The 210378-nt window shown below is 62.3% G+C and carries 202 protein-coding genes and 9 pseudogenes; 118 read left to right on the top strand and 93 right to left on the bottom strand.

Annotated elements, in window-relative coordinates; translation table 11 throughout:
• Positions 1 to 234 precede the first annotated feature (234 nt).
• The gene (rnt, locus tag PSOLE_RS01990; RefSeq protein ID WP_004423716.1) at positions 235 to 909 is read right to left on the bottom strand and encodes a ribonuclease T; all 675 of its coding nucleotides are present in this window, start codon (positions 907 to 909) and stop codon (positions 235 to 237) included.
• Entirely contained in the window at positions 906 to 1952 is a 1047-nt protein-coding gene (gene pyrC, locus PSOLE_RS01985; protein ID WP_074859718.1) for a dihydroorotase, read from the bottom strand. The genes rnt and pyrC overlap by 4 nt, the downstream gene beginning before the upstream one ends.
• A 153-nt stretch (positions 1953 to 2105) precedes the next feature.
• Between pyrC and PSOLE_RS01980 the strand changes: the two genes are divergently transcribed.
• Together PSOLE_RS01980 and PSOLE_RS01975 are read left to right on the top strand one after the other, a co-directional pair.
• Positions 2106 to 3047, top strand: coding sequence for a flagellar protein MotY (locus PSOLE_RS01980; RefSeq protein WP_074859799.1), 942 nt, complete (start codon positions 2106 to 2108; stop codon positions 3045 to 3047).
• A 106-nt stretch (positions 3048 to 3153) separates the two neighbouring features.
• Positions 3154 to 4371, top strand: a complete 1218-nt coding sequence (locus tag PSOLE_RS01975; RefSeq protein ID WP_041977727.1) for an argininosuccinate synthase — start codon at positions 3154 to 3156, stop codon at positions 4369 to 4371.
• A 123-nt stretch (positions 4372 to 4494) separates the two neighbouring features.
• Here PSOLE_RS01975 and PSOLE_RS01970 read toward each other — a convergent pair whose 3' ends face one another.
• The 9 genes from PSOLE_RS01970 to metG form a co-directional block, all read right to left on the bottom strand.
• On the bottom strand, positions 4495 to 4674 hold the full coding sequence (locus PSOLE_RS01970; protein ID WP_004423730.1) for a PA3496 family putative envelope integrity protein: 180 nt from the start codon (positions 4672 to 4674) through the stop codon (positions 4495 to 4497).
• A 111-nt stretch (positions 4675 to 4785) separates the two neighbouring features.
• The gene (nth, locus tag PSOLE_RS01965) at positions 4786 to 5424 is read right to left on the bottom strand and encodes an endonuclease III (RefSeq protein ID WP_004423733.1); all 639 of its coding nucleotides are present in this window, start codon (positions 5422 to 5424) and stop codon (positions 4786 to 4788) included.
• Entirely contained in the window at positions 5421 to 6128 is a 708-nt protein-coding gene (locus tag PSOLE_RS01960) for an electron transport complex subunit E (protein ID WP_074859721.1), read from the bottom strand. Before PSOLE_RS01960 ends, nth begins: the two co-directional genes overlap by 4 nt.
• A complete protein-coding gene (rsxG, locus tag PSOLE_RS01955; RefSeq protein WP_004423739.1) occupies positions 6125 to 6760 on the bottom strand; it encodes an electron transport complex subunit RsxG in 636 nt (211 codons plus the stop codon). The genes PSOLE_RS01960 and rsxG overlap by 4 nt, the downstream gene beginning before the upstream one ends.
• 2 nt (positions 6761 to 6762) lie before the next feature.
• Complete coding sequence (locus PSOLE_RS01950) at positions 6763 to 7794, bottom strand: RnfABCDGE type electron transport complex subunit D (protein WP_074859724.1); 1032 nt, start codon at positions 7792 to 7794, stop codon at positions 6763 to 6765.
• 193 nt (positions 7795 to 7987) lie between these two features.
• Positions 7988 to 10249: an electron transport complex subunit RsxC gene (gene rsxC, locus PSOLE_RS01945; RefSeq protein WP_074859727.1), complete on the bottom strand. Its 2262-nt coding sequence runs from the start codon at positions 10247 to 10249 to the stop codon at positions 7988 to 7990.
• Complete coding sequence (gene rsxB / locus PSOLE_RS01940; protein WP_004423749.1) at positions 10246 to 10821, bottom strand: electron transport complex subunit RsxB; 576 nt, start codon at positions 10819 to 10821, stop codon at positions 10246 to 10248. Before rsxB ends, rsxC begins: the two co-directional genes overlap by 4 nt.
• Positions 10818 to 11402, bottom strand: coding sequence for an electron transport complex subunit RsxA (rsxA, locus tag PSOLE_RS01935; RefSeq protein WP_004423752.1), 585 nt, complete (start codon positions 11400 to 11402; stop codon positions 10818 to 10820). Before rsxA ends, rsxB begins: the two co-directional genes overlap by 4 nt.
• A 275-nt stretch (positions 11403 to 11677) precedes the next feature.
• Positions 11678 to 13714 (bottom strand): methionine--tRNA ligase, encoded by a 2037-nt coding sequence (metG, locus tag PSOLE_RS01930; RefSeq protein WP_074859730.1) that lies wholly within the window; start codon positions 13712 to 13714, stop codon positions 11678 to 11680.
• 162 nt (positions 13715 to 13876) lie between these two features.
• Between metG and apbC the strand changes: the two genes are divergently transcribed.
• Positions 13877 to 14965, top strand: a complete 1089-nt coding sequence (gene apbC / locus PSOLE_RS01925; protein ID WP_074859732.1) for an iron-sulfur cluster carrier protein ApbC — start codon at positions 13877 to 13879, stop codon at positions 14963 to 14965.
• Positions 14966 to 15376: 411 nt separating this feature from the next.
• Here the strand turns inward: apbC and PSOLE_RS01920 are convergent, their stop codons facing one another.
• Positions 15377 to 15586, bottom strand: a complete 210-nt coding sequence (locus PSOLE_RS01920; protein ID WP_004423761.1) for a cold-shock protein — start codon at positions 15584 to 15586, stop codon at positions 15377 to 15379.
• A 300-nt stretch (positions 15587 to 15886) separates the two neighbouring features.
• Between PSOLE_RS01920 and dcd the strand changes: the two genes are divergently transcribed.
• Positions 15887 to 16453 carry a dCTP deaminase gene (gene dcd, locus PSOLE_RS01915; RefSeq protein WP_074859734.1) on the top strand — a complete coding sequence of 189 codons (567 nt, stop codon included), beginning with the start codon at positions 15887 to 15889 and terminating at the stop codon, positions 16451 to 16453.
• A 62-nt stretch (positions 16454 to 16515) separates the two neighbouring features.
• Here dcd and nadE read toward each other — a convergent pair whose 3' ends face one another.
• The 3 genes from nadE to PSOLE_RS01900 are packed head-to-tail and all read right to left on the bottom strand — an operon-like array spanning position 16516 to position 19194.
• Positions 16516 to 17343: an ammonia-dependent NAD(+) synthetase gene (nadE, locus tag PSOLE_RS01910; RefSeq protein ID WP_074859737.1), complete on the bottom strand. Its 828-nt coding sequence runs from the start codon at positions 17341 to 17343 to the stop codon at positions 16516 to 16518.
• Positions 17344 to 17353: 10 nt separating this feature from the next.
• On the bottom strand, positions 17354 to 18553 hold the full coding sequence (gene pncB / locus PSOLE_RS01905) for a nicotinate phosphoribosyltransferase (RefSeq protein ID WP_074859739.1): 1200 nt from the start codon (positions 18551 to 18553) through the stop codon (positions 17354 to 17356).
• Entirely contained in the window at positions 18550 to 19194 is a 645-nt protein-coding gene (locus tag PSOLE_RS01900; RefSeq protein WP_074859741.1) for a nicotinamidase, read from the bottom strand. The genes pncB and PSOLE_RS01900 overlap by 4 nt, the downstream gene beginning before the upstream one ends.
• 141 nt (positions 19195 to 19335) lie before the next feature.
• Between PSOLE_RS01900 and PSOLE_RS01895 the strand changes: the two genes are divergently transcribed.
• The gene (locus PSOLE_RS01895; protein ID WP_074859745.1) at positions 19336 to 20028 is read left to right on the top strand and encodes an NUDIX domain-containing protein; all 693 of its coding nucleotides are present in this window, start codon (positions 19336 to 19338) and stop codon (positions 20026 to 20028) included.
• A 245-nt stretch (positions 20029 to 20273) separates the two neighbouring features.
• Here the strand turns inward: PSOLE_RS01895 and PSOLE_RS01890 are convergent, their stop codons facing one another.
• From PSOLE_RS01890 to PSOLE_RS01875, 4 genes are all read right to left on the bottom strand, one after another.
• A complete protein-coding gene (locus PSOLE_RS01890; protein ID WP_074859748.1) occupies positions 20274 to 22787 on the bottom strand; it encodes a penicillin acylase family protein in 2514 nt (837 codons plus the stop codon).
• Between the two features lie 152 nt (positions 22788 to 22939).
• Positions 22940 to 23404 (bottom strand): DUF2489 domain-containing protein, encoded by a 465-nt coding sequence (locus PSOLE_RS01885; protein ID WP_074859751.1) that lies wholly within the window; start codon positions 23402 to 23404, stop codon positions 22940 to 22942.
• A gap of 7 nt (positions 23405 to 23411) precedes the next feature.
• Positions 23412 to 23606: an SEC-C metal-binding domain-containing protein gene (locus PSOLE_RS01880; protein WP_074859754.1), complete on the bottom strand. Its 195-nt coding sequence runs from the start codon at positions 23604 to 23606 to the stop codon at positions 23412 to 23414.
• A gap of 17 nt (positions 23607 to 23623) precedes the next feature.
• A complete protein-coding gene (locus PSOLE_RS01875; RefSeq protein WP_172480661.1) occupies positions 23624 to 24121 on the bottom strand; it encodes an LEA type 2 family protein in 498 nt (165 codons plus the stop codon).
• A gap of 192 nt (positions 24122 to 24313) precedes the next feature.
• Between PSOLE_RS01875 and PSOLE_RS01870 the strand changes: the two genes are divergently transcribed.
• Positions 24314 to 24868: a hypothetical protein gene (locus PSOLE_RS01870; protein WP_074859760.1), complete on the top strand. Its 555-nt coding sequence runs from the start codon at positions 24314 to 24316 to the stop codon at positions 24866 to 24868.
• A 67-nt stretch (positions 24869 to 24935) separates the two neighbouring features.
• Here the strand turns inward: PSOLE_RS01870 and PSOLE_RS24510 are convergent.
• From PSOLE_RS24510 to PSOLE_RS01855, 3 genes and pseudogenes are all read right to left on the bottom strand, one after another.
• Positions 24936 to 25825 (bottom strand): annotated as a pseudogene (locus PSOLE_RS24510) (hypothetical protein); the annotation flags it as partial.
• A gap of 90 nt (positions 25826 to 25915) precedes the next feature.
• Positions 25916 to 26398, bottom strand: a complete 483-nt coding sequence (locus tag PSOLE_RS01860; RefSeq protein ID WP_004423800.1) for a YchJ family protein — start codon at positions 26396 to 26398, stop codon at positions 25916 to 25918.
• A 4-nt stretch (positions 26399 to 26402) separates the two neighbouring features.
• The gene (locus PSOLE_RS01855; RefSeq protein ID WP_074859763.1) at positions 26403 to 26900 is read right to left on the bottom strand and encodes a DUF6231 family protein; all 498 of its coding nucleotides are present in this window, start codon (positions 26898 to 26900) and stop codon (positions 26403 to 26405) included.
• Positions 26901 to 27060: 160 nt separating this feature from the next.
• Between PSOLE_RS01855 and PSOLE_RS25095 the strand changes: the two genes are divergently transcribed.
• The 3 genes from PSOLE_RS25095 to PSOLE_RS01840 all read left to right on the top strand — a co-directional run bounded on the left by PSOLE_RS25095 (position 27061) and on the right by PSOLE_RS01840 (position 29041).
• A complete protein-coding gene (locus tag PSOLE_RS25095) occupies positions 27061 to 27690 on the top strand; it encodes an OmpA family protein (RefSeq protein ID WP_074859765.1) in 630 nt (209 codons plus the stop codon).
• Positions 27691 to 27981: 291 nt separating this feature from the next.
• A complete protein-coding gene (locus PSOLE_RS01845) occupies positions 27982 to 28287 on the top strand; it encodes a DUF1145 domain-containing protein (RefSeq protein WP_074859768.1) in 306 nt (101 codons plus the stop codon).
• Positions 28280 to 29041, top strand: coding sequence for a hypothetical protein (locus PSOLE_RS01840; RefSeq protein ID WP_074859771.1), 762 nt, complete (start codon positions 28280 to 28282; stop codon positions 29039 to 29041). The genes PSOLE_RS01845 and PSOLE_RS01840 overlap by 8 nt, the downstream gene beginning before the upstream one ends.
• Positions 29042 to 29081: 40 nt before the next feature.
• On the opposite strand, the gene PSOLE_RS01835 is transcribed toward PSOLE_RS01840, so the two are convergent.
• Positions 29082 to 29546 (bottom strand): CopD family protein, encoded by a 465-nt coding sequence (locus PSOLE_RS01835; protein ID WP_059391908.1) that lies wholly within the window; start codon positions 29544 to 29546, stop codon positions 29082 to 29084.
• Positions 29547 to 29685: 139 nt separating this feature from the next.
• On the opposite strand from PSOLE_RS01835, the gene dinG reads away from it, so the two are divergent.
• Positions 29686 to 31830 (top strand): ATP-dependent DNA helicase DinG, encoded by a 2145-nt coding sequence (dinG, locus tag PSOLE_RS01830; protein ID WP_074859774.1) that lies wholly within the window; start codon positions 29686 to 29688, stop codon positions 31828 to 31830.
• Between the two features lie 5 nt (positions 31831 to 31835).
• Here dinG and mnhG read toward each other — a convergent pair whose 3' ends face one another.
• The 6 genes from mnhG to mbhE are packed head-to-tail and all read right to left on the bottom strand — an operon-like array spanning position 31836 to position 37596.
• Positions 31836 to 32177, bottom strand: a complete 342-nt coding sequence (gene mnhG / locus PSOLE_RS01825; RefSeq protein WP_074859778.1) for a monovalent cation/H(+) antiporter subunit G — start codon at positions 32175 to 32177, stop codon at positions 31836 to 31838.
• On the bottom strand, positions 32174 to 32485 hold the full coding sequence (locus PSOLE_RS01820) for a monovalent cation/H+ antiporter complex subunit F (RefSeq protein ID WP_074859783.1): 312 nt from the start codon (positions 32483 to 32485) through the stop codon (positions 32174 to 32176). Before PSOLE_RS01820 ends, mnhG begins: the two co-directional genes overlap by 4 nt.
• Entirely contained in the window at positions 32482 to 32979 is a 498-nt protein-coding gene (locus tag PSOLE_RS01815; protein WP_074859786.1) for a Na+/H+ antiporter subunit E, read from the bottom strand. Before PSOLE_RS01815 ends, PSOLE_RS01820 begins: the two co-directional genes overlap by 4 nt.
• Complete coding sequence (locus PSOLE_RS01810) at positions 32979 to 34475, bottom strand: proton-conducting transporter transmembrane domain-containing protein (protein WP_074859789.1); 1497 nt, start codon at positions 34473 to 34475, stop codon at positions 32979 to 32981. The genes PSOLE_RS01815 and PSOLE_RS01810 overlap by 1 nt, the downstream gene beginning before the upstream one ends.
• A complete protein-coding gene (locus PSOLE_RS01805; protein ID WP_074859793.1) occupies positions 34472 to 34876 on the bottom strand; it encodes a sodium:proton antiporter in 405 nt (134 codons plus the stop codon). The genes PSOLE_RS01810 and PSOLE_RS01805 overlap by 4 nt, the downstream gene beginning before the upstream one ends.
• Positions 34876 to 37596: a hydrogen gas-evolving membrane-bound hydrogenase subunit E gene (mbhE, locus tag PSOLE_RS01800; protein WP_074859796.1), complete on the bottom strand. Its 2721-nt coding sequence runs from the start codon at positions 37594 to 37596 to the stop codon at positions 34876 to 34878. The genes PSOLE_RS01805 and mbhE overlap by 1 nt, the downstream gene beginning before the upstream one ends.
• A gap of 220 nt (positions 37597 to 37816) precedes the next feature.
• Between mbhE and PSOLE_RS01795 the strand changes: the two genes are divergently transcribed.
• The 5 genes from PSOLE_RS01795 (at position 37817) to PSOLE_RS01775 (ending at position 42375) form a co-directional block, all read left to right on the top strand.
• Complete coding sequence (locus PSOLE_RS01795; protein ID WP_074860413.1) at positions 37817 to 38962, top strand: serine hydrolase domain-containing protein; 1146 nt, start codon at positions 37817 to 37819, stop codon at positions 38960 to 38962.
• Positions 38963 to 39040: 78 nt separating this feature from the next.
• Positions 39041 to 39694 (top strand): OmpA family protein, encoded by a 654-nt coding sequence (locus PSOLE_RS01790; RefSeq protein ID WP_004423819.1) that lies wholly within the window; start codon positions 39041 to 39043, stop codon positions 39692 to 39694.
• A gap of 81 nt (positions 39695 to 39775) precedes the next feature.
• Positions 39776 to 40423, top strand: coding sequence for a pyridoxamine 5'-phosphate oxidase (gene pdxH, locus PSOLE_RS01785; protein ID WP_074860415.1), 648 nt, complete (start codon positions 39776 to 39778; stop codon positions 40421 to 40423).
• A 429-nt stretch (positions 40424 to 40852) separates the two neighbouring features.
• Positions 40853 to 41977, top strand: coding sequence for an alkene reductase (locus PSOLE_RS01780; RefSeq protein ID WP_074860417.1), 1125 nt, complete (start codon positions 40853 to 40855; stop codon positions 41975 to 41977).
• A 92-nt stretch (positions 41978 to 42069) separates the two neighbouring features.
• Entirely contained in the window at positions 42070 to 42375 is a 306-nt protein-coding gene (locus PSOLE_RS01775) for an ArsR/SmtB family transcription factor (RefSeq protein WP_004423824.1), read from the top strand.
• Positions 42376 to 42610: 235 nt separating this feature from the next.
• Here the strand turns inward: PSOLE_RS01775 and PSOLE_RS01770 are convergent.
• A pseudogene (locus PSOLE_RS01770) lies at positions 42611 to 43015 on the bottom strand (IS5 family transposase); the annotation flags it as partial.
• A gap of 194 nt (positions 43016 to 43209) precedes the next feature.
• On the opposite strand from PSOLE_RS01770, the gene PSOLE_RS01765 reads away from it, so the two are divergent.
• The 13 genes and pseudogenes from PSOLE_RS01765 to PSOLE_RS01710 form a co-directional block, all read left to right on the top strand.
• Positions 43210 to 43728, top strand: coding sequence for a ProQ/FinO family protein (locus PSOLE_RS01765; RefSeq protein ID WP_074860421.1), 519 nt, complete (start codon positions 43210 to 43212; stop codon positions 43726 to 43728).
• 260 nt (positions 43729 to 43988) lie between these two features.
• Positions 43989 to 45110 carry a sugar diacid recognition domain-containing protein gene (locus tag PSOLE_RS01760; RefSeq protein ID WP_074860422.1) on the top strand — a complete coding sequence of 374 codons (1122 nt, stop codon included), beginning with the start codon at positions 43989 to 43991 and terminating at the stop codon, positions 45108 to 45110.
• 159 nt (positions 45111 to 45269) lie between these two features.
• Positions 45270 to 46637, top strand: a complete 1368-nt coding sequence (locus tag PSOLE_RS01755) for a GntP family permease (RefSeq protein ID WP_074860424.1) — start codon at positions 45270 to 45272, stop codon at positions 46635 to 46637.
• A 54-nt stretch (positions 46638 to 46691) separates the two neighbouring features.
• Complete coding sequence (locus PSOLE_RS01750; RefSeq protein ID WP_074860427.1) at positions 46692 to 47825, top strand: glycerate kinase; 1134 nt, start codon at positions 46692 to 46694, stop codon at positions 47823 to 47825.
• Positions 47826 to 47939: 114 nt separating this feature from the next.
• Entirely contained in the window at positions 47940 to 48401 is a 462-nt protein-coding gene (locus PSOLE_RS01745; protein WP_017677796.1) for an outer membrane lipoprotein, read from the top strand.
• Positions 48402 to 48761: 360 nt separating this feature from the next.
• On the top strand, positions 48762 to 51554 hold the full coding sequence (locus PSOLE_RS01740) for a monovalent cation/H+ antiporter subunit A (RefSeq protein ID WP_074860429.1): 2793 nt from the start codon (positions 48762 to 48764) through the stop codon (positions 51552 to 51554).
• A 1-nt stretch (position 51555) separates the two neighbouring features.
• Complete coding sequence (locus PSOLE_RS01735) at positions 51556 to 51885, top strand: Na+/H+ antiporter subunit C (RefSeq protein WP_074860431.1); 330 nt, start codon at positions 51556 to 51558, stop codon at positions 51883 to 51885.
• Positions 51882 to 53393, top strand: coding sequence for a monovalent cation/H+ antiporter subunit D (locus PSOLE_RS01730; protein WP_074860434.1), 1512 nt, complete (start codon positions 51882 to 51884; stop codon positions 53391 to 53393). Before PSOLE_RS01735 ends, PSOLE_RS01730 begins: the two co-directional genes overlap by 4 nt.
• Positions 53390 to 53887, top strand: coding sequence for a Na+/H+ antiporter subunit E (locus PSOLE_RS01725; protein ID WP_074860436.1), 498 nt, complete (start codon positions 53390 to 53392; stop codon positions 53885 to 53887). Before PSOLE_RS01730 ends, PSOLE_RS01725 begins: the two co-directional genes overlap by 4 nt.
• Entirely contained in the window at positions 53872 to 54141 is a 270-nt protein-coding gene (locus PSOLE_RS01720; RefSeq protein WP_074860438.1) for a K+/H+ antiporter subunit F, read from the top strand. The genes PSOLE_RS01725 and PSOLE_RS01720 overlap by 16 nt, the downstream gene beginning before the upstream one ends.
• Before the next feature lie 12 nt (positions 54142 to 54153).
• Positions 54154 to 54492 (top strand): Na+/H+ antiporter subunit G, encoded by a 339-nt coding sequence (locus PSOLE_RS01715; RefSeq protein ID WP_004423845.1) that lies wholly within the window; start codon positions 54154 to 54156, stop codon positions 54490 to 54492.
• A 108-nt stretch (positions 54493 to 54600) separates the two neighbouring features.
• Positions 54601 to 54765, top strand: a complete 165-nt coding sequence (locus PSOLE_RS23525; RefSeq protein ID WP_373855191.1) for a hypothetical protein — start codon at positions 54601 to 54603, stop codon at positions 54763 to 54765.
• A 276-nt stretch (positions 54766 to 55041) separates the two neighbouring features.
• Positions 55042 to 55383 (top strand): annotated as a pseudogene (locus PSOLE_RS01710) (N-acetyltransferase family protein); the annotation flags it as partial.
• A 217-nt stretch (positions 55384 to 55600) separates the two neighbouring features.
• Here PSOLE_RS01710 and PSOLE_RS01705 read toward each other — a convergent pair.
• Together PSOLE_RS01705 and PSOLE_RS01700 are read right to left on the bottom strand one after the other, a co-directional pair.
• Positions 55601 to 57214: an NAD(P)/FAD-dependent oxidoreductase gene (locus tag PSOLE_RS01705; protein ID WP_074860446.1), complete on the bottom strand. Its 1614-nt coding sequence runs from the start codon at positions 57212 to 57214 to the stop codon at positions 55601 to 55603.
• Positions 57215 to 57316: 102 nt separating this feature from the next.
• Entirely contained in the window at positions 57317 to 57988 is a 672-nt protein-coding gene (locus tag PSOLE_RS01700) for a COG3650 family protein (RefSeq protein ID WP_074860447.1), read from the bottom strand.
• A gap of 255 nt (positions 57989 to 58243) precedes the next feature.
• Between PSOLE_RS01700 and PSOLE_RS01695 the strand changes: the two genes are divergently transcribed.
• The gene (locus tag PSOLE_RS01695; protein ID WP_074860449.1) at positions 58244 to 59125 is read left to right on the top strand and encodes a pseudouridine synthase; all 882 of its coding nucleotides are present in this window, start codon (positions 58244 to 58246) and stop codon (positions 59123 to 59125) included.
• 212 nt (positions 59126 to 59337) lie between these two features.
• On the opposite strand, the gene PSOLE_RS01690 is transcribed toward PSOLE_RS01695, so the two are convergent.
• From PSOLE_RS01690 to PSOLE_RS01670, 5 genes are all read right to left on the bottom strand, one after another.
• The gene (locus PSOLE_RS01690; protein WP_074860451.1) at positions 59338 to 60378 is read right to left on the bottom strand and encodes an AbrB family transcriptional regulator; all 1041 of its coding nucleotides are present in this window, start codon (positions 60376 to 60378) and stop codon (positions 59338 to 59340) included.
• Between the two features lie 9 nt (positions 60379 to 60387).
• The gene (locus PSOLE_RS01685) at positions 60388 to 61905 is read right to left on the bottom strand and encodes a tripartite tricarboxylate transporter permease (protein WP_074860453.1); all 1518 of its coding nucleotides are present in this window, start codon (positions 61903 to 61905) and stop codon (positions 60388 to 60390) included.
• Positions 61906 to 61907: 2 nt separating this feature from the next.
• Positions 61908 to 62363 carry a tripartite tricarboxylate transporter TctB family protein gene (locus PSOLE_RS01680; protein WP_074860456.1) on the bottom strand — a complete coding sequence of 152 codons (456 nt, stop codon included), beginning with the start codon at positions 62361 to 62363 and terminating at the stop codon, positions 61908 to 61910.
• 141 nt (positions 62364 to 62504) lie between these two features.
• The gene (locus PSOLE_RS01675; protein WP_244597288.1) at positions 62505 to 63425 is read right to left on the bottom strand and encodes a tripartite tricarboxylate transporter substrate binding protein; all 921 of its coding nucleotides are present in this window, start codon (positions 63423 to 63425) and stop codon (positions 62505 to 62507) included.
• 93 nt (positions 63426 to 63518) lie between these two features.
• Complete coding sequence (locus PSOLE_RS01670; RefSeq protein ID WP_244597258.1) at positions 63519 to 64781, bottom strand: OprD family porin; 1263 nt, start codon at positions 64779 to 64781, stop codon at positions 63519 to 63521.
• A 458-nt stretch (positions 64782 to 65239) separates the two neighbouring features.
• Here PSOLE_RS01670 and PSOLE_RS01665 point away from each other — a divergent pair, with 458 nt between their 5' ends.
• Both PSOLE_RS01665 and PSOLE_RS01660 read left to right on the top strand, forming a co-directional pair.
• On the top strand, positions 65240 to 65911 hold the full coding sequence (locus tag PSOLE_RS01665; protein WP_074855602.1) for a response regulator: 672 nt from the start codon (positions 65240 to 65242) through the stop codon (positions 65909 to 65911).
• A pseudogene (locus PSOLE_RS01660) lies at positions 65908 to 67304 on the top strand (sensor histidine kinase). The gene PSOLE_RS01665 and the pseudogene PSOLE_RS01660 overlap by 4 nt, the downstream one beginning before the upstream one ends.
• On the opposite strand, the gene PSOLE_RS01655 reads toward PSOLE_RS01660, so the two are convergent.
• The 3 genes from PSOLE_RS01655 to ygfZ all read right to left on the bottom strand — a co-directional run bounded on the left by PSOLE_RS01655 (position 67287) and on the right by ygfZ (position 70006).
• Complete coding sequence (locus tag PSOLE_RS01655; protein WP_074855603.1) at positions 67287 to 68042, bottom strand: substrate-binding periplasmic protein; 756 nt, start codon at positions 68040 to 68042, stop codon at positions 67287 to 67289. The pseudogene PSOLE_RS01660 and the gene PSOLE_RS01655 sit on opposite strands and share 18 nt — an antisense overlap.
• 139 nt (positions 68043 to 68181) lie before the next feature.
• On the bottom strand, positions 68182 to 69018 hold the full coding sequence (locus PSOLE_RS01650) for an HDOD domain-containing protein (protein ID WP_074855605.1): 837 nt from the start codon (positions 69016 to 69018) through the stop codon (positions 68182 to 68184).
• A gap of 46 nt (positions 69019 to 69064) precedes the next feature.
• Positions 69065 to 70006 (bottom strand): CAF17-like 4Fe-4S cluster assembly/insertion protein YgfZ, encoded by a 942-nt coding sequence (gene ygfZ, locus PSOLE_RS01645; RefSeq protein WP_074855607.1) that lies wholly within the window; start codon positions 70004 to 70006, stop codon positions 69065 to 69067.
• 145 nt (positions 70007 to 70151) lie between these two features.
• Between ygfZ and PSOLE_RS01640 the strand changes: the two genes are divergently transcribed.
• Together PSOLE_RS01640 and PSOLE_RS01635 are read left to right on the top strand one after the other, a co-directional pair.
• Complete coding sequence (locus PSOLE_RS01640) at positions 70152 to 70406, top strand: FAD assembly factor SdhE (RefSeq protein ID WP_004423874.1); 255 nt, start codon at positions 70152 to 70154, stop codon at positions 70404 to 70406.
• A complete protein-coding gene (locus tag PSOLE_RS01635; protein ID WP_074855609.1) occupies positions 70390 to 70857 on the top strand; it encodes a protein YgfX in 468 nt (155 codons plus the stop codon). The genes PSOLE_RS01640 and PSOLE_RS01635 overlap by 17 nt, the downstream gene beginning before the upstream one ends.
• Here the strand turns inward: PSOLE_RS01635 and nadB are convergent.
• The gene (gene nadB / locus PSOLE_RS01630; RefSeq protein WP_074855611.1) at positions 70811 to 72442 is read right to left on the bottom strand and encodes an L-aspartate oxidase; all 1632 of its coding nucleotides are present in this window, start codon (positions 72440 to 72442) and stop codon (positions 70811 to 70813) included. The genes PSOLE_RS01635 and nadB overlap by 47 nt on opposite strands.
• 366 nt (positions 72443 to 72808) lie before the next feature.
• On the opposite strand from nadB, the gene rpoE reads away from it, so the two are divergent.
• The 12 genes from rpoE (at position 72809) to pdxJ (ending at position 83190) form a co-directional block, all read left to right on the top strand.
• Positions 72809 to 73390: an RNA polymerase sigma factor RpoE gene (gene rpoE, locus PSOLE_RS01625; protein WP_074855614.1), complete on the top strand. Its 582-nt coding sequence runs from the start codon at positions 72809 to 72811 to the stop codon at positions 73388 to 73390.
• Between the two features lie 30 nt (positions 73391 to 73420).
• Positions 73421 to 73993 carry a sigma-E factor negative regulatory protein gene (locus PSOLE_RS01620; protein WP_074855615.1) on the top strand — a complete coding sequence of 191 codons (573 nt, stop codon included), beginning with the start codon at positions 73421 to 73423 and terminating at the stop codon, positions 73991 to 73993.
• A gap of 15 nt (positions 73994 to 74008) precedes the next feature.
• Positions 74009 to 74956 (top strand): MucB/RseB C-terminal domain-containing protein, encoded by a 948-nt coding sequence (locus PSOLE_RS01615; protein ID WP_004423879.1) that lies wholly within the window; start codon positions 74009 to 74011, stop codon positions 74954 to 74956.
• On the top strand, positions 74953 to 75408 hold the full coding sequence (locus tag PSOLE_RS01610) for a SoxR reducing system RseC family protein (RefSeq protein ID WP_004423880.1): 456 nt from the start codon (positions 74953 to 74955) through the stop codon (positions 75406 to 75408). The genes PSOLE_RS01615 and PSOLE_RS01610 overlap by 4 nt, the downstream gene beginning before the upstream one ends.
• 23 nt (positions 75409 to 75431) lie before the next feature.
• On the top strand, positions 75432 to 76856 hold the full coding sequence (locus PSOLE_RS01605; RefSeq protein ID WP_074855617.1) for a DegQ family serine endoprotease: 1425 nt from the start codon (positions 75432 to 75434) through the stop codon (positions 76854 to 76856).
• Between the two features lie 149 nt (positions 76857 to 77005).
• Positions 77006 to 78805 (top strand): translation elongation factor 4, encoded by a 1800-nt coding sequence (gene lepA, locus PSOLE_RS01600; protein ID WP_004423882.1) that lies wholly within the window; start codon positions 77006 to 77008, stop codon positions 78803 to 78805.
• A 6-nt stretch (positions 78806 to 78811) separates the two neighbouring features.
• Entirely contained in the window at positions 78812 to 79666 is an 855-nt protein-coding gene (gene lepB, locus PSOLE_RS01595) for a signal peptidase I (protein WP_074855619.1), read from the top strand.
• A gap of 88 nt (positions 79667 to 79754) precedes the next feature.
• Positions 79755 to 80132 carry a DUF4845 domain-containing protein gene (locus PSOLE_RS01590; RefSeq protein WP_074855621.1) on the top strand — a complete coding sequence of 126 codons (378 nt, stop codon included), beginning with the start codon at positions 79755 to 79757 and terminating at the stop codon, positions 80130 to 80132.
• Positions 80129 to 80818, top strand: a complete 690-nt coding sequence (rnc, locus tag PSOLE_RS01585; RefSeq protein ID WP_074855623.1) for a ribonuclease III — start codon at positions 80129 to 80131, stop codon at positions 80816 to 80818. The genes PSOLE_RS01590 and rnc overlap by 4 nt, the downstream gene beginning before the upstream one ends.
• On the top strand, positions 80811 to 81710 hold the full coding sequence (era, locus tag PSOLE_RS01580) for a GTPase Era (RefSeq protein ID WP_074855625.1): 900 nt from the start codon (positions 80811 to 80813) through the stop codon (positions 81708 to 81710). Before rnc ends, era begins: the two co-directional genes overlap by 8 nt.
• A gap of 51 nt (positions 81711 to 81761) precedes the next feature.
• Entirely contained in the window at positions 81762 to 82451 is a 690-nt protein-coding gene (gene recO / locus PSOLE_RS01575; RefSeq protein ID WP_074855627.1) for a DNA repair protein RecO, read from the top strand.
• Positions 82444 to 83190 carry a pyridoxine 5'-phosphate synthase gene (pdxJ, locus tag PSOLE_RS01570; protein ID WP_074855629.1) on the top strand — a complete coding sequence of 249 codons (747 nt, stop codon included), beginning with the start codon at positions 82444 to 82446 and terminating at the stop codon, positions 83188 to 83190. The genes recO and pdxJ overlap by 8 nt, the downstream gene beginning before the upstream one ends.
• 75 nt (positions 83191 to 83265) lie before the next feature.
• Here the strand turns inward: pdxJ and PSOLE_RS01565 are convergent, their stop codons facing one another.
• Positions 83266 to 84150: a LysR substrate-binding domain-containing protein gene (locus tag PSOLE_RS01565; RefSeq protein ID WP_074855631.1), complete on the bottom strand. Its 885-nt coding sequence runs from the start codon at positions 84148 to 84150 to the stop codon at positions 83266 to 83268.
• A 116-nt stretch (positions 84151 to 84266) separates the two neighbouring features.
• Between PSOLE_RS01565 and PSOLE_RS01560 the strand changes: the two genes are divergently transcribed.
• Entirely contained in the window at positions 84267 to 84527 is a 261-nt protein-coding gene (locus PSOLE_RS01560) for a hypothetical protein (RefSeq protein WP_074855633.1), read from the top strand.
• 63 nt (positions 84528 to 84590) lie between these two features.
• On the opposite strand, the gene cmoB is transcribed toward PSOLE_RS01560, so the two are convergent.
• The 4 genes from cmoB to rapA all read right to left on the bottom strand — a co-directional run bounded on the left by cmoB (position 84591) and on the right by rapA (position 90020).
• Positions 84591 to 85559, bottom strand: a complete 969-nt coding sequence (cmoB, locus tag PSOLE_RS01555; protein ID WP_074855635.1) for a tRNA 5-methoxyuridine(34)/uridine 5-oxyacetic acid(34) synthase CmoB — start codon at positions 85557 to 85559, stop codon at positions 84591 to 84593.
• Positions 85556 to 86299 carry a carboxy-S-adenosyl-L-methionine synthase CmoA gene (gene cmoA / locus PSOLE_RS01550; protein ID WP_004423898.1) on the bottom strand — a complete coding sequence of 248 codons (744 nt, stop codon included), beginning with the start codon at positions 86297 to 86299 and terminating at the stop codon, positions 85556 to 85558. The genes cmoB and cmoA overlap by 4 nt, the downstream gene beginning before the upstream one ends.
• A gap of 98 nt (positions 86300 to 86397) precedes the next feature.
• Positions 86398 to 87036 (bottom strand): lysoplasmalogenase, encoded by a 639-nt coding sequence (locus PSOLE_RS01545; RefSeq protein ID WP_004423899.1) that lies wholly within the window; start codon positions 87034 to 87036, stop codon positions 86398 to 86400.
• A gap of 140 nt (positions 87037 to 87176) precedes the next feature.
• A complete protein-coding gene (gene rapA, locus PSOLE_RS01540; RefSeq protein ID WP_074855637.1) occupies positions 87177 to 90020 on the bottom strand; it encodes an RNA polymerase-associated protein RapA in 2844 nt (947 codons plus the stop codon).
• Positions 90021 to 90185: 165 nt separating this feature from the next.
• On the opposite strand from rapA, the gene PSOLE_RS01535 reads away from it, so the two are divergent.
• The 7 genes from PSOLE_RS01535 (at position 90186) to PSOLE_RS01510 (ending at position 94973) form a co-directional block, all read left to right on the top strand.
• Positions 90186 to 90479: a hypothetical protein gene (locus PSOLE_RS01535; protein WP_004423901.1), complete on the top strand. Its 294-nt coding sequence runs from the start codon at positions 90186 to 90188 to the stop codon at positions 90477 to 90479.
• 36 nt (positions 90480 to 90515) lie between these two features.
• Positions 90516 to 91115 (top strand): alpha-ketoglutarate-dependent dioxygenase AlkB family protein, encoded by a 600-nt coding sequence (locus PSOLE_RS01530; RefSeq protein WP_004423902.1) that lies wholly within the window; start codon positions 90516 to 90518, stop codon positions 91113 to 91115.
• Positions 91112 to 91273 (top strand): hypothetical protein, encoded by a 162-nt coding sequence (locus tag PSOLE_RS24205; protein WP_004423904.1) that lies wholly within the window; start codon positions 91112 to 91114, stop codon positions 91271 to 91273. The genes PSOLE_RS01530 and PSOLE_RS24205 overlap by 4 nt, the downstream gene beginning before the upstream one ends.
• A 204-nt stretch (positions 91274 to 91477) precedes the next feature.
• Positions 91478 to 91594: a cytochrome c oxidase subunit CcoM gene (gene ccoM / locus PSOLE_RS24890; RefSeq protein WP_017361612.1), complete on the top strand. Its 117-nt coding sequence runs from the start codon at positions 91478 to 91480 to the stop codon at positions 91592 to 91594.
• A gap of 195 nt (positions 91595 to 91789) precedes the next feature.
• A complete protein-coding gene (locus tag PSOLE_RS01520; protein WP_244597259.1) occupies positions 91790 to 93832 on the top strand; it encodes an FUSC family protein in 2043 nt (680 codons plus the stop codon).
• A 75-nt stretch (positions 93833 to 93907) separates the two neighbouring features.
• Complete coding sequence (locus PSOLE_RS01515; protein WP_017361610.1) at positions 93908 to 94111, top strand: DUF1656 domain-containing protein; 204 nt, start codon at positions 93908 to 93910, stop codon at positions 94109 to 94111.
• A gap of 10 nt (positions 94112 to 94121) precedes the next feature.
• Entirely contained in the window at positions 94122 to 94973 is an 852-nt protein-coding gene (locus PSOLE_RS01510; protein WP_074855639.1) for an efflux RND transporter periplasmic adaptor subunit, read from the top strand.
• A gap of 197 nt (positions 94974 to 95170) precedes the next feature.
• Here the strand turns inward: PSOLE_RS01510 and codA are convergent, their stop codons facing one another.
• The 3 genes from codA to PSOLE_RS01495 form a co-directional block, all read right to left on the bottom strand.
• A complete protein-coding gene (gene codA, locus PSOLE_RS01505; RefSeq protein ID WP_074855641.1) occupies positions 95171 to 96406 on the bottom strand; it encodes a cytosine deaminase in 1236 nt (411 codons plus the stop codon).
• A 135-nt stretch (positions 96407 to 96541) separates the two neighbouring features.
• Positions 96542 to 97012, bottom strand: coding sequence for a MaoC family dehydratase (locus PSOLE_RS01500; protein ID WP_074855643.1), 471 nt, complete (start codon positions 97010 to 97012; stop codon positions 96542 to 96544).
• Complete coding sequence (locus PSOLE_RS01495) at positions 97009 to 97959, bottom strand: alpha/beta hydrolase (RefSeq protein WP_074855645.1); 951 nt, start codon at positions 97957 to 97959, stop codon at positions 97009 to 97011. Before PSOLE_RS01495 ends, PSOLE_RS01500 begins: the two co-directional genes overlap by 4 nt.
• Positions 97960 to 98191: 232 nt before the next feature.
• On the opposite strand from PSOLE_RS01495, the gene fadD2 reads away from it, so the two are divergent.
• The 3 genes from fadD2 (at position 98192) to hrpA (ending at position 106503) form a co-directional block, all read left to right on the top strand.
• Positions 98192 to 99880: a long-chain-fatty-acid--CoA ligase FadD2 gene (gene fadD2, locus PSOLE_RS01490; protein ID WP_074855647.1), complete on the top strand. Its 1689-nt coding sequence runs from the start codon at positions 98192 to 98194 to the stop codon at positions 99878 to 99880.
• A 390-nt stretch (positions 99881 to 100270) separates the two neighbouring features.
• The gene (fadD1, locus tag PSOLE_RS01485; RefSeq protein ID WP_074855649.1) at positions 100271 to 101959 is read left to right on the top strand and encodes a long-chain-fatty-acid--CoA ligase FadD1; all 1689 of its coding nucleotides are present in this window, start codon (positions 100271 to 100273) and stop codon (positions 101957 to 101959) included.
• A gap of 503 nt (positions 101960 to 102462) precedes the next feature.
• Positions 102463 to 106503, top strand: coding sequence for an ATP-dependent RNA helicase HrpA (hrpA, locus tag PSOLE_RS01480; protein WP_074855651.1), 4041 nt, complete (start codon positions 102463 to 102465; stop codon positions 106501 to 106503).
• A gap of 169 nt (positions 106504 to 106672) precedes the next feature.
• Here hrpA and PSOLE_RS24075 read toward each other — a convergent pair whose 3' ends face one another.
• Entirely contained in the window at positions 106673 to 106819 is a 147-nt protein-coding gene (locus PSOLE_RS24075) for a hypothetical protein (RefSeq protein ID WP_158212577.1), read from the bottom strand.
• A gap of 5 nt (positions 106820 to 106824) precedes the next feature.
• On the opposite strand from PSOLE_RS24075, the pseudogene PSOLE_RS25090 reads away from it, so the two are divergent.
• Positions 106825 to 107383: pseudogene (locus PSOLE_RS25090) on the top strand (DUF6436 domain-containing protein).
• A gap of 141 nt (positions 107384 to 107524) precedes the next feature.
• Here the strand turns inward: PSOLE_RS25090 and PSOLE_RS01465 are convergent.
• Positions 107525 to 108079: a nucleotidyltransferase family protein gene (locus PSOLE_RS01465; RefSeq protein WP_004423926.1), complete on the bottom strand. Its 555-nt coding sequence runs from the start codon at positions 108077 to 108079 to the stop codon at positions 107525 to 107527.
• A gap of 214 nt (positions 108080 to 108293) precedes the next feature.
• Between PSOLE_RS01465 and PSOLE_RS01460 the strand changes: the two genes are divergently transcribed.
• Positions 108294 to 109733 (top strand): alpha/beta hydrolase, encoded by a 1440-nt coding sequence (locus tag PSOLE_RS01460; RefSeq protein ID WP_074855653.1) that lies wholly within the window; start codon positions 108294 to 108296, stop codon positions 109731 to 109733.
• Positions 109734 to 109796: 63 nt separating this feature from the next.
• On the opposite strand, the gene PSOLE_RS01455 is transcribed toward PSOLE_RS01460, so the two are convergent.
• Positions 109797 to 110060, bottom strand: a complete 264-nt coding sequence (locus PSOLE_RS01455; RefSeq protein WP_039964467.1) for a hypothetical protein — start codon at positions 110058 to 110060, stop codon at positions 109797 to 109799.
• 195 nt (positions 110061 to 110255) lie between these two features.
• Here PSOLE_RS01455 and PSOLE_RS01450 point away from each other — a divergent pair, with 195 nt between their 5' ends.
• A complete protein-coding gene (locus PSOLE_RS01450) occupies positions 110256 to 110786 on the top strand; it encodes a DUF3087 domain-containing protein (protein ID WP_039964468.1) in 531 nt (176 codons plus the stop codon).
• A 576-nt stretch (positions 110787 to 111362) separates the two neighbouring features.
• Here PSOLE_RS01450 and PSOLE_RS01445 read toward each other — a convergent pair.
• The 4 genes and pseudogenes from PSOLE_RS01445 to PSOLE_RS01430 all read right to left on the bottom strand — a co-directional run bounded on the left by PSOLE_RS01445 (position 111363) and on the right by PSOLE_RS01430 (position 114680).
• Positions 111363 to 111920 (bottom strand): COG3904 family protein, encoded by a 558-nt coding sequence (locus PSOLE_RS01445; protein WP_039964469.1) that lies wholly within the window; start codon positions 111918 to 111920, stop codon positions 111363 to 111365.
• 66 nt (positions 111921 to 111986) lie between these two features.
• Complete coding sequence (locus tag PSOLE_RS01440) at positions 111987 to 113186, bottom strand: MFS transporter (RefSeq protein ID WP_004423938.1); 1200 nt, start codon at positions 113184 to 113186, stop codon at positions 111987 to 111989.
• Between the two features lie 75 nt (positions 113187 to 113261).
• A pseudogene (locus tag PSOLE_RS01435) lies at positions 113262 to 113904 on the bottom strand (LysR family transcriptional regulator).
• Between the two features lie 74 nt (positions 113905 to 113978).
• Entirely contained in the window at positions 113979 to 114680 is a 702-nt protein-coding gene (locus PSOLE_RS01430; protein WP_074855655.1) for a glutathione S-transferase N-terminal domain-containing protein, read from the bottom strand.
• Positions 114681 to 115029: 349 nt separating this feature from the next.
• On the opposite strand from PSOLE_RS01430, the gene PSOLE_RS01425 reads away from it, so the two are divergent.
• Complete coding sequence (locus tag PSOLE_RS01425) at positions 115030 to 115467, top strand: HIT family protein (RefSeq protein WP_004423942.1); 438 nt, start codon at positions 115030 to 115032, stop codon at positions 115465 to 115467.
• A 114-nt stretch (positions 115468 to 115581) separates the two neighbouring features.
• Here PSOLE_RS01425 and PSOLE_RS01420 read toward each other — a convergent pair whose 3' ends face one another.
• Entirely contained in the window at positions 115582 to 115848 is a 267-nt protein-coding gene (locus tag PSOLE_RS01420; protein WP_004423944.1) for a DUF2790 domain-containing protein, read from the bottom strand.
• Positions 115849 to 116032: 184 nt separating this feature from the next.
• Here PSOLE_RS01420 and PSOLE_RS01415 point away from each other — a divergent pair, with 184 nt between their 5' ends.
• The gene (locus PSOLE_RS01415) at positions 116033 to 116458 is read left to right on the top strand and encodes a 3-isopropylmalate dehydratase (protein ID WP_074855657.1); all 426 of its coding nucleotides are present in this window, start codon (positions 116033 to 116035) and stop codon (positions 116456 to 116458) included.
• A gap of 408 nt (positions 116459 to 116866) precedes the next feature.
• The gene (locus PSOLE_RS01410; RefSeq protein ID WP_004423947.1) at positions 116867 to 117946 is read left to right on the top strand and encodes an extracellular solute-binding protein; all 1080 of its coding nucleotides are present in this window, start codon (positions 116867 to 116869) and stop codon (positions 117944 to 117946) included.
• Here PSOLE_RS01410 and PSOLE_RS01405 read toward each other — a convergent pair.
• Both PSOLE_RS01405 and PSOLE_RS01400 read right to left on the bottom strand, forming a co-directional pair.
• On the bottom strand, positions 117909 to 118238 hold the full coding sequence (locus PSOLE_RS01405) for a hypothetical protein (RefSeq protein WP_174574982.1): 330 nt from the start codon (positions 118236 to 118238) through the stop codon (positions 117909 to 117911). The two genes, PSOLE_RS01410 and PSOLE_RS01405, sit on opposite strands and share 38 nt — an antisense overlap.
• 70 nt (positions 118239 to 118308) lie before the next feature.
• On the bottom strand, positions 118309 to 119919 hold the full coding sequence (locus PSOLE_RS01400; RefSeq protein ID WP_004423950.1) for an FMN-binding glutamate synthase family protein: 1611 nt from the start codon (positions 119917 to 119919) through the stop codon (positions 118309 to 118311).
• Between the two features lie 237 nt (positions 119920 to 120156).
• On the opposite strand from PSOLE_RS01400, the gene PSOLE_RS01395 reads away from it, so the two are divergent.
• Complete coding sequence (locus PSOLE_RS01395; protein WP_004423952.1) at positions 120157 to 121278, top strand: beta-ketoacyl-ACP synthase III; 1122 nt, start codon at positions 120157 to 120159, stop codon at positions 121276 to 121278.
• A gap of 72 nt (positions 121279 to 121350) precedes the next feature.
• Positions 121351 to 121821, top strand: a pseudogene (locus tag PSOLE_RS01390) (RNA polymerase sigma factor); the annotation flags it as partial.
• A 162-nt stretch (positions 121822 to 121983) separates the two neighbouring features.
• Here the strand turns inward: PSOLE_RS01390 and PSOLE_RS01385 are convergent.
• The 5 genes from PSOLE_RS01385 to PSOLE_RS24490 all read right to left on the bottom strand — a co-directional run bounded on the left by PSOLE_RS01385 (position 121984) and on the right by PSOLE_RS24490 (position 129361).
• Positions 121984 to 124998, bottom strand: a complete 3015-nt coding sequence (locus tag PSOLE_RS01385; RefSeq protein WP_074855662.1) for a type III restriction-modification system endonuclease — start codon at positions 124996 to 124998, stop codon at positions 121984 to 121986.
• A 113-nt stretch (positions 124999 to 125111) separates the two neighbouring features.
• Positions 125112 to 126170 carry a type II toxin-antitoxin system antitoxin DNA ADP-ribosyl glycohydrolase DarG gene (gene darG, locus PSOLE_RS01380; RefSeq protein ID WP_074855665.1) on the bottom strand — a complete coding sequence of 353 codons (1059 nt, stop codon included), beginning with the start codon at positions 126168 to 126170 and terminating at the stop codon, positions 125112 to 125114.
• Positions 126171 to 126184: 14 nt separating this feature from the next.
• The gene (darT, locus tag PSOLE_RS01375) at positions 126185 to 126820 is read right to left on the bottom strand and encodes a type II toxin-antitoxin system toxin DNA ADP-ribosyl transferase DarT (protein WP_074855667.1); all 636 of its coding nucleotides are present in this window, start codon (positions 126818 to 126820) and stop codon (positions 126185 to 126187) included.
• A gap of 1 nt (position 126821) precedes the next feature.
• Positions 126822 to 128744, bottom strand: a complete 1923-nt coding sequence (locus PSOLE_RS01370) for a site-specific DNA-methyltransferase (RefSeq protein WP_244597261.1) — start codon at positions 128742 to 128744, stop codon at positions 126822 to 126824.
• Between the two features lie 359 nt (positions 128745 to 129103).
• The gene (locus PSOLE_RS24490) at positions 129104 to 129361 is read right to left on the bottom strand and encodes a hypothetical protein (protein WP_244597262.1); all 258 of its coding nucleotides are present in this window, start codon (positions 129359 to 129361) and stop codon (positions 129104 to 129106) included.
• Between the two features lie 38 nt (positions 129362 to 129399).
• On the opposite strand from PSOLE_RS24490, the gene PSOLE_RS25085 reads away from it, so the two are divergent.
• The 6 genes from PSOLE_RS25085 to PSOLE_RS01335 all read left to right on the top strand — a co-directional run bounded on the left by PSOLE_RS25085 (position 129400) and on the right by PSOLE_RS01335 (position 134775).
• Positions 129400 to 129528 carry a tyrosine-type recombinase/integrase gene (locus PSOLE_RS25085; protein WP_373855157.1) on the top strand — a complete coding sequence of 43 codons (129 nt, stop codon included), beginning with the start codon at positions 129400 to 129402 and terminating at the stop codon, positions 129526 to 129528.
• 167 nt (positions 129529 to 129695) lie between these two features.
• Positions 129696 to 130619, top strand: a complete 924-nt coding sequence (locus tag PSOLE_RS01355) for an ABC transporter ATP-binding protein (protein WP_074855671.1) — start codon at positions 129696 to 129698, stop codon at positions 130617 to 130619.
• A complete protein-coding gene (locus tag PSOLE_RS01350) occupies positions 130616 to 131347 on the top strand; it encodes an ABC transporter permease subunit (protein WP_003244158.1) in 732 nt (243 codons plus the stop codon). Before PSOLE_RS01355 ends, PSOLE_RS01350 begins: the two co-directional genes overlap by 4 nt.
• Before the next feature lie 12 nt (positions 131348 to 131359).
• The gene (locus PSOLE_RS01345; RefSeq protein ID WP_074855673.1) at positions 131360 to 133186 is read left to right on the top strand and encodes a GldG family protein; all 1827 of its coding nucleotides are present in this window, start codon (positions 131360 to 131362) and stop codon (positions 133184 to 133186) included.
• A 157-nt stretch (positions 133187 to 133343) separates the two neighbouring features.
• The gene (locus PSOLE_RS01340; RefSeq protein WP_004423970.1) at positions 133344 to 134336 is read left to right on the top strand and encodes a DUF4340 domain-containing protein; all 993 of its coding nucleotides are present in this window, start codon (positions 133344 to 133346) and stop codon (positions 134334 to 134336) included.
• Positions 134337 to 134565: 229 nt separating this feature from the next.
• Entirely contained in the window at positions 134566 to 134775 is a 210-nt protein-coding gene (locus tag PSOLE_RS01335; protein ID WP_004423973.1) for a cold-shock protein, read from the top strand.
• Positions 134776 to 135319: 544 nt separating this feature from the next.
• On the opposite strand, the gene PSOLE_RS01330 is transcribed toward PSOLE_RS01335, so the two are convergent.
• The 3 genes from PSOLE_RS01330 to dapE are packed head-to-tail and all read right to left on the bottom strand — an operon-like array spanning position 135320 to position 137648.
• The gene (locus tag PSOLE_RS01330) at positions 135320 to 135691 is read right to left on the bottom strand and encodes a hypothetical protein (protein WP_074855675.1); all 372 of its coding nucleotides are present in this window, start codon (positions 135689 to 135691) and stop codon (positions 135320 to 135322) included.
• 5 nt (positions 135692 to 135696) lie between these two features.
• Positions 135697 to 136509, bottom strand: coding sequence for a putative RNA methyltransferase (locus tag PSOLE_RS01325; protein ID WP_004423978.1), 813 nt, complete (start codon positions 136507 to 136509; stop codon positions 135697 to 135699).
• Positions 136506 to 137648: a succinyl-diaminopimelate desuccinylase gene (gene dapE, locus PSOLE_RS01320; protein ID WP_039964502.1), complete on the bottom strand. Its 1143-nt coding sequence runs from the start codon at positions 137646 to 137648 to the stop codon at positions 136506 to 136508. The genes PSOLE_RS01325 and dapE overlap by 4 nt, the downstream gene beginning before the upstream one ends.
• A gap of 366 nt (positions 137649 to 138014) precedes the next feature.
• Here dapE and tcdA point away from each other — a divergent pair, with 366 nt between their 5' ends.
• From tcdA to PSOLE_RS01305, 3 genes are all read left to right on the top strand, one after another.
• Positions 138015 to 138824, top strand: coding sequence for a tRNA cyclic N6-threonylcarbamoyladenosine(37) synthase TcdA (gene tcdA, locus PSOLE_RS01315; RefSeq protein ID WP_004423981.1), 810 nt, complete (start codon positions 138015 to 138017; stop codon positions 138822 to 138824).
• Between the two features lie 148 nt (positions 138825 to 138972).
• Positions 138973 to 139767 carry a substrate-binding periplasmic protein gene (locus tag PSOLE_RS01310; RefSeq protein WP_074855677.1) on the top strand — a complete coding sequence of 265 codons (795 nt, stop codon included), beginning with the start codon at positions 138973 to 138975 and terminating at the stop codon, positions 139765 to 139767.
• A gap of 39 nt (positions 139768 to 139806) precedes the next feature.
• Positions 139807 to 140277, top strand: coding sequence for a YehS family protein (locus PSOLE_RS01305; RefSeq protein WP_004423985.1), 471 nt, complete (start codon positions 139807 to 139809; stop codon positions 140275 to 140277).
• 67 nt (positions 140278 to 140344) lie between these two features.
• Here the strand turns inward: PSOLE_RS01305 and PSOLE_RS01300 are convergent, their stop codons facing one another.
• The 7 genes from PSOLE_RS01300 to map form a co-directional block, all read right to left on the bottom strand.
• Positions 140345 to 140758, bottom strand: coding sequence for a SufE family protein (locus PSOLE_RS01300; RefSeq protein WP_004423988.1), 414 nt, complete (start codon positions 140756 to 140758; stop codon positions 140345 to 140347).
• A 118-nt stretch (positions 140759 to 140876) separates the two neighbouring features.
• Complete coding sequence (locus tag PSOLE_RS01295) at positions 140877 to 142082, bottom strand: aminotransferase class V-fold PLP-dependent enzyme (RefSeq protein WP_074855679.1); 1206 nt, start codon at positions 142080 to 142082, stop codon at positions 140877 to 140879.
• 72 nt (positions 142083 to 142154) lie between these two features.
• Entirely contained in the window at positions 142155 to 143189 is a 1035-nt protein-coding gene (gene dapD, locus PSOLE_RS01290) for a 2,3,4,5-tetrahydropyridine-2,6-dicarboxylate N-succinyltransferase (protein ID WP_004423993.1), read from the bottom strand.
• A gap of 38 nt (positions 143190 to 143227) precedes the next feature.
• Positions 143228 to 143575 (bottom strand): ArsC family reductase, encoded by a 348-nt coding sequence (locus tag PSOLE_RS01285; protein WP_074855682.1) that lies wholly within the window; start codon positions 143573 to 143575, stop codon positions 143228 to 143230.
• A gap of 155 nt (positions 143576 to 143730) precedes the next feature.
• Positions 143731 to 144927 (bottom strand): succinyldiaminopimelate transaminase, encoded by a 1197-nt coding sequence (gene dapC, locus PSOLE_RS01280; RefSeq protein WP_074855684.1) that lies wholly within the window; start codon positions 144925 to 144927, stop codon positions 143731 to 143733.
• Positions 144928 to 144942: 15 nt separating this feature from the next.
• Positions 144943 to 147636: a [protein-PII] uridylyltransferase gene (locus tag PSOLE_RS01275; RefSeq protein ID WP_004424004.1), complete on the bottom strand. Its 2694-nt coding sequence runs from the start codon at positions 147634 to 147636 to the stop codon at positions 144943 to 144945.
• A gap of 85 nt (positions 147637 to 147721) precedes the next feature.
• Positions 147722 to 148504: a type I methionyl aminopeptidase gene (gene map, locus PSOLE_RS01270; protein ID WP_074855685.1), complete on the bottom strand. Its 783-nt coding sequence runs from the start codon at positions 148502 to 148504 to the stop codon at positions 147722 to 147724.
• 700 nt (positions 148505 to 149204) lie between these two features.
• Here map and rpsB point away from each other — a divergent pair.
• The 23 genes from rpsB to ispD all read left to right on the top strand — a co-directional run bounded on the left by rpsB (position 149205) and on the right by ispD (position 175410).
• Complete coding sequence (gene rpsB, locus PSOLE_RS01265; RefSeq protein ID WP_004424008.1) at positions 149205 to 149945, top strand: 30S ribosomal protein S2; 741 nt, start codon at positions 149205 to 149207, stop codon at positions 149943 to 149945.
• A 279-nt stretch (positions 149946 to 150224) separates the two neighbouring features.
• Positions 150225 to 151088 carry a translation elongation factor Ts gene (gene tsf / locus PSOLE_RS01260; protein ID WP_074855687.1) on the top strand — a complete coding sequence of 288 codons (864 nt, stop codon included), beginning with the start codon at positions 150225 to 150227 and terminating at the stop codon, positions 151086 to 151088.
• A gap of 188 nt (positions 151089 to 151276) precedes the next feature.
• Positions 151277 to 152020 (top strand): UMP kinase, encoded by a 744-nt coding sequence (gene pyrH, locus PSOLE_RS01255; RefSeq protein ID WP_004424012.1) that lies wholly within the window; start codon positions 151277 to 151279, stop codon positions 152018 to 152020.
• The gene (frr, locus tag PSOLE_RS01250; protein ID WP_074855689.1) at positions 152017 to 152574 is read left to right on the top strand and encodes a ribosome recycling factor; all 558 of its coding nucleotides are present in this window, start codon (positions 152017 to 152019) and stop codon (positions 152572 to 152574) included. Before pyrH ends, frr begins: the two co-directional genes overlap by 4 nt.
• 17 nt (positions 152575 to 152591) lie before the next feature.
• Positions 152592 to 153338 carry a polyprenyl diphosphate synthase gene (gene uppS / locus PSOLE_RS01245; protein ID WP_074855691.1) on the top strand — a complete coding sequence of 249 codons (747 nt, stop codon included), beginning with the start codon at positions 152592 to 152594 and terminating at the stop codon, positions 153336 to 153338.
• Entirely contained in the window at positions 153338 to 154153 is an 816-nt protein-coding gene (locus tag PSOLE_RS01240; protein WP_074855692.1) for a phosphatidate cytidylyltransferase, read from the top strand. The genes uppS and PSOLE_RS01240 overlap by 1 nt, the downstream gene beginning before the upstream one ends.
• Entirely contained in the window at positions 154150 to 155334 is a 1185-nt protein-coding gene (gene ispC, locus PSOLE_RS01235; RefSeq protein WP_074855694.1) for a 1-deoxy-D-xylulose-5-phosphate reductoisomerase, read from the top strand. Before PSOLE_RS01240 ends, ispC begins: the two co-directional genes overlap by 4 nt.
• Positions 155335 to 155388: 54 nt before the next feature.
• Complete coding sequence (rseP, locus tag PSOLE_RS01230) at positions 155389 to 156741, top strand: sigma E protease regulator RseP (RefSeq protein ID WP_074855696.1); 1353 nt, start codon at positions 155389 to 155391, stop codon at positions 156739 to 156741.
• An 85-nt stretch (positions 156742 to 156826) separates the two neighbouring features.
• Positions 156827 to 159187: an outer membrane protein assembly factor BamA gene (gene bamA / locus PSOLE_RS01225; protein WP_074855699.1), complete on the top strand. Its 2361-nt coding sequence runs from the start codon at positions 156827 to 156829 to the stop codon at positions 159185 to 159187.
• Positions 159188 to 159231: 44 nt separating this feature from the next.
• On the top strand, positions 159232 to 159735 hold the full coding sequence (locus tag PSOLE_RS01220) for an OmpH family outer membrane protein (RefSeq protein WP_074855701.1): 504 nt from the start codon (positions 159232 to 159234) through the stop codon (positions 159733 to 159735).
• Complete coding sequence (gene lpxD, locus PSOLE_RS01215; RefSeq protein ID WP_088339285.1) at positions 159732 to 160793, top strand: UDP-3-O-(3-hydroxymyristoyl)glucosamine N-acyltransferase; 1062 nt, start codon at positions 159732 to 159734, stop codon at positions 160791 to 160793. The genes PSOLE_RS01220 and lpxD overlap by 4 nt, the downstream gene beginning before the upstream one ends.
• Positions 160794 to 160840: 47 nt before the next feature.
• Entirely contained in the window at positions 160841 to 161281 is a 441-nt protein-coding gene (gene fabZ / locus PSOLE_RS01210; protein ID WP_003244215.1) for a 3-hydroxyacyl-ACP dehydratase FabZ, read from the top strand.
• Positions 161278 to 162054: an acyl-ACP--UDP-N-acetylglucosamine O-acyltransferase gene (gene lpxA / locus PSOLE_RS01205; RefSeq protein WP_074855705.1), complete on the top strand. Its 777-nt coding sequence runs from the start codon at positions 161278 to 161280 to the stop codon at positions 162052 to 162054. The genes fabZ and lpxA overlap by 4 nt, the downstream gene beginning before the upstream one ends.
• Before the next feature lie 5 nt (positions 162055 to 162059).
• Positions 162060 to 163193, top strand: a complete 1134-nt coding sequence (gene lpxB, locus PSOLE_RS01200; protein WP_004424024.1) for a lipid-A-disaccharide synthase — start codon at positions 162060 to 162062, stop codon at positions 163191 to 163193.
• Complete coding sequence (gene rnhB, locus PSOLE_RS01195) at positions 163193 to 163819, top strand: ribonuclease HII (RefSeq protein WP_074855707.1); 627 nt, start codon at positions 163193 to 163195, stop codon at positions 163817 to 163819. The genes lpxB and rnhB overlap by 1 nt, the downstream gene beginning before the upstream one ends.
• A gap of 71 nt (positions 163820 to 163890) precedes the next feature.
• Positions 163891 to 167421, top strand: a complete 3531-nt coding sequence (gene dnaE / locus PSOLE_RS01190) for a DNA polymerase III subunit alpha (RefSeq protein WP_074855709.1) — start codon at positions 163891 to 163893, stop codon at positions 167419 to 167421.
• Positions 167422 to 167558: 137 nt separating this feature from the next.
• Positions 167559 to 168509 (top strand): acetyl-CoA carboxylase carboxyltransferase subunit alpha, encoded by a 951-nt coding sequence (locus PSOLE_RS01185; RefSeq protein WP_039964481.1) that lies wholly within the window; start codon positions 167559 to 167561, stop codon positions 168507 to 168509.
• Positions 168510 to 168567: 58 nt separating this feature from the next.
• Entirely contained in the window at positions 168568 to 169890 is a 1323-nt protein-coding gene (gene tilS, locus PSOLE_RS01180) for a tRNA lysidine(34) synthetase TilS (RefSeq protein ID WP_074855714.1), read from the top strand.
• Between the two features lie 151 nt (positions 169891 to 170041).
• Positions 170042 to 171673 (top strand): CTP synthase, encoded by a 1632-nt coding sequence (locus tag PSOLE_RS01175; RefSeq protein ID WP_004424033.1) that lies wholly within the window; start codon positions 170042 to 170044, stop codon positions 171671 to 171673.
• Between the two features lie 3 nt (positions 171674 to 171676).
• Entirely contained in the window at positions 171677 to 172522 is an 846-nt protein-coding gene (gene kdsA, locus PSOLE_RS01170) for a 3-deoxy-8-phosphooctulonate synthase (protein WP_004424035.1), read from the top strand.
• A gap of 148 nt (positions 172523 to 172670) precedes the next feature.
• Positions 172671 to 173960 (top strand): phosphopyruvate hydratase, encoded by a 1290-nt coding sequence (gene eno / locus PSOLE_RS01165; protein ID WP_004424037.1) that lies wholly within the window; start codon positions 172671 to 172673, stop codon positions 173958 to 173960.
• A 476-nt stretch (positions 173961 to 174436) separates the two neighbouring features.
• Complete coding sequence (locus PSOLE_RS01160) at positions 174437 to 174715, top strand: septum formation initiator family protein (RefSeq protein WP_039964483.1); 279 nt, start codon at positions 174437 to 174439, stop codon at positions 174713 to 174715.
• Entirely contained in the window at positions 174712 to 175410 is a 699-nt protein-coding gene (ispD, locus tag PSOLE_RS01155) for a 2-C-methyl-D-erythritol 4-phosphate cytidylyltransferase (protein WP_004424041.1), read from the top strand. Before PSOLE_RS01160 ends, ispD begins: the two co-directional genes overlap by 4 nt.
• Positions 175411 to 175425: 15 nt before the next feature.
• Here the strand turns inward: ispD and PSOLE_RS01150 are convergent, their stop codons facing one another.
• Positions 175426 to 175749 carry an HPF/RaiA family ribosome-associated protein gene (locus PSOLE_RS01150; protein ID WP_004424043.1) on the bottom strand — a complete coding sequence of 108 codons (324 nt, stop codon included), beginning with the start codon at positions 175747 to 175749 and terminating at the stop codon, positions 175426 to 175428.
• Between the two features lie 142 nt (positions 175750 to 175891).
• Positions 175892 to 176788: a LysR substrate-binding domain-containing protein gene (locus PSOLE_RS01145; protein WP_074855720.1), complete on the bottom strand. Its 897-nt coding sequence runs from the start codon at positions 176786 to 176788 to the stop codon at positions 175892 to 175894.
• A gap of 187 nt (positions 176789 to 176975) precedes the next feature.
• Between PSOLE_RS01145 and PSOLE_RS01140 the strand changes: the two genes are divergently transcribed.
• The 11 genes and pseudogenes from PSOLE_RS01140 to PSOLE_RS01090 all read left to right on the top strand — a co-directional run.
• Positions 176976 to 178088, top strand: coding sequence for an S-(hydroxymethyl)glutathione dehydrogenase/class III alcohol dehydrogenase (locus tag PSOLE_RS01140; protein ID WP_004424046.1), 1113 nt, complete (start codon positions 176976 to 176978; stop codon positions 178086 to 178088).
• Positions 178089 to 178202: 114 nt separating this feature from the next.
• Positions 178203 to 179045: an S-formylglutathione hydrolase gene (gene fghA, locus PSOLE_RS01135; RefSeq protein ID WP_004424047.1), complete on the top strand. Its 843-nt coding sequence runs from the start codon at positions 178203 to 178205 to the stop codon at positions 179043 to 179045.
• Positions 179046 to 179150: 105 nt separating this feature from the next.
• Positions 179151 to 179624 (top strand): 2-C-methyl-D-erythritol 2,4-cyclodiphosphate synthase, encoded by a 474-nt coding sequence (ispF, locus tag PSOLE_RS01130; protein WP_004424049.1) that lies wholly within the window; start codon positions 179151 to 179153, stop codon positions 179622 to 179624.
• Positions 179621 to 180679, top strand: a complete 1059-nt coding sequence (truD, locus tag PSOLE_RS01125; protein WP_074855722.1) for a tRNA pseudouridine(13) synthase TruD — start codon at positions 179621 to 179623, stop codon at positions 180677 to 180679. The genes ispF and truD overlap by 4 nt, the downstream gene beginning before the upstream one ends.
• Positions 180667 to 181416 (top strand): 5'/3'-nucleotidase SurE, encoded by a 750-nt coding sequence (gene surE / locus PSOLE_RS01120; protein ID WP_004424054.1) that lies wholly within the window; start codon positions 180667 to 180669, stop codon positions 181414 to 181416. Before truD ends, surE begins: the two co-directional genes overlap by 13 nt.
• The gene (locus tag PSOLE_RS01115; protein WP_074855724.1) at positions 181416 to 182090 is read left to right on the top strand and encodes a protein-L-isoaspartate(D-aspartate) O-methyltransferase; all 675 of its coding nucleotides are present in this window, start codon (positions 181416 to 181418) and stop codon (positions 182088 to 182090) included. The genes surE and PSOLE_RS01115 overlap by 1 nt, the downstream gene beginning before the upstream one ends.
• A gap of 25 nt (positions 182091 to 182115) precedes the next feature.
• Complete coding sequence (locus PSOLE_RS01110; protein ID WP_017674761.1) at positions 182116 to 183054, top strand: DUF368 domain-containing protein; 939 nt, start codon at positions 182116 to 182118, stop codon at positions 183052 to 183054.
• Between the two features lie 48 nt (positions 183055 to 183102).
• Positions 183103 to 183981 carry a peptidoglycan DD-metalloendopeptidase family protein gene (locus PSOLE_RS01105; RefSeq protein ID WP_004424059.1) on the top strand — a complete coding sequence of 293 codons (879 nt, stop codon included), beginning with the start codon at positions 183103 to 183105 and terminating at the stop codon, positions 183979 to 183981.
• Between the two features lie 101 nt (positions 183982 to 184082).
• The gene (rpoS, locus tag PSOLE_RS01100) at positions 184083 to 185090 is read left to right on the top strand and encodes an RNA polymerase sigma factor RpoS (protein ID WP_004424060.1); all 1008 of its coding nucleotides are present in this window, start codon (positions 184083 to 184085) and stop codon (positions 185088 to 185090) included.
• 375 nt (positions 185091 to 185465) lie between these two features.
• Positions 185466 to 185789 (top strand): IS66 family insertion sequence element accessory protein TnpB, encoded by a 324-nt coding sequence (gene tnpB / locus PSOLE_RS01095; RefSeq protein ID WP_241197918.1) that lies wholly within the window; start codon positions 185466 to 185468, stop codon positions 185787 to 185789.
• Positions 185786 to 186238 (top strand): annotated as a pseudogene (locus tag PSOLE_RS01090) (IS66 family transposase); the annotation flags it as partial. The gene tnpB and the pseudogene PSOLE_RS01090, both read left to right, overlap by 4 nt.
• A gap of 327 nt (positions 186239 to 186565) precedes the next feature.
• On the opposite strand, the pseudogene PSOLE_RS01080 reads toward PSOLE_RS01090, so the two are convergent.
• The 4 genes and pseudogenes from PSOLE_RS01080 to purM form a co-directional block, all read right to left on the bottom strand.
• Positions 186566 to 187161: pseudogene (locus tag PSOLE_RS01080) on the bottom strand (IS5 family transposase); the annotation flags it as partial.
• A 243-nt stretch (positions 187162 to 187404) separates the two neighbouring features.
• The gene (locus PSOLE_RS01075; protein WP_003461549.1) at positions 187405 to 188121 is read right to left on the bottom strand and encodes a DUF3108 domain-containing protein; all 717 of its coding nucleotides are present in this window, start codon (positions 188119 to 188121) and stop codon (positions 187405 to 187407) included.
• An 8-nt stretch (positions 188122 to 188129) separates the two neighbouring features.
• A complete protein-coding gene (purN, locus tag PSOLE_RS01070) occupies positions 188130 to 188774 on the bottom strand; it encodes a phosphoribosylglycinamide formyltransferase (RefSeq protein WP_003461547.1) in 645 nt (214 codons plus the stop codon).
• Positions 188774 to 189832, bottom strand: a complete 1059-nt coding sequence (purM, locus tag PSOLE_RS01065) for a phosphoribosylformylglycinamidine cyclo-ligase (protein ID WP_003461545.1) — start codon at positions 189830 to 189832, stop codon at positions 188774 to 188776. Before purM ends, purN begins: the two co-directional genes overlap by 1 nt.
• A 247-nt stretch (positions 189833 to 190079) precedes the next feature.
• Between purM and PSOLE_RS01060 the strand changes: the two genes are divergently transcribed.
• The 3 genes from PSOLE_RS01060 (at position 190080) to hda (ending at position 192977) form a co-directional block, all read left to right on the top strand.
• Complete coding sequence (locus PSOLE_RS01060; protein WP_074860687.1) at positions 190080 to 191120, top strand: DUF2066 domain-containing protein; 1041 nt, start codon at positions 190080 to 190082, stop codon at positions 191118 to 191120.
• 73 nt (positions 191121 to 191193) lie between these two features.
• Positions 191194 to 192276, top strand: a complete 1083-nt coding sequence (locus PSOLE_RS01055; RefSeq protein WP_074860686.1) for an AI-2E family transporter — start codon at positions 191194 to 191196, stop codon at positions 192274 to 192276.
• Positions 192273 to 192977 carry a DnaA regulatory inactivator Hda gene (gene hda / locus PSOLE_RS01050; RefSeq protein WP_003461540.1) on the top strand — a complete coding sequence of 235 codons (705 nt, stop codon included), beginning with the start codon at positions 192273 to 192275 and terminating at the stop codon, positions 192975 to 192977. The genes PSOLE_RS01055 and hda overlap by 4 nt, the downstream gene beginning before the upstream one ends.
• Before the next feature lie 96 nt (positions 192978 to 193073).
• Here hda and PSOLE_RS01045 read toward each other — a convergent pair whose 3' ends face one another.
• The 3 genes from PSOLE_RS01045 to arsC are packed head-to-tail and all read right to left on the bottom strand — an operon-like array spanning position 193074 to position 194430.
• Positions 193074 to 193481, bottom strand: coding sequence for a DUF2069 domain-containing protein (locus tag PSOLE_RS01045; RefSeq protein WP_003461538.1), 408 nt, complete (start codon positions 193479 to 193481; stop codon positions 193074 to 193076).
• Between the two features lie 2 nt (positions 193482 to 193483).
• A complete protein-coding gene (gene wrbA, locus PSOLE_RS01040) occupies positions 193484 to 194080 on the bottom strand; it encodes an NAD(P)H:quinone oxidoreductase (protein WP_074860683.1) in 597 nt (198 codons plus the stop codon).
• A complete protein-coding gene (gene arsC, locus PSOLE_RS01035; protein WP_074860694.1) occupies positions 194077 to 194430 on the bottom strand; it encodes an arsenate reductase (glutaredoxin) in 354 nt (117 codons plus the stop codon). The genes wrbA and arsC overlap by 4 nt, the downstream gene beginning before the upstream one ends.
• A gap of 142 nt (positions 194431 to 194572) precedes the next feature.
• On the opposite strand from arsC, the gene PSOLE_RS01030 reads away from it, so the two are divergent.
• Together PSOLE_RS01030 and PSOLE_RS24480 are read left to right on the top strand one after the other, a co-directional pair.
• On the top strand, positions 194573 to 195790 hold the full coding sequence (locus tag PSOLE_RS01030; protein ID WP_074860680.1) for a YihY family inner membrane protein: 1218 nt from the start codon (positions 194573 to 194575) through the stop codon (positions 195788 to 195790).
• 225 nt (positions 195791 to 196015) lie between these two features.
• Positions 196016 to 196216 (top strand): hypothetical protein, encoded by a 201-nt coding sequence (locus PSOLE_RS24480; protein WP_074860691.1) that lies wholly within the window; start codon positions 196016 to 196018, stop codon positions 196214 to 196216.
• A 48-nt stretch (positions 196217 to 196264) separates the two neighbouring features.
• On the opposite strand, the gene PSOLE_RS01020 is transcribed toward PSOLE_RS24480, so the two are convergent.
• Together PSOLE_RS01020 and PSOLE_RS01015 are read right to left on the bottom strand one after the other, a co-directional pair.
• Entirely contained in the window at positions 196265 to 196657 is a 393-nt protein-coding gene (locus PSOLE_RS01020) for a hypothetical protein (RefSeq protein ID WP_003461530.1), read from the bottom strand.
• Between the two features lie 114 nt (positions 196658 to 196771).
• Positions 196772 to 198178 (bottom strand): pilus assembly protein PilZ, encoded by a 1407-nt coding sequence (locus PSOLE_RS01015; protein WP_074860678.1) that lies wholly within the window; start codon positions 198176 to 198178, stop codon positions 196772 to 196774.
• A gap of 30 nt (positions 198179 to 198208) precedes the next feature.
• Between PSOLE_RS01015 and PSOLE_RS01010 the strand changes: the two genes are divergently transcribed.
• Entirely contained in the window at positions 198209 to 198685 is a 477-nt protein-coding gene (locus PSOLE_RS01010) for a TlpA disulfide reductase family protein (protein ID WP_074860676.1), read from the top strand.
• A 42-nt stretch (positions 198686 to 198727) separates the two neighbouring features.
• Here PSOLE_RS01010 and PSOLE_RS01005 read toward each other — a convergent pair whose 3' ends face one another.
• Genes PSOLE_RS01005 through napE form a run of 5 tightly spaced genes read right to left on the bottom strand, consistent with a single transcriptional unit; the run spans position 198728 to position 202790 of the window.
• The gene (locus PSOLE_RS01005; RefSeq protein WP_074860673.1) at positions 198728 to 199324 is read right to left on the bottom strand and encodes a cytochrome c3 family protein; all 597 of its coding nucleotides are present in this window, start codon (positions 199322 to 199324) and stop codon (positions 198728 to 198730) included.
• Positions 199325 to 199335: 11 nt separating this feature from the next.
• Entirely contained in the window at positions 199336 to 199821 is a 486-nt protein-coding gene (locus tag PSOLE_RS01000; RefSeq protein ID WP_074860670.1) for a nitrate reductase cytochrome c-type subunit, read from the bottom strand.
• 11 nt (positions 199822 to 199832) lie between these two features.
• Complete coding sequence (gene napA / locus PSOLE_RS00995; RefSeq protein WP_074860667.1) at positions 199833 to 202337, bottom strand: nitrate reductase catalytic subunit NapA; 2505 nt, start codon at positions 202335 to 202337, stop codon at positions 199833 to 199835.
• Positions 202334 to 202594: a chaperone NapD gene (locus PSOLE_RS00990; RefSeq protein WP_003461524.1), complete on the bottom strand. Its 261-nt coding sequence runs from the start codon at positions 202592 to 202594 to the stop codon at positions 202334 to 202336. Before PSOLE_RS00990 ends, napA begins: the two co-directional genes overlap by 4 nt.
• A 28-nt stretch (positions 202595 to 202622) precedes the next feature.
• On the bottom strand, positions 202623 to 202790 hold the full coding sequence (gene napE / locus PSOLE_RS00985; protein ID WP_039964770.1) for a periplasmic nitrate reductase, NapE protein: 168 nt from the start codon (positions 202788 to 202790) through the stop codon (positions 202623 to 202625).
• 235 nt (positions 202791 to 203025) lie between these two features.
• Between napE and PSOLE_RS00980 the strand changes: the two genes are divergently transcribed.
• The 4 genes from PSOLE_RS00980 (at position 203026) to PSOLE_RS00965 (ending at position 207181) form a co-directional block, all read left to right on the top strand.
• Complete coding sequence (locus PSOLE_RS00980; protein ID WP_074860665.1) at positions 203026 to 204198, top strand: MFS transporter; 1173 nt, start codon at positions 203026 to 203028, stop codon at positions 204196 to 204198.
• Between the two features lie 112 nt (positions 204199 to 204310).
• On the top strand, positions 204311 to 204916 hold the full coding sequence (locus tag PSOLE_RS00975) for an outer membrane beta-barrel protein (RefSeq protein ID WP_074860663.1): 606 nt from the start codon (positions 204311 to 204313) through the stop codon (positions 204914 to 204916).
• 208 nt (positions 204917 to 205124) lie between these two features.
• Positions 205125 to 205802, top strand: coding sequence for a response regulator transcription factor (locus tag PSOLE_RS00970; protein ID WP_003461521.1), 678 nt, complete (start codon positions 205125 to 205127; stop codon positions 205800 to 205802).
• A complete protein-coding gene (locus PSOLE_RS00965) occupies positions 205799 to 207181 on the top strand; it encodes an ATP-binding protein (RefSeq protein WP_074860662.1) in 1383 nt (460 codons plus the stop codon). Before PSOLE_RS00970 ends, PSOLE_RS00965 begins: the two co-directional genes overlap by 4 nt.
• Positions 207182 to 207439: 258 nt before the next feature.
• Here the strand turns inward: PSOLE_RS00965 and PSOLE_RS00960 are convergent, their stop codons facing one another.
• From PSOLE_RS00960 to PSOLE_RS00950, 3 genes are all read right to left on the bottom strand, one after another.
• A complete protein-coding gene (locus tag PSOLE_RS00960; protein ID WP_074860660.1) occupies positions 207440 to 207730 on the bottom strand; it encodes a type II toxin-antitoxin system RelE/ParE family toxin in 291 nt (96 codons plus the stop codon).
• Positions 207727 to 207999, bottom strand: a complete 273-nt coding sequence (locus tag PSOLE_RS00955) for a CopG family ribbon-helix-helix protein (RefSeq protein WP_003461517.1) — start codon at positions 207997 to 207999, stop codon at positions 207727 to 207729. Before PSOLE_RS00955 ends, PSOLE_RS00960 begins: the two co-directional genes overlap by 4 nt.
• A gap of 252 nt (positions 208000 to 208251) precedes the next feature.
• On the bottom strand, positions 208252 to 209250 hold the full coding sequence (locus tag PSOLE_RS00950) for an AraC family transcriptional regulator (RefSeq protein WP_039964767.1): 999 nt from the start codon (positions 209248 to 209250) through the stop codon (positions 208252 to 208254).
• 163 nt (positions 209251 to 209413) lie between these two features.
• Between PSOLE_RS00950 and PSOLE_RS00945 the strand changes: the two genes are divergently transcribed.
• A partial coding sequence (locus PSOLE_RS00945) for an acyl-CoA dehydrogenase family protein (RefSeq protein ID WP_249044917.1) occupies positions 209414 to 210378 on the top strand: 965 nt, incomplete at its 3' end.

The raw sequence follows: 210378 nt of genomic DNA, 5'->3' as shown, positions 1-210378 counted from the left end.
CGCTTGGACTGGTGTCAATACTGGATACGATCACTCGGCTTAGCCGTATGGCCTGAACCGCCGTATACGGAACCGTACGTACGGTGGTGTGAGAGGACGGCGGGGGCGACCCCGCCTCCTACTCGATCGGATCGCCGGCAAGCCGGCTCCTACAAAGATCGAGTGCAACGGCTTAACTGACTGGCATTAGGCGGACGCCGGTTTTTTCATGGGGTTCGATCGCCGCGCAGAGGCTCACTGATCGAATTCGTCCCAACCACCCATTTCCTTCCAGCGATTGACGATGCCGCAGAACAGCTCGGCGGTCTTCTCGGTGTCGTAGCGTGCCGAGTGCGCTTCCTTGCCGTCGAACTCGATACCGGCCGTCTGGCAGGCCTTGGCCAGCACGGTCTGGCCATAAGCGAGACCGGCGAGGGTCGCGGTATCGAAGCTGGAGAACGGGTGGAAGGGGTTGCGCTTGATGCCGCAACGGGCCACCGCGGCATTGAGGAAACCGAGGTCGAAGCTGCTGTTATGGCCGACCAGAATCGCGCGCTTGCAGCCAGCTGATTTGATCGACTTGCGCAGGCCCTTGAAAATTTCGCCCAGCGCGTGCTCTTCGCTCACTGCCATGCGCAGCGGGTGGTCGAGCTTGATGCCGGTGAATTCCAGCGCGGCTTGTTCGATGTTCGCGCCTGCAAACGGTTCGATGCGGAAGAAGTGGGTGTGGTCCGGGTAGAGGAAGCCGCTCTCGTCCATGGCGATGGTGGTTGCGGCGATTTCCAGCAGGGCATCGGTGGCGCAGTTGAAACCGCCGGTCTCTACATCCACCACAACCGGCAGATAACCGCGAAAGCGCGCCGCCATGGGCGTGCGCGGACCGGACGGCAGGCTGGGTTCGAGTTCGTCGTCGTAGTTGTCTTCGCTCACGCCTGAGCCTCCAGCAATTTCCAGCGCAGGGTTTCGCCGGCGCGCAGCGGCACCACGCTGTTGTCGCCCAGCGGCAGGGTGGCCGGTACGGTCCATTCCTCGCGCACCAGGGTGATGCTGTCGCTGTTACGTGGCATGCCGTAGAAGTCAGGGCCATGGAAGCTGGCGAAGGCTTCCAGCTTGTCCAGCGCGCCGCGCTGTTCGAAAGCTTCGGCATACAGCTCGATGGCCGCAAAGGCGGTGTAGCAGCCGGCGCAGCCGCAGGCGGCTTCCTTGGCATGCTTGACGTGCGGCGCCGAGTCGGTGCCGAGGAAGAACTTGGCGTTGCCGCTGGTGGCCGCGTCGAGCAGGGCTTCCTGATGCACGTTGCGCTTGAGGATCGGCAGGCAATAGAAGTGCGGGCGAATGCCACCAACCAGCATGTGGTTGCGGTTGTACAGCAGGTGGTGCGCGGTGATGGTGGCGCCGACGTTGGCCGAAGCGGCCTCGACGAACTGCACCGCGTCACGGGTGGTGATGTGCTCGAACACCACCTTGAGCGTCGGGAAGCGTTCGACCACACGGGTCAGGTGCTCGTCGATGAAGGCTTTCTCGCGGTCGAACACGTCGATCTCGGCGCGGGTCACTTCGCCATGCACCAGCAGCAGCATGCCGACTTCGGCCATGACTTCCAGCGCCGGGAAGATCTTGTCGATGCTGGTCACGCCCGAGTCGGAATTGGTGGTGGCGCCGGCCGGATAGAGCTTGGCGGCATGCACGAAACCGCTGGCCTTGGCCGCACGCACGTCCTCGGGGCTGGTGTTGTCGGTGAGGTAGAGCACCATCAGCGGCTCGAAGCGGCTGCCAGCTGGGCGTGCAGCGAGAATACGCTGACGATAGGCATCGGCCTCGGCGGCATTGCGTACCGGCGGTACCAGGTTGGGCATGATGATGGCGCGGCCGAAAGTGCGCGCGGCATCGCCGACAGTGTGTGGCAGCACCGCGCCATCGCGCAGGTGAATGTGCCAGTCATCGGGACGCAGGAGAGTCAGGCGGTCGGACATGGAGGCTTCCAGGCGGGTAAAACGTGGCCGCATGGTAACTGAAAAGCGCCTGTTCGCGCTCGCGCCGACGCGACAATCGCACGCAGGGTGTCAAGTTTCCGCGCGCCTGACCGATACCCCATGAGAATGCCGTGAACCGCCGTGGAGTCGACCGTGCGTGCGCCCAATTTCCTTCTGATCAGCCTGCTGGCTGGCATGCCCTTGTGCATGCCAGCGCATGCCATCAGCTTCCAGACGCGGCTGGAGAAGGTGGAGTGGACGGTCGAGGGCGATCAGTTCGAATGTCGCCTGAGCCAGCCGATCAGCAATTTCGGCAGTGGCGAGTTCGTGCGCCGCGCGGGTGAACAGGTCACCTTCCGTCTCAAGGCGCGTGAGCGCTGGATGGGGGCGGGTTCGGCGACCTTGCTGGCGGCGGCCGCGCCCTGGCAGCCGGGGCGCGGCGATATCAACCTGGGGGTGGTCAGCGTCGGTAATGGTGAGGTGCCGTTCAACAGCTCGCAGGAGCAGGGCTCGCGCCTGCTAACCGGCTTGCTCGAAGGGCGCAGCCCGGTGGTGCGTCATCGCACGCTCAATGGTGGCGATAACCTGGAAGTGCGGCTGCTGCCGGTCAAGTTTCATAAAGCCTATGATGATTACCAGGCCTGTACCGCCAAGCTGCTGCCGGTCAATTTCGATCAGATTCGCCAGGCGCATATCGGTTTTCCCGGTGGCGGCATTGATCTCGATCCGATGGCCAAGGCCAAGCTCGATATCATCCTCGACTTCGTCAAGGCTGACCCAAGCATCAACAGCTTCCAGATCGATGGTCACGCGGACAACAGCGGTAATCGTCTGACCAATCGCGACCTCTCACGCCGTCGTGCGCTGGCCGTGCAGGAGTATCTGGTGGCCGGTGGCGTACCGATCGAGCAGATCGCCATGCGCTTTCATGGCGAGCGTTACCCGCTGGTGCCAAACAATAACGAAGCCAATCGTGCCAAGAACCGTCGCGCGACCCTGCGCCTGGAGCGTGTGCCAGCGGCAGAAGTGCCACAACAGAGTGCGCCTGCCCCGGCCACCACGCCGGTCGACCCACCCGGAAGCAGCCCATCCTGAATCCAGTCGGCGTCGCTTGCGCAACGCTGTGTGTCGCGCCCCTGTAAATTGCGGCGCGAGGCCAGTAGAATCACGGGTTTTACCGTACAACCCGTGGAGTGATGGCATGGCGGACGTCAAAAAGGTAGTTCTGGCCTATTCCGGTGGCCTGGACACCTCGGTGATCCTCAAGTGGCTGCAAGATACCTACAACTGTGAAGTGGTGACCTTCACCGCTGACCTCGGCCAGGGCGAAGAGGTCGAACCGGCCCGTGCCAAGGCCCAGGCCCTGGGCGTCAAGGAAATCTACATCGACGACCTGCGTGAAGAATTCGTCCGCGACTTCGTCTACCCGATGTTCCGTGCCAACACCGTCTACGAAGGCGAGTACCTGCTGGGTACCTCCATCGCCCGTCCGCTGATCGCCAAGCGCCTGATCGAGATCGCCAACGAGACTGGCGCCGACGCCATCTCCCACGGCGCCACCGGCAAGGGCAACGACCAGGTGCGTTTCGAGCTGGGCGCCTATGCGCTCAAACCAGGCGTCAAAGTCATCGCTCCGTGGCGCGAGTGGGATCTGCTGTCGCGCGAGAAGCTGATGGACTACGCCGAGAAGCACGCCATCCCGATCGAGCGCCACGGCAAGAAGAAGTCGCCGTACTCCATGGATGCCAACCTGCTGCACATCTCCTATGAAGGCGGTGTGCTGGAAGACACCTGGACCGAGCACGAAGAAGACATGTGGCGTTGGACCAAGTCGCCGGAAGCGGCGCCGGACACCCCGACCTACATCGAACTGACCTACAAGGCCGGTGACATCGTCGCCATCGACGGCAAGGCCATGACTCCGGCGCAGGTGCTGGCCGAGCTGAACCGCATCGGCGGCGAGAACGGCATCGGCCGTCTGGATATCGTCGAGAACCGCTTCGTCGGCATGAAGTCCCGTGGCTGCTACGAAACCCCCGGCGGAACCATCATGCTCAAGGCCCACCGCGCCATCGAGTCGATTACTCTCGATCGCGAGGTCGCTCACCTGAAAGACGAGCTGATGCCGAAATACGCCAGCCTGATCTACAACGGTTTCTGGTGGAGCCCGGAGCGTCTGATGCTGCAACAGATGATCGACGCCTCTCAAGCCAACGTGAACGGCGTGGTCCGCCTGAAGCTGTACAAGGGCAACGTCATCGTCACCGGCCGCAAGTCCGACGATTCGCTGTTCGATGCCAACATCGCGACCTTCGAGGAAGATGGCGGCGCTTACAACCAGCAGGACGCCGCGGGCTTCATCAAGCTCAACGCCCTGCGCATGCGCATCGCTGCCGGCAAGGGCCGCAAGCTGGTCTGATCGACCGCTTCAGCCTGCCAACGAACCCCGGCCTTGTGCTGGGGTTCGTCGTTTCAGGTCTGCCAATTTCGACGCTCAAACAAAAGCCCCGGCTTGCGGGGCTCTTGTAGAAGGCAGCGGCTCTCAGATATCGAAGTCGTATTCGGCCAGCTGTTTGTGCAGGCGGCGCTCTTCGAGGAAGTTATCGATGATGCGGCGCTTGGTCAGGTTGGTCTTGGCGACTTCCACCGCAGGCTCGGCATCGTCTGCATCGTCCGCGACAAAGTCTTCGTCCAGCTCGAGATCTTCTTTGTCAGTGCTCATCTATTCCACTCCAGGCCAGTTACTGGGGCCGTTTGCGCACCTTATAGCGGCAAAAATAGAGCGGGTAAAAAAGATTTTTTCAATCAGGAGATCGCCAGATTCTATGGTCGATCAATCGTCGGAAGTCTTGGCCTTGTACTCGCACAGATCTTCGATGCGGCAGGCGCCACAACGTGGTTTGCGCGCGGTGCAGACATAGCGCCCGTGCAGGATCAGCCAGTGGTGGGCGTCGAGCAGATAATCCTTGGGCACGAACTTGAGCAGCTTCTTCTCCACCTCGACCACGTTCTTGCCCGGTGCGATGCCGGTGCGGTTGCTGACGCGAAAAATATGCGTGTCCACGGCCATGGCCAGTTGGCGAAACGCGGTATTGAGCACCACGTTGGCGGTCTTGCGGCCGACACCGGGCAGGGCTTCGAGGTCCTCGCGGTTGTCCGGCACCTGACTGCCGTGCTTCTCTATGAGGATGCGGCAGGCCTCGATGACGTTCTTCGCCTTGCTGTTGTACAGGCCGATGGTCTTGATGTATTCGGACAAACCCTCGACGCCGAGGGCGTAGATGGCCTCCGGCGTATTGGCCACCGGGAACAGCTTGGCCGTGGCCTTGTTGACGCTGACGTCGGTGGCCTGGGCCGAGAGCGTCACGGCCACCAGCAGCTCGAAGGGGGTGCTGTAGGCCAGCTCGGTTTTCGGCTCGGGGTTGTCTTCGTGCAGGCGGCGGAAGATTTCCTGGCGCTTGGCAGCATTCATTCGATGACTCCGGTAACGCGAACGCGGCGGCTTTGGGCGGGTAGCTCGGGCGCGGCGGCCTTGGCCCGCTCGGCTGCAATCTGATCGATGCGGTTCTTACCGGCGATCAGCAGGCCCAGCACGATGAAGGCGCCCGGCGGCAGAATGGCCAGCAGAAAGCCCTTGTAATCCTGCACCAGGGTAAGTTTCCACTCGGCGGCAATCGGCCCAAACAACAGGTGCATATTGGCGAACAGAGCGCCGGTGCCGAGCAGCTCGCGAATGGCGCCGATCAACACCAGCACCATGCCGAAGCCTAGGCCCATCATCAGACCGTCATAGGCGGCGCGGGCCGGGTCGTGCTTGGCGGCGAAGCCGTCGGCGCGGCCGAGGATCACGCAGTTGGTGGTGATCAACGGGATGAAGATGCCGAGGATCTGGTACAGCTCGTAGGTATAGGCCTGCATCAGCAGCTCGATGCAGGTGGTCAGCGCGGCGATGATCATGACGAAGGCCGGCAGGCGCACGGCGGTATTGACCACTCCGCGCACCAGCGACACCGCGGTGTTGGAGCACACCAGCACCACTGCGCTGGCCAGGGCCAGGCCGAGGGCATTGACCGTGGAGTTGCTCACCCCCAGCAGCGGGCAAAGGCCGAGCAGCTGCACCAGCGCCGGGTTGTTCTTCCACAGGCCGTTGAAGCTGATTTCGCGGTAACTGGTCATTGCTCGTCCTCCGCCAGGCCCAGCAATTGGGCGCGGTGCTTGTCGAAGTAGCGCAGGGCGCCGTGCACGGCCTTGACCACGGCGCGCGGGGTGATGGTGGCACCGGCGAACTGGTCGAACTCGCCGCGATCCTTCTTCACTGCCCAGCCGTCTTCGCCGGGATCGCTCAGGGATTTACCTTCGAAGCTGCGCACCCAGTCGCTCTTGGCCAGCTCGATCTTGTCGCCCAGGCCCGGTGTTTCCTTATGGCCGAGCACACGTACGCCGGCCAGGCGACCGTCGGCGAAGATGCCCACCAGCAGGTGGATGGCGCCGCTGTAGCCATCCGGTGCGGTGACCGGCAGGATCAGTGCGCTGGGCTGGTCGCCTTTCAAGGCCAGGTAAGCCGATTGCGGGCTGCGGTGACCCAGCTCGGGCGCGTTTAGCTCGAGGCGGTTGTCCAGCAGGTGGTTGTCGTAGCTGCCGGCCGGCAGGATCTCGGCCAGGGCGCGCACTTGTGCTTCGCGCTCGGCGGCGGCGATACGAGTGGCTGTGCCCTGTTGCAGCAGGGCCACGCTGCCAACGGTGCCAATGGCGAACAGGCCCAGCACCAGGGCGTTCTTCAGCATCGAGCGGCTGATTTCCGGCAGCATGCTCATTCTCCCAGCTTGAAGCCGCTGTTGGGCTTGCGATGGCCGTAGCTGCGCGGCCGGGTGTAGTAATCGATGGTCGGCGCCGCCAGGTTCATCAGCAGCACGGCGAAGGCTACCGCGTCCGGGTAGCCGCCCCAGGTACGGATCACGTAGACCAGCACGCCGACGCCGATGCCGAACACCAGACGCCCGCGATTACTGGTAGCGCCGGAAACCGGGTCGGTGACGATGAAGAAGGCGCCGAGCATGGCGGCGCCGGTCAGCAGGTGGAACAGCGGCGAACCGTTGGAATCCGAGCCGCTGCCGTTCCAGAACAGCAGGCTCATGACGAACAGCGCGGCGAGCATACCCAGCGGCGCGTGCCAGGTGATCAGGCGCTTGTGCAGCAGGTACAGGCCGCCAGCGAGGAAGGCCAGGTTGACTGCTTCGCTGCCGGCGCCGCCGAAGTGACCGAAGGCTGCATTGCTGGCGCGCAGCTCGTCGATGGTCAGGCTCTTGTTCACCTTCAGGGCATCCAGCGCGGTGGCCTGGGCCCAGCCATCAGGCAGGCTGGCGATGCCCAGTATGTGCTTGAGACCGTCCAGCGCGGCGACGCCATGCGGGGCCGGCCAACTGGTCATCTCCACCGGGAAGGAGATCAGTACCACCACGTAGCCGACCATGGCCGGATTGAACGGGTTCTGCCCGAGTCCACCATAGAGCTGCTTGCCGAAGCCGATGGCGAAGCCACAGGCGATCAGAGTCAGCCACCAGGGCGAGTAGGGTGGTAGAGCCAGGGCCAGCAGCACGGCGGTGACCAGGGCGCTGTAGTCCTTGAGGAAGAACGCGATCGGACGTTTGCGTGCCGCCAGCAGAGCAGCTTCGAAGCCCAGCGCGCAGAGGCTGGCCCAGAGCAGGTTGAACAGGGTGCCGGCGCCGAACAGCCAGGTCAGTGCGAGGATGCCCGGCACGGTGGCCAGCAGCACCTGCAGCATGACCTGCTGGGTACGGTTGCTGCCCTTGGCGTGGGGCGATGTGATGCGGGGCAGGGCCATCGGCGCTCCGGTGGTTCTGTTACTGCGTTCGTATTGAGCGCAGTGGTGTGTCGATTCCCCCGATGTTATCCAGGCTGCATGCGATGCCAAGGACTGTAGGAGCCGGCTTGCCGGCGATGCTTTTGGCCATGATCGCCAGCAAGCTGGCTCCTACAGAACGGTGCAGCAGCCCGAATGCAATCCGGGCCGGTTGTCAGGGTTGATATTCGTTCAGCTTGCGCTCCGCTTCGGTCAGGCGTGTGCGTGCCTGTTCCAGCGCCTCGCCAGCGGCGCTCTCGTCACGCTCCAGCTTGCGCAGGTCGGCGCGGGCGAAGGCCGCCTCGGTCTTCAGCGCCTTGAATTTTTCGTCCACGCCGGGGCGTTCGGTGCGTACCAGCTCCGGCGCCGGCTTGCCCGAGGCCGCCTCGGCGGCATGCAGGGCTTGCTCGGCGGCGGTCAGGGCATCGCGCAGCGGCTGCAGTGCGGCTTCGTCAGCGCCGGCCTTCTCGGCCTTCTTCAGTTCGGCGCGTTTCATCGCCAGCTCGACCTTGGCCTTTTTCAAGGCGTCGTCACCGGCGGGTTTGGCAGCGGGGGCGGGCGCCTGCTTCTCCAGGTCGGCAAGGGCTTTCTCGGCTGCTTCCAGTTGCTGGCGAACGCGGGTGATTTCGGCCTGCTGCTCGTCGTCCGGGTTCTCGATCTTTTCCAGCTTGCGCAGCTGGGCCTTGAGCATGGCGGCTTCGATCTTGGCTTTCTTCAGCACTTCGTCACCGGTCGGCTTGGGAGCCGGCGCCGGCGTCGGCGCAGGTGCTGCGGTCTGGGCGTCTGCCAGTGCCTGCTGTGCGGCTTTGGCAGCGGCGCGCAGCTCGCTGACCTGCGCCTGCAGTTCGGGCGTATCGTGGGCGGCCAGCTGTTTTTCCGCCTTTTTCAGCGCGACCTGGGCCATGCTGGCTTCGATCTTGAGTTTCTTCAGCGTTTCGTCGGCCGGTGCGGCTGCCGCAGCAGGGGGCGCTTCGGCTTGTGCCGCCTTGGCGCGGGCGGCCTTCTCGGCGCGGGCCTTGCGCTCGGCTTCCTTCTGTTCCTCGGCGCGGCGCAGGCGTTCCTGGCGCTGCTCGAAGCGCTGTTTGGAGTGCTCGGCCTTGAGCTGTTTCTGTTCCAGCTCGCGAATTTCCGCCTTGGCCGCGCGGTAGTACTGCACCAGCGGGATACTGGATGGACAGACGTAGGCGCAGGCGCCGCACTCGATGCAGTCGAACAAGTTGTGCGCCTTGAGCTGCTCGTGCTCCTGGCCCAGGGCGAAGAAGTGCAGTTGTTGCGGCAACAGGCTGGCCGGACAGGCCTCGGCGCATTCGCCGCAGCGGATGCAGGGCATGGCCGGCGGTGGCGGCGGCAGCTCGGCAGCGGTGCTGGCCAGCAGGCAGTTGCTGGTCTTGATCAGCGGTACGTCGAGGCTGAGCAGGGTGAAGCCCATCATCGGCCCGCCCATGATCAGGCGATTGAGTTTGCTGGTGTCCAGCCCGGCGAACTCCAGCAGCTCGCCCACCGGCGTGCCGAGCAGCGCCTCGACGTTACCCGGGCGCGTCAGCGCCTCGCCAGTCAGGGTGGTGATGCGCGAGATCAGCGGCTTGCCGTGTACCACCGCGTCGTGGATGGCCACGCAAGTGCCGACGTTCTGGCAGAGAATGCCGATATCGGCCGGCAGCCCGCCCGAGGGCACCTCGACACCGGTGAGAATCTGGATCAGCTGTTTCTCGCCGCCGGAGGGGTACTTGGTGGGAAACACCCGCACCTGGTAGCTGCGCTCGCTGCAGGCGCCGCGCACCGCGGCGATGGCCTCGGGCTTGTTGTCCTCGATGCCGATCAGCACCTGATCGGGCTGGATTAGCTGCACCAGGATATCGATGCCGGAAACCAGTTCGCCGGCGCGCTCACGCATCAGTAGGTCATCGGCGGTGATATAGGGCTCGCACTCGGTGCCATTGATGATCAGCGTGTGGATCTTTTGCGTCGGCCGCGCAGTGATCTTCAGCACGGTGGGAAAACCGGCGCCGCCCAGGCCGCTGATGCCGGCCTCGCGGATCAGCGTCAGTAGTTCGCCGGGCTCCAGGCTGCGGTAGTCAGGATGTGGCGCCAGTTCGATCCACTCGTCTAGGCCGTCGCTGTCAATGACGATGGCCGGCGCCAGTATGCCGGAGGCGTGTGGGTAGGGCTGTTCACCGATGAAGACGACAGTGCCGGACGTCGGCGCATGCAGCGGTACGCTGACCACGCCGTTGGCTTCGGCAATCTTTTCGCCCTTGCGCACTCGTTGGCCGACGACCACGCAAGGCTCGGCGACCGTACCGATATGCTGGCCTAGCGGCAACACCAGGCGTTTGGGCAACGGAGCCTGCTGGATCGGCGTGCGGTTGGACAGCTCCTTGCGCTCGGCCGGGTGGATGCCGCCGGGGATATCCCAGATCTTTTCCTGCGCGCTCATGCCGCCTGCTCCCGGTCACTGGCGATCAATTGGCCGGGAGCCAGCGGCTTGTCCCATTTCCAGCTCTGTACGGTGCTACCGACTTCTATCATGTCGATGCAGTCCACCGGGCAGGGCTCGACGCACAGGTCGCAGCCGGTGCATTCGCTGGCGATCACCGTGTGCATCTGCCGCGCCGCGCCTACGATGGCATCCACCGGGCAGGCCTGAATGCACTTGGTGCAGCCAATGCATTCGGCTTCACGGATGAAGGCGACCATCTGCGGCTTCTCGCCTTCCACCGCGTCCAGTGGTTCTGCTTCGACGTCGAGCAGATCGGCCAGCGCCTGGATGGTCGCCTCGCCACCAGGCGGGCACTTGTTGATCTTGTCGCCGCCGGCGATGGCCTCGGCGTAGGGCTTGCAGCCGGGGTAGCCGCACTGGCCGCACTGGGTTTGCGGCAGCAGGGCGTTGATCTGTTCGGCAATGGGGTCACCCTCGACCTTGAAGCGCACGGCGGCAAAACCAAGGATGGCACCGGCGATCAGGCACAGAGCAAGCAGGGCGAAGACGGCGACCAGCACCAGGCTCATAGCTTGATCAACCCGGTAAAGCCCATGAACGCCAGCGACATCAGGCCCGCGGTGATCATGCCGATGGCCGCGCCCTGGAAGGATTTCGGTACGTCGGCGATGGCGATGCGTTCACGCATGGCGGCGAACAGCACCAGCACCAGGGAGAAGCCCAGGCCGGCAGCGAAACCATTGGCGGTAGCGGTGATGAAGGTGAACTCGGCCTTGTTGGCATTGAGCAGGGCAACGCCGAGGACGATGCAGTTGGTGGTGATCAGCGGCAGGAAAATGCCCAACACGCGATACAGCAGCGGGCTGGTTTTGTTCACGACCATCTCGGTGAACTGCACCACTACGGCGATCACCAGGATGAAGCTGATGGTGCGCAGAAATTCCAGATCCAGCGGCTTGAGCACGTACTGCTGCACCAGGTAGCTGCACATGGCGGCCAGGGTCAGCACGAAGGTAGTCGCCAGGGACAGGCCGATGGCGGTTTCGATCTTCTTCGACACGCCCATGAACGGGCACAGGCCGAGGAACTGCACCAGCACGAAGTTATTGACCAGGATGGCGCTGACCATGATCAGGACGAGTTCGGTCATCGGGTTGCCGTCGAGTGCGCAAAGGCCATAGGAAAAGGGCGCCTATTATCGGGAAGCGCGTAGATGCAAACAAGCCGGCATTGGCCTAATGCCAGTCAGTTAAGCGTCGCCGCTGCGAATACGTAGGAGCGGCGCCCCGCCGCGAACCAGGGCGATGCGCAATTGAAAAGCTTCGCCCCGAGGCGGGGCTCCTACGAAAGGCCGCTTTGGCAATCTTATCTGACTGGCATTAGGCATTGGCCGGCTTGTTCGACAGCGATAAGCCTAGCGTGTGCTTACTTGACGCGCTGACCCGGTTTGGCGCCGCTGTCCGGGCTGAGCAGGTAGATTTCCTCACCACCAGGGCCGGCCGCCAGGACCATGCCTTCGCTGATGCCGAACTTCATCTTGCGCGGCGCCAGATTGGCGACGTACAGGGTCAGGCGACCTTCCAGCTTGCTCGGGTCCGGGTAGGCGGACTTGATGCCGGAGAACACGTTGCGCTTCTCGTCGCCGATGTCCAGCGACAGGCGCAGCAGCTTGTCGGCGCCTTCGACGAACTCGCACTTCTCGATCAGGGCAATACGCAGGTCGACAGCGGCGAAGGCGTCGAAGTTGATCTCGGCAGCCAGCGGATCCTTGGCAAGTTCACCGTTGCCTTGAGGCTTGGGCGCTTCGGCGGCCAGGTCTTCCTTGGAGGCTTCGATCATGGCTTCGATTTTTGCTGGCTCGATGCGGGTCAACAGCGGGTTGAACGGGTTCAGCTGATGGTTGGCCAGTGGCAGTGCCAGGTCGGCCCAGGTTTGCGGCTGCACGTTGAGGAAGGCTTCGGCCTCGGCGGCCAGCTTCGGCAGCACGGGCTTGAGCATGATCACCAACTGGCGGAACAGGTTGATGCCCAGCGCGCAGATTTCCTGCACTTCGGCCTGCTTGCCTTCGACCTTGTTCAGTGCCCAGGGCGCCTTGTCGGCGATCCAGGCGTTGGCGCGGTCGGCCAGCGCCATGATCTCGCGCATGGCGCGGGAGAAGTCGCGCGCTTCATAGGCCTCGGCAATGCTCGGTGCGGCGGCCTGGAAGGCGTCCCACAGCTCCGGCTCCGGGTTGGCGGCGACCAGCAGGCCATCGTTGCCCTTGTGGATGAAGCCCGCGCAGCGGCTGGCGATATTCACTACTTTGCCGACCAGGTCCGAGTTGACCTTCTGCACGAAGTCTTCGAGGTTCAGATCCAGATCATCCACGCCACGGCCCAGCTTGGAGGCGTAGTAGTAGCGCAGGTATTCCGGGTTCAGGTGGTCCAGATAGGTGCGCGCCTTGATGAAGGTGCCGCGCGACTTGGACATTTTCTGGCCGTTGACCGTCAGGTAGCCGTGCACGTTGACCGCGGTGGGCTTACGGTAGCCGGCGCCTTCGAGCATGGCCGGCCAGAACAGGGCGTGGAAGTTGACGATGTCCTTGCCGATGAAGTGATACAGCTCGGCGGTCGAGTCCTTGCCCCAGAACGCATCGAAGTCCAGCTCCGGGCGTTTGCTGCAGAGGTTCTTGAAGCTGGCCATGTAGCCGATCGGCGCGTCAAGCCAGACGTAGAAGTATTTGCCCGCCTCGCCCGGAATCTCGAAGCCGAAGTACGGCGCATCGCGGCTGATGTCCCACTCCTGCAGGCCGCCGTCGAGCCACTCGGCGATCTTGTTGGCCACTGCGTCCTGTAGTGCACCAGAGCGCGTCCATTGCTTGAGCATGGCCTCGAAGTCCGGCAACTTGAAGAAGAAATGCTGCGACTCCTTGAGTACCGGCACTGCGCCGGAGATGGCCGAGCGCGGGTTCTTCAACTCGGTTGGCGAATAGGTGGCACCGCATTTCTCACAGTTGTCGCCGTACTGGTCCTCGGTGCCGCATTTCGGGCAGGTGCCCTTGATGAAGCGGTCGGCGAGGAACATGCCCTTCTCGGGATCGAAGTACTGGGTCACAGCGCGAGTGGCGATATGGCCCTTGTCGCGCAGCGCCAGGTAAATGGACGCGCACAGCTCGCGGTTTTCCTCGGAGTGAGTCGAGTGGTAGTTGTCGAAGTCCACGCCGAAGTCGGCGAAGTCGGCCATATGCTCGGCACGTACGCCATCGATCAGTTGCTCGGGCGTGATGCCTTCTTTCTCGGCGCGCAACATGATCGCCGAACCGTGGGCGTCGTCGGCGCAGACGTAGATCGCCTGATTGCCGCGCAGCTTCTGGTAGCGCACCCACATGTCGGTCTGCACGTACTCGAGCATATGGCCGAGGTGGATGGAGCCGTTGGCATAGGGGAGGGCGCTGGTAACGAGAATCTTGCGGGCTTCGCTCATGGTGATCGGCTGCACTGGTAAAACAAAGGGAGTCGGCAACTATAAAGCAGTGGACAGTTGCAAGCCACCTGCACCCGGCAAGCGTGGTCGATGTACCGCGCATGGTTCGATGCTGCTGCTATGATGCTGGCCTGTTTTTCCGCTGCCTTCTGGAGTCCATGCATGAGTGCCGTCACCCGCGAAGCGGTCGAAGCTTGTCTGCGTCAGTTCACCGACCCCCATCTCGATCAGGACCCGGTCAGCGCCGGTTGCCTGCGCGAGGTCGACATCCAGGGCGCGCGCGTCACCGTACGTCTGGAACTGGGCTACGCCGCCGGTTTGTTCAAAAACGGTTGGGCGCAGATGCTGCAGATGGCGCTGGAGAACCTCGATGGTGTCGACAGTGCGCAGGTAAAGGTCGATTGCGTGATCGACTCGCACCAGGGCCAGGCTCAGGTACCGGCGTTGGCAGGGGTGAAGAACGTGATCGCCGTGGCCTCGGGCAAGGGCGGAGTGGGCAAATCCACCACCGCAGCCAACCTGGCGCTTGCGCTGGCCCGTGAAGGCGCGCGGGTGGGTATTCTCGATGCCGATATCTACGGCCCCAGCCAGGGCATCATGTTCGGCATCGCCGAAGACACGCGCCCGCAGGTCAAGGATCAGAAATGGTTCGTGCCGCTCGAGGCCCATGGTGTGCAGGTGATGTCCATGGCCTTTCTCACCGACGACAACACGCCGATGGTCTGGCGCGGGCCGATGGTCAGTGGCGCTTTGCTGCAGTTGATCACCCAGACCGCCTGGAACGATCTCGATTATCTGGTGGTGGACATGCCGCCGGGCACCGGCGATATCCAGCTGACCCTGGCGCAGAAGGTGCCGGTGGCTGGCAGCGTGATCGTCACTACGCCGCAGGACCTGGCGCTGCTCGATGCCAAGAAAGGCGTGGAGATGTTCCGCAAGGTGCACATCCCGGTGTTGGGCGTGGTGGAAAACATGGCCGTGCACATCTGCTCCAACTGCGGCCATGCCGAACACCTGTTTGGCGAGGGCGGCGGTGAGAAGCTGGCTGCGCAATATGGCGTCGAGCTGCTGGCCTCGCTGCCGCTGTCGATGGCGATTCGCATGCAGGCCGATGACGGCAAGCCCACCACGGTGGCCGACCCTGAAAGCCAGATCGCCATGATCTACCAGGATCTGGCGCGCAAGGTCGGCGCACGTATCGCTCTGGCTGGCAAACCGGCCATGCCCAGCATCGAGATCAGCGAGGACTAACAGCGGCCGCGCAGCGGCTTTCTGATGACCCTCTCCCATTTATGGGAGAGGGTGCCCGAAGGGCGGGAGAGGGCAATGCAGGCGACTCGGTTCTGGCGTGGCTTTCCAATTGCCCTGCGACGTGGGCATCCTGCGCAGCTCTACCACCCGACTTAGTTCAAGCGTCGGAGTATCGAATTTGTAGGAGCGGCGCCCCGCCGCGAATCAGAGCGGCGCACATTTAAAAACTCGCCCCGGGGCGGGGCTCCTACGAAAAGCTGCTTTGGCAGCCTTTCCTGCTTCTGTAGGAGCGGCTGGGCGGCATTCCGCTTCAGCCGCGAATCGCGGATAAATCCGCTCCTACAGGGCGTGCAAACACCCATAAAAAAGCCCCGCACTAGGCGGGGCTCTTTTCAAGCAGGTCAGCTCAGGTTAGACAACCTGAACTTCCTCAGCCTGCATGCCTTTCTGACCACGGGTGGCCACGAAAGTCACTTGCTGGCCTTCTTTCAGGCTCTTGAAACCATCGCTCTGAATGGCTTTGAAGTGTACGAAGAGGTCGTCACCGGATTGCGGGGTGATGAAGCCGTAGCCTTTCTCATCGTTGAACCACTTAACGGTGCCAGTCTGACGATTGGACATGTGATGTCTCCTAACAAAAGTAATAACAGCCCTGGAAAAGCCCAGGCCGGGACTGAGTGCAACGAGTACTAGGAGTCGGACGATGTTTGGATCGAGATCTAGGCATCAAGTAGCGATTCGCGGTGACACATGCAGCACAGTGGGGACACCATACGTGGTTTTATCGCCAAGTGCGAATAGTCGATGCAGCTTTTTTGCAAATAATGACTGATGGGCGCGCCGGCACTCTTTGAAGCGTGGCGCCTGCATCGGTAAGATGCGCTCACTTTTCTTGCAATAGCCCACTCAGGACACCTCGCCATGAGCATCAAATCGGACAAGTGGATTCGCCGCATGGCCCAGGAACACGGCATGATCGAGCCCTACGTCGAGCGCCAGGTACGCGGTGCCGATGATAGCCGCGTCATCTCTTACGGTGTTTCCAGCTACGGCTACGACGTACGCTGCGCTGATGAATTCAAGGTGTTCACCAACATCCATTCGGCCATCGTCGACCCGAAGAATTTCGATGAGAAGAGCTTCGTCGACATCAAGAGCGATGTTTGCATCATTCCGCCTAACTCCTTTGCCCTGGCCCGTACCGTCGAATACTTCCGTATTCCGCGTGACGTACTGACCATCTGCCTGGGCAAGAGCACTTACGCGCGTTGCGGCATCATCGTCAACGTCACGCCGCTGGAGCCGGAGTGGGAAGGCCATGTGACCCTGGAGTTCTCCAACACCACCAACCTGCCGGCGAAGATCTACGCCCACGAAGGTGTGGCGCAGATGCTGTTCCTGCAGTCCGACGAGGCCTGTGAGGTGTCGTATCGCGATCGCGGTGGCAAGTACCAGGGGCAGACCGGTGTAACCCTGCCCAAGGCCTGATCGAACCTCCTGATACGAAGAAGCCGGGCATTGCCCGGCTTCTTCGTTTCTGCCCTCTGCGATCAAGGCACCAGCGGCAGCTCGCGCTTGTGGCGGGTGGCGTCGTAGGTGCGCACGATGGTGGCGTAGGCCTCGTCGCTGACGGTCTCGCCATGCAGGAAGGCGTCGATCTCGGCATAGGTCACGCCATGGGCTTCCTCGTCCGGTTTGCCCGGGCGCAATTCTTCCAGATCGGCAGTCGGCGTTTTCATCACCAGATGCTGCGGTGCTCCCAGGTGTGCGGCGATGGCGCGTACCTGTTTCTTCACCAGGCCAGACAGCGGGGCCAGGTCGCAGGCGCCATCACCGAATTTGGTGAAGAAGCCCATGACCGCCTCGGCGGCATGATCGGTGCCGATCACCAGGCCGTTGTTGGCGTTGGCGATGGCGAACTGGGCGACCATGCGAATGCGGGCCTTGACGTTGCCCAGTACGAAGTCGCGTCGGACATGGCTTAGTTGCTCCAGGTGGCTGACCTGCTGGGCCAGGCCGTGGACGCTATCAGCAATGTTGACTGTAGTGTTCTCGTCGGCACGGATGAATTGCAGTGAATCCTGTGCGTCATGCTCGTCATGCTGGGTGTTGTGCGGCAGACGCATGGCGATGAAGCGATAGGCGCTATCGCCGCTCTCGGCGCGTAATTCCTCGACCGCGAGCTGAGCCAGACGCCCGGCCGTGGTCGAGTCGACGCCACCGCTGATACCCAGCACAAGCACCTTGAGGCCGGAATTCTTCAGGGTGTTCTTGATAAAGGTCTTGCGCCGTTCGATTTCGGCGCTCAGCGCTGCCTCATCGGCGAACGGCGGCACTACGTCGAGAGCGGCGGCGATTTCGGCTTGGCGGTTGCTCATGTCTGGGTCCTCACTGGGTCACGCGAAAGACGTGTTTCAGGTAACTGACGAAATTCTCGTCGCGGCATTGGGTCTTGCCAGGCGTATCGGAAATCTTCGCCACCGGCTGACCATTGCAGGCGGTCATCTTGATTACGACGTTCATCGGAGTGACGCCAGGGATGTCGCAGGTCAGGTTGGTGCCGATGCCGAAGCTTACGTGGATTCGCCCGGAAAGTGCACGGTAGAGCTGCAGCGACTTGGGCAGGTCGAGCCCGTCGGAGAACACCAGGGTCTTGCTTTTGGGGTCGATGCCGAGTTTCTCGTAGTGGGCGATAGCTTTTTCCGCCCATACCAGTGGGTCGCCGGAGTCATGGCGCAGGCCGTCGAAGAGCTTGGCGAAGTACAGGTCGAAATCGGCCAGGAAGGCATCCATGGTGATGCAGTCGGTCAGGGCGATGCCAAGTAACCCGCGGTATTCGCGCACCCAGCAGTCGAGTGCGGCGATCTGGCTGTCGATCAGGCGCGGGCCGAGTTGCTGGTGCGCCATCAACCATTCGTGGGCCATGGTGCCAATGGGCTTGAGGTCGAATTCGCGGGCCAGGTGCACGTTGCTGGTACCGACGAAACGCCCGGGGAAGTCGCGCTTGAGGATATGCACCGCCTGCTCCTGCACGCGGTAAGAGAAGCGCCGGCGAGTACCGAAATCAGCCAGCTGGAAGCCGGCCAGTTCGCTCGGCGAGGCTTCGGCCTTGAGCCAATCGAGCTTCTCGTACAGGCGCTCGGCGGCCTGTTCGAGCAGCACTTCGCGGTAGCGATAGCGGTTGCGCACTTCGCTGACGATGGCCAGCAGCGGTACTTCGAAGAGGATCACGTGCAGCCAGGGACCGCGCAGGCGGATGTTCAACTGGCCGTCTTCGATGCTGGTGTACACGTAGCGCAGGTTGAAGCGGAACAAACTCAGAAAGCGGATGAAGTCGGGCTTGATGAAGGGAATGCTGTCGAGAAAGGCGAGCTGGTCGACGCTTAGGCTCAGCTCGCTGAGGCGTTCGATCTGGTAGCGGATTTCGGCCAGGTAGGGCGTCAGATCCTCGCTACTGCGGCAGCGGAACTCCCATTCCACTTCGGCGTTGGGGTAGTTGTGCAGCACCGCCTGCATCATGGTCAGCTTGTAGAAGTCGGTGTCCAGCAGATTCTGCACGGTGCGCTCGGCGAAGATGCTCTCGCTCATCGCAGGTTCTCCTTGGCGAGGGTGTCATCCAGCTGTTCCAGGCTGGTGGCAAGTGTGATGCCCTGTTCGCGCATGGCGATGCAGGCGGTTTCGGCCGTTTCGCTGGCAATGGCTCGGCAGGCCGGTAGATGCACGATCACCTCGAAGCCGGCGCGGCGCAGCTGCAGGGCGGTGGTCTTGACGCAGTAGTCCAGGGCCAGGCCGCCCACCAGTACAAGGTCGACGCCATTTTGCCGAAGAAATTCGATCACGCCCGTGCTGCGCTTCTCGGCCAGGTCGTGATAGCAGGCGCCGTAAGGGTGCAGGTCCGGCTCAACGCCTTTCCACACGAAGTAGTGGTAATCCAGCGGCGCGGGCAGGCCATCGAGCAATTCGAAGCCGGGCGTACCGGGCACGCAGTGGCTGACCCAGGTCAGGTCGGCATTGGCCAGCGGCAGGGGGCGCAACATCTCATCGTGTGTGTCGACGACCCAGGCCGCCTGCGGGCTATGGGCATCCTTGCTGCCAATGCGCAGTTCGGCGCGTGCGGCCAGTTGGTTCAGCGCCGGGACGATGGCATCGCCCTCGGGTACGGGGAGCTCGCTGGGGCACAGCGGGGTGAAGCCTTTCTGGGCGTCGACGTCGAAGCTGGCGATCTTCATGGTGCGCCTCCTTCTCGTGGGTGAGTGACTACATATTTCATCTGATGAAATATGTAGTCAAGCGTTTTCACCAAATCCTGCGTGAAAAAATATGAGTTATTGGTCAAGATGAAATAAGTAGATGAAGGAGCAAGGGACGGGATGAGTGCAGTGGAAGTGCTGGCCGGGGTGGATATCGTTGCCCTGCGCCTGAGCGAGGAGGGGGCGTTGCAGGTGCTGCTGCTGCGTCGCCAGCGCGAACCCTACGCCGGGCAATGGGCGCTACCGGGCGTGCTGGTCAACGGTCGTTGCGCCGATGCCAGCCTGGACGCCGCCGCAGCCCGTGCGCTGGCGGACAAGGCACGCCTGCAACCGCAGTATCTGGAGCAGGTGGCGACGGTGGGTAATGGTCTGCGAGATCCACGTGGCTGGTCCCTGAGCACCTGCTATCTGGCGCTGCTGGCACCCGACGCCGAGCCGCAGGATGAAAGTTTGCGCTTCGTCGATCTGTCGCGCGTCACTGCCGGGCAGCAGGCGTTGCCATTCGACCATACGCAACTGGTGCGCCTGGCAGCCGAGCGGCTGCGCGGCAAGTCGGTGTACAGCTCGCTGCCGCTGTACCTGCTGGCGCCGCGATTTACCGTGACCGAAGCGCTGACGGCGTTCCAGGCTTGTCTGGGCGAGCCGGTGCAGCACACCACCTTGCGCGGGAGGCTGGAACGGATGAAGGCGCAAGGCTGGATCAGTGATACCGGCGAGAAGAATTACCCGAAGATGGGGCGGCCGCAGAATCTGCTGGCGCATAGCCCGCACGCGGGTGAGGCGTTTATCTTCGACCGCAGCCTGCTGGCTTAGCAGATGCTCCCGAATTGCAGGCAAAAAATAGGCGCCAGAGGCGCCAGGGGAGCATTTCAATCGATGCATAGTCTCTGAACCTGCTTTGTCCGAGAAGTTCCATTCGGTGATGGAAAAAAGCCATCTTTTTCTTCGGGCAAAAGAAAAGGCGCCAAGGGCGCCTTAAAACGATGATCTATGGAGTAAGTCGAATATTCAGAGTGGGGCGCTGAGGCAAAGGTTCAGCGCCGCCCGACGAACGGTCATTACTTTGCCGGCATCAGCAACAGGCGCTGGTTGCCATAGACCTTGTCCAGATTTTCCGCCTTGAACGGGAAGCTCATGTAGCCGCCCTTGAGCCATGCCTCGATGCCGTCGGCGTAGTGTGGGCTGGCTGGGTTGCCCGACTGCCCTGCGCTGTTGACGCCGACCAACGGCTCGTCGGCGGCAAAATCCACCACGATACGCATGGCCGGGATGAGGAAGGTATTGAAGTCCTGGCCCCAGGCGTAGGCAGAGACGTTCAGCGTGCTGTGGTCGCCCCCGGCCGGATAGGGGCCGCGATCCAGATAACCTTTCAAGGCGTTGATGCTGCTGCGCTGGCTGGCGCTCATGTAAGGCGCCATGCGCGTGGTGTCGGTCACCCACTCATAGGTGTGCAGCTTGCCCCATTGCCAGTTGCGACGCTCGGCGCCCAATCGGCTCTCCAGCAGCTCGATGCTGGCGGCCAGGCTGCGCGCGAGGATAGTCGGTTTGTCTTCCTGCTCTGGCGTGCGGATGTCATTCCAGAAGGGGCTGTCGGCACGGCCGAGCAGGTGGTCGGCCTGCGCCGAGTAGGAGGTGTTGGCGGCTTGCACTAGCGCCTGCCAGGCCGGGCTGTCTTCCGGGCCCAGTTCGTCGAGGAAGATCTGCCGTGCGCTTTCATGCAGGAAGGCGCCGTAGATGGCGGCATCGGCCGAACTGGCGGCAAGCTTGCCGTCGAACGCCAGCAGGCGCTTCAGGGCTTCATCGGCACGTGCGCGCTGGTCAGCCGGCAGGGCCGCGATGGCCTGGCGCAGCGAGTCGTGCATGGCCGGGTCATTGAACATGGCCTGCAGTTTGGCGACAAAGGGTGAGGTCTGGTCGTACTGCATGGCGATCATGCTGCGGCCATCGTGACGGCCATTGCCGGCCAGCTCGGCGATGCGTTCGGCGCGTTCCGGGTAGTACCAGGAGCTGGACAGTTGCATGCCGTAACCGGGCGGCACGCTGCGTTCGTTGGCGGTGCCCAGCCAGCCTTGCGGCGGGTCCTGATCATAAGGGTGCAGCATCGGGTCAGCGAAGCCGTCCCAGGCGTAGCGCTCGTCCCAGCCGGGGGAGGGCAGCAGGCCACGACCTTCGCGGCGATTCGGGTAGCGCCCGGTGACCTGCCAGCCGATATGCTGGGCGTCGGCGAAGACGATGTTCAGCGGCATGGCGCGGATCTCCCGCGTCGCCTCGAAGGCCTGGTCCACCGACTGTGCTCGCGACAGGTCGAAGAAGGCGTCGAGGCTCTGGTCACGCTCGAACTGGGTGGTTTTCAGCGCCAGGCCGTAGCCGCTCTGCAGCGCCAGGGGTTGCAGCATATGCTTGCGTTCGCCCAGTACCGAGTTGAGCAGCGGCCCGTTGCGGGTCTCGTAAAGCGTTTCGCGGATCGGGCGCTGACCTTTGATGAAGAAGGTCTCCTGGCGTTCGCTGACCGGCAGCCACTTGCCGTCGGCCTGGTACATCAGGCGACTGCCTTCGCGCTTGATGCGCTCCAGGTAGATGTCCTGATTGTCGCCCATGACCATGGTCATGCCCCAGGCCAGCTTGCCGTTGTAGCCGGCGACCACGGCCGGCACACCCGCCAGGGACACGCCCGCAGCCTGGTATTTGGGCGAGCGGATCTGCACGAAATTCCACAGCGAGGGCATGCTCAGTGGCAGGTGCGTGTCATTGGCCAGCAGGCTCTTGCCGCCACGGCTACGCTGCGGGGCGATGGCCCAGTTGTTCGAGGCGGCGACGCCGAGCATGTGCTGTTCGGCGATCTGCGCCGCGGTGCGGGAAATCGCCTGCAGGCCCGGTAGCTGGCCCTTGAGGTCGAGACCGGCGAGTTTTTCTGCTTCGGCGAAGGGCAGCGGCTCGTCTGGGTAGATCGGCAGCAGCCAGGGCAGCTTGTCGGTGCCCACGCGCTGGGCCATGGTCAGCGCGGCGATCTCTTCTTGCATGTTCACCGCCAGACCGAAGTTGAGCAGGCAGAACAACAGCACCGAGTCCTCGGGCTTCCAGTACTCGGGACGGTAGCCGGACTCGGCCAGATCCATCGGCATACGATCGCGGTAGCGGAACATATAGGCGTTGACGCCACGCGAATAGACCTCGAAGAAACGCTTCAGGCGTGGCGAGGCGTCGGCGTAGAGAATTTCCGCACTCTTTTTCAGGTTGACCGCGCGCATGAACCGGTCCATTTCCAGCACGCCGGGCCCTGCCATTTCGGCCAGGCGGCCCTGAGCCAGCAGACGCATGCCGACCATCTGGCTGAGACGATCACCCGCATGCACGTAGCCCAGGGTAAACAGGGCGTCGTGGAAATTGCTCGATTCGATCAGTGGCATGCCGAGGGCATTGCGTCGCACCGATGCACTTTCTGCCACGCCCTGAATGCGCTCGACGCCGCGCGTCGGTGGCACGCTGTCGGCATAACGGCTATTGAGCAGGGACTGGCAGCCGGCGAGGCTGGTCAGTGAGGCGGCGAGAGTCAGGCAGGCCAGCGTGCGCATGGCGAATTTCCTTGGTGTGCGGACGGTCGAGGCCGGTCAAGCAGGGACCGGCCACAAAGGCGCCAAGGTAATGAGGCTGGGGGTGCCTGGCAAGAGGCCTGAGAACCGTTGAAAGTCTGCTGTGCGCTGACAATGCTGCGCTGAAAGCGCTCTCAGACGTTCGCCTGAGGCCTCTTCAACCCTTCATCCAGCAACCAGCGTGCAGCGACACGCGCAGCGGCCTTGTGCTGCAGTTCCAGCTCGTTGAAGCGTTTTTCGAAGCGCCGCCGTTCGGCCTTGTCCAGAGCCTTCCAGGCTGCATGGGTAGGCACCTCGGCGGTGGCTTCGAAGAGCAGATGGAACACCTGGCAGTGGCTGTCATTGCTCAGGGCACTGTCATAGTTATCGAGCAGCACCTTGATGCGGATGGCGCCTTCGATCAACGGCAACTGCTCGTCGAGCAGGCTGCTGGCGAGGATGTTCAGATCGCCACCGAGACGCTGCTGGCGCTCCTGTTGCGCTTCGTCACGGGCGCGCTGGTTAGCCCACACGCGGCGCCACAGGTGCCAGGCATAGGCGGCCAGCGCTGCGATCAGCAGCAGGCCGCCAAGCAGCAGGGTCAGGTTCAAGGCGCTCATGCGCGGTTCAGGCGCCGTGGCACTTCTTGTACTTCTTCTCGCTGCCGCATGGGCAAGGATCGTTACGGCCGACATCCTTCAGCGCGTTGCGCACCGGCTCCTGATGGCCATGGTTGCAGTGCGGGCCGTGCACATGGTCGTGATCGTGATGATCGTGGTCATGGTTGCAGTCAGGGCCGTGGACGTGGGGTTGGTTGCTCATGGTGTTACTCGTGCAGGTTATTCGGGGATGAAATCGCCGGGAATTATCTCGCCATTACGCGCCATGTGCACGCTTCGGCCGAATAACATGCCGGTTTTTACCTCACCCTTGAGGCTATAGCGAATCGGCATGTCCGGTTTTTCCAGTGCCTTGACGATCTGCCGCACATGGCGCCAGAGGTTGGTGCGCACCGGTACTTCGAAGGTGTGGTGGCCGTGGGCGGGCACGGTGAACCACTCGTTGGAGTGGCCCTCGGCCAGCTGGATACCATTGAGATGGACGTTGTAGTCCAGCCCGCGCACCGGCAGGCTGACGCCGTTGGGATTGTCGATTCGAAAGCGCAGGCGGAACTCCTGTTCGAGCAGCCTGGCCTTGACCACATCAACTTTGATGAGTTGGACGTCCGGGTCCTTGAAACCACCTGTCATCCAGGTGGAACATCCTGGTAGGCCTGAAAGCAGGCCAAAAAACATCAATAGGCTGATAGTTCTTATCATTTGCGCCTGAGAAAGCATTTCACACCCCCGTTGCGGCTCAGTGTAACAAGCAAGCGCTTGGCTGCAACGGGTAAGCACTCATTATTTTCAATGAGTTAGTGGGGTGGTCTGGTGCTGTCGAGGTTCGGGAGAGCATGAATGAGAAGCCTGCAGTGTCGGGGCAAAGGAACCTGCGCCATACTGAGCGGCGAATAGGACAGGAGTGTGACCATGAGTCGCTACGAGATCGCCTTCTCCGGGCAATTGGTGCCGGGCGCCCAGCCGGAGCTGGTCAAAGCCAATATGGCCAAGCTGTTCCAGGCCGATGCTCAGCGCATCGCTCAGTTGTTCTCCGGGCGCCGCATCGTGATCAAGAACAATCTCGACGCCGCCGGGGCGGAGAAGTACCGCGCGACGCTGGAGCGGGCCGGCGCTCGGGTCGAGGTCGTCGATATGGATGTGGTGATCGAGGAGATCGAGCTGGCTCCGCCACCGCCCGTACAGTCGGAACCTGCGCCGGTAGTCATCCCCGCTGCGACAAGGCCGGGTCGCCTGCAGGTCGCGCCACGAGATGAGTACATGGCCGCGTTCAGTGATGTGGATGCCCCGGATTTCGATATCGCTCCGGTGGGCAGCAATCTGCAAGACGCCAGACCCGACGCTGCAGCACCACAGGTCGATCTTTCGCAGTTCAGTCTGGCCCCCGTCGGTAGCGATATGGGGCAAGCCAAGCCTGCAGCTCCGGCTCCTGCGCCGGATACTTCGCACCTGAAACTGCAGGATTGATTGTCCTGCAGGCAATCAAGCGCCGTGAGCTGCCCAGGCAACCACGGCGTTTTTGCGCTCAGGGCTGCTAGCCCGCCTTGCACTTGGCGGCGGCCTCTTCAGTTTGAGGTTACGCACGCTGGTGAAGAACAGCTCGCAGGTTTGCAGTTTCTCCGTCACCTGCCATTTCTCTGTGCAGGTATTGAGCGTTTGCTGCGGATCAACTGCCGGTTGCCGGCCCATGTTGGCCTGCCAGCAGGCGGCGCTCAGATCCTGCCCCATGACCTTGATCCCTGCTGCGTTGGCGGCAGCCTCGCTGCCCTTGTTGTTGGCCGGATCGGCCGCATACCAGATATAGCTTGGATGATTGGCGCCGAGCACGGGGACCTACTGTCCAGGCCTCGCCTCTATCTGGCCGAGGCCCAGCACCGGCAGATTCACCCCGTATTGCTGCGTGATCCAACTGCGCACCGGCGCACCAAAGGCGACCATCGGCAGGCGGGTATCGCCAGAGCCGCCGCTGAGCTCGCTGACCATGCGCCGCTGATAGCTGGTGAAGTAGCCATAAACGCCTTCCAGGGCACTGCCGGCACTGGCCGGGGCGGCAATGGGTGCGATGTCGATGATGGTCTGGTAAGCGGGGGTGTGTTCCGGCTGTACGCCATTGAAACTGAGCAGCGAGGCTCAGCGATCTGTGGTGCTCGAACGCAGATAATCCTGAGCCTGAGTCAGTGAGTAGTCCGGTGGGAAGTGCAGCAGTTCGACGCTCTTGCGGTTCTCCAGGGCCATGCCCAGGGGCAGGAAGAAGAACCAGTTGTACTGCCATTTACCGTCACTATTGAGCTGGCTGGCTCCCTGGTAGGCCAGATCACCGGCATCGAGCAATTGCAGCAGGGACTTGCCGTAATCCGTTGGCGTGCCGTCGAAATTGGCGTGAATGCGTTCTCCATTGCGTGTCACGCGTACGTTGGCCGCCGAGCGATACCACTTTTCTTGTGCATGGCTTTCTCCTTGTTGAGTGTCCTCGCGGGACGTATCAACTCAAGCAGAAAGCAGGATTAACACTAATCAGGCATTCAGGTAGGGCGCACAGCACTTCTTGAACTTCTGCCCGCCCTGGCAGGGGCAAGGATCATTGCGTCCGGCTTTCAGTGGCACCGTCGGGTCGAGGAAGAACCAGCGTTCGTCCACCTGAACGAAAGCGGAGCATTCGCGGTGACGATGTTCGTCGTTGTCATCGTGCCAGCGGGCGACGAAGCTGACCTGGGTATGTTCTGGCTTGCCGGCGAATACTTCGCTGCCTTCGACTTCCAGGCCGAGCCAGGTGCTTTGGGCGCTCCAGGCAGCCATCGCGTCGCGGTCGAGCGCCGGCTGCTGGACGGGCAGGGTAGTGGCCACCAGATAATCCACCAGGCCCAGTACATAGGCGCTGTAGCGCGAGCGCATCAGCAGTTCCGCGCTGGGCGCGTGGGTACCCGCGTGATAGTGACCACAACACTGGCTCAGCGAATTACCGCTGCCACAAGGGCAATTGGGATCGAGTGGGTTCATCGCTCTACCACCAGTATTTGCCGAAGTTTTGTGGATTAGCCCAGAACTTCGCGTTCAACCAATCGGGAACTTGCTTGTAATCGAGTAGATCATAGGTGAACAGATGCAGGGTCTGTCCCTCGCGCTGGAACTGCTCACTGGCTTGCATGGCCAGGGCGAAAAAGTCGGTTTCCTGCCAATCACCTGCTTTGAGGTCGAGCAACACGGCGACCCGGCTGGCGTTGAGGTTGCGAATGCCACCCAGTAGTTGCAGTCCATCGCGTTTGGGTAAGTGCTCCAGACAGTCGACCAGAATTGCCAGGTCGAAGCGCTGTGCGGCCAGTTCCGGTGCCAGGGGAGCAGCAGGTGCGGTGGTGACCTGACACTGCGGGTGGGCGCTGTGAAAGGCGCTGACTGCGGGCAGTTCGCTTGCGCCGAGTAACAGCAGTTTCTCGCGGGCATAGCGGGCAAGCAGTGCCGCAATGGCTTGTTGTGGAGTACGGGTACTAAGGCTGGCGGTCATCGAACTTCCTCGAAAAGTCTGCAAAGACTAACGTGGTGTCGGTATCAGGCCTAGAGTGAGAGAAAATTATCCGCAGAAGCTATAGCTGGCGGATTGTACAACTCCTGTCTTTACTACTATCGAGTCGGTTATGGGCCGATGAACATTGGAGACCTAAAGTATGAGTATCACAAGGAACGCAGTACCCCTGATTCTGGCTAGTACCTTGCTGACCGGTTGCGCCGGCCTGCAGAAAACCGACTGGCCCACTTGCGCAGCTGTAGGCGGTGTTGGTGGTGCGGCGTTAGGGGCAATCGAAAGCTCTACCTGGGCTGGTGGTGGTGCGCTGGTGGGTGCCGGTATGGCTGCCGCCTACTGCTGGGTACATGGTGCCGAAGCGCAGCAGGTTGTCGTCGTCGAAGAAGTCGTTGTCGAGGAGGTCGCCGTTGCCGAGCCGGCCGAAGCCGTCCGTGTCGAACTGGACGTCAAGTTCGACTTCGACAAGGCCGAGGTCAAGCAGGAAAGCTATGGCGACATCAAAGCCCTGGCCGACTTCATGAAACAGTACCCGCAGACCAGCACCGTGGTTGAAGGTCACACCGACTCCGTGGGCAGCGATGCTTACAACCAGGGCCTGTCCGAGCGCCGTGCCAGTGCCGTGCGTGACGTTCTGGTCAACCAGTACGGTGTCGAGTCCAGCCGTGTGCAGGCAGTGGGTTATGGCGAGAGCCGCCCGGTTGCCGACAACGCCACTGCTGATGGTCGCGCCATCAACCGTCGCGTGGAAGCCGAGGTCGAAGCTCAGCCGTAAGGCGCTTCGCTCAACCGGATAAGGCGTCACCCGAAAAGGCCCGGCCGATTTTCATCGGTCGGGCCTTTTCTTGTGTGGAATCTGCCGCTGACCGCGGCTTGCGCGCAATCTTCCTTGTACCTGCACCTCCTCGCTGATAGTGGGCCGCGCCCATGACGGATGCAGCGGGGCACTCTGGCGTTCGCGGGTGATAAACAAAGTCGTTAAAAAATATTCGTCGCTCTGGTGGTCATTGTTGCGAGGGGGTAACGTGCAGCGCTAATTAGAAAATAGCTGCGCAAGAGGGCGGGGATGAAAACATTGTTGACGATGGGCAAGGTACTGGCCTTGGCCTTCTGGCTGGTATTCGGGGCGGCGCTGGCCAAGCGTTTCGGTACCCCGTTCGAACAACTCGTCTATGTGCTCGCGGCCTTTCTTGCGTTGCTGCATGGCGTGCAACTGTGGCTGTTTTCAGACCTCCTGTCCGGTCGCGCTAGCCCCTGGCTGGATCGTGTACAGGTCCTGCTGTTCGGCATTTTTCACCTCTATCCGCTGAAGGCCGAGCAAGGGCCTGAAAGCGCTGCTGCTACAGTGCTCGAGGAGGCGGCTCATGCGTAGTCTCGCTCTGTTGCTCTGCCTGTTCGCAGGTCCGTCGTTGGCCGCTACGCAGGTCACGGTGGCGTCCAATACGCTGATGCGTTTGCCGGTCGCCAGTAGCAGCCTGCAGCTCGAACGGCTGGAAGTGGCGGATCAGGCGACCCTGATGATCCCGGCAACGGTGACCGAGTTGCATATCGGTGAGTTGCTGATGGGCCGCGACGCGCATATTGGCGTTGCGCCCAGCGATCAGCCACTGCGACTGGTGGTAGAGGACGCCAATGTCGGCCCGGGCGCCTGGATCAGCGCCAAAGGTGCCGCTGGTACTTACACCCGGCCAGCCACGCCTGGGCGGGAGATCAAGCTCAAGCTGCACAAGCTGACATTCGAATCCTTGACTCTCGATGTGCGCGGTGGTCAGGGCAGACCGGGTTATGCCGGGCTCGATGGCGCGCATGGGCAGCCGGGTGGTTGCACCTGGGGTCAGGCCAGTGCTGGCCACGATGGTCAGGACGGCACCGATGGGCATGAAGGTGCTGCAGGCGGTAGCGTGGTGCTGGAGGTGCCGCACCATGTCGAGGTCGAGCGCATGCAGGTATTGCTCGATGGCGGCGCGGGTGGTGCCGCCGGTTCGGCGGGGCGCCCCGGTCGTGGGGGCGCTGCCAAGGGCTGCCTGCTCTACGGCGTAGAGGGTGCGGCCGATGGCAAGCCTGGCCAGCCTGGGCGCGAAGGTGCGGCGGGCCGCAGTGGTGCCGTGCAGGTGTTTCGGTTCTGAATAATTGCTGCTGCCTTGGTTCGCAAGGCAGCAGCGCCAGTCAGAATACCGGGCGCATGGCCGCCAGCGTCATCAGTGCCAGGCCGATCAGCAGGTTGCTGCCGACCACCTTGCGAATCCGCCCCAGTGCCTCGCCGCCTGCAGGCCAGTTCTCGCTCTCCACGGCGCGCCGCAGCTGCGGCAGCTGCAGCGCCTGAATACGCAGGAACAGGGCGAGCATCACCAGATACAGACCCATCATGACGTGCACGTAGCGCGGCGCGGCGTCGAAACCGCTGTAGCTCATGTGCAGCATGCCGACTCCAGTCAGGGGCAGGACTGCTACCGCTATCCAGACCCAGACGAAAAAACGTTTGAACACACTCAGCCATAGGCGCAGGCGTGCTGGCGGCTCCAGTATGTCCACCGCCGCCGGGCGCAGGATCATCCAGGCGAAGAACATCCCGCCAACCCATACGACGGCGGCCAGCAGGTGTAGCGCATAGAGTGGTGCGTAGGGTGTCATGCGGTATCTCCAGGGGGCCGTTTGGCAGGTCGGTTCATTCGATTGGCACGCGACTCAGCGCCAGATCGACAGGCGCGCTATGATAGCGGCCGCTCCGCGAATACTGAAAATTTATCCAGCCTTTTTCGTTTCAGAATCCATGCTCAGTACCGAACTCAAGTCCCAGATCCAGGGCGCCTATTCGCGCTTTCTCGAGGCCAAGTCGCTCAAGCCGCGCTATGGCCAGCGCTTGATGATCGCCGAGATCGCCAAGGTGCTCGGCACCATCAAGACCGATGACGAGGGCAAACGTCTGGGTGATCCGGCCGTGGTCGCGGTCGAGGCGGGCACCGGTACCGGTAAGACGGTGGCTTACAGCCTGGCCACCATTCCCACGGCCAAGGCTGCCGGCAAGCGTCTGGTGATCGCCACCGCGACGGTCGCCCTGCAGGAGCAGATCGTGCACAAGGATCTGCCGGATCTGTTGCGCAACAGCGGCCTGAACTTCAGCTTCGCCCTGGCCAAGGGTCGTGGCCGCTACCTGTGCCTGTCCAAGCTTGACCACCTGCTGCAGGACGGCGCCGCGCAGAGCGCCACCGCGCAGTTGTTCGAGGAAGAAGGTTTTCGCATCGATGTGGATGAACAGGGTCAGAAGCTGTTCACCGCGATGATCGAGAAGCTCGCCGGCAATAAATGGGATGGCGACCGTGACAGCTGGCCGGAGGAACTGGAGGACGTGCGCTGGGCGCAACTGACCACTGACCATAGCCAGTGCACCAACCGCCACTGCCCGAATTTCCAGCAGTGCGCCTTCTACAAGGCGCGCGAGGGCATGGGCAAGGTCGACGTGATCGTCACCAACCACGACATGGTGCTAGCCGACCTCGCGCTCGGCGGCGGCGCAGTACTGCCTGACCCGCGCGAGACCATCTATGTGTTCGACGAGGGCCATCACCTTCCGGACAAGGCCATCGGCCACTTCGCCCATTTCACTCGCCTGCGTTCCACCGCCGACTGGCTGACCCAGATCGACAAGAACCTGACCAAGCTGCTGGCGCAGAACCCGTTGCCGGGCGATCTCGGCCGCCTGATCGAACAGGTGCCGGAGCTGGCCCGCGAGCTCAAGACCCAGCAGCAGTTCATGTTCACCGCCTGCGAAGAAATCGCCGACTTCAAGGCCGGCGAAGACATGGAAGGCCGCGAGCGCCCGCGTCACCGCTTCGTCGGCGGTGTGGTGCCGGAGCACCTGACTGAGTTGGGGCTGGAGCTGAAGAAGGGCTTCTCCAAGCTCAATGACCTGTTCACCGGCGTTACCGAGCTGCTCAAGGAGGCCATGGACGGCGAGGGCGCCGTGGGTATCGCCAGCCACCAGGCCGAGGAGTGGTATCCGCTGTTCGGCAGCCTGATGGCGCGAGCCAAGGGCAACTGGGAGCTGTGGCTGGCTTTCACCGCTGAAGACCCCGAGGAAAGCCCGCCCATGGCGCGCTGGCTGACCCTGGCCGAGAGCGGTGCGCTGTTCGACATCGAGGTCAACGCCAGCCCGATCCTCGCCGCCGAGACCTTGCGCCGCAACCTGTGGAATGTTGCCCATGGCTGCTTGGTGACGTCTGCGACCCTGACCGCGCTGGGCACCTTCGATCGCTATCGCATGCGTGCCGGGTTGCCCAAGGTGGCGGTCGCGGCGATAGTGCCAAGCCCCTTCCATCATGCCGATGCCGGCTTGCTGCGGGTACCGGATCTGAAGGCCGACCCGCGCGAGGCGGCTGCGCACACGGCGGCCATCATCCGCGAGCTGCCGAACCTTGTGGCCGGCAGTCGCGGCACGCTGGTGCTGTTTTCCTCGCGCAAGCAGATGCAGGACGTGTTCGACGGCCTGGATCGCGACTGGCGCAAACGGGTGTTCATCCAGGGCAACCTGTCCAAGCAGGAGACCCTGAACAAGCACAAGGCACGCGTCGATTCAGGTGAGGAAAGCGTGCTGTTCGGCCTGGCCAGTTTCGCCGAAGGTGTCGATCTGCCGGGTGCCTACTGCGAGCACGTGGTGATCGCCAAGATACCCTTTGCCGTGCCGGATGATCCGGTGGAAGCGGCGCTGGCCGAGTGGATCGAGGCGCGTGGCGGCAATCCCTTCATGGAAATCGCCGTGCCGGACGCCTCGCTGCGCCTGGTGCAGGCCTGCGGTCGCCTGCTGCGTACCGAGGCTGATCGCGGCACCATCACTCTGCTGGATCGGCGTGTGGTTACTCAGCGCTACGGCAAGGCCATTCTCAATGCGTTGCCGCCGTTCCGCCGGCAGATCGACTGACTGATCTATTCACCATCCCTGTTGCGCTGCTCCAGCTCATCGCCCAAGCGCCCCAGCGTCGGCCGAATGCCGGCGCGGTGCGCGGCGCGGGCGATGGCGTGCGCCGCCAGCGGGGCGCTGGCCAGCAGAATCAGCAGGCCGATAAAGGCCTCCAGGGCCAGCTCGCCACTGCTGGCCAAGGCCACTGCGCCCAGTAGCAGGACGGCGCCGAGAACCCCGGCCTTGCTCGCCGCATGCATGCGGCTGTAGCTGTCGGGCAGGCGCAGCACGCCAATTGCACCGAGCAGAGAGATCACTGCACCGCTCAGCACCAACAGCGAGGCCAGCCAGGCTTGTACGTCGTTCATGGGCGTTCCTCTCTCTTGTCCGGTATCTGGCTGTGGGCGTCGTCGAACAGGAAGGCGAAGGCTGCCGTTCCAAGAAACGACACCAGTGCCAGCAGCACGGCGACGTCGATGAACAGCGCCTCACCGCGCATCAGGCACAGCAGCGCCATGGCGGCGACCGCCAGCAGGGTCAGGGCATCGATGGCCACCGCGCGATCCGGGCGGCTCGGCCCGCGCAACAGGCGATATAAGATGATCAGTCCGCTCAGCGCGAGCAGGACTGCTGCCAGGGGTAGTACCCAGGCGGCGCCGGCCAGATGCAAGGTCATGGATTCACTCCTTCGGCTTTGCCCGCGTCGAGCCAGGCCAGCAGGCGGCGCTCAAGCTCGGCCAGCGCGTCGGTCACGTCCTCGCGGTGACGGGCATCGAGTGCATGGATATAAAGCAGGCCCTGGTCCTGGTCATACTCCAGGACCAGGGTGCCGGGCGTCAGGGTCAGCAGGGTGCCGAGCAGGGTCACCTTGTCCACTTCGCGGCGGGTCACCGGGTAGGCAAGCACTGCTGGTTCCACATCGACCCGACGCGCCAGCACTAGAGTGGCGACGTGGTAAGTCGCGAGGAACACCTGGGCAATGAACCACAAGCAGAAGCTCACACCATGCTCCAGGCTGCGTGCGTAACGGCGCAGGCGCCCGATTGCCAGGCCCAGCAGGCGAGCGAGCAGGTAGAGCAGGGCGAAGGCCAGCAGACCGCCACCGAGGTGGCCGGCGCCGAGACTCCAGGCCAGACCGACGCTGGCCAGCAAATGGATGATAAACAGCATCAGGTCCCTCCTGCGCCGGTAAAGGGTTGCAGATAGGCCTGCGGGTCGGCGAGCTGCGCGGCGGCCGCTACGGCGTAGTCGATCAGCGGGCCGGCGCCGAGGCCGATCAGCACGGTCAGCAGTGCCAGGGCGCTCATGCCCAGCCACGCCGCGCGTATGCCGGTAACCGTTTGCAGCGCCTCTTCACCGCGTGGATGAGGCTTGAGAAATGCTTCGTTCCAGATCTTGTTCATCGACAGCAGGGTGAACACGCCAGTCAGCAGGGCGATGCCCGCCGCCCACCAGGCAGCGGCATCCAGGCTGGCCTTGACCAGCAGGAACTTGGCCCAGAAACCGGACAGCGGCGGAATACCCGCCAGCGACAGCGCCGGAATGGCGAACAGCAGCGCCAGCCAGGGCATGCGCTTGTACAGCCCGCCCATGTCGGCCAGGCGCTCGGAGCCGCAGATGCGTGCCGCCAGGCCGCCGATGAAGAACAGGTTGGCCTTCACCACGATATGGTGGATCAGGTAGAACACTGCACCGGCCAGCGCCAGCGGGGTGGCCAGGGCGAGGCCGAGGATCATGTAGCCGACCTGACTGACGATGTGGAACGACAGGATCCGGCGCACCTCGGTCTGCGCCGCCGCGCCCAGCACACCCACCAGCATGGTGGCGCAGGCGACCCACAGCAGCAGTTGATGCGGCAGGCCATGCTCCGGCCAGAGCAGGGTCACCAGGCGGATCAGCGCGTAGACGCCGACCTTGGTCAGGAGCCCTGCGAACATCGCCGACACGGCTGTCAGGGCGACGTGATAGGTGGCCGGCAGCCAGCCGAACACCGGGAACAGCGCAGCCTTGATGGCGAACGACAGCAGCATCAGCAGCAGCGCCGGCGTCACGCCCGGTGGCGCCTCACCGCTGCGCATGATCATGGCCAGCTCACCCATGTTCAGCGTGCCGCTGGCGCCGTAGACCAGGCCGGCGGAGAGCAGGAAGATCAGCGTGGCGAACAGGTTCAGTGCTACGTAGGTCATGCTGCCGGCCAGCCGGCGGCTGCCGCCGCCAAGCGCCATCAGGGCGAAGGAGGCGATCAGCAGCACCTCGAACCAGACATAGAGGTTGAAGATGTCGGCGGTGATGAAGGCGCCGCAGATGCCGGTCAGCAGACCCTGAATGAACAGGTGAAAGTCGCGGCCGATGGTGCTGTCGTTGTCCTTGGCCACGCCATAGAGCAGGGTGACCAGCGCGACCAGGGCACTGATGGCGATCATTACCGCCGACAGCCGGTCGATCACCAGGCTGATGCCGAACGGCGCCTGCCAGTTGCCCACCTGACCACTGAGCACCACGCCTTGTGCGGCCTGCCAGACCAGCACCAGGCCTACAGCCAGCAGCAGTGCGGTGCCACTCAGGCTGAGCACGCGCACGGCCTGCAGGTGGCGGCGCAGGATGATCGCCAGCAGCAGGCTGCAAAGGGGAACGAGGACCGGCGCAACGAGTAACGCGTGATTCATCGGCGAGCCTCCGTACCATGGGCGTCCTGTTCGTGCTCGCTGTCGTGCCAGTCCGGTGCCGGTTGCTCGGTGATTGCGCTGACTGAGTCGGTGGTCTTGTCGCCATGCAGTTCGCGGGTGCGCTTGAGCAGCGCCAGGGCGAAGATGAACAGGCTGAAACCGATGACGATGGCGGTCAGTACCAGCGCCTGCGGCAACGGGTTGGCCGTGCTGGCTGCGTTGCCAGCCTCGACGAAGGCCGGGCGTTCGCCGAAGAAGCGTCCGGCGGTGAGAACCCCCAGGTTGATTGCGTTACCCAGGACCACGACGCCCAGCACGACGCGCTTGAGGTTGCGATCCAGAAGCATCCACAGGCCCAGACCCGCCAGGCCACCAGTGGTGATTGCAGCTAGCCATTCCATTACTGGCGAACTCCCGTGAGCTTGTCGATCATGTGCAGGGCGGAGCCGAACACGGTGAGGAATACGCCGACATCGAAGAGCAGGGGCGTACCCAGCGGCAAGCCGCCGGGGAAAGTCCACAGACCGGTGAGAAAGGCGCTGCCGGCGATCAGCCCGAGGATACCGGCGCCCGCCGCGCAGCCCAGGCCAATGCCGATCAACTGCGCGGGGGCCACGGGCAGTACGCGGCGAATCTGTCCGTGACCATAGGTCAGCACCAGCAGAATCAGGCCGCAGGCCGCCACCAGGCCACCGATGAAACCACCGCCCGGCAGGTTGTGGCCGCGCCACAGCAGCAGCAGCGAGCCAGCCAGCATCAGCCAGGCCAGCGGGCGCAGGCCCTGGCGCAGCAGTGGCGAATTGAAGGCGTCTTCGCCGCTGTGTTCATTGCCGACGCGTTGGCCGGTGCCCAGCAGGCTGGCTGCGGCGAGGGCGGAGAGCGCGACCACGAGGATTTCGCCGAGGGTGTCGAAGGCGCGGAAGTCCACCAGAATCACGTTGACCACGTTATGCCCATGACCACCCGGCAGGCTGTTGTCCTGATACCACTGGGCGATGTCGCCCGGTAGCGGCAGGCTCACTGCGAGCAGCAGGGCGCCAGTCACACTGAGGCCGAAGAGAATCGCCACGCCGGCATGCAGGCGGCGCTTCCAGGGGGTGCGGGCGCCGCTGGCTGGCACCGTGGGCATCTTGCGAAACACCAGAGCGAGGAAGATCAGGCTGAGGGTTTCCACCATCAGCTGGGTCATCGCCACATCCGGTGCATTGACCGAGATGAACACCAGCGCCAGACCCAGACCGCAGGCGCCGAGCGCGGCCAGCAAGGTCAGGCGGCCAGGCAGGAACGCCGCTGCCACACCGCCAGCCAGTGCCATCAGACAGCCCGCCAGGCCCAGTGGCGAGATCGGGCTGTAGGTGCCCTGCAGCAGTTGCGGCAGCGCCGGCAGCAGACCGACCGTCAATAGGCCGCCGACTGCCAGAGCCAGCAGCACCAGATGCTGGCGCAGCGAGCCATGCTGGAAGCGCGCGGCGAGCAGCCCGGCGAAATGGAAGACGCGCTTGAGCAGGCGGTCCCAGATCAGATCGCCGCTGACATTCCAGGCCGCGTTGGCACGATCAAGCGCCTGCCGTACGCGGTCGCGCATCACGTAGAACAGCACGCCCAGCGATACGGTCAGCAAGCTGGCCAACAGCGCTGGAGTGATGCCGCCCCACAAATACAGGTGCACATCCACCGGGCCGCGCGCCACGGCTTGCACCGCGTTGTTCACCAGCCAGGTTTCCGGCCAGGCATTCCAGGCGCCGAGGAGGAAACCGCCGATGGCCAGCAGCATCGGCCCCAGCCACATCGGCAGGCCGACTTCGTGCGGCGTGCGCGGATAGTCGCCGCGCTTGCCGAGGAAGGTCTGCAGGAAGACCAGGCCGGCAGCAGCGAACAGTAGGGCGTTGGTAAGGATCATCACCAGCGTCACCGCCCAGCCGATATGACCCATCTCGATCAGGCCGGTGTACTTGAATTCCTTGGCGATGAAGCCGAAGAACGGCGGCAAGCCGGCGTTGGAGAACGCTGCCAGCGCCACGGCTGCGCCGGTCAGTGGCATGAAGCGGATCAGGCCGCCAAGGCGTGCCAACTCGCGGGTGCCGGTGGCGTGATCGATGGCGCCGACCGCCATGAACAGCGCGCCCTTATATAAAGAGTGCGCCACCAGATAGAGCACGAACGCCTGCAGGCCATAGCTGGTGTTGGTGCCGATCAGCATGGTCAGCTGGCCCAGCACGGTGACCGTGGTGTACGCCAACAGGCGTTTGAGGTCGGTCTGGCGGAAGGCGAGGAAGGCGCCGAGCACGGCAGTGGCCGCGCCGAAGGTAATCAGCAGCGTGCCCCAACCGACGGAGCCGCCGAGCACTGGGTTGAGGCGGGCCAGTAGATAGATGCCGGCTTTTACCATGGTTGCCGAGTGCAGGTAGGCCGACACTGGCGTCGGTGCGTTCATCGCGTTGGGCAGCCACAGGTGGAAGGGCACCTGCGCCGACTTGGTGAAGCAGCCCAGCAGCACCAGGGCGATGATCGCCGGCAGCAGCACATGGCCTTCGATCTGCTCGGCGCTGAGGTTGGAGAATTGCCAGTTGCCCGTCGCGCCACCGAGCAGAATCAGCCCCGCCAGCAATGCCAGACCACCGCCACCAGTGATCAGCAGCGCCTGCAGCGCCGCCCGGCGCGAGACGGCTTTGTCGTGTTGAAAGCTGATCAACAGGAAGGAGGCGATACTGGTCAGCTCCCAGAACACGAACATCGCCACCAGGTCGTCGGCCAGCACCAGGCCGAGCATCGCCAGCATGAACACCAGCAAGTAGGCATGAAAGCGACCGAGGTGGGCGTGGCTGGACAGGTAACTGCCGGCGTACAGCACGATCAGGCTGCCGATGCCGCTGATCAAGAGGGCAAAAACCAGCGAGAGGCCGTCCAGGCGCAGGCTCAGGTTGATGCCCAGTGCCGGAATCCAGCTCAGGCTCTGCATCACCGCGCCACCGTCGGCGATCAGCGGAATCTGTTGGACGAACCAGACGAAGGCCGCCAGCGGCGCCAACATCAGCAGCCAACCTGTGCGAGCACCCAACAGGCGCGTCAGGCCGGGTGCCATGATGGCAGCCAGGGCGATCAGGGACAGTAGGTAGAGCACTCGTTTCTCCTGTGCCGAGCGTCGAATCCAAGGCGGCCTGACGAATACGTACGCACCGTAGCTGCGCTATTCAGGGCGTATTGGTCATATCAGGCCGCATTTATTTCATCATAGGAAAAACCAATCGAGCATCGCTATTTTATGAAGTTTCAGAACATTGCATGATAAACGGCTGTCACCATTGACAGCTTAGAGCCAAGCAGCGAAACGGGAGATCAGCGTGCAGATTCAGGGCTATTTCGACTTGCGCTTCGAAGCGGTGAGGGACGCATTCGCCGCTCTGTTCGAGGATGCGCAGGAACGGGGCGCGGCCCTGTGCGTGAAAGTCGGCGGGGAAACCGTGGTCGACCTGTGGGCTGGCGTGATGGACAAGGACGGCCAGCAGGCCTGGCACAGCGACACCATCGCCAACCTGTTTTCCTGCACCAAACCCTTTGCCGCCGTGGCGGCCCTGCAACTGGTCGGCGAGGGCAAGCTCGATCTGGATGCACCGGTGGCGCGCTACTGGCCCGAGTTCGCTGCAGCCGGCAAGGCACGCATCAGCGTGCGTCACCTGCTCTGCCACCAGGCCGGCTTGCCGGCGCTGCGCCAGGCACTGCCCGCCGAAGCGTTGTATGACTGGCAGACCATGACCGCTGCGCTGGCGGCAGAGGAACCCTGGTGGCCGTTGGGGGAGGGCCATGGCTACGCGCCTATTACCTACGGTTGGCTGATTGGCGAGCTGATTCGCCGCATCGAAGGCCGTGGCCCGGGCGAGAGTATCGCTGCACGCATCGCCAAGCCACTGGGGCTGGATTTTCATGTCGGCCTGGCGGACAGCGAGTTCGATCGCGTCGCCCATATCGCTCGCGGCAAGGGCAATCTAGGCGACGCTGCAGCGCAGCGCCTGCTCAAGGTGATGATGAGTGACGCCCAAGCCATGAGCACGCGCTCGTTCACCAACCCGCCGTCGATCATGACCAGTACCAACAAGCCGGAGTGGCGGCGCATGCAGCAGCCGGCCGCCAATGGTCATGGCAACGCGCGCAGCCTGGCGGGTTTCTATGCCGGTCTGCTCGACGGCAGCCTGCTCGATGCTGACCTGCTGGGCGAAATGACCCGCGAGCACAGCGTCGGTGACGACAAAACCTTGCTGACTCGCACCCGCTTCGGCCTGGGCTGCATGCTCGATCAGGCCGACGTAGCCAATGCCACCTATGGCATGGGCGCCAAGGCTTTCGGTCATCCCGGTGCCGGTGGCTCCAGTGGCTTTGCCGATCCGGAACGAGACCTCGCATTCGGCTTCGTCACCAACAATCTAGGACCGTTCGTCTTGATGGACCCCCGCGCGCAGAAACTTGCGCGACAGATTGCGGACTGTATCTGATTGAAACGGCTAAACTTGCGCCAGCCGTTCAGTACCAACCATAACGATCCGACCATTAGTTTTGACCCCGGGGGCTACATGCGTGCCAACAAGATTTTTGCCTTTACCTGCTGCCTGCTGATCGCGGGCTGCGCCGGCTCGGAAAAGAAGGAAGTCGCCAAGCCGGCAGTGATGCCACCGCCTCAAGTTACCCGCGCTTGGCTCGACGAGTACGAGCCGAAACTGCGTGAAGCGGTCAAGGGCAGCCACTTCGAGTTCGAACGCCGCGAAAACCTGCTGGTGGTCACCGCCCCGGTACAGGGCTCGTTCAATCCGGATCGCCCGCACATGCTGCTACCGGTCAGCCTCGGCCCCATCACCCGCGTAGCCAAGTTGCTGGAAAGCGACGAAGACGTTGCTGTGGTCGTGCTCGGCCATGCCGACAGCAGCGGTGACGACGCCCAGAACCGCGACCTGAGCCAGCAGCGTGCGCGGGCCGTGACGTCCATCTTCCGCCTCAGCGGCCTCAAGCAAAACCGCCTGCAGGTCATGGGCCTGGGCTCCGACGCACCCCGTGCGGCCAACGACAGCGCGGCCGGTCGCGCACTCAACCGCCGCGTGGAGATTCTCCTGACTTCGCGTGACACCATGCAGGGTCTGATCGCCAAGTACAGCCAGCCGGCCAAGGCGGAGCTCAAGGATGCACCCAAGGTAGCTGCCGCAGATCAAGGAAAAGTGAGCAAGTCGGAGTAAGCTTGCGGGCATTTCCACCCTGCGCGGGCAGGCACTAGAAACCAGACGGATTGGCTTCTGGCCCTGCCCTGAGGAATTGCCATGACCCAAACCCTGGCCGATATGCGCCGCGACTACACCCGCGACGGCCTGAGCGAAGCCCAGGCCCCGCTGGAACCCTTTGCCCTGTTTCGTCAATGGTTCGATGACGCGGTCAAGACCGAGCAACTGCCGGTCGAACCCAACGCCATGACCCTGGCCACTGTCGACGAAGACGGCCGCCCGCACTGCCGGGTACTGCTGCTCAAGGGCCTCGACGAGCGCGGCTTCACCTTCTTCAGCAACTACGACAGCGCCAAGGGCCGGCAACTGGCAGCACGCCCGTTCGCCGCCATGACCTTCTTCTGGCCCAGCCTGGAACGCCAGGTGCGCATCGAAGGCCGCGTGGAGCGCGTGACCGCTGCCGAATCCGATGGCTATTACCAGGTGCGTCCTTTGGGCAGCCGTATCGGCGCCTGGGCCTCGCCACAGAGCAAGGTGATTCGCGACCGCGCCGAGCTGGAAAGCCTGCTGACGGAAACCGAAAAACGCTTCCAGGGCCAGACTCCCCATTGCCCTCCGCACTGGGGGGGCTACCGCCTACTGCCGGAACGCATCGAATTCTGGCAGGGTCGTCCCAGCCGCCTGCACGACCGCCTCAATTACCGCTTCAAGGGCGAGGCCTGGATTCGCGAACGGCTGGCACCTTGAGGGACTGCCCATCAGGTTTGGCACTGGCGAAACTCTACCGTTAACGAGCAGAGCGGATTGCGTTGAGTCGTGACGCCAAATAGGTGTTCCTTGTCTTGGTTCCCCTGGCTGCATGGCTCCTGCTGTCGGTGTACCTCGGGTATGTGGGGAGGAAGCCTTGGCTGAACATTGTTGAAAGCCAGGAGCGACACGCTGCCCCACTCCCAGCGGCAGGGCATTCTCCGTGTGCAGGGTTGCGAAGCACTCCAGGTTCTCGGGGATGGTCTTTGAATCTATATATTTGCATTTCTAGATATATGGGTTAGAGTTGCTGCCATTCGGCAGTCCCTCAATCAACTCTCCTACTGGAAGCGCGTTGAGCTAAAGCCGTCTCAGAAGCGAGGCGAAGCGTCTCGCTAGATCTGTATTTTTAGATATCTGGATTTAATAATGAGTATCAACAAACTGTTTAGCCCGACAAGGATCGGCCCCTATGACCTCCGTAATCGTATTGTGTTGCCGCCGCTCACTCGCTCGCGTAGCTCGCAGCCGGGGAACATTCCCAACGACTTGATGGCTACCTACTATCGACAACGAGCCAGTGCGGGTTTCATGGTCACAGAAGGAACTCAGATCGAGCCGCGAGGCCAGGGCTATGCTTGGACCCCGGGAATTCACAGTCAAGAACAGATCGAAGGCTGGAAGAAGGTCACCGAAGCGGTACATGCAGAGGACGGCGTAATTTTTGCGCAGCTTTGGCACGTTGGCCGGGTGTCCCACACCTCGCTGCAGCCAAATGGCGATGCTCCTGTAGCGCCATCAGCACTGCCAGCCCGTAGCGTGAAAGTGTTCATCGAAACGGGGCCTGGTACGGGTACCCTGGCGGATCCGTCTGAGCCAAGGGCGCTTTCCACTGCAGAGGTGAAAGAGCTCGTCCAGCTCTACGCCACAGCAGCGCGTAATGCTTTAGAGGCTGGTTTCGATGGGGTAGAACTGCACTGCGCCAATGGTTATCTGGTAAATCAATTCATTTCAGCACACACCAACTGCCGCACGGATGAATATGGTGGAAGCCTGCAGAACCGCCTGCGATTCCTGCGCGAGATAACACACGCTGTCGCTGACGTGGTGGGCGCTGATCGTTTGGGCGTGCGATTTGCTCCACTGTTCGCAAGCACCGATGAGCTTCGGGTCTATCTGGGCCTTTTGGAAGATAATCCACACGAGACGTACATCGAGGCCGTCAAGGTACTCGAGGAAATCGGTGTCGCTTACTTGTCGCTGGCCGAAGCAGACTGGGATGAGGCTCCGGAGTTGCCAGCTACATTCCGCAACGCGGTACGAGAGGTCTTCAGTGGTCGCATTATGTATGCGGGGCGGTACACGGCGGAGCGCGCTGCCGCAGCGATCGAAGCCGGTTGGGCTGACTTAATTGCCTTCGGTCGCCCCTTCATTGCCAATCCAGACCTTCCGCAACGGATCGCCAATGGCTGGCCGCTAAACCCAGTGGATGCCAGCAGCATGTATGGTGGTACCGAGAAAGGTTACATTGATTACCCCTTCTATGAAGGCTGACAGCGCCAGGGCTGCGCGCCTCGTCGGAGTGCGCGCAGCAACTAAAATTGAAATATCGTAAAATAGCGAAAACCAGCCATGTGTCATTGACTATGAACATCGACCTCAGCGAAGCGCTAAAGGCTCTGGATAATCCAACACGCCTCGCCATCCTCACCCTGCTCAAGAATCCAAGGAAGAACTTTCCTGAGCAGGAAGCAGATCCTGATCAGCTTGGTGTGTGCGTGAGCATCATCCAGGAAAGAGTAGGGCTGTCCCAGTCGACCGTATCAAACTACCTCGCAGCCCTTCAGAGAGCTCAGCTGGTTACATCCCAGCGCGTTGGCCCCTGGACTTACTACAAGCGCAATGAGAAGAAGATCGAGCAGTTGCTGAGCGCGCTTGAGAAGACCATTTGATACTCAGCGCCGAATGGCTACAGCCTCGCGGTGTTGTTTTAGCTCCCGGTAGGCGTGAGCGTCGGCTAATAAAGGGCTGCTTCTGGTAGGTTAGGAGCTGCACATGACTCTAATTCGGCGCAGCGCGCCGCCTTGCACGGCAGTCAATGTTGCTGAGCGCACCATGAGGTCAGGCGACCTGGGGCAACGCCCGTTGGTCACGCTGCCAGCGCTTTGGCTAGGGTCTGTTGCCGTTTCACATAGGTAACCAGAGAAAGGCACAGGCCATGGCCACGACGCTTTCGTAATTTCTCTTGAGTTTGTCGAACCGAGATGCCACCGCCCGGTAGTGCTTTAGCCGGGCGAGGGCGTTCTCCATCAAGTGCCGGTTGCGGTAAAGGCCTCTGTCCAGATCCGCGTGGCCTTTCACGGAGTTACGCTTTCTCGGGATCACGGCCTTGGCCCCTTGTTGCTCAACCTGCTCCCGAACTCTCTCGCTGTCATAGCCCTTGTCCGCGACAATGGTTTCTGCCTCCGGGAGCTTGGCAATCAATGCGGGAGCCTGGGTGCAATCATTGATTTGACCCCCCGTAATTTCAAACTCGATGGGCAGTCCATGAGCATCAACTGCCAGGTGAATCTTGCTGGTATTTCGTAAGCGCTTCCAAGCCCTGATCGAGGTCCGCTAAACCTGCGCACCGGCCCACTTTTTTGCCGAAAGCGGCCCTCTACAAGTCCCTCAAACGTCTGTCCATCACCTGCAGCCAAGCACCCCAGCTATCAATAAGGCTGTACGAAACGAGCACATAAGATACCCTTGCGCCACGAACCAACCAGGACGCTGCGAACCGAACGATGGGTTTTGAACAATTAGCCGAGCTACGTGACCGCCTGCGCGCCGAGAAGCAGCAGGTCCAGCAGGTAAAGACCGAGAGCGCGAAGCCGCAAAAGCGCAAGCAACCGCCCAAAGCCAAGCCGCGCGAGCAGGATCCTACCGTCGAGGCGATCTGGCGGTTGCAGAAGCACTTCCCCTTGGCCTTCCCGGTCAATCCGGCGCCCAAGGTGCCGTTGAAAGAGGGCATTCTCAAGGACGCCGAGCAGCATCTGCAGTTGCTCGGCATCACCGCTGAGCAGCTCAAGGCGGGTATTGCCGCCTGGTGCCGTGGCGGTCGCTACTGGGCTGCCATGACGGAAAATGCACCGCGTCTGGATCTGCAAGGCCAGCCCGTTGGCGTGGTGACGGCGTCGCAGGCGCTGCATGCCAAGCAGCAGGCCAGACGGCACCGTGCCGAGGCTCGGCGCAATCAGGCCAAGGCGAAAGCACCAGCAGAGGACAAGCCTGTGGAGAGCGCTGCAGCGCCTGCTGCGGAGTAAATCCTAGGGATGTTCTGAAAAGCCATTTATCGTCACTCCCGCGAAGGCGGGAGCCCAGGTGATTCGCAGGTTCTGGATTATTCCCCTGCGGGCCAGCGCAAGCGCTGTTCAGCGATAGAGCGGCTGTCCCGCCTGCGCGAGAATGACGGTTTTCAGCGCTTCCCTGGCTACCTGAAGGTTTCGCCGGCGCTGCGAGGGATACTTCGTGAGGCGCTGCTGACACGCCTACAATAGCGGCCTCATTCGCGAGGCCGTTTCTCATGCTCGAACTCGACTCCACCCTGGCGCAGCACATAGTCGACCGCGCCATGGCCATCCTGCCGCACAACATCAACGTGATGGATGCCCAGGGCATGATCATCGGCAGCGGCGACCCCAGCCGCCTCCACACCCGTCATGAAGGTGCACAGCTGGTGCTGGCCAACCGACGTGTGGTGGAAATCGATGCGCAGGCGGCGGCCTGCCTGCGTGGCGTCAAACCCGGTGTCAACCTGCCTTTGCTGCATGCCGAACGCCTGATTGGCGTGCTCGGTATCACCGGTGACCCCGAGATCGTGCGGCCCTATGCCGAGCTGGTGCGTATGGCTGCGGAGATGCTGGTCGAGCATCGCGTGTTGCAGGCCGAGCGGCATTGGCAGCGGCATCAGCAGGAGGCCTGGTTGCGACAGCTGCTCGACCCCATGCTGCGCCTGTCCAGTCTCGAGGTCGATGCCGAACGCCTGGGCCTGCAACTGACCTGGCCACGACAGATGTGCCTGCTGCAACTCGATGGAGAGGGCGATCCGCTGCCGCGTCAGGCGCGTCTGCTCGCCGCACTGGGGGGCAAGAGTGAACATCTGGTAGCGCCGCTCGGGCGTCATGAGCTGCTCTGGTGTCGGCCTTACAGCACCACGCGCGATGATCGCGCCTGGCTGCAACAGGCTGACGAACGCGAGTGGGGCGTGAGCTCGCTGGCGCTCAGCGATCCGCTGCATGACCTGACCGAGCTGCGCCAGGCCAGCCTGGTCCTGCGCGATCTTCAGGCCTACGGTCAGGCGCGTTTCCCTGGTCGTCGTCTGCTGCGTCTGGACGAATTGCGTCTGCCGACGCTGCTCTATGCCCAGCGCCACAGTTGGTTGCTGCAGGGCTGGCTGGCGCCGTTGCGGCAGGTGCTGATGCAGGACCCACAAGGCACGCTAAGGGCGACGCTGGAAGCCTGGTGTGCGCATGACGGCCAGGTGCAAACCTGTGCGCAGGAGTTGGGCATTCATCGCAATACGTTGCGTTATAGGTTGGAACGCATCGGCGAGTTGAGCGGGCTCGACCTCAATCGCTTCGATCAGCGTCTGCAGCTGTCGCTGGGGCTTGGTCTGCTGGGGGGGGAAGACAACAAGGCGTCCTGAGCAATGTTGTGCGGCTGAACGAAATTACCACACCAGGCTTCCTATCTTTTGGTGCTGCTGCACAGGGTCTGTTGCTCAGGGCTGAGCCACAATTGCCTGCCTGTCGGCATTCCCAGTCGGACATCGAGTCCGGTCATAACAACAACGAGGAGACTGGTCATGGGCCTGGTCCTGATCCTGGTGGCGCTCATCGCGTTCATCGTACTGTCCACTACACGTTTGAAACTTCATCCTTTTCTCGCCTTGCTAGGCGCCGCGATCATCGCCGGCTTCGCCTATCAACTTCCCGCTCCCGAGATTCTCAAGACCGTCGCTTCTGGCTTCGGTGGCATCCTCGGATACATCGGTATCGTCATCGCGTTGGGCACCATCATCGGTGTGATCCTCGAGCGTAGTGGTGCTGCCATCACCATGGCGGAAACCGTGATTCGCCTACTAGGCCAGCGGTTCCCGACGCTGACCATGTCGATCATCGGCTATCTGGTGTCGATTCCGGTGTTCTGCGATTCCGGCTACGTCATCCTCAACTCGCTGAAAAACGCCCTGGCCGCACGCATGAAGGTATCCGTGGTGGCCATGAGCGTGGCTCTGGCCACTGGTCTCTATGCCACCCACACCTTCGTGCCGCCGACCCCCGGCCCGATTGCCGCCGCCGGTAACCTCGGCCTTGAAAGCTCGCTGGGTCTGGTGATTGTCGTCGGCCTGTTTGTCTCCTTGGTTACTGCGTTGGCCGGTATGCTCTGGGCCAACCGCTTCCTCAAGCAGAACGACAAGGAGCTGTTGGAAGAGGCGCCGAGCGAGCTGCTCGACGATGCGGTCGATTTCGAGGCGCTCAAGGCCCGCTATGGCAAGCTTCCCAACGCTTTCCAGGCCTTCGCGCCGATCTTCGTGCCCATCGTGCTGATCTGCCTAGGCTCGATTGCCGTGTTCCCTAGCAAGCCCTTTGGCGATGGCCTGCTGTTCGGTCTGCTGAATTTCTTCGGCCAGCCCATCGCGGCACTGTTGGTCGGCTTGGCGCTGGCTTGCACGTTGCTTAAGAGCAACGATAAGCGTCAGGAATTCCATGATTACGTCGCCGATGGGCTGGTGTCCGCCGCGCCGATCCTGCTGATCACCGGTGCTGGTGGCGCGTTCGGGGCGATCCTCAAGGTTACGCCGCTGGGTGATTACCTGGGTACGACCCTGTCGGCGCTGGGGATCGGCCTGTTCATGCCGTTCGTGGTGGCCGCTGCGCTGAAGAGTGCTCAGGGCTCTACCACGGTGGCACTGGTCACAACCTCGGCGCTGGTCGCACCGCTGCTCGGTCAGTTGGGGCTCGATAGCGAGATGGGGCGCGTGCTTACCGTAATGGCCATCGGTGCCGGTGCGATGACGGTGTCCCATGCCAACGATAGCTTTTTCTGGGTCGTGACCCAGTTCAGCCGTATGAAGGTCTCCACGGCCTACCGTGCGCAGACGGTCGCAACCCTGATCCAGGGGATCGCCGGCATCATCACCGTCTGGCTGCTCAGCCTGGTTCTGCTGTAATCCGCTTTATCGGCAGGCGGCTATGGTCGCCTGCCTCCTTTCGAGGTACCTATCATGAAAATCGTCATTGCTCCTGATTCCTTCAAGGAGAGCCTCAGCGCACCCGACGTGGCCGCTGCCATCGCCCGCGGTTGGCAGCAGGTGTTTCCCGAGGCCGAGTGTTTGCTGCGGCCCATGGCCGATGGCGGCGAGGGTACGGTCGATGCGTTGCTGGCCGCCGTCGGTGGCGAGCGCCGTGAGCGTGAGGTGCGGGGCCCCATGGGTGAGCCGGTCAAGGCGCATTGGGGTTGGCTGGGGCAGGGCACGGCGGTCATCGAGATGGCAGCGGCCAGTGGTCTGCACTGGGTGCCGCGTGAACAGCGCGATGCCCGTCTGGCCAGCAGCTTCGGCACTGGCGAGCTGATCCGTGAGGCGCTGGACGCCGGTGCTACGCGAATCATCCTGGGGCTGGGCGGCAGTGCCACCAATGACGCCGGTGTTGGCCTGTTACAGGCGCTGGGGATGCATTTTCTCGATGCCCAGGGGCGGGAACTGGCGCCGGGCGGTGCGGCTTTGGCCGGTCTCGACCAGCTTGATCTGAGCGGGCTCGACGCACGTTTGCTCAAGGTGCAGATTGAGGTCGCCGCCGATGTCGACAATCCCTTGTGCGGGCCACGCGGCGCATCTGCGGTGTTCGGTCCGCAGAAGGGGGCGACGCCTGAGCATGTCGCGGAGCTGGATACGGCACTCGGCCGCTTTGCCCGTATCGCAGCGGCGACGCTGGGCGAGGATCATGCCGAGTTTCCCGGTGTGGGCGCTGCGGGTGGTCTCGGTTTCGCTGCTCGTGCCTTCCTCAAGGCCAGTTTCCGCCCCGGTATCGCGCTGGTGGCCGAATTGTCCGGCCTCGCCGCGGCGGTGGAGAACGCGGATCTGGTGATTACCGGGGAAGGGCGCATGGATGCCCAGACCCTGCACGGCAAGACACCGGTCGGCGTAGCGCGCGTGGCGCGTGCGGCCGGGGTGCCGGTCATCGCCTTGTCCGGTAGCCTGGGCGACAACTATCAAGCGCTGTACGAGGCGGGTATCGAAGCTGCATTCAGCCTGGCGCCGGGCCCGTTGTCCCTGGAGCAGGCGATGGCCTGTGCGGCGGCTGAGTTGCAGGCGCGTACCGCGGATATCGCCCGGCTCTGGCGCCTTGCTCGCTCCTGATAGGGCGAACCTGGCTGAACTTGGTCTGTCTGAAATAACTATTGTTCAGGCTCCGCCGTGACAGTTACGCTCGCCCGGCGTCTAATGGATTGAGATACCTCTGGAGGAATTGCTATGCGTAAACCCACTCTGCTCATTACCTCGCTGGCCGCGATGCTGGCCCTCGGGGGCTGTCAGTCCAGCCTGACCGGCGATACCTACAGCCGCGATGAGGCCCGAGCGGTGCAAACAGTACGCATGGGCACCATCGAATCGCTGCGCCCGGTGAAGATCGAAGGGACCAAGACACCGATCGGTGCAGGTGCCGGTGCTGTGGTTGGTGGCATCGGTGGTAGTGGCCTCGGTGGCGGGCGCGGCAGCGCGGTCCTGGCTGTGGTCGGTGCCGTTGCCGGTGGTTTGTTGGGCGCCGCTGCTGAAGAAGGTCTGACCCGGACTCAGGGTGTTGAGATCACCGTGCGTGAGGACGACGGCACCATGCGCGCCTACGTCCAGGAAGTCGAGCCGAACCAGGTGTTCCGCGTCGGCGAGCGCGTGCGCATCATGACGGTCAACGGTACCAGTCGCGTTACCCACTGATCGTTACAAGCCAGCCGGAGCAGCTTTGGTTGCTCCGGCTTTTTTGTTGTCAGTGATCCCGGGCGACAACTTGTCGGGCTTGCGCAAAAGAAGCGTTCCCGGCAATTTTTTGTGGCCTCGCTATAGTGGTGGTCGGCTTTTAGCAGCACTTCCAGTCGCCTGCATGTTACCAAGTGTGTTTAACGATAATTCAATGCATGACGTTGTCTTGATAGTTATGGATAATCGGTCGTTATGCTTATGCCGACAACGACTTAGCTGCTTCGTTGTGGTGCATGGACTGTCACCGTCAGGGAGTTGCGACTCCAATTCTCGTCGTTGGGTCGTTTGACCTGGCGTGCCTGCTAAAGGGGTTTTTCGATGGCGCTTGCGTTGATTGTCGCCTTGCCATTTCTGGGGCTGTTTCTACCCGTGCTGGCTGATCGCCTGGGCCGTTCCGCCTGCGCGGCGGCAGCGGCCATAGCGCCCGTTGCGGCGCTGATCCTGTTGTTCAACCACCAGTCAGCGGTGTTTGCCGGTGAAGTGCTGCGGGTCAAGCTTGAGTGGTTGCCGCATCTTGGCCTGAACCTCAGCCTGCGCCTCGACGGCCTGGGTTTCCTGTTCGCCTTGCTGATTCTCGGCATCGGTCTGCTGGTGATCCTCTACGCCCGTTATTACCTGGCCAAGACCGAGCCAATGGGGCGTTTCTTCGCTTTCCTGCTGTTGTTCATGGGCGCCATGCTCGGTGTGGTGCTCTCGGAAAACCTGCTGTTGATGCTGATGTTCTGGGAGCTGACCAGCCTGTCGTCGTTCCTGTTGATCGGCTTCTGGGGTTCGCGCTCCGAAGCCCGCAAGGGCGCGCGCATGGCGTTGGCGATCACCGGCGGCGGTGGTCTGGCGCTGCTCGCCGGCATCCTGCTGATCGGCCACATCGCCGGCAGCTTCGAGCTGTCGCAGGTGCTGGCCGCCGGCTATGCCATCCGTGCGCACGAGTTGTATCCGCTGGCGCTGGTGCTGGTGCTGCTGGGTGTGTTCACCAAATCGGCGCAATTCCCGTTCCACTTCTGGCTGCCGCATGCGATGGCGGCACCGACACCCGTTTCGGCATATCTGCACTCGGCGACCATGGTCAAAGCCGGGGTATTCCTGCTGGCACGCCTGTACCCGGCGCTGGCTGGCTCCGAGTGGTGGTTCTACATGGTCAGTCTGACCGGTCTGGCCACGTTGCTGGTGGGGGCGTGCATGGCGCTGTTCCAGCATGACCTCAAAGGCCTGCTGGCTTATTCGACCATCAGCCACCTGGGCCTGATCACCCTGCTGTTCGGCCTGGATACCCGCCTGGCTGCGGTAGCGGCGGTGTTCCACATCATCAACCACGCCACCTTCAAGGCCTCGCTGTTCATGGCCGCGGGCATCATCGATCACGAAACCGGCAGCCGCGACATGCGGCGTATAAACGGCTTGTGGAAGTACATGCCACATACGGCCGTGCTGGCGATGGTGGCGGCTGCGGCCATGGCTGGCGTGCCGCTGCTCAACGGTTTTTTGAGCAAGGAGATGTTCTTCACCGAAACCCTGCACCAGCACCTGCTGGGCGGTTTCAACTGGGTGATTCCGGCAGCGGCAACCCTGGCCGGCGTGTTCTCGGTGGCCTACTCGCTGCGCTTCATCCATGACGTATTCTTCAACGGCGAGCCGCTCGACCTGCCCAAGTACCCGCCGCACGAGCCACCGCGCTACATGAAAGTGCCGGTTGAGGTGCTGGTCTTCCTCTGCCTGCTGGTCGGCATCGTGCCAGCCTACACGGTAGCGCCGTTGTTGGCCGCCGCCGCCGCTTCGACCCTGGGTGGCGAGCTGCCTGAGTACAGCCTGGCCATCTGGCACGGCTTCAACCTGCCGCTGCTGATGAGTTTCGTTGCGCTGTTCGGTGGGATCATCGTCTACACCTGCCGCAAACCGCTGTTCCGCTGGTACGAGGGGCTGCCCAACCTGGATGCCAAGGATGCCTTCGATCAGGTGGTGCGTTACATGACGCGCCTGTCCGTGCGCATCACCGTGCTGCTGGAAAGCGGCTCGCAGCAGCGCTATCTGGCCTGGATGCTGGGCAGTGCCCTTACTCTGGTGATCATCGCGCTGTCGCCGCTCGAGCAGTTGGCCGGTAGCGTGCCAATGACACCCATCGATCCGCTGACCGTCACCGGCATGCTGATTCTGATGGTCACCGCCGTACTCACCGTGGTCTTCCATCGTCGTCGCCTGGTGGCGCTGATGATCCTCAGCGCTGCCGGCCTGATGGTGGCATTGGCCTTCGCCCGTTTCTCGGCGCCGGATCTGGCGCTGACCCAGTTGTCGGTAGAGGTGGTGACCATCATCCTGCTGATTCTCACCCTGTACTTCATGACCGACCGTACTCCGGCGGAGTCGAGCAGCCTGCGTGGTCTGCGTGATCTGACCCTGGCGTTGGGCAGCGGCACCATGGTGGCGATGCTGACCTATGCGGTGCTGACCCGTCCCTATCAGAGCATTTCGTCGTTCTTCCTCGAGAACAGCGTCTCCGGCGGTGGTGGCACCAATGTGGTCAATGTGATCCTGGTGGACTTCCGTGGTTTCGATACCCTGGGTGAGATCACCGTTTTGGCGATTGCCGCCATCGGCATCTACGCGCTGCTGCATGGCCTGCACCTGCCGCATCCTGCCCATGACAAGAACGGTCGTCCGTGGTCGACCGATGCCCATCCGATGATCCTCGACAACCTGGCGCGTGCCATGCTGCCGATGGCACTGCTGATTTCGGCGTTCATCTTCCTGCGCGGGCACAACCTGCCGGGCGGCGGCTTCATCGCCGGCCTTATCACTGCGGTGGCGTTGATTCTGCAATACATCTCCCACGGTGTGACCTGGACCCAGGAGCGCCTGAAGTTCAGCTATCACGCCACCGCCGGATGGGGCGTGCTGATCGCCGGGTTGACGGGGCTGGGCAGTTGGCTCTTCGGCTCGCCGTTCCTGACGTCGGCGTTCGGCCATTTCCATATTCCGCTGATTGGCGAAATCGAGCTGGCTACCGCGATCCTCTTCGATCTCGGGGTGTATCTGGCCGTTGTTGGCGCCACCCTGCTGATTCTTTCCAACATCGGCCATGTCAGTCAGGACGAGTCGTGCAAGGAGGTCATCTGATATGGAGGCAGTATTCGCAATCACCCTCGGGGTGCTGACTGCCAGCGGCGTCTACCTGCTGCTGCGTGCGCGCATCTTTCCGGTGGTGATGGGGCTGACCCTGATCTCCTACGCGGTCAATCTGTTCATCTTCGCCATGGGCCGGCTCGGCACGGGTGTGCCGGCGGTGATCGGCAAGAGCGCCGAGTACGGTGACCCGCTGCCACAGGCACTGGTGCTCACCGCCATCGTCATCGGTTTCGCCATGACCGCGTTCGTCGTGGTGCTGGCCCTGCGTGGCATGGGTGAACTGAAAACCGATCACGTCGATGGCGAGGAGCCGCGCGCATGAGTCACGCCATCATCCTTCCCATTCTGTTGCCGTTGTTCATTGGCGCGTTGTTGCTGGTCGGCCACAGTTGGTCGCGTACGCTCAAACGCGGCATTTCCCTGGTGGGCTGCCTGGCCTTGCTGCCGGTGTGTGCCTATCTGGTGGCGCTGGCCGGAACCGGACAGTTGCAGGTCTACGCCCTGGGTAATTGGGCGCCGCCGTTCGGCATCATGCTGCTGCTCGACCGTTTCAACGCTGCGCTGCTGCTGCTGACTTCCGTGCTCGCCTGCTTCGCCCTGATCTACGCTTGTCGTGGCGACGATGAGCGTGGGCCGAACTTCCATGCGCTGTTCCAGTTTCAACTGCTGGGCATCAATGGTGCATTCCTGACCGCCGACCTGTTCAACCTGTTCGTGTTCTTCGAGATCCTGCTGATCTCGTCCTACGCGCTGCTGCTGCATGGCAACCGCGCCAGTCAGGTCAAGGCGGGCGTGCACTATGTGGTGCTCAACCTGCTGGGCTCTTCGTTCTTCCTGATCGGCGTCAGCCTGCTGTACGGCCTGACCGGAACCCTGAACATGCCGGACCTGGCAGCGCGCGTAGCCAGCGCCGATGTCGCCGATGCACCGTTGATCAAGGCCGCGGCCTACCTGTTGCTGATCGTCTTCGGCCTCAAGGCTGCCGTGCTGCCGTTGTGTTTCTGGCTGCCACGCGCCTATGCCGCGGCGCCCGCTTCGGTGGCGGCGTTGTTCGCGATCATGACCAAGGTTGGCTTCTACGCCATCGTCCGCGTGTTCACCCTGGTGTTCGGCGAAGAGGCTGGGCCGCTGACCAACCTAGGCCATGAGCTGCTCTGGTGGCTGGCACTGCCGACCATTGCCTTCGGTGTGATTGGTGCTCTGGGTGCGCGACAGTTGCAGGCGTTGCTGGCGTATCTGGTGGTGGTCTCGGTGGGCACGCTGATGGCTGGCTTCGCCATGGGTAACGTAGCGGCATTGAGTGCTGCGCTTTATTACATGGTGCATAGCACGCTGATCAGTGCGGCGTTGTTCCTGCTGGCCGGCCTGGTGGTCGCCCAGCGTGACAGCGCCGGTGGCGATCTGCAGCAGGAGCGTGTGCTGCGTCAGCCGCTGGTGCTGGGTTGCATGTTCTTTTTCGCTTCGATTTCCGTGGCTGGGTTGCCGCCGTTCTCCGGTTTCCTCGGCAAGATGTTGCTGCTGCGAGCGGCGGAGCCGGGTTGGCAGGCCTGGAGCCTGTGGCCGGTGGTGCTGATCGGCGGTCTGCTGACCCTGGTGGCGTTGAGCCGCGCCGGTACCAGTCTGTTCTGGCTGGGCCATGGCGCCGATGCGGCACCTGCTAAAGCCGAACCGGCTGACCGCGTCAGCCTGCTGGCTGCGCTGGGCTTGCTGCTGGCCAGTCCGCTGTTGATGGTCGCTGCGGCGCCGATCATGACCTACCTGGAGGCTGCTGCTGCGCAATTGCTCGATCTGCAACCCTATCTGTCGATCATTGCCGGAGGTGCGGCATGAGGCGTTTCTTCCCCCATCCGCGGATGATGCTGGTGCTGACGGTGCTTTGGCTGCTGCTGGTCAACACCTTCAACCTGGGGCATGTCCTGCTCGGTCTGTTTCTCGGCTGGGCGATCGTGCACCTGTGCGGCGACTTTCTGCTGAACGTGCCCAGGGTACGCAAGCCGCTGGGGCTGTTGTTGTTCATTGGCAAGGTATTCTTCGACATCGTCGTGGCCAACATGCAGGTAGTCAGGCTGGTGCTGGGGCCGAAATCGCGGCTCAGCCCGGCATTCGTTGAGGTGCCGGTGGAGATCGAGGATGAGTTCGTGCTGTCGACGCTGGCCTGCATCATCTCGCTGACGCCGGGTACGGTGTCGGCGAACATCAGTTCCGACCACAAGACGCTGTTGTTGCACGGGCTCGATGTGCCGGATCGCGACGAGCTGGTTGCGACGGTCAAGAGTCGTTATGAAGCGCCCCTGCTGGAGATATTCGAATGCTCGAGAACGTAGTCTTTCTGTGCATGGGCATCCTCACGCTGGCCATGCTGCTCAATGTCGCGCGTCTGGTCGAAGGGCCAAACGTGGTCGACCGCGTCCTCGCACTGGATACCCTGTATATCAATGCATTGGCGTTGATTGTGCTGTTCGGCATCTGGCTGGCATCGGATCTGTTCTTCGAAGCTGCACTGCTGATCGCGGTGATGGGTTTCGTCAGTACGGTCGCAGTGGGTAAGCACCTGCTGCATGGCGACATCATCGATTAAGGGGGAATGACCATGCCGTTCTGGCTGGAGTTGTTGATTTGTGCCTGCCTGATTCTTGGCAGTCTGTTCGCCCTGGTGGGTGCCATCGGTCTGTATCGGCTGCCGGACTTCTTCACCCGCCTGCACGGGCCGACCAAGGCCACGACGCTGGGCGTCGGCGGTACGCTGATCGCTTCGATGCTGTTCTTTGCGCACCATACCGGCAGCCTCAGCCTGCATGAGTTGCTGATCACACTGTTCCTGTTCATCACCGCGCCGGTCAGTGCGCACATCCTGTCCAAGGCGGCGATGCAGCAGAAAGTCGAGTTGACCGAACGTACCCATGGTCAGCCATGGGACGATGATCACTGATTCGCTGTCAGGCATTTCTCGCGCCTGGCTGTCACTGTCGTCAGGCAATTGCCCACTCTAGACTGCGCTCTTGAATCAAACGAGGTATTGCCTCAGGGGAGTCAGGAGATGAGCGAGCGGGTCATTCGTCAGGCCTGTGTCGAGGATATCGAGGCGCTCTGCGCGCTGATTCTCGAGCATGGGCCCAACCCCTGGAACCATTTCCCCGAAGTCGAGGTTCGCCAGCACCTGCAGGGTATTGCAGCCAGCACGACGCTGGCGGTGTTGGCCTAGGGTCTGTTGCCGTTTCGCGCACGGCCGCGACGGAGCCAGTTTTTGCGTGGGGCTAGGCGCGAGAGGCGAAGTTTGGTCGCCCAAATGAGCCGTCGAGTAACGACGTACCACGCAAAAACTGGCCCGTCCCTTCGGGTTGCGCGGCAAATTGCGCCATGCGTCGTTGCGGGATTTGGCAAGGGAACGACCATTACCTGCATCCCGCGCCTCGCGTGGCGCAATTTGGCGCAGCAACGCGGCTCGCGTCGAAACGGCAACAGACCCTAGGAGCAGGGGCAACTGCTGGGTTTCGTCAGTTATCGCCTGACCCAGGATTTCGCCGCTTATCAACCTGCGGCGCGTACCAGGCAGGTGCATGGCTACATCTGCGAGGCGGTGGTGCATCGCGACTGTGTCGGCCGAGGATTGGGCGCGCGCCTTCTGCGCGAGGCCGTCACCGAGCTGTGGCGGCTGGGCGTCAGCGATATCTATATCGATCGTCACGAAGAGAATGCGGCATCGGCAGGGATGATGCGCAAGGCTGGCTTCAGTGAGCTGCTGACCTATGCCGACCCGGCGCGTCGACCAAATGGTTCGCGGCGTTCGACCCTTTGCTGCCAGCGCCGCGAGGATCTTTGATGCTTCTGCGGCTGGGCGCTATCACGACTGACGGATATCCGTGGGTTAGGCGCCTGTCACCTATCCCGATGAGCCTAAAAAATCGTTGCGCCGTAACCCACCATTGCGCAGAGCAGGACAATCGCCTGGTGGGTTACGCGGCGCACTGCAATGGCGGTGATCGGACATTCGCAGGCTTAGCGCCGCTAACTCACCCTACGGAGGGATACGAAGGGGCTTAGCGATTCAACCCAAGCATGTCTTTGGCCACGGCTTCGGCCACGCGAATGCCGTCGACCCCAGCGGAAAGAATGCCGCCGGCGTAGCCGGCACCTTCACCGGCCGGATACAGCCCCTTGAGATTCAGACTCTGCAGGTCATCGCCACGGGTGATGCGCACCGGCGAGGAGGTGCGTGTCTCGATACCGGTGAGTACCGCATCGGCCAGGTCGAAGCCCTTGATCTGCTTGCCGAAGGCCGGCAATGCTTCGCGGATGGCTTCGATGGCGAAGTCCGGCAGCGAGGGCGCCAGATCGCCCAGTTTCACGCCCGGCTTGTAGGAGGGTTGCACTTCGCCGAGGGCGGTGGACGGCTTGCCTTTTATGAAGTCGCCGACCAGTTGTCCGGGCGCCTCGTAGTTGCGCCCACCGAGCACGTAGGCGTGCGATTCCAGGCGTTCCTGCAGTTCCACACCGGCCAGCGGGCCACCCGGATAGTCCTGCTCGGGAGTGATGCCGACGACGATTCCAGCGTTGGCGTTGCGCTCGTTGCGCGAATACTGGCTCATGCCGTTGGTGACCACGCGCTCAGGCTCGGAGGTGGCGGCGACCACGGTGCCGCCTGGGCACATGCAGAAGCTGTAGACCGAACGGCCGTTGCTGGCGTGGTGCACCAGCTTGTAATCGGCAGCGCCGAGTTTCGGGTGGCCGGCGTACTTGCCCAGGCGCGCGCGGTCGATCAGCGACTGCGGGTGTTCGATACGGAAACCGACCGAGAAGGGCTTGGCCTCCAGGTACACGCCACGGGCATGCAGCATGCGGAAGGTGTCGCGCGAGCTATGACCGAGGGCCAGCACCACATGGCGGCTGAGCAACTGCTCGCCGTTCTCCAGCACCACGCCGGTGAGCTGGCCGTCTTCGATCAGCAGGTCGCTGACGCGCTGCTGAAAGCGCACTTCGCCGCCGAGGGCCTTGATCTCCTCGCGCATGGTGGCGACCACGCCGGTCAGGCGGAAGGTGCCGATATGCGGCTTGCTGACGTAGAGGATCTCGTCCGGTGCGCCGGCCTTGACGAACTCCTGCAGTACCTTGCGCCCGTGGTGGTGAGGGTCCTTGATCTGGCTATACAGCTTGCCGTCGGAGAAGGTACCGGCTCCGCCTTCGCCGAATTGCACGTTGGAGGTCGGGTCGAGCACGTTCTTGCGCCACAGGCCCCAGGTATCCTTGGTGCGTTGGCGTACTTCCTTGCCGCGCTCCAGCACGATAGGGCGCAAGCCGGCCTGGGCCAGGATCAGCGCCGCGAAGATGCCGCAGGGGCCGAAACCGACGACGATGGGGCGTTCGTCCAACGGCGTTTCGGCCTTGCCGACTGGCTTGTAGGTGATGTCCGGTGCCGGGCCTACATGCTTGTCATCGCTCAGGCGAGCGAGCAGGGCGGCTTCGTCTTTCACCTCACAGTCGAGGGTGTAGATGAACGGCATGTCGCCGAACTTCTTGCGCGCATCATAGCTGCGCTTGAACACGCTGAAGGCCAGCAGCTCGCTATCGGCGATGCCCAGGCGCTGGACGATGGCCGGGCGCAGCGCGTCCTCGGGATGGTCGAGGGGCAGTTTCAGTTCGGTCAGGCGAAGCATGGGCAGTGTCCTGGTTGGCCGGTGGTGATCCGGCAAGGTGGAAAAGGGCGGCAATTGTACAGGATCGCTGTCCCAGAGGCCCGTACGCTCGCTCAGGCCTCATCAGTTACGCATGGCGCCGAAATGCGCGCAGCCGCGTAGTACCTGGCCGTCGAGGCGCAGTTCGGCGCTGAGGTGATTGACCGTGCCGCTCATGCTGTCGACGCAGCGCTGCGGCGCCACCCACAGATCCAGATGCTGGCCGTTGGCTTCGCTGCTGAAATTCAGGCGGCCATCCGGCAGCTGCTCTTCCAGGTAGGGCAGGGCCAGCGGCTCCTGCTCGGGACGATTGAGCACCAGGCCCTTGCTGCCGACTTCCAGTTGCCAGAACGGCTCGTTGCCGCTGGCGCGCAGGGCCAGGCGTTTGAAGTTGAGGTCGTCGCAGCCAGGCCCCTCACCTTGCAGGCGATAGATCTGGTTGACCTCGAAACGGCCGTCGTTGCCTTTGCCCTGGCTGCCGCCCAGGCGACCGGTCAGATCGGCGAACAGGCTGGCCTGGCCATCACTGCCGAGCTGCACGACTTCGCGCTCGATGCCTGTGCTGCCGCCATCGATCAGCACGAAGCGGCGCTGTTCCTGGCAGGGGGTGAGGACCAGTTGACCATTTTCAATCTGGACTTGACCCTGCAGGCGGGTGGCCGGAGGTGGGCCTTCCGGCTTGCCGGTGTAGACCTGGCAGGCAGCCAGAAGCGGGAGGAGGGCGACGCTGGTAAGCAGGGAGCGGGTGATGGACATGGGTCTCTCCAGATACGAGCGGCCACCATAGCCACAGCGCGACCTCGGCTCAAGCCGTGAGCATGAAAGTCGCGCAGCGACTTCCCCCCTGCTGTCCTTCTCCCTCTGGGAGAAGGTGGCGCGAAGCGCCGGATAAGGGGGCATACCACGCAGGCTTTCATTGTTCGGCTGCTGTTGCGGCATGCCCCGGCTTTGACTGAGCCGCGCGAGTACGGCCTAATTCGCCCCTTCATAAGCCGTCGAGCAGCTTCTGCAATGCCCAACCCCGCCATGCGTCCCAGCACGCTTCATTTGCCCCAGGGCCGCTGGGCGACGGTGCTCGATTGCCTGTGCGATCACTTTCCCGCCATCGACCGCGCCACCTGGCTGCAACGTATGGCGCGCGGTCGGGTGCTGGATGCGGCGGGCACGCCCATCGACGCCACGCATCCCTATCGGGCTGGTCTCAAGGTGCGCTATTTCCGTGAAGTGCCGAATGAGACGCCAATTCCTTTCGTCGAACAGGTGCTGTGGCAGGACGAGCACCTGCTGGTCGCCGACAAACCGCATTTTCTGCCGGTGATGCCTGCCGGTGAGTACGTCGAGCAGACCCTGCTGGCACGCCTGATCAAGCGCACCGGCAATCCTGACCTGGTGCCGATCCACCGCATCGACCGACTGACGGCTGGCATGGTGTTGTTCTCGGTCAACCCGGCCAGTCGTGGCCAGTATCAGGCGCTGTTTCGCCAGCGCGCGGTGGAGAAACGCTACGAGGCTATCGCTCCGGCATTGGCGCAGTTGCAGTTTCCCTACCTGCATCGTTCGCGCATGGTCGACGGTGAGCCGTTCTTTCGCATGCAGGAAGTCGCAGGCGAGGCCAACAGCGAAACGCGCATCGAGGTGCTTGAGCAGCGTGGTGAGCTTTGGCGCTATGGGCTGTCGCCGGTGACCGGACGCAAGCATCAGCTGCGCGTGCATCTGTCCGGGCTCGGCGCGCCTATCGTCGGCGACGATTTCTATCCGCTGCTGCGGGAGTCGCGCAATCTGCCGGATGACTACAGCAAGCCGCTCAAACTACTGGCGCGAGGCTTGCGCTTCGTCGATCCGCTTAGCGGGCAGATGCGTGAGTTTGATAGCCAGCTGCAGTTGCAGTGGTAGCGTCCGGTCGTGGGAGGGGCTTCAGCCGCGAGCTTTTCGCCGCTACGACTGCATGGATGCTGGAGGTAGAGTTGGATGCCAGAGCCGAAAGCGTCTTCCACAGTCGCGTAGGGCGTACTCGCGCAGCAGTACGCCGCCGGGGTGGCGCAAGCTCGCAGTCCAACCGGCGGACTGTTCGCTGGCGCTACGAGCGGCCGGCGTTCCGGTCCGCCCTACGCGTGGCGCTTGCACCAGAGCTTGAATAAGGGTTCTGCCAGGAACATCACCAGAAACAGCCGTAGCACCTGCAATGCAGTCACCAGCGCTACCGATAGCTGCAAGGCTTCGGCGGTCAGACACAGCTCGGTAATGCCGCCCGGCATCATGCCCAGCATCAGCGATAGGTGGTCTTCGCCGGCCAGCCAGCCCAGCACTTCGCCGAGACCGGCCGCGGCCAGCATCGCCAGCAACGTGAACAGCAGGACGCGGGCGAGGAAGGCTGGCGCGCTGCGGAAGAAGGCGCGGTCGAAGTGGCAGCCCAGGGCACAGCCGATCAGCCACTGGCCGAACTGACCGAGGCCCTGCGGCAGGCCCAGATGCAGGTCGAAGCTGGCACTGGCTATGGCGCAGACGCTCAGCGGGCCGAGCATCCAGGGGTTGGGTTGGTTCAGCCGGCCCCAGAGTATTGCCAGCAGAGCGCCAGCGGCGAGCAGGCCGGTTAGCCACAACCAGTCCACTGGCGCCGGAGGGGGTGCGCTGACATCGGACAGACCCCAGGTGAACAGTGCCGGAATCAACAGCAGCACCAGCAACAGGCGCAGGCTGTGCGCCGCTGCCACTCTTGCGGGCTGGGCATCGTGGCGCAGGGCCAGGTTGACCATTTCGCTGGCACCGCCAGGCATGCTGGCAAAGAAGGCCGTGGCGCGGTCGACGCCGGCACGGCGCAGAATGACGATACCGATCAGGCTCAGCATCAGCGTGCCGATGGCCCCCATGATGATCACCGGCAGATGGCTGAGCACCTGCTGCAGCACCTCACTGGTGAAGTGCAGGCCGATGCCGCTGGCGACCAGCCATTGGCCGGCCTTGCGCCCGCCCGGCAGTTCACTGAAGGCGCGATTGGCCAGGCAGCGCACAACGATTACCGCCAACAACGAACCGACCATCCACGGCAAAGGCCAGTCTGCGAGACTGGCCAGGTAACCACCCACCGCGCCGGCCAGTGGCGTGGGCCACCAGCCGCGGGGGTTAAAGGAGGAAACGCTTAACGACACACATCTTCCTTAGGCGGCGTCAGCCACTTCAGCCTGACGCTGGTTACGCTTGCGCCAGCTACGGTAGAAGGGCAGGGCGATCATGCCGACGATCAGCGTCCACACGCCCCAGGTGATCGGACTGGCGAACAGGATGCCCAGCTCGCCATTGGAGATCGACAGTGCACGACGCAGGTTCTGCTCCATCAGGCCGCCGAGGATGAAGCCCAGCAGAATGGCCGACAGCGGGAAGTCCAGCTTGCGCAGAATGTAGCCCGCGACGCCGATACCGATCATCAGGAACAGGTCGAAGGTGGTGGCATGCACCGCATAGACACCGATCGAGGTGATGATGGCGATGGCCGGTACCAGTGCCCAATACGGCACGGCGAGGATCTTGGTGAAGATCTTGATCATCGGCACGTTCATCACGATCAGCATGATGTTGGCGATGAACAGCGAGGCGATCAGGCCCCAGACAATATCCGGCTGGTCTCGGAACAGCAGCGGGCCAGGGGTGATGTTGTACAGCGTCAGTGCGCCGAGCATGACCGCGGTGGTGCCCGAACCGGGAACGCCGAGGGTCAGCATCGGCACCATGGAGCCGCAAGCCGAGGCGCTGTTGGCGGTTTCCGGGGCAGCCAGGCCGCGCAGGTCGCCGTTGCCGAACTTGTTGTCCTTGTGCGCCAGGCGTTTTTCGCTCATGTACGCCACGGCACTGGCCAGGGTCGCACCGGCACCCGGCAGGATGCCCAGGCCAAAGCCCAGTGCGCCACTGCGCAGGTTGGTAGCCAGAACCGACAGACCTTCCTTGAGGTTGAACAGCATGCGGCCCTTGGCTTGGATGGCTTTCTGGCCATGGTGGGTGCGTTCGAGCAGCACCAGAATCTCGCTGACCGAGAACAGCCCCAGTACCAGCACCACGAACTGGATGCCGTCAGCCAGGCCCAGGCTGCCGAAGGTAAAGCGATACACGCCGCTGTTCGAGTCGATGCCGACGCACGACAGGAACAGGCCGATGCAGCAGGCGATGGCGGTTTTCATCGGCTTGTTGCCGGCCATGCCGGCCAGGCAGACGATGGCGAATACCATCAGCACGAAGTATTCCGCGGGGCCGAAGGCCACGGCCCACTTCGCCAGCAGCGGGGCGAAGATGACCACACCGCAGGTGGCGATCAGGCCGCCGACGAAGGAACTCCAGGCGGAGATGGACAGGGCAACGCCAGCCTTGCCCTGACGCGCTAGCGGGTAGCCGTCGAGGGTGGTCATCACGGCCGAGGCTTCGCCCGGGATGTTCAGCAGAATCGAGGAAATACGGCCGCCGTACTCGCAGCCCAGGTACACGGCAGCGAGCAGGATCAGCGCCGTTTCCGGCGGCAGGCCGAGGGCGAAGGCGATGGGGATCAGCAGCGCCACGCCGTTGATCGGGCCCAGGCCGGGAAGCAGGCCGACGACCGTGCCGATCAGGGTGCCGCACAGGGCGGTGAGCAGGTTGTAGGGGCTCAGGGCGACGCCGAAGCCCTGACCGAGATAGCTGAGGGTATCCATGATTAATTCTCCAGCGCGGCGAGGATGCCGAGCGGCAGGGGTACGTCGAGGGCTTTGTCGAACAGCAGATACAGACCGACGCTGAGTGCCACGCCAGCGATCACGCTGACCTTCCAGGAGCCTTCATACAGGCGGGCCATGGCGATGGCGAAGAGGATGCTTGCCGGAATGAACCCGAGGAGTTCGAACACGGCGGCGTAGACGCTGAGCATCACCACGCAGCCAACGACCTTGCTCAGCACGTGGCGATCCAGTGGTGGCTCGTCATGTTCCGCCGTGGCGCTGGCCGGCCTGGCAATCAGGTAGATGGCACCGAGGCCCATCAGCGTCAGGAGCAGCAGCGGGTAGGCGCGAGGCCCGACAGGTTCGTAGGAGAACGGCGCGTGGTAGCCCCAGGCTGCGGCGGCCAGGCCCAGGCAGCAGAGCAACAGCACGATGCCGAAGATGCGTTGGTACATGAGGAAATCCTCGTGATGTTGTGGTGCCTGCCGGGTTTCCTGGCGTGAACGACGCCAGCCCGTGAGCACGAAGCTCCAGGCGATTGAGGGTGGTGGGAACGGGCCGGACGCCGACACCACAAGGTGTCGGCGTCATGCGGGTTACTGCTGGATCAGGCCGAATTCCTGAGCCAGTTGCTTGTACTGCACGACCTGCTTCTTGACGTAGGCGTCAAGCTCGTCGCCGGTCATGGCGAAGGGGTAGAGTTCGCGTTGCTCACGCAATTGGGCGAAGTCTTCCGAGGCCAGCAGTTGGTCGAAGGCGTTCTTCCACCAGGCGTAGGCTTCGTCGCTGACTTTCGGGCCAACGTAGAAACCGCGGATCACCGGCCAGGTCACGTCGTAGCCTTGTTCCTTGGCGGTCGGGATCTTCGACACTACTTCGCCCGGCAAGCGCTCGTCGGAGAACACCGCGAGGATGCGCATGTCGCCACTTTCGATGTGCGGCACGGAGTCGGAGATATCGGTACTGGCGACCTGGATGTGACCGCCGAGCAGGGCCGTAGCCAGCTCACCGCCACCTTCCATGGCCACGTAGCGCAGTTGGCGCGGGTCGATGCCGGCGGCGCGGGCGATCAGCGCGGTCTGCATCCAGTCCTGGCTGCCGACGGTGCCGCCGGAACCGATCACCACTTTGCCGGGATCGGTCTTGATGGCAGCGACCAGGTCGTCGAGGGTCTTGTACGGCGAGTCGCTACGTACGGCCAGGGCGCCATAGCTGGTGCCGACGCCGGCCAGCCACTTCACGGCATTCTCGTCGAAACGACCGAACTTGCCTTGCGCCAGGTTCAGCAGGGAGCCGCTGGAGAAAGCGGTGATGGTGCCGGCTTCGGACGGGCGCTGAGCGACCACTGCGTTGTAGGCCACGGCGCCAACGCCGCCCGGCATGTAGGTCACACGCATCGGCGAGGACAGCAGCTTGCTGTCTACCAGCGCGCTTTGCGCCAGTTTGCAGGTCAGGTCGAAGCCGCCGCCTGGGGCTGCCGGGGCGATGCATTCTGGGCGTTTCGGTTCGGCGGCCATCAGCTGGCTGGTGAAGGCCAGGCAGGAGGCAGCGATTGCAGCACGGATCAGGGCAGGTTTCATGATGGATCTCCTCGCTAATCTTATTGTGGATTACCAGATGGGCAGGCTGTAGCCGACGATGATGCGGTTCTCATCCGCATCGCGAGCGAAGTCGGAACGGAAGCTGGCGTTACGCGCACGAATGTAGAGATCCTTGAGCGGGCCGCTCTGCACCACGTACTTGAGTTCGATGTCGCGTTCCCATTCGCCACCACGCTGGTTGCTACCGGCGACGCGCGCGTCGTCACTGGTGATGTAGCGGGTCATGAAGCTCAGGCCGGGCAGGCCGAAGCTGGCGAAACTGTAGTCGTAACGGGCCTGCCAGGAGCGCTGGTCGGCGTTGGCGAAGTCGTTGATCTGCACGAAGTTGATCAGGAATGGGTCGCTGCCGTCGATGTAGGCAAAACCGGTGTCACCGCTCATGTCCTGAAAGCCCAGGCCGAATTTGTGGCCGCTGATACCGTAGCTGAGCATGGCGTTGATCGCACGGTTATCCACCTTGCCGGCCTTCGATGCGCCGCTGTCCTTGCTGAGGATCAGGCGTAGATCGCTGCTCAGGGTGCCGGCGCCCAGCTTGTGGCTGCTCAGCAGGCCGAAGAAGTGCTGGCGGTAGAGGTCGTCGAGGTCGGCGAAGTAATAACGACCGGTGAAGCCTGGAGCGAACTTGTAGTCGACACCGGCCAGATCCAGGTGGTCGGCACTGATGCCGGCGGCGAAACGACGGTTCTTGCTGGCGAGTACCAGGTCTTCCTCGTTGGTCGAGGCGCGGTCGATCACCTTGTCCAGGCGACCGCCGGTGAAGGTCAGGCCTTCCAGTTCGGAGGAGGTCAGCAGGCCGCCTTCGAATACCTGCGGCAGCAGGCGGCTGTCACTGGCCTTGACCACGGGCAGCTCGGGAACATGCGAGCCATAACGGAATTCGGTTGCGGAGACCTTGACCTTGGCGGTCATGCCGAGGCGGCTGAACTCGTCAGCTGAACGGCCATCGTCGTGCACCGGCAGCAGGTCGGTACCGGTGCGGCCCTTGCCCGAGTCGAGCTTGATACCCAGCAGGCCCATGGCGTCGAGACCAAAACCTACGGTGCCTTCGGTGAAGCCGGACTGAACATCCAGGCGAAAACCCTGGCCCCATTCTTCACGCTTGTTCTGTCCGTCACCTTCACGGAAGTCGCGATTGAAATAGATGTTGGTGGCGGTGAGGCTAGCCGAGCTGTCTTCGACGAAAGCGGCTTGAGCGAGGGGGGGCGGCGAGGCTGGCGGCGATGGCCAGACTAAGCAGATGTGCAGGCGGGAAAGCCTGACGCGAGGCAGCAAACATGGTGTGGTCTCCGTTCTTGTTCTTGTAACGGCACTGCTCCACTGCAGGCCGTTCAGGCAGGTGGGTCGAGCCACCTGAGGGGCGATCCTAGATGTTCAAGCTTTCAGCAACCTTTCATTGATGAAAAATCGCCGGGAGCGATTTTTGACGTCGGCTCCGCCGACGGCCCGTAGGGTTGCCGCCAGGGATGGCAGGCAGCAAAAAAATGCCGGGCGCGATTTTTGTGGCCTGCGCGGGCCCGTCATTCGGGGGTAGGGTGCGCCGTGCGCACCGACGTGCCAGTGCGAGTGTCAGCGGCGCGCACGGCGCACCCTACCTATTCTTCTCCTGGTGCCTGACGGACTGGCATTCCCCTACGAGGGCTGTTTCGACTCGTTCGGCATTTCGGCAATTCACAGTGGCGATGGCGGCGCTACACTGCGCGCCTCGAACGATCTTGTGGTGGAGGTTTAGGGTGCGAATTCTGCTGGTCGAAGACCATCTGCAGCTGGCGGAAAGCGTGGCCCAGGCCCTCAAGGGCGCGGGCTGGACGGTAGACGTGCTGCACGATGGCATGGCCGCCGACCTGGCGCTTGCCAGCGAGGACTATGCGCTGGCCATCCTCGATATCGGTCTGCCGCGGCTCGATGGTTTCGCCGTGCTGGCACGTTTGCGTGACCGCGGCCAGACCCTGCCGGTGCTGATGTTGACCGCGCGTGGTGAGGTGAAGGATCGGGTGCACGGTCTCAATCTTGGCGCCGATGATTATCTGGCCAAGCCCTTCGAACTCTCCGAGCTGGAGGCGCGGGTCAAAGCGCTGTTGCGTCGCAGCGTGCTGGGTGGTGAGCAACTGCAACGCTGTGGCGAGCTGGTCTACGACCTCGGCGCTCGACGTTTCACCCTGGCCGGTGAGGCGCTGACGCTGACTGCGCGTGAGCAGGCGGTGCTGGAGGCGATGATCGCCCGCCTGGGTCGGGTCATGAGCAAGGAGCAGTTGGCGGCTCAGGTTTTCGGCCTGGACGAGGAGGCCAGTCCCGATGCCATCGAGATCTATATCCATCGACTGCGCAAGAAGCTCGAAGGGCATGCCGTGCGTATCGTCACCTTCCGCGGGCTGGGTTACCTGCTGGAGGCGGTGGAGGCATGACCCGCATCGGCAGCCTGCGCGGTCGCCTGCTGCGCCGATTGGCGCTGCTGTTGTCGGTGATCCTGCTGGTCAGCAGCCTCAGTGCCTACTGGAGCGCGCGTCACGCGGCGGACACGGCCTATGACCGTACGCTGCTGGCGTCGGCCAGGGCCATCGCCGATGGGCTGTACAGCACCGCGGGGGCACTGCGCGCCAACGTGCCCTACATGGCGCTGGATGCCTTCGCCTATGACAGCGCCGGACGTATCTATTACCAGGTGCTGGGGATCGAAGGCGAGCTGATCTCCGGCTACGAAGACCTGCCTTCGGCGCCTGCCGATACACCACGCACTGAGGATTACCCGGCGCTGGCGCGCTTCTATGACGGTATGTACCGCGGCCAGGGCGTGCGTGTGGTGAGCCTGTTGCAGCCGGTCAGCGAGACCACCATCAAAGGCATGGCGGAAATTCGCGTGGCCGAAACTCAGGGGGCCCGCGAACGCATGGCCAGAGAGTTGCTGATCGGCACCTTGTGGCGCATCGGCCTGTTGGTGGCGGTGGCGCTGCTGTTGATCTGGGTCGCAGTCAGCCTGGCACTGCGACCGCTGGAGACCTTGCGCCGCGCCGTGGCCGAGCGCGCCAGCGATGACCTGCGGCCATTGCCAGACGCCGAGTTGCCACGCGAGATCGGCCCGCTGGTCGAGGCGCTGAATCAGTTCAACGAGCGCCTGCAGACGTTGTTCGAGCGGCAGTCGGCCTTTATCGCCGATGCGGCTCATGAACTGCGCACGCCGCTGGCCGCGCTCAAGGCGCGAATCGCCCTGGGGCTGCGTGCCGATAACCCCGATGACTGGCGCCAGACCCTGGAACAGGCCGCCGAGCACAGCGACCGGCTGACCAATCTGGCTAACCAGTTGCTGTCGCTGGCACGCATCGAAAGTGGCGCGCGGGCCATCACCGAAGGCGGCGCGCAACGCATCGATCTCAGCTTGCTGGCCCGGGAACTGGGCCTGGCCATGCGCCGCTGGCTCATGCGCGCGGTGTCGCGCTGGCACTCGAGGCCGAGCAGCCGGTCTGGGTCGACGGTGAACCGACCTTGCTCAATGAACTGCTCAGCAACCTGATCGATAACGCCCTGGCATATACGCCACCTGGCGGTAACCTGGTGCTGCGGGTTTTGGCGCCAGCGGTACTGGAAGTCGAAGACGATGGGCCGGGCATTCCCGAAGAGGAGCGCGACAAGGTGTTCGAACGCTTCTATCGACGCAGCGCACAGGGCAGTGGCGCCGGCTTGGGGTTGGCTATCGTCGGCGAGATCTGCCGAGCGCATCGTGCGCAGATCAGCCTGCATCAGGCGATGCCGCATGGCTTGCGGGTGCGGGGGGTGTTCCCGGTTTCAGTGCCCGAGGCTTAACGGCTGCTGGATTTCCAGCAGGTACTGCGAAATTTTGCCGCTGTCGCGCAGTCGCGCCAGGCCCCGGTTGAAGCGCTGCATTAGTTCGGCATTGCCTGGCACTTCTCGTGACAGCAGCAGGTGCAGGCTGTCGCTACGCAGTGGCACCGGGTGAAAACTCAGCAAACGACGTTCGGCAGCGCTGAATTGCTGATGGAGCAGGTCGAAGCCCACCACCTTGTCCACGGGAAACACATCGATGCGCCCGGCCAGCAACTGGCGCAGGCCCTGCTCATCACCGGTCAGACGTACCACCTCGAGCTCTCCGGCGGCTTCGGCGCGTTGAAAGGCTTCGCCGTAGTCATAGCCACGAGTAGCGGCAATGCGCAGGCCGCGCAGATCTGTGACATCGTTCCAGTCAAACGCGTGGGTCTTGCGGTGAAAGAAGTAGTAGCGGCTTTCGACCACCGGCTCGCTGATATGAAAGTGCCGTTCACGTTCGGGGTTGTGAAACCAGACGGCGCTGCCGTCGCGCACGCCTTGTTTGGCCATTTTCAGCGAGCGCGCCCAGGGGTGAAACTCCCACTGCACTTCGATGCCCTGAAGTGCGAACGCCTCGGCGACGATGCGTGACGCTACACCATGGTAGGGCAGGGTTTCACCGAGATAGGGCGGCCATTCGCCGTTGGTCAGACGTACCTGCTCGGCAGCCTGGGCACTGCCGAGCAACAGGACGAGCAGGAAGAATGCGTAACGCATGGCTCTACTTCCTCAAGCGAATGGCTCGAGTGTAGAGACATTTTGTGATCTGCGTCCCTGTAGATCACCCTTCGGGCCGTCGCGCAGCGACGTCAAAAATTGCTCCCGACAATTTTTTGCCATCCATGGCGAGATGCTTTTATTGCAGCATGCTCATGGCTGCTTCCATGGCAGCGGAGAGGTCTTCGTCGGCCTGCATGTCGACCTGCGGGTCGAGGCCGAGCTTGGCGAAGGCCGGGACCTTGCTCCAGTCCAGCTGGGTGTAGGGGTGCTCGCTGCCCAGGTAGCTTTGCAGCGTGGCGACCTGAACGATATCGACGTAATCGACCTTGGCCGAGTCGCGGGTGAAATCCAGATACTGGCTCGGCACGATGGCGATGGGCTCGGGGAACTCCCAGGTACGCAGGATCTTGTCGCCGATGATCGGGTGAATCTGCTCGATCACGTGATTGAGGCTGATGGAGTCGGCCAGCAGTTCGTTGTGTTCTTCGGCGTAGGTGAGGATCGGCAGCACGCCGATCTGGTGCACCAGGCCGGCGAGCGTAGCCTGATCCGGCATCAGGCGGGTGTAGTGACGGCACAGCACGTGGCAGATACCGGCGATCTCGGTGCTCTTGTTCCACACCTCGCGCATCTTGCGGTCGACCACGTCGCTGGTGGCCTGGAATATCTGCTCCATGGCCAGGCCGGTGGCCAGGTTGCAGGTGTAGTTGATGCCCAGACGGCTGACAGCCATCTGCAGGTCGGTGATCTCCTTGTTGCTGCGCAGCAGCGGGCTGTTGACCACCTTGATGATGCGCGCGGTGAGGGCGGCGTCGTTACCGATTACCTTGCTGATCTGCGGAATACCCACACCCGGGTCTTCGGCTGCTTCACGCACCCGCAATGCCACCTCGGGCAGGGTGGGCAGTACCAGCTCATCGTTTTCGATGGCGTGGATCAGTTCCTGTTGGACTTTTTCGGCAAGTTTGCTCATGAAGTAGCTCTCTTTGGCGATCCGATGCGGCGCCGGGGAAGTTTAGTCAGCGCTGGATTTCCTGGTTAGCATCCAGCTGATAAGGCAGGTCGAGCAGGGTCAGGGGCGGGCCTTCACTGCTGCCGAGATGAATGCGGCCGTCGTTCACGGCGTCTTCCTGCAACACGGCGAGCAGCTCGATGGCGTCGCCGGCCTGGGCCGCCAGCACCACTTCGCCAACGCTGGAGCCATGCACCGGTGAGAACAATTCGACGCCGACGGCCGGTAGCTCTGCAGCGACCAGACGCAGGCGCTGCAGGCGGCGCTTGAGCTTGCCCAGGTACTGCATGCGCGCGACGATTTCCTGGCCGGTGTAGCAGCCTTTCTTGAAACTCACGCCGCCGAGGGCCTGCAGGTTGATCATCTGCGGGATGAACAGCTCACGTGTCGCGCCGAACACCTGGCCCACGCCCGCACGGATCTGAGCCAGCAACCAGTCGTTCAGTGGCGCCTGCGGCAGTTGAGCGGCCAATTGGGCTTGCAGCTTTGGCGCTTCCTCTGCCGGCGCCCAAAGTTCGGCGCGGCCATCGCTCAGGCGTACGGCGAGCAGTTGGCCGGCGCTGGCCAGGGAATCACTGGCGGTGCCCAGCTGCAGATCGAGTTCGCTCAGCACGGCATCGGCGCCCGCCAGGCCAAAACGGACCCAGGCGGCGCTTTCGTCGCTGAGCTTGGATTTGGAGAACACCGCATATTTCTGCAGATCGGCCAGCTGCGGCTCGATCAGTTCGCGTGCCATGGCCAGCAGGTAGCCGTCTTCTACCGGGACGATGCGAAAGCTCGACAGCATGCGGCCCTTGGGCGTGCAGCGGGCGCCAAGACTGGATTGGCTGGCGCTGAGGTAATTGAGGTTGCAGGTCACTTGGCCCTGCAGGAACTTGGCTGCGTCCGCGCCGCGAACGGCGAGCAGGCCTTCGTGATCGAGGAGTGTGAAGTAAGCGCTATCGGCCATGATGCAAATCGAACCGCTGAATAAAGGTCAGGGGTATCATCATAGTGGGCAGGGCGGGGCCTTGTCAGCGCAATTGCGCAGCGTCGCGGTGAACAGCGACGCAATTCGCCGTTATACTGCCGGCCTCGTTCGAGGAGTCCGTTGCATGGTTGAGCAAAGTGAACTGAATCGCCTGTTCTGGCATAGCCGCCGTGGCATGCTGGAGCTGGACGTGCTGCTGGTGCCCTTCGTCAGGGAGGTGTACCCGAGCCTGGATGCCGAGAACCAGGCGCGCTATCGCAAGTTGTTGGAATGCGAGGATCAGGACATGTTCGGCTGGTTCATGCAGCGCGGCGAGCCCGAGGATGCCGACCTGCGCCATATCGTGCGCATGATCCTGGATCGTGTCCAACCCAAGTGATGTCTTCGAGTGCCGTTGGCAGCCATCACGCTGGCTGCTGAGGCTCTACCTGTCGGTCCAGGCACTGGCCTTGCTGGCGCCGTGGCTGGCCGACATTCCCACCTGGTCCAGGCTGCTGTCACTTGTGGCTTGCCTGGCACATGCCGCCTGGGTGCTACCGCGACACGTCTTGCTGACTGCGCCACAGGCCATCACGGGTTTGCGCCGTGATGGATTCGGCTGGCATCTATATAGCGTTGCAGCAGGCTGGCAGGCGGTGCAACTGCGCCCGGATAGTCTGGCGTTGCCGCTGGCGGTGGTGCTGCGCTATCGCCTGCCAGGCCAGCGTTTCAGTCGTGGGCTGTGCATTGCCCGCGATGCGCTGGCGCCCGAGCAGCACCGGCGCCTGCGCTTGCGTCTGAAGTTCAGCCGGCGGCGCTGGGCTGAGCCTGGGACGTCGGCGTCAGAATAGTGTCGCGGGCTTCGGCCAACTGCTCGGGGTAGTCGAGGGTGTAGTGCAGCCCGCGGCTTTCATGACGCTGCATGGCCGAGCGGATCATCAGCTCGGCGACCAGTGCGAGGTTGCGCAGCTCGATCAGATCACGACTGACCTTGTAGTTCGAATAGAACTCGTCGATCTCGTCCAGCAGCAGGCGCACGCGGTGTTGCGCGCGCTGCAGGCGCTTGTTGGTGCGCACGATACCGACGTAATCCCACATGAAACGCCGCAGCTCATCCCAGTTGTGGGCGATGATCACGTCCTCGTCGGAGTCGGTCACCTGGCTGGCATCCCAGCAGGGCAGGTCGATCGGCATGTCCACCGCATCGAGTTGGGCGACGATGTCGGCACAGGCCGAGCGCGCATAGACGAAGCACTCCAGCAGCGAATTGCTGGCCATGCGGTTGGCGCCATGCAGGCCGGTGAAGCTGGTTTCGCCAATGGCGTAGAGGCCGGGCACGTCGGTGCGGCCATGCTGGTCGACCACCACGCCACCGCAGGTGTAATGCGCCGCCGGCACCACCGGGATGGGCTGCTTGGTGATGTCGATGCCAAAGCCCAGGCAGCGTTCGTAGACGGTGGGGAAATGACTCTTGATAAATTCGGCCGGCTTGTGACTGATGTCCAAGTACACGCAGTCGACGCCCAGGCGCTTCATTTCATGGTCGATGGCACGGGCAACGATATCGCGCGGTGCCAGTTCGGCGCGCTCATCGAAACGCTGCATGAAGCGTTCGCCATTGGGCAGCTTGAGCAGGCCGCCTTCGCCACGCACGGCTTCGGTGATCAGGAAGCTCTTGGCCTGCGGGTGATACAGGCAGGTAGGGTGGAACTGGTTGAACTCCAGGTTGCCGACGCGACAGCCGGCACGCCAGGCCATGGCGATGCCGTCGCCACAGGCACCGTCGGGGTTGCTGGTATAGAGGTAGACCTTGGCCGCGCCGCCGGTGGCGAGAATCACGAAGCGCGCGCTGAAGGTGTCGACCTCACCGCGGTCACGATCCAGTACGTAAGCGCCCAGACAGCGCTCGCCATCCAGGCCGAGCTTGCCCTCGGTGATCAGGTCGACGGCGACGCGTTGCTCCAGCAGCTCGATGTTCGGGCGTTGTCGGGCCTGCTCCAGCAGGGTGTTGAAAATTGCCGCACCAGTCGCGTCGGCGGCGTGGATGATGCGCCGATGGCTGTGGCCTCCCTCGCGGGTCAGATGGAACTCGAAGCCGCCGTCCTCGCGCGCGGTTTCATCGTCTCGGGTGAAGGGGACGCCCTGATCGATCAGCCACTGGATGGCCTCGCGGCTGTGTTCTACGGTGAAACGCACGGCGTCTTCGTTGCACAGGCCGGCCCCGGCGTTGAGGGTGTCGGCGACGTGTGATTCGACCGTGTCGGTATCGTCCAGAACGGCTGCCACGCCACCTTGCGCCCAGTAGGTCGAGCCATTGGCCAGCTTGCCTTTGCTCAATACCGCGATGCGCAGATGGGAGGGTAGGGTGAGGGCGAGCGTCAGGCCAGCGGCGCCGCTGCCGATGACCAGAACATCATGCTGGAAGTGTTGGCTCATGTCCGAGTTCCGCGTGAAAGCGAGCCCTAGTATATAGAGAGGGGCAGCGGCACAATAGGTGGCTTATGACCGACCTCGGTGCTCGGGAACTTTCTTAGTCATTAAGGTTCCATTGAGGGTCGCCCATATAAGGGAGATCGCTTGCGCGTGCCTGCATCTGAAGTCAGCGGAGGGTGTGGAAATGAGCGGCGATAAGATTATTTGCGCGGGCGGAAAGGTTCCGCTGGCGCCATTCCAGGCAGAGGGAAGAAAACTCTGCGGGAAGCTTGGTTGGAGGGGAGAACTTTTGCTTAAGACCCGAGTCTATCTTGGCAAGCTGATTCGCTTACGGGTGCAGACCTCCTCCGAGCGTTGTGAGGGGAGTGCATGCTAATCCAGGAAGATGATCAGCAACTGGTCGAGCGAGTGCAGCACGGTGACAAGCGTGCCTTCGATCTGTTGGTGCTGAAGTATCAGCACAAGATCCTTGGTCTGATCGTGCGATTCGTGCACGACACTCACGAGGCTCAGGATGTTGCTCAGGAAACGTTCGTAAAAGCTTACCGAGCGCTTGGAAACTTTCGCGGTGACAGCGCGTTCTATACATGGCTGTATCGCATCGCCATCAACACGGCGAAGAATTATCTGGTATCGCGCGGCCGTCGGCCGCCGGATAGCGATGTCAGTAGCGATGACGCGGAGTTCTATGACGGCGACCACGGCCTCAAGGACATCGAGTCACCGGAGCGGGCATTGCTGCGCGACGAGATCGAAGCCACCGTGCATCGAACCATCGCCCAGTTGCCGGATGATTTGCGCACGGCCCTGACCCTGCGTGAGTTCGAAGGCTTGAGTTACGAGGACATTGCCGGCGTCATGCAGTGTCCTGTAGGTACAGTGCGTTCGCGGATATTCCGCGCACGTGAGGCAATTGATAAGTCCCTGCAACCTCTGTTGCAGGATGCCTAAGGCAGCGGCGGCAGCCAAGAGAGGAGCGCCATGAGTCGTGAAACCCTGCAGGAATCGCTGTCCGCGGTGATGGATAACGAAGCGGACCAACTGGAATTGCGGCGCGTGCTCGCAGCCAGCGAGGATGGCGAGCTGCGTGGCACTTGGTCGCGTTACCAGATCGCCCGTGCAGCCATGCACCGAGAGCTGGTGGTGCCGCAGCTGGACATCGCATCAGCGGTTTCCGCGGCATTGGCCGACGAGGCCATTCCGGCGCGCAAGACGTCGATCTGGCGCAGCGTCGGGCGTGTAGCCGTGGCGGCATCGGTGACCGTTGCTGTGCTGGCGGGTGTGCGTTTCTACAATCAGGATGATCTGAGCGGCGCTCAGTTGGCTCAACAGGATGCTTCTCCGGTACTCTCGGTACCGCAGGTGCAGGGTTCTGCACTGCTGGCCGGTTACAACAGCAGCGAGGAAGTCGGCGAGTCTGCCGAGGCTGGCACTGCCAGCTGGCATGAGCAGCGTCTGCCGAACTATCTGCGCCAGCATGCGCAGGAAGCCGTGATGGGTGCCGGTGAAACCGCTCTGCCTTATGCTCGTGCTGCGAGCCTGGAAAACCGCTAAGCGCTAAGGAGTCACATGCGCGCGATTCCCCTCTGCCTGCTTGGAGGTCTGCTGGCATTGCCGGTTCAGGCCTCCGGGGTGCAAGACTTACTCGGGCGCCTCGCTGCGGCAGAACGCCAGCAAAGCTTCCAGGGCACGTTCATATATGAGCGCAATGGAAGTTTCTCCACTCATGCCGTATGGCACCGAGTGGAAGAGGGGGGGCAGATTCGCGAGCGTCTTCTGCAGCTCGATGGGCCTGCCCAAGAGGTGCTGAAAGTCGATGGCCAGACTCAGTGCGTCACGGGCGCGCTGGCCGACCAGGTCAGTGAAGGGCAGGCCTGGCCTGCCCGTCAGCTGGATGCGGAGCAGTTGAGCAATTGGTACAACATGCGTGTTGCTGGCCAGTCGCGCATTGCCAACCGCGCAGCTGATGTACTGGTGCTTGAACCCAAGGACCAGCATCGCTACGGCTTCGAATTGCACCTGGATCGGGAGACCGGTCTGCCGTTGAAATCCCTCCTATTGAACGAGCGCGGCCAGCTTCTGGAGCGCTTTCAGTTCGCCCAGTTGGACACTTCTACCCCTGTTGAAAACGCCATGCAACCGAGTTCGAGCTGCAGGCCGGTGCGTTTTCGTGCTGCCGACAGCATGGCCGAAGGTACCTGGCGATCCGACTGGTTGCCGCCGGGCTTTACCCTTATTGCGGCGCAGATGCGTCGGGATCCTGCTTCCGATGAAACTGTCGCCTACCTGATGTATGGCGACGGTCTCGCACGTTTCTCCGTTTTCATCGAGCCCCTCAACGGCAGCGTTGTCGACGATGCGCGCAGTCAGCTGGGCCCAACCGTCGCGGTTTCGCGGCGGATGAGTACCGACTCTGGTGACGTGATGGTGACCGTGGTGGGTGAGATTCCTTTGGGGACCGCCGAACGCATCGCACTGTCAATGCGCGCCGGAGTGCCCGAACAGGCTAGCCAATGATCGAGGAGCAGGGGCGTGTAGTGGCGCTCGAGCCCGGCGCTGTCTGGGTCGAGACGCTGCGCAAGAGCACCTGCTCCAGTTGTTCGGCCAATGCCGCCTGTGGTCAGGGCCTGATGGATCGTCTTGGTGTAGGGCGGCAGCGCGGTTATGTGCGCGCGCTCAGTCAAATGCAGCTGGCGGTTGGCGATAGTGTGATCATCGGTGTGCGTGAAGATCTCTTGGTGCGCAGTTCTCTGCTGGTTTATCTGCTTCCGCTTCTGGGTCTGTTTGCCGCTGCGCTGCTGGCGAACGGTCTGGGTCTTTCCGAACCTCTGGTGATCCTGGCAGGCCTGAGTGGCCTGTTCGCCAGTTGGCTGATGGTTCGCTGGCGCGCCGCTCGCGTTGCCGAGAACCCCTTATTGCAGCCCGTTGTCCTACGTACGTTGCTGGCCACTGCGCCAGCGGTCGGTTGATTTACATGGGGAGTGGTAATTCGATGAGAAAACTCAAGTCCATTGCGCCGTTGTTGGCGGTTGCCTTGCTCTGGGGGCAAAGTCTGCTGGCTCAGGCCAGCCTGCCTGATTTCACCGATCTGGTAGAAGAGGCCTCGCCTGCGGTGGTCAATATCAGTACCCGGCAGAAGATGCCCGAGCGCGCCGTTGCCGGCCATCCGGCGCTGCCTGATCTGGAAGGCCTGCCGCCGATGTTCCGCGAGTTCTTCGAGCGCAGCATTCCGCAGATGCCGCATAATCCGGGCGGTCGCCAGCGCGAAGCGCAGTCGCTGGGTTCCGGTTTCATCATCTCGCCGGACGGCTACATCATGACCAACAATCATGTGGTCGCCGATGCCGATGAGATCATCGTGCGCCTGTCCGACCGTAGCGAGCTGGAAGCCAAGCTCATTGGTGCAGACCCGCGCAGTGACGTCGCGCTGCTCAAGGTCGAGGGTAAGAATTTGCCCGTGGTGCGTCTGGGCAAGGCCGACGACCTCAAGGTTGGCGAGTGGGTGCTGGCCATCGGTTCGCCGTTCGGTTTCGACCATTCGGTGACGGCCGGTATCGTCAGTGCCAAGGGGCGTAACCTGCCGAGCGACAGCTACGTGCCGTTCATCCAGACCGATGTGGCGATCAACCCGGGTAATTCCGGCGGCCCGCTGTTCAACCTGCAAGGCGAGGTCGTGGGTATCAACTCGCAGATCTTCACTCGCTCCGGCGGTTTCATGGGGCTCTCCTTCGCTATTCCGATGGAAGTGGCCATGCAGGTCGCTGATCAGCTCAAAGCAGACGGCAAGGTCACGCGCGGCTGGCTCGGTGTGGTGATTCAGGAAGTGAACAAGGATCTGGCCGAGTCCTTCGGTCTCGACAAGCCGGCTGGCGCGCTGGTCGCGCAGGTGCTGGAAGGCGGCCCGGCAGACAAGGGCGGTCTGCAGGTCGGTGATGTGATCCTCAGCCTCAACGGCAAACCGATCATCATGTCGGCTGACCTGCCGCATCTGGTCGGTGGCTTGAAACCCGGTGAGAAGGCCGAGCTGAACGTGGTGCGCGACGGCTCCCGCAGGAAACTCGATGTGACGATCGGCACGCTGCCGGAAGAGGGGCAAGAGCTGGCCGCGTCGGGGCCGGCGCAGGGTGGTGAGCGCAGCAGCAATCGCCTGGGTGTGACAGTGGTCGAACTGACGGCCGAGCAGAAGAAAGGTCTCGACCTCAAGGGCGGTGTTGTGGTCAAGGAAGTGCTCGGTGGTCCTGCGGCTATGATTGGCCTGCGTCCTGGTGACGTGATCACTCATCTGAACAATCAGGCCATCGATTCCACTCGCACCTTCACTCAGGTGGCGCAGGATCTGCCGAAGAACCGTTCGGTATCCATGCGTGTGCTGCGTCAGGGGCGAGCCAGCTTCATCACCTTCAAGCTGGCTGAGTAACCCAGGTACGTTGAAGAGGGCGCTTTCGGGCGCCCTTCTTCGTATCTGCACCAGCGCTGTGCAGACGTGACGCCGTCGCGAGGGATCAGGTACAATCCGCGGCTATTTTCGGCAAGCGTCTTGCCCGTGCCTTCTTTGAGTGTTGATCTGTGAGTGACCTGAGTCATATCCGCAATTTTTCCATCATTGCCCACATTGACCACGGCAAGTCCACCCTGGCTGACCGTTTCATCCAGATGTGCGGCGGGCTCACCGCGCGTGAAATGGAGGCTCAGGTTCTGGACTCCATGGATCTGGAGCGTGAACGCGGCATTACCATCAAGGCTCACAGCGTCACGCTGCATTACAAGGCGCAGGACGGTAAAACCTATCAGCTGAACTTCATCGATACCCCCGGTCACGTCGACTTCACCTACGAAGTCTCGCGTTCGCTGGCGGCGTGCGAAGGTGCGCTGCTGGTAGTCGATGCCGGTCAGGGCGTCGAGGCGCAATCGGTTGCCAACTGCTACACCGCCATCGAACAGGGCCTTGAGGTCATGCCGGTGCTGAACAAGATGGACCTGCCGCAGGCCGACCCGGATCGCGTCAAGGACGAGATCGAGAAGATCATCGGCATCGACGCCACCGACGCGGTGGCCTGCAGTGCCAAGAGTGGCATGGGCGTGGACGAGGTGCTCGAACGCCTGGTGCAGACCATCCCGGCGCCGACCGGCGAGATCGATGCACCGCTGCAGGCGCTGATCATCGACTCCTGGTTCGACAACTACCTGGGCGTGGTCTCGCTGGTGCGTGTGCGCCATGGCCGCGTGAAGAAGGGCGACAAGATTCTGGTCAAGTCCACCGGCAAGGTGCACCTGGTCGACAGCGTCGGTGTCTTCACGCCGAAACACACCGCTACTGCTGATCTGAAAGCCGGTGAAGTAGGCTTCATCATCGCCAGCATCAAGGACATTCACGGTGCGCCGGTCGGTGACACCCTGACCCTGTCCTCAACCCCCGATGTCGAAGTGCTGCCGGGGTTCAAGAAGATCCAGCCGCAGGTCTACGCCGGCCTGTTCCCGGTCAGCTCAGACGATTTCGAGGACTTCCGCGATGCCCTGCAGAAGCTGACCCTCAACGATTCGTCGCTGCAATACGCGCCGGAAAGCTCCGATGCGCTGGGCTTTGGCTTCCGCTGCGGTTTCCTCGGCATGCTGCACATGGAAATCATCCAGGAGCGCCTGGAGCGCGAGTACGACCTGGATCTGATCACCACTGCGCCGAGCGTGATCTACGAGATCGAGCTAAAGACCGGTGAAACCATCACCGTTGACAACCCGTCCAAGCTGCCGGACGTCTCGGCTGTCGCTGACTTCCGCGAGCCGATCGTCACCGCCACCATCCTGGTGCCCCAGGAGCACCTGGGTAATGTGATTACCCTGTGCATCGAGAAGCGTGGTGTGCAGCGTGATATGCAGTTCCTCGGTTCCCAGGTTCAGGTGCGTTACGACCTGCCGATGAACGAAGTGGTGCTGGACTTCTTCGACCGTCTGAAGTCGACCAGCCGGGGTTATGCCTCGCTGGACTATCATTTCGATCGCTACCAGTCCGCCAATCTGGTCAAGCTGGATGTACTGATCAACGGCGACAAGGTCGATGCCCTGGCATTGATCGTGCATCGCGATAACGCCGCCTACAAAGGCCGTGCATTGACCGAGAAGATGAAGGAACTGATTCCTCGGCAGATGTTCGACGTGGCGATCCAGGCAGCCATTGGCGGCCAGATCATCGCGCGGACCACTGTCAAGGCGCTCAGAAAGAACGTACTGGCCAAGTGTTACGGTGGCGACGTGAGCCGTAAGAAGAAGCTGCTGGAGAAGCAGAAGGCCGGTAAGAAACGCATGAAGCAGGTCGGCAACGTGGAAATTCCGCAAGAAGCCTTCCTTGCCGTGCTCAGGTTGGATAGCTAAGGCTCTATGTCGATCAATTTCCCGCTTCTGTTGGTTATCGCGGTTGCCGTTTGCGGCTTCCTGGCCCTGATCGATCTGATCCTGCTGGCTCCGCGCCGCCGTGCGGCGATTGCGGCGTACCAGGGGCGGGTCGACGATCCCGACGACAGGGTGCTGGAGCGCCTGAACAAGGAGCCGTTGCTCGTCGAGTACGGCAAATCCTTCTTCCCGGTGCTGGCTATCGTGCTGGTGCTGCGCTCGTTTCTGGTCGAGCCATTCCAGATTCCTTCCGGGTCGATGAAGCCGACCCTGGAAGTGGGTGATTTCATCCTGGTCAACAAGTTCGCTTATGGCATTCGTCTGCCGGTGATCGACGAGAAGATCATCGAGGTGGACAACCCGCAGCGCGGCGATGTGATGGTATTCCGCTACCCCAGCGATCCCCGTATCAACTACATCAAGCGTGTGGTGGGGTTGCCGGGGGATCGCATCGAGTACACCCAGGGCAAGCGTCTGCTGATCAATGGCGAGCCGGTGGCCGAGACGCTGATCAGTGAAGAACCGGGTAGCCTGGGTGGTGCGATGCTCTACCAGGAGCGCCTGGGCCAGGCCGAGCACACCATCCGCAAGGAAATGACCCGCATGCGCCGCGAGCCCGGTGGCCAATGGGTGGTGCCGAAAGGGCACTACTTCATGATGGGCGACAACCGTGACAACTCCAACGACAGCCGTTACTGGCGTGATCGTCATATCCCTCAGGAGCTGTGGGGCATGGTTCCGGACGACCATATCGTCGGCAAGGCCTTCGCCATCTGGATGAGCTGGCCGGAGCCCAAGACCAGCAATCTGCCCAATTTCTCGCGGGTCGGCCTGATTCATTGAGCACTGGCGCGCTGTTCAATACAGCGCCACAGGCTATAAATAGCGTAGCCGTCAGGCTTTCCGACAAGACCGTTCATTGGGGATACACATGACTTTCGCGCGCTCGCAGCAGGGGCTTTCCATTCTGGGTTGGCTGGTGGTTCTGGCCGTGGTGGCATTTTTTGCCAGCACCGCGTTCAAGATGTTGCCGCACTATATGGATTACATGTCGCTGGAGAAGATCATCACCTCGGTCGAAACCGACAAGGCTGCAGATGTTCGTACCGTCGGCGAGTTTTACAACCACGTCAGCAAGGGGATGCAGGTCAACAATATCCGTGATCTGAACCTGCGTGATGTGCTCAAGGTGACGCAGGAGAACAATGAATTCCGCGCTCACCTCAAATATGAAAAACGTGAGCCGCTGATCGAGAACCTCGATCTGGTGGTCAATTTCGATAAAGAATTTCGTGTACGAATGCCGTGAACCCTGACCTTTCCCGCCTCGAGCGCAAGCTCGGCTATCGCTTCAAGGACCAGGACCTGATGGTTCTGGCCCTGACCCATCGCAGTTTCGCCGGCCGCAACAATGAGCGGCTGGAATTTCTCGGTGATGCCATCCTCAATTTCGTCGCCGGTGAAGCGCTGTTCGAGCGTTTCCCGCAAGCCCGTGAGGGCCAGTTGTCGCGCCTGCGTGCGCGCCTGGTCAAGGGCGAGACGCTGGCCGTGCTGGCCCGTGGTTTTGAACTTGGCGAATACCTGCGCCTGGGCTCCGGTGAGCTGAAGAGCGGTGGTTTTCGTCGTGAGTCGATCCTCGCCGATGCGCTCGAAGCGCTGATCGGTGCCATCTACCTGGATGCCGGCATGGACGCCGCGCGTGAGCGCGTGCTGGACTGGCTGACCGGCGAGCTCGATGGCCTGACCCTGGTCGACACCAACAAGGATCCGAAAACGCGGCTGCAGGAGTTTCTGCAGTCACGTGCCTGTGAACTGCCTCGTTACGAGGTGGTGGACATTCAAGGTGAGCCGCACTGCCGTACCTTCATGGTCGAGTGCCAGGTTTCCCTGCTTAATGAAAAGACCCTGGGCCAGGGCGGCAGCCGGCGTATCGCCGAGCAGGTCGCTGCGGCTGCGGCGCTGATCGCCCTCGGGGTGGAGAATGGCAATGACTGATGCACCTGTGACCCGCTGCGGCTACGTCGCCATCGTCGGCCGGCCCAACGTGGGCAAGTCGACGCTGCTCAACCACATTCTCGGACAGAAGCTGGCGATCACCTCGCGCAAACCGCAGACCACCCGCCATAACATGCTCGGAATCAAGACCGAGGGCGAGATTCAGGCCGTCTACGTCGATACCCCGGGGCTGCACAAGAACAACGAGAAGGCACTCAACCGCTACATGAATCGCAGCGCCAGCACAGCGCTGAAGGACGTTGACGTCGTGGTGTTCGTGGTCGACCGCATGCGCTGGACCGACGAAGACCAACTGGTGCTGGAGAAGGTGCAGTACGTCAAATGCCCGATCCTGCTGGCGGTGAACAAATCCGACCGCCTGGAAGACAAGAGCGAACTGCTGCCGCACCTGGGCTGGCTGGCCGAGCAATTGCCGCAGGCCGAGATCGTACCGATCTCCGCGCTGCAGGGGCAGAACCTCGACACCCTGGAGAAGCTGGTGGGCGAGCGCCTGCCGGAGTCCGAGCATTTCTACCCGGAAGACCAGATCACCGATCGTTCCAGCCGCTTCCTGGCGGCCGAGCTGATTCGCGAGAAGATCATGCGCCAGCTCGGCGCCGAGCTGCCGTACCAGATCACCGTGGAGATCGAGGAGTTCAAGCAGGAGGGCCGTATCCTGCATATCCACGGTCTGATCTTGGTGGAACGCGACGGACAGAAGAAGATCATCATCGGCGACAAGGGCGAGCGCATCAAGCGCATCGGCCAGGAAGCACGTAAGGACATGGAAACCATGTTCGACTCCAAGGTGATGCTCAACCTCTGGGTCAAGGTCAAGGGTGGCTGGTCCGACGACGAACGCGCCCTGCGTTCATTGGGGTACCTGGATTGAGTCATCTGCCGCCAGTTCAGTGCTGCGCGGCTTTTGCCTGAGGCTTGCAACGTGCAGCTTGCCGCTTATGTCTTGCATAGCCGTCCCTACAAGGAAAGCAGCGCCCTGGTGGATTTCTTCACTGCCCAGGGCCGTATTCGCGCGGTGCTGCGCGCCGCGCGCGGCAAGGTCGGCAGCATTGCCCGGCCTTTCGCCCCGCTGGAACTGGAGCTGCGTGGGCGCGGTGAGCTGAAGACCGTCGGCCGCCTGGAAAGCGCCGGTATTCCGCTGCTGTTGACGGGCGAGGCGCTGTTTTCCGGTCTCTATCTCAACGAACTGCTGATCCGCCTGTTGCCGGCCGAAGACCCGCACCCCGTGATGCTCGAACACTACGGTCTGACGCTGCAGGCACTGGCTGCCGGCCGGGCGCTGGAGCCGCTGCTGCGCGCGTTCGAATGGCGCCTGCTTGACGAGCTGGGCTACGGTTTCGCCCTGGATCGTGACCTGCACGACCAACCCATCGATCCAACGGCACTTTACCGTTGGCAGCAGGACATCGGCCTGGTGCCGGTGGTACAACTGCAACCCGGTGTGTTTCAGGGCCGCGAGCTGCTGGCCATGGCCGAAGCCGACTGGCACACGCCGGGCGCGCTGGCCGCCGCCAAGCGCCTGATGCGCCAGGCGCTGGCACCCCATCTTGGCGGCAGGCCCCTGGTCAGCCGCGAACTTTTCATGACGCTCAAGGAGTCCAAGCGTGACTGAGGCCAATCGTATTCTGCTCGGCGTGAACATCGACCACGTCGCCACCCTGCGCCAGGCTCGCGGTACGCGTTACCCGGACCCGGTCAAGGCTGCGCTGGACGCCGAAGAAGCCGGTGCCGATGGCATCACCGTGCACTTGCGCGAAGATCGCCGACATATCCAGGATCGTGATGTGCGCGTGCTGGCCGACGTGCTGCAGACGCGGATGAACTTCGAAATGGGCGTCACCGATTTCATGCTCGGCTTCGCCGAGCAGATCCGTCCGGCGCACGTGTGCCTGGTGCCGGAAACTCGCCAGGAACTGACCACCGAAGGCGGTCTGGACGTGGCCGGGCAGGAAGCGCGTATCGCCGCAGCGGTCGAGCGTCTGACGCTGGCGGGTTGCGAGGTGTCGTTGTTCATCGATGCTGAAGAGCGGCAGATCGAAGCGGCCATGCGCGTCGGCGCGCCGGTTATCGAACTGCACACCGGTCGTTACGCCGATGCCCATACGGCAGAAGAAGCTGCGCATGAGCTGTCGCGTATCCGTGATGGCGTCATTTGCGGCCTCAACCACGGGCTGATCGTCAATGCCGGTCATGGGCTGCACTACCACAACGCCGAGGCCGTGGCCGCGATTCCCGGCATCAACGAACTGAACATCGGCCACGCCATCGTCGCCCATGCGCTGTTCGTCGGCTTCAAGCAGGCGGTCGCCGAGATGAAAGCGCTGATCGTCGCGGCTGCCTACCGCGGCTAGCGTACTTTGTGGGAGGGGCTTCAGCCGCGACTTTCGATGGTCTATCGCCGCTGAAGCGCCTCCCACTTCGTTCGTTCAATCCTGGCTGAAAGCCTGAACCATCTGCCTGGCGAGCGCCTCGACGGTGTCGTTGTGTTGATGGCCGAGAATCAGCTTGATGTGGTACTCGCCAAGGGCGGGCAAGCCTTGTTCTGCGCCGAGTCGGCGTAGCGGCGGCTTGACCAGGCTGCGGGGGAAAGGCGCGATGGCCAGGTCGGCGGTCATCGCCGCTTCCTGGCCAGCGCACTGCTCGCAGGAATAGGCGATGCGATAGGCAAGCCCCTGCCGATCCAGTGCATCGAGCGCGGTGCGGCGCCAGGCGCAGCCGGGGTTGGCCAGTGCCAGCGGCAAGGGCGAGCGCTGCATGGCCAGGCCACCGTCACGCACGGCCCAGACCAGCTCCTCCGAATAGATCACTTCGCCGCGCGCATCATCCAGGCCGTCGTTGCCGGCGTTGATCAGGGTCAGGTCCAGCTCGCCGGCATCCAGCTTCGCCACCAGATCCACACTGCGCCCGACATTGACCTCGACCTCCACGGCCGGATGGCTGCAGGCGAACAGAGTCAAAACACTCGGTAGTACGCGGTCGCCGATATCGTTCGGCGTACCGAAGCGCACGCGGCCGGTCAGCGTCGGGGTGAGAAAGCGTGCCACCGCTTCTTCGTTGAGCTTGAGCAGACGTCTGGCGTAGCCCAGCAGCAGCTCGCCTTCGGCTGTCAGTTGCACGCGCCTGGCCTCGCGGGAGAACAGGCGCTGGCCCAGTGTTTCCTCCAGACGCTTGATCTGCAGGCTGACGGCTGCCGTGCTACGAAACACCTGGGCGGCGGTGCGGGTAAAGCTGCCGCTGTCGGCGATGGCGACGAAGGTGCGCAACACATCGCTTTCCAGAAGCGGCAGGGCGGTCGTGGCTGTCATGTTCATGATCGTTAAACATTACTTAATTAGGTCTTTGGTATTTGTCGTTTTTTTGAACGATAGGCGCGTTTCATTCTGATCGTAAGCCCGGCACAGGCCGGCAGCGAAACGGAGGAAATGCCATGAACAGTTCGAGCAAGTACGACAAGTCGCGCCCGGCCATGCCCGAGTTCTACATGCCGGCCATGTGGCCGCTGGATCTGCAGAACGCAATCGTCGACTGGATTGGTGCCTGGTTCTGGCGTCGGCGCATGCGTCGTCTATTGGCGCAGGACACCGAGGGGGCTATTCGTCTGGGTAGCGCCCGTGGTGTGGTGGAGCAGGGCGCCGGTGAGCCGCTGCTTTTGATTGCCCAGCGGCGTGCGCGTTGGCTGCGACCGTAGGGCGGGTGCAACCCGCCAATTGCAGTCTGGCGGGTTGCACCCGCCCTACGAGACTCGCTGTGCCTAGGGCTTGCGCGCGACAAGCACGGCGCGGGTCGGTGCCGGCAGGCCTTCGACGGTGCGGCTGTGGTCGGCCGGGTCGAGGAACTCGGGCAGCGACTGGAAGCGCATCCACTCGGTGGCGCGTTGTTCTTCCACCGAAGTCGTGCTGACGTCGACGCAGCGCACATCCTCGAAGCCGGCGCGGCGCAGCCAGCGCTCCAGGGCCGGCACCGAGGGCAGGAACCAGACATTGCGCATCTGCGCGTAGCGGTCTTCGGGCACCAGCACCTGCTCGGCATCGCCTTCGACCACCAGGGTTTCCAGCACCAGCTCGCCGCCCTTGACCAGGGCATCCTTCAGGTCGAGCAGATGGTCGATGGGCGAGCGACGGTGGTACAGCACACCCATGGAGAACACCGTGTCGAAGCCTTGCAGCTTGGCTGGCAGCTCCTCGAAGGCCAGTGGCAGGTGCCACACTGGTTGATCCGGCAGGTAGCGCTTCATCGCCAGGAACTGGCAGAGGAACAACCAGTTGGGGTCGATGCCGACCACGCTGTTTGCGCCTGCACCGAGCATGCGCCACATGTAGTAGCCGTTGCCGCAACCGACATCGAGGATGCGTTTTCCGCGCAGATCCAGGTGCGGGGCGACGCGCTGCCATTTCCAGTCCGAGCGCCATTCGGTGTCGATGTGTACGCCGAACAGCTCGAACGGCCCCTTGCGCCAGGGAATCAGGCCCTGCAGAGCGGTTTTCAATTGCGCGCGGGTGGCGTCATCGCAGGCGCCGCCGAAGGCGAAGCGCTGCAGCAGCTCCACCTCACTCACCGGTAACTCAGGCAGTGCCTGCACGGCGCCGTACCAGCGCGCCAGGTCGCCGTGACCGATGGCCAGCTTGGCATCGAGCTGGCCGGGCAGCTCACAAGCCCAGTCCAGCAGCGGGGTGCCGGCCAGTTGCGCCTGCAGCGCGTCGAGATCCAGGTCGCGCATCATGGCAGGGCCACCAGCGAGGCGAAGTTAAGGCACTGGAACCAGGGCACCACCTTGCTGAAACCGGCAGCCAGCAGGCGTTCGCGGTGCTGCTGGAGGCTGTCGGGTAGCATCACCTTCTCGATGGCGCTGCGTTTCTGCGCGATTTCCAGCTCGCTGTAGCCGTTGGCACGTTTGAAGGCTACATGCAGCTCTGTGAGCAGCTCATGCTCGGCGGCATCCTCGAAGCGCAGCTTTTCCGAGAGAATCAGCGCGCCACCGGGCAGCAGCGCCTGGCGAATGCGCGTGAGCAATTCCAGGCGGCGCTCCGGGGGGATGAACTGCAGGGTGAAGTTGAGCGTGACCAGCGAGGTGGGGTGCAGGTCGAGGGCCAGGATGTCGGCTTCGATCACCTGCACCGGCAGCAGCTCCTGGAACATGGCGTCCTGGGCGTGCAGGTATTCGCGGCAGCGTTCGACCATGGCTGGCGAGTTGTCCACCGCGATCACCTGGCAGCCGTCCGCTTTTACATGGCGGCGCAGTGCCTGGGTCACCGCGCCGAGCGAGGCGCCGAGGTCATACAGTGTAGTGTGCGCCTCGGCGAACTGGCCGGCGAGTACGCCGATGTTCTCGACGATGGTCGGGTAGCCGGGCACCGAGCGCTTGATCATGTCGGGGAAGACCCGCACCACGTCCTCGTTGAAGACGAAGTCGGGCACCTCGGGCAGAGGTTGGGCGAACAGACGATCAGGTTCTTGGCTCACGGCAATCGCAACGGGTAGCGGGAAAGGCCGGCATTTTAGCCAAGTGCGCGCCTGCCGTCAGGGCTTTCCCGCTGCCTGGCAGGGGTATCAATCGCCTGCTAGGTCTTGGTGCGTTCGAAGGCCGAAGCGGCAATACCCCACTGGCCGAGCCAGTAGGTGAGGATGATGGCATAGGGCGCGGCGTCGAAGCTGACGACGAAGCGATCGATGCCGATCAGGCTATCGGAGAGCATGAACAGCGTCGCGCCGCCGACGGCCAGCCAGGCCGAACGTGTTTGCAGGCCAGGCTGACCGAGACGCGCCAGGGCCCGCCAGAGCATCAGACAGATTGCCATGGCATAGCAGGCCACCGGAATCAGCAGGCTGCCCAAGCCGCCGCTCGCCAGTACGGCGAACATCGTTGCGCCTGCCAGCAGTGCTAGCAGCAGGGCGGGCAAGGCAAGTCGGCGGCTGTCGGAACAGTAGGCGTACAGGTAGGCCAGATGAGCCAGCAGGAAGGCGCCGAGGCCGAATACGAAGAGGTCTTGCGGCCAGTCGAGCAGAATGTCGCCGAGCAGAGAACACAGCAGGCCAATGCCGATCCAGCGCCGGTAGGTGCCGGCGGGTGCCTGGCGTAGCCAGAGCAGCAGGGCGATCACCGGGATGCCTTTGCTCAGCAGGCTGAGTTGCACATCACCGCTGATCCGGCCGTAGATAAAGACCGCAGCACCCACCAGACCGAGCAGCAACCAGCGCATGACAAGACTCCCTGTGTTATCGGATGCGCAACTATGGCCAGTGGCTGGACGCTTGCCAATGCGAGAGGTGCCAAAGCGAGTGGCAGATCGTGCCGCTGTACGGTGGGTGAGGGCGATACCTGCACCCACTGCGTTCAGCGTCAGCCTGCAACCAGTACGCGGATGGCTTCCAGGCGCAGGGCAGCCTTGTCGAACATTGCCAGGCTCTGTTCGCGCTGCTCGCGCAGGGCGTTGATCTCGCTGTCGCGCACGCTTGGGTTGACCGCCTGCAGGGCGACCAGGCGCGCCAGTTCTTCGTCCAGTTCGGCGATCAGGCGGCGCTTGGCCTCACTCACGCGCTCGACATGGCGCGGCATGACCTTGGCTTCGGCGTCGTTGATCTGCTTGGCCAGTACGTCGCGCTGGGCCTGGACGAACTTGTTGGCGCTGGCACGCGGTACGCTTTCCAGCTGGTCGTTGAGCGTCTCGAAACCAACCTTGGCGGCCAGGTCGTTGCCATTGGCGTCGAACAGGCAGCGCAGCGCCGCTGGCGGCAGGAAGCGCCCCAATTGCAGTTTGCGCGGGCCGACCACTTCGCTGACGTAGAGCAGTTCCAGCAGCACGGTGCCAGGCTTGAGCGCCTTGTTCTTGATCAGCGCGACGGCGGTGTTGCCCATCGAGCCGGACAGCACCAGGTCCATGCCGCCTTGCACCATGGGGTGTTCCCAGGTGAGGAACTGCATGTCCTCGCGGGCCAGGGCCTGCTCGCGGTCGTAGGTGATGGTCACTGCTTCGTCGTCACCCAGGGGGAAGCTGGCATCGAGCATCTTCTCGCTGGGGCGCAGGATCAGGGCGTTGTCGGAGTGGTCTTCGCTGTCGATGCCGAAGGCGTTGAACAGCTCTTCCATGTAGATCGGCAGGGTGAACTGGTCGTCCTGCTCGAGGATCGCCTCGACCAGTGCTTCGCCTTCACCGGCGCCGCCGGAGTTCAGCTCCAGCAGGCGGTCGCGGCCGCTGTGCAGCTCGCCCTCCAGACGGATGCGCTCGGCGGTGGCTTCTTCCACCAGTTGTTGCCACTGGCCATCGTCGCCGTTTTCCAGCAGCGGCAGCAGGCGTGGGCCGAACTGGTGCTGCAGGGCGTTGCCGGTGGGGCAGGTGGCGAGGAAGGCGTTCAGCGCCTGGTGGTACCACTGGAACAGGCGTTCCTGCGGGCTGTTCTCCAGGTAAGGCACGTGCAACTGGATGCGGTGCTTCTGGCCGATGCGGTCGAGACGGCCGATGCGCTGTTCGAGCAGGTCCGGGTGAGCCGGCAGGTCGAACAGCACCAGATGATGGGCGAACTGGAAGTTGCGGCCTTCGGAGCCGATTTCCGAGCAGATCAGCACCTGCGCGCCGAATTCTTCGTCGGCGAAGTAGGCGGCGGCGCGGTCGCGCTCGAGGATGCTCATACCTTCGTGGAACACCGTCGCCGGGATGCCGGAGCGCACGCGCAGGGCGTCTTCCAGATCCAGCGCGGTTTCGGCGTGGGCACAGATCACCAGCACCTTGAACTTCTTGAGCATCTTCAGGGTGTCGATCAGCCACTCGACGCGCGGGTCGAAGCGCCACCAGCGCTGCTCCTCGTCCACTTCGTCCTGCGCCTGGTAGCTGACTTCCGGGTACAGCTCGGCATGCTCGCCGATCGGCAGCTCCAGGTATTCGTCCGGACTCGGCAGCGGGTAGGGGTGCAGTTCGCGCTCGGGGAAGCCTTGCACGGCGGCGCGGGTGTTGCGGAACAGCAGGCGGCCGGTGCCGTGGCGATCCAGCAGCTCGCGCACCAGGCGCGCGCGCGCCTGTTCGTCGCCGCCGTCGATGGCATCGAGTAGTTCGCGACCTTCGTCGCCGAGGAAGCCGCCGATGGCGTCGCGCGCCTGGGCGCTGAGCCTGCCCTGGTCGAGCAGTTCCTGTACCGCTTCGGCCACCGGGCGGTACTGGCTACTTTCGGCGCGGAAGGCTTCCAGGTCATGGAAGCGGGCCGGGTCGAGCAGGCGCAGGCGGGCGAAGTGGCTGTCCTGGCCGAGCTGCTCCGGGGTGGCGGTGAGCAGCAGCACGCCGGGGATGACCTCGGCAAGCTGCTCGACCAGCGAATACTCGGCGCTGGCCTGTTCCGGGTGCCAGACCAGGTGGTGGGCCTCGTCGACTACCAGCAGATCCCAGCCGGCGGCGAACAGGGCGTCCTGAGCCTTCTCGTCTTCCTTCAGCCACTCTAGGGCGACCAGCGCCAGTTGGCAGTCCTCGAAGGGGTTGCTGGCGTCGCTTTCCATGAAACGCTCGGCGTCGAACAGGGCGACGTCGAGGTTGAAACGCCGGCGCATTTCCACCAGCCACTGGTGCTGCAGGTTTTCCGGCACCAGGATCAGCACGCGGCTGGCGCGGCCGGAGAGCAGCTGGCGATGAATCACCAGGCCGGCTTCGATGGTCTTGCCCAGGCCCACTTCGTCGGCCAGCAGGACGCGCGGGGCGATGCGGTCGGCCACTTCACGGGCGATGTGCAACTGGTGGGCGATCGGTTGAGCGCGGGCGCCGCCCAGGCCCCAGAGTGACGACTGCAGCAGGCGGCTGTTGTGTTCGAGGCTGTGGTAGCGCAGGGCGAACCAGGCCAGCGGGTCGATCTGGCCGGCGAACAGGCGGTCGCTGGCCAGGCGGAACTGGATGAAGTTCGACAACTGAGTTTCCGGCATGGTGACCGGCTGATGCTGGGCATCGAGGCCGTGGTAGACCAGCAGGCCGTCGACGTCCTCGACTTCCTGCACGGTGAGCTTCCAACCCTCGAAATGGGTGATCTCGTCACCCGGGGCGAAGCGTACACGGGTCAACGGAGCATTGCGCGTAGCGTACTGGCGGGTTTCGCCGGTGGCCGGGTAAAGCACGGTGAGCAGGCGGCCATCCTCGGCGAGGATGGTTCCCAGACCCAATTCCGCTTCGCTGTCACTGATCCAGCGTTGCCCCGGTTGATATTGCGCCATGCCTGTCTGTCTCCCGCGTGAAAAGCCGGCTATGGTAACGGATGCAGCGCCACGGCCAAAGCAGTCATGACACTATTGCCGTGCGGCTTAGTCAAAAGTGTAGCGAGCACCGGCTAAAGTCGCGGCTCACGGGGCCGACAGCCTGACCAAAGGAGGTGCTGCAACGTGCTACCGCCGATCCCCCACAGTCTGGTGCCGGTCACTGCTACGCAAGACGTGATCAAGCCCAGGCCCGAGATTCCTCCGGTGACCCCGGCTTCGGAGAGCGCCAAGGAAAGTGCGCTGAGCTTGGACAAGCGGCACCCGCAGGAAACCGAGGAGCTGCTGCGTGAAGAGCAGCGTCGTCGTCAGCGGCGCGGCTACACCCCCGAGCAACTGGCTGAGGCCGAGCCGGAAGAGCTGGAGCAAGCGCTAGGTGATCTGCCCAGGCAGGGGCTGTGGGTAGACGTTGAAGTCTGAGACACTGATTTCATCCTCTTCTTCATAGACCTCACGATGCTGTTCGCCGACCCCTTGCCCGCACTTGCCGATGCCGAGCTGGATTATCTGCCCGGCTGGGTCGACGCTGCCCTGGCCGATAGCTGGCTGCAAGCACTGGTCGAGCAAACGCCCTGGCAGCAACCCGAGTTGTTCATCCATGGTCGCTATCACCGCACGCCACGGCTGACCGCCTGGTATGGCGAGCCCGAGGCGCGTTACCGCTATTCCGGGAAGATCCACGAGCCCTTGCCCTGGACGCCGCTGCTGGACGAGATTCGCCAACGGGTCGAGAAAGAAGTCGAGCAATCGCTCAATGCCGTGCTGCTCAATCATTACCGCGACGGCCAGGACTCCATGGGCTGGCACAGCGATGCCGAGCCTGAGCTGGGGCGCAATCCGTTGATCGCCTCGCTCAATCTGGGCGGCAGCCGGCGCTTCGATCTGCGTCGGCTTGGCAGCATGCGCATCGAGCATTCGCTGACGCTGGAGCATGCTTCGCTACTGGTCATGCGCGGGCCAACCCAGCATCATTGGCAACATCAAGTGGCGAAGACGCGCCAACGCTGCGCGCCACGCCTGAACCTGACCTTTCGCCTGATCCGGTTTCCGCTATGAGCAATGACGACAAGCTGATCGACTTCGCCGCCGAGCGCGACAAGCGTATCCACGATCTTAACGACAAGCGCCTCAACGAGATGCGCCAGGTGTTCGAGCAGGTATTGCCGCTGGGCAAGGGCAGGAAGAAGTCCAAGAGCAAACCCAAGAAGCGCTGAAACTCCCGCCGTTTGCGTGTCAGGCACAGCTGCCAGGCTGTGCTTCGCGCCCCGTACCCCCCCCCCGATTTCTTGACCTGGGTCAGTATTCCCCAAGGCCTGGTCACGCCTGCTCTCCAGCCATTGATCCAGGTCAATTTTCCCGCCGCTCGTGCTGATAACGTGAAGCCATCCCAGACAGACAGGCACAACAGGAGGCAGCCCATGTTCGTCGATACAGTGGTTCTCGCCGGAGTCGGCACCGTACTTCTGATGGTCGCGTTCTTCGGGGGGGTTGGTTACTTCATCTGGAAGGATGCGCACAAGCGCAAGCAGAGCTGATCCTTCCAGTTCACTGGGCACGCAAGGCAATTCGGGCGACTTCGGTCGCCCTTTTTTTATTTGCGCGCTGCCAGCCTGAGATCGCGGCACCTTCTGGACATAAATGCTTAGCTAGCTAATAATTGAATTTCGCACGGAAGCGCAACTCAATAGCTACAGCTATGTTCAGAGCTGAGATTTCTTCAGGTAGCCACCGTGCGTGATTCCTTGCTGGCGTTTCTCGCGCCAAGCTCACAAGCCGTTCAATTCGCCATCAAGACCCTACTCGGCGGTGGTCTGGCGTTGTGGTGCGCGCTGCGTTTCGGTCTGGAACAGCCGCAATGGGCGCTGATGACCGCGTTCATCGTCGCCCAGCCGCTGTCCGGCATGGTGGTGCAGAAGGGCCTGGCGCGGCTGCTCGGCACGCTGGTCGGTACTTTCATGGCCGTGGTGATGATGGGGCTGTTCGCCCAGGCGCCGCTGCTGTTCGTGCTGGCATTCGCCTTGTGGTTGGCGCTGTGCACGGCATCCTCGACCATGCTGCGCAGCGCCTGGTCCTACGCCTTCGTGCTGGCCGGCTACACCGTGGCGATCATCGCCTTGCCGGCCATTGGCAAGCCGCATGTGGTGTTCGATGAAGCCATCGCCCGCTGCACGGCAATCTGTCTGGGCATCATCTGCGCGACCCTAAGCAGCGCCTTGCTCTGGCCGCAGCGCGTCGAACGGCAACTGGCGCAGCAGGCGCGCAACGCCTGGCAGGCCGGCGTCGCGGCGTCGCGCCAGGCGCTGGCGGGTGAAGCCGACTCGCGGCAAGGCTTGCTGGAAGTGCTGGCGCGCATCGTCGCCGTGGATGCTCAGCGGGAGCACGCCTGGTTCGAGGGCGCGCGTGGCCGTCAGCGCGCCGTGGCGCTGAGGGTACTGAGCCGCGATCTGCTCGGCATGTTGCGTCTGGCCCGTGGCGTGGCGCGGCAGTGGCGACAGTTGAGCAGCGCCGAAGCGCAGAGCGTTGCGCCCTGGCTGCAAATGGTGGATGAGCGCCTGCAGCAGGAGCAGCCAGCGGGCCTGCTGGAGCTGGTCGAGCAACTGCGCCAGGCGGCGCAGGACGAAGAACTGAGCAGTGGCCAGCAGCTGTTCCTGGAGCGGTTGATGGTGCTGCTGTTGCGTGTCGAGGACGCCAGTCGTGCCTTGCTCGCAGTCGAGGAGGGCAGAGCGCCGGCCGATGCGCCGCGCGCCTTGTCCTGGCACTACGACTGGCAGACTGCGCTGGTGTATGGCTCGCGCAGTGCGCTGACCTTCCTGGTTCTGGCTGCATTCTGGCTGGCCACTGGCTGGACCCACGCCACCGGTGCGCTGCTGCTGGCCTGCGTGGTGTGCAGCCTGTTCGCCCGGCTCGAAGCGGCGCCGCAGATCGGCATGATGTTTCTGCGCGGCATCTTCTACGCACTGCCAGTGGCGTTCTTCGTCGGGCAGATTCTGATGCCGCAGATCGACGGCTTCGTGATGCTCTGCATGGTGCTGGGTGTGCCGTTGTTCTTTGGTGTGCTTGGCATGGCCAAGCCGGCGACGGCTGCGACTTCGACCTCGTTTTGCCTGCACTTCATCGTGCTCTGTCTGCCGGCGCCGGGTGTCGGCTACAACGTCGAGTTCTTCCTCAACGAAGCGCCCGGCATGCTGATGGGCGTGGGTTGTGCGGTGATGGCCTTCAAGCTGGTGGTGCTGCGCAATCCGGTCTGGCATGGCCGTCGCCTGATGCAGGCGATCCTGGTCGATCTCGGGCGGCTGACCCGGCGCGATCTGGGCCGCGCCGAAAACTGGTTCGGCGGGCGCATGGCTGATCGTCTGTTGCAGCTGGCGCGGCATTATCCGGCGCGGCCGGATCAGGCGCGCAGCCGCTGGGACGATGGCGTGGCCGGGCTTGATCTGGGCGACGAGTTGCTGCACCTGCGTAAGTGCCTGGCCAATGCCGATGCTGGCCTGGCGCGGTCGCAGCGGCGTTTCCTGGAGCGCCTCGACGACGCGTTGGAGCGTGGTCCTGCACCAGGCGGTGAAGATGACCTGAACGCAGCGGTGGTCGAACTGCAAGAGGCGCTGCGCGCCTGCACGCCGAGCATCGACAAACGTCTGGCCGAGGCGGCGCTGTTGCAGCTGCAGAACGGCTGGCGCCACTGGTGCCAACTCAGAACCTGTGTAGGGCCTAGCGAGCTAGAGCCGTGCAAGGCAAAAACAGGCGAAGACGCGGAGTTTACAAGCGGTAAATGAGCAGTCTGAGCCTGTTTTTAACGCAGCAGGGCCGACGCGCAGCAGGTCGTACACTGGTTCTGGAGGGAGGAGCGCATGGGTTTGCATGAATGGTCGCTGGGCGGCGTATTGCTGAGCCCGATGGCGGCCTACGCGGTATTGGCGCTGTTGCTGACCGGCGTGTTGCGCCTGGGGTTGCAGCGCATCGGGCTGTCGCGCTGGATCTGGCACGAAGCCCTGTTCGATTGTGCCTTGTATGTCTGTGTCCTGGCTGCGGTGATTGCCGTGCTGGGGCGGTAAGGAGAAAAGCATGCGTTCGACCATTCGAGTCGGCATCACCCTGGCCATGGTGACGGCGGCGATTTTCGCCGGCTCCTGGATCTGGCAGCACTACATGTACTCGCCCTGGACGCGCGACGCTCGGGTGCGCGCCGACGTGGTGACCATCGCCCCGGACGTGTCCGGCTGGGTGGTCGAGCTCAAGGTGCGCGACAACCAGCAGGTCAAGGCGGGTGATCTGCTGATGAGCATCGACCGCGATCGCTATCAGGCGGCGGTGGAGAAAGCCAAGGCGGTGGTGGATATTCGCCGCCAGCAATTGAGTCTGCGAGAACACGAGGCATCGCGCCGTTCCCGTCTGGGCGCCCAGGCGATCAGTGCCGAGCTGCTGGAAAACGCGCAGATCAACGCCGAGATGGCGCGCAGCGAATACCGCGAAGCGCAGGCTGATCTGCGTGTAGCCGAGCTGAATCTGGCACGCAGCGAAGTGTATGCCCCGCGCGATGGGCAGATCACCAATCTGGTGCTGGCGCAGGGTAACTACATCAATGCCGGGCAGGCAGTGATGGCGCTGGTCGATACCGAATCGTTCTACGTGCAGGCGTACTTCGAGGAAACCAAGTTGCCGCGCATACAGGTTGGCGCGCCGGTCGAGGTGTGGCTGATGGGCGGTGATGAGCAGATTCGTGGCGAGGTCGAAAGCATCAGTCGTGGCATCACCGACCGCAACGCCAGCCCGGATGGGCAACTGCTGGCCAATGTCGAGCCGACCTTCAACTGGGTGCGCCTGGCGCAGCGCATTCCGGTGCGCATCAAGCTCGATCAGGTACCCGAGAGCATGGTGCTGAGCGCCGGCATGACCGCCAGCGTAAGGGTGGAGTAGCGCGGTTCTGACTGGTAGGAGCCGCGCCTCGCGGCGAATGGTTCAGGCAACGTCGATAATGAGTTGAACCCACTATTCGCCCCGGGGCGGGGCTCCTACAGTCCGAAGGATGGGCAACGCGAAGCTTGTCCACCGCTTGGACTGACGCAATGGTGGATGAAAGAAGCGTCATCCACCCTGCGACCAATTGAACGTGATCAGGCGCGCTCGATCTGTGCCGGCGTGCGGCGCATCAGCACCTTGCCGTGACGTACCGACACCAGTGCGTGGCCCTGGCTGCGCACCATCTCGTAATCGTCCGGCGCCGATAGGATCAGCAGGTTGGCCGGGCGACCGGCCTCCAGCCCGTAACGATCACCCAGCGCCAGGGCGCGCGCCGAGTTGTCGGTGATCAGATCCAGGCTGCGCTTGAGGTCTTCGTAGCCAAGCATGTGGCAGATGTGCAGGCCGGCTTCGAGGATGCGCAGGATGTTGCCGTTACCCAGCGGATACCAGGGGTCGACGATGGAGTCCTGGCCGAAGCAGATGTTCATCCCGGCGCGGTCGATCTCGGCCACGCGGGTCAGGCCGCGTCGTTTCGGGTAGGTGTCGAAGCGGCCCTGCAGGTGGATGCTCTCGGTGGGGCAGGAGATGAAGCTGATGCCGCTCATCTTCAACAGGCGGAACAGCTTGGAACAGTAAGCGTTGTCGTAGGAGCCCATGGCCGTGGTGTGACTGGCGGTGACCCGCGCGCCCATGCCGCGCACGCGGGCCTCCTCGGCCAGCACCTCGAGAAAGCGTGACTGCGGGTCGTCGGTCTCGTCGCAGTGCACGTCCACCAGGCAGCCGGTGCGTTCGGCCAGCTCCATCAGGAACTTGATCGACGACACGCCCTGGTCACGGGTGTTCTCGAAGTGCGGGATGCCACCGACCACATCGGCGCCCAGTTCCACGGCTTGCTCCATCAGTGCGCGCCCGTTGGCGTAGGACTCGATGCCCTCCTGCGGGAAGGCGACGATCTGCAGGTCGATCAGGTGGCGGGTTTCCTCGCGCACTTCGAGCATGGCCTTGAGCGCTGCCAGGGTCGGGTCGGTGACGTCGACGTGGGTGCGTACGTGCTGGATGCCGTGGTCGACCAGCATGTCGATGGTCTTCTTGGCGCGGGTCTTGGTGTCCTCATGGGTGACCAGCGCCTTGCGCTCGGCCCAGCGCTCAATGCCCTCGAACAGCGTGCCGCTCATGTTCCAGGCCGGCTCACCGGCGGTGAGGGTGGCGTCGAGGTGGATGTGTGGCTCGACGAAGGGCGGCACCACGAGATTGCCGGCTGCGTCCAGGTCGCCCTCGGCGATGGGATGCAGGGCGTGCTGGGCCTCGACGGCGGCGATGCGCTCGCCGTCCAGGGTGATGCGGTGCAGGCCGTCGCGGCCGCGCAGGCGGGCATTGTGGATGATCATCGGATCTCCTCTCAGGCAGGCGACGACGCGATGCGTGTGTGCCTGCGTTCGTGCGACTCTTATGGCGAGCAGCCGGTCAGCGCTTCGATCCTGGCTGGCGCGCGACCTTGAGGCCGCACACCCGCGTCCAGTGCATCAGTTGACGGTCACCTGCGGCATCGGTGGCATGGTCACGGTCTGCTCGGCGCTCGGGGCGAGCACTTCGGCTTCGCCGTCGACCACTTGCTTGCCGTCCTGGTTGAACACGCGGGTGGCGATGCGCACGCGGTTCTTTGGCAGCTTTTCCAGCACTTCCAGTTTCACGGTGAGGGTGTCGCCGAGTTTCACCGGGCGGGTGAACTTGAGCTGCTGTCCAAGGTAGATGGTGCCCGGGCCGGGCAGGTTGCAGGCAATGGCAGCGCTGATCAGCGCGCCGGTGAACATGCCGTGGGCTATGCGTTCCTTGAACATCGTCTCGGCGGCGAAGGCGGCGTCCAGATGCACCGGGTTGTTATCGCCCGATACTGCCGCGAACAGCTGCACGTCGCGCTCTTGCACCTGCTTTTCGAAGCTGGCTTGCTGGCCGACGCTGAGGGCTTCGTAAGGGATATTGGTGACCTGAGTCATGGACACTCCTTGATTGGGCTTCGACCATGGCTCAGCGCCTGCTGCAGCCAGTCGATCAGGTGGGCGGTGACCTCGTCGCGATTGCTCTCGTTGAGCAGCTCATGACGGGCCTCGGGATAAATCTTCAGTTGCACGTCGCGCACGCCGGCCTCGCGCAGGGCGCCAGCCAGATCACCCAGGCGCTTGCCGTCGCTGACTGGGTCGCGCGAGCCGCCGATCACCAGCAGCGGCAGGTCGGCATCGATCTGCGCCAGGTTGCTGGGCGGGGTGATGTGCTGCAGGCCATCGAGCAGGTCGCACCACAACTGCGTGGTGCAGACGAAACCGCACAGCGGATCGGTCACGTATTTGTCCACTTCCGCCGGGTCGCGGCTGAGCCAGTCGAAGGCCGTGCGGTTGGGCTTGAAGGCTTTGTTGAACGAGCCGAAGGAGAGAAAATCGATGACCTTGCTGCGCCCTTTGGGGCCCAGGCGCCAGCGCTCGAAGCCGGCGATCAGTCTGGCGGCCTTGTACAGCGCCACGGGCTGGTAATTGGAGCCGCAGAGCACGGCGCCCTGCAGGCTGCAGCTATGGCCCAGCAGATAGGCCATGCCGATGTAGCTGCCCATGCTGTGGCCGAACAGGAAGATTGGCGTATGCGGGTGCTGCTGGCGAATGTGGTGGTTGAGGGTGGACAGGTCGCCGACCACCTTGCTCCAGCCGTCTTCATCAGCATAGTGGCCAAGGGTACCGCGTTCGGCGGTAGCGCCATGGCCGCGCTGATCCAGCGCGTAGAGCGCGAAGCCTGCCGCGACCAGGGCTTCAGCCAGGCGTGCGTAGCGCAGGCTGTGCTCGGCCATGCCATGGGCCAGCATGACCGCCGCGCGTGGCGGTTGATCCGCGTGCCAGTGGTTGACGTGCAGGTGCAGACCGTCCTGGGTGGCCAGGGGAAAGGTGTTGTGGCGCATGGCTAATCCTTGTGCCGGAGATTGGCGGCATTGTGCACCCTGACGGGTGTCAGGCAAAGCGTGGGCGAATTTCCCGTGAGTCGTAAAGATCGGTTACGAATCACTGCATTTATAGCGAAATTCAGCCCATCAATGACGCCTTCGAGCTATTTGCGGCGCCGCTCTGAACTGCTACTTTCCGGGCAGTCCCGCACTGCGGGCCAGATCACTTCAGGGGAAGAGGACAAGAACAATGCAACCTGATTTCTGGAACGACAAGCGCGCTCCCGGCGTGCCTAACGATATCGACCTGTCCAGCTACAAGTCGGTGATCGAAGTATTCGAGCGCTCATGCAAGCGCTTTGCCGACCGTCCGGCCTTCAGCAATCTCGGCGTGACGCTGACCTATGCCGAGCTGGATCGTCTCTCCGCGACCTTCGCCGCCTACCTGCAGAAGCACACCGACCTCAAGCCGGGCGATCGTATCGCGGTGCAGATGCCCAACGTGTTGCAGTATCCGATCGCCGTGTTCGGCGCCATGCGCGCCGGGCTGATCGTGGTCAACACCAACCCGCTGTACACCGCTCGTGAGATGCGCCACCAGTTCAAGGATGCCGGGGTGCGTGCGCTGGTGTACCTGAACATGTTCGGCAAGTTGGTGCAGGAAGTGCTGCCGGATACCGAGATCGAGTACCTGATCGAAGCCAGGATGGGTGACCTGCTGCCAAGCCTCAAGGGCTGGTTGGTCAACACCGTGGTGAAGAAGGTCAAGAAGATGGTGCCCGACTACCATCTGCCCCAGGCCATTGCCTTCAAGCAGGTGCTCAAGCAGGGTCACGGCCAGACGCTGACGCCGGTCAAAGCCAGCCACGACGACATCGCCGTGCTGCAATACACCGGCGGCACCACCGGTGTGGCCAAGGGCGCCATGCTCACCCACGGCAACCTGGTGGCCAACATGCTGCAGGTGGACGCCTGCCTGGCGCAGCTCGGTGATGACGGCACGCCGCTGATGAAACAGGGGCAGGAGATCATGATCGCGCCGCTGCCGCTGTACCACATCTATGCCTTCACCGCGAACTGCATGTGCATGATGCTCAACGGCAACCAGAATGTGTTGATCACCAATCCGCGCGACATCCCCGGCTTCGTCAAGGAGCTGGGCAAGTGGAAGTTTTCTGCGCTGCTGGGTCTCAACACCCTGTTCGTTGCGCTGATGGATCACCCGGAGTTCAAGAACCTCGATTTCTCCAGCCTCAAGGTCACCAACTCCGGTGGTACCGCGCTGGTCAAGGCCACCGCCGAACGCTGGCAGCAGATAACCGGCTGCACTGTGGTCGAAGGTTACGGCCTGACCGAAACCTCGCCGGTGGCCAGCACCAACCCTTATGGCGATAGGGCGCGCCTGGGTACGGTCGGTATTCCGGTGCCGGGCACGGCGTTCAAGGTGATCGACGACGACGGCAACGAGCTGCCGCTGGGCGAACGCGGTGAGCTGTGCATCAAGGGCCCGCAGGTGATGAAGGGCTACTGGCAGCGTGAGGAAGCGACCGCCGAAGTGCTCGACGCCGAGGGCTGGTTCAAGACTGGCGACATCGCGGTGATCGACCCGGACGGCTTCGTGCGTATTGTCGACCGCAAGAAGGACATGATCATCGTCTCCGGCTTCAACGTGTATCCCAACGAGATCGAGGATGTGGTCATGGCCCACCCGAAGGTCGCCAGTTGCGCCGCTATCGGTGTGCCGGACGAGAAATCCGGGGAGGTGGTCAAGCTGTTCGTGGTGCCGCGTGACGGCGGTGTCACCGCGGAAGAACTCAAGGCCTACTGCAAGGAAAACTTCACCGGCTACAAGGTGCCCAAGCACATCGTGTTCAAGGACGCCCTGCCCATGACCCCGGTCGGCAAGATCCTGCGCCGCGAGCTGCGCGATATCGCCTGACCCCAGAGCCCCTTCCCGCTGCAGGGAAGGGGCTTCCCGCCTCCTGCTGCCGTCGGCAGTCCAATTGTTGTGATTTCGTAACCGCCACTGCCTGTTGCATGCGCTACCGCACTGCAGCGGACACACTTACGCGCTAGGCTCCAAGCGCTGCAATATGCGGGCTAGAGGCTTTTCGTCGATCATCGGCAGAAAACTCGCGTTGTGACTTGTTGGTCCTTTTCGGTCACTTTTACGACTGCGTAGGCCGTTCTTGGTGCTGGTGGGCCTCTGGCAAAGCTGCTACTCTCGGCGCGCTTCCGGGCCTTGGGCCAGCGGGAAAGCGAGCTAAATACACAACAAACAACCGCCGTTGCGCGGTTAAGATCAGCTGTTGCTTAGGAGTGGGCTTCCATGACCGAAAACTTCTGGAAGGACAAGTATCCCGTTGGGGTTGCTGCCGAAATCAATCCCAATCAGTACCCGAATATCCTCGCGGTATTGAAAGAGTCCTGCCAACGCTTCGCCGACAAGCCTGCTTTCAGCAACCTGGGCAAGACGCTCACCTACGGCGAGATCTACAAGCTCTCCGGTGACTTCGCCGCCTACCTGCAGAAACACACCGATCTCAAGCCCGGCGACCGCATCGCCGTGCAACTGCCCAACGTCCTGCAGTACCCCGTCGTGGTCTTCGGTGCCATGCGCGCCGGCCTGGTGGTGGTCAACACCAACCCGCTGTACACCGCGCGGGAAATGGAGCACCAGTTCAACGACTCCGGCGCCAAGGCGCTGATCTGCCTGGCCAACATGGCCCATCTGGCCGAACAGGTCGTGCCCAAGACCGGCGTCAAGACCGTGATCGTCACCGAAGTCGGCGACATGCTGCCGACCTTCAAGCGTCTGCTGGTCAATGCCGTGATCAAGCACGTGAAGAAGATGGTGCCGGCCTACAACCTGCCCAAGGCGGTCAAGTTCAACGATGCCCTTGCCAAGGGTCGTGGCCAGTCCTTCACCGAAGCCAACCCGAGCAACGATGACATCGCCGTGCTGCAGTACACCGGTGGCACTACTGGTGTAGCCAAGGGCGCGATGCTGACCCATCGCAACCTGGTGGCCAACATGCTGCAGGTCAAAGAGCTGATGGGCGCCAACCTCAATGAAGGTTGCGAGGTGCTGATCGCGCCGCTGCCGCTTTATCACATCTACGCCTTCACCTTTCACTGCATGGCGATGATGCTGATCGGTGGCCACAACATCCTGCTGACCAATCCGCGCGACCTGCCGGCGGTGGTCAAGGACCTGGCCAAGTACCGCTTCACCGGTTTCGTTGGCCTCAATACCCTATTCGTTGCCCTGTGCAACAACGAGGACTTCCGCAAGCTGGACTTCTCCAGCCTGAAGCTCACCGTCTCCGGCGGCATGGCCCTGCAACTGGCCACCGCCGAGCGCTGGAAGGAAGTCACTGGCTGCGCCATCTGCGAAGGCTTCGGGATGACCGAGACCAGCCCGGTGGTCACGGTCAACCCGTTCAGCGCCATCCAGCTCGGTACCATCGGCATTCCGGTGCCCTCGACCCTGTGCAAGATCGTCAACGACGACGGCCAGGAATTGGCCATCGGCGAAATCGGCGAGCTGTGCGTGAAAGGCCCGCAGGTGATGAAGGGCTACTGGCAGCGCCAGGAAGCCACTGATGAAATCCTCGACGCCGAAGGCTGGTTGAAGACCGGTGATATCGGCCTGATCCAGGAAGACGGCTACCTGCGTATCGTCGACCGCAAGAAGGACATGATTCTGGTGTCCGGCTTCAACGTCTACCCGAACGAACTGGAAGATGTGCTGGCAACTCTACCGGGCGTACTGCAGTGCGCCGCCATCGGTATCCCTGACGAGAAATCCGGTGAAGCGATCAAGGTGTTCGTGGTGGTCAAACCAGGCGAGAGCGTGACCAAGGAGCAGGTGATGGAGCACATGCGCGCCAACCTCACCGGCTACAAGGTACCCAAGGCCGTCGAGTTCCGCGACATGCTGCCGACCACCAACGTCGGCAAGATCCTGCGTCGCGAATTGCGCGACGAAGAGCTGAAGAAGATGGGCAAGAAGTGATTCGTCCCTGCTGATGAAAACGCCACCTTCGGGGCAAGGCGTTGGCTTAATCTGTTGATGCAGATCGCTAACGTCATGATCTGAAAGCCAAAAAGCAGAAGTCCCCAGCAGAAAATATCTCGGCTGGGGATTTTTGCTTATAGGGCCCGTAACCGCAGGCCATCGGGGAATCTTTCAACAGATTTCCCCAACGGCTAGCCTTCGGGTGGCGTTTTTCATTGCGTCACCTTACCTGTGGGTTGCGCCGAGTGGCCTGGTGGACTGTTCGCTTTGCTCCTGAGTCCGCCCTACGCGCTGGGCTTTAGTGGCACTGGAGTGATTTGACTACTTTTGGTCGGTCGCGGTAGGGACGGCAGTTACCTGCCGCCCCTACCGCGACCTTTTGGTCGAAAGGTACCGCTCTCTTACGCCTTAATCTCACGCCCTTTCGCAGCGGTATGGCCTGCCCGCCATAAGCCGTAATCTGCGACAATCGCGCCTTTGCCCTGATTGCCTCGATCCAGATGACTGACCTCGCCACGCTGCAGAAGAACCTCGACCACGTCATGATTGCCGAGCGCCATCGCTTGCGCCGGCAGTTGCATGAGCTGCAGAAGCATCCCGATGAGGCCAAGCTGGCGCAGTGGCTGGAGCGTTTCCAGGCGTCCAGCGACAAGGTGGCGGCGCGGCGTAGCAGCATTCCGGCGATGCGTTACGACGATGCGCTGCCGATTGCGGCCAAGCGCGACGAGATCAAGGCCGCGCTGGAGAAGAGCCAGGTGGTGGTGATCGCCGGTGAGACCGGATCGGGCAAGACCACGCAGTTGCCGAAGATCTGTCTGGAGATTGGCCGGGGTGTGCATGGGCTGATCGGTCATACCCAGCCGCGCCGTCTCGCCGCGCGTAGTGTGGCGACTCGGGTAGCGGAGGAAATCGGTACGCCGCTGGGTGAGCTGGTCGGTTATCAGGTGCGTTTCGAGGATCAGAGCAAGGACGGCACGCTGATCAAGCTGATGACCGATGGCATCCTGCTCGCCGAAACCCAGCACGACCGCTTTCTGGAAAAGTACGACACCATCATCGTCGACGAGGCCCACGAACGCAGCCTCAATATCGACTTCCTGCTCGGCTACCTGAAGACCCTGCTGCCGCGTCGCCCGGATCTGAAACTGATCATCACGTCGGCGACCATCGATCTGGAGCGATTCAGCAAACACTTCAACGATGCGCCGATCATCGAGGTGTCCGGTCGTACCTACCCGGTGGAAACCTGGTATCGCCCGCTGGCGGCCGAGGTGGACGAGGAGGGCGAGCGCCTGCTCGATGACCTGTCCATCGATCAGGGCATTCTCGCCGCGCTGGACGAGATCACCGAGCACGAGCGCAACGTGGGCAAGCGCCCCGGCGATGTGCTGGTGTTCCTGCCTGGCGAACGCGAGATTCGCGAGGCGGCGGAGGTGCTGCGCAAGGCCAACCTGCGTTTTACCGAGGTGCTGCCGCTGTATGCGCGGCTGACGCCGGCCGAGCAGCAGAAGATTTTCGCACCCATGGCCGGGCGCAAGATCGTGCTGGCCACCAACGTCGCGGAAACCTCGCTGACCGTGCCGGGCATCCGCTATGTGATCGACAGCGGCACGGCGCGCATCAGCCGCTACAGCTACCGCGCCAAGGTGCAGCGCCTGCCCATTGAGCCGGTGTCGCAGGCCAGCGCCAACCAGCGCAAGGGCCGCTGCGGGCGGGTCGAGCCGGGTATCTGCATTCGCCTGTACAGCGAGGAGGATTTCCTTGGGCGCCCGGAATTTACCGACCCGGAGATACTGCGCACCAACCTCGCGGCGGTGATTTTGCAGATGCTGCACCTGCGTCTGGGCAGTATCGAGGACTTCCCCTTTATCGAGCCGCCAGACGGCAAGGCCATCAGCGACGGCTTCAACCTGTTGCAGGAGCTGTCGGCGGTCAATCGCGAAAGCCAACTCACGCCCATCGGCCGGCAACTGGCGCGCCTGCCCATCGACCCGCGCCTGGGACGCATGGTGCTGGAAGGCGCCAAGCAGGGCAGCCTGGAGGAAATCCTTATCGTCGCCGCCGCGCTGTCGGTGCAAGACCCGCGTGAGCGACCGATGGATCGCCAGCAGGCCGCCGATCAGGCGCACGCGCAGTGGAAGGATGTGGATTCCGACTTCGCCGCGCTGATCAACCTGTGGCGCGGCTTCGAGGAAAAACGCCAGGAGCTGGGCAGCAACCCGCTGCGTACCTGGTGCAAGAAGAACTTCCTCAATTACATGCGTCTGCGCGAATGGCGCGATGCGCACCGGCAACTGGTGCTGATCGCCCGCGAGCTGAAGCTCGAAGGCGGGCGTGGATCGGGTAGGAGCCCGCTTGCGGGCGATCCGTCTGATCGCCGGCAAGCCGGCTCCTACAACGAACCCGTCGCGCCGACCAAGGATACCCGCGTCAACGCCATTGCCCGTCAGCAGGCCGAGGCCAGTGAGGCGGTGGTGCGGGCGAAGAATTACGCCGCCGTGCACAAGGCGATTCTCGCCGGCCTGCTCAGCCAGATCGGCCAGAAGACCGAGGAGGGCGACTACCTCGGCGCGCGTCAGCGACGTTTCTGGATTCATCCGTCCAGCGTGATCGGGCGTAAGAAGCCTAACTGGGTGATGGCCGCCGAACTGGTGGAAACCACCAAGCTGTTCGCCCGTATGGTAGCGAAGATCGAGCCGGACTGGATCGAGCCGCTGGCGGCGCATCTGGTGAAGAAGAACCATCTGGAACCGCACTGGGAGAAGAAGCGCGGCCAGGTGGTGGCATACGAGCAGGTCACCCTGTACGGCATGATCATCGTCGGCCGCCGCCCGGTGCATTACGGCCCCATCGACCCGCAGGTTTCCCGTGAGATGTTCATTCGCGAGGGCCTGGTGCGTGGCGAGATCAACAGTCGCGTGCGCTGCCTGACCGCCAACCGCCAGTTGCTCGAACGCCTCGACGAGCTGGAGGCCAAGTCGCGCCGCCGCGACATCCTAGCTGACGAGGAAACCCTGTTCGGCTACTACGATGCGCGTATCCCGCAGGACATCTATCAGGCCGCGAGTTTCGAGAGTTGGTACAAGAAAGGCAGCGCCGCCGACCCGCAGCTGTTGATCATGCGTGAGGAGGACGCCCTGGCCCGTGATGCCAAGGAAGTCACCGCCGCGCAGTACCCGGACACCTTGCGTATCGGCGAACTGCAACTGCCGCTGAGCTATCACTTCGAACCCAACCACCCGCGTGATGGCGTGACCCTGCGTGTGCCGGCGCCGCTGTTGCCGCAACTGCCGCCCGAGCGTCTGGAGTGGCTGGTGCCGGGCCTACTGGAAGCCAAGTGCGTGGCGCTGGTGCGCGGCCTGCCCAAGGCGCTGCGCAAGAACTTCGTGCCGGTGCCGGACTTCGTCGGTGCGGCGCTGGACAAGTTGGTGTTTGGCCAGGGTTCGCTGCCGCAGGCGCTGGGGCATGAGTTGCTGCGCATGACCGGTGCGCGAGTGCCCGACGAGGCCTGGCAGGAATCCGCCGCCGGGTTGGAAAACCACCTGAAGATGAACATCGAGGTGGTCGATGCCCAGGGCAAGTTCCTCGGCGAGGGCCGCGACCTGGCTGAGCTGACCGCGCGCTTCGCCGAAGCCAGCCAGGCTGCGCTGGCCATTCCGCAGCAGGACAAGACGCCGAAAACGGTGGAGGCCAAGGCCTTCGCCCAGGTGGCGGAGAAGACTCAGCAGAAGATCGCCGGGCTGTCGATGACGGTCTATCCGGCGTTGGTGGAAGAAGCGGGCGTGGTCAAGGAAGGGCGCTTCCCGACCCAGGCCGAGGCCGACTTCCAGCACCGCCGTGCGCTGCAACGTCTGCTGCTGCAACAGCTGGCCGAGCAGGCCAAGTTCCTGCGTAGCAAGCTGCCGGGGCTGACCGAACTGGGTTTGCTGTATCGCGATATCGGCCGCGTCGAGGCGCTGGTCGAGGACATCCTGCTGGCCAGCCTGGACGCCTGCATCCTCGAAGGCGAAGCCACGCTGCCGCGCGACGGTGCGGCCCTGGCGCAACTGGCCGAGCGCAAGCGCGGTGACTGGACGGCCCACGCCGAACGCATCGCCCGCCTGGTGCTGGAGATCCTCAAGCTGCACCATGGCCTGCAGAAGCGCTTCAAGGGCAAGATCGATCTGGCCCAGGCGATGGCGCTCAACGATATCAAGCAGCAACTGGCGAACTTGGTGTATGCCGGCTTCGTGCGCGAAACGCCGGGCGAATGGCTCAAGGAAATTCCGCGTTATCTGAAGGCCATCGAGCAGCGCCTGGACAAGGTCGGCGCGCAGGTGCAACGCGACCGCGTGTGGACGGGCGAACTGGCCGGCTACTGGGAGCAGTACAAGGTCCGCGCTGCCAAGCATGCTCAGGAGGGCAAGCGTGATCCGGAGCTGACGCTGTACCGCTGGATGCTGGAGGAATACCGCGTGTCGCTGTTCGCCCAGCAACTGGGCACCAAGATGGCGGTGTCGGACAAGCGCCTGAGCAAGCAGTGGACGCTGGTTGAAAGTTGATGATCGGCGCTCGCCCCGGCGGTGGGGCGAGCTATCCACTGATGAATGCGGAAACTGAAAAACGATGAGTGTGAATGATGAAAACGTCGGGCTGGGGCGCCGTGGCTGCCTGGGCCTGTTTCTGGCTGGCTTGGCGTTCGTGGTGCTGATATCGCCGGCCTCATCTACATCATGACCCCCCCAGGATGGCGAGATCGAGGCGGCCGAGCGCCAGGCCATCGAAGCCTGCTGGAAAAGTGCGCAGGCCACCGAACGTAGCTTCACCGAGGAAAGTTGTCAGGAAATGGAGAAGCAGTTCCTGCGCAAGTTTGGCCATCAGCCATGAACCTGCTGCAACGCCTGAGCTTCAAGCACCTGGTGGTGGGCTTCTGCGTATTGGCGCTGGGCATCGTGGTACTGATCTGGTGGCTTAGCGGCGCGGCGTATTTGCGGCCCTATGCCGAGCAGACGGTGATCTTCGGTCAGGGCGGGCTGAAGCTGCCGCCTGAGCTCGCTGGCCCTGGTCTCATTCGCGTTGGGATTGCCCCTGCAACGCGGAGACCGACGCGCACCTGCGCTATCTGATCGGCCTGCATCGCAATGCCGATGTGGCGTTCTACAGCGTGCAGAAGCCGGGCAGCAAGGGTGAGATCGCGCCGTTCCTGCGCGGGCGGATCAAGCCCTTGCCGGGTATCGAGGGCATGCAATCGCTGCCAGCCAGCCCGGCCTGGCGATCTGGGATCGCGACGGCAACCTGGCCTATGCCGGCCCTTACAGCGAGGGGTTGGTATGTAATTCCAGCAACAGCTTCGTCGAACCGGTGCTCGATGCGCTGACGCAGGGGCGCCAGGTTTCCCTGGCCAGTGGTTTGGCGGTGGGGTGTTATTGCGCCTGGAAGTAGGGGCGCAGGCTGATATGCCCGCAGGTGCCTCGCTTCCCCGGATGCTTGATCGTTTTGGAGAGCGCTCTGTGTAGGAGCCCCGCCTCGGGGCGAAGCTTTGCTGGCACCTGCCAGCCTGTCGCTATTGAAGCCCGATCTACCCTACGCAATCACCTTCAACTTCGGCCAGGTGGCCAGCCAGTTCTTGTCATGTAGGCGCTGTTGGTAGATCTGACTCTTCGCGTTCTGAAAGCGCCCGGCTGGGCGCACGATAAGGCCGAACAGATCCTCCAGGCCGAGCGGCGCGGCGACTTCCAGCCTGTCTTGTTCATCGAGCCTTATGGCCACCGCCGTCGCGGTTTCCGGCCAATGCCGTATCGCTTCGGTAGCCGAGGCGTAAGGCGCATCGCCATTGCGCAGATGCATGCGTGCCTGATTCTTCACCGACCACTGCAGCGATTCGTCCCTGTGGCGCAGTACCGTCTCCAGTTCAGCGTCGCGAGTGGGGGAGGTTTGGCTGCGGTCGAACCAGATCACGTCGATATCTTCTGGCAGCGGGGAGGGCGTGCGTTGGTGTAGGTGATCCCAGACCGCACTGCGTACGAAACCGGCGGCCACCCAGCAATCGGGCAGGTCGAGCTCGCGTACCTGCTGCAGGATGCGCAGGCGCTGTGGGTCCTTGGCAATGAGTGTCTGGAGTAGCGCGGCGAGATTCATGTGCGCAGCCTATCAGCACTGCCAGTTGCTTGCCTGCTCAGTTCATCCAGCGCTTCTGGCTTGCTTCCAGACCACGCAGCCTACTGAGTCGCATGGCACCGATACAGACCTTAAAGGCCAACCCAGTGGTGGTCGGGCGTCGCTTTGCACTAAAGTCCCCAAGCCGGTCGCCGGGACGGATTTTCCCGGCCAGAGATTTTGAGGGAGGCGCTTGATGCGTTTACCGCGCATTGCGATGGCCTGGACGCTGGTAGTGCTGTTGTTGATCGTGGTGGCCTTGCTCGGCATACGCATCGCCGGGCTATCGTCGTTGCCCGAGTTGGAGTCCTGGCATCGCCTGGTGCCGCAGGAGATGGAGGTCAGCGAGCTGGACGCTGCCGACTGGCAAGCCTATCTGGCCGCCGAGGCGACCCTGTTCGAACGCCTGCAGCGCGAACTGATCGAGCCGGTCACGGCCTCCGGCACGGCGCCATACAGCCGCTACGCCAGCGACAGCCCGGTCTACCCCGGCAATCTGCCGCGCGACTGGAATCGTTCCTTCATTCTGCAGCCGCCAGGTCCGGCGCGGGGCGTGGTGGTGTTGTTACATGGCCTGACCGACTCGCCGTACAGCCTGCGCCATATCGCCCAGCACCTGAGCGAACAGGGGCTGCTAGCGGTGGTGCCGCGCATGCCCGGCCATGGCACGGTACCGGCGGCGCTCACTGCTGCGCACTGGGAGCAATGGCTGGCGGCTACCCGCCTGGCCGTGCGCGAGGCGCGGCGCCAAGTACCGGACGGGCCGCTGTATCTCGTCGGCTATTCCAATGGCGGTGCATTGGCGCTGCGCTACAGCCTGGCGGCGCTGGGGGACGGGCAACTGGCCATGCCGCAACGCCTGGTGCTGATCTCGCCGATGATCGGCGTCACCAGCTACGCCCGTTACGCCGGGCTGGCGGCCCTGCCGGCGTTGCTGCCGGCCTTCGCCAAGTCGGCCTGGATGAACGTGCTGCCGGAGTTCAACCCGTTCAAGTACAACTCCTTCCCGGTGCACGCGGCGCGGCAGACCTATGAGCTGACCAGCGAGGTGCAGGCCGCATTCGATGCAGCCGAAACCGATGGCCGTCTGTCACGATTGCCACCGGTGCTGGCCTTTCAGTCGCTGGCCGACAGTACCGTGAGTACACCGGCCGTGGTGCGCCATTTGTTCGAGCGTCTGCCGGACAATGGCAGCGAACTGGTGATCTTCGACATCAACCGCTCGCAGGCGGCCAGCTCGCTGCTGCGGGCGGACATGAGCGGCTTGCTCGAAACCTTGCTGCCACCGGCCCAGCGTGACTACGACCTGACGGTGGTGGGTGTTGCGCAGAGCGGTGGTCGTCAGGTCGAGGCGCGACGAATCGCAGCCGGCGAGCGTGAGGCGCGGGTGACGCCATTGAACGTCGAATACCCGAGCCAGCTGTTCTCGCTGTCACACGTTGCACTGCCGTTCCCCACGGACGATCCGCTGTATGGCAGCGAACCGACCTCCGAGGAGTTCTACGGCGTAGCCCTTGGCACGCTGGCACCGCGCGGTGAGCACGGCGTGCTGGTGGTGGGGCTCGATAGTTTGCAGCGTATGACGTCCAACCCCTTCTACACCTATTTGCGCGAGCGCATCGACGAAGACCTGTAGGTGGCTCGGTGCGTACGGCGTCCGACCCTAGGGGGCACCGTGCGCACCGAGTGGTTTGAGGGGTTACAACCGGAAACGCCCGACCAGGCCATCGAGTTGGCTCGACAGTGCCTGCAAATCGCTGCTGGCCTGGTTGAGCTGATCGGCGATATGGCTGGTGCCGACGGTCAGCTCGTTGATGTCGACGATATTGCGGTTGATGTCCTCGACCACGCTGGACTGCTCCTCGGTGGCAGTGGCGACCTGGATGTTCTGGGCGCTGATCCGGCCGATATGGCTGTTGATCTGCTCCAGTGCTGCCGACGCCTTGCTCGCATATTCCACCACCAGCGCGCTCTGCCGTTGCCCCTCGGCCCTGGCCCGCGCATTTCGCCGCAAGGTGGGGGCGAGTCCCAGCGAGTGGTTGAAGCAGGGCGGTTGAGGGTTGAATCCTGTCGCAATTGTGGTTGTCACCGGGCTCGACCGAAGTGGCGCGATGGTGCATGGTGGCGCCCCATGTTGTCAGCTCCGAGAGTGCGTTTCATGTTCGAAATCCAGCCCATCGACCCCGCCTACTACCGCCAGCAGACCCGCCGCAGCACCATGGTGATCGCGGTCATCTTCGTGGCGCTGGCCATGCTCTGCGCCACGCTGAGCACGCAGCTGTTCGGCACGCCCGGTGGCGACAACTTCAAATGGAACCTGCTCGGTGTGCTGGCGGGGCTCGGCCTGACCATTGCCCTGGTGCGCCAGCGACTCTGGTCGCGGCCGTTCATGGCGCCGGCCGTTTACGGCTGGCGACTCAAGCGCAGCCTGATGCGTGTCACCAACGTCATGCATCACGTCAAGGCGGGCGTGGCGCAGGGCGATGACAGCGCGATGAAGCTGCTGCGCTTCTACCACCTGGGGGTGACCCAGATGCATCAGCTCGACGGCAACTCCAGCGAGCTGAGCCAGATGGTGCGCGAGATCGATAGCCATCGCGAGGCGATGGAGCAGCAGGGGCTGGATATCGAGCAGACGCGGCTCGACCTGGCTTGGCTGGAGCGAGTGAAGGCGTTCAAAGCGACCTGATCAGTTGTCCAGAGATAACTCCTGCATCTGACCTTGCCAGATGCCCTGGCGACGGCGCGCGATCACCAGGCAGTCACCCGTGCCGACCGCGCTTACCACCTGTCGCCCACCGGGCGCCCAGAACGCGCGGCGTCCTGCGCAGACCCAGCGCCGGAAGGACTGCTGTGGTTGGCCATCAACACCCCGAGGGACAGTTCACGGGCATACGCGCCGCGCCCATCGGCTTCGTCGCCGCGATGCTGTTCAACCTGGCGCTGACCTTCCTGTTCTGATGAAAAAAGGTTCTTCGCATAGTTTGGGGAAAGTGCTAGTAAGTACCGGATTGGCAAGTTTGTGCGCGTACCGTTTACTGACTTAGCACTATCCGTTACCGCGTGCGCTGAGCGTTTGGGTTGCGCCCCTTGCGGGCGAAACCCATCAGATCAGACGACACGCTAACGAATAGTGTCAAGCCATGGACAGCTAACACGTAATTGCCAGTCCGGTATCAAGCGTATCCTCCCCGCGAGGATGCGAAGAACCTGAAAAAACCGGCATCGAGTGATGCAGGGGCATTATCCCCGCAAGTCCGTCTCGCTATTTCAACCGATAGCGCACCAGCTCATCCTGGCTCAGCAGACGCAAGCGTCCTGGCGCGACCTGGTAGATGTCTTCCGCCAGGCTTACGTCGACACCCATGTCACGAAAGTACCTGGCTGGGCTGAATGGCTGGCTGCCGTGGGCGGCCTGTGCCAGCGCCGAGTCACCTGCGGAGAAGGGTGGTCGGCGCAGGGCAACGTGGCCGTTGACCGTGCGTTTGCTGCCAGCCGCCAGCAAATAGATGCAACTGCCCTGGCACATGCCGCCTGAAGGCACCAGCGCCTCGAAGCCGGTTTCGCGCAGCAGGCGACCCATGCGGATGGCCTCCGGGGCGCTGCCGCCGATGCTGTCGAGCAGGACGATCTTGCGCTTGTGCTTGCCCGGGTTGGCGCGCAAGCCAGCCAGCAGCTTCTCGTAATCGCCCGGAACGATCTCTTCGGAAATCTTCACCGCCAGCAGGCCGGCGTTAGCTTCGACTTCCACCTGTGCGTGGGCGGTCAGCGCGGTGAGCAGGCTGGTAGCGACCAGGGCGAATCGTAAACGCTGGGCAATCATTGGGCGGGTTACGCGATAGTGGCTCGGGAGGTAGACAATACCTGCCGGCGCAGCATCTCGCATCTGTCAGATCGCCCCGTTTTTGTGCTGCACCTTCCAGGCCCAGGCGAACAGCAGCAGGCCGCCGATGGCGGTGGCTGCGCCGATGTAGCCGGTGACCGTCCAGCCCATGCCGGCGCTGATGGCCAGACCGCCGAGCCAGGGGCCGAGGGCGTTGGCGACGTTGAACGCGGCATGGTTGGATGCGGCGGCGAGTGTCTGCGCGCCCGTGGCGACGTCCATCAGGTGGGTCTGCAGGGCCGGGCCAAGGGCGATCATGGTGCCCAGGGCGAAGATCGCCGGCAGGATCGTCCACAGGCTGTGCGCGGCGAACGGAAAGGCCAGCAGCACCAGCGTGCTCCAGGCCAGAATCCAGGCCACCGCGCGCAGGCGCAGGCGGTCGAACAGCCAGCCGCCGGCACTGTTGCCGACGATGCAGCCGGCGCCGAACACGCCCATGGCCAGGGGAATCCAGCCGGGGCCGACCTGGGTGACGTGGAGCAGGGTCGGCGCCATGTAGCTGAACACGCAGAACATCCCGGCGAAACCGATGGAGCCGATGCCCAGGGCCAGCCAGATCGGCGCGCGGTTGAAGGCGCGCAGCTCGCCCAAGGGGCTGCTGCGCTGCTCGTGCGGGTCGGCCGGGAGGAAGATCGCCACCATGGCGATGGTGGTGATGGCGATGATGCCGACCAGGGCAAAGGCGTAGCGCCAGCTCATGAACTGGCCGAGCCAGGTGGCCAGCGGGTTGCCGATCAGGATGGCCACGGTCAGGCCGGCCAGCACCCGGCTCACCGCCTTGGCGCGCTTGTGCGGGGGCGCCATGGAGGCGGCCACCAGCATGGCAATGCCGAAGTAGGCGCCGTGTGGCAGGCCGGCGATAAAGCGGAAGATCAGCAGCGGCTCGTAGCTCGGCGCCAGGGCGCTGGCGAAGTTGCCGAGGGCGAAGCAGCCCATCAGCAGCAGAAGCAGGATGCGCCTTGGCAGGCGGGCGCCGAGCAGGGCCAGCACCGGTGCGCCGACCACCACGCCGAGGGCGTAGGCGCTGATCACATGGCCGACCTGCGGCTCGCTGACGCCAAGATCGGCGGCGACGTTGGGCATCAGGCCCATAATGGCGAACTCGCCGGTGCCGATGGCGAAGCCGCCGAGGGCCAGGGCGAGTTGAATGAGAAGGATCGCGCCCGGCGACAGACTCGTCGCGGCGTCGGATGCAGAGTTGTTCATGAGAGACCTGGAAGGGCGAGACGCAAGCGCGCAATTATAATCTCCCAGCGCTTTGCTTGGGTATTGGCCGCCGCTCTATTTCGGGCTTGGAGATGGATGGCCGGCGTCGTTCAGGGCCTTCACGTAGTCGACGAAGGCTCGCAGCGGCGCCGGTACGTGACGCCTGCTGTGGTAGTACAGGTACGGCCCGTCGAAGTGTTGCCACCAGTCCTGCATGAAGGGTTGCAACTGGCCGCTGGCGAGGTGCGCCGCGATGTACTCCTCGAAGGTGTAGAGAATGCCGTGACCGGCGCAGGCTGCAGCGATCAGCAGATCCTGCGACGAGCTGACCAGGCGACCCTCGGGGGCGAGACGCAGGGTAGCGAGCGAGAAAATCGTCCAGCAGCTGCGGCAGGATGTGCCGCGCGATCACGCCGGGCACATGCAGGCGTAGTGAGCCGGCCGGGTTCTGTGGATCTTCCTGCAGGTCGTTGAGCGCGGTGTTGATCTCGTCCAGCGCGGGGCGCAGGCGCTCCAGCAGGCGCGCGCCGATTTCCGTCGGCGTCAGGCCGCGGGTGGTGCGGTTGAGCAGGCGCACGCCCAGTTCCTTTTCCAGGCGGCGTACGCAATCGCTCAGGGTGCCTGGCTGGTGGCATTGGTGGGCGCTGCCTGTGCGGCGCTGTGGGGATTGCTCGGTTGGTACCTGGTCGGGCAGGCCGATCAGCGTGGTGCCGAGCAAAAGGTGTCGGCGGCTACCTAAGCCAAGTGCAAGGGAAACGATGCGGGAGTCGGCGGCCGACTCCCGCAACATCATCAACCGCGCGCGGGAATGTTCAGCCCGCGCTGCACCGCCGGGCGGGTGAGGAAGGCATCGAGCACGCGGCGCACGTTGGCGAAGCGTTCGAACTGCACCAGATCACCGGCCTCGTAGAAGCCCACCAGGTTGCGAATCCAGGGGAATACGGCAATGTCGGCGATGCTGTACTCGCCGGTAATCCAGTCACGGCCTTGCAGATGCTGGTCGAGCACACCCAGCAGGCGAACGGATTCGGCGACGTAGCGGTCACGCGGGCGTTTGTCTTCGTACTCTGCACCAGCAAATTTGTGGAAGAAACCGAGCTGGCCGAACATCGGTCCCAGGCCGCCCATCTGCCACATCAGCCATTGAATCGTCTCGTAGCGGGCAGCGGCGTCCTGTGGCAGCAGCTTGCCGGTCTTTTCCGCGAGGTAGATCAGAATCGCCCCGGACTCGAACAGCGCCAGCGGATGGCCATTGGGGCCATCGGGATCGAGGATGGCGGGAATCTTGTTGTTCGGCGCCAGCGAGAGAAACTCGGGGCTGAACTGGTCGTTGCTGTCGAAGCTGACCAGGTGCGGTTCGTAGGGCAGGCCGATTTCTTCCAGCATGATCGAGGCCTTGACCCCGTTGGGCGTGGGCAGCGAGTACAGCTGCAGGCGCTCGGGATGCTGGGCTGGCCATTTGCGGGTGATGTGGAAGGTGCTGAGGTCGGTCATGTGGAGTTCCATGTCGAATGGGCCTAAGAGCCTGTTCACGATCAGATGCGCATCGGCGCTACTGCGTTAAAAATAAGCTGGATCGCCAGCCCGGTCGGAATGCTCATGTACAAAAGTACACTCTGCTTCCTCGCTTGTTTTTGCGGGGCCGCCATCGGCCTTGTATCGCTCTAGCTCGCGAGATCCTGAACAGCCTCTACGAAAGAGGCGATCAGAACACGAGTGGTTGGGGCGCAGGAAATCGATCCAGCTGCTAGTAGTCATCGATTCGAGCGATCCTGCCTGTTTCCTGCGTGCGAGCGAGGCGGTATGGTGGGTTTTTCATCCACCTGGCACGGAACCCATCGGTATGAGCCTGCACGGTACTTACGATCCCCAGAACATCTTCGCCCTGATCATTCGTGGCGACTTGCCCTGCTACAAACTCTACGAGGATGACGATGTACTGGCCTTCCTCGATCTATTCCCGCAATCCAAGGGCCACAGCCTGGTGATCCCCAAGCGCGCTGCTGCGCGCAATATTCTGGACATCGACGACGCCAGCCTGGCCAAGGTCATGGCCGTGGTGAAGAAGGTCACCCAGGCTGTCGTCGACGAACTGCAACCCGCTGGTGTGCAGGTGGCACAGTTCAACGGTGCGCCTGCCGGGCAGACGGTGTTCCATATCCATGTGCACGTGATCCCGCGCTTCGAGGGCGAGGGGCTGGGTATTCACGCGGCCACCAAGGCCGACTCGGCCGAGCTGGAAGCGCTGCAGGCACGTCTGGTCAAACGCCTGCAAGGCTGAAGCGACAGTGCCCCGGTTGCGTGATACGACCGGGGCACTGCTGTAGTTCGTGTCGGTGGGCTGAAGCGAAGCACGCCCGGCAGTGCCGACGAGCAGCAGGCGTTCAACGGATGCTTAGCCGTTCTGGCTGCTCAGCCCGCCCCACTCCATGAACCGCACGGCGTGCACTTGACCCTGGCTGTCGCGGTAGACCAGAACGCTGGGCACTACACCGCTCTTGCGGCTGTTGTCGGTGCGCTGCAGAACCTGGTCGATGTCCAGCTGCATGCCGTACTGGTATTCCTGCACTTCCACTTTGGTGTTGACGGGTGCTTTCTCACTGGCGAAGGCCATGGGGGCGAAAGCGGCGAGGAGGGTGGCGTTGAGGGCTGCGAATTTCATCTGGGTAGTCTCCGATTAGTTGCGCCGACTTAGGTGGCGCTGGGTTCGAGAGAGATGAAAACATTGCGCCCTTCATTGCAGAAATCGATGCTTCTGCTAGCGAAAATCGCTGCCATCGATACCTTGCTCACAGACGCGCCAAGCCCAATACTCAGGCGGCATTCATCTGCCCATGGAGGGCTTCATGCGCTCGATCCTCGTCGCTCTACCGCTGTTGCTGCTGGCTGGTTGTTCATCGTTTCGGGGCGACCCCGAGCACATCAAACCGGTACCGGAAGATCGCCTGCTGGCCTTTCAGGAGGTGCAGGCGAACAGTGCGCAGATCGTGGTCAATCGCGACTTCGGGGTGATGGGAGGCGGCTGCTTCGTGGCCATCGAGGTGGATCGCAAGGTCGCTGCACGCATCGGCGTCGGCGAGGTCGCGACCTTCCAGGTGCCGCCCGGCACGCGCGTGGTCGGCATCACCCCGGATCGTATGGACGACACCCTGTGCGGCATGGGCCGCCTGCTGCGGGAGGTGGCTGTGCCGGTGAAAAGTGGGGAGATCCAGCACCTGCGTATCGTCAGCCAGAACAAGGGGGGCTTCGATATCCGCCCGGACAAGCCTTGATCACGTTGCCGCTGTACGAGCGTTCATGTCGAGCGTGACGCTAGAGCAGGCCGTTGAAAAACTAACTACGTTGCCATTGCTGCGTTAAAAACAGCCTCGCGTGCGAGCCCAGTCAAAATGCTCATTTACAACACGTAAAGTCGGACGCGACCCCGGTCGTTTTTCGGCTGTTTTTGCGGGGCCGCCATCGGTATTGCACTGGCTGCCTCGCCTACGTTTTTCAACGGCCTGCTAGGGTCTGTTGCCGTTTCGTCGCGGCCGTGCGCGAAACGGCAACAGACCCTAGGCGGTTAGTATTCCCTGCATCACAACAGGGAGCATGAACGTGAATGGACTGCCGATAGCCATCGTCGGGGCGGGTACCGCGGGGCTCGCCACGCCGCGCCCCAGTGCGCCTAGGAGGCCCGGATGAAACTGCCCGCCAGTCTGTTGGCCGTGGCCCTTGCCGCCTGCGCGCACGCGCAGGCCGGTGCGGCGCCGCAGCAGGTCAACCTGTATATCTGGAGCGAATACCTGGCCCCGGACACCCTGGCTTCGTTCGAAGAGAAGACCGGTATCCACGTGGTGGTCGATCACTTCGATTCGCTGGAAACCGTGGAAACCAAACTGCTCACCGGCGGCAGTGGTTACGACCTGGTGCTGACTGCCGGCCAGCACCTGAGTCGGGCCATCGCCAGCGGTGCGTTGCGTGAACTGGACAAGACGCAGCTGCCGCACTTCGCCGGGCTCGATGACGAGTTCACCCAGCACATGGCCAAGTTCGACCCGAGCAATCGCTACGCCGGACTCTACGTCTGGGGCACCACCGGTTTCGGCTACCAGGAGCAGGCTATTACCCAGCGCATGGCCGATGCCCCGACCGATAGCTGGGCGATGCCGATGGACCCGCAGGTGGTGGCGCGTTTCGCCGACTGCGGGGTGAGTTTGCTCAATGATCCCAACGAGGTGTTCGCCGCTGCGTTCCGCTACCTGGGGCTGGATATCAACCGGCAGAATCTCGATGACTTGAAACAGGCCGAGGCCCATCTGGCCAAGGTGCGACCGTTCATTCGCTACTTCGACAATGACCGCAACCTCAGCGACCTGGCCAACGGCAACACCTGCCTGGCCATTGCCTGGAATGGCAACGTCGCCATCGTCGCGGCACAGGCCGAGCAGGCCAACAAGGACTTCCAGCTGAGCTACCGCATCCCGCGTGAAGGGGCTTTGCTGTGGTTCGATGCCATGGTCATCCCGCGTGACGCGCCGCACCCGGAGGCCGGGCTGGCGTTGATGAACCACCTGATGACGCCCGAGGTGATCGGCGCCATCAGCAACAGCATCTACTACGCCAATACGGTACCGGCGGCAGATGCCTTCGTCGATCCGGCGCTTCTCGCCGCCCCCGGCACCTATCCGCCGGCCGAGCTGCGCGCCACGCTGTACGCCAAGAATGACAACAGTCGCGAGTTCAACCGGGCGCTGAAAGGCAGGCTCCAGATGTACTGATGATGGGATTCGAGGCGCCAGTCTGGATTGACGTAGCAGCGCACGTCGATTCCGCCGCTGACCAGCCAGCGTTGAACGCGCAGGCGCGTAGCACCAGCATCTCTGCACGGCGGCCGACCTTCTGCACCAGGCACATTTGCAGAACGTAGAGAATCCCGCCCGTAGCCTGGCCATCGACGATCTTTATCATCGGCATGGCCCAGCTCTCGGTCACCGAGAAGCGCAGTGGGCGCTGCTCCTCGGCCGAGGCTGCGAGGCACAGCAGAAGCAGAGCGGAAAGCGAAAGGCGCATGCGCTTACCGGTTCAAGACGTTAAGCGATGCCGCCCCGAGCTTGGCCGTAGCGGACTGGGCGACGGCCGCTCAGGCCGGTGCCGGCTCGAAACTGTCGGCGCGCGCCATGCGCCACATGCGCTCGTAGAACTCCCCTGCGATCTGGCCGCTGAGCAACTCGCCCGGCGCGAGAAACACGTGCTGTTGAGCGAACAGCTTGATCTCGGTAGCCGACATGCGCTGCACCAGGTGCTTGGCATCAATCTGCGCCGGGTGGTCGAGGCCGGCGGCGGCGAGCATTTCGGCCAGCGCCTTGAGCGTGTTGCGGTGGAAGTTGTAGACGCGCTGGGCCTTGTCTTCGACCACCAGAGCGCGCTGGCGCAGCGGGTCCTGGGTCGCCACGCCAGTGGGGCACTTGTTGGTGTGGCAGCTTTGGCTCTGAATGCAGCCGATGGCGAACATGAAGCCGCGCGCCGAGTTGGCCCAGTCGGCGCCGATAGCCAGCACGCGGGCGATGTCGAAGGCACTGACGATCTTGCCGCTGGCGCCAAGCTTGATCTTGTCGCGCAGGTTGCTGCCGACCAGGGTGTTGTGCACGAACAGCAGCCCTTCGCGCAGCGGCACACCGAGGTGATCGGTGAACTCCAGCGGCGCCGCGCCGGTGCCGCCTTCCTTGCCGTCGACGACGATGAAGTCGGGCAGGATGCCAGTCTCCAGCATGGCCTTGACGATACCCATGAACTCCCAGGGGTGACCCAGGCAGAACTTGAACCCCACCGGCTTGCCGCCCGACAGCTCACGCAATTGCGCGATGAACTGCAGCAGCTCGACCGGCGTGGAAAAGGCGCTGTGGCGCGACGGCGAAACGCAATCCTCGCCCATGGAAATGCCGCGGGTGTTGGCGATCTCTTCGGTGATCTTGTGCTTGGGCAGGATGCCGCCATGGCCCGGCTTGGCGCCCTGGCTGAGCTTGATCTCGATCATCTTCACCTGCGGGCTGGCGGCCTGAGTGGCGAATCGCTCGGGGTTGAAACGGCCGTCCGAGGCGCGGCAGCCGAAGTAGCCGCTGCCCAGTTCCCAGACCAGATCGCCGCCGTGCTCGCGGTGGTAGGGGCTGATGCTGCCCTCGCCGGTGTCATGGTAGAACTCGCCGAGTTTCGCTCCTTCGTTGAGGGCGCGAATGGCATTGGCGCTGAGCGAGCCGAAACTCATCGCCGAGATGTTGAACAGGGAGGCCGAGTACGGCTGGCTGCATTGCGGCCCGCCGATCTCCACGCGAAAGCTGCGTGGATCGCTCAGCGGCGCCGGGCGCATCGAGTGGCTGATGAACTCGAAACCGTTCTGGTACACATCACTCAAGGTGCCGAAGGGTTTGTCAGCGCCTTCGTTCTTGGCGCGGGAATACACCAGCGAGCGCTGGGCGCGGGAGAAGGGCAGTTGCTCAGCGTCACCTTCGAGCAGGTATTGGCGAATCTCCGGGCGAATGCCTTCGACCAGATAACGAATGTTGCCGAGGATCGGGTAGTTGCGCCGCACTGCATGGCGCGTCTGTAGCAGATCGCCGATGCCGATCAGGCTGAGCACGCCGCTAAGCAGGGTGAACGGCCACAGCCATTCATGGCCAAGGAAAGGCACGCTGGCCAGGGTGAACAGCACGCAGAAGGCGAAGAATGCGTAGCGGCTGAGCAGGGAGAGGTTCATGCAAGCTCCAGGTGCGCGGATCGAGATAAGACTTTAGACCAAACGGCTATATTAGGTCATGTTCTGTCCACCTAGACACTCTCAAGGGCTGAGGACGAACCCCCTCGCCCTGTGGCACACTCAGTGGCCCGGAGCCAACCGTCGCAAGAGCTTGGCCCAAGTCTCCCGATTTTCGGCCTGCGCCATTGTCGCCGGCCTACTGCCTGAGGCCGCCAGCGGCCGAGAAGAGGAATGAGCGTGCATAACGTCGTCATCAGTGGTACCGGCCTCTATACCCCGGCCAACAGCATTTCCAACGACGAGCTGGTGGCATCCTTCAATGCTTATGTGCAGCAGTTCAACGCCGATAATGCCGAGGCCATCGCCCGCGGTGAGGTGGAGGCGCTGAGCGAGTCCAGCAGCGGCTTCATCGAAAAAGCCTCGGGCATCAAGAGCCGTTTCGTCATCGACAAGGAAGGCATTCTCGATCCGCTGCGCATGGTGCCGCGTATCCCTGAGCGTTCCAACGAAGAGTGGGGCATCCTCTGCGAAATGGCCGTGATCGCCGCCAAGGAAGCGCTGCAGCGCGCCGGCAAGACCGTCGCCGATATCGATGGGGTGATCGTCGCCTGCTCGAACTTGCAGCGCGCTTACCCGGCGGTAGCCATCGAAGTGCAGGCTGCGCTGGGCATCCAGGGCTGGGGCTACGATATGAACGTAGCCTGCTCTTCGGCCACCTTCGGCATCCAGGCCGCAACCACCGCGATCCAGACCGGTCAGGCCCGCGCCATCCTCATGGTCAACCCGGAAATCTGCACCGGTCACCTCAACTTCCGTGACCGCGACAGCCACTTCATCTTCGGTGATGCCGCCACTGCGGTGATCATTGAGCGTGCCGACCTGGCCACCTCCCTGCACCAGTTCGACGTGGTCAGCACCAAGCTGCTTACCCAGTTCTCCAACAACATCCGCAACAACTTCGGCTTCCTCAACCGCGCGGCGGAAGAGGGTATCGGTGCCAGGGACAAGCTGTTCGTGCAGGAAGGCCGCAAGGTGTTCAAGGACGTCTGCCCGATGGTCGCCGAGCTGATCGCCGCACACCTGGCGGAAAACCAGCTCAACGTCAGCGACGTCAAGCGCTTCTGGCTGCACCAGGCCAACCTCAACATGAACCTGCTGATTGCGCGCAAGCTGCTCGGCCGCGACGCCGAGCCGCACGAGGCGCCGGTGATCCTCGACACCTACGCCAACACCAGCTCGGCCGGCTCGGTGATCGCCCTGCACAAGCATCAGGACGACCTGCCGGCGGGTAGCCTGGGTGTTCTAAGCTCCTTTGGTGCCGGTTATTCGATCGGCAGTGTAATTTTGCGCAAGCGTTGAACTCTCTGTAGGAATGCCTGGCGCGTACGCAGAGTCTGATCGTGCGCGCAAGGCCCTACCCATGGGAGTTCTATGTCCGATACCGAACTGTTGGATCGTCTGCTCGCCGGTGAGCAGACGGCCTATCGCGAGCTGGTAGCTCGCTATCAGGGGGCGATGCGAGCGGTGGCTTACGCCATCGTCGGCAGCCGCCACGCCGATGAGGTGGTGCAGGATGCCTGGCTCGCCGTGGTGCGCAGCCTGGCAGGCTTTCAAGGGCGCTCCAGTCTTAAGACCTGGCTGCTGACCATCACCGCCAATACTGCCAAGACCCGTCTCAAGCACAACCGTCGCGAGGTGCTGCTCGACGACCTGGCCGCGCCCCATGGCACGGTGGGTGACGAGCGTTTCGCCGATGGCGGCCACTGGCTGCTGGCGCCCCATGCCTGGCATCAGGACAGCCCCGAAGCGCTGCTCACCGAAGACGAACTGCGCGAGTGCCTGGAACACACATTGGCCAGCCTGTCCGAGTTGCAGGCCAGCGTGCTGGTGCTGCTGCACCGGGCACGCCCTATAACGCCTTCTGGTTTAGTTGTAGTTTAAAGTTTTGAGTGGTCGCGCAGCGGTTTTGTACAAGGCCTGGCCGAGGCCAACTTGGTGTTGCTGATTAGCGCTTCTCCACTACCTCTTTGCTCGAACCATGTTGTTTTAATTGATCCTGCTGGCCTAGTTCAGCACACCAGCAATCACATCATCCACACTACTGGCTCGACCGAAGCGCAAGCTGGCCTCATCGGTTGCAAGCAGTTTGAAATGAGCGGTGCCGCAGTCGATCTTCGCTTGCTCAATAGGGCGAAGGTCATCATTGAACAGGCTGCTTTTGGTTTCCACTACAAAGTAGAGGCGTTCGGCGCCGTCTTGCTCAACCAGTATTGCCCAGTCGGGGTTGTAATTGCCGAGTGGGGTAGGGATGCGGAACCAGCCAGGCAGCTTTGCATAAACCTTTACGGCATCGTTGTGTTCGAGCGCTTGGGCGAAGTCATGCTCAATTGCGGAGTCATAGACCACGTGCTCATAGACCGACTTTTCCGTATTAAGCAGCATGTTCTTCAGGTAGCCGGTTAGCTCTTGCTGCTCGAACAGCTCCTGGGCATAGAAACTGTCGTCGCCCAGTTTCACGTACTTGATGCCGTCGACCAACGCCAGGCGCTTGCAGCGGTTGATGATTTCGCCCGCCAGTTCAATGAACTGCTGGGGGTTACGCTTGAAGTCATCCAGGCGCTTGCTTTCAGTGAGGATTCGCACAAGGGTGCGGCGAGTGAGCTGCGTGCGATCCTGCAGGTCGGTCAGAATATCCGGCAGTTCGATATCGCTCTCGTCCAGGGTGACGGTGTAGGCACCTTTTTTCTCATTGGCTTCTACGCCCGACTTGCCGATGGCTAGATCCGCTTTGCGCCATTGCAGGCGAGGGCGGAACACTGCCGGCGCTTTCTGCAGATTATTGATGCAGTCGGCGATCAGTTGTTCGTTGTTGAAGTCAACTCGATAGGTGGTCTGGTGCTTGATACGGTCCCAAAGGGCTTTGAACTCTTCGCTTTGCAACACGGCTTGGCGAGTTGGGACGGCACGGCGCTCATCAGCGTTTTTGATCTCCAGGCGTCCAGAGACTTTCTTCAATAACTCAACTATTTGTGAGCGCTGCGCCTCGAACTCGGGGGGGAGTTGCAGCACGCCATCTTTGAGTGCCTGCTTCAGCGAGTCCTGCACCTTGCCCTTGGCGTCCACGTACTGCTGAGCTTTCAAGAAATCCCAGAGTACTTTCGACTGCTCAAAGCCAAGCGGTTTGGACTCGCCATCTGCGCAGGTGATGGCAACAGCCGCGAACTGATGCTCCTCGACGATGCCGAATCGAATACCCGTGTCTTCTTCAATCTCTTTCTGCAGATTTTCAGCGAAGGCTTCATAGCTCTCAGTGGCAATCACGGTCAGGGTGTTCACCTCGAAGCCGCGCACCCTATCGCCACTTTGGTTAACGCACAGACGCAGGCCACGGCCAATGGTCTGCCGGCGCTCACGCTCGGATTGAATATCGCGCAGCGTGCAGATCTGGAATACGTTGGGGTTGTCCCAGCCTTCCTTGAGTGCAGAGTGGGAAAAGATGAACTTCAGCGGTGTGCTGAAGCTGAGCAGCTTTTCCTTGTCCTTCATGATCAGGTTGTAGGCGCGCTCAGCGTTTTCTCGGTTGCCGGCGTTATTCTCAGCGGTGTCAGACCAGCCGCCCTTTTTGTCGATGGAGAAGTAGCCGTTGTGCACCTCTTCAGCGCTGTGGTTGAAGTCGACCTCGCTGAACAGGCTTTGGTAGTCCGGGTGCTTGGCGAAACGTTTGTATTCTTCTTCGAAGATGGTCGCGTACACGCCTTTCACTGGATTGCCGTCAGCGTCGTACTGGCGATAACGCTCGACTGTATCGATGAAAAATAGCGACAGCACCTTGATGCCCATCGGGCGGAAACGCTTTTCCTTGTCCAGGTGCTCCTTGATGGTGCGGCGGATCATTTCGCGCTGAATCGCCAACGGTTCCACGCCGCCATGGACCTCACCAATGCGCAGGTACTTCTCGCCACCTGGGTAGCGCAGCTCGACGAACTCCTCGCCTTTGGCGGTGTTGATTTCGCCAATGCGAAGGTCTTTATAGACAGCGCGCTTGGTTGCCTGCTCCAGATCGTCGCCGTCGTAAACCGTGACCTCTTGGGTGGATACGCCACCTGTGGCTGTGCCAACATCCAACTCGACCTTGGCTGAAATCGTGCCGCGCTTGTTGCTGACCGCCACCAGCCGCACAAACGGTTTGTTGTGGGCATCCTCAATCGTTGCCGAGGCCACCTCGATTTGTTTGACCAGGCGGCGCTCGTAGGCGTCAACCGCGTCCAGCCGGTAGACCATGTGGTGCTTGTCTACGTGGGTCGCGGAATAGCGCAGGGTGCACAGCGGATTCATGGCATCCAATGCGGTCTTGCCGGCCCCTTTAAGGCCGCCATCAACGCTCTGCGGCTCGTCAACAATCAGGATCGGGCGGGTTGCCTTGATCAGGTCGATGGGCTTCTCGCCGCCCGTTTTTTCGCTGTCCTTGTAGAGGTTGTTGACGTCCTTCTTGTTGATCGCACCTACGGTCACCACCATGATCTGGATGGTTGAGCTGGTCGCAAAGTTGCGTACTTCGCCGAGCTTGTTCGAGTCGTACAGGAAGTAGTCGTAGGGCACGCCGGCATAAAGGCTTTTGAAGTGCTCCTCGGTGATCTGCAGGGACTTGTAGACACCTTCCTTGATCGCAACCGACGGCACCACGATGACGAACTTGGTAAAGCCGTAGCGTTTATTCAGTTCAAAGATGGTGCGCAGGTACACGTAGGTTTTGCCAGTTCCGGTCTCCATCTCGACGGTAAAGTCGCCTGACGTGAGCAAGCCGGAAGGCGAGAGTCCGCCGCGCAGTTGGATGTCGCTGAGGTTCTTGTGCAGTTCATCATCGAGCAGGGTCAGGCGGTTACCAACACCCAGGTCGGATTCGGCAATGCCCAGGGCAAACTGCTGTGGCGCGTCGCTCGGGTCGCTTTCTGCCGGGGCGGGGGCCTTCATGGTGACCGTGAACTCGGTACGGCACGCCTCCTGGCCACGGAACAGATCGCATACCGCTTCGATAGCCTGTAGTTGATAGTCGAGATCCGGCTCGAAGTGCAGTTTCATGTTCAATCCATTTTCAAGCTCGCCTTCAGGCAAGGGCGAGAAATTCTGTCAGTTAGCTGCTCGCCTCCCCCATACCGCAAGGCGGCAGGGGGAGTCAGATTCAGGGTGTCTTTTCAGGCGCTCAGGGCTATGGGCTCGATCCAGCCTTTGCTTGCCAGTACATCTACGGCGATACCGATCTGGCGTGGCGTGAATTGCTTCTTGCGAGCATTCCAGGCGTAGGTGCGGGCGACTACCTCATCGACGCTGGTAACCGGATCACCCTCTTTGACGATCCAATGCACGGTCGCCAGCAACTCCAGACCGAAGGGCGTCTCGAAGCCCTCTACCAGCTCGCCGACCCGGTCGAAACGGGCCCGTGTCTCGGCATTGGCAGCCAAGAAAGCATTAGCCTCATCGACCGCCCCAGGCACCAGAGTTAGGGGTTTGTCGGGTGCATCACCGCCATCGGCATAGCCCGCTACAAGGTGACCTTCAATCGCGCGCAATACGTGCCGAAGATTCTCGGCGTACGGGCCGTAGGCGGCTTGGACGTACTTGAGGCGCAGCGGCTCGCCCGCTGCCTGCATGAAGTACATCAGCTTGTGTACTTCCAGCAGGCTAATCGTTGGGTCAAGCAGGCCGCGAACATAGCGGTTCATCAGCTCCACCAGAGCGGCGCGCCCAGCGGTCATGTTCGGCACTTCGCGACTGTGGTGCATGGTGTCTGCAGCGGGGGCACCCTTGGGTTCGTAGACGCGCACGCGCACGTCCGGCAGATCGGCCATGGCTGCTTCGATACGCGGGCGCACCTCTGCCCAATCAAGCCCACCCAAACCGCTGCCCAACGGTGGAATGGCGATGGAGCGGATACCACGGCGGTGAATCTCGGCCACCAGGGCGCTGAGCCCTGCGTCTATGTCCTGCAAGCGACTCTTGCCGCGCCAGTGGCGTTTGGTCGGGAAGTTGATGATGTAACGTGGCGACGTGAGCTGGTTTGTGTCGAACACGAACATTCGACCAGGCTGCACCTCTTCACGCTTGCAGGCCGCCTCGTAAGCCTTGAAGTTCTCCGGCCACATATTCTTGAATTGCAAGGCAATGCCACGGCCCATTACACCGACACAGTTCACGGTGTTGATGATGGCTTCGGAGTCATCCCGCAGGATGTCGCCGCTGGTAAATTCGATCATGACTGGCTCTTCACTCAGTAATACCACTCTGGGCGTAGCTCGACCGTTGGTCTGTGCCCTTGTGCAGGCAGTGCATTCGCTACCTGCGTATAAATTTGTCGCGACTGTACGCCGATGCGCTCGACCAAGTGCCATGGGAAGCTCTGTTCAAGCAGGAACTCTGCTTGCTTAGGCTCTTTGCACGGGTGCCAGATCCGCGCTGCGACGGCATCCCAATCGATCTCGTTCAGTTGCGCCAGATCTGCACGATCCTCGAAGTAGTTCGAACCTGCATTGGACAATGTGAATGCCCAGCGCCTGGCTTGGGCATTAGCCCACTGTACGGTCGCATGCAGGTCAGCCTGCAAATGTACGATAGGCCCTTGGCCGCCGTTGTAGGCGAGGTCTTGATGGCCCCGGCTGATCAGGAACAGCATCACCGAGCGCGGGCAGAAGTAGAACGGCACACATTCACCGACATGCAGGCCCGGATGGCTATCCAGTTCCAGTTGCAGGCGGCGCTGCTTGATATGGTTCATGCCAATGACAGTGCCTGGCAACGCCTGATTCAACAGTACCGCATCGGAGAGCAAGCCAGCGCTGGCGATGATGGACGGCAAACGGTCCACATGGCAGATATGGTAAATCTTGGGTTGCGCTGGCACGGCCATTTTACAGGCTCCGCACGTTTTTGATGCCGGCCTGGTTGAGAATGGCGGCTAGGTTGGTTTTGGCAATGTCGTCGGCAAATGCACTGTCACGGAACACGCAGGTGCTATCGCTGGCTGGGGCTTGTGCCTTGTGCCAGGCAACAATCCCCTGCGCCAGGTCTTCTACTTGATCGCGGGTTATCTGCTCGGTCAGGCAGGCTAGCAGGACGCCACCGCCGATGCTGTGCACGGTTTTACCGGCGATCTGCTGCTGCTCGATGGGGACGCACAGGTCCAGTCCCAGTTTGAGCAGAAGTTCAGTCAGGATGTCTGCTTCGCTGCGACCGGGCAGAATGTTTTCCTGATGATCTAACAGGCTGCGCTCTAAATCTTTGGGGCCAATGTTCCAAGCGCGAATGTTGGATATGTCGAGCTTGAGCATGCGGAAGCCGTTGTCTCTCGAGTAAAGTGGATTATTGGCTTTCACTTTTTCACCCGCACGACGCAAGCGTTCTTTGGTCAGCTCTGCGATTGTCCGAGGTTTCGAGAGTTGGTCGCAAAAGTGTATGGCTGCTTGATCCTCCTTGTTATCCTCACTTAACGGCTCTGGAAGTTGTACTACGATAAATCTTCGACTTGAATTGTCGATGGCGTTCTGTTCCATGACGGCGTGTCCAGTCGAGCCACTGCCAGCGAAGAAATCAAGCACAATGTCATTGTCTGAAGAACCTATCTGCACAACACGCTGGAGCAGCCGAGTTGGCTTTGGATTAGGGAAGGGTGAGCGAGTTCCACCAAACAGTTCTGCCAGCTGTTTGGTCCCTTCATCTGTGTGACCTACTTGATCAAAAGTCCAGATCGTCTGCGGGGGGATCGAGTCTCTGACTTCGGAGCGAAATCGCTTAAGGCGTGGTTTGCTATTTCCACTTTCTCCGAACCATATGCGGTCATCAGCAATCAGCTCGGTCATGCGCTCTTTATTAAAACGCCAACTACTTCCTTCGGGAGGCCAATGCTCCTGGCCATTTGGACTCTGGACTGGATAAATTGCGTAATCGCGCACCTCGGTTCTGAGAAGGTTATCGGATGCCCAGGCACCTCGTGGATCATTATCCGGGTTCTTATAGGTCGCCTCTTGGGCATCGCTTCGAGACAAGCCACGAATCGCTGCTGTGTCACTTCTTCTGTAACAAATCAAGAAGTCATGTGATTCGGAGAAGTCTTTGGAGTCTGCCTTTGTGCTGTATTTTTTTTGCCAGATTACACTCGCTACAAAGTTTTCTGGCCCGAAAACATCATTGAGCACTGCGCGCAGATTGGTTACTTCGTTATCATCGATGCTGACGAAAATGAATCCATCATCGCGGAGTAGGTTCCTAGCTAGTTTTAGTCTCGGGTACATCATGTTCAGCCAATCGGTATGGAATCGGCCGCTAGCTTCGGTATTGCTGCTGACTTTTTGTCCGCCTTCGACCTGTCCGGTAATTTCCAGGTAATTCCGGATACTGTCTTGGAAGTTGTCCGGATATACGAAGTCTTTGCCAGTGTTGTACGGAGGATCGATATAGATCAGTTTGACCTTACCCGCATAGCTCTTTTGCAGTAACTTGAGGACTTCGAGGTTGTCGCCCTCGATCATCAGGTTCTGTGTAGTGTCCCAATCCACACTTTCATCAGGGCAGGGCAATAGCGTGCCGGTGCTGGGCGTGAGCGCCAGTTGGCGTGCTGCGCGCTTGCCGTGCCAGTTCAGGCCGTACTTTTCGTCGGCGTCGGTTACAGTGGTGTCGCCGACTAGCTGTTTGAGCACATCCTGGTTGATGGCCACGCCATTAGGGCCTTCGGTGATCAGCTCAGGGAACAAGGCTTTGAGTTTGTCGATGTTCTCGGCCTTGAGGTCGGCGCTGTGCGCTTCCGGCGACTGTGCGTCGATTTTTTGCATGGTCATTCGCTATTTCCTTCACGATCTACCTGCACGTATGTATTTGCAGGCGCGGTGTAATGCTGGCTGGCATGGTATTCCATTTCGACAGCCTTTTAATGCTTGTTGGCCAGGTTTTGCTGCTTGCTGAAACCATCGCCCTACAGTCTGGCTTGGGCTTCGCTGAGCGCTTGCTGTAGCTGCTTCAGTTGCAGGTTTAGCTCCACCTGACGGGCAAAGGTCGGTGTGATTGAGAACGTCGTAGTTGAAACGGTCTGACGCCAGTACGTTGCGCCGGTCATTTGCCTTGTAGAGGGTCCAGTTATCACGCAGGCACTTCGGGCACAGCACCAGTAACCATGTTGCCAATGCGTGTCGTCGAGCCGTTACGGCAGCATTTGAACAAGGTGCAGCACGTTCATCAGGGCGATCTGGCCGAAGGCTTTGGCGAGGCTAATTTGCCGTTCGCGCTGGCGCGCAAGTATCCGAATGCGGCGAAGGAGTGGGGATGGCAGTTTGTCTTCCCGTCGGGCAATCGCTCTCAGGAGCCACGCGGGCACGGCATTTATCGCCATCACCTGCATGAGAAAACCATCCAGAGGGCGGTGCGTGAGGCGGCGCGGCGTGCTGGCTTGATCAAGCATGCGACGCCACGTTACGTCATTCCTTTGCCACGCATCTTCTGGAGGCAGGCCAGGACATTCGCACCGTGCAGGAGTTGCTCGGCCACTCGGACGTGAAAACCACCATGATCTACACCCATGTGCTCAACCGAGGTGGCCTGGCGGTGTTGAGCCCTCTGGATCGCTGAGCACATATTCCATTTACTACTTGTTTCGGCCTGCTGACTGAACTTTTCAGTTTTGCTACGGTCTTGCCCACGTCCGGGCCGGTGGTTTTTCGCGCCCGGCGTTCTTGCGGCCTGCGCTTTTGCGGTGGTTTCGCTGAGCGCAATGCCATTCGCGACGGTGAGAGGCCATGATCGATATAAGAAACCTGACCAAGCGTTTTGCGCAGCACACGGCAGTCGATGACTTGTCGTTCCAGGTCCAGCCAGGGGAAGTGCTGGGCTTTCTCGGCCCCAATGGGGCCGGCAAATCCACCACCATGAAGATGCTCACCGGCTTTCTCGCGCCGACCTCCGGTACGGCGAGCATCCTCGGTTGCGATATCCAAACCCAGACCCTCAAGGCCCAGCGGCAGATCGGTTATCTGCCGGAAGGCGCGCCTTGCTATGGCGATATGACGGTGCGTGGCTTTCTTGAATTTATCGCCGAGGTGCGCGGTTTTCGCGGCGCCGAGAAGAAGCAACGCGTGCAGCGCGCGGTAGAGCAGGTGGAGCTGGAAAAGGTGCTGGAGCAGAGCATCGAGACGCTGTCCAAGGGCTTCAAGCGCCGCGTCGGCCTGGCCCAGGCGATTCTGCATGATCCGCGCGTGCTGATTCTCGACGAGCCCACCGACGGCCTCGACCCCAACCAGAAGCATCAGGTGCGCCAGCTCATTCAGGGGCTGGCCCGCGACAAGATCGTGATCATTTCCACCCATATTCTCGAAGAAGTCACGGCGCTGTGTACCCGCGCAGTGGTGATTGCTCAGGGCCGCTTGCTGGCCGATGGTACGCCGCTGGAGCTGGAAAGCCGCTCGCGCTATCACCAGGCGGTGACGCTGGTGGCCGATGAAGCGCTGGATCAGGCTGCCCTCGCGGCGCTGCCGGGCGTCGCCGGTGTCGAGGAGAACGCCCGCGAGCACAGCCTGAGCGTGCTCGCGCAGCCGGGTGAGGTGATCTTCCCGCAGGTCAATGCGCTGATTGCCGAACGCGGCTGGAAGGTTAAGGAACTCAACGTGGAACGCGGCCGCCTGGATGAAGTGTTCCGCACGCTGACCCGGGGAGAGCAGCCATGACCCAGTTGCCCGTGATCTTCAAGCGTGAGCTGGCGAGCTACTTCGCCACGCCGCTGGCTTATGTGTTCATCGTCATCTTCCTGGTACTGTCCGGGGTGTTCACCTTTTATCTGGGCGGTTTCTTCGAAGGCGGCCAGGCCAATCTCTCGGCCTTCTTCAATTTCCACCCCTGGCTCTATCTGTTCCTGGTGCCGGCGATTGCCATGCGCCTGTGGGCGGAGGAGCGCAAGTCCGGCTCCATCGAGCTGCTGATGACCCTGCCGATCACCCGCTTCGAGGCGGTCACCGGCAAGTTCCTGGCGGCCTGGGTGTTCGCCGGCATTGCGTTGCTGCTGACCTTCCCGATGATCATCACGGTCAACTACCTGGGCGAGCCGGACAACGGCGCCATCGTCACCGGCTATATCGGCAGCTGGCTGCTGGCCGGCGCCTATCTGGCCATCGGCTCGTGCATGTCGGCGCTGAGCAAGAATCAGGTGATCGCCTTCATCCTTGCGGTCAGCGCCTGCTTTCTGTTCATCGTCAGCGGTTTCCCCATGGTGCTCGACGCCTTCGCCTGGGCGCCGCAGTGGCTGGTGGATGCCATCGCCTCGCTGAGCTTTCTGGTGCGCTTCGACGCCATCAGCAAGGGCGTGATCGATCTGCGCGACCTGCTGTATTTCCTCTCGCTGATCGCCGCCTGGCTGACTGCCACCGCTGTGGTCATCGACCTGAAGAAAGCCGACTGAAGGAACGCGCCCATGAAAAAGCTGATCTATTCCGGCGCCGGGTTGCTGCTGATCGCGGTGGCCTTTCTCGCCTTCAACCTGCTGGCCGGCCTGGGCCTGGGCGGTGCGCGCCTGGACCTGACCGAGCAGAAGCTCTACACCATCTCCGACGGCACCAAGCAGATCCTTGCCGAGCTGGACGAGCCGATCAACCTGTACTTCTTCTATTCGGACAAGGTGGCCAAGAACCTGCCGGCGCTGCGTACCTACGCCCAGCGCGTGGAGGAGATGCTCAAGGCCTACCAGGCCCAGGCCGGCGGCAAGATCCGCCTGCATATCATCGACCCCGAGCCGTTCTCCGAGGACGAGGACAAGGCCGCGCAGTTCGGTCTGCAGGGCATCCCGCTGCAGCAGGGCGGTGACTCGATCTACTTCGGCCTGGCTGGCACCAACGGCCTGGACAACATCCAGGTGATCCCGTTCTTCGCCCTGGATCAGGAGGAGCATCTGGAGTACGAGCTGAGCCGCCTGGTGCAGACCCTGGCCAAGCCGGAGCTGCCGGTGGTTGGCGTGCTCTCCGGGCTGCCGATGACCGGTGGCTTCGACATGATGGCGCGGCAGCCGACGCCGCCGTGGATGGTGCTGGAGCAGGTGCGCCAGTTGTTCCAGATCGAGCAGCTCCAGAGCGATGTCGACCAGATTCCCGAGAGCGTCTCGGTGCTGTGGCTGGTGCATCCGAAGAATCTGCCCGAGCAGACCCTGTACGCTATCGACCAGTTCGTGCTGCGCGGCGGCAAGCTGATGGTGTTCGTTGACCCCTATGCCGAGGCTGACACCGGTGATATGCCGGGTGAAGTGGCGGTGGACCGGGCGTCGAATATCGAGTCGCTGTTCAAGGCCTGGGGCTTGCGCATGGTGCCGGACAAGGTGCTCGGTGACGGCTCCTACGCCATGTCGGTCAACCGTGGTCAGGGCCAGCGTCCGGTTCGTCACGCTGCCTGGCTGAGCCTGCCGCGCAAGGCGCTGGATCAGACCGATATCGCCACGGCTGGGCTGGAGAACGTCACCGTCGCCACCGCCGGCATTCTCGAGCCGCTGGAAGGGGCGAAGACGCGCTTTACCCCGCTGATGCAAAGCTCCGAATACGCCATGCCCTTCGACGCCCAGCGCTTCGCCATGCTCAGCAACCCCGAGGAGCTGATCCGCGAACTGGAGCCGACCGGCGAGCGCTACACCATCGCTGCGCGTATCGACGGTCCGGCGCAGAGCGCCTTCCCCGATGGCATCGAGGGGCGCAAGGACGGTCTCAGGCAGGCAGATAACATCAACGTCATCGCCGTGGCCGATACCGACATCCTCAGTGATCGCATGTGGGTGCAGGTGCAGGACTTCTTCGGCCAGCGCATGCCGCAACCCTGGGCGGATAACGGCAGCTTCACCATCAACGCGCTGGACAACCTGACCGGCTCTGAGGCGCTGATCAGCGTACGTTCGCGTGGTCGCTTCAGCCGTCCGTTCGTGGTGGTCGAGGAGCTGCAGCGCGCCGCCGAACAGCGTTTCCGTGACAAGGAGCAGGCACTGCAGGCACGCCTGGCCGAAACCGAGCAGCAACTGGCGGCGCTACAGCAAAGCGACGATCCAAACCTGGAGCTCACGCCTGAGCAGCAGGGCGCGTTGCAGCGCTTCATCCAGCAGAAGCTGGAGATTCGCAAGGAGCTGCGTGAGGTGCGCTACCAGCTCAATGCCGATATCGAGGCGCTGGGCCGCACGCTGAAGATCATCAACATCGCTCTGGTGCCGGCGCTGCTGACCCTGGGCGTGTTGGCACTGTGGTTGTGGCGGCGCCGTCGTCGCACGTGAGGGTTAGCACCTGTGGGAGGCGCTTCAGCGGCGACAGTCGCGGCTAAAGCCCCTCCCACGAACCGAGCGTAGGGTGGATCACGCTTTACCGATCCACCGCTGCGGTGGATGTAAAACGCGATATCCACGCGCATAGTCATTCACTTGTGAGGAGATCATGGGACGTAAAGGTCTGATCGCATTGATCATCATCGTGCTGCTTTGCGTGCTGGGTTACCTGGCCGTGCAGCGCGGCCAGCAGCAGAGCACGGCGCAAGTCGAGTCGGCGCCCTGGCTGGCAGCCGAACAGGGCTATCTGAATACGCTGCAGGCGCTGGAGATCGAGGCGCCGGGGCAGCCCTCGGTACGCATCGAGCGGCGTGAAGATGGTTGGGTGGTGCCGGCGAAGGCCGACTATCCGGCGGCGCCGCAAGCGCTGGCCGAACTGCTGCGGGCATTGCGTGAGGCGCGCACGCAGGAGGCCAAGACTGCCAACCCGCAGTGGCATGCTCGTTTGGGACTGGCCGAGGAGGGGGCGGCTGATGAGCAGGCGCTGCGTCTGAAGCTGCACTTCGACGGCCATCCCGACCTGGGGCTGCGCTTGGGTAATCCGTCTCAGCAAGGCAGTGGGCAACTGGTGCGTCGTGCCGGCGAGAATCAGGTCTGGCTGATCGATCAGCAGTTGCAGGTGCCGACGCGTGAGCTGGACTGGCTGGATCGACGTGTCACCGACATTCCCTTCACGCGCATCGCGCGCCTTGAGCTGCGTTACGCCGATGGCGAGAAACTTACCCTGACGCGTGCCGATGCCCAGCAGTACAACTTCGCTGTCGCAGAGCTGCGCAAGGAGCAGAAACTCAGCTTCGAGGGTGCGGCCAATGGTGTCGCACTGGTCTTCTCCAACCTGCAGTTCGCTGATGCTGCGCCGCTTTCGCAGATAGGTTTCAAGCAGGCGCCGGTGCTGCAGTTCAGCCTCAGTGGTTTTGCCGAGGAAAAGCTCGAAGGAGCGTTGTACAAGCAGGGTGAGCAGTATTGGTTGGTGCTTGGCGAGCGTGAAGGTTTCAACGCCGCAGAGGTGAGTGCGCGCAGTGACTGGGCATATCGACTGGAGCCTGATCAGGTGCAGCGGCTGGCGAAGAAGTTGCGCGATCTGTTAGTCAAAAGCCCATAAAACGAGCTGTAACCCGCATATCTTCTGGGTTCGTGGCGGTTTTGAAAAAGTGCTTTTCAGTCACAATCCATGCTTTATACTCGGCCTTCGACTGCAGCAAGAACGCGAATCGCTTGACCTGCTCCATGCTCGATTGCCGGGGGTGGCGAACGCTGAGAAGAGCGTTTTTACCGAGCCGTCAAAGCGCCTTCGGGACAATAAAAACATAGCGAGTTTGGAGAAGTTGGTAATGGCAGATCGTGAGACGGGAACCGTCAAATGGTTCAATGATTCCAAGGGTTACGGGTTTATTCAGCGCGAAAGCGGCCCGGACGTATTCGTTCACTACCGCGCCATTCGTGGCGACGGCCATCGCACCCTGGTCGAAGGCCAGAAGGTCGAGTTCGGTGTGACCCAGGGTCAGAAAGGCCTGCAGGCGGAAGACGTCTCCGCGGTCTGAGCTCCAGCTCGAAATACAACAAGGCCCGTCGATGACGGGCCTTGTTGTTTGTGGGCGCTGTATTCGTAGGGCGGGTTTCGCGGGTAGCTCCCCTCTCCCATTCATGGGAGAGGGGCTGGGGGAGAGGGCCGAGAACACCGCGAAACTGCCTGCTGGCTCCAACCTCTCCGAACGCGGCCCGCCCTAACCCTCTCCCCAGAGGGGCGAGGGCACTGAACGCGTCCGACCGTCGCTTAAGTGAACAGCATTACCGTCGATGATCGGCCTTGTTCTTTGTGGTCTGTTTGGGCCGCGAAGGTGAAGAACACTGTACGGATGAAATCCGGAAAATGCGCTGATCCCCGGATTTCATTGGGCTACGGGCGAAGCTAATCACCCCACGCAGCTTTGCGTAGGAGCCCCGCCCCGGGGCGAAGCTTTGTCGTCCTGATTCGCTGTCGATTCAAAAATCTCGTAGCGTGAGACCCCTGACCCTCTCCCGCCCTTCGGGCACCCTCTCCCGCAAGCGGGAGAGGGTCATCAGATGGCCGCCAAGCGGCCGCTTTTATTCAGTACGCCAGACGATTTCGGTTTCACCATCGGCGTCGACCTTGATCCAGCGGTCGGCTTGCTCGTCGCTTTCATCCTCGACCCAGGTGCCGGGTGCGCAGCGAATCTGTACGCCGAGCGCGGCATGGGCGGCGCGGGCGCAAGCCAGGTCGTCGGCCCAGGGCGTGGCGTCGCTTTCCAGGTACAGGCTGTGCCATTTGCCCACGGCTTTCGGCAACCAGGTCACCGGCACGTCACCGGCCTTGCACTTGAAGGTCTGGCCTTTCTGCTGCCAGTCGCTGCATGGGCCAAGTGCTTCACCCAGCCATTGCGCCACGGCATCACGTTCGGCGTCTTTGAGGTAGATCTCGATGTCCGGTTGGCGCATTAGGTTCATTCCTGAGTTTTGACGATCCAATCGTAGCGGATGGCGACGGTAACTTCGAAGGGCTCGGCGATCACTGCTTCACGGCGTTCGGCACTGGCGCGCCAGCCGTGTGGCGTCATGGCCAGCAGGTCGGCGCGGGCCTGGGTGTCGGCCAGGTGCAGCGGGAACAGCAGCGTCTCACTGTGGGCCAGGTGCATACCCGCAGGGATCAGCGCCAGGTGCTTTTCGTCGTCGTAGTCGCGTACTTCGTCGTACAGCTTCTGGCGCAGTTCCATCAGGTGCACGCGGGTTGGGCCCATGCGCAGCAGGCCGCCGCCGGGTGCGAGCAGGCGTTTGGCTTCGGCCCAGTCGAGCGGGCTGAAGACGCTGGCCAGTAGGTCGCAACTGGCATCGGCCAATGGCACACGGGCCATGCTCGCCACCAGCCAGCTCAGCTGCGCAGCACGTTTGCATGCGCGTTTCACCGCCTCGCGGGAGATATCCAGGGCATAACCGTCGGCGGCGGGCAGGCCACGGGCGATCTGTTCGGTGTAGTAACCCTCGCCACAACCGATATCCAGCCAGCGCGCCGGCTTGTAGTCGGCAGCCAGTGTGGCCAGGCGTGCGGCCAGCGGTGCGTAGTGGCCACCCTCGAGAAAACGCCGGCGGGCCTCGACCATGGCGGCGTTGTCGCCGGGGGCGCGGCTGTTTTTGTGTTGCACCGGCAGGAGGTTGTAGTAACCCTGCCGGGCGCGATCGAAGCTGTGGCGGTTTGCACAGGCCAGGCCGCTGGCGCTCGGCTCCAGCGGCGTCTGGCAGATGGGGCAGATCAGGCTCATGCGAGGAGTTTTACCAGCGTCTGATAGTAAATCTCGGTGAGCAGATCGAGGTCGCTGGCCAGTACGCGCTCGTTGATCTGGTGGATGGTGGCGTTGACCGGGCCGAGCTCGACCACCTGAGTGCCCAGGGTGGCGATGAAGCGACCGTCGGAGGTGCCGCCGCTGGTGGACGGCGTGGTCTCGCGACCGGTGACGTTCTTGATGCTGGCGGCCACGGCGTCGAGCAATTCGCCCGGCTGAGTGAGGAACGGCAGACCGGACAGCGCCCACTCCAGGTGGTAGTCCAGACCGTGTTTGTCGAGAATGGTGGTGACGCGCTGCTGCAGCTCCTCGACGGTGGATTCGGTGGAGAAGCGGAAGTTGAACACCGCCTTCAGTTCGCCGGGGATGACGTTGGTCGCGCCAGTGCCGGAGTTGAGGTTGGAGACCTGGAAGCTGGTCGGCGGGAAGTAGTCGTTGCCGTGATCCCAATGCTCGGCGGCCAGCTCGGCCAGCGCCGGGGCCGCGAGATGAATCGGGTTCTTCGCCAGGTGCGGGTAGGCGACGTGGCCCTGCTTGCCGTACACGGTCAGGGTGCAGCCGAGGGAGCCACGACGGCCGTTCTTGACTACGTCGCCGAGCAGGGTGGTGCTCGACGGTTCGCCGACGATGCACCAGTCCAGGCGCTCGTTGCGCTCGCGCAGGCGCTCGACCACTGCCTTGGTGCCGTGCTGGGCCGGGCCTTCTTCATCGCTGGTGATGAGGAAGCTGATGGCGCCCTTGTGCTGCGGGTAATCGGCGACGAAGCGCTCCACGGCGATGATCATGCTCGCCAGGCTGCCCTTCATGTCCGCTGCGCCACGGCCGCAGAGCATGCCATCTTCATCGACGCGCACGTCGAATGGCTGGTATTGCCAGGCGTCCAACGGGCCGGTGGGCACCACGTCGGTGTGGCCGGCGAAGCACAGCACGGGGCCGTCGCCACCGCGTTTGGCCCAGAAGTTCTCCACCTCTTCGATGCGCATGCGTTCGATCTCGAAGCCGCAGGCAGCCAGGCGACGCATCATCAGTTCCTGGCAACCTTCGTCGACCGGGGTCACGGACGGGCGGCGAATCAGGTCGAAAGCGAGTTCCAGGGTCGGGGTGAGGGGGGCGGTCATGGCGGCTCCGGTACAGCGGCTGGCGTGAAAGCTGGCCATATTACCGTGAAAGTCGCGCAGCGACGCCATCCTTGATGCCCTTCTCCCTCTGGGAGAAGGTGGCGCGAAGCGCCGGATGCGGCGTACTGCTTGACGACGGCTAATGCCGATCAGATAAGGCTGCCAAAGCGGCCTTTCGTAGGAGCTCCGCCCCGGGGCGAAGCTTTTCAATTGCGCATCGCCCTGGTTCGCGGCGGGGCGCCGCTCCTACGCATTGGCAACGTCGACGCTTAACTGACTGGCATTAGGCCGACGGCTGACCTGTTCGACAGGCTTGGGTGGGCAGGGTGCTATCTCTATAATGCGCGCCTTCCTGCAGGGGGTGTGATGGGTACTGACGATCAGCGATTCGGCGGCATAGCCCGGCTTTACGGCCAGGAGGGCTATCAACGACTGGCAGCGGCGCACGTGGCGGTAGTCGGCATCGGCGGCGTCGGTTCCTGGGCGGCCGAGGCGCTGGCGCGTTCGGGCGTCGGCGAGATTTCCCTGTTCGACCTGGACGATGTCTGCATCACCAACACCAATCGCCAGGTGCACGCCGTCGAAGGCGCGGTGGGCAAGGCCAAGGTCGACGAGATGGCCGCGCGCATCCGCGCCATCAACCCGGCTTGCGTGGTGCACGCGGTGGCGGATTTCGTTACCCGCGAGACCATGGCCGAGTACATCACCGAACAGCTCGACGGTGTGATCGACTGCATCGACAGCGTGCCGGCCAAGGCGGCGCTGATCGCCTGGTGCAAGCGGCGCAAGATCCAGATCGTCACCACCGGCGGCGCGGGCGGGCAGGTCGACCCGACGCAGATTCAGGTCACCGACCTGAACAAGACCTTCAACGACCCGCTGGCGGCCAAGGTACGCAGCCTGTTGCGCCGCGACTATGGCTTCTCGCGTACGCCGGGCCGCACCTACAGCGTCCCTTGCGTGTTCTCCACCGAGCAACTGCGTTACCCCAAGCCGGATGGCACGGTCTGTCAGGCCAAGGGCTTCGTCGGTGAAGGGGTGAAGCTCGACTGCGCGGGCGGTTTCGGCGCGGTGATGATGGTCACCGCCAGCTTCGGCATGGCCGCTGCGGCCAAGCTGGTAGACAAACTGGTGGCTGGCGCCCGTCGTCCGGCAGAGCGCCAATCGAAAACCTGAGAAACTTCCGTGCGCGCTGCGTTTGACTATGCTGGGCGAAGGGAGAGGTTGCAGTAGCCGACAGGGAGACGTCGAACATGATCCGTATCAGAGGTGATTTGTGTCGTACCTGTTTTGTAGCGTCTCGCTGAGAAGACGCTGGGCACGGATGCTCGCCTCCCTGACGCTACCTGTTTTGCTGGTAGCCCTTGGGCCCGTTCAGGCCGAGCCGCAGAAGCTGCGTATCGGCACCGGCGACTGGGCGCCCTATGTCGACCAGGAGCGCAGTGATGGTGGCGCTCTGGCGCGACTGATCAGCGCAGTGTTCGCTGAAGCGGGTTACCAGGTCGAATTCATCTTCCATCCCTGGGACCGCAACGTACTGATGCTGCAGCAGGGGCAGTTGCACGCGATCATGCCCTATAGCTGCAGCCCCAGTCGGCTCAATTACGGCATTTGTAGCGACCCGCTGGTGCGCGGGGAGATCGTTCTGTTCCATCGTCGCGATCAGGCGTTCGACTGGACCTCGGTCGAGGACTTGTTGAAGTATCACATCGGCACGACGCTGGGTTACTCCTACGGCCCGGCGTTCGACGATGCGCTGCAGGCTGGCCGCCTGAGCGTCGAGCAGAATGGCAAGGAGGACACCAGCTTTCGTCTTCTGGAGTTGGGGCGTATCGACCTGCATCCACAGGACCGCGCTGTCGGCTATGCCATGTTGAATCGTTTGTTTCCGGAAGATGGCGGTAAAATCGTGCATCATCCGCGGCAGTTGAATACCGAGCCGCTGCGCTTGCTGTTTCGCAAGGACGATCCTGAGAGTGTCAAGCTGTTGCGCGTGTTCAATGCCAGGCTGCGTGACTTTGCCCAGCGTGGTGACCTGCAGCGTCTACAGCAGGCGCTTAATTCCGGTAACGCCGATGACTGGAAACCCAGCACCTCGGCCCAGGCCGTGCGGGACTGAAGCGCACCTGCCTACCCCCTTCCTCCAAGAGTTTTCTGCATGCTCAATAACGATGTACTGCGCAGCTTGCGCTATTTGCTGGATGTCAGCGATGGCAAGCTGGAAGAGCTATGCCGGTTGGCGGATTATCCCGTCGAACCGGGCCTGATCTCGGCCTGTCTGCTGCGTGAGGACGAGCCTGGGTATCGTTCCTGCAGCGATGTGCTGCTGGCGCACGTGCTTGAAGGCCTGGTGTTTTACAAGCGTGGCAAGGACGTTAGCCGGCCGCGCCTGCCGGTGGAAAAACGCCTGAGTAACAACCTGATCCTGAAGAAGCTGCGCGTGGCCTTCGAGCTGCGCGACGACGATATCCAGGCGCTTTTGCAAGCGGTCGACCTGCCGATGACCAAGGCCGAGCTTGGCGCCCTGTTTCGCGCGCCGGGTCACAAGCACTTTCGCGAGTGCGGCGATCAGATCCTGCGCAATTTTCTGCGGGGGCTGACGTTGCGCGAGCGGGGCAAGAGCGACTGAAAGCTTCGCCCCGGGGCGGGGCTCCTACGCGATGGAGTGGCGGCAAGCGCCCCGCGACGAATGGTTTTTAGGCGGAGCGCCCCGCCAACTCGCGCATACGCTGCAGCACCGCGTTGAGACCATTGCTGCGCGAGGGCGATAGCTGCCGCTGCAGCCCCAACTGGTTGAACCAGTCGACCAGATCGACACTGGCCAGCTCGGCGCGAGGCAGACCTTCGACACGCGCCAGCAGCACCGCCAGCAAGCCACGCAGCAGGCGGGCGTCGCTGCTGGCGCGAAAGTGCAGGTGCTCGTCGCGTTGTTCGGCGATCAGCCAGACCGGGCTCTCGCAGCCATGCACGCGGTGCTCGTCGAGGCGTTCGGTTTCGCTCAATGGCTCCAGACGTTCGCCCCATTGCATCAGCAGGCGCGCGCGCTGTTCCCAGCCGTGGCAGGCGGCAAAGGCTTCCAGTGCTTCCTGAGCGGCGACTGACAGGCTCATGGCGAGAGACTCCCGTAGCATGTAGGAGCGGCTGGGCGGCATTCCGTTTCAGCTGCGATGCTCCGGGTGCCAATATTCGCGGCTGACGCCGCTCCTACGACGAACCATTGGCCGCGCTTCAACGCAGCAACTCCAGGGCGTTATCCAGAGCGCTGAAAAATCGCTGCAGGTCCTCGCTGTCGTTGTACAGACCCAGCGAGACGCGAATCGCACCACTCAGCCCCAGGCTTTTCATCAGCGGCATGGCGCAGTGATGCCCGGCGCGCACGGCGATGCCCTGTTCGCTGAGCAGGTGAGCCAGGTCGGCGTTATGTACGCCGTCGACGCAGAAACTGGCCAGCGCCAGTTGCGGCTCGCCGAGCAGACGCACGCCGTTGCGGCTTTGCAGGCCGGCCAGCAGTTCGGCATGCAGGGCCGCTTCATGACGTGCCACGGCGGTGTGATCCAGCCCGTTTAGCCAGTCCAGTGCTGCGCCCAGGGCTATGACCGCTGAAACCGCTGGTGTACCGGCCTCGAAACCCAATGGAGCAGGGCGAAAGCGCGCGCTCTGGTAGTCGGCATCGAGCACCATTTCACCGCCGAATTGCCAGTGCTGCAATTTGCCCAACGCTTCGCGGCGGCCATACAGCAGGCCGACGCCATCCGGGCCGTAGAGCTTATGTGACGAGCACACGTAGAAATCACAGCCCAGCGCCTGCAGATCGTGGCGACCATGCACCGCACCCTGCGCGCCGTCGACCACGCTGAATGCGCCTTGCGCGCGTGCCAGGGCCAGCAGCTCGGCAAGCGGTTGCCAGCGGCCAAGTACGTTGGACAGCTGCGAGACCGCCAGCAGGCGGGTGCGCGGGCCGATCAGCCGAGCCGCTTGCTGCAGATCGATGCTGCCGGTGTGATCCAGCGGCAATACCACCAACTCGAGATTGCGGCGCTTGGCCAGTTGCTGCCAGGGCAGCAGATTGGCGTGGTGCTCCAGCGCGCTGATGACGATTTGCTCGCCAGGCTGCAGCAGATGCTCCAGACCATAGGCCAGTAGGTTGAGTGATTCGGTGCTGCCGCGGGTAAAGATGATCTCATCGCTGCCGGCCGCATTCAGCCATTGTGCAGCCTTGCTGCGTGTGGCCTCGAAGGCGCGGGTGGCACGTTCACCTGGCAGGTGCTGGGCACGATGCACGTTGGCCACGCCGCTGCCCAGGTAGCCGAGCAGGGTGTCCAGCACCGCCTGTGGTTTCTGTGCAGTGGCGGCGCTGTCCAGATAGGTCTGGCCTTCGGCTTCGAGGGCGAGAATGCCGGGGAAGTCGGCACGCCAGGGGGAGGTCAGTGACATGGTTTGTCAGATCCGCGTGGTTTTGCCCTCACCCCCGGCCCCTCTCCCGGAGGGAGAGGGGAGGTATGACGATCAATTGTGGGCGTGCAGGGCTTCGTTCAGCTCGACGGCCGACTTGTGGGTCTTGCACTCCACGGCGCCGGTCAGCGAGTTGCGACGGAACAGCAGATCCGGCTGGCCAGCCAGGTCGCGTGCCTTGACCACCTTGACCAGGGCGTTGCCCTCGTCGAGCAGGTTCACCTTGGTGCCTGCGGTGATGTATAGGCCGGCTTCGACGGTGTTGCGGTCGCCCAGCGGGATGCCGATGCCGGCGTTGGCACCGATCAGGCAGCCTTCGCCGACGCTGATGATGATGTTGCCGCCGCCGGACAGGGTGCCCATGGTCGAGCAGCCGCCGCCCAGGTCGGAACCCTTGCCGACGAAGACGCCAGCGGAAACGCGGCCTTCGATCATGCCCGGGCCTTCGGTGCCGCCGTTGAAGTTGACGAAGCCTTCGTGCATCACGGTGGTGCCTTCGCCGATATAGGCGCCCAGGCGCACACGGGCGCTGTCGGCGATACGCACACCGGCCGGCACCACGTAGTCGGTCATTTTCGGGAACTTGTCCACCGAGAAGACTTCCAGCAGCTTGCCCTTCAGGCGTGCTTCCAGCTGGCGCTCGGCCAGCTCGCTGAGATCAACGGCGCCCTGGCTGGTCCAGGCCACATTGGGCAGCAGCGGGAAAATGCCGGCCAGGCTCAGGCCGTGCGGCTTGACCAGACGATGCGACAGCAGGTGCAGCTTGAGGTAGGCCTCCGGGGTGCTGGTCAGCGCGGCATCTTCAGCCAGGAAGGTGGCGACCAGCGGGTTGTGGCTTTCGGCCAGACGGGTCAGCAGCGCCGCTTGAGCGGCGTCCACGCCTTTCAGGGCTTCGGCCAGGTCAGCGGCCTGTGTGGTGGTGAAGGCGATGGCCTGGTTGCCGCCCTGGTAGCCGAGCTTCTCGGCGGCCTTGGCTACCAGCTCGCTGGCCGGATTGAGCAGCGGCAGGGCGTAGAAGACTTCCAGCCAGTTGCCCTGGCGGTTCTGGGTGCCAACACCAAAGGCGATGCTGTAAAGGGAGGTGCTCATTAGATGGGGTTCCTTGCAACGAAATCGGGTGAGGTTGATCAGGCCAGCGCGGCTTGGTAGTTATCCGGCTTGAAGCCGACCAGGGTCTTGTCGCCCAGGTCGAGTATCGGGCGCTTGATCATCGAGGGTTGGGCCAGCATCAGTTCGATGGCCTTGGCCTGGTCGAGATCGGCTTTCTGCGCGTCGTCCAGCTTGCGGAAGGTGGTGCCGGCACGGTTCAGGATGGTCTGCCAGCCATGCTCGTTGCACCACTTTTCCAGGTTTGCACGGTCGATTCCGACGCTCTTGTAGTCGTGAAAGGCATAGTCGACCTGGTGTTCATCGAGCCAGGTTCTGGCCTTTTTCATCGTGTCGCAGGCCTTGATGCCATACAGGACGTAACTCATTGATCTTCCTCTGATGAGTGGCGTGCCGGAAGGTCCGGGAAATACGGCGGGCCATTATGCCACGTCGCGTCCAGACGTGGCGGCGGCTGTCGCTGCGATGTGTTACGGAGTCGGAGACTAGCGGCTAAAGCCCCGCCCACAGGCCCTGCAGAGGCTCAGGCGCCGCGAATGAAACGGGCAATACGCTCGGCGGCCTCGATGCACTCGGCCAGTGGTGCTACCAGTGCCATGCGCACGCGGCCGGCACCCGGGTTGACGCCGTTCACTTCGCGCGACAGGTACGAGCCGGGCACCACGGTGACGTGCTCGGTGGCGAACAGGTCATGGGTGAACAGGGTGTCGTCACCCGGAGTACGTGCCCACAGGTAGAAGCCGCCATCGGGGCGCTGTACGTCCATCACCGGGGCGAGGATGTCCAGCACGGCAGCGAACTTCTCGCGGTACAGGTCACGGTTGGCGCGTACATGTGCTTCGTCATTCCAGGCGGCAACGCTGGCCAGCTGGGTTTGTACCGGCATGGCGCAGCCGTGGTAGGTGCGATAGAGCAGGAAGTGCTTGAGGATGTCGGCGTCGCCAGCGACGAAGCCCGAGCGCAGACCCGGCAGGTTGGAGCGCTTGGACAGGCTGTGGAACACCACGCAGCGTTTGAAGTCGCTGCGGCCCAGTTCGGCGCAGGCGCTGAGCAGGCCGGGCGGTGGTGCGTCCTCATCGAAATACAGCTCGCTGTAGCACTCGTCGGCGGCGATGACGAAGTCGTGCACGTCGGCCAGGACGATCAGTTTCTTCAGCGTCTCGACCGGGATCAGGGCGCCGGTGGGGTTGCCTGGCGAGCAGAGGAAGAGAATCTGGCAGCGCTGCCAGATCTCTGTCGGCACGGCATCGAAGTCCGGGTTGAAGCCGTGGGCTTCCAGGCACGGCAGGTAGTGTGGTTCGGCGCCGGCAAGGAACGCAGCACCTTCATAGATCTGATAGAAGGGGTTGGGGCTGACCACCAGGCCCTTGGCGTTGCGGTCGACCACTGCCTGGGTGAAGGCGAACAGCGCTTCGCGGGTACCATTGACCGGCAACACGTGGCGTGCGGCATCCAGCCAGCCAGTCGGCACGCCGAAGCGACGTTCGCACCAGTTGGCAATGCTCTGGCGCAGCTCCGGCAAGCCGAGCGTGGTCGGGTAGACGGCGAGCTTGTCGAGATTGGCGGTCAGCGCCTGGCCGACGAAGTCAGGCGAGCGATGCTTGGGTTCGCCGATGGACAGGGCGATGGCACGCTTGTCGGCAGGTGGCTGCACGCTGCCGAGCAGGGCGCGCAGTTTCTCGAAGGGGTAGGGCTGGAGCTGGTCGAGAGCTGGGTTCATCGATACTTCCGCAAATCAGATGGAAAATTGGGCCGGCTGGATACTGGGCTCGGACAGACGACGGACGATGGTTTCCTGCAGGCGTGCGCAGAGTTCGGGATCGGACAGCGGCTGGCCCTTGTCGTCGGTAATGAAGAATACGTCCTCGACCCGTTCGCCGAGGGTGGCGATCTTGGCGTTCTGCAACGATAGGTCGTATTCGAGGAAGATTCGCCCGATCCGCGCCAACAGGCCGGGGCGGTCCGGTGCGGTCAGTTCGAGGATGGTCACCGGGCGCTGCGCATCATTGTGAATGGTTACCTGCGGCGCGAAGGCGAAGTGCTTGAGCTGGCGCGGTACGCGGCGCTGGATGATGGTCGGGTAGTCGTCCGGGTTCTTCAGTGCTTCGATCAGGCCTTCGCGAATCTGCTGGATGCGTGCCGGGTTGTTGCCGATCGAGCCGCCGTCGGCATCCAGCACCACGTAGGTATCGAGGGTGAACTGGCTGGTGGAGGTGATGATCCGTGCGTCGTGAATGTTCAGGTTGAGCTGGCTCATCGCGGCTACGGTCACGGCGAAGAAGTCATGCTGGTCCGGCGCATAGATGAAGATCTGCGTGCCGCCCTCGAACTCGCGCTGGGTGGTTTCCTTCATCAGCACCAGCGGACCGCCATCGTTGGGATGCTGGAGAATGGCATCGGTGTGCCAGGCCACGTCGTTGGCCGTGTGGCGCAGGAAGTAGTCGTCGCCCAGCTGGCTCCACAGTTGTTCGGCATCGTCCGGGTCGGTGCCGCCGCGCACCAGGATGTCGAGGGCGGCGCTCTGGGTCTGGCGAATCTGCTCTTCGCGATCCAGCGGGTTTTCCAGGCCGCGGCGCAGGGCGCGCTTGGTCTCGGTATAGAGCTGGCGCAGCAGGCTGGCACGCCAGGAATTCCACAGGCTGGGGTTGGTGGCGTTGATGTCGGCCACGGTCAGCACGTAGAGATAATCCAGGTGCGTCTGGTCGCCGACGAACTGGGCGAAATCGTGAATCACCTGCGGGTCGGAAAGGTCCTTGCGCTGCGCGGTGGTGGACATCACCAGGTGGTGCTGCACCAGCCAGACGATCAGCGCGCTGTCCCAGGCCGGCAGGTGGTGGCGGCGGGCGAAGGCTTCGGCGTCCACCGCGCCCAGCTCCGAATGATCACCGCCACGGCCCTTGCCGATATCGTGATACAGGCCGGCGAGGTAGATCAGCTCCGGCTTGGGCAGCTTGTCGATGAGCTTGCTGGCCAGAGGGAATTTCTCCGCCAGCTCCGGCCAGCGAAACTTGCGCAGGTGCTTGATCAGGTTGAGCGTGTGCGCATCGACCGTATAGATGTGGAACAGGTCGTGCTGCATCTGCCCGATGATATGGCCGAACTCCGGCAAATAACGGCCGAGAATGCCGTAGCGGTTCATCCGCCGCAGGTTGCGATGGATGCCTTCCTTGCACTTGAACAGCTCGATGAACAGGCTGGTGTTGCGGATGTCCTTGCGGAACTCGTCGTCGATCAGGTGGCGGCTGTCACGCAGCAGGCGGATGCTGTCGGCACGTACACCCTTGATTTCCGGGTGCTGCGCCATCAGCACAAAGATTTCGATGATGGCGAAGGGCGTGCGCTTGAACACGTTCGGGTGGGTGACTTCGATATAGCCGTCGCGCACCTGGAACCGGCTGTTCAGGGGCGTGGCCGGGCCGCTTTCGCCGGCGCGCAGGATCACTTCCTCGAAGTGCTGGTTGATCAGGTCCGACAGCTCGGAAATCCCCATCACTACGCGGTAGTACTTCTGCATGAAGTGTTCGATGCTGCGCTTGCCGTCGCCGTCCTGATAGCCGAACAGGGCGGCGATCTTGGCCTGGTGATCGAACAGCAGGCGGTCTTCGGCGCGCCCGGCGAGCATGTGCAGGGCGTAGCGCACCTTCCACAAAAATTCCTGGCTGGAGGACAGCAGGGTGTATTCGCTTTCCAGCAGGAAGCCGTGGCCGACCAGGGCTTGCAGGTTCAGCGTGCCGAACTGGCGGCGCGCCACCCAGAGCACGGTCTGGATGTCGCGCAGGCCGCCGGGCGAGCCCTTGATGTTGGGTTCGAGGTTGTACTCGGTGTCGTTGTACTTGGCATGACGCGCTCTGCGTTCGTCGCGCTTGGCCAGGTAGAAGTGCTTGCTCGGCCACATCTGATCGGTGCTGGTCACCTGCTGCATGCGCTGGCGCAGGTGTTCGGGGCCGGCGATGGTGCGGCTTTCCATCAGGTTGGTGATCACCGTCAGGTCGGCGCGCGCCTCTTCGGCGCATTCGTCGACCGAGCGCACGCTCTGGCCGACTTCCAGGCCGATGTCCCAGAGCAGGGTGAGAAAGCCTTCGATCGGCTCGCGGAAGATTTCGTGATCATTGCTGCCCAGCAGGATCAGCAGGTCGATGTCCGAGTAAGGGTGCAGCTCGCCACGGCCGTAGCCGCCAACGGCGAGCAGGGCGATGTCGGCATCCTCGCTCCAGGTGAAGCGCTTCCAGGCTTCCTGCAGGATCTGATCGACGAACCAGGCGCGATCCTCGACCAGGCGGCGAATGTCACGGCCGGCACGAAAGCGCGCATCGAGCACTTCATGCGCGCCGCGGATGGCCTTCTTGAATGCGGCGATGGGGCTGGATTTCAGGGCCAGCTCGGCCTGGAACTGACCGCGGTCAAACAGTTCGGGGTCCATCTGCGGCATGCAGTTGCCTTCCTTATATAAGGTGGGGCGCGCTATGCGCACCACAAGCTTCAATGGTGCGCACGGCGCACCCTACGGATCGCGGTCAGGCCGAGGTGCGCGGCAGGGTGTCGTCGCTGCGCAGGGTCAGGATCTCATAGCCGTCTGCGGTGACCAGCACAGTGTGCTCCCATTGCGCGGAAAGCTTGCGGTCCTTGGTGATGGCGGTCCAGCCGTCGCCGAGCAGGCGGGTTTCCGGGCGGCCCTGGTTGATCATCGGCTCGATGGTGAAGGTCATGCCTTCCTTGAGCTCCATGCCGGTGCCGGCCTTGCCGTAGTGCAGCACCTGCGGCTCTTCATGGAACACGGCGCCGATGCCGTGCCCACAGTACTCGCGAACCACGGAGAAGCCGTTCTTCTCCGCATGCTTCTGGATCACTTCGCCGATGTCGCCCAGGCGGGTGCCCGGCTTGACCAGTTCGATGCCTTTATACATGCACTCCTGGGTGACCTTGGCCAGGCGCTCAGCCCATTCGGCAACCTTGCCGACCATGAACATCTTGCTGGTATCGCCGTGGTAACCGTCCTTGATCACGGTGACGTCGATGTTCAGCACGTCGCCGTCTTTCAGTGGCTTGTCGCTGGGGATGCCGTGGCACACCACATGGTTGACCGAGGTGCAGATCGACTTGGGAAAGCCCTTGTAGTTGAGCGGGGCGGGGATGGCCTGCTGCACGTTGACGATGTAGTCATGGCAGATGCGATCCAGCTCTTCGGTGGTGACGCCCGGCTTGACGTGCTCGCCGATCATCTCCAGCACTTCGGCGGCCAGGCGGCCAGCCACGCGCATTTTCTCGATTTCTTCGGCGGATTTGATGGTGACGGTCATATCGGGCTCTCGAGTGTACGCAGAAAAGGGGCATATATTAGCAGCTACGTGGTGCAAGCCCCAAAGGCAGCTGCAAGCATCGAGTCGCATGTGTTAATGAGCGGGCTTTGCCCTAATGTCAGTCAGTTAAGCGCCTAGACACTTGGTTTACGGGCGCTGCAATCGTATAGGAAGGAATTTAACTGTTGCCAGTCGGTTCGATTTGTAGGGTGGGTCGGGCGGCGCTCCGTTTCAGCCCACGCCGGCCGCCGTTGGTGGGCTGAAGCCCACCCTGCAAGAGCAAAAAACCTTATCTGATCGGCATTAGGGTCTGTTGCCGTTTCGACGCGAGCCGCGTTGCTGCGCCAAATTGCGCCACGCAACCCGAAGGGACGGGCCAGTTTTTGCGTGGTACGTCGTTACTCGACGGCTCATTTGGGCGACCAAACTTCGCGTCTCGCGCCTGGTCCCACGCAAAAACTGGCTCCGTCGCGGCCGTGCGCGAAACGGCAACAGACCCTAGGCTTCGCCCCTGTTTACGGCGTTTGCCTTGTAGCTTGTCGCTGCTTTCTGTGGTATAAAACGCGCCGCTTTACGGGCACTGCGCCCGAAAGCCTAAACCCACACACGTATCGACACGGTTTCCTGGGTGCCTTCGACAAGTTCGAGGGTTGGAAACTGGGATGCGTGGAGGCCTAACCCGACTTATCAAGGAACTATCATGTCCCAAGTCACTATGCGCGATATGCTGAAGGCCGGTGTGCACTTCGGCCACCAGACCCGTTACTGGAACCCGAAAATGGGCAAGTACATTTTCGGCGCGCGCAATAAGATTCACATCATCAACCTCGAGAAAACCCTGCCGATGTTCAACGACGCCCTGTCGTTCGTTGAGAAGCTGGCTGCTGGCAAGAACAAGATTCTGTTCGTTGGCACCAAGCGTTCCGCAGGCAAAATCGTTCGCGAAGAAGCCACTCGTTGCGGCTCGCCGTTCGTCGACCACCGCTGGTTGGGCGGCATGCTGACCAACTACAAGACCATCCGTGCTTCGATCAAGCGCCTGCGCGAGCTGGAAGCCCAGTCCCAGGACGGCACCTTCGCCAAGCTGACCAAGAAAGAAGCCCTGATGCGTACCCGGGATCTGGAAAAGCTGGATCGCAGCCTGGGTGGTATCAAGGACATGGGCGGTCTGCCGGACGCTCTGTTCGTGATCGACGTTGACCACGAGCGCATTGCTATCACCGAAGCCAACAAGCTGGGCATCCCGGTTATCGGCGTTGTCGATACCAACAGCAGCCCGGAAGGCGTTGACTACATCATCCCGGGTAACGACGACGCCATCCGCGCCATCCAGCTGTACATGGGTGCCATGGCCGACGCTGTGATCCGTGGTCGCAGCAACGCTGGCGGCGCGACTGAAGAGTTCGTCGAAGAAGCTGCTGCCGAGAGCGCCGAAGGCTAAGCGTTAACGCCAAGCATTTAGCGTTATGCGCTGTGCAAGAAGGGGGCTAGGCCTAATGCTGATCAGATAAGTTCGTCACCACTCCCTCCTACTTGCAGTAGAGGGGGCGCTTTTCGTAGGAGCCAGCTTGCTGGCGATGCTTTTTATGGCGGATCGCCGGCAAGCCGGCTCCTACAAAGATCGAGTGCAACGGCTTAACTGACTGGCATTAGTGCTAGGCCCCCTTTTTGCCACTCAAAGATTTGATTTGGTTGAAGACCTACCGAGAGGATTTTCAAGATGGCAGAGATTACTGCAGCCCTGGTTAAAGAACTGCGCGAGCGTACCGGCCAAGGCATGATGGAATGCAAGAAGGCCCTGGTTGCTGCTGGTGGTGACATCGAGAAAGCCATTGATGACATGCGCGCTTCCGGTGCCATCAAGGCTGCCAAGAAGGCCGGCAACATCGCCGCTGAAGGCTCCATCGCCGTTCGCGTTGAAGGTGGTCGTGGTGTGATCATCGAAGTCAACTCGCAGACCGACTTCCTGGCCCTGCAGGACGACTTCAAGGCTTTCGTCAAAGAGAGCATCGACGAAGCCTTCGAGAAGAACCTGACCGACGCTGCTCCGCTGATCGCTTCCCGCGAATCGGCTCGTGAAGCTCTGGTTGCCAAGTGCGGCGAGAACGTCAACATCCGTCGCCTGACCGCTGTTTCCGGCGAAACCGTTGGTGCCTACCTGCACGGCCACCGCATCGGTGTTCTGGTTGTCCTGAAAGGCGGCAACGACGAACTGGCCAAGCACGTTGCCATGCACATCGCTGCCTCCAACCCGGCTGTCGTGTCGCCGGACCAGGTTTCCGAAGAGCTGGTTGCCAAGGAAAAGGAAATCTTCCTGCAGCTGAACGCCGAGAAGATCGCCGGCAAGCCGGAAAACATCGTAGAGAACATGGTCAAAGGCCGTATCGCCAAGTTCCTGGCCGAAGCCAGTCTGGTCGAGCAAGCCTTCATCATGGATCCGGAAGTCAAGGTCGGTGACCTGGTGAAGAAGGCCGGTGCCGAAGTCGTTTCCTTCGTTCGTTACGAAGTGGGCGAGGGTATCGAGAAGGCCGAGACCGACTTCGCTGCCGAAGTTGCCGCTCAGGTTGCTGCCAGCAAGCAGTAATCGGCGGTTCGGCCAGTTGTCCCAGAGAGGCTGCCCGCTTGCGCGTGCGGCCTCTTTGCCGAATAAGGGGCGACAAATATACAAGCGGCCGTGCAACCTACGGTCGTCGGCACGTTCGAAGTGCCGGATAATTGCAGCGCGCAAGCGTGTTACAGAAGAATTTCATATCGCCGCAGGAGAGACTTGCAATGGCTCAGCAGACGACTGGTCGCCAACCTCGCTACAAACGCATTCTGCTCAAACTTAGCGGCGAAGCCCTGATGGGCTCGGAAGATTTCGGCATCGATCCCAAGGTGCTCGATCGCATGGCGCTGGAAGTCGGTCAACTGGTCGGCATCGGCGTGCAGGTCGGACTGGTGATCGGTGGTGGCAACCTGTTCCGCGGCGCAGCACTGTCCGCTGCCGGCATGGATCGCGTTACCGGTGACCACATGGGCATGCTGGCGACCGTGATGAACGCGCTGGCCATGCGTGATGCGCTGGAACGCTCGAACATCCCGGCCATCGTTATGTCGGCGATTTCCATGGTCGGCGTGACCGATCATTACGATCGCCGCAAGGCCATGCGCCACCTGAAAACCGGTGAGGTGGTGATCTTCGCAGCGGGTACCGGCAACCCCTTCTTCACCACCGATTCGGCCGCCTGTCTGCGTGCCATCGAGATCGATGCGGACGTGGTACTGAAGGCGACCAAGGTCGATGGCGTGTACACTGCCGACCCGTTCAAAGACCCGCATGCCGAAAAGTTCGAGCGCCTGACCTATGACGAAGTGCTCGATCGCAAGCTGGGGGTGATGGATCTGACCGCCATCTGCCTGTGCCGCGATCACAACATGCCGCTGCGGGTCTTCAACATGAACAAGCCCGGCGCCCTGCTGAACGTTGTAGTGGGTGGCGCCGAAGGAACTCTGATCGAGGAGGATGCACAATGATCAACGATATCAAGAAAGACGCTCAGGAACGCATGAGCAAGTCCCTGGAGGCGCTGGGTCGCAACCTTGCTTCCATTCGTACCGGTCGTGCCCATCCGAGCATTCTCGATAGCATCAAGGTCCCGGCCTGGGGCAGCGACATGCCGCTCAATCAGGTAGCCGCGATCACCGTCGAAGATGCGCGCACCCTAAAGATCGTCGCTCACGACAAGAACCTCAGTGCCGCCATCGAGAAGGCCATTCTGACTTCCGACCTGGGCCTGAACCCGAGCAGCGCCGGCACTACCATTCGCGTACCGATGCCAGCCCTGACCGAGGAAACCCGCAAGGGCTACACCAAGCAGGCGCGTGGGGTTGCTGAAGATGCCAAGGTCGCGGTGCGCAATGTGCGTCGTGATGCCCTGGCCGAGCTGAAGAAACTGTCCAAGGCCAAGGAAATCAGCGAGGACGAAGAGCGTCGTGCCGCTGACGAGCTGCAGAAAATCACCGACAAGTTCATCGGTGACATAGACAAGGCGCTCGAGGTCAAAGAAGCGGACCTGATGGCCGTTTGACGGCTCGGCGCCCATACATGGACAAGAACAAGCAGGGGGCGGTGCCGCGGCATGTCGCCATCATTATGGATGGCAACAACCGCTGGGCGAAGAAGCGCCTGTTGCCTGGTGTGGCAGGGCACAAGGCCGGGGTCGATGCGGTTCGCGCGGTAATCGAAGTCTGTGCCGAGTCGGGTGTCGAGGTGCTAACCCTGTTCGCCTTTTCTAGTGAAAACTGGCAGCGCCCGGCCGAAGAGGTCGGCGCGCTGATGGAGTTGTTCCTCGGTGCGCTGCGTCGTGAGGCCAAGCGTCTGCTGGATAATGACATTAGCCTGCGCATCATCGGGGACCGCTCGCGCTTTCATCCCGAGTTGCAGGCAGCCATGCGCGAAGCCGAGCAACTGACTGCCGGCAACCGGCGTTTCACCTTGCAGATCGCAGCCAACTACGGTGGTCAGTGGGATATCGCCCAGGCCGCTCAGCGTCTGGCGCGTGAGGTGCAAGCAGGTCATTTGCAGCCCGAAGACATTACCCCGCAATTGCTTCAGGGTTGTCTGGCTACCGGTGACCTGCCTTTGCCCGACCTGTGCATCCGTACGGGTGGCGAGCGCCGCATCAGTAACTTCCTTCTGTGGCAGTTGGCTTATAGCGAACTGTACTTCTCCGACCTCTATTGGCCGGACTTCAAGCACGAGGCCATGCGCAAGGCGCTGGCCGATTTCGCTACCCGCCAGCGTCGCTTCGGCAAGACCAGCGAGCAGGTGGAAGCTAAGGCGCGCTCCTAATGCTCAAACAACGAATCATCACGGCGCTGGTGCTGTTGCCCATCGCCCTGGGCGGTTTTTTTCTGCTCGATGGCGGTGCCTTTGCCCTGTTCATCGGTGCGGTGGTCACGCTGGGGGGCTGGGAATGGGCCCGTCTGGCAGGTTTCGAGGCGCAGTCGCTGCGTGTGGCCTATGCAGCTGCAGTGGCCGTGTTGCTCGGCTTGCTGTACATGGTGCCGGTCGTTGCCCCGCTGCTGCTGGTGGTGGCTGTGCTGTGGTGGTTGGTCGCGACCTTTCTGGTAATGACCTATCCCGATAGCAGTCGTCTCTGGGGCGGTGTGCCGGGACGTTTGCTGATTGGTTTGCTGATTCTGCTACCGGCCTGGCAAGGGCTGATCCTGCTCAAGCAGTGGCCGCAGGCCAATGCGCTGATCATCGCGGTGATGGTGCTGGTCTGGGGGGCGGATATCGGCGCCTATTTTTCCGGCAAGACCTTTGGCAAGCGCAAGCTGGCGCCCAAGGTCAGCCCGGGCAAGAGCTGGGAAGGGCTGTATGGCGGCCTTGCTGCCAGTCTGCTGATCACTTTTCTGGTTGGTCTGCAGCAGGAGTGGTCCGTCACGGAATTGTTGCTGGCTATGGCGGGTGCGGCTGTGGTCGTACTGATTTCCGTGGTTGGCGATCTGACCGAGAGCATGTTCAAGCGCCAATCCGGGATCAAGGACAGCAGTAACCTGCTGCCGGGTCATGGTGGCGTACTGGACCGTATCGACAGCCTTACCGCGGCCATTCCCGTGTTTGCCACATTGCTGTGGCTCGCCGGCTGGGGCGCGCTGTGAGCGCGGTGCAGCAGGTAACCGTGCTGGGGGCGACGGGGTCCATCGGCCTCAGTACGCTGGATGTGATTGCGCGCCATCCTGAGCGCTATCAGGTATTCGCCCTGACCGGTTTTTCCCGCCTGGCAGAGCTGCAGGTGTTATGTGTTCAGCATCGTCCGCGCTACGCGGTAGTGCACGATGACCGTTCAGCGCTCGATCTGCAGGGCAGGCTGCGCGCCGCCGGGCTGGCGACCGAGGTGCTGGTCGGCGAAGAGGGGTTGTGCGCGGTTGCGGCGGATGCGGCCGTCGACTGCGTGATGGCTGCCATTGTTGGTGCTGCCGGGCTCAGGCCGACGCTGGCTGCGGTGCAGGCCGGCAAGAAAGTGCTGCTGGCCAACAAGGAGGCGTTGGTGATGTCTGGCGCCCTGTTTATGCAGGCCGTCAGGCAGAGCGGGGCGGTGCTGCTGCCCATCGACAGCGAGCACAACGCCATTTTCCAGTGTCTGCCCGGCGACTATGCACGCGGTTTGCAGGCAGTCGGCGTGCGCCGTGTGCTGTTGACGGCTTCCGGCGGGCCATTCCGCGAGACGCCTCTGGCTGAGCTGGAGCATGTCACGCCGGAACAGGCCTGTGCACATCCCAACTGGTCGATGGGGCGCAAGATTTCGGTCGATTCGGCCAGCATGATGAACAAGGGGCTGGAGATGATCGAGGCCTGCTGGCTGTTCGATGCCCGCCCCGAGCAGATCGAGGTGGTCATTCACCGACAGAGCGTGATTCACTCGCTGGTCGATTACATCGACGGTTCGGTGCTGGCCCAACTGGGCAATCCGGATATGCGCACGCCGATTGCCCACGCCTTGGCCTGGCCGGAGCGTATCGACTCAGGCGTATCGCCGCTGGATCTGTTCACCGTCGGTCGCCTGGATTTCGAGCGTCCCGACGAGCAGCGCTTCCCCTGCCTGCGCCTGGCGCGCGAGGCGGCGCAGGCTGGCGGCAGTGCACCGGCGATGCTCAATGCGGCCAATGAGGTGGCAGTCGAGGCGTTCCTGCAACGGCGCATCCGTTTCAGCGATATCGCGGGTATGATCGAGTCCGTACTGAACGCGCAGCCTGTCCAGGCTGTCGAAGCGCTCGACGCTGTTTTCGACGCTGACCGGCGTGCGCGTGAGTTGGCCGAGCAGTGGCTCGCGCGCCGTTGATCGCGGCTATGCAGGGCCGTTGCGTATCGGTGCCTGAGCATCTGGAGAAGTGAAATGAGTGGGTTATACATGCTGGTTGGCACCCTGATCGCCTTGGGTGTCCTGGTGACCTTTCACGAGTACGGGCACTTCTGGGTAGCCCGCCGCTGCGGCGTCAAGGTGCTGCGTTTCTCCGTTGGCTTCGGTACGCCACTGGTGCGTTGGCATGACCGCCAGGGTACCGAGTTCGTCATAGCGGCCATTCCTCTGGGCGGCTACGTGAAGATGCTCGATGAGCGCGAGGGCGATGTGCCGGCCGAGCTCGCCGAGCAATCGTTCAATCGCAAGAGCGTGCGCCAGCGCATCGCTATCGTCGCTGCCGGCCCGCTGGCCAATTTCCTGTTGGCGCTGCTGTTCTTCTGGTTCGTTGCCATGCTCGGCAGTCAGCAGGTGCGCCCCGTCATTGGTGCGGTGCAGACGGACAGCCTGGCCGAGATGGCCGGCTTGCGTGCCGGGCAGGAGATCGTCGCGGTCAATGGTGAAGCCACCAGTGGTTGGGCGGCGGTCAATCTGCAACTGGTCAGGCGTCTGGGCGAGAGCGGCACGCTCGATCTGCGCGTGCTGGAGCCGGGCTCCACCGTCGAAATGCCAAAACAGGTGCAGTTGGACAACTGGCTGCGCGGCGTCGACGAGCCGGACCCGATTGGTTCGCTGGGCATTCGTCCATGGCGTCCGGTGCTGGAGCCGGTTCTGGCTGAAGTCGACTCCAAGGGGCCTGCCCACGCCGCAGGGCTGCAGGCAGGGGACAGATTGCTGGCGCTCGATGGCGAGCCCCTGGCCGACTGGCAAGACCTGGTCGATCGTGTGCGTGCGTTGCCGGGCGAGACGATCACGCTGCGTGTCGAGCGCGACGGGCAGGCGCAGGATGTAAGGCTGACCCTGGCGTCGCGTGGCGAGGGTGAGGCTCGCAGCGGCTACCTGGGCGCGGGCGTTCAGGGCGTCGAATGGCCGCCGGAGATGCTCCGCGAGGTGCGCTACGGTCCGCTCGATGGCGTAGTCGAAGGCGTGCGTCAAACCTGGTCCATGAGCGTGCTGACCCTCGATTCGCTGAAGAAAATGCTGTTCGGTGAGCTCTCGGTAAAAAACTTGAGTGGGCCGATAACCATTGCTAAAGTGGCGGGCGCTTCAGCTGAGTCAGGGCTGGGGGATTTCCTAAAATTCCTTGCATATCTGAGTATTAGCCTGGGGGTTCTCAATCTGTTGCCCATTCCTGTACTGGATGGTGGGCATCTGCTGTTTTATCTGGTTGAGTGGGTGCGTGGTCGCCCCTTGTCTGAGCGGGTTCAGGGTTGGGGGATGCAGATCGGCATCAGTCTGGTCATCGGGGTCATGCTGCTCGCCCTGGTCAACGACCTCAGCCGCCTGTGAGCATTGCTGAATACGTTCTTAAGATTTAAAAGAAGTGTCGCTTAAGCGGCAGTTTTTATCGTCAGTTGGAATAAGAAAGGACTTCATGAAACGTCTGCTGCTACCTGCGGTACTGTCCGCATTGATGATCGCCGAAGTTCACGCCGAGTCCTTCACCATCTCCGATATACGCGTCAACGGATTGCAGCGGGTGTCCGCGGGCAGTGTGTTCGGCGCATTGCCGCTCAATGTGGGCGAACAGGTCGATGATCGCCAGTTGGTCGACGCTACTCGCTCGCTGTTCCGCACCGGCTTCTTCCAGGACATTCAGCTCGGCCGCGATGGCGACGTGCTGGTGGTTACCGTGGTCGAGCGTCCCTCCATCTCCGGCATCGAGATCGAAGGCAACAAGGCCATCACTACCGAAGATCTGCTCAAGGGTCTGAATCAGTCCGGTCTGGCCGAGGGTGAAATCTTCCAGCGCGCCACCCTCGAAGGTGTGCGTAACGAGCTGCAGCGCCAGTATGTCGCTCAGGGTCGCTATTCGGCCGAGATCGAAGCCGAAGTGATTCCGCAGCCGCGTAACCGCGTGGCGTTGAAAATCACCATCAACGAAGGCACCGTTGCTGCCATTTCCCACATCAACGTGGTCGGCAACACGGTTTTCACGGATGAAGAACTCTCCGATCTGTTCGAGTTGAAGACCACCAACTGGCTGTCCTTCTTCCGCAACGACGACAAGTACGCCCGCGAAAAGCTGTCCGGTGACCTCGAACGTCTGCGTTCCTACTACCTGGATCGCGGCTACATCAACATGGATATCAGCTCCACCCAGGTATCCATTACCCCGGACAAGAAGCACGTCTACATCACCGTCAACGTCGAAGAGGGCGAGAAGTACAGTGTCCGTGACGTGAAGCTTTCCGGTGACCTTAAGGTGCCGGAAGAAGACGTGCGTGCACTGCTGCTGGTTCAGGAAGGTCAGGTGTTCTCGCGCAAGATCATGACCACCACCAGCGAGCTGATCACCCGTCGTCTGGGTAATGAGGGTTACACCTTCGCCAACGTCAACGGCGTGCCGGAAGCGCACGACGAGGACAACACCGTTTCCATCACCTTCTTCGTCGATCCGGGCAAGCGTGCCTACGTCAACCGCATCAACTTCCGTGGCAATACCAAATCCGAAGACGAAGTGCTGCGCCGCGAAATGCGCCAGATGGAAGGCGGCTGGGCCTCGACCTACCTGATCGATCAGTCCAAGACCCGCCTCGAGCGTCTGGGCTTCTTCAAGGAAGTCAATGTCGAAACCCCGCAGGTGCCGGGCACCGATGACCAGATCGACGTCAACTATAGCGTCGAAGAGCAGCCGTCAGGCTCCATCACTGCCAGCGTCGGTTTCGCCCAGAACGCCGGTCTGATCCTCGGTGGTTCGATCAGCCAGAACAACTTCCTGGGTACCGGTAACCGCGTCAGCATCGGTCTGACCCGCAGTGAATACCAGACCCGCTACAGTTTCGGCTTTGTTGACCCCTACTGGACCGTCGACGGCGTCAGCCTGGGTTACAACGCCTTCTACCGCACCACCGACTACGATGAACTCGATGTCGACGTTTCCAGCTACTCGGTAGACAGCCTGGGTGCAGGCGTCAATATCGGCTATCCGATCAGCGAGACTTCGCGCCTGACCTATGGCCTGACCGTTCAGCAGGACAGCATCGACACCGGTCGTTACACCGTCGACGAAATCTTCGACTTCATCGAAGCCGAAGGCGACAGCTACCTGAACTTCAAGGGCTCCATCGGCTGGTCCGAATCGACCCTGAACCGTGGTGTGCTGGCCAACCGTGGTCACTCGCAGAGCCTGGTGCTGGAAACCACCATCCCGGGTAGCGACCTGTCGTTCTACAAGCTCGACTACCGTGGTCAGGTGTTCACTCCGCTCAGTGACAACTATACGCTGCGCTTCCATACCCAGCTAGGTTATGGCGACAGTTATGGCTCTACGGCCGAACTGCCGTTCTACGAGCACTACTACGCCGGTGGTTTCAACTCGGTTCGTGGCTTCAAGGACAGCAGCCTCGGTCCACGCAGCACGCCGAGCAGCGGCAACAAACCAGGTACCCTGCGCGACCCGGATCAAGATCCGTTGCCGTTCGGTGGTAACGTTCTGGTGCAGGGGGGCGTCGAGATGCTCTTCCCGCTGCCGTTCGTCAAGGATCAACGCTCGTTGCGTACCGCATTGTTCTGGGATGTGGGTAACGTCTTCGACACCAACTGCTCGTCCAGCCAGAAGAAGCTCAGCGACAGCTGCGACATCGATTTCAGCAACCTGGCAAGCTCCGTGGGTGTTGGTCTGACCTGGATCACTGCGCTCGGTCCGCTGAGTTTCAGCCTGGCCATGCCGATCAAGAAACCGGATGATGCCGATACCCAGGTATTCCAGTTCTCCCTGGGCCAGACCTTCTAAAAGTCATTCACCGAAAGCCAACAGTTTTGTTGCAGGAGTGCATTGTGCGTAAGTTGACTCAACTGGTTCTGTTCACCGCCGCCCTGATCGCCACTCCGGCGTTCGCCGAGATGAAGATCGCGGTGCTGAACTATCAGATGGCGCTGCTCGAGTCGGATGCAGCCAAGCGCTACGCCGTCGATGCCGAGAAGAAGTTCGGCCCGCAGCTGAACAAGCTCAAGACCCTGGAAAGCGATGCCAAGCGCATTCAGGATCGCATGGTCAAGGACGGCGAGAAGATGCAGCAGGCCGAACGCGAGCGTCTTGAGCTCGAGTTCAAGCAGAAGGCTCGTGACTTCCAGTTCCAGTCCAAGGAGCTGAACGAAGCCAAGGCCATCGCTGATCGTGAGATGCTCGCCAAGCTCAAGCCGAACCTGGACAAGGCCGTCGAAGAAGTGATCAAGAACGGTAACTTCGACCTGGTGCTCGAGCGCGGTGCGGTGATTGATGTCAAACCTCAGTTCGACATCACTCGCCAGGTCATCGAACGCATGAATCAGATGCGCTGAGCATGACTGCGACATTTACCCTCGGCCAGCTGGCCGAGCGCCTGGGCGCTACCCTGCGTGGCGCCGAAGGCAAGGTCATCACGGGCCTGGCCACCTTGCAGGAGGCCAGGCCCGAACAGTTGAGCTTTCTGGCCAATGCCCAGTACCGCAAGTACCTGGCGCAGACTCAGGCCGGTGCCGTGTTGCTGACTGCCGAAGATGCCGAAGGCTACGCCGGTGATGCCCTGATCGTGGCCAATCCCTATCTGGCTTACGCCCAGCTTTCGCACCTGTTCGATCCCAAACCCAGGGCTGCTGCCGGCATCCATGCGACTGCTCAGGTCGCCGCTGATGCTCAGGTCGATCCGAGTGCCAGCATCGGCCCTTATGCCGTGATCGAGAGCGGTGCCCGTATTGCTGCCGATGTCAGTATCGGCGCCCATTGCGTGGTCGGTGCGCGTAGCGAGATCGGTGAGGGCGGGTGGCTGGCACCACGTGTGACGCTGTATCACGACGTGAAAATCGGCAAGCGTGTAGTAATCCAGTCCGGCGCGGTGATCGGTGGCGAAGGCTTCGGTTTCGCCAACGAAAAGGGCGTCTGGCAGAAGATCGCACAGATCGGTGGGGTGACCATCGGTGATGATGTCGAGATCGGCGCCAACACCACGGTGGATCGCGGTGCGCTGTCCGATACCCTGATCGGTAATGGCGTGAAGCTGGATAACCAGATCATGATCGCGCACAACGTGCAGATCGGTGACAACACCGCCATGGCCGGCTGCTGCGGTATTTCCGGCAGCACCAAGATCGGCAAGAACTGCATGATCGCCGGCGGTGTGGGCATGGTTGGCCATATCGAGGTGTGCGACAACGTCTTCGTCACCGGTATGACCATGGTGACTCGCTCGATCACCGAGCCGGGCGCCTATTCTTCAGGCACTGCCATGCAACCGGCGGGCGAGTGGAAGAAGAGTGCAGCCCGTATTCGTCAGTTGGACGATATGGCCAAGCGACTGCGTGAGCTGGAAAAACAGCTGGCCGCCGTGACCCAGACGGCAAACGTCTCATCTGATGCCTGAGCACGGCGTGGCCGTGCTCTTTTCTTTTCTTTCAGGCTTAACCGGACATGATGGACATCAACGAAATTCGTGAATATTTGCCGCACCGCTATCCGTTCCTGCTGGTGGATCGTGTGGTGGACCTGGACGTCGAAGGCAAGCAGATTCGCGCCTATAAGAATGTCAGCATCAACGAGCCATTCTTCAACGGTCACTTCCCCGAGCACCCGATCATGCCGGGCGTGCTGATCATCGAGGCCATGGCCCAGGCTGCCGGTATCCTCGGTTTCAAGATGATGGGCGTGAAGCCGGCCGATGGCACCCTGTATTACTTCGTCGGTTCCGACAAGCTGCGCTTCCGTTCGCCGGTGCTGCCGGGTGATCAGCTTACGCTGGAAGCCAAGTATCTGAGCGACCGTCGCAGCATCTGGAAATTCGAGTGCCGCGCCACTGTCGATGGCAAGGAAGTCTGCTCCGCTGAAATCATCTGTGCGGAACGCAAGCTATGAGTTTGATTGACCCACGCGCGATCATCGACCCCAGTGCCAGATTGGCTGACGACGTTGTCGTTGGCCCTTGGAGCATTGTTGGTGCCGATGTGGAAATTGGCGAGGGTACAGTCATCGGTCCGCACGTCGTGCTCAAGGGACCGACCGTGATTGGCAAGCACAACCGCATCTACCAGTTTTCTTCGATCGGTGAAGATACGCCGGACCTGAAGTACAAAGGTGAGCTCACTCGCCTGGTGATCGGCGATCACAACACCATTCGCGAAGGCGTCACCATTCACCGCGGGACCGTACAGGATCGCAGTGAAACCACCATTGGCGACCATAACCTGATCATGGCTTATGCCCATATCGGCCATGACAGTGTGATCGGTAACCATTGCATTCTGGTCAACAACACCGCCCTGGCTGGCCATGTCTGGGTCGATGACTGGGCGATCTTGTCCGGTTACACCCTGGTTCACCAGTTCTGCCGCATCGGTGCGCACAGCTTTTCCGGTATGGGCACCGCCATTGGCAAGGATGTGCCGGCCTTTGTCACCGTGTTCGGTAACCCGGCCGAGGCGCGCAGCATGAACTTCGAGGGCATGCGCCGGCGTGGTTTCTCCGCCGAGGCCATCGCTGCCCTGCGCAAGGGCTACAAGCTGGTCTATCGCCAGGGGCTGACCGTCGAGCAGGCACTGGCCGAGCTGGCCGAGTCCGCTGCGCAGTTCCCGGAAGTGGCGATTTTCCGTGATTCGATTCAGGCTTCCACGCGCGGTATCACGCGCTGATACCTATGAGCAGACCTATTCGCGTCGCACTGGTCGCCGGTGAGGCGTCCGGTGACATCCTCGGCTGCGGCCTGATGCAGGCCATCAAACAGCGCCATCCGGATGCCGAGTTCATTGGTGTTGGCGGCGCGCGCATGGAGGCCGAAGGCCTTAAATCCTTTTTCCCGATGGAGCGCCTGGCCGTGATGGGCTTGGTCGAGGTGCTTGGCCGTCTGTTCGAGTTGCTCCGCCGCCGTCGTCAACTGGCTCGCGAGCTGATTGCTGCCAAACCGGACGTGTTCATCGGCATCGATGCACCCGATTTCAACCTGGGCCTGGAGCTCAAGCTGCGCCGTGCCGGAATCAAGACCGTGCACTACGTCAGCCCCTCGGTCTGGGCCTGGCGGCAGAAGCGCGTGCTGAAGATTCGCGAAGCCTGCGACCTGATGCTGACCCTGTTCCCGTTCGAGGCGCAGTTTTACGACGAGCATCAGGTGCCGGTGCGCTTCGTTGGTCATCCGCTGGCCGATGCGATTCCGCAGCAAGCTGATCGTGCTGCTGCGCGCGAGGCGCTGGATCTACCACAGGACGAGCCGGTAGTGGCCCTGATGCCCGGCAGTCGTGGTGGTGAAGTCGCGCGTCTCGGTGAGCTGTTTCTCGATGCGGCGATTCGTCTGCGCGCACTGCGTCCGGGGATTCATTTCCTGCTGCCTTGCGCCACGCCCGAGCGCCGCGAGCAGTTGGAACAGATGCTGGCCGGGCGTGATTTGCCGCTGACGCTGCTCAATGGCCGCTCCCATGAAGCGCTGGCTGCCTGCGATGCGGTGTTGATCGCTTCGGGTACCGCGACCCTGGAAGCGCTGCTGTACAAGCGGCCGATGGTGGTGGCGTACCGCGTAGCGCCACTGACCTATCGCGTCCTCAAACGCCTGGTGAAGAGCCCCTATATCTCGCTGCCCAATCTGCTGGCCGAGCGCCTGCTGGTACCTGAGCTGATTCAGGATGCGGCGACTCCCGAGGCTTTGGCCCAGGCCGTTGCGCCGTTGATCGACGGTGGTCAGGTGCAGACCGAGGGCTTTGATCTGATCCATCGCGCGCTGCGCCGTGATGCCTCGGTATCGGCGGCTGACGCGGTGCTCAAGCTGGCCGAGCGCGACTGATGCAGCTGGGGCTCGACTTCACGCTGGTTGAGGAACTGGTCGCGGGGGTTGACGAGGTCGGTCGTGGCCCGCTCTGCGGTGCGGTGGTCACGGCGGCGGTGATCCTCGACCCGGCGCGGCCGATTCTTGGCCTGAATGACTCGAAGAAGCTTTCCGAGGCGCGTCGCGCGGTGTTGTTCGATGAGATTCGCGAGAAGGCCCTGGCCTGGTGCATCGCCCGCGCCGAGGTGGAGGAGATCGACCAGCTGAATATCCTGCATGCCACCATGCTGGCGATGCAGCGTGCCGTCGAAGGCTTGAGCGTGACGCCCAAGTTGGCGCTGATCGACGGCAACCGTTGTCCGAAACTGGCGGTGCCCAGTGCCCCGGTGGTCAAGGGCGACAGTCGGGTGCCGGCCATCGCTGCGGCATCTATTCTGGCCAAGGTCAGTCGCGACCGCGAGATGGTGGAGATGGATCGCCTCTATCCCGGTTACGGCATCGCTGGCCACAAGGGCTATCCCACGCCCGTTCACCTAGAAGCCCTGCAGCGCCTGGGGCCGACGCCTATTCATCGGCGTTCCTTCGCACCGGTGCGTGCGTTGCTCGAGCCTGTAGCTGTCGATTGCATCGCAGCCCCGATCTGAACCTCTGGCCCTAAGCCAGACCCTCTTAGGCTACAATCCGCGCTTTGTCGTTTTCACCTGCAAGGCCGCCCATGACCCAAGCTTTCGTCCACCTGCGTCTGCACACCGAATACTCCCTGGTCGATGGTCTGGTGCGGGTCAAACCGCTGATCAAGGCCGTGGCCGGGGCCGGCATGCCGGCGGTGGCCGTCACCGATATGAGCAACATGTGCTCGCTGGTGAAGTTCTACAAGGCGGCCATGGGCGCCGGGATCAAGCCGATCTGCGGCGCCGACATCTGGCTGGCCAGCGCCGAGGAGGACGGCCCGCTGACGCGCCTGACCCTGCTGGCGATGAACGCCAAGGGCTACCGCAATCTCACCGAGCTGATTTCCCGCGGCTGGGCCGAAGGGCAGAGCAACGACCTGGTGATCATTCAGCGTGACTGGGTCAAGGAGGCCGCCGAAGGCCTGATTGCCTTGTCCGGCGCGCGTGAAGGCGAAGTCGGCCAGGCGCTGCTGGCCGGTGATGAGGCGCTGGCCGAAACGCGCTTGCGCGAGTGGATGGCGGTGTTTCCGGACCGTTTCTATCTGGAAGTGCAGCGCACCAGTCGTGTCGGTGACGAAGAGTACCTGCACGCCGCCGTGGCCCTGGCCGACCGCGTCGAGGCGCCGCTGGTGGCGACCAACGACGTGCGCTTCATCAAGCAGGGTGATTTCGAGGCCCACGAAACCCGCGTCTGCATCGGTGAAGGCCGCACCCTGGACGATCCGCGCCGGCCGCGCAATTACTCCGATCAGCAGTACCTGAAAAGCGCCGAGGAAATGTGGGAGCTGTTCTCCGATCTGCCGGAAGCGCTGGAAAACACCGTGGAGATCGCCAAACGCTGCAATATCGACGTGCAACTCGGCAAATACTTTCTGCCGGACTTCCCCACGCCCAATGGCATGGGCATCGACGACTACCTGCGCCACGCCTCCTTCGAGGGGCTGGAAGAGCGTCTCCAGGTATTGCTGCCCAAGGATACGCCGGATTACGAGGCCAAGAGGCAGGTCTATATCGACCGCCTTAACTTCGAACTCGACATCATCATTCAGATGGGTTTCCCCGGATACTTCCTGATTGTGATGGACTTCATCCAGTGGGCCAAGAACAACGGCGTACCGGTCGGCCCTGGCCGGGGCTCGGGTGCCGGTTCGCTGGTCGCCTATGTGCTGAAGATCACCGACCTCGATCCGCTGGCCTATGACCTGCTGTTCGAACGCTTCCTCAACCCCGAGCGGGTTTCCATGCCCGACTTCGACGTCGACTTCTGCATGGATGGTCGCGACCGGGTGATCGACTACGTAGCTGAGAAATACGGGCGCAACGCGGTGAGCCAGATCATCACCTTCGGCTCGATGGCGGCCAAGGCGGTGGTGCGCGACGTGGCCCGGGCGCAGGGTAAGTCCTACGGCCTGGCCGACCGTCTGTCGAAGATGATCCCCTTTGAAGTGGGCATGACCCTGGAGAAGGCCTACGAGATGGAGGAGCCGCTGCGCGAGTTCCTCAAGAACGACGAGGAAGCCCAGGAAATCTGGGACATGTCGCTCAAGCTCGAAGGTGTGGTGCGCGGCACTGGTAAGCACGCTGGTGGTGTGGTGATCGCGCCGACCAAGCTCACCGATTTCTCGCCGATCGCCTGTGACGAGGAGGGCGGTGGCCTGGTGACCCAGTTCGACAAGGACGACGTCGAGCAGGCCGGCCTGGTCAAATTCGACTTCCTCGGTCTGCGTACGCTGACCATCATCAAATGGGCGATGGAGACCATCCACCGCATCCAGAAGCGTGATGGTGCCTCGGACGAGGACCTGGTCAACATCGATTTCATCCCGCTGGATGACAAGAAAACCTACGACATGCTGCAGAAGGCCGAGACCACCGCGGTCTTCCAGCTCGAATCGCGCGGTATGAAGGAGCTGATCAAGAAGCTCAAGCCCGACTGCCTGGAAGACATGATCGCACTGGTGGCGCTGTTCCGTCCGGGCCCGCTGCAGTCCGGCATGGTGGATGACTTCATCAACCGCAAGCACGGTCGTGCCGAGCTGTCCTACCCGCACCCGGATTACCAGTACGCCGGTCTGGAACCGGTGCTCAAGCCGACCTACGGCATCATCCTGTATCAGGAGCAGGTGATGCAGATCGCCCAGGTGATGGGCGGTTATACCCTTGGTCAGGCGGACATGCTGCGTCGCGCCATGGGTAAGAAGAAGCCCGAGGAGATGGCCAAGCAGCGCGGTGGCTTCATCGAGGGTTGTGCCAGCAACGGAATCGACGCCAACCTGGCGGGTAACATCTTCGATCTGGTGGAAAAGTTCGCCGGTTACGGCTTCAACAAGTCGCACTCTGCAGCTTACGGCCTGGTGTCTTATCAGACTGCCTGGCTGAAAGCGCATTACCCTGCGCCGTTCATGGCGGCCGTGCTCTCGGCGGATATGCACAACACCGACAAGGTGGTGATCCTGGTGGAAGAGTGTCGCAACATGAAGTTGCGCATCGATCCGCCGGACGTGAACGTCTCCGAGTTCAAGTTCACCGTCAACGACGACGGTCGTATCGTCTACGGTCTCGGTGCGGTCAAGGGCGTGGGCGAGGGGCCGGTCGAGGCCATCGTCGAATGTCGCGCCGAGGGCGGGCCGTTCAAGGATCTGTTCGACTTTTGCAATCGCGTCGACCTCAAGCGCATCAACAAGCGCACCCTCGAAGCCTTGATCCGCAGCGGCGCGCTGGATCGCCTTGGCCCGTACTATCAGGACGAGCTCAAGGCCTACCAGGCCAGCGTGGACAAGAACCGCGCCGTGCTACTGGCGTCCATGGAAGAGGCCGTGCAGTCCGCCGAGCAGACCGCGCGCAGCGCCGAGAGCGGCCATATGGACCTGTTCGGCGGTCTGTTCGCCGAGCCCGAGGCCGACGTCTACGCCAATCACCGCAAGGCCCGCGAACTGCCGATCAAGGAGCGCCTGAAAGGTGAGAAGGACACCCTGGGCATTTACCTGTCCGGCCACCCCATCGACGAGTACGAAGGCGAGATTCGCCGTTTCGCCCGCCAGCGCATCGTCGAACTGAAGGCGGCGCGCGATACTCAGACCATCGCCGGGATGATCGTCAACCTGCGGGTGATGAAGAACAAGAAGGGCGACAAGATGGGCTTCATCACCCTCGACGACCGCTCCGGGCGCATCGAGGCTTCGCTCTTCGCCGATGCCTTCGCCAGCAACCAGGCGCTGCTGCAGAATGATGCGCTGGTGGTAGTCGAGGGCGAAGTCAGTAATGACGACTTCTCCGGTGGCCTGCGTCTGCGTGCCAAGCGCGTGATGAGTCTGGAAGAAGCACGTACCGGCCTGGCCGACAGCCTGCGGCTGAAAGTCGCCGGTGAGGCATTGAAGGGGGATCGTCTGCGATGGCTGGCCGAACTGTGCAGCAAGCACAAGGGTGCCTGCCCGGTGACCGTCGACTACAGTGGCGAGCAGGCGCGCGCCTTGCTTCAATTTGGCGACGCCTGGCGAATCGATCCGGCCGACACTTTGATTCAGGCATTGCGTGACCAGTTCGGGCGCGACAACGTCTTTTTGCACTACCGCTGATATACGAGAGGGAATTTCCTCTTCGTGACAGCAAAGGCACCCGAGGGTGTCGACCCGCTGCGCCCTATCCCTTAAGGTATGGCGCCTAATGGATACAGCTCCCCGGCCACTTGGCCGTCGACGCAAGACGGATGACTATGAACCCGAATTTCCTCGATTTCGAACAGCCGATCGCCGACCTGCAAGCCAAGATCGAAGAGCTACGCCTGGTTGGTAATGACAATTCGCTGAACATCGGCGACGAGATTGCCCGCCTGCAGGACAAGAGCAGCGCACTGACCGAAAGCATCTTCGGCAACCTGACCAGTTGGCAGATCGCCCAGTTGGCACGCCATCCGCGCCGCCCGTATACCCTGGATTACATCCAGCACATCTTCACCGAGTTCGATGAACTGCACGGCGACCGGCACTTCTCCGACGATGCCGCCATCGTCGGTGGCATTGCCCGTCTGGGTGATCAGCCGGTGATGATCATCGGCCACCAGAAAGGCCGTGAGGTGCGCGAGAAGGTGCGCCGTAATTTTGGCATGCCGCGCCCGGAAGGCTATCGCAAAGCCTGCCGCCTGATGGAAATGGCCGAACGCTTCAAGATGCCGATTCTCACCTTCATCGACACCCCCGGTGCCTACCCGGGTATCGATGCCGAGGAGCGCGGCCAGAGCGAGGCCATCGCCTGGAACCTGCGGGTGATGGCGCGCCTGAAAACCCCGATCATCGCCACCGTTATCGGTGAGGGTGGTTCCGGTGGTGCACTGGCCATCGGTGTTTGCGACCAGCTCAACATGTTGCAGTACTCCACCTATTCGGTGATCTCGCCGGAAGGCTGCGCCTCGATCCTGTGGCGTACCGCCGAGAAGGCGCCGGATGCCGCTGAAGCCATGGGCATCACCGCCGAGCGCCTGAAGGATCTGGGTATCGTCGATCAGGTCATCGCCGAGCCACTGGGCGGCGCACACCGCGATCCGGCTGCGGCTTCCGAGTCGATCCGCCAGGAGCTGACCAAGCAACTGGCCAGCCTGCAGAAGTATGACACCGAAACGCTGCTCAAGCGTCGTTATGACCGTCTGATGAGCTACGGCATCGCCTGAGTCTTTTCTGCGCATATATCAACGGGCCTTCGGGCTCGTTGTTGTTTAAGCTTGAATGATGACTGCTCTCGAACTTCGCCTGCGCCAGGCTCTGCAGCCCTGGCGTACGGCCCCTGCCTGGCGTATTGCCTTCTCCGGTGGCCTGGATTCCAGCGTGTTGCTGCATCTGCTAGCCGACTGGGCGCGGCACGAGGAGCTGCCGCCGCTGTCCGCCATTCATGTCCATCATGGGCTGCAGCCGGCCGGCGATGCCTGGCCTGCGCATTGCGCACGTATCTGTGAGCAGTTGGGCATTGCTCTCGAAGTCGTCAGGGTTCAGGTCACGCCAGGTGCCAGCCTTGAACAGGCTGCACGAAACGTGCGTTACCAGGCTTTCTGCGAGCGGCTGAAAACGGGCGAAGTGTTGCTAAGTGCCCAGCATCGCGACGATCAAGCCGAAACGCTGCTGTTTCGTCTGTTGCGCGGTGCCGGCGTGCGCGGGCTGGCGGCGATGCCGGCCAGTCGGCCGTTGGGGCGGGGCAGCCTGGTGCGACCGCTACTCGACTGTTCCCGTGCGAAATTGCAGGCCTATGCGCAGACTCATGGCATGGTCTGGATCGAGGACCCGAGCAATGCCGACGAGCGTTTCAGCCGCAATTTCCTGCGCAGACAGGTGATGCCGCTGCTGGCCGAGCGCTGGCCGCAGGTCACGGCAAATATCGCGCGTAGCGCCAGGCACGTGGGCGAGGCTCAGCAATTGCTGGATGAGTTGGCCGCGATGGACCTGGCGACTGTTCATGGCGTTTCGGCATGCCCATGGTTGACTCTACCGTCTCTGGACCTGTCGGCAGTGAGCGCGCTGAGCGATGCTCGTCAGCGAAATCTGCTGCGCCATTGGTTGGCGCCACTGACGCGCCTGCCCGATAGCGATCACTGGGCCGGCTGGTGTGACCTGCGTGATGCCGCCACGGATGCGGCGCCGATCTGGAAACTGACCGATGGCGAGTTGCACCGTGCCGATGGTCGGCTTTGGTGGCTCAGTGGTGAGTGGCTGCGGTCGCTCGATCCCCTCGATCTAGCCTGCGACTCGTTTTCCGAATCGGTTGAACTTCCCGGCAATGGTCATGTGCATCTACAGGGCGAGTTGCCGCTAGGTCGCTGGTATTTGCGTTACCGCCAGGGTGGTGAGTCGCTGCAGCTGCCGGGGCGCGGCAGGCGTGATCTCAAGCGTCTGCTCAACGAACTGCGCGTGCCGGGATTCGTGCGTCCACGTCTGCCGCTGCTGTTCGATGGCGATGAACTGATGGCGGTGGCGAACCTGTCGCAATCGTCAGAAATCCAGGCTGGCGGGGCGACTCTGCACTGGTCGCCGCCTATCGGCGCGCAAGGTTTGAGCTGGTAAGGCCTTTCGGGTAGACTACGCTCCCGTCTTAATACAGCTTTTGCCGACTCCCTCAGGGAGCTTGGCGGGCATGCCATTGTTCGTACTGATGGCGATCCTTTGCTTTCCCCGGCGGCACTGACCGCTTAAACGCAGACTTCTAGGGTTTTTCATGACGCGCTACATCTTCGTCACGGGTGGTGTTGTTTCTTCATTGGGGAAAGGCATCGCCTCGGCTTCACTGGCGGCCATCCTGGAGGCGCGGGGCCTGAAGGTCACCATGCTCAAGCTGGACCCTTACATCAACGTCGATCCGGGCACCATGAGCCCGTTCCAGCACGGTGAGGTGTTCGTCACCCACGACGGCGCCGAGACCGACCTCGACCTGGGTCACTACGAGCGCTTCATCCGCACCACGATGAGCAAGAGCAACAACTTCACCACCGGTCGCGTGTACGAAGACGTACTGCGCAAGGAGCGCCGTGGTGACTACCTGGGTGCCACCATCCAGGTCATCCCGCACATCACCGACGAGATCAAGCGTCGCATCATCAAGGGCGCCGGCGATGCCGACGTGGCCCTGGTGGAAATCGGCGGCACCGTCGGTGACATCGAGTCGCAGCCGTTCCTCGAAGCCATTCGCCAGTTGCGTGTGGAAGTGGGCGCCAAGCGCGCCATGCTGATGCACCTGACCCTGGTGCCGTACATCGCCACCGCTGGTGAGACCAAGACCAAGCCGACTCAGCACTCGGTCAAGGAGCTGCGCTCCATCGGCTTGCAGCCTGACGTGCTGGTGTGCCGCTCCGACCATCCGATCGATGTCTCCTCGCGCCGCAAGATCGCCCTGTTCACCAACGTCGAAGAGCGTGCGGTGATCAGCCTGGAAGACGTCGACACCATCTACAAGATTCCGGGCGTGCTGCATGCCCAGGGTCTGGACGACTTCGTCGTCGAGCGTTTCGGCCTGGAGTGTGGCGGCGCCGATCTGTCCGAGTGGGATCGCGTGGTCGATGCCAAGCTCAATCCGGAAAAAGAAGTCACCATCGCTATGGTCGGCAAGTACATGGAGTTGCTCGATGCATACAAGTCGCTGATCGAGGCGATGAGTCACGCCGGCATCCAGAACCGTACCAAGGTCAACCTGCGTTATATCGACTCCGAAGACATCGAGAACCAGGGCACCTCGCTGCTCGAAGGTGTCGACGCCATCCTGGTGCCGGGCGGTTTCGGTCTGCGTGGCGTGGAAGGCAAGATCAAGACCGTGCAGTACGCTCGCGAGAACAAGATTCCTTACCTGGGTATCTGCCTCGGCATGCAGGTCGCGGTGATCGAGTACGCCCGCAATGTGGTGGGCTGGACCGACGCCAACTCCACCGAGTTCGACATGGCCAGCCAGCATCCGGTAGTCGGCCTGATCACCGAGTGGCAGGATGCGACCGGGGCCACCGAACAGCGCAGCGAAACCTCCGACCTGGGCGGCACCATGCGCCTGGGCGCCCAGGATTGCCAACTGCAGGCCGGCTCCAAGGTTCACGACTGCTATGGCAAGGACGTGATCGTCGAGCGTCATCGTCACCGTTACGAAGTGAACAACAACCTGCTGCCGAAACTGACCGAGGCTGGCCTCAAGGTCACCGGTCGTTCCGGCGACGGCGCGCTGGTCGAAGTGGTCGAGGCGCCGGATCATCCGTGGTTCGTCGCTTGCCAGTTCCACCCGGAATTCACCTCCACGCCGCGTGACGGTCACCCGCTGTTCAGCGGTTTCGTCAACGCTGCTCTGGCGCAGAAAGCGAAGAAGGCTTAACGAATGGCACAGAAGATCATCAAGGTTCGCGGCATTGAGATCGCCAACGACAAGCCGTTCGTGCTGTTCGGTGGCATCAACGTGCTTGAGTCGCGCGACCTGGCCATGCAGGCTTGCGAGGAATACGTGCGGGTGACCGAGAAGCTCGGCATCCCTTACGTGTTCAAGGCCAGCTTCGACAAGGCTAATCGCTCTTCCATCACCTCCTTCCGCGGCCCTGGCCTGGAAGAGGGCATGAAGATCTTCGAGGAAGTGAAGAAGACCTTCGGCGTGCCGGTGATCACCGACGTTCACGAGCCGCACCAGGCCGCTGCCGTGGCCGAAGTGTGCGACATCATCCAACTGCCGGCCTTCCTTTCGCGGCAAACCGATCTGGTGGTGGCCATGGCCAAGACTGGAGCGGTGATCAACATCAAGAAAGCGCAGTTCCTCGCCCCGCAGGAAATGAAGCACATCCTGACCAAGTGCGAAGAGGCCGGTAACGATCAGTTGATCCTTTGCGAGCGCGGCAGCTCCTTCGGTTACAACAATCTGGTGGTGGACATGCTCGGCTTCGGCATCATGAAGCAGTTTGAGTACCCGGTGTTTTTCGACGTGACCCACGCCCTGCAGATGCCGGGTGGTCGTGCCGATTCGGCCGGTGGCCGCCGCGCCCAGGTCACCGACCTGGCCAAGGCCGGCATGAGCCAGGGCCTGGCAGGTCTGTTCCTCGAAGCCCATCCGGATCCGGAAAACGCCAAGTGCGACGGGCCATGCGCCTTGCGCCTGAACAAGCTGGAACCGTTCCTCACTCAGCTCAAGCAGCTGGATGACCTGATCAAGAGTTTTCCGCCAATCGAGACTGCCTGATCCGGTCGTAATCCGGTAAAGTGCCGCCCCAGAAATTCCCCCCTGACCCGTGAGTCAGAGTGTGCCGCCGGGCTGCCCAACGGGCAGCGGCGGTCTCGCGCAGCCTGCTGCTGCCGTCTTATCGTCAACCTTTGGAGTGTTAACAAGAATGGCAAAGATCGTCGACATCAAGGGTCGTGAGGTTCTCGACTCCCGCGGCAACCCCACCGTGGAAGCGGATGTAATTCTGGAAGGCGGTATCGTCGGCAGCGCGTGTGCTCCGTCCGGCGCCTCCACCGGCTCGCGCGAAGCGCTGGAACTGCGTGACGGCGACAAGAGCCGTTACTTGGGCAAGGGCGTGCTGAAAGCCGTGGCCAACATCAACGGCCCTATCCGTGACCTGCTGCTGGGCAAGGACGCGACCGATCAACAGGCCCTGGACCGCGCGATGATCGAACTCGACGGTACCGAGAACAAGGCCAAGCTGGGCGCCAACGCCATCCTCGCCGTGTCCCTGGCTGCCGCCAAGGCTGCTGCCCAGGCCAAGGGCGTGCCGCTGTACGCGCACATCGCCGATCTGAACGGTACTCCGGGCGTCTACTCCATGCCGGTACCGATGATGAACATCATCAACGGCGGCGAGCACGCCGATAACAACGTCGACATCCAGGAGTTCATGGTGCAGCCGGTTGGCGCCAAGAACTTTGCCGATGCCCTGCGCATGGGCGCCGAGATCTTCCATCACCTCAAGGCCGTACTGAAGGCTCGTGGCCTGAACACCGCTGTGGGTGACGAAGGCGGCTTCGCGCCGAACCTGGCCTCCAATGAAGACGCTCTGGCCGCCATCGCCGAAGCCGTTGCCAACGCCGGTTACAAGCTGGGCGATGACGTGACCCTGGCCTTGGACTGCGCTTCCTCCGAGTTCTTCAAGGACGGTCAGTACGATCTGTCTGGCGAAGGCAAGGTATTCAGCGCCGAAGGTTTCGCCGACTACCTGGCTGGCCTGACCGAGCGTTACCCGATCATCTCCATCGAAGACGGCATGGACGAGTCCGACTGGGCTGGCTGGAAAGTCCTGACCGACAAAATTGGTCAAAAAGTTCAGTTGGTCGGCGACGACTTGTTTGTAACGAATACCAAAATTCTCAAGCGTGGCATCGACGAGAAGATCGGTAACTCGATCCTGATCAAGTTCAACCAGATCGGCTCGCTGACCGAGACCCTGGAAGCCATCCAGATGGCCAAGGCTGCAGGCTTCACCGCCGTGATCTCGCACCGCAGTGGCGAAACCGAGGACAGCACCATCGCCGACCTGGCCGTGGGTACTGCCGCCGGTCAGATCAAGACTGGTTCGCTGTGCCGTTCCGACCGCGTTTCCAAGTACAACCAGCTGCTGCGTATCGAAGAGCAGTTGGGCGGCAAAGCCCCCTACAAGGGCCGTGCCGAGTTCCGCGGCTGATCACGATCTGCTGCGCGTCGGCCCTACTGCGTTAAAAACAGATGAGTAATGCTCATTTACTTCAGTAAAGTCGAGCGCGACCCCGACCGTTCCTTGCCTGTTTGATTCGCTGGCGCTCACCCTTCGGGCCAGCCTTCGGCTATTACTCCCGTTGGTCGTTGTGCCTTGCAGGTCTCTAGCTCGCGAGATCGTTCTAGCCTGAAAATGGGCGACGCAAGTCGCCCTTTTTCGTGGTTATTCCAGCGTTTGCGCTGCATGCTGTAGGAGCGGATTTATCCGCGATTTTTCGCGGCTGAAGCCGCTCCTACAAAGGCTGCGTCATTGCGGGCATGGCCTTTTTCGTGGACGCTTCGTCGATCTCTGGGAACCAATGCACGGATGCAGGTACCGAAACCCCATGTCACTCATCAGACGGCTTCTTTTCAAGCATGAACGTAGCCCCTACCATGCCGATGACTCAATCTGCGAGCCGCTCCATGCGTAGTCCGTATTGGCTGTTTATCGTGCTGGTTCTGTTGCTGGGCGGTCTGCAATATCGATTGTGGGTCGGCGACGGCAGCCTGGCTGCTGCCAGCCGTCTGCAACAGCAGATCGCCGAACAGCAGGGCGAGAACGAGCGTTTGCTGGAGCGCAATCGTATCCTCGAGGCCGAAGTGATGGAGCTCAAGCGCGGCATGGAAACCGTGGAAGAACGCGCGCGTCACGAGTTGGGCATGCTCAAAGAGGGTGAAACCCTCTATCTGTTGACCGAATGACCACGAAATTCTGGCTGGTGATCCCGGCCGCCGGCGTCGGCGCGCGGATGGCCGCCGACCGCCCCAAGCAGTACCTGCAGATCGCCGGCCGCTGCATTCTCGAACATACCCTGCATTGTTTTCTCGATCATCCCGGCCTGTTGGCCGCGGTGGTATGCCTTGCCGTGGATGACCCGTTCTGGCCGCAGCTGTCACTGGCGCGTGATCCGCGCATCCGCCGTGCGCCTGGCGGGCGTGAGCGCGCCGACTCGGTGCTGGCCGGGCTGGACTCGTTACTGGTCGGTGGTGCCGATAGCGATGACTGGGTGCTGGTGCACGACGCCGCGCGTCCTAACCTCACCCCGGCGGACCTGGCTCGTCTGCTGGAGAGTCTGACCGATGATCCGGTCGGCGGCCTGCTGGCGGTGCCGGTGCGCGATACGCTCAAGCGTATCGGCAGCGATGGCCGAGTGTTGGAGACCGTGGATCGTAGCGTGATCTGGCAGGCCTACACACCGCAGATGTTCCGCCTGGGGGCGTTACGCGAGGCACTGGCGCAAGCGCTGGAAGAAGGTGTGGCAGTGACCGATGAGGCCTCGGCCATGGAGTGGGCAGGGCAGTCGCCCCGGCTCATCGAAGGCCGGGCGGACAACCTCAAGGTCACCCGCCCGGAAGATCTGCATTATCTACAGTCCATATGGCCGCAAGGCCGTTGAACTAGAACAGTCGCATCAGTGTGTCCAGCGTTTGGCATCTTTGCCCAGGTTGCGATCCAGCGCGTTGGTCAGCTTGTTCATGGCGCCATCGAGGGCTTGGTGCAGTTCGCTGGCATCGTGGGAGACCGTCAGCGGATCGCGTCCCTTTATCCGCGCCTCGATCTTGCAGCGCTTGTCCTGTGGGCCACTCTTGAGCGCGTTCTCGTCGGAGAGATGAATTTCAATCCGGGTGAGGTGGTCCTCGTAGCGCTGGAGCTTGTCCCGGATGCGACTGCGAATGTCGTCCTTGAAGTCCATCGAGGAGGAGACGTGCTTACCACTGTTGACCAGAACCTGCATAACCATGTCCTCATGTAGCTGAGTTCGTGAGAGCCCGCTTGGGCGGGGTGCATGGGTTGTGACGCGGTCGTCTCGCTCAAGTTTCGCCCGGCTTGTGACATTCCATGACCGTTCAGCTGGGTGACAAGGTTGTTACAGAGTCTCAGGAGTGATCGAGGTATTCGGCGCGTTGGCCAAGTCCCTGGCGCAGCGAGTCGATCAACTGGCGTACCTTGGGCGAAAGGTGACGTTGCTGCGGGTAAAGCGCCCAAACTGCGGTATTGGGTGGGCGATGCTGCTCCAGCAGAGAGATCAGCCGTCCGCTGCGCAGGTGTTCCAATACGTAATAGTCCGGCAACTGACACAGTCCAAATCCGCGCAGCGCTGCGTCGAGCACGGCCTGGCCGCTATTGCAACGCCAGTTACCCTGTATGCGCACCTGGGTTTCACGGTCGTTCTGGGCAAAGTTCCAGTGGTCGCTGCTACCAACCAGGCAGTTGTGTCGGGCTAGCTCTGATAACGAGTGCGGACGCCCGTAGCGCTGCAGATACTCGGGGGCTGCGCACAGGTACATTTCTCGAGGTGCCAGGCGTGCGGCCATCAGGCGCGAGTCCTGCAGGCGCCCCAGGCGGATGGCCAGATCCAGACCTTCGTGCAGCATGTCGAGCGGGCGATTGGACAGCTCGATCTCCACACGCAACTGCGGATGCCGCGCCATGAAGTCGTTGACCAGTGGCACGATGAAGCGCTCGCCGTAAGCCACGGCGCAGGTCATGCGTAGCAGTCCTTTGGGTTCGGCGCCAAGATCGCCGACTGCACGCAACGCTTCTTCGCGAGCATCCTGCAGGCGCTGGCAGTGTTGCAGAAACAACTGGCCGGCCTCGGTCAGGGCTACCCGCCTGGTGCTGCGGTAGAACAGACGGCTCTGCAGGCGCTCTTCCAGGCGTGCGACCTGGCGACTGACCTGCGAGGTGGACAATCCCAGGCGCTCGGCGGCGGCACTGAATTGCCCGCATTCGGCGACGGCAACGAATTCGTCGAGTCCTTCCCAGCGATTCATCGATGCTTCTTCTCCTGTGCTGCCGATTGCATCCGGCTGCCCCTGTAGGAGCCCGCTTGCGGGCGATGTAAGGAGGCCGAATATTATCCCTGTACAGCAATAATGTTTTGCTCTTCTGCTGATTATCTCGTATTGGACATGAACTAGACTGCCGGCCACTGTCCATTCCCCCCCTGAGAGAACTGTCATGATCAAGTCTCGTGCCGCCGTCGCCTTCGCCCCGAATGAACCCCTGAAAATCGTCGAAGTCGATGTGGCGCCGCCCAAGGCCGGCGAGGTGCTGGTGCGCATCGTCGCGACCGGCGTCTGTCACACCGACGCCTACACCCTGTCCGGCCAGGACAGCGAGGGCGTGTTCCCCTGCATTCTCGGTCACGAAGGTGGTGGCATCGTCGAGGCGGTGGGCGAGGGCGTCACTTCGCTGGCGGTCGGCGACCACGTGATCCCGCTGTACACCGCCGAGTGCGGCGAGTGCAAATTCTGCAAATCCAACAAGACCAACCTGTGCAGCTCGGTGCGCGCCACCCAGGGCAGGGGTGTGATGCCTGACGGTACCAGCCGCTTCTCCTACAACGGCGAGCCGATCTATCACTACATGGGCTGCTCGACCTTCTCCGAGTACACCGTGCTGCCGGAAGTCTCCCTGGCCAAGATCCCCAAGGAGGCGCCGCTGGAGAAGGTCTGCCTGCTTGGCTGTGGCGTGACCACCGGAATTGGCGCCGTGCTCAACACCGCTAAGGTGACCGAGGGCTCCACCGTGGCCATCTTCGGTTTGGGTGGCATTGGTCTGGCGGCGATCATCGGCGCCAAGATGGCCAAAGCTTCGCGCATCATCGGAATCGATATCAATCCGGCCAAGGAAGCGGTTGCCCGCGAGCTGGGCGTGACCGATTTCGTCAATCCGAAAGAGCACAGCAAGCCGATCCAGGAAGTCATCGTCGAAATGACCGATGGCGGCGTCGACTACAGCTTCGAGTGCATCGGCAACGTGCAACTGATGCGTGCCGCACTGGAGTGCTGCCACAAGGGCTGGGGCGAGTCGACCATCATCGGCGTGGCGCCGGCCGGTGCTGAGATCAGCACTCGTCCGTTCCAACTGGTCACCGGCCGCGTCTGGCGCGGTAGTGCCTTCGGTGGCGTCAAGGGCCGTACCGAGCTGCCGAGCTATGTCGAGAAATCGCAGAAAGGCGAAATCCCGCTGGATACCTTCATCACGCACAACATGGGGCTGGATCAGATCAACGAAGCGTTCGAGCTGATGCACGAGGGCAAGAGCATTCGTACTGTCATCCATTTCTGATGGCGTGCCGCACGGCTGATGGTCGTGCGGATTCTTTCGTAGGGTGCGTGGGGCCTCCTAGGCTGCGCGCACCGCTAATCCCTGGTGCGCATGGCGCACCCTACGGAGCGGCTCATGACCCTCGAAATCGTTTCAAGCAACAAGAGCTTCGGCGGCTGGCACAAGCGCTACCGCCATCGCTCCAGCAGCCTCAACTGCGACATGGTGTTCGCCGTCTATCTGCCGCCGCAGGCCGAGCAGGGCGCCAAGCTGCCGGTGCTGTACTGGCTGAGCGGGTTGACCTGCACCGACGAGAACTTCATGCAGAAGGCTGGCGCTCAGCGGATGGCAGCCGAACTGGGGTTGATCATCATCGCGCCGGACACCAGCCCGCGTGGCGAGGGGGTGGCCGATGACGCCAATGGCGCCTATGACTTCGGTCTTGGTGCAGGCTTCTATGTCAATGCCACCCAGGAGCCCTTCGCGTCGCACTACCGCATGTACGACTACGTGGTGCAGGAGTTGCCGGCGCTGATCGAGGCCAATTTCCCCGTCTCGGATAAGCGTGGCATCGCCGGGCATTCCATGGGCGGCCACGGTGCGCTGATCTGCGCGCTGAAGAACCCGGGACGTTATCAGTCGGTATCGGCCTTTTCACCGATCAGTAATCCGATGAACTGTCCATGGGGGGAGAAGGCGTTCTCGCTGTACCTCGGCGAGGAGCGTTCGCGCTGGCGTGAGTGGGATGCCAGCGTGCTGATCGCCGAGGCCGAGGAGAAGTTGCCGATCCTGGTCGATCAGGGCGATCGTGACGATTTTCTCGAAGGCCAGCTCAAGCCGCAGGTGTTGCAGGCTGCGGCCAAGGCGGCCGCTCATCCGCTGACGCTGCGCATGCAGCCTGGCTATGACCACAGCTACTACTTCATCGCCAGCTTCATCGACGATCACCTGCGTCATCACGCTGCCGCTTTGCGGTAGTCGTAGCCCGGATGGCAGCCGCGAAATTCGCTCCTCTGATTTCATCCAGGCTACGTGGCAATGCGGTTAGAATCATGCCCTGACTTTTTCAGGGCGTTGTTCTTTATGCGTATCGGCCATGGCTATGACGTACACCGCTTCGGCGAAGGCGATTTCATCACCCTCGGCGGCGTACGGATTCCCCATAAATTCGGTCTTGTCGCTCACTCCGACGGTGACGTGCTGCTGCACGCGCTGAGTGATGCGCTGCTTGGCGCCGTGGCGCTTGGCGACATCGGCAAGCACTTCCCCGATACCGATCCGACCTTCAAGGGTGCCGACAGTCGCGCCCTGCTGCGCCATGTGATGGGCCTGGTGCGGGGCAAGGGTTACGCGGTGGGTAACGTCGACGCCACCATCATCGCCCAGGCGCCGAAGATGGCTCCGCACATTCAGAGCATGCGCGAGCGCATTGCCGAGGATCTGGGCATCGAGCTGGATCAGGTCAACGTCAAGGCCACCACCACCGAGAAGCTGGGTTTCACCGGACGTGAGGAAGGTATCGCGGTGCACGCCGTGGCCCTGCTGGTCAAGGCATGAACGAGTTGCAACTGCTCGGGCCGCGTGCCCACGGCGAGGCCTGTGGGCGCGCGGTGCTCAAGGCCACGGCCGAGGACTTCCAGGTCGACGAGGTGCTCGACATCCCGCTCACTGGGCAGGGTGAGCACCTCTGGCTATGGGTTGAAAAACGCGGCCTGAATACCGAGGAGGCCGCTCGGCGTATCGCCCGCGCTGCCGGCCTGCCGCTCAAGGCGGTCAGTTACGCTGGACTCAAGGATCGTCAGGCGCTGACTCGCCAGTGGTTCAGCCTGCACCTGCCGGGCAAGGCCGATCCCGATCTGGCGACCGCGCAGGGTGATGATCTGGTCATCCTGCGCAGTCAGCGGCATAACCGCAAATTGCAGCGTGGCGCCCATACCGCCAATGGTTTCACCTTGCGCCTGACAGCCCTCGAAGCTGATCGCGATGCGCTGGAGCAGCGCCTGCAGCGTATCGCCGAGCAAGGCGTGCCCAATTACTTCGGCTTGCAGCGTTTCGGCTTCGATGGCGGTAACGTGCTGCAGGCGTGCGATTTTGCCGCGCGCCTGGAGTTGCCGGTGCAGCGCAACCTGCGCTCGCGCCTGCTCTCTTCGGCGCGCAGCTATTTGTTCAATCAGGTGCTGGCCAAGCGCGTGGCGGCAGGCACCTGGAACCAGGCACAGATCGGTGACTTGCTGGCCTTCACTGCCAGTCGCAGTTTCTTCATGGCTGGCGAGACTGAGTGCATTGACCCGCGCCTGGCCATTCTTGACCTGCATCCGACCGGGCCGCTGTGGGGCGACGGGCCTTTGCCGAGCGCTGGTGTGACCCGGCAGCTGGAGCAGGAAGTAGCCGATGAGGCTGCGCAACTGGTGCAATGGCTGATCAAGGCGGACATGGCGCACGAACGGCGAATTCTGCGCCTCCCCATCGGCGGCCTGTCATGGCATTATCCCGAACCCGATATTCTGCAACTTGCATTCGTCCTGCCGGCCGGGTGTTTCGCCACCGTGGTGGTGCGCGAATTGCTCGATCTGGTGCCAGCAGGGCAGACGGATACTCCATGCGAATTCTGATTTCCAACGACGACGGGGTGAACGCGCCCGGTATCGCTGCGTTGCACCAAGCGCTGGCCGACTATGCCGAGTGCGTGGTGATCGCCCCTGGCGAAGACAGGAGCGGTGCCAGCAGTGCGCTGACGCTCGACCGTCCGCTACATCCCATGGCCCTGGCCAATGGCTACATCAGCCTCAATGGCACGCCGACCGATTGCGTGCACCTGGGGCTCAATGGTCTGCTCGAGCAGACGCCGGATATGGTCGTCTCCGGCATCAACCTGGGCGCCAACCTGGGCGATGACGTGCTCTATTCCGGTACCGTCGCCGCCGCGCTCGAAGGACGTTTCCTGAGCAAGCCGGCGTTCGCCTTTTCGCTGTTGTCGCGCCTGCCCGACAATCTGCCGACTGCGGCCTACTTCGCCCGCAAGCTGGTGGAGGCGCATGAGCGCCTTGAACTGCCGCCGCGTACCGTACTCAACGTCAACGTGCCGAACCTGCCGCTGGAACATATCCGTGGTGTGCAGCTGACCCGACTCGGTCATCGCGCGCGTGCGGCGGCGCCGGTCAAGGTGGTCAACCCGCGTGGCAAGGAAGGTTACTGGATTGCCGCCGCCGGTGATGTCGAGGATGGCAGTCAGGGCACCGATTTTCATGCCGTGATGCAAGGTTATGTATCGATCACGCCGCTACGGCTCGACCGCACGTTCAATGAGGCCCTTGAAACTATGGATGGCTGGCTGGAGGGCATCTTCTGATGCGCGGACAGGACGAGATGCAGCGCAGCGGGATCGGCATGACCTCGCAGCGCACCCGCGAACGATTGATCCAGCGTCTCTATGAGGAAGGGCTGTCCAACGCGCGGGTACTGGAAGTGATCCGCCGTACGCCGCGCCATCTGTTCGTCGACGAAGCCCTGGCGCACCGCGCCTATGAAGACACCGCGCTGCCCATCGGCCATAACCAGACCATTTCCCAGCCTTATATGGTTGGGCGCATGACCGAGCTGTTGTTGGCCGCGGGCCCGCTGGACAAGGTGCTGGAAATCGGTACCGGTTCTGGTTACCAGACCGCCGTGCTGGCGCAATTGGTCGAGCGAGTGTTTTCGGTCGAGCGCATTCAAGTGCTGCAGGAGCGTGCCAAGGAGCGTTTGGCCGAACTAAAGCTGCGCAACGTGGTCTTTCGCTGGGGTGATGGCTGGGAGGGCTGGAATGCGCTCGGCCCTTACCACGGCGTTATCGTCACCGCCGCCGCCGCGCAGGTACCGCAGGCCTTGCTCGATCAACTGGCGCCTGGCGGGCGCCTGGTCATCCCGGTCGGCAGTGGCGATGTGCAGCAACTGCTGCTGATCGTGCGTGAAGAGGGTGGTTTTTCCCGTCACGTGCTCGATGCGGTGCGCTTCGTGCCGCTACTCAACGGGCCGCTGGTTTGATCGCTTTTTCGCAGCGGAAGGATCCATGAAGAAATATTTTCTGCTCTATGCCAAGGGCTTGGCGATGGGCGCTGCAGATGTCGTGCCCGGCGTTTCCGGCGGCACCATCGCTTTTATCAGTGGCATCTATGACGAGCTGCTGCGCTCCATCGCCAGTATTCCCGAAGCGTTCCTGCTGCTGCTGCGGGGCCGCATCAAGGATGCCTGGCAGATGGCCAACGCGACGTTCCTGCTGGTGCTGCTGTGCGGCATCCTGACCAGCATTCTCACACTCGCGCGGCTGATCACCTATCTGCTTGAGTACCATCCGATTCCGGTATGGTCGTTCTTCTTCGGCCTGATTCTGGTGTCTACCTATATGGTCGGGCGAGAGATCATTCGCTGGAACTGGAGCCGGGCGGTGAGTTTTCTGCTTGGCCTGGCTTTCGCCTACTGGATCACCGTTGCCGCTCCGATGCAGTGGGGCAGTGATCTGCCAACCCTGTTCCTGGCCGGTGCCATCGCCATCTGCGCGATGATTCTGCCGGGTATCTCGGGCAGCTTCATCCTGCTTCTACTCGGGCTTTACTCGGTGGTGCTGGGGGCGGTCAAGGACCTCGATCTGCTGGTTATGGCGGTGTTCGCCAGCGGCTGCCTGGTTGGCATTCTCAGTTTCGCGCGTCTGCTCAGTTGGCTGCTGTCACGTTGGCGTGACCTCAGTCTGGCGTTTCTGGTCGGCCTGATGCTGGGTTCGCTGAACAAGGTCTGGCCCTGGAAGGAGACCCTGAGCTGGCGTATCGACAGTAAAGGTGAGCAGGTGCCGCTGCTGCAGAGCAATCTGCTACCGGGGCATTTTGCAGAAATCAGTGGCCAGGACCCACAGCTCTTGCTTGCCGTGGTATTGGCAATCGGCGGTATCGCCTTGGTGCTTGGCCTGGAGTGGCTGGCTGGTCGTCAGGTGCTCGATACTGGTCGCACCGAATAAATACGGCACAATGGGCGCCGTACTCGGAATCATTCAGGGAGCAGTTGGGTGAGTTTCACCGTCCTTCACGTGCTAGTCCGCGCAGTTGCAGCGTTTCGCCTGCCGCTCGCCATGCTTGCCGCCTCCGCGTTGGCCGGTTGCGTCAGTTCGCCACCGGGTGGCGTACAGGTGGTCGACCGTGGCCAGAACCAGGGGCGTGCCCCGGTGGTTCAGCGTCAGCCCGTACGTGATGGCCACTATGTGGTGCAGCGTGGCGATACCCTCTATTCGATCGCCTTTCGTTTCGGCTGGGATTGGAAGGCACTCGCTGCTCATAACGGTTTGCGCGATCCCTATCTGATCCGCGTGGGTCAGACGATCCGTTTCGACAACCGCCCGGTGGGCAGCAGTCAGCAGGTCGTTTCGGCACCGCCTGCGGCCACCTCGCCCGTTGTCACTCAGCCAGTGCCCAGTCGTCCGCCGGTTGCCGTGACTGCACCGCCTGCAACTCAGCCCGCCCGCCCGCCGGTAGCCAACACGCCAGCGACTACGCCAGTAACACCAGTGAGTCGCTCGGCCAGTGGTTGGTCCTGGCCAACCGAGGGCACAGTAATCAGTCGTTTTTCCTCAAACGGTAGTTTGAATAAAGGCATTGATATCGCAGGGCAATTAGGCCAGCCTGTTTTAGCTGCGTCTGATGGATCAGTGGTGTACGCCGGGAGTGGTTTGCGGGGCTACGGCGAGTTGATCATTATCAAACACAGCGATACCTACGTAAGTGCTTACGGTCATAACCGCAGGTTGTTGGTACGGGAGGGGCAGCAGGTCAAAGCCGGGCAAAGTATTGCCGAAATGGGGTCCACAGGAGCCGACCGGGTGAAGCTGCACTTCGAGATTCGCCGCCAAGGTAAACCTGTCGATCCGCTGCAATATCTGCCACGTCGTTGATCCGTCGCTGACCCGTTCCATCACGTAGGAGGGACGGGCTCAGGTGTGGCCAGGACGGTTCCGCCAGAGTCTGTTGTCGAACTCAGCTAGGGACAACAACAATGGCTCTCATCAAAAAAGAAGCGCCGGAGTTTGACGTCGACGATGAACTGCTCCTCATGGAGCCAGGCATCGTTTTCGGCGAGGTTCAGGGCGATGAGGTGGAAGCACCGGTCGCACGTACCAAGGCCAAGAACGCCACCCCCTCCAAGCAGCACAAATACATCGACTACACCCGGGCGCTAGACGCCACTCAGCTTTACCTCAACGAAATCGGTTTCTCTCCCTTGCTTACTCCCGAAGAGGAAGTGCACTTCGCGCGTCTGGCGCAGAAGGGTGATCCTGCCGGGCGCAAACGCATGATCGAGAGCAACCTGCGCCTGGTCGTGAAGATCGCTCGGCGTTACGTCAACCGTGGTCTCTCTCTGCTCGATCTGATCGAGGAGGGCAACCTCGGCTTGATTCGCGCCGTGGAAAAATTCGATCCGGAGCGGGGGTTCCGTTTCTCGACCTATGCAACCTGGTGGATCCGCCAGACCATCGAACGCGCCATCATGAACCAGACGCGAACCATCCGTTTGCCGATTCATGTGGTCAAGGAGCTCAACGTATACCTGCGTGCAGCTCGTGAACTGACCCAGAAGCTTGACCATGAGCCTTCTGCGGAAGAAATTGCCAACCTGCTGGAAAAACCGGTGGGCGAGGTCAAGCGCATGCTCGGCCTCAACGAACGAGTGTCCTCGGTGGACGTCTCGCTCGGTCCGGATTCGGACAAGACGCTGCTCGACACCCTGACCGATGATCGTCCGACCGATCCCTGCGAGCTGTTGCAGGACGATGATCTGTCGCAGAGCATCGATCAGTGGCTCTCCGACCTGACCGACAAACAGCGGGAAGTCGTTGTGCGTCGCTTCGGTCTGCGCGGCCATGAAAGCTGTACCCTTGAAGAAGTGGGGCAGGAGATCGGTCTGACCCGCGAGCGGGTGCGGCAGATTCAGGTTGAGGCGCTCAAGCGTCTGCGGGAAATCCTGGAGAAGAACGGCTTGTCCAGCGACGCCTTGTTCCAGTGAGGTTTCGCTTCGATTATGAACCCGGCTCCGGCCGGGTTTTTATGGTGCGCCAGGCATGGCGCGTAGCGCCGTGACTGGCGCTGTCGGGTTCACTGTGGTGGTGAGCCTGGCGACTTGGAGGTGAAAGTCCTCTACACACCCGGCAAGGGGAAGCGTTAGCCAGAGGCAAGGGTGTCGCGGGTGACTGCGAACCTGAAGGAAGCCCGAGGCAAAATGCTGGCCTGACGAACAGGAAGCGGATGAGGCGGCGCAGCGGGGTGAGGTGGCCATAATCGCCAAAGCCCGATACTTGGTATGCGCTCCATAGACCCCATCTTTAACTGACCTCTCCGTATCCCGGATCCTGGGCTCCCTATTTTCCCGTGGAGTTCCGTCATGATGCGTCCCGACGCCAAAGTGCAGAAGGTCTATCTCTACCCAAAGCCCGTCGACTTCCGCAAATCCATCAATGGACTGGCCGCGCTGGTCGAGCTGGACATCAAGGTGGAGGTGTTCAACCCGGTGCTGTTCGTGTTCCTCAATCGCACGCGCAGCCAGGTCAAGATTCTCTACTGGGAGCGCAATGGCTTCTGCCTGTGGCTCAAGCGTCTGGAAGCCGAGCGTTTCAAGACCAAACCCGATGCCGGTGACGAAGCCATCGAGCTGACGGTCGACGAGCTGAACTGGCTGCTCGACGGTATCGACCTGTGGCGTACCTGAAGGACGCTGACCATAGCGAACGCCTCGACGTCCGCCAGCAACGCAGCCAGCCCCTGATCGACCAACTCAAGGCTTGGCTGGACAAAACCCAGCCGCAGGTCGCTGGGCAGACGGCCCTGGGCAAGGCGGTAAACTACTTGGCCAGAAACTGGAGCAGGCTGGTGCGCTACATCGAAGGCGGGCATCTACCGATCGACAACAACCGCGCCGAGAACGCCATCCGTCCCTTCGTCATCGGCCGCAAGAACTGGCTGTTCAGCGACACGCCGAAAGGCGCTACCGCCAGCGCGCAGATCTACAGCCTGATCGAAACTGCCAAAGCCAACGGGCAAGAGCCTTACGCCTGGTTGCGCCACATCCTTGAACGCCTGTCAGCGGCGAGCCGCGTCGAGGATTACGAAGCGCTGCTGCCGTGGAACTGCTCGCCAGCTTCTGCCTCTGCTTCCTGAAAAAACCGTCCGCCAGGACGGGGTTTATGGAGCGGTTACTCAATTACCACGCGGTGCCGGGAAACCTGATACGTCTTGGTGGTTTTCGTTCGGCGGTCTGCCGCCTCTGGCGGCAAGCTCTCAAGCGGCGCAGCCAGCGTAACCGGCTCCAGTGGTCACGCTTTGGTCGTCTCGCAGACATCTACATACCGAAGCCCAGAACTGCACATCCCTATCCGGAGGAACGCTTCGCGTCACGAACCTGAGGCAGGAGCCGTATGCGGTAGTTCCGCACGTACGGATCTGTGCGGGGGGCGGCAGGTAACTGCCGTCCCTACCGCGACCGTTGCTTTCGTAATTTCTCTTGAGTTTGTCGAGCCGAGATGCCACTGCCCGGTAGTGCTTTAGCCGGGCGAAGGCGTTCTCCACCAAGTGCCGGTTGCGGTAAAGACCTCTGTCCAGATCCGCATTGCCTTTCACGGAGTTACGCTTTCTCGGGATCACGGCCTTGGCCCCTTGTTGCTCAACCTGCTGCCGAACTCTCTCGCTGTCATAGCCCTTGTCCGCGACAATGGTTTCTGCCTCCGGGAGCTTGGCAATCAATGCGGGAGCCTGGGTGCAATCATTGATTTGCCCCCCGTAATTTCAAACTCGATGGGTAGTCCATGAGCATCAACTGCCAGGTGAATCTTGCTGGTATTGTCAGCTCGACTTTTTCCTATGGCCTCATCGTTTTTCCAGTTGCGAACCACGCATTGAAGCGTTTATAGACCTTATTCCAGTTCCCGAACGCTTCGGGTAGATCTCTCCAGGGGCATCCCGTGCACATGCTACAGCATGCCCTCCACGGTCATTCGTAGATCACGCTTGTGGTAGATGGCCTTGCGCAGCAGAATTTCCCGCAGCTTCGACCAATGCTCATCACTGAGCAATAATCGGGGCATTGTAAACTCGTATCGATGTTGGACTAGAGCTTCAACGATGCGAGTTTTCTCTTATATATCAACTGGTTAGAGAAAAACGGCAACAGCCTCTAGTGGTTACGGGCCCTAGAAGCAAAAAACCAGCGGAGATATTTTCTGCTGGGGATTTTTGTTTTTTGTCTTTCAGATCATGGCGTTAGCGATCTGCATCAACAGATTAAGCCAACACCTTGGCAATGGCCCGGTTTTTTATTTGGTTGCAGATCAGTCGCGACGACCTTCCACCGGCTTGCCGGCGACGGTGCCGTCCTTGAGCATGATCTGGTATTCCTTGCCGTCGGTTTCCACCTGATGCAGGCGTACCAGCAGGTGGCCCCAGTCCTTGGCGAACCACAGCACGGTCTTGCGGGTGCTTTGTGTGGGGTCACGCACGCGCTCGACCTTGATCGCATCGATCAGGCCAGCCTTGGTGCGTACCACTTCTTCGCCCAGTACACGGAAGTCATAGGTTTCGATTTCGTCACCGTCGACCACCTGGTAACTCACGCTCTTTTTGCCCGCCGCGACGTCCTGCTGCAGGGCGACCTGGTAGGTCGACTTGTCCAGCAGGCCGCGATTGAGCGGGAGGCGTACGGCATCGCCACGGTCATTGCCGATGACTTGTTTCTGCTCCCAGTCGAAGTCCTGCTCGACCTTCTTGCCTTTACCCAGGCCGCTGCGGTTGAGGCGGTAGGTCAAGGGCAGCAGGGCGCCGTTGTCGACGCGGAAGGTGCTTTCTTCGGTAAGGCTGGCAACCAGCATCGAGGCTTCGAAGTTGAGGGTCCAGCGGCCGTCGTCCTCACGCTTGAGGCTGCGTTCGGCGCTGCCGCTGACCGGCAGTTGCTTCCAGTCCGCCGTGTAGCTGGCGGAGAAAGGCTGCAGATCCTCGGCAAGGGCTGGCAGGGCGAACAGGGTCAGGGCGAACAGCAGGGCGCGACGCATAGGGTCTCCTAGGTTCGAATCAGGTGGCCGCTGGCAGGCAGCGGCTGGTCATCCAGCATTGCGCCTTGGGCGCCAAGACGCAAGCGGCCTTCGGCAAACCAGCGCACCGCCAGTGGATAAATCAGGTGCTCCTGCTGGTGTACGCGGCTGGCCAGGCTTTCGGCCGTGTCATCGGCCATTACGGGCAGCACTGCTTGTACGACCAGGGGGCCACCATCGAGTTCCTCTGTCACGAAGTGCACGCTGCAGCCGTGTTCGCTGTCGCCGGCTTCGATAGCTCGTTGATGAGTGTGCAGGCCTTTGTGCTTGGGCAGCAGTGACGGGTGGATATTGAGCAGGCGGCCTGAATAGTGCTGAACGAAGCCAGGCGTGAGGATGCGCATGAAACCGGCCAGTACCACCAGGTCAGGCTGGTGGGCATCGATGGCCTGGATCAGGGCGGCATCGAAGGCTTCGCGGCCGTCGAACTGCTTGTGATCAAGCAGTTCGGTGGCGATCCCGGCCTGTTTCGCCCGCTCCAGGCCGTGGGCACCGGCGCGGTTGCAGATAACCGCGGCGATGCGGGCCGGATTGCCGTCGTGGGCGACGCTGTCGATCAGCGCTTGCAGATTGCTGCCTGACCCGGAGATCAGGACGACGACATTGCAGGGCATCAGTGGGCTTTCAGGTTGTTCAGCTGCACCTGGGCTGCGCCTTCGGCTGCTTCGGTGATCTGGCCGATGACCCAGGGTTGCTCGCCGCTGGAGCGCAGGCTGGCCAGGGCGGTTTCGACCTGATCCTGAGCGACGCAGATGACCATGCCGACGCCGCAGTTCAGCACGCGGTGCATTTCATGTTCGTCGACGTTGCCTTGTTCCTGCAGCCAGTCGAACACCGCCGGACGATTCCAGCTGGCCACGTCGATCACCGCCTGGGCGCCTTGCGGCAGCACACGCGGGATGTTGTCCAGCAGGCCGCCGCCGGTGATGTGGGCCATGGCCTTGACCGCACCGGTGTCCTTGATCAGCTTGAGCAGCGGCTTGACGTAGATACGGGTCGGCGCCATCAGCAGGTCGGCCAGGGCCTTGCCATCCAGTTGCACCTGCTTGATGTCGGCGCCGGAGACTTCGATGATCTTGCGGATCAGCGAGTAGCCGTTGGAGTGCGGGCCGGAGGAGGGCAGTGCGATCAGCGCGTCGCCAGTGATGACCTTGGAGCCGTCGATGATTTCGCTCTTTTCCACCACGCCAACGCAGAAGCCGGCCAGGTCGTAGTCTTCGCCTTCGTACATGCCCGGCATTTCCGCGGTTTCACCACCGACCAGGGAGCAGCCAGCCAACTCGCAACCGGCGCCAATGCCGGTGACCACGGTGGCGGCGACGTCGACGTTGAGCTTGCCGGTAGCGTAGTAGTCGAGGAAGAACAGCGGCTCGGCGCCGCACACCACCAGGTCGTTGACGCACATGGCGACCAGGTCCTGGCCGATGCTGTCGTGCTTGTTCAGGTTCAGTGCCAGGCGCAGTTTGGTGCCGACGCCGTCGGTGCCGGACACCAGTACGGGTTGCTTGTAGCCGGCCGGGATCTCGCACAGGGCGCCGAAGCCGCCCAGGCCACCCATGACTTCCGGACGCGCAGTGCGCTTGGCGACGCCTTTGATGCGTTCGACCAGGGCTTCACCGGCATCGATGTCGACGCCTGCGTCCTTGTAGCTGATGGAGGGTTGCTTGCTCATAGATCCGGGCCTTTGGATGGGGAGTTCGTGTAGGCGCCGACGTGGCGCAGGCTCATTCAGGGAACCTGGCGCGCGTACCGGCTGGCGAAGGCGCGCGATTTTATCAGGCTTGCCCGGTAGCGGCCACTCGCGTGCATGCGCTTCGTCGCAGGCGCTGGCTCTGGTTGCCGGGGCTTGAGCGGCTGTTTAAGGTATAGGCCTTTGTGCCCGCCCGCCGTACGGCCATCCCTTGCGAGAGTCCACGCCAATGCGTTTGCCCATCCGCCTGCTGTTCTTCTGTCTGTCGCTCCTGAGCCTGCCAGCACTGGCCGCGCCGGTTGCCGGTCTTTATCAGGTGCGTGAACCTGTGGCGGATCAACAGCCGGAAAGCCGCGACGCGGCCATGCAGAAGGCCCTGCAGACCCTGGTGCTGCGCTTGACCGGTGATGCCAAGGCGCTGCAGAGCGCTGGCTTGGAAGGCCTGCGCAAGGATCCGCAACAGATCGTCAGCCAGTACGGTTATGAAGGCGACGCGCTGTTGGTCGAGTTCGATCCGGCCAGCACCGATCAGCAATTGCGTCAGGCTGGCCTGGCCCTGTGGGGCGCCAATCGACCGGTGATCCTGACCTGGTGGCTCAACGAAGCGCCAGAAGGCAGCCAGCTGGTCGGCGAGAGTCAGAGTGCGTCGGCGCTGCTGCGCGAGGCGGCTCAGCACCGCGGCCTGCTGCTGCGTTTGCCTCTGGCTGATTTGAGCGAGCAGGCACTGGGCAATGCCGATGTGCTGCTGGCCAACGATCCACAGGCGCTACGTGAGGCCTCCGAGCGTTATGGCGCCGATGCCTTGCTGGCCGTGCAGGCGACCGAAAGCGGCGGCAGTTGGCAGGCGACCTGGCGCCTGTGGCTGGGCGACGAGCGTGAACAGGGCAAGGCTGAGGGCGCCGATCAGGCTGCGCTGGCCGATGCAGTGCTGCTGGCCGTGGCCGAGCGCCTGGCGCCGCGGTTCGTCGTCAAGCCTGGCGCGGCGCACAGCCTGACGCTGGTTATCGAAGGTGCTGACCTGGGGCGTTTCGCGGCGCTGGAGCGCTTGCTCGAACCCTTCGCCGCGCGTTTGCAGGAGATCGACGGTCAGCGTCTGGTCTATCAGGTCAGCGCCAGCCCGGAGCAGCTGCGCGCGCAGCTGGCACTGGGGCAGTTGCAGGAAGTCAGCGAGCCGCTCGACGCCGCAGCGCCGGTAGAGGCTCCTGAAACGGGCGCAACCGAGGCTCCGCAGGTGAAACCGCGCACCGATCAGTTGCGCTTTCGCTGGTAGAATTGGCGCCGGCTGGATCACAGCCCAGTTACGCGGCGCCTTCCTGGCGCCGTTGCGCATCGAGGACGCGAGCATGACCGATTCCACCCGCTGGCTATGGATGGCTGGGCTGTTTCTGCTCGGCTGGTTGCTTTACCTGCTGCACCCGATTCTTTCCCCCTTCCTGATCGGCATCCTGTTGGCCTACCTGGGCGATCCGCTGGTCGATCGTCTCGAGCGGCATCGGCTGTCGCGCACGGGGGGCGTGGTGGTGGTATTCGCGCTGTTCGCTCTGGTATTGCTGATCCTGCTGCTGGTGTTGGTGCCCATGCTGGGACGACAGCTGGTGCGTCTATATCAGCTGGCGCCGGAAATGCTCGATTGGTTGCAAGGCACGGCCTTGCCGTGGTCGCAGTCGCATCTGGGGTTGCAGGATGACCTGCTGCAGGTCGATCAACTCAAGCAGGTCTTTACCGACAACATTGGCAAGACCACCGATGTGCTCAAGGCGGTGCTGGCCCAGGCGACATCCTCGGGGTTGGCACTGCTGGCCTGGCTGGGTAATCTGCTGCTGATTCCGGTGGTGAGCTTCTACCTGATGCGCGACTGGGATGTGCTGGTCGAGCAGGTGCGGCGCCTGCTGCCGCGTCAACGCGAGGGGTTGGTGGTCAAGCTGGCAGGCGAATGCCATGAGGTGCTCGGCGCCTTCCTGCGTGGCCAGCTACTGGTGATGCTGGCGCTGAGCATCATTTATGCCTCGGGCCTGATGCTGGTGGGGCTGGAGCTGGGATTGCTGATTGGCGTGCTGGCGGGGTTGGCGAGCATCGTGCCCTATATGGGCTTTATCGTCGGCATCGGTGCGGCGTTGACCGCCGCGCTGTTCCAGTTCGGCCTCGAACCCTATCCCCTGATCGGCATCGCTGTGGTGTTCATGATCGGCCAGATGCTCGAGGGCATGGTGCTGACGCCCATGTTGGTGGGCGATCGCATCGGTCTGCACCCGGTCGCGGTGATCTTCGCCATCCTCGCTGGCGGCCAGCTGTTTGGCTTTACCGGCGTGCTGTTGGCCTTGCCGGTAGCAGCGGTGATCATGGTTCTGCTGCGCCATGCCCATGATTTGTATAAACTTTCCGGCCTTTACGGAGAGAGCAGCGGTTCCCACGAGCCCCCCACATGAAACCCATCCAGCTTCCCTTGGGGGTGCGTCTGCGTGATGACGCCACCTTCGCCAACTACTACCCCGGCGCCAATGCCGCGGCCCTGGGCTATGTCGAGCGCTTGTGCGAGGCCGACGCCGGCTGGACGGAAAGCCTGATCTACCTGTGGGGCGCCGAAGGCGTCGGGCGCAGCCACCTGCTGCAGGCGGCCTGCCTGCGTTTTGAGCAGCGTGGCGAAGCGGTGGTGTATCTGCCGCTCAGCGAAGTGGTGCAGCACGGCCCGGAGTTGCTCGACAACCTTGAGCTGTGCGAGCTGGTCTGCCTCGATGATCTCGATGCAGTGGCTGGCCGCAGCGACTGGGAAGAGGGTTTGTTCCACCTGTTCAACCGTCTGCGTGACAGCGGCCGGCGTCTTTTGCTCGCTGGTACCATGTCGCCGCGTGAGCTGCCCATTCAACTGCCCGATCTGAAGTCGCGATTGACCCTTTCGCTGGTCTTCCAGTTGCACGAGCTGTCCGATGAAGACAAGCTGCGCGCCCTGCAGCTGCGCGCCTCGCGTCGTGGCCTGCAGATGAGCGATGAGGTCGGCCGCTTCATCCTCACCCGTGGCGAACGCAGTATGAGCGCGTTGTTCGAGCTGCTGGAACGCCTGGATCAGGCCTCGCTACAAGCCCAGCGCAAGCTGACCATTCCCTTTCTCAAGGAAACCTTGGGCTGGTAGCTGCTTCGGGAGTTCATGTGTTGGAGCGAGCTCTGCTCGCGAATTTTTAGCTGCACAAGCGCTTCGCGAGCAGAGCTCGCTCCCACATCAGGACATTTATTCACCTGCGAGTTTACGGTCGTACTGAAAACGCCAGCGGGTGTAGAGCAGGGCGCAGCAGAACAGGCCGAAGCTGATTACCGCCTCCAACGCGCCGAACAGTGCGCGCGCCGGGTCGATGGCGGCCAGTACGCCCTGGATGAAGTAGATGTTGACGACGAAGCAGGTCCAGGCGTGGGCACGGGCGTTGCCCATCAACATCCCGGGGGCGAGCAGCGCCAGTGGCAACAGTTGAATGGCCAGCACCACGCCGACCCGCGCGCCATGCAGATCGGCGAAGGCCAGGTTCCACACCAGCAGCAGGGTCAGCAGGGCGATGAAACTGAACAGGCTCAGTGCTCGACTGAGTTTGACCCGTGGCTCCAGCCATTCAAGGCTGGGCAGGGGCTTCTTTGCTCGGGCCACGTTCAGCGCTCCAGTTTGCTGGCGGTTTGCGCCAGGCGTCGACCCAGGGCGCGACACAGGGCGATTTCATGTTCGTCCAGCGCGCGTTTGCCGTCGCCGCCCGCATGGTGGCTGGGGCCGTAGGGCGTACCACCGCCGCGGGTTTCGAGCAGGGCCGATTCGCTATAGGGCAGGCCGCAGACCAGCATGCCGTGGTGCAACAGAGGCAGCATCATCGACAGCAGGGTGGTCTCCTGGCCGCCATGCAGGCTGGCGGTGGAGGTGAACACGCCAGCTGGCTTGCCGACCAGTTCGCCGGTCAGCCACAGGTTGCTGGTGCCATCGATGAAGTACTTGAGTGGTGCGGCCATGTTGCCGAAACGGGTCGGGCTGCCCAGGGCCAGACCCGAACAGTTCTTCAGATCATCCAGGGTGGCGTACATGGCGCCGTCCTCCGGCACGCTCGGCGCAACGGCCTCGCATTCGCTGGATACCGTAGGCACCGTGCGCAGGCGCGCCTCCAGGCCAGCCATCTCGACGCCACGGGCAATCTGTTTGGCCATCTGCGCGGTGGCGCCATGGCGGCTGTAGTAGAGCACCAGGATGTAGGGCGCGCTCATGCCAGCAGCTCCAGTACTTTTTCCGGTGGTCGGCCGATCACGGCCTTGTCGCCAGCGATGAGGATCGGGCGCTCGATCAGCTTGGGATGCTTAGCCATGGCCTCGATCAGCTGCGCCTCACTCAAGCTGGCATCGCTCAGGCCCAGCGTCTTGTATTCGTCCTCGCCGCTACGCAGCAGGTCGCGTGCGGAGATACCCAGCTTGCCGAGCAGGCTCTTGAGCTCGCTGGCGCTGGGTGGCGTTTCCAGATAGCGCACGACGTGCGGTTGCAGGCCGCGGGCTTGCAGCAGCTCCAGAGCGGCGCGGGATTTTGAGCAGCGCGGGTTGTGGTAGAGGGTCAGGTCGGTCATGGTGGCTCGCATCCGGCTTGAAGTGGCGGCTATTCTAACCGCCTGATGCGCGGATGCACGCAAACCGCTGGGGCGGCTTTGCTGCGACCTTTTTACGCGGCGCATTGTCTGTCTGTTTAGGTTTGAGGGCTAAGGAGAGGTCATGCTGCGTCGTTTGAAGGACTGGATGGGGTTCTGGCTCAGCCTGTATCAGCGTTTCGTGGATAACCGCGGCGCAGGCAACGCAGCGGCGTTGACCTACACTACCTTGTTCGCCGTGGTGCCGATGATGACCGTGACCTTCGCCATGCTTTCGGCAATTCCGGCGTTCCAGGGTGTAGGCGAGGAAATCCAGGGGTTCATCTTCAACAACTTCGTACCCTCCACGGGCGAGACGGTGCAGGAGTATCTGCGTGAGTTCACCACGCAGGCGCGGCAGCTGACCTGGTTCGGCGTGGGCCTGCTGGCCGTTACCGCCTTCCTCATGCTGGTGACCATCGAGAAGACCTTCAACGTGATCTGGCGGGTGCGCCAGCCACGCCGCGGGATGTCCAGCTTCCTGCTGTACTGGGCGATTCTCAGCCTTGGGCCGCTGCTACTGGGGGCCGGTTTTGCAGTCAGTACCTATATCGCCTCGCTGTCACTGATCTCCGGGCCGGATGCAGTAATCGGCGCCAAGACGCTGCTTGCTTTCACGCCGTTGTTATCGAGCATCGCGGCCTTTACCCTGCTCTATGCCGCGGTCCCCAACACTCGGGTGCCGTTGTCTCATGCTCTGCTGGGCGGCCTGTTCAGCGCCGTGCTGTTCGAGGTTGCCAAAGCGCTGTTCGGCCTCTATGTGCGGCTGTTTCCCGGTTATCACCTGATCTACGGCGCCTTCGCCACAGTGCCGCTGTTTCTGGTGTGGATCTATCTGTCCTGGTTGATCGTGCTGCTGGGCGCCGAGCTGGTATATGGCCTGTCGCAACCGCGGCACTGGCGCCGCGAGCCTATCCCCAAGGGGCTGATTGTGCTGGTGGTGTTGCGGCTTTTGCTCAAACGTCAGCAGAAGGGCGAGGCTCTGCATTATGGCGACATGCAACGTGCGGGCTGGCGGTTGCCCGAAGACGAGTGGACGCAGGTGATGGATTTTCTCGAGCGCGAGCACCTGGCATGCAAGGCCAATGGCGGAGGGTGGGTGCTGTGCCGCGATCTGCACAACTTCTCCCTGTATCAATTGCTCGAGTGCAGTCCCTGGCCATTACCGAGTTTGTCGCAACTGCCCGCTCAGCTCGACGAACCCTGGTATCCGGCATTGCGCGAGGGACTGGAGCGCCTGCAGGCGGAGCGCGAGGAGCAGTTCGGAGTCAGTCTGGCGGATTGGTTACCGGGCAAGGGCTGAGCAAACTTGCGCGACATTGTGGGCGACGGTGAATGAGAGAAGGCGCCGAAAATGGGTGACAAAAAGCGTCAGTTTCAGGCGTTGTCTAGTCCTGCCGTGGCCTGGACGCAAGGGGTAGGCGCCAAGGAATGCGTTGTACAAGGGCTGGCACGCTTCTAGCTACTGCAGGAGCAGTTGCTATCGAACTGCCAGCAGGGGCAGGGATCGCTGAGGACGCAGGCAGTAATGACGGTAAAAAACAGGGTAATCCACCTTCATCGACGCGATCCGCAGGAAGCGCTGGCGCGGCTCAACCGAATCACTGGGCTGGAGTTCGCGCGTTGGCCGGAGTCGCTGCTCGAACACGTGGTTGCCGAAAACCTGCAGCCAGACGCTGACGGTTCAATCCCGCGGGCTGCGCCCAGCCCCGGAGTCTCCTCTGGCTGAAAGCAAAACCCCGCGTCACTGCGCGGGGTTCGATGTTGCCGTTCTGGTTCAGGCCATGGCCTGGCGGGTCTCGCTGTTGGCCAATTCGACGGCTTGAACGAAGAATTCCTCGACCACCAGACTCTGCGCCGGCACAGCTGAGCGCAGGCGTACCTGCATGTCTTCGATCTTCATCCGCACTGGCATGCGAGCGATCCCGGAGAGCAGGATCTTGCCATGGGCATTGACCTTGCCATGGTCGACATTCACCTCGCGGCGCTTGTCCCCGTCGCGATAACTCACCAGCAGCGATACCGGCAGGTTGGCCAGCCCCGGCAATTGCAGCCAGGTGGCGACGTTGTATTCGGCCACGCGCCCCTCGTAGGGAGTGACCAGCAGGTGAGCGACGTCGACGATGCGCGAGGGCACGGAGCCAATCAGCTTGTCTTGCGCTTGGGACATGGTGAAATTCCAGGCAGGGTGAGACTTGAGTGCCTGGAATTATAAGCAGCCACCTGTTGGCGAAACTGTGTACTCGGCGGACAGGCCGCGTGACTGGAGTCGCAGTTTTGTATATCAGGCCAGGCGTAGCGGGTGGCGGGTAACCGATGAGGTCTGCAGGTTACTGTCGGGCAGCGGCAAAATCGCTTGGTTATGCACGCTGGCCAATTGCAGCCAAAGATGCTCGCCGGAGCTGAACTGGCCGTTGGGCAACCACAGGCCGTGGTGCCAACCGTTGCCCGGTGCCGGGGTGCTTTGCAGTACGCCAGGGTGAGTCTGCGCATTGGGTGCACGCCGCAGCCAGACCGGCCGCGGCAGGCCTTTCAGATAGCGCAGCCCGAGGTGCAGGCCTTCGCTATTGAGATGACGCCAACGCACCAGTGCCAGGGTCGGTGTGGCATTGGTCAGCAGCAGAACCAGTTGCCCGACCTGCAGTTGTCCACCCTCGTTGGCGTTGCACAGCAGGCGCGCGCCGCCCGGGCTGGCGTCGAGAATCTGCGCCTCGGTACGCTGCGGCAGTTTATCCAGCAGCTGCGCATGAATGGCCGGCAGGCCCACTACCAGACTGCACTGGCCGTCCAGTTCGGCGCGCTCGTGGCGACGTTGCTGGCGGCCCAGCCAGTGCTGGCGTACCCGTTCGAGTAATTGGCGTTCCTGCATGCTTTGCAGTGGTGCCGGCTCATGCAGGGCGATCAGCAGCGCGCCCAGTTCGAAGCGGCGCAGGTTGGCGGCTTCGCCTTCGATACGCTGTTCGAAACTGAGGCAAGCCTGTGATTCGCTGAGGTCGACTACCGGGCCTTCGGCATCGTCTTCCTCGTCCCAGGCTTGCAGCCTGGCCAGCGCCGCCAGAGGTGCCAGCGCGCTGAACAGAGTCAGGCATTCGCCTTCATCGAGATGGAAGGGGTTGCTCAGGGCCAAGAGCAGCATCTGCTGGTAGAGGCCGCGCAGGGTGCTGGCCGGTTTCGGCTCGAAGGCCGCTGCGACTGGTTCGTCCAGGCACTGCTGATGCTCGCCGATCCAGTACAGCAGGTGGCTGTCGCGCCAGAGCGTTGCAGGTGGCTCCTGGTACAGCTGGTAGTGGCGCAGCAACTGCTGAGCAAGAAAGTGCTGGGCCATGTACAGGCACCACGCAAGGTGCGGCATCGACGGCTGGCGACCCTGCAAAATTTGCAGTAGCAGGCGTTTGAAACCGATCGCCAATTCGCCGCACAACCGCACGAATAGAGGGCTTGGCGGATGCTGGCGATTGGCAAGGCTGGTGTAATGGCGGTACTCGTCACTGAAGTTTTGCAGCGCACGCTGCCTTTCCAGTAAGGTCAGAGCGCTGCGATTGAGCGAAAACAAAAGGCCCAGCACTTGTTGCAGGCCATGTTCCGGCTCCAGATGGCGAGCAGCCGCGAGTCGCTGGGCGATTTCCGCCGGCGATAAACTGTTGTCCTCGCGGATGTCCGGTACTTCCAGGCGCAGGGCATCCAGCGTCATATCAACCCCGGGTGGACGAGGATCGAGTACATGGGCTTAGGGCTCCGGAAATTCGGCAAGGCTGTCTTGGTTATCTGCACCGGTTTGCTGCTAACGGCTTGCGCCGAAGATTTCGGCCCTGACCAGCATGGACGAAAGGTAACGGCTGACAGCCTCGATGGCCAGTGGCTGATCATCAATTATTGGGCCGAATGGTGCGCGCCGTGCCGCACCGAGATTCCTGAACTCAACGCGTTGGAAGAAACGCTGAAAAACCAGTCGGCGCGGGTGATTGGCGTCAACTTCGACGCCTTGCAGGGCGATGACCTCAAGCGTGCGGCTGACAGTTTCGACATCCGCTTCACCGTGCTGGCGCAGGATCCGGCGGCGCGCTTCGAACTGCCACGCACCGATGTCTTGCCGGTCACCTACATTGTCGATGCCGAGGGCAAACTGCGTGAGCGCCTGGTCGGTGAGCAGACATCCGCCGGGCTGCTCGCACATCTCGAACGCCTGCGCGGCGAATAGACCAGCGCAAGAGCGGAGCACCGCGAACAAGCGGTGCCTGTCTTACCAACCCGGCACCCCACTCATGTCCGGTAGCTGGTGGGCGATGCCCTTGTGGCAATCGATGCAGGTGGCTGCGCCGCTGGCCAGGGCGCTGGAGTGCATCTGGCGGGCGCGCGGGCTCTGTTTGGTGAAGTCCATGTAGTCGAAGTTGTGGCAGTTGCGGCATTCCAGCGAATCGTTGGCCTTGAGCCGTGCCCATTCGTGTTCGGCCAGTTCGCGACGCTTTTCCAGAAACTTCTCGCGGGTGCTGATGGTGCCGAAGATCTTGCCCCAGACTTCCTTGGACGCCTGCATCTTGCGCGCGATCTTGTCCGTCCACTGGTGCGGTACGTGGCAGTCCGGGCAGGTGGCGCGCACCCCGGAGCGGTTGCTGTAGTGAATGGTGTCCTGCAGCTCGACGTACACGTTGTCACGCATCTCATGGCAGGAGATGCAGAACTGCTCGGTATTGGTGGCCTCCAGCGCGGTGTTGAAACCGCCCCAGAAAATGATCCCGGCGATGAAGCCGCCAAGCGTGAGAAAACCCAGGCTGTAATGCACGCTTGGGCGGCGCAGGATGCTCCAGTACTCCTTGAGCAGGGCCATTAACGACTTCATGAAAGGCCTCCTCAGGGTTTTGCCGTGCCGGCTGCTTCGTCGCCGAGCAACTGGTCGATATTGCGGAAGGCGTTGCCGACCAGAGGTTTGACCTCCTGCTGGGTGACGTGGCACTGGGTACAGAAGTAGCGCCGCGGCGACACGGCTGCCAGCGGCTGGCCGTCGCGATCCATGTAATGAGTGATGCTGATCATCGGCGCCTGGCTGCGGGCGCTGCCGGCGCGGCTGTGGCAGGTCAGGCACTTGTTGCCGTTGGCGTCGACCTGATAGCCGCGAATGCTGTGCGGGATGGTCGGTGGCTGTTCCGGGTAGTTGCGCTCGCGGCGCAGGTCCTTGTTCTCCTCGTTGCCCAGCACCGGTGCCGGCAGGGTCTGACTGAGGGTGCCGCCGGGGCGGCGGCCGTCCGGCGCGGGGGCGTCGAGTGGGTAATCGAGCTCACCGGCGATGGCCAGGCCGAAGGCGGCGAGCAGTAGCAGAGGCAGGAAACGCAGGCTCATGACGGTTCTCCTCAGGCCAGGTTGACCAGTTCGATCTTCACCGCACACTTCTTGTAGTCGGTCTGCTTGGAGATCGGGTCGGTGGCGTCCAGGGTGACCTTGTTGATCAGTTTGTTGGCGTCGAAGAAGGGCACGAACACCAGGCCGCGCGGTGGCTTGTTGCGCCCGCGGGTTTCGATGCGCGCGCGGATCTCGCCGCGCCGGCTGATCACTTTGACCTCGCTGCCGCGTCGCGCCTTGAGTGCCCTGGCATCGTCCGGGTGCATGTACACCAGGGCATCGGGTACCGCGCCGTGCAGCTCCTCGACGCGCTGGGTCATGCTGCCGGTGTGCCAGTGTTCGAGCACGCGGCCAGTGCTGAGCCAGAACGGGAAGTCGTCATCCGGCGCCTCGGCTGGCGGTTCGTAGGGCAGGGCGAAGATCAGCGCGCGCTTGTCCGGGTAACCGTAGAACTGCACGCCGCTGCCTTTTTCCACGTAGGGGTCGTGGCCCTCGCGATAGCGCCAGCGCGTCTCCTTGCCATCGACCACCGGCCAGCGCAGGCCGCGCTCGGCGTGATAGCTGTCGAAGGGCGCCAGGTCATGGGCATGGCCGCGACCGAACTGGGCGTATTCCTCGAACAAGCCCTTCTGCAGGTAAAAGCCAAAAGCCTCGGCTTCGTCGTTGGCATAGCCGGCCTCGATCTGTTCGCGGGGGTACTGGTCGACCTGGCCGTTGGCAAACAGCACCTGGTACAGCGTCTTGCCCTTGTATTCCGGGGCCTTGGCCAGCAGTTCGGCAGGCCAGACTTCGTCGGTGGTAAAGCGCTTGGAAAACTCCACCAGTTGCCACAGGTCGGACTTGGCCTCGCCCGGTGCCTTGACCAGTTGGTGCCAGAACTGCGTGCGGCGCTCGGCATTGCCGTAGGCGCCTTCCTTCTCCACCCACATGGCGCTGGGCAGGATCAGATCGGCAGCCTGGGCCGAGACGGTGGGGTAGACATCGGAGACGATGACGAAGGCCTGCGGGTTGCGCCAACCGGGGAGGACCTCCTGCATGATGTTGGGGCCGGCCTGCATGTTATTGCTGACCTGCGTCCAGTAGACCTTGAGTACGCCGTCCTTGAGCTTGCGGCTCTGTTCCACGGCATGAAAGCCGGGTTTTTCCTGGATGGTGCCGGCCGGCAGCTTCCAGATCTTCTCGGCGGTTGCACGGTGCTTGGGGTTGGCCACCAGCATGTCGGCGGGCAGACGATGGGAGAAAGTGCCCACCTCGCGCGCGGTGCCGCAGGCCGATGGCTGGCCGGTGAGGGAGAAGGGGCTGTTGCCCGGTTCGCTGATCTTGCCGGTGAGCAGGTGCAGGTTGTAGATCAGGTTGTTGGCCCAGACGCCACGGGTGTGCTGGTTGAAGCCCATGGTCCAGAACGACATGACCTTGCGTTTGGGGTCGGCGTACAGCTCGGCCAAGGCCTTGAGGCGCTCGGCCGCCACGCCGCTTTCCCGGGCGGTGCGCTCCAGGGTGTAGGGTTTGACGAAGGCGGCGAACTGCTCGAAGGACATGTCCTCCCAGGTGTTGGCCTTGGCCGCGTTCTTGGCCTGCATCTCCAGCGGGTTGTCGGCGCGCAGGCCGTAGCCGATGTCATCGGCGCCGCGGGCGAACTTGGTGTGCTTGCCGACGAAGTCCTTGTTCACCGCGCCACTTTCGATGATGTGATTGGCGATGTAGTTGAGGATCAGCAGATCGGTCTGCGGTTTGAATACCAGCGGAATGTCGGCCAGGTCGAAGCTGCGGTGCTCGAAGGTGGAAAGCACCGCGACCTTGGTGTTCGGATGGCTGAGGCGGCGATCGGTGACCCGGCTCCAGAGAATCGGGTGCATCTCGGCCATGTTCGAGCCCCACAGCACGAAGGCGTCGGCGGCCTCGATGTCGTCGTAGCAGCCCATGGGCTCGTCCATGCCGAATGTGCGCATGAAGCCCATCACCGCCGAGGCCATGCAGTGGCGCGCGTTGGGATCGATGTTGTTGGAACGGAAACCGGCCTTCATCAGCTTGTTGGCGGCGTAGCCTTCCCACACCGTCCATTGCCCTGAACCGAACATGCCGACGGCCTCGGGGCCATGCTCGCGCAGCGCCTCCTTGGTCTTCTGTTCCATGATGTCGAAGGCCTGCTCCCAGCTCACCGGCTGGAATTCACCCTGCTTGTCGTACACGCCATTCTTCATGCGCAGCAGCGGTTGGTTGAGGCGGTCGACGCCGTACATGATTTTCGACAGGAAGTAGCCCTTGACGCAGTTCAGGCCGCGATTGACCTCGGCCTTGACGTCGCCGTGGGTGGCCACCACGCGGTTGTCGCGGGTGGCGACCATCACGCTGCAGCCGGTGCCGCAGAAGCGGCAGGGCGCCTTGTTCCAGTCCAGGCGGGTCATGTCCGCTTCGGTGATCAGGTTGCTGGCGGTCGTCACCAACGGCAGACCGGCGGCAGCGGCGGCAATGGCAGCAGCGTTGGCCTTGGCAAATTCACGGCGGGTTAGCTTCATTCTGAGTCTCCTTCTGTGTCGAGGAGTTCGTGGTAAACCAGAGCGGCATTGAGCACGCCTGGCAACGCGTTGATCTGTTCGAGGCGGGCGAGGATGTGGCGCTCGTGTTCGGTTTCCAGCACCACCACCAGCTTGCCTTGCGGGCTTTCCTGATGCAGTTCGAGGCCTTCCAGCTGGCGCAGGTTGGCTTTCACCGCAGCCAGCCATTCGGGCCGTACGTGCACCAGCAGACTGGAAATATGCATAGAGGCGGCCATGTTCCGTGGCTCCGTAGGTGAGGAAGGATCAGGTGGGTGGGCCAGGTGGGCCCAGCAGCATCTGCATGAACCAGATGATGAATCCGTAGCCGCCGACCAGCGCGACCGAAAGGATGGGGAAGAGGCAGACGACGAGAAAGACGAATAGGCGGGTTTCCTTGCCTTTCATGGCGCTGCGCTCGGGCGGGGTAGCCATTCGCTCTTCTCCGTTGCGTTCGCAATTGAGTCTAGACCCTAACGTTAGTAAGGGCAAAGTCTGTTGAGCTGGATCAAGGAAAAGGAATTGCACGAGCGCTAATGGCACGCGCTCGCGATTATCGATAGCGTGCTAATATTTCGTCTGGTTTCATTCACCTGCAGGCGTCACCCGGTTCGGTCTTGCGGCATGTTCCGACTATCGCTTGCATCCAGCTTCGTGAGCCAGTCCATCCATGTCCGTGACTCATCTGAGCCGTGGCAGCGCCGGTTATCGGCGTGCCACCCTGGCGCTGTTCTGCGCCGGTTTCGCCACCTTCGCCATGCTTTACTGCGTGCAACCTCTGCTGCCGTTGTTGGCCGCGCACTTTCGCGTGTCTGCGGCCAGCAGCAGCCTGGCGCTTTCGCTGACTACCCTGAGCCTGGCCCTGTGCCTGCTGGTATCCGGTGCACTGGCCGAGAGCTGGGGGCGCAAGCCGGTGATGGTCGCGGCGCTGGGCCTGGCCGCGCTACTGGGGATCGCCTGCGCACTGGTGGAGCAGTGGAGCAGCCTGCTGATTTTGCGTGCGCTGCTGGGGCTGGCGCTGAGCGGTTTGCCGGCGCTGGCCATGGCCTATGTCGGTGAGGAGTTCGACCCTGAAGCGCTACCGGCAGCGATGGGGTTGTATATCGGTGGCACGGCGCTGGGTGGCCTGCTCGGGCGTTTGCTGGCCGGTTTGCTCAGCGACCTGGGCGGTTGGCCCTGGGCCCTGGGCGGCATTGCCGGGCTGGGTTTGCTGGCGCTGGGGCTGTTCATCTGGTTGCTGCCGCCGTCGCGGCATTTTACCGCCCAGCCGCTGTCGGTGCGCGGGCTGCTGGGCAACTTCGCCCTGCACCTGAAGAACCCGCGTTTGCGCGTGCTGTTCGCCCTGGGCTTTCTGCTTATGGGCGGTTTCGTTGCACTGTTCAACTATGTCGGCTTTCGCCTGGCGGGTGCGCCATTCAACCTGTCGGCGACGGTCATCGGCCTGCTGTTCACCGTGTACCTGCTCGGCATTCTCAGTGCTGGCTGGGCCGGGCGCCTGGTGCCACGCTTTGGCGCGCGTCAGGTGCTCAATGGCGGCATCGGCCTGATGCTGCTAGGCGTAGCGCTGTGCGCTGCGCCCTGGCTGAGCGCGGCGGTGGTCGGCCTGGCGCTGTTCACCCTGGGCTTCTTCTCGGCCCATGCGGTGGCCAGCGGGCAGGTCGGCATCCATGCGCAGGGCGCCAAGGCGCAGGCATCGGCGCTGTACCTGTGCGCCTATTATCTGGGCTCCAGCCTGGTGGGCTATGTCGGCGGTTACGTCTGGGAGCATGCCGGCTGGCTGGCATTGCTCGGCGTTCTGGCTGCGCTGTTTGTCGTTGCGGGTGCTCTGGTGCGGCGTATCTAGCCTGTTTGCCACTCGTTCAGTGCAGGTTCAAGGAGGGTTCAGCGGGGATTCAGTCGTCTTCCGGCAGACTCGTTGCCAAGTTGATCAAAACCGCAACGAGAGGAATGACGCCATGAAAATCACCCTGAACCGTATCGCCTTCGCTACCTGCCTGGCCCTGGGTGCAAGCGCTGCCCAGGCCAACGACAATTTCGTCGGCCTGACCTGGGGCCAGACCGACAACAACATCCAGAAGTCCAACGCGCTGAATGCCAACCTCGGCAATCCGAAGCTGGACAAGGTGATCGATGGTGAAGGAACCTGGGGTATCCGGGCCGGCCAGACGACCGCTGACGGCCGCTACTACGCGACCTACGAGAATGTCTCGGACAGTCACAATGGCTACAAGCTGCGTCAGCAGAATCTGCTTGGCAGCTACGACATGTTCGTACCGCTGGGCAGCAACAACACCAAGCTGTTCGGTGGTGTGACGGCCGGCCTGGTCAAGCTCGAACAGGAGAGCCGTGGCTTCTCCCGTGACAGTGACATCGGTTTTGCCGCAGGCCTGCAGGCCGGTATTCTGCAGGAACTGAACAGCAACACCTCGATCGAAGCCGGCTATCGTTACCTGCGTACCAATGCCAGCACGGAAATGGCGCCGCATGGTGCAGGCAAGGCCGGGTCGCTGGATCTGCACAGCAGCTCGCAGCTCTACCTCGGCGCCAACTTCGCCTTCTAATGGCGGCATAGCGTTACCAGGCCGGGCATCAGTCCGAGTGAAAACGTAGCGAGCGAAGGTCAGGCAAGGTAAAAGCCGGCGAAGAAGCGCAGTTTACGACTTGTAAATGAGCATTCTGAGCCGGGTTTTAACGCAGCATGGCCGAGCGCAGTAGTTTTCACGCTGACTGATTTGCCCGGCCTTCGCACAACTTAATAGGGGGAGTCTCATGAAATTGCTGGTGGTGGAGGATGAGGCGCTGCTGCGTCACCATCTGTTCACTCGCCTCAGCGAAAACGGGCATGTGGTGGATGCCGTGCGCACCGCCGAAGAAGCACTGTACCGAGCTGAGTCCTTCAATCATGACCTGGCCCTGGTCGACCTCGGTCTGCCTGGTATGAGCGGTATCGACCTGATCCGTGAGCTGCGCAGCCAGGACAAGAACTTTCCGATCCTGATACTCACCGCACGCGGTAACTGGCAGGACAAGGTCGAAGGGCTTTCCTGCGGTGCCGACGACTATGTGGTCAAACCGTTCCAGTTCGAGGAGCTGGAAGCACGTCTGAACGCGCTGCTGCGACGTTCTTCCGGGTTCACCAAGTCGACCATCGAAGCGGGCTCCCTGGTGCTGTACCTCAATCGCAAGCAGGCCACGGTGGATGAACAGTCGCTGCAGCTGACCGCCTACGAGTACCGCATCCTCGAGTACCTCATGCTGCACCATCAGCAGGTGGTGGCCAAGGAGCGCCTGATGGAACAGCTCTATCCGGGCGACGACGAGCGTGATCCCAACGTCATAGAAGTGCTGGTAGGTCGTCTGCGGCGCAAGCTGGAGGCAGTGCTGGGCGGCAAACCGATAGAAACCGTGCGCGGCCAGGGCTACATGTTCAACGAGCGCTGCAAGTGAGTCGAGCGCGCGCCGTTCTACGCAAGCTGCGTATGCGTTTCGCCTCCCTGCGGCTGCGTTTGATGCTGGCCAGCGCCGCGCTGGCGATGCTGTTCATGCTGCTGTTGATGCCGGTGCTGCAGGGCGTGTTTCTCATGGCCCTGGAGCAGACCATCGAAAAGCGCCTGGCCTCCGACGCGGCAGCGCTGATATCCGCCGCGCGTATCGACGACGGCCAGTTGCACATGCCGGAGAAGATGCCGGACGAAGAATTCGACAACCTCGACTCGCACCTGCTGGGCTTCATCTTCGACCGTGAAGGCCAGATGCTCTGGCGCTCGCGCTCATCCATCGACGAACTGGTGCGCTACCTGCCGCGTTATGACGGTCGCGGCCACGAGTTCGTGCGCATTCGCGACGAAAACGGCCAGGAATACTTTGTCTATGACATCGAAGTAGACCTGCTGCGCGGCGATCAAACCGCGCTGAGCATCGTCACCATGCAGCCGACCCGCGAATACCAGGGGCTGTTCAACGGTTTCGCCTGGCAACTGCGCCTGTGGCTGGGCATCGCCCTGCTGGTGCTGCTGGGCCTGCTCTGGTTCGGCCTGACCTGGGGCTTTCGCAGCTTGCGAGGTTTAAGCGACGAGCTCGATGGCGTGGAGGCCGGTACCCGCCAGCGCCTGAGTGACGAACACCCGCGCGAATTGCTGCGCCTGACCAACTCCCTCAACCGCCTGCTCGACAGCGAACGGCGTCAGCGCGAGCGCTACCGCGACTCGCTGGAAGACCTCGCCCACAGCCTGAAAACACCACTCAGCGTGTTGCAGGGCATTGGTGAAAGCCTGGCTGTGCAGCCGGACAATCGCGAACAGGCGCAACTGATGCAGGCGCAGATCGAACGCATGAGCCAGCAGGTCGGCTATCAACTGCAACGCGCCAGCCTGCGTCGCAGCGGCCTGGTGCGTCATCGCGAACAGGTCTGGCCGCTGCTCGATAGCCTGTGCCGCTCGCTGGACAAGGTCTACCGGGATAAGCGCGTCGAAGCGACCCTGGACGTGCCCGCGCACAGCCAGATCACCATGGAACGTGGCGCGCTGATGGAACTGCTCGGCAACCTGCTGGAAAACGCCTACCGCTTGTGCCTGCAACAGGTGCGTGTGAGGCTGCAACCCCTGGCTGGCGGCTGCCTGCTGACCATCGAAGACGACGGCCCCGGCGTGCCCCCGCACCAGCGTGAGCGGGTGCTGCAGCGCGGCGAACGACTGGATGCACAGAACCCGGGGCAGGGCATCGGCCTGGCGGTGGTGGAAGATATCGTCGACAGCTACGACGGCGAGCTAAGCCTGGAAGATTCGGAACTGGGCGGCGCCTGTTTCAGGGTGCGGTTGTACGACTGAGCCTTGCTGTCAGGCACGTTCTTCCGATTCTTGTACGGAACAGAACCGCTGCCGGTCCAGGCGAGTCCTGCAGCGGAACAAGGTCGATACCAAATGTGAGCCCTGATCAATTGAACGCTTCGCCCTCGCGGCGCGAACTACGGAATGGCCAGGGCGCAAAGGCCCAGAACAGGCCGGATATACGAATGTCATCGCGCTGGTGACAGGTGCCAAAGCGAAGCTTTGCTCACTACTTGTGGGGAGAGTCCATGTCAGTTGTTAGATGCTTGGTGTACGGTCTTCGTTGTGGTGCCATATACGAAGAATGACGATAGTTTCTGTGTGGGCTGAATAGCGGACTCTATATTTTCCGAAAACTGCGTCTCGAATGGCTTTTGGGCTTGGAGCAAGCTCAACAGCGCGGCCCATTTCTGGATATAGACAAAGATTCTCGATGCGGGAAAGGAGCTCTGCTGCAATGCGTGCAGCAGCAAGAGGATCGTTCTCTGCTATGAATTCGCGCAGGCGAACGAGGTCTGCCACCGCGTTTTCTGAGTAGGCCAGTCTCACTGACCAGCCTTCGGTGGGGATAGCTCATTGTCGGTGCCCCAGCTTTGCAGCCAGGCAGCTACAGCTTCGCCGGATACAACTCGGCCCTGCGCCACTGACTCCATCGCTTGCAGTGTTTCTTGCCAGCGGTTCTGCTCTAGCTCCTGGCGCTCAAAGAACTCTCTAAGTGCTTGATTAATAAGCCAACTTTTACTTCTCTGAAGCTTCTCGGCCATAGCGCCAAGATTTTCTTCGAGTTCCGGTTGAAGCCGGACGGTTGTGACGCTCATGGATATGCCTCCATACTTTTGAATGCAATGTATTACACAGTATTCATGCGGGCAAGCAGGCTCGGCGCGCGAGTGCGCGTGTTGCACTCAGCTCCTGCAACCGCCCGCGACAGCACCCAGGATGAAAAGCGACATGAAGAACGGCAAGCCTATCGCCTCTGGCGCATTGCCAGCAGGCTTGGGTCAGAACCTAGTGCATATCCGCCTGACCTGTCCATCCACGAAGCCCGATGCACAGGCAGCCATGCTGCCTTACCCCTCCTGTGCCCGATACGCCCCCGGTGTCAGCCCCGTCCATTTCTTGAACGCGCGATGAAAGGCCGAGGGTTCGGAGAAGCCGAGTTGTTCGGCGATGTCCTGAATCGCCAGTTCGTCGCGGCCCAGGTGGTAGATGGCGAGGTCGCGGCGCAGGTGGTCCTTGAGTTCCTGGAAGCTGGTGCCTTCTTCGCGCAGGTGGCGGCGCAGGGTTTGTGGGCTGGTGTGCAGGTGCTGGGCGACCTGTTCCAGGTCCGGCCAGGTGCGGCAGTCGCGGCCGAGCAGGCGACGAATCTGGCTGATCAGGCTGTCGCCGCCGTCGGGACGGGCCAGCAGATCGGCGGGGGAGTGTTGGAGGAATTGCTTGAGCGTGCGTTCGTCCTGCAGCAGCGGCATGGCCAGGTAGCGGGCGTGGAACAGCAGGCTGGTTTGTCCGGCGGCAAAGCGCCGGCTGCAGGGGAACAGCAGTTCGTACTCGGCGGCATGCGCGGGTTCGGGGTAGGCGAAGGTGGCTTCTTCCAGGCGGATGCGCTGGCCGATCAGCCAGCTACCCAGGCGATGCCAGATCACCAGCAGACTTTCGACCAGAAAATGGTCCGGATCCCACAGCGTGCTGTCGTCGACGCTCAGCCGCGCCCAGTCGCCTTCGCGTTGCAGGCTGATGCCTGGCGCGTCGGGAAACAGGCCGTAGAACATCGCGCCACGACTCAGGGCTTTTTCCAGGCTGCGGCAGTGGATGATGGCGTGGCTCATCATGGCGAAGGTGCCGCGTTTGCTCGGCTGGCGGCCGAAACCCAGGTATTCGTCGTCCAGCGCTTCCCACAGCAGTTGCATCAGCCGGGAGAATTGCTCCGGGGCGATGCGTGCGCGCGGCTCGACCAGCACGGCGCTCTGGATGCCAGCCTGGCGCAGTATCGGGTCGCAGGCCAGGCCGTGGCGGTCCGCACCGCGCAGGGCGGCGCGGACGAAGTGGCTGGCAATGGTGCGTTCGCGCATGCTGGGTTTCCGAAATCGAGGGTGGTCGATGGTAGGCAGTTGCTCCCAGCCAGGGCAAGCCAACCGAGCGATTGGGTCAACCGAGGCTGAGCGCATGGGTCATTGAGGGGCGGCGGGGCGGCCCTTAACCTCAAGGACATAACAACAGCGGAGGACCCGCCCCATGCAACGCAACCATTTCGACACCGAGCACAACCTGTTCCGCGACGCCTTCGCTGCGTTTCTCGATAAAGAGGTGGTGCCGCATCAGGAAGCCTGGGAAGAGGCTGGTGTGGTGGATCGCAGCGTGTGGCGCAAAGCCGGCGAGATGGGTTTTCTGTTGCCCTGGGCGGACGAGGAGTACGGCGGAGCGGGGCTCAAGGACTTTCGTTACGAGCAGATCATGTGCGAGGAGCTGGCGCGCATCAACGAACCGGGTTTCATGATCCCGCTACACTCGGCGCTGTGCGGCCCCTATATCGCCGAGTACGGCAATGCCGAGCAGAAGGCGCGCCTGCTGCCGGGCATCATCAGCGGTGAAACCATCCTGGCGGTGGCGATGACCGAGCCGTCTGCCGGCTCCGATCTGGCCGGCATGCGCACCACGGCCGTGGACAAGGGCGATCACTGGTTGCTCAACGGTTCCAAGGTGTTCATCTCCAACGGCTACCTGGCTGATGTAGTGATCGTCGCAGCCAAGACCGACCCGGCCAACAAGCACGCCATGGGGCTGTTTCTGGTGGAGCGGGGCATGCCCGGCTTCGAGCGCGGCAAGAAGCTGAAGAAGCTCGGCATGCACAGCCAGGACACTGCCGAGCTGTTCTTCAACGACGTTAAGGTGCCCAAGGAGAACCTCTTGGGCGATGCCAAGGGCGGCTTCTTCTACCTGATGAATATGCTCGCCCAGGAGCGCCTGACCAATGCCTGTGGCGCTGTGGCCGGCGCCGAGGCGGCGCTGCAGACCACCATCGAGTACGTCAAGGAACGCCAGGCCTTTGGCCGCCCGGTGGCGCATTTCCAAAGGCTCTGTCTGAGTTATCTGTTGCAGTGGTCTAAACTGAATCGTGATCTTTCCCAGCATGAGGGATCTATCATGAAAGCGGTTCAGTTTTCGCGGTGGATGGCACAGCTCTCCAGCCTCAACCCAGA

It is taken from the genome of Pseudomonas oleovorans subsp. oleovorans (assembly GCF_002197815.1).
In the GTDB taxonomy this organism is placed as follows: Bacteria; Pseudomonadota; Gammaproteobacteria; order Pseudomonadales; family Pseudomonadaceae; genus Aquipseudomonas; species Aquipseudomonas oleovorans.
The sequence above is the reverse complement of the archived record's forward strand: the minus strand, read 5'-3'. Positions and strand labels throughout refer to the sequence as shown.

What these genes read in the sequence shown, in the direction of transcription:
- PSOLE_RS01740 (WP_074860429.1), top strand. Translation starts at nt 48,762, where the DNA reads ATGGCGCTTGCGTTGATTGTCGCCTTGCCATTTCTGGGGCTGTTTCTA.
- uppS (WP_074855691.1), top strand. Translation starts at nt 152,592, where the DNA reads ATGGACAAGAACAAGCAGGGGGCGGTGCCGCGGCATGTCGCCATCATT.
- tcdA (WP_004423981.1), top strand. Translation starts at nt 138,015, where the DNA reads ATGGGTACTGACGATCAGCGATTCGGCGGCATAGCCCGGCTTTACGGC.
- PSOLE_RS25095 (WP_074859765.1), top strand. Translation starts at nt 27,061, where the DNA reads ATGAGTATCACAAGGAACGCAGTACCCCTGATTCTGGCTAGTACCTTG.
- PSOLE_RS01175 (WP_004424033.1), top strand. Translation starts at nt 170,042, where the DNA reads ATGACGCGCTACATCTTCGTCACGGGTGGTGTTGTTTCTTCATTGGGG.
- PSOLE_RS01305 (WP_004423985.1), top strand. Translation starts at nt 139,807, where the DNA reads ATGCTCAATAACGATGTACTGCGCAGCTTGCGCTATTTGCTGGATGTC.
- PSOLE_RS01680 (WP_074860456.1), bottom strand. Translation starts at nt 62,363, where the DNA reads ATGTACCAACGCATCTTCGGCATCGTGCTGTTGCTCTGCTGCCTGGGC.
- rsxB (WP_004423749.1), bottom strand. Translation starts at nt 10,821, where the DNA reads ATGAGCCTGGTGCTGGTCGCCGTCTTCGCCCTGCTTGCTCTGTGCCTG.
- napE (WP_039964770.1), bottom strand. Translation starts at nt 202,790, where the DNA reads ATGGCTACCCCGCCCGAGCGCAGCGCCATGAAAGGCAAGGAAACCCGC.
- PSOLE_RS01015 (WP_074860678.1), bottom strand. Translation starts at nt 198,178, where the DNA reads ATGACGCTGGATGCCCTGCGCCTGGAAGTACCGGACATCCGCGAGGAC.
- PSOLE_RS01355 (WP_074855671.1), top strand. Translation starts at nt 129,696, where the DNA reads ATGATCGATATAAGAAACCTGACCAAGCGTTTTGCGCAGCACACGGCA.
- PSOLE_RS01890 (WP_074859748.1), bottom strand. Translation starts at nt 22,787, where the DNA reads ATGCGCACGCTGGCCTGCCTGACTCTCGCCGCCTCACTGACCAGCCTC.
- lepB (WP_074855619.1), top strand. Translation starts at nt 78,812, where the DNA reads ATGTCGATCAATTTCCCGCTTCTGTTGGTTATCGCGGTTGCCGTTTGC.
- PSOLE_RS01000 (WP_074860670.1), bottom strand. Translation starts at nt 199,821, where the DNA reads ATGAGCCTGCGTTTCCTGCCTCTGCTACTGCTCGCCGCCTTCGGCCTG.
- map (WP_074855685.1), bottom strand. Translation starts at nt 148,504, where the DNA reads ATGACCGTCACCATCAAATCCGCCGAAGAAATCGAGAAAATGCGCGTG.
- frr (WP_074855689.1), top strand. Translation starts at nt 152,017, where the DNA reads ATGATCAACGATATCAAGAAAGACGCTCAGGAACGCATGAGCAAGTCC.
- truD (WP_074855722.1), top strand. Translation starts at nt 179,621, where the DNA reads ATGAACGAGTTGCAACTGCTCGGGCCGCGTGCCCACGGCGAGGCCTGT.
- napA (WP_074860667.1), bottom strand. Translation starts at nt 202,337, where the DNA reads ATGAAGCTAACCCGCCGTGAATTTGCCAAGGCCAACGCTGCTGCCATT.
- PSOLE_RS01845 (WP_074859768.1), top strand. Translation starts at nt 27,982, where the DNA reads ATGAAAACATTGTTGACGATGGGCAAGGTACTGGCCTTGGCCTTCTGG.
- rseP (WP_074855696.1), top strand. Translation starts at nt 155,389, where the DNA reads ATGAGTGGGTTATACATGCTGGTTGGCACCCTGATCGCCTTGGGTGTC.
- PSOLE_RS01285 (WP_074855682.1), bottom strand. Translation starts at nt 143,575, where the DNA reads ATGAGTTACGTCCTGTATGGCATCAAGGCCTGCGACACGATGAAAAAG.
- PSOLE_RS01750 (WP_074860427.1), top strand. Translation starts at nt 46,692, where the DNA reads ATGAAAATCGTCATTGCTCCTGATTCCTTCAAGGAGAGCCTCAGCGCA.
- PSOLE_RS01620 (WP_074855615.1), top strand. Translation starts at nt 73,421, where the DNA reads ATGAGTCGTGAAACCCTGCAGGAATCGCTGTCCGCGGTGATGGATAAC.
- PSOLE_RS01950 (WP_074859724.1), bottom strand. Translation starts at nt 7,794, where the DNA reads ATGGCCCTGCCCCGCATCACATCGCCCCACGCCAAGGGCAGCAACCGT.
- dapC (WP_074855684.1), bottom strand. Translation starts at nt 144,927, where the DNA reads ATGAACCCAGCTCTCGACCAGCTCCAGCCCTACCCCTTCGAGAAACTG.
- nadE (WP_074859737.1), bottom strand. Translation starts at nt 17,343, where the DNA reads ATGAGCAACCGCCAAGCCGAAATCGCCGCCGCTCTCGACGTAGTGCCG.
- dnaE (WP_074855709.1), top strand. Translation starts at nt 163,891, where the DNA reads ATGACCCAAGCTTTCGTCCACCTGCGTCTGCACACCGAATACTCCCTG.
- PSOLE_RS01145 (WP_074855720.1), bottom strand. Translation starts at nt 176,788, where the DNA reads ATGAATCGCTGGGAAGGACTCGACGAATTCGTTGCCGTCGCCGAATGC.
- PSOLE_RS01330 (WP_074855675.1), bottom strand. Translation starts at nt 135,691, where the DNA reads ATGCGCCAACCGGACATCGAGATCTACCTCAAAGACGCCGAACGTGAT.
- lpxA (WP_074855705.1), top strand. Translation starts at nt 161,278, where the DNA reads ATGAGTTTGATTGACCCACGCGCGATCATCGACCCCAGTGCCAGATTG.
- PSOLE_RS01450 (WP_039964468.1), top strand. Translation starts at nt 110,256, where the DNA reads ATGTTCGAAATCCAGCCCATCGACCCCGCCTACTACCGCCAGCAGACC.
- PSOLE_RS24490 (WP_244597262.1), bottom strand. Translation starts at nt 129,361, where the DNA reads ATGCTTGATCAAGCCAGCACGCCGCGCCGCCTCACGCACCGCCCTCTG.
- PSOLE_RS01295 (WP_074855679.1), bottom strand. Translation starts at nt 142,082, where the DNA reads ATGTCACTGACCTCCCCCTGGCGTGCCGACTTCCCCGGCATTCTCGCC.
- PSOLE_RS01815 (WP_074859786.1), bottom strand. Translation starts at nt 32,979, where the DNA reads ATGCTGTTTATCATCCATTTGCTGGCCAGCGTCGGTCTGGCCTGGAGT.
- eno (WP_004424037.1), top strand. Translation starts at nt 172,671, where the DNA reads ATGGCAAAGATCGTCGACATCAAGGGTCGTGAGGTTCTCGACTCCCGC.
- PSOLE_RS01840 (WP_074859771.1), top strand. Translation starts at nt 28,280, where the DNA reads ATGCGTAGTCTCGCTCTGTTGCTCTGCCTGTTCGCAGGTCCGTCGTTG.
- dinG (WP_074859774.1), top strand. Translation starts at nt 29,686, where the DNA reads ATGCTCAGTACCGAACTCAAGTCCCAGATCCAGGGCGCCTATTCGCGC.
- PSOLE_RS01855 (WP_074859763.1), bottom strand. Translation starts at nt 26,900, where the DNA reads ATGACCGCCAGCCTTAGTACCCGTACTCCACAACAAGCCATTGCGGCA.
- darT (WP_074855667.1), bottom strand. Translation starts at nt 126,820, where the DNA reads ATGGCCGTGCCAGCGCAACCCAAGATTTACCATATCTGCCATGTGGAC.
- PSOLE_RS01895 (WP_074859745.1), top strand. Translation starts at nt 19,336, where the DNA reads ATGAGTGCAGTGGAAGTGCTGGCCGGGGTGGATATCGTTGCCCTGCGC.
- PSOLE_RS01780 (WP_074860417.1), top strand. Translation starts at nt 40,853, where the DNA reads ATGAGTATCAACAAACTGTTTAGCCCGACAAGGATCGGCCCCTATGAC.
- PSOLE_RS01495 (WP_074855645.1), bottom strand. Translation starts at nt 97,959, where the DNA reads ATGCGCCACAACACCTTTCCCCTGGCCACCCAGGACGGTCTGCACCTG.
- codA (WP_074855641.1), bottom strand. Translation starts at nt 96,406, where the DNA reads ATGATCATCCACAATGCCCGCCTGCGCGGCCGCGACGGCCTGCACCGC.
- purN (WP_003461547.1), bottom strand. Translation starts at nt 188,774, where the DNA reads ATGCCCTGCAATGTCGTCGTCCTGATCTCCGGGTCAGGCAGCAATCTG.
- arsC (WP_074860694.1), bottom strand. Translation starts at nt 194,430, where the DNA reads ATGACCGACCTGACCCTCTACCACAACCCGCGCTGCTCAAAATCCCGC.
- PSOLE_RS01440 (WP_004423938.1), bottom strand. Translation starts at nt 113,186, where the DNA reads ATGAACAACTCTGCATCCGACGCCGCGACGAGTCTGTCGCCGGGCGCG.
- PSOLE_RS01055 (WP_074860686.1), top strand. Translation starts at nt 191,194, where the DNA reads ATGACCGATTCCACCCGCTGGCTATGGATGGCTGGGCTGTTTCTGCTC.
- PSOLE_RS01160 (WP_039964483.1), top strand. Translation starts at nt 174,437, where the DNA reads ATGCGTAGTCCGTATTGGCTGTTTATCGTGCTGGTTCTGTTGCTGGGC.
- dapD (WP_004423993.1), bottom strand. Translation starts at nt 143,189, where the DNA reads ATGAGCACCTCCCTTTACAGCATCGCCTTTGGTGTTGGCACCCAGAAC.
- PSOLE_RS01745 (WP_017677796.1), top strand. Translation starts at nt 47,940, where the DNA reads ATGCGTAAACCCACTCTGCTCATTACCTCGCTGGCCGCGATGCTGGCC.
- PSOLE_RS01695 (WP_074860449.1), top strand. Translation starts at nt 58,244, where the DNA reads ATGCCCAACCCCGCCATGCGTCCCAGCACGCTTCATTTGCCCCAGGGC.
- era (WP_074855625.1), top strand. Translation starts at nt 80,811, where the DNA reads ATGACTGATGCACCTGTGACCCGCTGCGGCTACGTCGCCATCGTCGGC.
- tilS (WP_074855714.1), top strand. Translation starts at nt 168,568, where the DNA reads ATGACTGCTCTCGAACTTCGCCTGCGCCAGGCTCTGCAGCCCTGGCGT.
- pncB (WP_074859739.1), bottom strand. Translation starts at nt 18,553, where the DNA reads ATGAGCGAGAGCATCTTCGCCGAGCGCACCGTGCAGAATCTGCTGGAC.
- PSOLE_RS01060 (WP_074860687.1), top strand. Translation starts at nt 190,080, where the DNA reads ATGCGTTTGCCCATCCGCCTGCTGTTCTTCTGTCTGTCGCTCCTGAGC.
- PSOLE_RS01820 (WP_074859783.1), bottom strand. Translation starts at nt 32,485, where the DNA reads ATGACCTTGCATCTGGCCGGCGCCGCCTGGGTACTACCCCTGGCAGCA.
- PSOLE_RS01515 (WP_017361610.1), top strand. Translation starts at nt 93,908, where the DNA reads ATGGGTTTGCATGAATGGTCGCTGGGCGGCGTATTGCTGAGCCCGATG.
- PSOLE_RS01920 (WP_004423761.1), bottom strand. Translation starts at nt 15,586, where the DNA reads ATGTCCAATCGTCAGACTGGCACCGTTAAGTGGTTCAACGATGAGAAA.
- PSOLE_RS01300 (WP_004423988.1), bottom strand. Translation starts at nt 140,758, where the DNA reads ATGAGCCTGTCAGTCGCCGCTCAGGAAGCACTGGAAGCCTTTGCCGCC.
- PSOLE_RS01650 (WP_074855605.1), bottom strand. Translation starts at nt 69,018, where the DNA reads ATGAGCAAACTTGCCGAAAAAGTCCAACAGGAACTGATCCACGCCATC.
- fadD1 (WP_074855649.1), top strand. Translation starts at nt 100,271, where the DNA reads ATGACCGAAAACTTCTGGAAGGACAAGTATCCCGTTGGGGTTGCTGCC.
- wrbA (WP_074860683.1), bottom strand. Translation starts at nt 194,080, where the DNA reads ATGAGCGCGCCCTACATCCTGGTGCTCTACTACAGCCGCCATGGCGCC.
- hrpA (WP_074855651.1), top strand. Translation starts at nt 102,463, where the DNA reads ATGACTGACCTCGCCACGCTGCAGAAGAACCTCGACCACGTCATGATT.
- PSOLE_RS01560 (WP_074855633.1), top strand. Translation starts at nt 84,267, where the DNA reads ATGAACAGTTCGAGCAAGTACGACAAGTCGCGCCCGGCCATGCCCGAG.
- PSOLE_RS01445 (WP_039964469.1), bottom strand. Translation starts at nt 111,920, where the DNA reads ATGATTGCCCAGCGTTTACGATTCGCCCTGGTCGCTACCAGCCTGCTC.
- pdxH (WP_074860415.1), top strand. Translation starts at nt 39,776, where the DNA reads ATGACCCAAACCCTGGCCGATATGCGCCGCGACTACACCCGCGACGGC.
- PSOLE_RS01900 (WP_074859741.1), bottom strand. Translation starts at nt 19,194, where the DNA reads ATGAAGATCGCCAGCTTCGACGTCGACGCCCAGAAAGGCTTCACCCCG.
- PSOLE_RS01970 (WP_004423730.1), bottom strand. Translation starts at nt 4,674, where the DNA reads ATGAGCACTGACAAAGAAGATCTCGAGCTGGACGAAGACTTTGTCGCG.
- PSOLE_RS01880 (WP_074859754.1), bottom strand. Translation starts at nt 23,606, where the DNA reads ATGAGCAACCAACCCCACGTCCACGGCCCTGACTGCAACCATGACCAC.
- PSOLE_RS01655 (WP_074855603.1), bottom strand. Translation starts at nt 68,042, where the DNA reads ATGCGTTACGCATTCTTCCTGCTCGTCCTGTTGCTCGGCAGTGCCCAG.
- PSOLE_RS01700 (WP_074860447.1), bottom strand. Translation starts at nt 57,988, where the DNA reads ATGTCCATCACCCGCTCCCTGCTTACCAGCGTCGCCCTCCTCCCGCTT.
- rpsB (WP_004424008.1), top strand. Translation starts at nt 149,205, where the DNA reads ATGTCCCAAGTCACTATGCGCGATATGCTGAAGGCCGGTGTGCACTTC.
- PSOLE_RS01960 (WP_074859721.1), bottom strand. Translation starts at nt 6,128, where the DNA reads ATGACCAGTTACCGCGAAATCAGCTTCAACGGCCTGTGGAAGAACAAC.
- rnhB (WP_074855707.1), top strand. Translation starts at nt 163,193, where the DNA reads ATGCAGCTGGGGCTCGACTTCACGCTGGTTGAGGAACTGGTCGCGGGG.
- PSOLE_RS00980 (WP_074860665.1), top strand. Translation starts at nt 203,026, where the DNA reads ATGTCCGTGACTCATCTGAGCCGTGGCAGCGCCGGTTATCGGCGTGCC.
- PSOLE_RS01870 (WP_074859760.1), top strand. Translation starts at nt 24,314, where the DNA reads ATGAGTCGCTACGAGATCGCCTTCTCCGGGCAATTGGTGCCGGGCGCC.
- PSOLE_RS01730 (WP_074860434.1), top strand. Translation starts at nt 51,882, where the DNA reads ATGAGTCACGCCATCATCCTTCCCATTCTGTTGCCGTTGTTCATTGGC.
- PSOLE_RS00970 (WP_003461521.1), top strand. Translation starts at nt 205,125, where the DNA reads ATGAAATTGCTGGTGGTGGAGGATGAGGCGCTGCTGCGTCACCATCTG.
- PSOLE_RS01150 (WP_004424043.1), bottom strand. Translation starts at nt 175,749, where the DNA reads ATGCAGGTTCTGGTCAACAGTGGTAAGCACGTCTCCTCCTCGATGGAC.
- rsxC (WP_074859727.1), bottom strand. Translation starts at nt 10,249, where the DNA reads ATGAGCGCGCAGGAAAAGATCTGGGATATCCCCGGCGGCATCCACCCG.
- PSOLE_RS01075 (WP_003461549.1), bottom strand. Translation starts at nt 188,121, where the DNA reads ATGCGTCGCGCCCTGCTGTTCGCCCTGACCCTGTTCGCCCTGCCAGCC.
- PSOLE_RS01530 (WP_004423902.1), top strand. Translation starts at nt 90,516, where the DNA reads ATGCTGTTCGCCGACCCCTTGCCCGCACTTGCCGATGCCGAGCTGGAT.
- rpoE (WP_074855614.1), top strand. Translation starts at nt 72,809, where the DNA reads ATGCTAATCCAGGAAGATGATCAGCAACTGGTCGAGCGAGTGCAGCAC.
- PSOLE_RS01385 (WP_074855662.1), bottom strand. Translation starts at nt 124,998, where the DNA reads ATGAAACTGCACTTCGAGCCGGATCTCGACTATCAACTACAGGCTATC.
- PSOLE_RS01110 (WP_017674761.1), top strand. Translation starts at nt 182,116, where the DNA reads ATGAAGAAATATTTTCTGCTCTATGCCAAGGGCTTGGCGATGGGCGCT.
- pyrC (WP_074859718.1), bottom strand. Translation starts at nt 1,952, where the DNA reads ATGTCCGACCGCCTGACTCTCCTGCGTCCCGATGACTGGCACATTCAC.
- fadD2 (WP_074855647.1), top strand. Translation starts at nt 98,192, where the DNA reads ATGCAACCTGATTTCTGGAACGACAAGCGCGCTCCCGGCGTGCCTAAC.
- PSOLE_RS01340 (WP_004423970.1), top strand. Translation starts at nt 133,344, where the DNA reads ATGGGACGTAAAGGTCTGATCGCATTGATCATCATCGTGCTGCTTTGC.
- PSOLE_RS01545 (WP_004423899.1), bottom strand. Translation starts at nt 87,036, where the DNA reads ATGCGCTGGTTGCTGCTCGGTCTGGTGGGTGCTGCGGTCTTTATCTAC.
- PSOLE_RS01010 (WP_074860676.1), top strand. Translation starts at nt 198,209, where the DNA reads ATGGGCTTAGGGCTCCGGAAATTCGGCAAGGCTGTCTTGGTTATCTGC.
- metG (WP_074859730.1), bottom strand. Translation starts at nt 13,714, where the DNA reads ATGAGCGAAGCCCGCAAGATTCTCGTTACCAGCGCCCTCCCCTATGCC.
- PSOLE_RS01875 (WP_172480661.1), bottom strand. Translation starts at nt 24,121, where the DNA reads ATGCTTTCTCAGGCGCAAATGATAAGAACTATCAGCCTATTGATGTTT.
- dapE (WP_039964502.1), bottom strand. Translation starts at nt 137,648, where the DNA reads ATGACCGCCCCCCTCACCCCGACCCTGGAACTCGCTTTCGACCTGATT.
- PSOLE_RS01020 (WP_003461530.1), bottom strand. Translation starts at nt 196,657, where the DNA reads ATGTCCCAAGCGCAAGACAAGCTGATTGGCTCCGTGCCCTCGCGCATC.
- fghA (WP_004424047.1), top strand. Translation starts at nt 178,203, where the DNA reads ATGACCCTCGAAATCGTTTCAAGCAACAAGAGCTTCGGCGGCTGGCAC.
- PSOLE_RS01885 (WP_074859751.1), bottom strand. Translation starts at nt 23,404, where the DNA reads ATGAGCGCCTTGAACCTGACCCTGCTGCTTGGCGGCCTGCTGCTGATC.
- PSOLE_RS00975 (WP_074860663.1), top strand. Translation starts at nt 204,311, where the DNA reads ATGAAAATCACCCTGAACCGTATCGCCTTCGCTACCTGCCTGGCCCTG.
- lpxB (WP_004424024.1), top strand. Translation starts at nt 162,060, where the DNA reads ATGAGCAGACCTATTCGCGTCGCACTGGTCGCCGGTGAGGCGTCCGGT.
- fabZ (WP_003244215.1), top strand. Translation starts at nt 160,841, where the DNA reads ATGATGGACATCAACGAAATTCGTGAATATTTGCCGCACCGCTATCCG.
- PSOLE_RS24205 (WP_004423904.1), top strand. Translation starts at nt 91,112, where the DNA reads ATGAGCAATGACGACAAGCTGATCGACTTCGCCGCCGAGCGCGACAAG.
- PSOLE_RS01410 (WP_004423947.1), top strand. Translation starts at nt 116,867, where the DNA reads ATGAAACTGCCCGCCAGTCTGTTGGCCGTGGCCCTTGCCGCCTGCGCG.
- PSOLE_RS01685 (WP_074860453.1), bottom strand. Translation starts at nt 61,905, where the DNA reads ATGGATACCCTCAGCTATCTCGGTCAGGGCTTCGGCGTCGCCCTGAGC.
- PSOLE_RS01720 (WP_074860438.1), top strand. Translation starts at nt 53,872, where the DNA reads ATGCTCGAGAACGTAGTCTTTCTGTGCATGGGCATCCTCACGCTGGCC.
- rsxG (WP_004423739.1), bottom strand. Translation starts at nt 6,760, where the DNA reads ATGCTGCCGGAAATCAGCCGCTCGATGCTGAAGAACGCCCTGGTGCTG.
- PSOLE_RS01275 (WP_004424004.1), bottom strand. Translation starts at nt 147,636, where the DNA reads ATGCCGCAGATGGACCCCGAACTGTTTGACCGCGGTCAGTTCCAGGCC.
- PSOLE_RS01715 (WP_004423845.1), top strand. Translation starts at nt 54,154, where the DNA reads ATGCCGTTCTGGCTGGAGTTGTTGATTTGTGCCTGCCTGATTCTTGGC.
- PSOLE_RS01335 (WP_004423973.1), top strand. Translation starts at nt 134,566, where the DNA reads ATGGCAGATCGTGAGACGGGAACCGTCAAATGGTTCAATGATTCCAAG.
- rapA (WP_074855637.1), bottom strand. Translation starts at nt 90,020, where the DNA reads ATGGCGCAATATCAACCGGGGCAACGCTGGATCAGTGACAGCGAAGCG.
- PSOLE_RS01775 (WP_004423824.1), top strand. Translation starts at nt 42,070, where the DNA reads ATGAACATCGACCTCAGCGAAGCGCTAAAGGCTCTGGATAATCCAACA.
- purM (WP_003461545.1), bottom strand. Translation starts at nt 189,832, where the DNA reads ATGAGCAAGCAACCCTCCATCAGCTACAAGGACGCAGGCGTCGACATC.
- hda (WP_003461540.1), top strand. Translation starts at nt 192,273, where the DNA reads ATGAAACCCATCCAGCTTCCCTTGGGGGTGCGTCTGCGTGATGACGCC.
- PSOLE_RS01725 (WP_074860436.1), top strand. Translation starts at nt 53,390, where the DNA reads ATGAGGCGTTTCTTCCCCCATCCGCGGATGATGCTGGTGCTGACGGTG.
- PSOLE_RS24075 (WP_158212577.1), bottom strand. Translation starts at nt 106,819, where the DNA reads ATGGCCAAACTTGCGCAGGAACTGCTTCTCCATTTCCTGACAACTTTC.
- PSOLE_RS01500 (WP_074855643.1), bottom strand. Translation starts at nt 97,012, where the DNA reads ATGACTCAGGTCACCAATATCCCTTACGAAGCCCTCAGCGTCGGCCAG.
- PSOLE_RS24480 (WP_074860691.1), top strand. Translation starts at nt 196,016, where the DNA reads ATGACGGTAAAAAACAGGGTAATCCACCTTCATCGACGCGATCCGCAG.
- PSOLE_RS01345 (WP_074855673.1), top strand. Translation starts at nt 131,360, where the DNA reads ATGAAAAAGCTGATCTATTCCGGCGCCGGGTTGCTGCTGATCGCGGTG.
- PSOLE_RS01805 (WP_074859793.1), bottom strand. Translation starts at nt 34,876, where the DNA reads ATGGAATGGCTAGCTGCAATCACCACTGGTGGCCTGGCGGGTCTGGGC.
- PSOLE_RS01325 (WP_004423978.1), bottom strand. Translation starts at nt 136,509, where the DNA reads ATGAGCCTGATCTGCCCCATCTGCCAGACGCCGCTGGAGCCGAGCGCC.
- PSOLE_RS01185 (WP_039964481.1), top strand. Translation starts at nt 167,559, where the DNA reads ATGAACCCGAATTTCCTCGATTTCGAACAGCCGATCGCCGACCTGCAA.
- bamA (WP_074855699.1), top strand. Translation starts at nt 156,827, where the DNA reads ATGAAACGTCTGCTGCTACCTGCGGTACTGTCCGCATTGATGATCGCC.
- PSOLE_RS00955 (WP_003461517.1), bottom strand. Translation starts at nt 207,999, where the DNA reads ATGAGCGTCACAACCGTCCGGCTTCAACCGGAACTCGAAGAAAATCTT.
- PSOLE_RS01420 (WP_004423944.1), bottom strand. Translation starts at nt 115,848, where the DNA reads ATGAAATTCGCAGCCCTCAACGCCACCCTCCTCGCCGCTTTCGCCCCC.
- rsxA (WP_004423752.1), bottom strand. Translation starts at nt 11,402, where the DNA reads ATGACCGAACTCGTCCTGATCATGGTCAGCGCCATCCTGGTCAATAAC.
- PSOLE_RS01310 (WP_074855677.1), top strand. Translation starts at nt 138,973, where the DNA reads ATGCTCGCCTCCCTGACGCTACCTGTTTTGCTGGTAGCCCTTGGGCCC.
- PSOLE_RS01370 (WP_244597261.1), bottom strand. Translation starts at nt 128,744, where the DNA reads ATGACCATGCAAAAAATCGACGCACAGTCGCCGGAAGCGCACAGCGCC.
- PSOLE_RS01675 (WP_244597288.1), bottom strand. Translation starts at nt 63,425, where the DNA reads ATGGCCGCCGAACCGAAACGCCCAGAATGCATCGCCCCGGCAGCCCCA.
- PSOLE_RS01975 (WP_041977727.1), top strand. Translation starts at nt 3,154, where the DNA reads ATGGCGGACGTCAAAAAGGTAGTTCTGGCCTATTCCGGTGGCCTGGAC.
- dcd (WP_074859734.1), top strand. Translation starts at nt 15,887, where the DNA reads ATGAGCATCAAATCGGACAAGTGGATTCGCCGCATGGCCCAGGAACAC.
- nth (WP_004423733.1), bottom strand. Translation starts at nt 5,424, where the DNA reads ATGAATGCTGCCAAGCGCCAGGAAATCTTCCGCCGCCTGCACGAAGAC.
- PSOLE_RS01140 (WP_004424046.1), top strand. Translation starts at nt 176,976, where the DNA reads ATGATCAAGTCTCGTGCCGCCGTCGCCTTCGCCCCGAATGAACCCCTG.
- ygfZ (WP_074855607.1), bottom strand. Translation starts at nt 70,006, where the DNA reads ATGGCCGATAGCGCTTACTTCACACTCCTCGATCACGAAGGCCTGCTC.
- PSOLE_RS01735 (WP_074860431.1), top strand. Translation starts at nt 51,556, where the DNA reads ATGGAGGCAGTATTCGCAATCACCCTCGGGGTGCTGACTGCCAGCGGC.
- surE (WP_004424054.1), top strand. Translation starts at nt 180,667, where the DNA reads ATGCGAATTCTGATTTCCAACGACGACGGGGTGAACGCGCCCGGTATC.
- PSOLE_RS01610 (WP_004423880.1), top strand. Translation starts at nt 74,953, where the DNA reads ATGATCGAGGAGCAGGGGCGTGTAGTGGCGCTCGAGCCCGGCGCTGTC.
- PSOLE_RS01790 (WP_004423819.1), top strand. Translation starts at nt 39,041, where the DNA reads ATGCGTGCCAACAAGATTTTTGCCTTTACCTGCTGCCTGCTGATCGCG.
- kdsA (WP_004424035.1), top strand. Translation starts at nt 171,677, where the DNA reads ATGGCACAGAAGATCATCAAGGTTCGCGGCATTGAGATCGCCAACGAC.
- PSOLE_RS23525 (WP_373855191.1), top strand. Translation starts at nt 54,601, where the DNA reads ATGAGCGAGCGGGTCATTCGTCAGGCCTGTGTCGAGGATATCGAGGCG.
- ispF (WP_004424049.1), top strand. Translation starts at nt 179,151, where the DNA reads ATGCGTATCGGCCATGGCTATGACGTACACCGCTTCGGCGAAGGCGAT.
- PSOLE_RS01835 (WP_059391908.1), bottom strand. Translation starts at nt 29,546, where the DNA reads ATGACACCCTACGCACCACTCTATGCGCTACACCTGCTGGCCGCCGTC.
- PSOLE_RS01005 (WP_074860673.1), bottom strand. Translation starts at nt 199,324, where the DNA reads ATGAAGTCGTTAATGGCCCTGCTCAAGGAGTACTGGAGCATCCTGCGC.
- ispD (WP_004424041.1), top strand. Translation starts at nt 174,712, where the DNA reads ATGACCACGAAATTCTGGCTGGTGATCCCGGCCGCCGGCGTCGGCGCG.
- PSOLE_RS01430 (WP_074855655.1), bottom strand. Translation starts at nt 114,680, where the DNA reads ATGACCGACCTCAGCACCTTCCACATCACCCGCAAATGGCCAGCCCAG.
- PSOLE_RS01115 (WP_074855724.1), top strand. Translation starts at nt 181,416, where the DNA reads ATGCGCGGACAGGACGAGATGCAGCGCAGCGGGATCGGCATGACCTCG.
- apbC (WP_074859732.1), top strand. Translation starts at nt 13,877, where the DNA reads ATGAGTGCCGTCACCCGCGAAGCGGTCGAAGCTTGTCTGCGTCAGTTC.
- PSOLE_RS01810 (WP_074859789.1), bottom strand. Translation starts at nt 34,475, where the DNA reads ATGAATCACGCGTTACTCGTTGCGCCGGTCCTCGTTCCCCTTTGCAGC.
- darG (WP_074855665.1), bottom strand. Translation starts at nt 126,170, where the DNA reads ATGATCGAATTTACCAGCGGCGACATCCTGCGGGATGACTCCGAAGCC.
- PSOLE_RS01425 (WP_004423942.1), top strand. Translation starts at nt 115,030, where the DNA reads ATGAGCCTGCACGGTACTTACGATCCCCAGAACATCTTCGCCCTGATC.
- PSOLE_RS01350 (WP_003244158.1), top strand. Translation starts at nt 130,616, where the DNA reads ATGACCCAGTTGCCCGTGATCTTCAAGCGTGAGCTGGCGAGCTACTTC.
- tsf (WP_074855687.1), top strand. Translation starts at nt 150,225, where the DNA reads ATGGCAGAGATTACTGCAGCCCTGGTTAAAGAACTGCGCGAGCGTACC.
- PSOLE_RS01510 (WP_074855639.1), top strand. Translation starts at nt 94,122, where the DNA reads ATGCGTTCGACCATTCGAGTCGGCATCACCCTGGCCATGGTGACGGCG.
- PSOLE_RS01465 (WP_004423926.1), bottom strand. Translation starts at nt 108,079, where the DNA reads ATGAATCTCGCCGCGCTACTCCAGACACTCATTGCCAAGGACCCACAG.
- PSOLE_RS01605 (WP_074855617.1), top strand. Translation starts at nt 75,432, where the DNA reads ATGAGAAAACTCAAGTCCATTGCGCCGTTGTTGGCGGTTGCCTTGCTC.
- rpoS (WP_004424060.1), top strand. Translation starts at nt 184,083, where the DNA reads ATGGCTCTCATCAAAAAAGAAGCGCCGGAGTTTGACGTCGACGATGAA.
- tnpB (WP_241197918.1), top strand. Translation starts at nt 185,466, where the DNA reads ATGATGCGTCCCGACGCCAAAGTGCAGAAGGTCTATCTCTACCCAAAG.
- nadB (WP_074855611.1), bottom strand. Translation starts at nt 72,442, where the DNA reads ATGAGCCAACACTTCCAGCATGATGTTCTGGTCATCGGCAGCGGCGCC.
- PSOLE_RS01460 (WP_074855653.1), top strand. Translation starts at nt 108,294, where the DNA reads ATGCGTTTACCGCGCATTGCGATGGCCTGGACGCTGGTAGTGCTGTTG.
- PSOLE_RS01405 (WP_174574982.1), bottom strand. Translation starts at nt 118,238, where the DNA reads ATGCGCCTTTCGCTTTCCGCTCTGCTTCTGCTGTGCCTCGCAGCCTCG.
- PSOLE_RS00950 (WP_039964767.1), bottom strand. Translation starts at nt 209,250, where the DNA reads ATGCGCGAACGCACCATTGCCAGCCACTTCGTCCGCGCCGCCCTGCGC.
- PSOLE_RS01765 (WP_074860421.1), top strand. Translation starts at nt 43,210, where the DNA reads ATGGGTTTTGAACAATTAGCCGAGCTACGTGACCGCCTGCGCGCCGAG.
- PSOLE_RS01030 (WP_074860680.1), top strand. Translation starts at nt 194,573, where the DNA reads ATGCTGCGTCGTTTGAAGGACTGGATGGGGTTCTGGCTCAGCCTGTAT.
- PSOLE_RS01615 (WP_004423879.1), top strand. Translation starts at nt 74,009, where the DNA reads ATGCGCGCGATTCCCCTCTGCCTGCTTGGAGGTCTGCTGGCATTGCCG.
- PSOLE_RS01415 (WP_074855657.1), top strand. Translation starts at nt 116,033, where the DNA reads ATGCGCTCGATCCTCGTCGCTCTACCGCTGTTGCTGCTGGCTGGTTGT.
- PSOLE_RS01240 (WP_074855692.1), top strand. Translation starts at nt 153,338, where the DNA reads ATGCTCAAACAACGAATCATCACGGCGCTGGTGCTGTTGCCCATCGCC.
- pyrH (WP_004424012.1), top strand. Translation starts at nt 151,277, where the DNA reads ATGGCTCAGCAGACGACTGGTCGCCAACCTCGCTACAAACGCATTCTG.
- PSOLE_RS01565 (WP_074855631.1), bottom strand. Translation starts at nt 84,150, where the DNA reads ATGAACATGACAGCCACGACCGCCCTGCCGCTTCTGGAAAGCGATGTG.
- ccoM (WP_017361612.1), top strand. Translation starts at nt 91,478, where the DNA reads ATGTTCGTCGATACAGTGGTTCTCGCCGGAGTCGGCACCGTACTTCTG.
- PSOLE_RS01760 (WP_074860422.1), top strand. Translation starts at nt 43,989, where the DNA reads ATGCTCGAACTCGACTCCACCCTGGCGCAGCACATAGTCGACCGCGCC.
- PSOLE_RS01400 (WP_004423950.1), bottom strand. Translation starts at nt 119,919, where the DNA reads ATGAACCTCTCCCTGCTCAGCCGCTACGCATTCTTCGCCTTCTGCGTG.
- PSOLE_RS01640 (WP_004423874.1), top strand. Translation starts at nt 70,152, where the DNA reads ATGGTTGAGCAAAGTGAACTGAATCGCCTGTTCTGGCATAGCCGCCGT.
- mnhG (WP_074859778.1), bottom strand. Translation starts at nt 32,177, where the DNA reads ATGAACGACGTACAAGCCTGGCTGGCCTCGCTGTTGGTGCTGAGCGGT.
- PSOLE_RS01590 (WP_074855621.1), top strand. Translation starts at nt 79,755, where the DNA reads ATGACTTTCGCGCGCTCGCAGCAGGGGCTTTCCATTCTGGGTTGGCTG.
- cmoB (WP_074855635.1), bottom strand. Translation starts at nt 85,559, where the DNA reads ATGATGCGCGACCTGGATCTCGACGCGCTGCAGGCGCAACTGGCCGGC.
- PSOLE_RS00990 (WP_003461524.1), bottom strand. Translation starts at nt 202,594, where the DNA reads ATGGCCGCCTCTATGCATATTTCCAGTCTGCTGGTGCACGTACGGCCC.
- PSOLE_RS01860 (WP_004423800.1), bottom strand. Translation starts at nt 26,398, where the DNA reads ATGAACCCACTCGATCCCAATTGCCCTTGTGGCAGCGGTAATTCGCTG.
- PSOLE_RS01705 (WP_074860446.1), bottom strand. Translation starts at nt 57,214, where the DNA reads ATGCTTCGCCTGACCGAACTGAAACTGCCCCTCGACCATCCCGAGGAC.
- PSOLE_RS01755 (WP_074860424.1), top strand. Translation starts at nt 45,270, where the DNA reads ATGGGCCTGGTCCTGATCCTGGTGGCGCTCATCGCGTTCATCGTACTG.